Annotated in this window: 146 protein-coding genes, 5 pseudogenes and 1 riboswitch; of the genes and pseudogenes, 58 read left to right on the forward strand and 93 right to left on the reverse strand. The window is 71.5% G+C overall.

Translation table 11 applies throughout. The features are described 5' to 3' along the window. From ABZ842_RS17150 to ABZ842_RS17165, 4 genes are all read left to right on the forward strand, one after another. A partial coding sequence (locus ABZ842_RS17150; RefSeq protein WP_361537503.1) for a polysaccharide deacetylase family protein occupies nucleotides 1-321 on the forward strand: 321 nt, incomplete at its 5' end. 69 nt (nucleotides 322-390) lie between these two features. Further along, entirely contained in the window at nucleotides 391-615 is a 225-nt protein-coding gene (locus ABZ842_RS17155; protein ID WP_361537504.1) for a hypothetical protein, read from the forward strand. Continuing rightward, nucleotides 578-1,153, forward strand: a complete 576-nt coding sequence (locus tag ABZ842_RS17160; RefSeq protein ID WP_361537505.1) for a dihydrofolate reductase family protein — start codon at nucleotides 578-580, stop codon at nucleotides 1,151-1,153. Before ABZ842_RS17155 ends, ABZ842_RS17160 begins: the two co-directional genes overlap by 38 nt. Before the next feature lie 167 nt (nucleotides 1,154-1,320). Continuing rightward, nucleotides 1,321-4,086, forward strand: coding sequence for a hypothetical protein (locus ABZ842_RS17165; RefSeq protein ID WP_361537506.1), 2,766 nt, complete (start codon nucleotides 1,321-1,323; stop codon nucleotides 4,084-4,086). Between the two features lie 151 nt (nucleotides 4,087-4,237). Here the strand turns inward: ABZ842_RS17165 and ABZ842_RS17170 are convergent, their stop codons facing one another. Beyond that, nucleotides 4,238-5,755: an alpha/beta hydrolase gene (locus tag ABZ842_RS17170; RefSeq protein WP_361537507.1), complete on the reverse strand. Its 1,518-nt coding sequence runs from the start codon at nucleotides 5,753-5,755 to the stop codon at nucleotides 4,238-4,240. A gap of 154 nt (nucleotides 5,756-5,909) precedes the next feature. Between ABZ842_RS17170 and ABZ842_RS17175 the strand changes: the two are divergent. Next, nucleotides 5,910-6,516, forward strand: a pseudogene (locus ABZ842_RS17175) (phosphotransferase). Between the two features lie 85 nt (nucleotides 6,517-6,601). Here the strand turns inward: ABZ842_RS17175 and ABZ842_RS17180 are convergent. The 10 genes and pseudogenes from ABZ842_RS17180 to ABZ842_RS17225 form a co-directional block, all read right to left on the reverse strand. Continuing rightward, entirely contained in the window at nucleotides 6,602-7,771 is a 1,170-nt protein-coding gene (locus ABZ842_RS17180; protein ID WP_361537508.1) for a Glu/Leu/Phe/Val dehydrogenase dimerization domain-containing protein, read from the reverse strand. Beyond that, nucleotides 7,768-7,983: an MbtH family NRPS accessory protein gene (locus tag ABZ842_RS17185; protein ID WP_361537641.1), complete on the reverse strand. Its 216-nt coding sequence runs from the start codon at nucleotides 7,981-7,983 to the stop codon at nucleotides 7,768-7,770. Before ABZ842_RS17185 ends, ABZ842_RS17180 begins: the two co-directional genes overlap by 4 nt. Nucleotides 7,984-8,130: 147 nt before the next feature. Further along, nucleotides 8,131-8,760: pseudogene (locus ABZ842_RS17190) on the reverse strand (indole-3-glycerol-phosphate synthase); the annotation flags it as partial. Beyond that, nucleotides 8,757-9,440, reverse strand: coding sequence for an N-(5'-phosphoribosyl)anthranilate isomerase (locus ABZ842_RS17195; protein WP_361537509.1), 684 nt, complete (start codon nucleotides 9,438-9,440; stop codon nucleotides 8,757-8,759). The pseudogene ABZ842_RS17190 and the gene ABZ842_RS17195, both read right to left, overlap by 4 nt. Nucleotides 9,441-9,446: 6 nt before the next feature. Further along, nucleotides 9,447-10,586 carry an acyl-CoA dehydrogenase family protein gene (locus ABZ842_RS17200; protein WP_361537510.1) on the reverse strand — a complete coding sequence of 380 codons (1,140 nt, stop codon included), beginning with the start codon at nucleotides 10,584-10,586 and terminating at the stop codon, nucleotides 9,447-9,449. A 12-nt stretch (nucleotides 10,587-10,598) separates the two neighbouring features. Beyond that, a complete protein-coding gene (locus tag ABZ842_RS17205; protein WP_361537511.1) occupies nucleotides 10,599-10,973 on the reverse strand; it encodes an ectoine synthase in 375 nt (124 codons plus the stop codon). Continuing rightward, a complete protein-coding gene (gene trpA, locus ABZ842_RS17210) occupies nucleotides 10,970-11,797 on the reverse strand; it encodes a tryptophan synthase subunit alpha (protein WP_361537512.1) in 828 nt (275 codons plus the stop codon). The genes ABZ842_RS17205 and trpA overlap by 4 nt, the downstream gene beginning before the upstream one ends. After that, a complete protein-coding gene (locus ABZ842_RS17215) occupies nucleotides 11,794-12,825 on the reverse strand; it encodes an anthranilate phosphoribosyltransferase (protein WP_361537513.1) in 1,032 nt (343 codons plus the stop codon). The genes trpA and ABZ842_RS17215 overlap by 4 nt, the downstream gene beginning before the upstream one ends. Before the next feature lie 2 nt (nucleotides 12,826-12,827). Continuing rightward, entirely contained in the window at nucleotides 12,828-13,091 is a 264-nt protein-coding gene (locus tag ABZ842_RS17220) for a phosphopantetheine-binding protein (RefSeq protein ID WP_361537514.1), read from the reverse strand. Then, a complete protein-coding gene (locus ABZ842_RS17225) occupies nucleotides 13,088-14,635 on the reverse strand; it encodes an AMP-binding protein (RefSeq protein WP_361537515.1) in 1,548 nt (515 codons plus the stop codon). The genes ABZ842_RS17220 and ABZ842_RS17225 overlap by 4 nt, the downstream gene beginning before the upstream one ends. 458 nt (nucleotides 14,636-15,093) lie before the next feature. Here ABZ842_RS17225 and ABZ842_RS17230 point away from each other — a divergent pair, with 458 nt between their 5' ends. From ABZ842_RS17230 to ABZ842_RS17280, 11 genes are all read left to right on the forward strand, one after another. Beyond that, nucleotides 15,094-16,788: a condensation domain-containing protein gene (locus tag ABZ842_RS17230; protein WP_361537516.1), complete on the forward strand. Its 1,695-nt coding sequence runs from the start codon at nucleotides 15,094-15,096 to the stop codon at nucleotides 16,786-16,788. Continuing rightward, complete coding sequence (locus ABZ842_RS17235; protein ID WP_361537517.1) at nucleotides 16,785-20,885, forward strand: amino acid adenylation domain-containing protein; 4,101 nt, start codon at nucleotides 16,785-16,787, stop codon at nucleotides 20,883-20,885. The genes ABZ842_RS17230 and ABZ842_RS17235 overlap by 4 nt, the downstream gene beginning before the upstream one ends. Then, nucleotides 20,882-24,022, forward strand: a complete 3,141-nt coding sequence (locus ABZ842_RS17240) for an amino acid adenylation domain-containing protein (RefSeq protein WP_361537518.1) — start codon at nucleotides 20,882-20,884, stop codon at nucleotides 24,020-24,022. Before ABZ842_RS17235 ends, ABZ842_RS17240 begins: the two co-directional genes overlap by 4 nt. Before the next feature lie 38 nt (nucleotides 24,023-24,060). After that, a complete protein-coding gene (locus ABZ842_RS17245) occupies nucleotides 24,061-24,459 on the forward strand; it encodes a nuclear transport factor 2 family protein (RefSeq protein WP_361537519.1) in 399 nt (132 codons plus the stop codon). A 4-nt stretch (nucleotides 24,460-24,463) separates the two neighbouring features. After that, nucleotides 24,464-25,237 carry a hypothetical protein gene (locus ABZ842_RS17250; protein ID WP_361537520.1) on the forward strand — a complete coding sequence of 258 codons (774 nt, stop codon included), beginning with the start codon at nucleotides 24,464-24,466 and terminating at the stop codon, nucleotides 25,235-25,237. After that, on the forward strand, nucleotides 25,234-27,126 hold the full coding sequence (locus ABZ842_RS17255; protein WP_361537521.1) for a non-ribosomal peptide synthetase: 1,893 nt from the start codon (nucleotides 25,234-25,236) through the stop codon (nucleotides 27,124-27,126). The genes ABZ842_RS17250 and ABZ842_RS17255 overlap by 4 nt, the downstream gene beginning before the upstream one ends. A 131-nt stretch (nucleotides 27,127-27,257) precedes the next feature. Further along, entirely contained in the window at nucleotides 27,258-28,364 is a 1,107-nt protein-coding gene (locus ABZ842_RS17260; protein ID WP_361537522.1) for a cytochrome P450, read from the forward strand. A 47-nt stretch (nucleotides 28,365-28,411) separates the two neighbouring features. Further along, nucleotides 28,412-29,164 carry a thioesterase domain-containing protein gene (locus ABZ842_RS17265; RefSeq protein WP_361537523.1) on the forward strand — a complete coding sequence of 251 codons (753 nt, stop codon included), beginning with the start codon at nucleotides 28,412-28,414 and terminating at the stop codon, nucleotides 29,162-29,164. A gap of 345 nt (nucleotides 29,165-29,509) precedes the next feature. Next, the gene (locus tag ABZ842_RS17270) at nucleotides 29,510-30,421 is read left to right on the forward strand and encodes a competence protein CoiA family protein (RefSeq protein WP_361537524.1); all 912 of its coding nucleotides are present in this window, start codon (nucleotides 29,510-29,512) and stop codon (nucleotides 30,419-30,421) included. 57 nt (nucleotides 30,422-30,478) lie between these two features. Continuing rightward, on the forward strand, nucleotides 30,479-30,901 hold the full coding sequence (locus ABZ842_RS17275) for a hypothetical protein (RefSeq protein WP_361537525.1): 423 nt from the start codon (nucleotides 30,479-30,481) through the stop codon (nucleotides 30,899-30,901). Between the two features lie 244 nt (nucleotides 30,902-31,145). Continuing rightward, entirely contained in the window at nucleotides 31,146-31,607 is a 462-nt protein-coding gene (locus tag ABZ842_RS17280; protein WP_361537526.1) for a hypothetical protein, read from the forward strand. Nucleotides 31,608-31,842: 235 nt separating this feature from the next. Here the strand turns inward: ABZ842_RS17280 and ABZ842_RS17285 are convergent. From ABZ842_RS17285 to ABZ842_RS17295, 3 genes and pseudogenes are all read right to left on the reverse strand, one after another. Continuing rightward, nucleotides 31,843-31,992: pseudogene (locus ABZ842_RS17285) on the reverse strand (protein-L-isoaspartate(D-aspartate) O-methyltransferase); the annotation flags it as partial. 99 nt (nucleotides 31,993-32,091) lie between these two features. Further along, nucleotides 32,092-32,430 carry a hypothetical protein gene (locus ABZ842_RS17290; protein ID WP_361537527.1) on the reverse strand — a complete coding sequence of 113 codons (339 nt, stop codon included), beginning with the start codon at nucleotides 32,428-32,430 and terminating at the stop codon, nucleotides 32,092-32,094. Between the two features lie 440 nt (nucleotides 32,431-32,870). Beyond that, entirely contained in the window at nucleotides 32,871-33,494 is a 624-nt protein-coding gene (locus tag ABZ842_RS17295; RefSeq protein WP_361537528.1) for a methyltransferase domain-containing protein, read from the reverse strand. A gap of 89 nt (nucleotides 33,495-33,583) precedes the next feature. Between ABZ842_RS17295 and ABZ842_RS17300 the strand changes: the two genes are divergently transcribed. Further along, complete coding sequence (locus ABZ842_RS17300) at nucleotides 33,584-34,873, forward strand: hypothetical protein (protein ID WP_361537529.1); 1,290 nt, start codon at nucleotides 33,584-33,586, stop codon at nucleotides 34,871-34,873. Between the two features lie 84 nt (nucleotides 34,874-34,957). Here ABZ842_RS17300 and ABZ842_RS17305 read toward each other — a convergent pair whose 3' ends face one another. After that, nucleotides 34,958-36,037 (reverse strand): hypothetical protein, encoded by a 1,080-nt coding sequence (locus ABZ842_RS17305; protein WP_361537530.1) that lies wholly within the window; start codon nucleotides 36,035-36,037, stop codon nucleotides 34,958-34,960. A gap of 110 nt (nucleotides 36,038-36,147) precedes the next feature. Between ABZ842_RS17305 and ABZ842_RS17310 the strand changes: the two genes are divergently transcribed. Further along, nucleotides 36,148-36,708, forward strand: a complete 561-nt coding sequence (locus ABZ842_RS17310) for a TetR/AcrR family transcriptional regulator (protein ID WP_361537531.1) — start codon at nucleotides 36,148-36,150, stop codon at nucleotides 36,706-36,708. A 22-nt stretch (nucleotides 36,709-36,730) separates the two neighbouring features. Here the strand turns inward: ABZ842_RS17310 and ABZ842_RS17315 are convergent, their stop codons facing one another. The 3 genes from ABZ842_RS17315 to ABZ842_RS17325 form a co-directional block, all read right to left on the reverse strand. Continuing rightward, on the reverse strand, nucleotides 36,731-37,999 hold the full coding sequence (locus ABZ842_RS17315; RefSeq protein ID WP_361537532.1) for a lipase: 1,269 nt from the start codon (nucleotides 37,997-37,999) through the stop codon (nucleotides 36,731-36,733). 298 nt (nucleotides 38,000-38,297) lie between these two features. Beyond that, nucleotides 38,298-39,488, reverse strand: coding sequence for an ATP-binding protein (locus ABZ842_RS17320; protein ID WP_361537642.1), 1,191 nt, complete (start codon nucleotides 39,486-39,488; stop codon nucleotides 38,298-38,300). Then, nucleotides 39,485-40,147 carry a response regulator transcription factor gene (locus ABZ842_RS17325; protein ID WP_361537533.1) on the reverse strand — a complete coding sequence of 221 codons (663 nt, stop codon included), beginning with the start codon at nucleotides 40,145-40,147 and terminating at the stop codon, nucleotides 39,485-39,487. Before ABZ842_RS17325 ends, ABZ842_RS17320 begins: the two co-directional genes overlap by 4 nt. Before the next feature lie 154 nt (nucleotides 40,148-40,301). On the opposite strand from ABZ842_RS17325, the gene ABZ842_RS17330 reads away from it, so the two are divergent. The 5 genes from ABZ842_RS17330 to ABZ842_RS17350 all read left to right on the forward strand — a co-directional run bounded on the left by ABZ842_RS17330 (nucleotide 40,302) and on the right by ABZ842_RS17350 (nucleotide 45,518). Next, complete coding sequence (locus tag ABZ842_RS17330) at nucleotides 40,302-41,588, forward strand: ABC transporter permease (protein WP_361537534.1); 1,287 nt, start codon at nucleotides 40,302-40,304, stop codon at nucleotides 41,586-41,588. A gap of 84 nt (nucleotides 41,589-41,672) precedes the next feature. Next, nucleotides 41,673-43,052, forward strand: coding sequence for an ABC transporter permease (locus tag ABZ842_RS17335; RefSeq protein WP_361537535.1), 1,380 nt, complete (start codon nucleotides 41,673-41,675; stop codon nucleotides 43,050-43,052). A gap of 6 nt (nucleotides 43,053-43,058) precedes the next feature. Further along, complete coding sequence (locus ABZ842_RS17340; RefSeq protein ID WP_361537536.1) at nucleotides 43,059-43,772, forward strand: ABC transporter ATP-binding protein; 714 nt, start codon at nucleotides 43,059-43,061, stop codon at nucleotides 43,770-43,772. Nucleotides 43,773-43,956: 184 nt separating this feature from the next. Beyond that, nucleotides 43,957-44,364, forward strand: coding sequence for a YciI family protein (locus ABZ842_RS17345; protein ID WP_361537537.1), 408 nt, complete (start codon nucleotides 43,957-43,959; stop codon nucleotides 44,362-44,364). Between the two features lie 8 nt (nucleotides 44,365-44,372). After that, the gene (locus tag ABZ842_RS17350) at nucleotides 44,373-45,518 is read left to right on the forward strand and encodes a DUF6596 domain-containing protein (RefSeq protein ID WP_361537643.1); all 1,146 of its coding nucleotides are present in this window, start codon (nucleotides 44,373-44,375) and stop codon (nucleotides 45,516-45,518) included. Nucleotides 45,519-45,557: 39 nt separating this feature from the next. Here the strand turns inward: ABZ842_RS17350 and ABZ842_RS17355 are convergent, their stop codons facing one another. Further along, complete coding sequence (locus tag ABZ842_RS17355) at nucleotides 45,558-46,202, reverse strand: dihydrofolate reductase family protein (RefSeq protein WP_361537538.1); 645 nt, start codon at nucleotides 46,200-46,202, stop codon at nucleotides 45,558-45,560. Nucleotides 46,203-46,251: 49 nt separating this feature from the next. On the opposite strand from ABZ842_RS17355, the gene ABZ842_RS17360 reads away from it, so the two are divergent. Then, a complete protein-coding gene (locus ABZ842_RS17360) occupies nucleotides 46,252-46,713 on the forward strand; it encodes a GNAT family N-acetyltransferase (protein ID WP_361537539.1) in 462 nt (153 codons plus the stop codon). 126 nt (nucleotides 46,714-46,839) lie between these two features. Further along, nucleotides 46,840-47,448 carry a hypothetical protein gene (locus ABZ842_RS17365; protein WP_361537540.1) on the forward strand — a complete coding sequence of 203 codons (609 nt, stop codon included), beginning with the start codon at nucleotides 46,840-46,842 and terminating at the stop codon, nucleotides 47,446-47,448. A 2-nt stretch (nucleotides 47,449-47,450) separates the two neighbouring features. Here ABZ842_RS17365 and ABZ842_RS17370 read toward each other — a convergent pair whose 3' ends face one another. From ABZ842_RS17370 to ABZ842_RS17385, 4 genes are all read right to left on the reverse strand, one after another. Further along, nucleotides 47,451-48,755 carry a glycosyltransferase gene (locus ABZ842_RS17370; RefSeq protein WP_361537541.1) on the reverse strand — a complete coding sequence of 435 codons (1,305 nt, stop codon included), beginning with the start codon at nucleotides 48,753-48,755 and terminating at the stop codon, nucleotides 47,451-47,453. 77 nt (nucleotides 48,756-48,832) lie between these two features. Next, complete coding sequence (locus ABZ842_RS17375) at nucleotides 48,833-48,991, reverse strand: hypothetical protein (protein ID WP_361537542.1); 159 nt, start codon at nucleotides 48,989-48,991, stop codon at nucleotides 48,833-48,835. 204 nt (nucleotides 48,992-49,195) lie between these two features. Beyond that, on the reverse strand, nucleotides 49,196-50,020 hold the full coding sequence (locus ABZ842_RS17380; RefSeq protein ID WP_361537543.1) for a tyrosinase family protein: 825 nt from the start codon (nucleotides 50,018-50,020) through the stop codon (nucleotides 49,196-49,198). A gap of 16 nt (nucleotides 50,021-50,036) precedes the next feature. Continuing rightward, the gene (locus ABZ842_RS17385) at nucleotides 50,037-50,435 is read right to left on the reverse strand and encodes a tyrosinase cofactor (protein WP_361537544.1); all 399 of its coding nucleotides are present in this window, start codon (nucleotides 50,433-50,435) and stop codon (nucleotides 50,037-50,039) included. Nucleotides 50,436-50,921: 486 nt separating this feature from the next. On the opposite strand from ABZ842_RS17385, the gene ABZ842_RS17390 reads away from it, so the two are divergent. Beyond that, entirely contained in the window at nucleotides 50,922-51,791 is an 870-nt protein-coding gene (locus ABZ842_RS17390; protein ID WP_361537545.1) for a hypothetical protein, read from the forward strand. A gap of 25 nt (nucleotides 51,792-51,816) precedes the next feature. Here the strand turns inward: ABZ842_RS17390 and ABZ842_RS17395 are convergent, their stop codons facing one another. From ABZ842_RS17395 to ABZ842_RS17410, 4 genes and pseudogenes are all read right to left on the reverse strand, one after another. After that, on the reverse strand, nucleotides 51,817-52,542 hold the full coding sequence (locus ABZ842_RS17395; RefSeq protein WP_361537546.1) for a hypothetical protein: 726 nt from the start codon (nucleotides 52,540-52,542) through the stop codon (nucleotides 51,817-51,819). 213 nt (nucleotides 52,543-52,755) lie between these two features. Then, nucleotides 52,756-52,938: a hypothetical protein gene (locus tag ABZ842_RS17400; protein WP_361537648.1), complete on the reverse strand. Its 183-nt coding sequence runs from the start codon at nucleotides 52,936-52,938 to the stop codon at nucleotides 52,756-52,758. A gap of 25 nt (nucleotides 52,939-52,963) precedes the next feature. Further along, nucleotides 52,964-53,248 (reverse strand): annotated as a pseudogene (locus tag ABZ842_RS17405) (ABC transporter ATP-binding protein); the annotation flags it as partial. A gap of 354 nt (nucleotides 53,249-53,602) precedes the next feature. Then, on the reverse strand, nucleotides 53,603-53,839 hold the full coding sequence (locus ABZ842_RS17410) for a hypothetical protein (RefSeq protein WP_361537547.1): 237 nt from the start codon (nucleotides 53,837-53,839) through the stop codon (nucleotides 53,603-53,605). Nucleotides 53,840-53,989: 150 nt separating this feature from the next. Between ABZ842_RS17410 and ABZ842_RS17415 the strand changes: the two genes are divergently transcribed. The 7 genes from ABZ842_RS17415 to ABZ842_RS17445 all read left to right on the forward strand — a co-directional run bounded on the left by ABZ842_RS17415 (nucleotide 53,990) and on the right by ABZ842_RS17445 (nucleotide 63,123). Next, nucleotides 53,990-54,286, forward strand: coding sequence for a hypothetical protein (locus ABZ842_RS17415; RefSeq protein ID WP_361537548.1), 297 nt, complete (start codon nucleotides 53,990-53,992; stop codon nucleotides 54,284-54,286). Between the two features lie 356 nt (nucleotides 54,287-54,642). Then, complete coding sequence (locus ABZ842_RS17420) at nucleotides 54,643-55,269, forward strand: peptidoglycan recognition family protein (RefSeq protein WP_361537549.1); 627 nt, start codon at nucleotides 54,643-54,645, stop codon at nucleotides 55,267-55,269. A gap of 125 nt (nucleotides 55,270-55,394) precedes the next feature. Then, nucleotides 55,395-56,648 carry a GAF domain-containing protein gene (locus ABZ842_RS17425; protein ID WP_361537550.1) on the forward strand — a complete coding sequence of 418 codons (1,254 nt, stop codon included), beginning with the start codon at nucleotides 55,395-55,397 and terminating at the stop codon, nucleotides 56,646-56,648. Nucleotides 56,649-56,775: 127 nt separating this feature from the next. Then, nucleotides 56,776-58,248, forward strand: a complete 1,473-nt coding sequence (locus tag ABZ842_RS17430; RefSeq protein WP_361537551.1) for an aldehyde dehydrogenase family protein — start codon at nucleotides 56,776-56,778, stop codon at nucleotides 58,246-58,248. Between the two features lie 77 nt (nucleotides 58,249-58,325). Then, on the forward strand, nucleotides 58,326-59,831 hold the full coding sequence (locus ABZ842_RS17435; protein ID WP_361537644.1) for an amino acid permease: 1,506 nt from the start codon (nucleotides 58,326-58,328) through the stop codon (nucleotides 59,829-59,831). A 56-nt stretch (nucleotides 59,832-59,887) separates the two neighbouring features. Continuing rightward, nucleotides 59,888-61,456, forward strand: a complete 1,569-nt coding sequence (locus tag ABZ842_RS17440) for a GMC family oxidoreductase N-terminal domain-containing protein (RefSeq protein ID WP_361537552.1) — start codon at nucleotides 59,888-59,890, stop codon at nucleotides 61,454-61,456. Between the two features lie 143 nt (nucleotides 61,457-61,599). Then, nucleotides 61,600-63,123, forward strand: a complete 1,524-nt coding sequence (locus tag ABZ842_RS17445) for an aldehyde dehydrogenase family protein (protein ID WP_361537553.1) — start codon at nucleotides 61,600-61,602, stop codon at nucleotides 63,121-63,123. A gap of 81 nt (nucleotides 63,124-63,204) precedes the next feature. Here ABZ842_RS17445 and ABZ842_RS17450 read toward each other — a convergent pair whose 3' ends face one another. The 4 genes and pseudogenes from ABZ842_RS17450 to ABZ842_RS17465 all read right to left on the reverse strand — a co-directional run. Then, nucleotides 63,205-64,593, reverse strand: a complete 1,389-nt coding sequence (locus ABZ842_RS17450; protein WP_361537554.1) for a DUF6056 family protein — start codon at nucleotides 64,591-64,593, stop codon at nucleotides 63,205-63,207. Between the two features lie 40 nt (nucleotides 64,594-64,633). Continuing rightward, the gene (locus ABZ842_RS17455) at nucleotides 64,634-67,216 is read right to left on the reverse strand and encodes an alcohol dehydrogenase catalytic domain-containing protein (protein ID WP_361537555.1); all 2,583 of its coding nucleotides are present in this window, start codon (nucleotides 67,214-67,216) and stop codon (nucleotides 64,634-64,636) included. Between the two features lie 89 nt (nucleotides 67,217-67,305). Beyond that, nucleotides 67,306-68,016: a hypothetical protein gene (locus tag ABZ842_RS17460; RefSeq protein WP_361537556.1), complete on the reverse strand. Its 711-nt coding sequence runs from the start codon at nucleotides 68,014-68,016 to the stop codon at nucleotides 67,306-67,308. Next, nucleotides 67,991-68,587: pseudogene (locus ABZ842_RS17465) on the reverse strand (aldo/keto reductase); the annotation flags it as partial. The pseudogene ABZ842_RS17465 and the gene ABZ842_RS17460, both read right to left, overlap by 26 nt. 176 nt (nucleotides 68,588-68,763) lie before the next feature. Here ABZ842_RS17465 and ABZ842_RS17470 point away from each other — a divergent pair. Continuing rightward, nucleotides 68,764-69,420 carry a MarR family winged helix-turn-helix transcriptional regulator gene (locus ABZ842_RS17470; RefSeq protein ID WP_361537557.1) on the forward strand — a complete coding sequence of 219 codons (657 nt, stop codon included), beginning with the start codon at nucleotides 68,764-68,766 and terminating at the stop codon, nucleotides 69,418-69,420. A 1-nt stretch (nucleotide 69,421) separates the two neighbouring features. On the opposite strand, the gene ABZ842_RS17475 is transcribed toward ABZ842_RS17470, so the two are convergent. Then, entirely contained in the window at nucleotides 69,422-70,030 is a 609-nt protein-coding gene (locus tag ABZ842_RS17475; protein ID WP_361537558.1) for a sigma-70 family RNA polymerase sigma factor, read from the reverse strand. Between the two features lie 217 nt (nucleotides 70,031-70,247). On the opposite strand from ABZ842_RS17475, the gene ABZ842_RS17480 reads away from it, so the two are divergent. The 5 genes from ABZ842_RS17480 (at nucleotide 70,248) to ABZ842_RS17500 (ending at nucleotide 75,237) form a co-directional block, all read left to right on the forward strand. After that, nucleotides 70,248-71,189 (forward strand): MerR family transcriptional regulator, encoded by a 942-nt coding sequence (locus ABZ842_RS17480; RefSeq protein ID WP_361537645.1) that lies wholly within the window; start codon nucleotides 70,248-70,250, stop codon nucleotides 71,187-71,189. Nucleotides 71,190-71,478: 289 nt separating this feature from the next. Next, complete coding sequence (locus ABZ842_RS17485) at nucleotides 71,479-71,718, forward strand: hypothetical protein (protein ID WP_361537559.1); 240 nt, start codon at nucleotides 71,479-71,481, stop codon at nucleotides 71,716-71,718. After that, nucleotides 71,715-72,929: a lycopene cyclase family protein gene (locus tag ABZ842_RS17490; protein ID WP_361537560.1), complete on the forward strand. Its 1,215-nt coding sequence runs from the start codon at nucleotides 71,715-71,717 to the stop codon at nucleotides 72,927-72,929. The genes ABZ842_RS17485 and ABZ842_RS17490 overlap by 4 nt, the downstream gene beginning before the upstream one ends. Beyond that, complete coding sequence (locus ABZ842_RS17495) at nucleotides 72,926-73,672, forward strand: methyltransferase domain-containing protein (protein ID WP_361537561.1); 747 nt, start codon at nucleotides 72,926-72,928, stop codon at nucleotides 73,670-73,672. The genes ABZ842_RS17490 and ABZ842_RS17495 overlap by 4 nt, the downstream gene beginning before the upstream one ends. After that, complete coding sequence (locus ABZ842_RS17500; RefSeq protein ID WP_361537562.1) at nucleotides 73,669-75,237, forward strand: FAD-dependent oxidoreductase; 1,569 nt, start codon at nucleotides 73,669-73,671, stop codon at nucleotides 75,235-75,237. Before ABZ842_RS17495 ends, ABZ842_RS17500 begins: the two co-directional genes overlap by 4 nt. Before the next feature lie 18 nt (nucleotides 75,238-75,255). Here ABZ842_RS17500 and ABZ842_RS17505 read toward each other — a convergent pair whose 3' ends face one another. The 18 genes from ABZ842_RS17505 to ABZ842_RS17590 form a co-directional block, all read right to left on the reverse strand. After that, nucleotides 75,256-76,266, reverse strand: a complete 1,011-nt coding sequence (locus ABZ842_RS17505; RefSeq protein WP_361537563.1) for a DUF5914 domain-containing protein — start codon at nucleotides 76,264-76,266, stop codon at nucleotides 75,256-75,258. Beyond that, nucleotides 76,263-77,258, reverse strand: coding sequence for a phytoene/squalene synthase family protein (locus tag ABZ842_RS17510; protein ID WP_361537564.1), 996 nt, complete (start codon nucleotides 77,256-77,258; stop codon nucleotides 76,263-76,265). Before ABZ842_RS17510 ends, ABZ842_RS17505 begins: the two co-directional genes overlap by 4 nt. Then, nucleotides 77,245-78,825 carry a phytoene desaturase family protein gene (gene crtI, locus ABZ842_RS17515; RefSeq protein ID WP_361537565.1) on the reverse strand — a complete coding sequence of 527 codons (1,581 nt, stop codon included), beginning with the start codon at nucleotides 78,823-78,825 and terminating at the stop codon, nucleotides 77,245-77,247. The genes ABZ842_RS17510 and crtI overlap by 14 nt, the downstream gene beginning before the upstream one ends. Then, nucleotides 78,822-79,964 carry a polyprenyl synthetase family protein gene (locus ABZ842_RS17520; RefSeq protein WP_361537566.1) on the reverse strand — a complete coding sequence of 381 codons (1,143 nt, stop codon included), beginning with the start codon at nucleotides 79,962-79,964 and terminating at the stop codon, nucleotides 78,822-78,824. Before ABZ842_RS17520 ends, crtI begins: the two co-directional genes overlap by 4 nt. Before the next feature lie 242 nt (nucleotides 79,965-80,206). Next, nucleotides 80,207-81,334: a tryptophan dimethylallyltransferase family protein gene (locus ABZ842_RS17525; protein WP_361537567.1), complete on the reverse strand. Its 1,128-nt coding sequence runs from the start codon at nucleotides 81,332-81,334 to the stop codon at nucleotides 80,207-80,209. 100 nt (nucleotides 81,335-81,434) lie between these two features. Next, nucleotides 81,435-82,436, reverse strand: coding sequence for a 2,3-diaminopropionate biosynthesis protein SbnB (gene sbnB, locus ABZ842_RS17530; RefSeq protein WP_361537568.1), 1,002 nt, complete (start codon nucleotides 82,434-82,436; stop codon nucleotides 81,435-81,437). A gap of 34 nt (nucleotides 82,437-82,470) precedes the next feature. Further along, nucleotides 82,471-83,451 (reverse strand): 2,3-diaminopropionate biosynthesis protein SbnA, encoded by a 981-nt coding sequence (gene sbnA / locus ABZ842_RS17535; protein WP_361537569.1) that lies wholly within the window; start codon nucleotides 83,449-83,451, stop codon nucleotides 82,471-82,473. Further along, the gene (locus ABZ842_RS17540) at nucleotides 83,448-84,695 is read right to left on the reverse strand and encodes a cytochrome P450 (RefSeq protein WP_361537570.1); all 1,248 of its coding nucleotides are present in this window, start codon (nucleotides 84,693-84,695) and stop codon (nucleotides 83,448-83,450) included. Before ABZ842_RS17540 ends, sbnA begins: the two co-directional genes overlap by 4 nt. Beyond that, complete coding sequence (locus ABZ842_RS17545) at nucleotides 84,692-85,861, reverse strand: CoA transferase (protein ID WP_361537571.1); 1,170 nt, start codon at nucleotides 85,859-85,861, stop codon at nucleotides 84,692-84,694. The genes ABZ842_RS17540 and ABZ842_RS17545 overlap by 4 nt, the downstream gene beginning before the upstream one ends. Beyond that, on the reverse strand, nucleotides 85,858-87,123 hold the full coding sequence (gene ccrA / locus ABZ842_RS17550; protein WP_361537572.1) for a crotonyl-CoA carboxylase/reductase: 1,266 nt from the start codon (nucleotides 87,121-87,123) through the stop codon (nucleotides 85,858-85,860). The genes ABZ842_RS17545 and ccrA overlap by 4 nt, the downstream gene beginning before the upstream one ends. Then, complete coding sequence (locus ABZ842_RS17555; RefSeq protein ID WP_361537573.1) at nucleotides 87,120-87,884, reverse strand: alpha/beta fold hydrolase; 765 nt, start codon at nucleotides 87,882-87,884, stop codon at nucleotides 87,120-87,122. Before ABZ842_RS17555 ends, ccrA begins: the two co-directional genes overlap by 4 nt. After that, on the reverse strand, nucleotides 87,881-105,730 hold the full coding sequence (locus ABZ842_RS17560; RefSeq protein WP_361537574.1) for an amino acid adenylation domain-containing protein: 17,850 nt from the start codon (nucleotides 105,728-105,730) through the stop codon (nucleotides 87,881-87,883). The genes ABZ842_RS17555 and ABZ842_RS17560 overlap by 4 nt, the downstream gene beginning before the upstream one ends. Continuing rightward, nucleotides 105,730-119,838 carry an amino acid adenylation domain-containing protein gene (locus tag ABZ842_RS17565; RefSeq protein WP_361537575.1) on the reverse strand — a complete coding sequence of 4,703 codons (14,109 nt, stop codon included), beginning with the start codon at nucleotides 119,836-119,838 and terminating at the stop codon, nucleotides 105,730-105,732. Before ABZ842_RS17565 ends, ABZ842_RS17560 begins: the two co-directional genes overlap by 1 nt. 157 nt (nucleotides 119,839-119,995) lie before the next feature. After that, nucleotides 119,996-121,240 carry a cytochrome P450 gene (locus tag ABZ842_RS17570; RefSeq protein WP_361537576.1) on the reverse strand — a complete coding sequence of 415 codons (1,245 nt, stop codon included), beginning with the start codon at nucleotides 121,238-121,240 and terminating at the stop codon, nucleotides 119,996-119,998. Continuing rightward, nucleotides 121,237-122,949, reverse strand: a complete 1,713-nt coding sequence (locus tag ABZ842_RS17575) for a non-ribosomal peptide synthetase (protein ID WP_361537577.1) — start codon at nucleotides 122,947-122,949, stop codon at nucleotides 121,237-121,239. The genes ABZ842_RS17570 and ABZ842_RS17575 overlap by 4 nt, the downstream gene beginning before the upstream one ends. After that, complete coding sequence (locus tag ABZ842_RS17580) at nucleotides 122,946-123,704, reverse strand: thioesterase domain-containing protein (RefSeq protein WP_361537578.1); 759 nt, start codon at nucleotides 123,702-123,704, stop codon at nucleotides 122,946-122,948. Before ABZ842_RS17580 ends, ABZ842_RS17575 begins: the two co-directional genes overlap by 4 nt. 201 nt (nucleotides 123,705-123,905) lie before the next feature. Continuing rightward, the gene (locus ABZ842_RS17585; RefSeq protein ID WP_361537579.1) at nucleotides 123,906-125,858 is read right to left on the reverse strand and encodes a BTAD domain-containing putative transcriptional regulator; all 1,953 of its coding nucleotides are present in this window, start codon (nucleotides 125,856-125,858) and stop codon (nucleotides 123,906-123,908) included. 500 nt (nucleotides 125,859-126,358) lie between these two features. Beyond that, nucleotides 126,359-126,955 carry a helix-turn-helix transcriptional regulator gene (locus ABZ842_RS17590; protein ID WP_361537580.1) on the reverse strand — a complete coding sequence of 199 codons (597 nt, stop codon included), beginning with the start codon at nucleotides 126,953-126,955 and terminating at the stop codon, nucleotides 126,359-126,361. A gap of 111 nt (nucleotides 126,956-127,066) precedes the next feature. On the opposite strand from ABZ842_RS17590, the gene ABZ842_RS17595 reads away from it, so the two are divergent. Beyond that, nucleotides 127,067-128,464: a carotenoid oxygenase family protein gene (locus tag ABZ842_RS17595; protein ID WP_361537581.1), complete on the forward strand. Its 1,398-nt coding sequence runs from the start codon at nucleotides 127,067-127,069 to the stop codon at nucleotides 128,462-128,464. Between the two features lie 198 nt (nucleotides 128,465-128,662). Then, nucleotides 128,663-129,748, forward strand: a complete 1,086-nt coding sequence (locus tag ABZ842_RS17600; RefSeq protein WP_361537582.1) for an RICIN domain-containing protein — start codon at nucleotides 128,663-128,665, stop codon at nucleotides 129,746-129,748. A gap of 103 nt (nucleotides 129,749-129,851) precedes the next feature. Here ABZ842_RS17600 and ABZ842_RS17605 read toward each other — a convergent pair whose 3' ends face one another. Continuing rightward, a complete protein-coding gene (locus tag ABZ842_RS17605) occupies nucleotides 129,852-132,614 on the reverse strand; it encodes a right-handed parallel beta-helix repeat-containing protein (protein ID WP_361537583.1) in 2,763 nt (920 codons plus the stop codon). 52 nt (nucleotides 132,615-132,666) lie between these two features. Beyond that, on the reverse strand, nucleotides 132,667-140,043 hold the full coding sequence (locus ABZ842_RS17610) for a putative T7SS-secreted protein (RefSeq protein ID WP_361537584.1): 7,377 nt from the start codon (nucleotides 140,041-140,043) through the stop codon (nucleotides 132,667-132,669). A gap of 207 nt (nucleotides 140,044-140,250) precedes the next feature. On the opposite strand from ABZ842_RS17610, the gene ABZ842_RS17615 reads away from it, so the two are divergent. Together ABZ842_RS17615 and ABZ842_RS17620 are read left to right on the forward strand one after the other, a co-directional pair. Next, nucleotides 140,251-141,234, forward strand: coding sequence for a hypothetical protein (locus ABZ842_RS17615; protein ID WP_361537585.1), 984 nt, complete (start codon nucleotides 140,251-140,253; stop codon nucleotides 141,232-141,234). 128 nt (nucleotides 141,235-141,362) lie between these two features. Continuing rightward, nucleotides 141,363-141,668, forward strand: coding sequence for a hypothetical protein (locus tag ABZ842_RS17620; RefSeq protein ID WP_361537586.1), 306 nt, complete (start codon nucleotides 141,363-141,365; stop codon nucleotides 141,666-141,668). Nucleotides 141,669-141,731: 63 nt separating this feature from the next. On the opposite strand, the gene ABZ842_RS17625 is transcribed toward ABZ842_RS17620, so the two are convergent. The 7 genes from ABZ842_RS17625 to ABZ842_RS17655 all read right to left on the reverse strand — a co-directional run bounded on the left by ABZ842_RS17625 (nucleotide 141,732) and on the right by ABZ842_RS17655 (nucleotide 153,351). Then, the gene (locus ABZ842_RS17625) at nucleotides 141,732-146,387 is read right to left on the reverse strand and encodes an FtsK/SpoIIIE domain-containing protein (protein ID WP_361537587.1); all 4,656 of its coding nucleotides are present in this window, start codon (nucleotides 146,385-146,387) and stop codon (nucleotides 141,732-141,734) included. Next, nucleotides 146,384-147,844: a hypothetical protein gene (locus tag ABZ842_RS17630; protein ID WP_361537588.1), complete on the reverse strand. Its 1,461-nt coding sequence runs from the start codon at nucleotides 147,842-147,844 to the stop codon at nucleotides 146,384-146,386. The genes ABZ842_RS17625 and ABZ842_RS17630 overlap by 4 nt, the downstream gene beginning before the upstream one ends. A gap of 373 nt (nucleotides 147,845-148,217) precedes the next feature. Next, on the reverse strand, nucleotides 148,218-149,306 hold the full coding sequence (locus ABZ842_RS17635; protein WP_361537646.1) for a hypothetical protein: 1,089 nt from the start codon (nucleotides 149,304-149,306) through the stop codon (nucleotides 148,218-148,220). Between the two features lie 257 nt (nucleotides 149,307-149,563). Continuing rightward, nucleotides 149,564-149,887 (reverse strand): hypothetical protein, encoded by a 324-nt coding sequence (locus ABZ842_RS17640; RefSeq protein WP_361537589.1) that lies wholly within the window; start codon nucleotides 149,885-149,887, stop codon nucleotides 149,564-149,566. Nucleotides 149,888-150,309: 422 nt separating this feature from the next. After that, nucleotides 150,310-151,941 (reverse strand): gamma-glutamyltransferase, encoded by a 1,632-nt coding sequence (locus ABZ842_RS17645; protein WP_361537590.1) that lies wholly within the window; start codon nucleotides 151,939-151,941, stop codon nucleotides 150,310-150,312. 40 nt (nucleotides 151,942-151,981) lie between these two features. After that, nucleotides 151,982-152,728 carry an FCD domain-containing protein gene (locus ABZ842_RS17650; protein WP_361537591.1) on the reverse strand — a complete coding sequence of 249 codons (747 nt, stop codon included), beginning with the start codon at nucleotides 152,726-152,728 and terminating at the stop codon, nucleotides 151,982-151,984. 128 nt (nucleotides 152,729-152,856) lie between these two features. Continuing rightward, complete coding sequence (locus ABZ842_RS17655) at nucleotides 152,857-153,351, reverse strand: RidA family protein (RefSeq protein WP_361537592.1); 495 nt, start codon at nucleotides 153,349-153,351, stop codon at nucleotides 152,857-152,859. Nucleotides 153,352-153,513: 162 nt separating this feature from the next. On the opposite strand from ABZ842_RS17655, the gene ABZ842_RS17660 reads away from it, so the two are divergent. Both ABZ842_RS17660 and ABZ842_RS17665 read left to right on the forward strand, forming a co-directional pair. Then, complete coding sequence (locus ABZ842_RS17660) at nucleotides 153,514-154,227, forward strand: YoaK family protein (protein WP_361537593.1); 714 nt, start codon at nucleotides 153,514-153,516, stop codon at nucleotides 154,225-154,227. Nucleotides 154,228-154,485: 258 nt separating this feature from the next. Beyond that, on the forward strand, nucleotides 154,486-156,126 hold the full coding sequence (locus ABZ842_RS17665) for a hypothetical protein (RefSeq protein ID WP_361537594.1): 1,641 nt from the start codon (nucleotides 154,486-154,488) through the stop codon (nucleotides 156,124-156,126). 85 nt (nucleotides 156,127-156,211) lie between these two features. On the opposite strand, the gene ABZ842_RS17670 is transcribed toward ABZ842_RS17665, so the two are convergent. Then, the gene (locus tag ABZ842_RS17670; RefSeq protein WP_361537595.1) at nucleotides 156,212-157,048 is read right to left on the reverse strand and encodes an alpha/beta hydrolase; all 837 of its coding nucleotides are present in this window, start codon (nucleotides 157,046-157,048) and stop codon (nucleotides 156,212-156,214) included. A 57-nt stretch (nucleotides 157,049-157,105) separates the two neighbouring features. On the opposite strand from ABZ842_RS17670, the gene ABZ842_RS17675 reads away from it, so the two are divergent. The 3 genes from ABZ842_RS17675 (at nucleotide 157,106) to ABZ842_RS17685 (ending at nucleotide 159,821) form a co-directional block, all read left to right on the forward strand. Then, nucleotides 157,106-157,591, forward strand: coding sequence for a MarR family winged helix-turn-helix transcriptional regulator (locus tag ABZ842_RS17675; protein WP_361537596.1), 486 nt, complete (start codon nucleotides 157,106-157,108; stop codon nucleotides 157,589-157,591). A gap of 149 nt (nucleotides 157,592-157,740) precedes the next feature. Further along, nucleotides 157,741-159,432, forward strand: coding sequence for a cytochrome c oxidase subunit I (gene ctaD, locus ABZ842_RS17680; protein WP_361537597.1), 1,692 nt, complete (start codon nucleotides 157,741-157,743; stop codon nucleotides 159,430-159,432). Further along, nucleotides 159,429-159,821 carry a cytochrome c oxidase subunit 4 gene (locus ABZ842_RS17685; protein WP_361537598.1) on the forward strand — a complete coding sequence of 131 codons (393 nt, stop codon included), beginning with the start codon at nucleotides 159,429-159,431 and terminating at the stop codon, nucleotides 159,819-159,821. The genes ctaD and ABZ842_RS17685 overlap by 4 nt, the downstream gene beginning before the upstream one ends. A 70-nt stretch (nucleotides 159,822-159,891) precedes the next feature. On the opposite strand, the gene ABZ842_RS17690 is transcribed toward ABZ842_RS17685, so the two are convergent. The 10 genes from ABZ842_RS17690 to ABZ842_RS17735 form a co-directional block, all read right to left on the reverse strand. Further along, on the reverse strand, nucleotides 159,892-161,523 hold the full coding sequence (locus ABZ842_RS17690; protein WP_361537599.1) for a ubiquinol-cytochrome c reductase cytochrome b subunit: 1,632 nt from the start codon (nucleotides 161,521-161,523) through the stop codon (nucleotides 159,892-159,894). A 141-nt stretch (nucleotides 161,524-161,664) separates the two neighbouring features. Further along, nucleotides 161,665-163,386 carry a dihydroxyacetone kinase subunit DhaK gene (locus tag ABZ842_RS17695; RefSeq protein WP_361537600.1) on the reverse strand — a complete coding sequence of 574 codons (1,722 nt, stop codon included), beginning with the start codon at nucleotides 163,384-163,386 and terminating at the stop codon, nucleotides 161,665-161,667. Between the two features lie 476 nt (nucleotides 163,387-163,862). After that, on the reverse strand, nucleotides 163,863-164,561 hold the full coding sequence (locus tag ABZ842_RS17700) for an HAD family phosphatase (RefSeq protein ID WP_361537601.1): 699 nt from the start codon (nucleotides 164,559-164,561) through the stop codon (nucleotides 163,863-163,865). Nucleotides 164,562-164,960: 399 nt separating this feature from the next. After that, the gene (locus ABZ842_RS17705; protein ID WP_361537602.1) at nucleotides 164,961-165,680 is read right to left on the reverse strand and encodes a 3-keto-5-aminohexanoate cleavage protein; all 720 of its coding nucleotides are present in this window, start codon (nucleotides 165,678-165,680) and stop codon (nucleotides 164,961-164,963) included. Between the two features lie 53 nt (nucleotides 165,681-165,733). Further along, a complete protein-coding gene (locus ABZ842_RS17710; protein ID WP_361537603.1) occupies nucleotides 165,734-166,408 on the reverse strand; it encodes an RraA family protein in 675 nt (224 codons plus the stop codon). 7 nt (nucleotides 166,409-166,415) lie between these two features. Then, entirely contained in the window at nucleotides 166,416-167,216 is an 801-nt protein-coding gene (locus ABZ842_RS17715; protein ID WP_361537604.1) for a carbon-nitrogen hydrolase family protein, read from the reverse strand. 91 nt (nucleotides 167,217-167,307) lie between these two features. Further along, the gene (locus tag ABZ842_RS17720; RefSeq protein ID WP_361537605.1) at nucleotides 167,308-168,423 is read right to left on the reverse strand and encodes an ABC transporter ATP-binding protein; all 1,116 of its coding nucleotides are present in this window, start codon (nucleotides 168,421-168,423) and stop codon (nucleotides 167,308-167,310) included. A 1-nt stretch (nucleotide 168,424) separates the two neighbouring features. Next, on the reverse strand, nucleotides 168,425-169,501 hold the full coding sequence (locus ABZ842_RS17725; RefSeq protein WP_361537606.1) for a spermidine/putrescine ABC transporter substrate-binding protein: 1,077 nt from the start codon (nucleotides 169,499-169,501) through the stop codon (nucleotides 168,425-168,427). A gap of 70 nt (nucleotides 169,502-169,571) precedes the next feature. After that, nucleotides 169,572-170,369: an ABC transporter permease gene (locus ABZ842_RS17730; RefSeq protein ID WP_361537607.1), complete on the reverse strand. Its 798-nt coding sequence runs from the start codon at nucleotides 170,367-170,369 to the stop codon at nucleotides 169,572-169,574. After that, complete coding sequence (locus tag ABZ842_RS17735) at nucleotides 170,366-171,271, reverse strand: ABC transporter permease (protein ID WP_361537608.1); 906 nt, start codon at nucleotides 171,269-171,271, stop codon at nucleotides 170,366-170,368. Before ABZ842_RS17735 ends, ABZ842_RS17730 begins: the two co-directional genes overlap by 4 nt. Before the next feature lie 288 nt (nucleotides 171,272-171,559). Here ABZ842_RS17735 and ABZ842_RS17740 point away from each other — a divergent pair, with 288 nt between their 5' ends. Beyond that, nucleotides 171,560-172,045: an Lrp/AsnC family transcriptional regulator gene (locus ABZ842_RS17740; RefSeq protein WP_361537609.1), complete on the forward strand. Its 486-nt coding sequence runs from the start codon at nucleotides 171,560-171,562 to the stop codon at nucleotides 172,043-172,045. Between the two features lie 30 nt (nucleotides 172,046-172,075). Here the strand turns inward: ABZ842_RS17740 and ABZ842_RS17745 are convergent, their stop codons facing one another. Continuing rightward, nucleotides 172,076-172,561 (reverse strand): Lrp/AsnC family transcriptional regulator, encoded by a 486-nt coding sequence (locus ABZ842_RS17745; RefSeq protein WP_361537610.1) that lies wholly within the window; start codon nucleotides 172,559-172,561, stop codon nucleotides 172,076-172,078. Nucleotides 172,562-172,705: 144 nt separating this feature from the next. On the opposite strand from ABZ842_RS17745, the gene ABZ842_RS17750 reads away from it, so the two are divergent. Next, nucleotides 172,706-173,071 carry a hypothetical protein gene (locus ABZ842_RS17750; protein WP_361537611.1) on the forward strand — a complete coding sequence of 122 codons (366 nt, stop codon included), beginning with the start codon at nucleotides 172,706-172,708 and terminating at the stop codon, nucleotides 173,069-173,071. Nucleotides 173,072-173,098: 27 nt separating this feature from the next. Here the strand turns inward: ABZ842_RS17750 and ABZ842_RS17755 are convergent, their stop codons facing one another. From ABZ842_RS17755 to ABZ842_RS17785, 7 genes are all read right to left on the reverse strand, one after another. Next, on the reverse strand, nucleotides 173,099-174,037 hold the full coding sequence (locus ABZ842_RS17755; protein ID WP_361537612.1) for an enoyl-CoA hydratase/isomerase family protein: 939 nt from the start codon (nucleotides 174,035-174,037) through the stop codon (nucleotides 173,099-173,101). Continuing rightward, on the reverse strand, nucleotides 174,034-175,281 hold the full coding sequence (locus ABZ842_RS17760) for a cytochrome P450 (RefSeq protein WP_361537613.1): 1,248 nt from the start codon (nucleotides 175,279-175,281) through the stop codon (nucleotides 174,034-174,036). The genes ABZ842_RS17755 and ABZ842_RS17760 overlap by 4 nt, the downstream gene beginning before the upstream one ends. A 93-nt stretch (nucleotides 175,282-175,374) precedes the next feature. After that, nucleotides 175,375-176,727 carry a cytochrome P450 gene (locus tag ABZ842_RS17765; protein ID WP_361537614.1) on the reverse strand — a complete coding sequence of 451 codons (1,353 nt, stop codon included), beginning with the start codon at nucleotides 176,725-176,727 and terminating at the stop codon, nucleotides 175,375-175,377. A gap of 9 nt (nucleotides 176,728-176,736) precedes the next feature. Next, nucleotides 176,737-177,297, reverse strand: coding sequence for an ATP/GTP-binding protein (locus tag ABZ842_RS17770; protein ID WP_361537615.1), 561 nt, complete (start codon nucleotides 177,295-177,297; stop codon nucleotides 176,737-176,739). Nucleotides 177,298-177,300: 3 nt separating this feature from the next. Next, the gene (locus tag ABZ842_RS17775; protein ID WP_361537616.1) at nucleotides 177,301-177,684 is read right to left on the reverse strand and encodes a DUF742 domain-containing protein; all 384 of its coding nucleotides are present in this window, start codon (nucleotides 177,682-177,684) and stop codon (nucleotides 177,301-177,303) included. Then, nucleotides 177,677-178,516, reverse strand: a complete 840-nt coding sequence (locus ABZ842_RS17780) for a roadblock/LC7 domain-containing protein (RefSeq protein ID WP_361537617.1) — start codon at nucleotides 178,514-178,516, stop codon at nucleotides 177,677-177,679. The genes ABZ842_RS17775 and ABZ842_RS17780 overlap by 8 nt, the downstream gene beginning before the upstream one ends. Continuing rightward, entirely contained in the window at nucleotides 178,513-179,658 is a 1,146-nt protein-coding gene (locus tag ABZ842_RS17785) for an ATP-binding protein (protein WP_361537618.1), read from the reverse strand. The genes ABZ842_RS17780 and ABZ842_RS17785 overlap by 4 nt, the downstream gene beginning before the upstream one ends. Before the next feature lie 420 nt (nucleotides 179,659-180,078). Between ABZ842_RS17785 and ABZ842_RS17790 the strand changes: the two genes are divergently transcribed. The 3 genes from ABZ842_RS17790 to ABZ842_RS17800 all read left to right on the forward strand — a co-directional run bounded on the left by ABZ842_RS17790 (nucleotide 180,079) and on the right by ABZ842_RS17800 (nucleotide 183,760). Continuing rightward, a complete protein-coding gene (locus tag ABZ842_RS17790; RefSeq protein WP_361537619.1) occupies nucleotides 180,079-181,020 on the forward strand; it encodes a cation diffusion facilitator family transporter in 942 nt (313 codons plus the stop codon). A 121-nt stretch (nucleotides 181,021-181,141) separates the two neighbouring features. Then, on the forward strand, nucleotides 181,142-182,470 hold the full coding sequence (gene lysA, locus ABZ842_RS17795; protein ID WP_361537620.1) for a diaminopimelate decarboxylase: 1,329 nt from the start codon (nucleotides 181,142-181,144) through the stop codon (nucleotides 182,468-182,470). A 366-nt stretch (nucleotides 182,471-182,836) separates the two neighbouring features. Further along, nucleotides 182,837-183,760 (forward strand): LysR family transcriptional regulator, encoded by a 924-nt coding sequence (locus ABZ842_RS17800; RefSeq protein WP_361537621.1) that lies wholly within the window; start codon nucleotides 182,837-182,839, stop codon nucleotides 183,758-183,760. Nucleotides 183,761-183,800: 40 nt separating this feature from the next. Here the strand turns inward: ABZ842_RS17800 and ABZ842_RS17805 are convergent, their stop codons facing one another. From ABZ842_RS17805 to ABZ842_RS17855, 11 genes are all read right to left on the reverse strand, one after another. Beyond that, nucleotides 183,801-184,652, reverse strand: coding sequence for a serine hydrolase (locus ABZ842_RS17805; RefSeq protein WP_361537622.1), 852 nt, complete (start codon nucleotides 184,650-184,652; stop codon nucleotides 183,801-183,803). Beyond that, entirely contained in the window at nucleotides 184,649-186,307 is a 1,659-nt protein-coding gene (locus ABZ842_RS17810) for a D-aminoacylase (RefSeq protein ID WP_361537623.1), read from the reverse strand. Before ABZ842_RS17810 ends, ABZ842_RS17805 begins: the two co-directional genes overlap by 4 nt. Further along, nucleotides 186,307-187,080, reverse strand: a complete 774-nt coding sequence (locus tag ABZ842_RS17815) for an amino acid ABC transporter ATP-binding protein (protein WP_361537624.1) — start codon at nucleotides 187,078-187,080, stop codon at nucleotides 186,307-186,309. Before ABZ842_RS17815 ends, ABZ842_RS17810 begins: the two co-directional genes overlap by 1 nt. Continuing rightward, on the reverse strand, nucleotides 187,077-188,039 hold the full coding sequence (locus ABZ842_RS17820; protein WP_361537625.1) for an amino acid ABC transporter permease: 963 nt from the start codon (nucleotides 188,037-188,039) through the stop codon (nucleotides 187,077-187,079). Before ABZ842_RS17820 ends, ABZ842_RS17815 begins: the two co-directional genes overlap by 4 nt. Nucleotides 188,040-188,083: 44 nt before the next feature. Next, complete coding sequence (locus ABZ842_RS17825) at nucleotides 188,084-188,965, reverse strand: ABC transporter substrate-binding protein (RefSeq protein ID WP_361537626.1); 882 nt, start codon at nucleotides 188,963-188,965, stop codon at nucleotides 188,084-188,086. Between the two features lie 224 nt (nucleotides 188,966-189,189). Continuing rightward, nucleotides 189,190-190,164, reverse strand: coding sequence for an ABC transporter substrate-binding protein (locus ABZ842_RS17830; protein ID WP_361537647.1), 975 nt, complete (start codon nucleotides 190,162-190,164; stop codon nucleotides 189,190-189,192). Nucleotides 190,165-190,272: 108 nt separating this feature from the next. Continuing rightward, on the reverse strand, nucleotides 190,273-191,058 hold the full coding sequence (locus ABZ842_RS17835; RefSeq protein WP_361537627.1) for an ABC transporter ATP-binding protein: 786 nt from the start codon (nucleotides 191,056-191,058) through the stop codon (nucleotides 190,273-190,275). Further along, nucleotides 191,055-192,086 (reverse strand): iron ABC transporter permease, encoded by a 1,032-nt coding sequence (locus ABZ842_RS17840; protein WP_361537628.1) that lies wholly within the window; start codon nucleotides 192,084-192,086, stop codon nucleotides 191,055-191,057. Before ABZ842_RS17840 ends, ABZ842_RS17835 begins: the two co-directional genes overlap by 4 nt. A gap of 204 nt (nucleotides 192,087-192,290) precedes the next feature. Further along, a riboswitch (cobalamin riboswitch) is annotated at nucleotides 192,291-192,371 on the reverse strand. A gap of 179 nt (nucleotides 192,372-192,550) precedes the next feature. Then, complete coding sequence (locus tag ABZ842_RS17845) at nucleotides 192,551-194,152, reverse strand: ABC transporter permease (RefSeq protein WP_361537629.1); 1,602 nt, start codon at nucleotides 194,150-194,152, stop codon at nucleotides 192,551-192,553. Beyond that, complete coding sequence (locus ABZ842_RS17850) at nucleotides 194,149-195,078, reverse strand: ABC transporter ATP-binding protein (protein ID WP_361537630.1); 930 nt, start codon at nucleotides 195,076-195,078, stop codon at nucleotides 194,149-194,151. The genes ABZ842_RS17845 and ABZ842_RS17850 overlap by 4 nt, the downstream gene beginning before the upstream one ends. A gap of 56 nt (nucleotides 195,079-195,134) precedes the next feature. After that, nucleotides 195,135-195,863, reverse strand: coding sequence for a helix-turn-helix domain-containing protein (locus tag ABZ842_RS17855; RefSeq protein ID WP_361537631.1), 729 nt, complete (start codon nucleotides 195,861-195,863; stop codon nucleotides 195,135-195,137). A 273-nt stretch (nucleotides 195,864-196,136) separates the two neighbouring features. On the opposite strand from ABZ842_RS17855, the gene ABZ842_RS17860 reads away from it, so the two are divergent. From ABZ842_RS17860 to ABZ842_RS17875, 4 genes are read left to right on the forward strand one after another with little or no spacing between them, the layout of a single operon-like run. Next, nucleotides 196,137-197,003 carry a methyltransferase domain-containing protein gene (locus ABZ842_RS17860; RefSeq protein WP_361537632.1) on the forward strand — a complete coding sequence of 289 codons (867 nt, stop codon included), beginning with the start codon at nucleotides 196,137-196,139 and terminating at the stop codon, nucleotides 197,001-197,003. Between the two features lie 15 nt (nucleotides 197,004-197,018). Then, nucleotides 197,019-197,927 (forward strand): glucose-1-phosphate thymidylyltransferase RfbA, encoded by a 909-nt coding sequence (rfbA, locus tag ABZ842_RS17865; RefSeq protein ID WP_361537633.1) that lies wholly within the window; start codon nucleotides 197,019-197,021, stop codon nucleotides 197,925-197,927. Next, nucleotides 197,924-198,895, forward strand: coding sequence for a dTDP-glucose 4,6-dehydratase (rfbB, locus tag ABZ842_RS17870; RefSeq protein WP_361537634.1), 972 nt, complete (start codon nucleotides 197,924-197,926; stop codon nucleotides 198,893-198,895). The genes rfbA and rfbB overlap by 4 nt, the downstream gene beginning before the upstream one ends. Beyond that, nucleotides 198,892-199,887: a Gfo/Idh/MocA family oxidoreductase gene (locus tag ABZ842_RS17875; RefSeq protein WP_361537635.1), complete on the forward strand. Its 996-nt coding sequence runs from the start codon at nucleotides 198,892-198,894 to the stop codon at nucleotides 199,885-199,887. Before rfbB ends, ABZ842_RS17875 begins: the two co-directional genes overlap by 4 nt. Before the next feature lie 46 nt (nucleotides 199,888-199,933). On the opposite strand, the gene ABZ842_RS17880 is transcribed toward ABZ842_RS17875, so the two are convergent. From ABZ842_RS17880 to ABZ842_RS17895, 4 genes are read right to left on the reverse strand one after another with little or no spacing between them, the layout of a single operon-like run. Continuing rightward, nucleotides 199,934-201,346 carry an NDP-hexose 2,3-dehydratase family protein gene (locus ABZ842_RS17880; protein ID WP_361537636.1) on the reverse strand — a complete coding sequence of 471 codons (1,413 nt, stop codon included), beginning with the start codon at nucleotides 201,344-201,346 and terminating at the stop codon, nucleotides 199,934-199,936. Beyond that, nucleotides 201,343-202,650, reverse strand: a complete 1,308-nt coding sequence (gene rfbH / locus ABZ842_RS17885; RefSeq protein WP_361537637.1) for a lipopolysaccharide biosynthesis protein RfbH — start codon at nucleotides 202,648-202,650, stop codon at nucleotides 201,343-201,345. Before rfbH ends, ABZ842_RS17880 begins: the two co-directional genes overlap by 4 nt. After that, the gene (locus tag ABZ842_RS17890) at nucleotides 202,647-203,564 is read right to left on the reverse strand and encodes an NAD(P)-dependent oxidoreductase (RefSeq protein WP_361537638.1); all 918 of its coding nucleotides are present in this window, start codon (nucleotides 203,562-203,564) and stop codon (nucleotides 202,647-202,649) included. The genes rfbH and ABZ842_RS17890 overlap by 4 nt, the downstream gene beginning before the upstream one ends. Before the next feature lie 2 nt (nucleotides 203,565-203,566). Next, nucleotides 203,567-204,478: a putative sugar O-methyltransferase gene (locus tag ABZ842_RS17895; protein ID WP_361537639.1), complete on the reverse strand. Its 912-nt coding sequence runs from the start codon at nucleotides 204,476-204,478 to the stop codon at nucleotides 203,567-203,569. Between the two features lie 255 nt (nucleotides 204,479-204,733). Here ABZ842_RS17895 and ABZ842_RS17900 point away from each other — a divergent pair. After that, nucleotides 204,734-208,058, forward strand: a 3,325-nt coding sequence (locus tag ABZ842_RS17900) for a beta-ketoacyl synthase N-terminal-like domain-containing protein (RefSeq protein ID WP_361537640.1), incomplete at its 3' end; no start/stop codon positions are given.

Genomic DNA, 208,058 nt, shown 5'->3' on the forward strand with positions numbered 1-208,058 from the left:
ATCCTGGCCCGCTACGGCGTGCACGCCACCTTCTTCTGCGTGGGCCTGCACGTGCACGCCCTCCCCGACGAGGTGCGCCGGATCGTGGACGCGGGGCACAGCCTCGGCAACCACACCTGGTCACACCCGTTCCTGCCGGATCTGAGCCCCCGCCAGTTCCGACTCCAACTGGAGCGCACCGACGAGGCGTTCGACCGCGCGGTCGGCCGGGTCCCCACCATCTTCCGCCCGCCGTACGGCGCCCGCACCCCGGAAACCCTGGCCGAACTCCACCCCGACGGCCCCGCCCTCGCCCTCTGGGACGTCGACTCCTGGGACTAGGCCCGCCCCGGCCCCGAGAAAATCGCCCGTACAGTACTGGACCACGCCGGCCGGGGCTCCCTCGTCCTGATGCACGACGGCGGCGGCGACCGCCGCCAGAGCATGGCGGCCCTACCGACCGTGATCGAGGGCCTGCTGGAGCGCGACCTGCACTTCGTGTCGGCGGACGCACTGCTCGGCGTGGCAGAGGTGAAGGGCGCGCGCCGCGGCGACCGGCGACCGCAGTGTCGCACCCCGTTCCCGAGGAGGACTTCGGATGCGCAGCGTGACCTACTCAATGAACGTCTCACTTGACGGCTACATCGTCGGACCGGATGGAAGCTTCGACTGGACCGGGCCCGACGCGGAGGTGTTCCGCTTCTGGATCGACGAAATCCGGGAGGTCGGCGTCCATCTGTTGGGACGACGGCTGTACGAGACGATGCTGTACTGGGAGACCGCCGATCAGGATCCGTCGCTCGACGAAGCGCAGCAGGAGTGGATCGAGCTCTGGAACCCGCTTCCGAAGGTGGTGTTCTCCAACACGTTGTCGGCGGTGCAGGGCCGTGCCCGCCTGGCCTCCGGCGGGCTGGCGGAGGAGATCGAGCGGTTGCGGGCCGAGCCGGGGGAGGGCGACATCGCGATCGGCGGAGCAACTCTCGCCGCCGAGGCCGCCGCGTTGGGCCTGATCGACGAGTACCGGACCGTGGTCTACCCGGTGTTGGTCGGCGGTGGCACTCCGTTCTTCCCGCGAGATGAGCGCCGAGTGGATCTCGAACTCGTCGAGACCCGCACCTTCAACTCGAAGTTCGCCTACCTCCGCTACCGCGTGGTGCGGCCCGCCACGCGCTAGAAGTTGCTGGTGCAGCGCGTTCCGTTGCCGTTCGTCTGCTCCGTAGCTCCCGTCGGAATGCCGTGCCGGGACAACCTCGGGCGATCCGTCCCCCTCTCCATCGGGGGGAGGGCGGTCTGGGGAGTCCCAGGGCCCTGAAGCAGGACCGACGACGAGGAGACATCATCGTGGGACAGGTCTCACGCGCGCTGACGGCTGCCCTGGCGGTCGTGGCGCTGGCAGCGGTTGCGCCCGGGGCGGCGCACGCGCAGCCGACCGCCGAGTCCATACCCGGCGCTCCCCCGGGAACCTCGGGGGAGCGTCTGCCGGAGGGATGGCGGGTCCAGGGCGGTCAGTTGGTCTGGAGCTCGCCGGAGCCCGTGGGCACGGGCGGCGCCCTGGTCGAGTTCCGCTCGGGGAAGCGGCCCCTAGGATTCCCGAAACCCTCCCCCGACCACCGCACCTTCCGGCTCCCCCTCGAAGCGGGGAAGGTCGGACCGCTGAGCGAACTCCAGGTGGTCGCCGGTTCGCGACGGCTGGACGCCGCGGGGGCCGACCGGGCCAAGGGCCAGCGGCGCGCGCCCGCCGCACCGGCGCCCGAGGCCCCGCTGCCCGCCAACCCGGTCGACCCCGGTGTCGCCGGGAAGTACCGCACCACCAGCGGTGAATACGCCCTGAAGTCGATACGGCTGCCGGGTTACGCCCAGCCCGTGGAGATGCGCGCCACGGTCGTCGGACCGACGGACGCGCCGGGGAAGCGACCGTTGGCGCTCTTCCTCCACGGCCGCCACGGCACCTGCTACAAGCCCGGCGACAGCCGCGCCGTCATGCAATGGCCGTGCGAGCCGGGGACGAAGGAGATCCCGAGCCACCGCGGCTATCTGCACGACCAAAAGCGCCTGGCGTCCCAGGGCTATGTGACGGTGTCCATCTCCGCGAACGGCATCAACGCACAGGACCACGACGCCGCCGACCTCGGAGCCCAGGCCCGCTCGTCCCTGGTGCGCCAGCACCTCGCCCGCTGGGCCCAGTGGAGCAAGGACCTCGCGAAGGCGCCCGGAGCGGTGCGCGCGACGAAGCCCGCCGACCTCTCGAAGGTGCTCCTGGTCGGCCACTCCCGGGGCGGCGAGGGCGTCAACCGGGCGGCCCTTGACAGCGTCTCCCCGCCACCGCCCGCCGAGGACGGCCTCCGGGGACCGGTGAGCTGGCGGATCCGCGGCACCGTCCTCATCGGCCCCACCATCTTCGGCCAGAACCCCGCGCCCGACGTGCCCTCCATGACCATCCTGCCGGGTTGCGACGGCGATGTGAGCGACCTCCAGGGGCAGATGCAACTCGACGCGGCCCGGGGCATCGGCCGGGGCACGGCGCTGCACAGCGCGGTGTACATGGTCGGCGCCAACCACAACTACTTCAACACGGAGTGGACGCCCGGCCAGACCGAGGCGCCCGCCTCCGACGACGTCTGGGACGATCAGAGCCCGGTCTGCGCGGAAGGCGCCAAGCACCGGCTGAGCGCCCAGCAGCAACAAACGGCGGGCACCACCTACATCGCCGCCGCCGCACGCCTCTTCCTCGCCGGCGACGACCGGGTCCGCCCGCTGCTCGACGGCTCGGGAGTGCGCGCGCCCTCGGCCGACCCCGCTCGGGTCCTCACCCACGCCGTCGGCGGCAACCGCACCCCGGCGATCCTGCCCGACACCCCCCTCTCAGTGACGAACGGGCGCGTGTGCCAACAGGTGACGACCGACAGCACGCGGGCCTGCCGGTCGGAATCCGACCTCGGCTTCTCGCCGCACTTCGCCACCTGGATGGACGCCCACGACGAACCGGGCCGCAACGCGGTCACGGCCCGCTGGAGGGAGCCGGGCACCCCGGTCCGCCTGACGCCGAAGCGCGCCTTCTCCCTGTCCGGCTCCGACGCCCTCGCCCTACGGGTGATCGTGCCGCCGAACAGCTCGGGCACCCGGCTCGACATCGCCCTCACCGACACCTCGGGCAAGCGGGTGAAGCTCGGTCAGGTCACCGTCGACGGCCTGCCCGGCTCCGAGTGGACGACCGCGCACTGGGCGCGTGAGCGGCGCGTCCCGCTGAAGGCCGCCACCGGTGCCGGTGTCGACCTGAAGCGCATCCGGTCCCTGGAGCTGACCCCGCGCAGCGGCTCCGGCGAGCTCTGGCTGATGGACGCCTGGGGCTGGCGCCCGGGTACCCCGGTGGTGCGCCCCGCTGCGCTCCCCCGGGTCGACGTCGGCAGGGTTACGGTCAAGGAGGGGGACTCCGGCACCCGCACCCACCAGGTGTCCGTCCGGGCCACCGGCAAGGGCACCGGCGTGATCAAGCTGGCTGTCCTCGACCCGAAGACCCGGGAGTCCACGGTCCGCACCGTGACGGTGCGAGAAGATCGCCCCGTGGACGTGTCGATCACGGTCAAGGGCAACTCCCGCTACGACATCGACCGCGACCACGCGATCGCGGCCAAGGCCGTGTGGGGCACCTCGGTCGGCGGCGCCCTGGGGGGCTTGCTCGTCCGCAACGACGACCCCGCACCCAAGGTGACCGTGACCCCGGTCGCCGACTCGGTCACCGAGGGCCAGCAGCTCAGGTGGAAGATCCAACTCTCCGAGCCCGCCGACGTCGACATCGAGACGCCGTTCTCCTTCCTGCCGGTGGGCGAGGGTACGGAGTTGTCCACCAAGGACGTCGACAAGGAGTGGCTCGCCAACCTCGGGATGGCCGCCGACCCGGAGCGCCCCCTGTCCGCGGACGGCTCCTTTTTCTGGCCCTCCGTCCCCCCGGGCGGGACCAGCACCGAAGTGTCCGTGCCGACGATCACCGACGCGCTGACCGAGCCGGAGGAGACGCTGCGGACGCAGATGCACGCCTTCGACGAGGAAGGCGATCCGGTGGGGGGCCCGGTCTTCACGGGCCGGGTCACGGACGCGCCCCGGCGCTGACGCCCGGACTGCGCCCCCGCGCCCCGCGCTGACGGGGCGCGCGACGGCACCGGCTCCTGTCACGGAGCCGGTGCCGTCGGCGTACGACCAGGTGTGCGGGCTCCCGGCCCGGCCGCCGTCAACGGCCTTGCGCCGGGAGTCCGTCCGCGCCTCAGGAGGCGCAGACGGTGTTCCGCGCTGGCAGAGTGCCGTCCAGCAGGTAGTCGTTCACGGTCTCGTTGACGCAGTCGTTCGGGTAGTAGAGATAGACCGCGTGGCTGCGGGCGGGAACCGTCACCAGCTTCGATCCGCGCATCGCCCGGTGCATCCGGAGCCCCGACTCGTACGTGGTGCGGGTGTCCCCCGTCGCCTGTATCTGGAGCGCGGGCACCTTGTTGTTGATCTCCGTCGGCTGCTCACGCGGCTTCTCCTTCCAGAAGGCGCAGGGCAGCGGCACGTTCGTCACCGGGCCGAAGACGGGCTGCGACGTCCGGGACCGCTCGACCGCCTTCCAGTAGTACTCGGGATCGCGCGGCATGACGGCGTCGGCGCAGAGCACCCCGAGTTGGGCGGCGTAGTCAGCCGCCCGCCCCGTTCCACGGGCGTCGAACATCATGTCCAGGAACTGCTTGAGGGCCGGGGGCACGGTGATCGGCTTCCCCGCGGCGGCGTCCAACAGGACGCGCAGCGCTCGCGCGACATCGGCGTTCCCGGTGTCGTCGGTGATGAGGCTGAAGAGGACGAGGGGCAGATCGTGCTGGGTGACGCGGTGGGCGCCGACGCGGATCGGCTCGGTCCCGGCACTGCGGATCAGGCCCTCGACTGTGGCGCGCACCGTAGCGGCGGTGGTGCCCAGACCGTACTCCCGGTCGCGCGGGGCGGCCCAGCGGGCGAAGTCGTCGAGTGCCTCCTCGTTGGCGGGCCCCATCTTCTGCACCATGGCGAAGCTGTGGTAGTCGGCGGGGCCGGGAGCGCTGTCGAGGACGAGGCGGTCGATCCTGTGGGGGAACATCTGGGCGTACACCGCACCGAGGACCGTGCCGTAGGACTGGCCGAACCAGGAGGTCTTCCGTTCGCCGAGCGCGCTGCGGACGACATCCACGTCCCGGGCGATGTTGCGGGTCGAGAGGTGGGGCAGCACGTCGGGGTACTTGTCCCAGCACGTCCGGGCGTCTTCGCGGGAGAGCCGTACGGACTCGTCGAATCCGGCCCGGTCCGGGCCCGGCGCGTGCAGCCACATCCCGCGGGTCAGCCCGCAGTCGACGGGGGTGCTCTCGCCCAGCCCCCGGGTGTCCATCCCGATCACGTCGTACGCCGCGGCCACCTCGGGCGTCATCTTCGCCTTGATCTCGGCGGGCAGGGACAGCCCCCGCCCGCCGGGGCCACCGGGATTGCTCTGAAGAATGCCGCGCCGCTTCTCGGGATCCGTCGCCTTGATGCGCGATATCGCAACGGCGAGGGTGCGGCCCTCCGGCTTGCCGTAGTCGAGCGGAACGGTGACACGGGCGCACTCGGTGCCGCTCCTTGCGAGCGAGGGATCTTGACACTCCGTCCACTTCACGGACTGCTTCCGGAAGCGTTCGAGACCGTCCCCGCCACTGGAGGGCGAGGCGACCGCGGTGTGCCCCGCGGTCGTCATCACCGTGGCGAGCGTGAGGGCGAGGGCCGCTGCTGACGTGGTGTTCTTCATGGCCCATACGCTAGAAGTGCCGTGATCCGCTTCCCATGGTGCAGATACCCCTCCTACCCTGGGAGCTGGCTACACCACGGGCTCAGCGAACCGCGCCGGCGCTCCGGCGTACGTACCCAACGGACCTGGGGCGAGCCAAGATTCGAGGGTGGAGATGTCCGACGTCACCCGTGCGATCGCGGCTGCGCTGTCGGTCGCTGCATCGCTCGACCTGCCAACCGACGACGCGATCGTGCTCCACGATTCGAACAGGCTGGCGCTGCGGCTGACGCCGTGCGACATCCTCGCCCGGGTCGCCCCCGTGGAGCACGCGGAAGAGGTCGTTGCCAACCGGGATCTCTCGCCGGAACTCGCCGACGCGGACCGCGTGTTCCTCAGCGGCAGGCTGGCAAGGCTGCGACGGGCGATCGACGACCGCGGCGCCGTGGAGCAGTTCCACGGCGAGCCGCATCCAGGCAATGTGCTCAGCACGAAGAACGGCCCGATGTTCATCGACCTTGAGACGTGCTGCCGTGGCCCCGTCGAGTTCGATCTCGCCCATGTTCCCGAGACGGTCTGTGAGCACTACCCGAACGTTGACCGACGGCTGTTGGACGAGTGCCGAGAGCTCGTTCTCGCGATGGTCGCAGCGTGGCGTTGGGAGCTTGGCGGCCAGTTCCCGAAGGGGAGGCGATTCGGCCAAGGAGGACCTGCGCGCTCTGCGCGCAGGTCCTCCTTGGCCGACGCTCGACACGATGAACAAGCGGCTGGACGGTCTGTAACGGGGCACCCGGCGCTCCCCCGGGGACGGCGGCATCGGGCGGCCGATCGTGTCGCGCGAAACCGTGCGGCCCCGCACCCTGCCGGTCACGGGCCGGCGGCGGTCACCGAAGGCCGGAGAGCACCGGACGAGGCGAGCAGTTGCGCGACCGGATCGGTGCTGCCCGACGCGGCCAGTTCCTGTACGAGCTCGCAGTTCCTGGTGATCCGGTCGGAGATCCAGGCGCGCAGCCATGCGGACAGCCGTGGCAGCGGCAGGTCGGACGGGGCCAGTCCGGCGAGGACACAGCCGGTCGCCGCCGCGCCTCCGACGTTGACCACCACGTCCGGCAGCACGACGTGGCCGGACTCCCGCAGCAGCCGGCGGGCCGGCCCGGTGCAGCTCATGTTTCCGCCCTCGACCACCGTGCCCGCACGGGCCGCGGGCACCGCGTCCTCGTCCACCGCGCCGGCGGACGCCGCCAGCACCAGTACGTCGGCGCCGAGGTGCAGCCAGGCCCGCTCTGATCCGTGCATCCGCACCGTCGCGGGCAGCCGTGTCCGGTCGATCGTGCCGTCGCCGTCGGTGAGCGCGATGAGCTCGGTGACGGGCAGTCCGCGCGGGTCCTCGACCGTTCCCCGGACATCGGCCACCGCCACCACCCGGTGGCCCCGGGCCGCCAGGTGGTGGGCCACCGCGCGCCCGACGGTGCCGAACCCCTGGATCACGATGCGCTGCGGGGCCCGGGTACCGGCGGCGCGCAAGGCGCCGAGTACCGCGACGGCCACTCCGAACCCGGTGATGTCGGCCATGTGGTTCCACAGTTCGGACCAGCCGACGGTGAGCCGGGTCGTGCCGGTCCGGCGGGTGATGTCGTATCCGGCGGCCTCGAAGGCAAGCTGCCGATCGGCGTAGGTGGTGCCCTGGTCACAGCCGAGGTACACCCCGCCGTGCAGCAGCGGCGCCGCCGCGCGGCCGAAGGCCCGCATGAGTCGCGGCCGGTCGCCGGCATCTGCCGGTCCGGGTCTGATGCCGGCCTTGGCGCCACCGATGGGAAGGCCGACCAGCGCCAGCTTCTGGGTCATGGCCCGGGCCAGACCTGCCAGCTCCGGCTCGGTCACCGCCGTGGTCATCCTGGTCCCGCCCATGGCCAGTCCGTCGACCACGCGGTCGACGACGACCCATCCCCGCGCGTCGCACCCCGGCATGTTCAGCGTGGTGGAGAGCAGGGGCGGGATCTCCTTGGCCGGACCACGCTGTGGCAGTGTCCGGTTCATCGCGCTTCCGCTTCCCCGGTGGTCCGCAGCCGCAGGCTCCGGGGACGCATGTCGGTCCACACTTCATCGATGTGCGCGAGGCACTCGTCCTTGGTGCCGTGCACGCCGACCTCGTACCAGCCGGGGGGCGACTCCCGGCCACCGGCCCAGATCGAGTACTGCTCCTCGTCGTTGACGACGACCTTCCACTGCTCGGCCGTTGCGTCGGTCATGTGATGGTCTCCCGTATCGGTGAGTAGGGGCGCCGCCGGGACGGCGGGCGGGTGGAACTGGTACGGACCGGCGGCCATCGGGGCGTGGGAGCCGGTGCGGCAGCGGTCGAAGGCGTCAAGCCACGCCGGCAGGCTGCCCGCACGCAGGAGGCCCGTCCCGATGAGCACACCTGCGAAACCCTCCCGGACCAGCCGGGCGGCGACTTCGGGATGGTCGATGCCGCCGGCGCTGACCGGGCAGCGCGTACCGGAACGCAGTACCGCGGGCAGGAGTGACGTGCTGCGCCCGATGTCCGCCCCGCCGCGCTCGCGTTCGACGATGTCCTTGTTGTTCACTGCGACCACGCAGTCCTCGGCGTGTGGCACGCGGCGGATCTCCGCTTCGTCGGCCACCTCGACGAACGGGGTGAGCCCAAGCGCCAAGCCGTGGTCGACCAGGTTGCCCAAGGTGGAGCGCGGCAGCAGCGCGGCGGTGAGCAGGACGGCGGACGCACCGCTCTCCCGGGCCTGGAGCAACTGGCTGCGGCGGGTGATGAAGTCCTTCTGCAACAGCGGCAGATCAGTTGTCCCGGCGACCTCGCGCAGCAGTTCCTGGGTGCCGCCGAACCACTGACCGGTCACCACGGAGAGGCAGGCGGCACCGGCGTCCCGGTACCCGGCGGCGATCCGGGCGGCCGATCGGCCGCCGAACAGTTCGCGACCGGCGGAGTCCCTCCGTTTGATTTCCATGATCACCGGCCGGTGGGCACCGAGGAGTGCCTCAATGAACGTCGTCACCCGGCCCCCTTCCGGTCGTCCGCCACGCGCCAGCGCCGTCCCAGGGCCGTGACCCGGCCGGCCCTCAGCCGTCCGCCGGGGTCCCTGGCCGCCGTGTCCACATCGATCCCGAGGAACAGGGGGTGCTCCGCCACCGCCAGGTACTCCTCGCGGCTGTCGCCCGACACACCACCGGCGAGGAGAAAGGGCCGCGACAGCCGGTCCACGACCTCCATGACGGCCCTGCGGTCGATCCGGTGCGCGGTGCTGCCGATCCGGCCGTCCCCGGCCACCGCATCCAGCAGGAAGACGTCAGTTCCCGCCCGTTCGTACGACGCGATCAGGGAACGTTCCACGCACCCGTCCGCGCCCAGGTGCAGGACCTTGACGACGGTGAGTTCCGCGGCGTTCTTCAGTGCTCGGAGCATGCCCGGCGGCTGGTAGCCGTGCAGTTGGACCCAGCGCACCCGTGCGCTGGTGGCCGCCGCGCGGAGAGTCTCCGCGTCCTGGAGGAAGGTGACGAGTACGGGACGCAGCCGTGCGGTGCCGTACGCGGCCCGCGCCAACGCCGAGAGCTCCGCCACCGTCAGGTCCGCCCGGCCGCCCGGGATGCCGTGCCACAGGCCGACGAGGTCGGCCCCGGCCGCGCCGAGCAGTTCGACGTCCTCGGTCGAGGTGGCTCCGCAGATCTTGACCAGCATCAGAGGTCACAGCCCCAGCAGGGACGCGACGCGGTTGCGCTGGATCTCCGAGGTGCCGGAGTAGATCGGTCCGGCCGTCGCGTCGCGCAGGTCCTTCTCCAGGCCGTGCTCGGTCAGATAGCCGTTGCCGCCGAAGATCTGCACGGCCGCCTGGGCGGAGGCGAGGTTGCTCTCGCTGGCGATCAGCTTGCTGACGGCGACGTCCCTGGTGACGTCCTCACCGTCCATCATCCGGACCGCGGTGTCGTAGAGCCATTTGCGGGTGGTGTCCAGGCCGATCCGCATGTCCACGATCTTGTTGGCGATCGACTGGTACGAACCGATCGGCCTGCCGAACTGGGTCCGCTTCCGCGCGTGTTCGACGCAGCGGTCGAGCCGGTACCGCATCTGCCCGGCGCTGACGGCGAAGGAGCACAGGACCTCCCACTTCATCACGTGGTCCAGGATCGGATAGCCCGAGCCGACCCGGCCGATCACGGCGGACGAGGGGACGCGGCAGTCGTGGAAGTGCAGCGTGCCGAGCGGCGCGGTCCGCAGTCCCATGGTGCCGACGGGTTCGCCGATGACCAGCCCCGGGGTGCCCCGCTCCACGGCGAAGGCGGTGATGCCGAGCGGCCCTCCGTCCGGGTGGGTACGGGCGTAGATCACGAACACGTCGGCCACCGGGCCGTTGCTGACGAAGGACTTGCTGCCCCGCAGGACGAAGCCGTCGCCCTCGCGCGTCGCCGTCGTCCGCATGGCCAGCGCGTCGGATCCGCTCCCGGCCTCGGTGATCGCGTGGGCCCCGATGGTCGCACCGGAGCAGATCCCCGGCAGCAGGCGCCGCTTGAGCGCCTCCGAGCCGAAGCGCTGGAGGGGGACTCCGGTGCTGACCATGTGGGTGGTGACCGCGAAGTTCAGTCCGCCGTCCCGGCATCCCTCGCCGAGTCCCTCCAGCACGTACATGGTGGTGAGCAGCGACCGGCCGCGCCCACCCCACCGCTCGTCGAAGGGGAGTCCCAGGATCCCGGACTCCCGGACGGTCCTCCACTGCTCCCGCGGAAAGACGCCCTCGGCGTCCCGCTCGGTGTGGCCCGCGCTCAGCGCGTCGTACCGGCGGCCGAGGTCCCGGCGCAGGGCCTTCTGGTCGGCGTTCCATCGGGTCATGTCTCGGTCCTGTCAGTACTGGGAGAAGTCGGACGGGTCGAGGCTGTGCCGTTCGTCGCCGCGCAGCGCGGGCGAGAACACGCACACCAGTCGGAGGTCCTCGTCCCGTCCCGCGACGAGGAAGTGCGCGTCGTGCCGGTCGAGTGCGTAGAACGTGCCGGGCTCGATCCGATGGGAGGTCCCGGCGGAGTCCACCACCTCTCCCGTGCCCCGGATGCAGTAGCAGGCCTCCAGGTGGCGCCGGTACTCCAGTCGGGACGTGGTTCCCGCGCGCACCGTGGTGTCGGTCATCGAATAGCCCATGCCGTCGGCTTGGAGCAGGAACCGGCGGCTGAGGCCGTTCCCCCAGTCCACGGTCTTCACGTCGTCGAGTCGCCGGACGATCACGGGGTGTCTCCTGCCTGGTGGGCCGAACGGGTCGACAAAGGGATAAGGGATCGCACGAAGGCGTGGAGTTCCTCGACCACATCGGCTTGTGCGGCGAGGGCGTGCTCGATGCGGCTGACCCCGGCGCTGCCCACGACCGCGGCGTCGGCGCCGAGGTCGCGCACCGCGGCGATGTCCGCCCGGGTACGAATGCCGAACCCGACCGCGATCGGCACGGTGCCGGTCTGTCGCAACGCGGCCACCGCGTCGGCGAGTTCCCGGCGGCTGGTGGTCGGGACGCCGCCGCTGCGGCCGTAGTGGGCGACCAGATACAGATAGGCGGAGGCGTACCGGGCGGCCTCGGTCTTCACTTCGGCCGTCGACGCGGCGTAGCAGGTGGCCACCACGGGCAGCCCGGCGGCCCGGACCGCTCGGCGGTATCCGGTCCGCAGCCGTGGCGGCAGACCGTGGAGGAGCAGTCCGTCGGCGCCGGAGTCGGCGACCCTGCCCACGAAGTCCGGCAGGCTCAGGGGTCTGACCGTGTGGCTCCAGTCGGCCAGCAGTGCGATCCGCAGATGCGCGAGCTGCGGCCGGATCCGGGCGAGGAAGTCGACCACGTCGTCGAGCCCGACGCCGTCGGCCAGGGCTCGTGCCGCTGATCGGCGGTTGACCGGGCCGTCGGTGACCGAGTCGGGAAAGGGCACCGCCAGTTCCAGGCAGTCCACCCGGCGGTCGTCGAGCATCCGCACGACGTCGGCCAGTACGGGCAGCGGCGGGTCACCCGCGTTGAGGAACATCGCCAGGCCGGTCCGGTCCGGCGGGCGTGCTGCGAAGAATCCGCTCACCGCAGGCCCGCCGCCGCTGCCGTGTGGGTCCGCAGTCGGTGGACGAGGTCGAGCGCGGCGCCGCCGCGCAGGGCGTCGGTGGCCGTCGTGACGGCCTGCGTCCACTCGCTGACGAGACCACTCGCGACGGCCATTGCGGCGGCGTTCAGGCACACGGTACGGGCCGCGAGGTCCTGCCGGTCCCCGGAGAGCACGTCGAGAAAGTGCTCCACCACTGACTCGGCGGGGTCGGCCGGCCGCAGTTCGGCGATCGTGCCGGGCTCCGCGCCGAGCGCGGTGGCTCTCAGGTGGATCTCGCCGAGGCCCTCATTGGTGTGGATGACGTTGTCGACGCCGCTGACCAGTTCGTCGATCCCCAGATCGTTGGTGCACAGCCAGACCCTCCGGTCCGTGACGGTGGCGGCGAACTGTCGCAGGCTCGGCAGCAGCGCGGGGTCCGAGACCCCGACGAGCTGGGCTGAGACCGGCATCGCGGCCAGGAACGGCCCGATCGAGTTGATGAAGCCGCCGAGCGTCCGCAGCTCCATCGGGAGGATTCTCCGGGCCAGCAGCGTCAACTCCCGCGGGTAGACGAAGCCTCCAGCGAAGGCCAGACCGAACTGCTCCAGCGTCGCTGTGGTCTGCTCGTACGAGCCGGTCAGTCCGATGCCGAGCCGTTCGAGCAGGTCGAACGAACCGCAGGTGCCCGAGTAGGCACGGGAGCCCGTCTTGACCACGCGGACGCCCATTGCTGCGGCGGTGAAGGCCGCCGCGGTGGAGATGTTGAACGTATGCGGGCCGCCTCCGGATCCGACGATGTTGACCGTGTCGTCCAGCCGTGTGACGGCTTCCGGGCGGCGTTCTTCGAGCGAGCGGAGGAACCCGCTCAGCCCGTCGTGATCAGGCATGCGGGTGGACAGGGAGGCCAGCAGGGCCACTGCCTCGCCGGAAGGGAGTCCGCCGTCGCGCAGTTCGTCCCAGAAGGACCGCCACATGCTCTGCTCCAGGGGGCGATCGTGGGTCAGCAGCGCGCGGAGCACCTGGTGCACGGTCAGCCCGCCTTCGGGTGCCGCTGATCGGCGCGCTCGATGAAGCTGCTGATCGCGCTGACGGTGCGGAAGCTGTCCGGGGCGAGGTCGATCTCGTCGGCCGGCAGGTCGAACCGGTCCTCAAGCCATGCCAGGGTCTTGAGCAGACCGAGGCTGTCGATGACCCCGCCTGCCACCAGGTCGTAATCGGGGTCCAGTTCGTCGCCCCCGACGTCCGGCAGGAATTCTTCGACGATGAACTGGGTCACCAGGGCGGTGTGTTTCACCTCTGCTGTCCTTCGCTGGGCTGTGACGGGTGGGGGTGTGCCGCGATCAGCGCGCGGTCGATCTTGCCGGTGGAGGTTCTCGGCAGGGGGTCGTCGACGATCCGCAGGGCCGAGGGGATCGCGGTGGGGGAAAGCCGGTGGGCGCAGTGGCCGCGCAGTTCCAGACTGTTGAGCCCACTGGACGGTCTCCGCCGCACCTGGCACCGCAGCAGGTGGCCGGCCACCGCGTCGGGCACCGCCACCACCGCCGCCTCGACCACGTCCGGGTGCTCCTCCAGGACGTGCTCGACCTCGCGGGTGTTCACTCGTACGCCCCGGACCTTGACCTGGTGGTCGCTTCGGCCTTCCAGGACGATCCGCCCGTTCTCGTCGCGGTGTACGAGGTCGCCGCTGCGGAAGTAGCGCAGCCTCTCCTGCCCCTGGTGGCGGATGGTGAACCTGTCCGCGTTCTGCTCCGGGTCGAGATAGCCGTCGGTCTGGAACGGCGTCGTGACATACAGCTCGCCGGAGCCCGGTCCCGTCAGGGTCTGGCCATCGGCTCCGACGATCACGGCGTGCACCCCGGGCAGCGGGCTGCCGATCGGCAGCCGGCCCGACGGTTCGGTACCGTCGATCTCGTACAGGAAGCTGTCATTGGTCTCGGTGCAGCCGTAGACGTTGTAGAGGCGCGCGTCGCCGAACAGCCGGGGCAGTTCGGCGAGGAGCCGAGGGGGCGTGTGGTCGCCGGTGAGGATGACGTGGTCGACCGTGTCGATCCGTCGGCCGCACGCCGTGGCCGCGTCGGCGAGCAGCCCGAAGAACATCGGCACCGCCTGGACGACCTGGACTCCGTACCGCTCCACCACGTCCAGAAGACTGCGCGCCCGGGTGACCTGCGTGGGGTCGACCAGGACCACGCGTCCTCCACGCTTGAGGGTGGTCCAGATGTCCAGCAGGCTCAGATCGAAGTTGAGCGGGGCGTAACTCAGCACCGTCGTCCCACGCTCGATGCGGAACCTCTCGCCGGCCCAGTCGGTGAAGCGGTCCACCGCGCCGGTGCGCAGGGGAACGACCTTCGGCTGCCCGGTGGAGCCGGAGGTGGTGAACATGAAGGACACATCGCGGCCCGGCCCCGCCGGTCGTGGCTCGGTCGATCCGCTCGGGCGCAGGGAGAACAGCGATTCGGGCCAGGACTCCGGCGGGCCCTGCGGCGACAGGACGTACCGGCAGCCGGCCCGCTCGAACAGTCCCTTCACCGTTGCCGGGGGGAGCGTCGGCGACGGCAGGAGGAAACTCCGGCCCTCCATCAGGCAGGCGAGCACCAGAGCTATCGCCGGTGGCGACTTCTTGGCGAGGACGCCGATCGGTTTGTCCCGCTCCGGCGCGAGCCTGGTGATCCGGGCGCGCTCCCGGTTCGCGAGCGCGTGGAGTTCGCGGTAGGTCGTCTCTTCTCCGCACCAGACCAACGCCGGATCATCAGGGTGACTGGTGGCGTGGGAGACAAAGGAACTCACCCAATTCTGTGCCCTCGACATGACTTCCCTGAGTTTGTGCGCCGAGCCCATTCAATGGACACATTTGACGCGTTCATTCCTACTGCCGATCCCGCACAGAGGAGTTCTTTCCGTTCATTCCCCGGCATCACGAGAAATACCGTGGAGACATGCCTGACCGCCTGACGCTCTGACGTATGCAACGTCGACGCATAGGCGTTGACCGGCGGGTACGCCGCACTCTCCGTGATCGACACCGGAGACGAGTTCTCCACATCGGACGCAGAACACAGCGGCGGCGCTCGGCCATTGCGATGCTATCCGCCAAACCCGTCCGGGCGGCGCAAAGATTTCTTGACGCCCCGCCCACCCTGTTTGATCTTGCCGGGCGGAGCGGGCGTCGACTAGCGTCCGCCGTACTCTTCGCCCCAGCAAATCGACGGGGCTCTACCCGCGTATTGAGATTTCCGATCGCCGTGAAAGGTGTACCGCCCATGCCCGGCCCCGATCGGAGCGCGGACGCTCCGACCATGTTGTCCTTCGCTCAGCAACGACTGTGGTTCCTCGACCGGCTTCGGCCGGGCCGGCCGGACCACAACGTGCCGACCGCGATTCGTCTGCGAGGCCGACTGGACCAAGGGGCTCTGGTGCTGGCACTCACGGAGGTCGTGCGGCGGCACGAGGTGCTGCGCGGCAGAATCGTCGTCGTCGACGACAGCCCGTACCAGGCGACGGCGCCGGTCGAGAGCTTCACGCCGACCGTGACCGACCTGACGGACCTGTCCGCCGCACACGCCCACGAGCAGGTGCGGGAGTTGGTGGCCCGCGACGCGCAGGCCCCGTTCGACCTCGGGTCCGCGCCGATGCTCCGCGCCCGGCTGATCCGGGTCGCCGACGAAGACCACGTGCTGTCCCTGGTGATCCATCACATCGCCGTCGACGGCTGGTCCCTGTCGGTGCTGTGGCGGGAGTTCTCCACCGTCTACCGGGCCGCCGTCAGCGGCCGGGAGGCCGACCTCGCGGAGTTGTCGTTGCAGTACCGGGATTTCGCCCGCTGGCAGCGGAGCACCCACACCGGATCGGCCCCGCAGGGTCAACTGGAGCAGTGGCGGAGGCAGTTCGCCGGGCGGATCCCGTCGGCGTTCCCCACCGACCGGCCGCGCCCCGCACTGTGGTCCGGCCGGGGTGACCAGGTGGACATCGACGTGCCCGGCGAACTGTCAGACCGGATACGGGCATTGGGGCAGGCCCACGACGTGACGCCGTTCATCACCCTGCTGGCCGCCTTCCAGGTCCTGCTCGCGCACCACTCGGGAGTGCCCGATGTGCCGGTGGGAACACCGATCTCCGGACGGACCCGGATCGAGGTCGAGCCGCTGGTGGGGTTCTTCGTCAACACGCTGGTGCTGCGTGCCGATCTCTGCGGTGATCCCGGTTTCGGCGAGGTGCTGGACCGGGCCCGCCGATGCGCGGCAGATGCCTACGCCCATCAGGACGTGCCCTTCGAACGGCTGGTGGAGGAGGTGGGGCCCGAACGCGACCTCGGCCGGCATCCGCTGTTCACGGTCATGTTCCAGCTCGACGAGGCGCCCGCGCTCCCCTCCGGCCTGCCCGGACTCACGGTGAGCGCCCACCCGGTCCCCCACAACGGCGTGAAGTTCGACGTCGAGGTGTCCCTGACCGACCACGGCGACCACTTCTCCGGCGTTCTCCGCTATGCCACGGATCTGTTCGACCACCACACGATGGAACGGATCGCCCGGGAGTACCGATCGCTGCTCGACCGGCTCGTCAGCGACCCCGAGCGGCCGATATCGGCGTGGGGCCCGCGACTCGGCCCGGAGGTGGGCGAGGTGGTTCCCCCAGCGCGGCCCGACACGGTCCCGACCGCCACGGCCCTGCCCGCCACTGCCCCGTGCCGCCGGGACGGGTCCCCCACGGAGACCGAACTCCTCGTCCTCGACGTCTGGGCCGGGGTACTCGGCGTCACCCCGGACAGCGTGCACGCAGACTTCTTCGCGTGGGGCGGGCACTCCTTGCTCGTGTCGAAGGTCATGTCCCGGCTCAGCAGGGCACTCGGCCTCGAACTGCCGCTGGCCCTGCTGTTCCACCACCCCACCGTCACCGAGCTGGCGCACGCCATCGAAGCGGAGCTGACCCGGGACCTCGTCAGCACTGGATCCGGGCCCCAGCTGTCCCCCGCCGGAGAGGGCCTCCGACGATGACGGAACAGCAAAACCGCCTCCGGCCCGACACGCAGGCCGGTACCGCGTCGACCGTCGGCCGGGCCCTGCTCGACCAGCGCGTCCGCGCGGCACGAAGGATCCTCGCCGACGACGGCGGGGCGACCACGGTGCCGCCCCGCCCCCGGGGCGCGGAGGTGGTGTCGTTCACCCAGGAACGCATGTGGCTGGCCGAGCGTCTCCTCGACGGCCCCGCGCAGTACAACGTCCACGCGGTCTTCCGGCTGCGCGGCCCCCTGGACGTGGTCGCCCTCACGGACGGCTTCTCGCATCTGGTCCACCGGCACGACGTGCTGCGCACGGCCTTTCCCGAACAGGACGGACGGCCCCGTCCCTCGCTCTGTCCCGTGCGACCGTTCGAGCTGGACACGGTGGACCTCCGGGCCGAGCCCGCCGACCGCGGGACGCAACGGGCCCTCGAACTCGTCCGCACCGAGATCCGGCGCCCGTTCGACCTGACCCGCGCCCCGCTCCTGCGGGCATCACTGATGCAGGTCGGCGAGAACGACCGCTTCCTCACCGTGGTCGTCCACCACATCGCGGTCGACGGCTGGTCGATGTCCCTGCTGTGGGACGAGCTGTCGGCGCTGTACCGCAGCCGGCTGGAGGGCCTGGAGCCCGGACTTCCGCCGCTGACGCTCCAATACGCGGACTTCGCCCACTGGCAGCGGATCGAACTCGCCGGTGACAGGGCACGACGCCAGCTCGACTACTGGCGCGACCAGCTCGCGGACGTGTCCGCCCTGGACCTGCCGACCGACCGCGCACGCGGGCCGGTCCGCTCGGGCCGGGGCGAACGGTTCGCCTTCGAGGTACCGGCAGAGCTGATGGACCGGTTGCGGCTGGTGGCCCAGCGGCACGGCGCGACCCTGTTCATGACCCTGCTGGCCGCCTTCCAGGCCCTGCTCGCCCGCTACAGCGGACAGAGCGACATCGCGGTGGGCACTCCGGTCGCCGGCCGGACCCGGCCGGAACTCGATCCGCTGGTTGGCTCGTTCATCAACACGCTCGTCCTCCGCACCGACCTCGCGGGCGATCCCGGCTTCGCCGAGTTGCTCGGCCGGGTCCGGCGGACCGCGGTGGACGCCTACGCGCACCAGGACGTCCCCTTCGAACAGATCGTGCGGGAGCTGCGGCCGGAGCGTGCCCCGGACCGCAACCCGCTGTTCCAAGTGCTGTTCGCCCACATGTCCGACCCCGACGCCGGACTGCGGCTGCCAGGAGTGGAGGTCGAGCAGATCGACATCGACAACGGCACCGCCAAAGTCGATCTCAGCCTGGTGCTGGCCGAGCGGCCGACCGGCACGACCGGCGCCTTGGCGTTCGACACCGACCTGTTCGACCGCGCGAGCGCGCGGCGGCTGACCGGTCACTACCTACGGCTGCTTGAGAGCGCGGCCGACGATCCAGAACGCCCCGTCTCACGGTTGGACCTGCTCACCGAGGCCGAGCGCGAGCAACTGCTGGTGCAGCTCAACGACACCGCCGAGCCCGTCCCCCCGGACCTGTGTGTGCACGAGCTGATCGAACACCGGGCCCGGCTGGACCCCGAGGCGGTGGCGGTCCGCTGCGGTGACCAGCGGCTCACCTACGCCCAGCTCGACCGGGACGCCAACCGGCTGGCCCGCCACCTCCAGGCCCGGGGGGCAGGGCCGGAACGCCTCGTCGCCTTGTGCCTGCCGCGCTCGGCAGAACTGGTCGTGGCACTGCTGGCCGTACTCAAGTCCGGTGCCGCCTATCTGCCGCTGGACCCGGAACTGCCCTCCCAGCGGCTTGCGTTCATGCTCAACGACGCCGGGGCGACCCTCCTGCTCACCCGGCGGTCGCTCGCCGACCGGCTGCCGCAGACCGGCGCCGTGACCGTGTGGCTGGACACCGAGGCGCAGCTGATCGCGACCCAGCCCGAAGGACCGGTACCGGCGCTCGTGCGGCCCGGTAACCTCGCGTACTCGATCTACACCTCCGGTTCGACCGGCCGCCCCAAAGCCGTGCTCGTTCCGCACGAGGGTGTCGTCAACTACCTGGTGGTCCGCGGGCGGCAGCTGGACCTGGGACCGTCCGACGTCGTCGCCTCGGTGGCCTCGATCTCCTTCGACGTCCTCGTACCCCAGGTGTTCATGCCCCTGGCCCGGGGAGCGAGCGTGGTCATCGCCCCGGCGGAGGTCGCCGTCGACGGGCCACGGCTCGCGGAGATGCTGCACCGCTTCGCCGTCACCACCCTCATGGCCACCCCCGCCACCTGGCTGCTCCTGCTGGACAGCGGCTGGCGCGGCGGCAGGTTCCAGGCGATCTGCGTGGGCGAGCCGCTCCAGCCCCGGCTGGCCCGGCGGCTGCTCGCCGTCGTCTCCACGCTGTGGAACGGATACGGTCCCACCGAGGCATCGGTCGGCTGCGTCACCCACCGTGTCGACGCGGAGCGGGACCTCGATGCCTCGGGTGCCTCCGTAGCGATCGGCCGCCCGCTCGGCAACCTCCGGATCCATCTGCTGGACCGGGCCGGGGCTCCGGTGCCGCTCGGAGTGCCGGGTGAGATCCACATCGGCGGAATCGGAGTCACCCGGGGGTACGCCAACCGGCCGGGCCTGACCGCCGAACGCTTCGTGCCCGACCCCTACCGCAGCGGTCAGCGGCTCTACCGCACCGGAGACCTGGCGCGGTATCTGCCCGACGGCAGCCTCCGCTTCCTCGGCCGGACCGACGAGCAGGTCAAGATCCGGGGGTACCGGATCGAACTCGGCGAGATCGAGGCCGCACTGTGTTCGCGGCCCGGTGTCGCGAGGGCCGTCGTCACGGTGCGCGGCAGCGGCCCCGACGCCGAACTGGCCGGATACGTGGTGTGGCAGGACCGCGCCGGTGATCCGGCGGCCCTGCGGCGCTCGCTGCGCGGGACGCTGCCGGACTTCATGGTCCCCACGACACTGACCGCACTGGACCGGATCCCGCTGACCACCAACGGCAAAGTGGACCGCGAGGCCCTGCCCGCACCCGCCCGCTCCGGTCCCGACGGGTGCGCACTGCCCCCACGGGACCTGCTGGAACTGCGGATGACCGGGATCTGGGAACGCGTGCTGGGCACGCCGCGGGTCGGCGTGCGGGACAACTTCTTCGAGCTGGGCGGTCATTCGCTCCGGGCGGTCGAGCTCATGACGGCGATCCGGCGTGAACTCGGCGTCACCGCACCGCTCAACGCGGTGTTCCGCCACCCCACCGTCGAGGGCCTGTGCGCGGAGCTGCCCACCGCGCCAGAGGCCCTGCGGCAGCCCGTGGTCCCCCTCGCGGAGGGCGACCGCGAGCAGGCTCCGCTGTTCCTCGTGCATCCGCAGAGCGGTGACGTCTGCTGCTATCTGCCCCTGGCCCGGCGCCTCGGAGCGGGACGGCCGGTCTACGGCCTGGAGGCGGTCGGCTACAACACCGACGAGCCGCCCCTCGTCACCGTCGAACAGCAGGCTGAGCGCTACCTGAAGGAGATGCGGGCCGTGGCACCCGAGGGTCCGCTGCTCCTGGCGGGCTGGTCCTTCGGCGGTCTGGTCGCCTTCGAGATGGCCCGTCTGCTGGAGCGGGAGGGGCGCCCACCGGAGTTCCTCGGCATCATCGACGTCGGGGCACCCGGAACCCTGGACGGGTCCGGCGTCCCCAGCGGGAGCGAGGCGGCCCGGTTCGCCATCGCCTCCGGTCTGCCGACCGCGGACGTCGGTGACCTCGGCGGGCAGGACGCCATCCCCCTGCTGCTCCAGGACGCGCACCGGCGGGAGCGACTGCCCTCACGGGTTCGCGCCGAGCAGATGCGGCGCATGCTCCGTGTCTTCACAGCCAACGGGAATGCCGTCCCCGGCTACCGCCCGACTGCACGGCTGAGCACGTCGATCCACTTGTTCCTGAGCACCGAGGCCCGTCCCGGGCTCGGCAACCCGGTGGTGGTTCCCGAGCAGTGGCGGCGCCACACCGAAGGGGAGCTGGTGACGGTCGACGTGCCCGGCAACCACCACGACATGCTGTCGCCGCCGCACGTCGCGTCCTTCGCCGACACGCTGTCGGCGGTCCTGGACGGGCCCGGAACCCAAAGGACGGTCGCGCCGTGAGCGTCGCCGTCGATCTGCCGTTGTCGTCCGCACAGTCCGGGATCTGGTTCGCCCACCAACTGCGGCCCGACAACGCGGCCTACAACACCGGCGAGTACCTGGACATCCCCGGCCCGATCGACGCGGACCTGTTCGAGCGGGCGCTGCGGAGGGTGGCGGACGAGACCGACGCGATGCGCGTACGACTCGTCGCGGGTGCCCACGGGCCCCGACAGTTCGTCGCACCGCTGCCCGGCTGGTCGCTGCACCGCGCCGACCTCAGCTCGGCACCCGATCCCCGGCGGGCGGCGATGGCGTGGATGCGCGCCGATCTGTCCACGCCGGTCGGCCTCACCCGCGATCCGCTGTTCCGTCAGGCGCTGTTCAGGATCGCGCCGGAGCGCTTCCTCTGGTACCAGCGCGCCCACCACGTCGTCGTCGACGGTTTCAGCATGTCGCTCATCGCACGGCGGGTGGCCAGGGTCTACACCGAGCTGGTCGAAGGCGCCCGCGACTGCGGTCCGCCTGCCGGTGGACCGCTGAGCCTCCTCCTGGAGCGCGACGCGGAGTACCGCACCTCGGAGCAACGCGAACGGGACCGGGCGTTCTGGTTGGCGCGGCTGGCCGACCGGCACGGTCCCACCGCCCTCACCAACCGGTCGGCGGCGGCCTCCGGCGGCTTCCTCCGTCGTACGGACGGCCTTTCCGCCCCGACCATGGCGGCGTTGCACCGGACCGCCCGCCACGCGGGAACGAGCTGGCCCACGGCCGTGATCGCGACGGCCGCCGCATACCTCCACCGTCTGACCGGTGAGCGGGACGTCGTACTCAGCCTGCCGGTGACCGGGCGCACGGAGGCTTGCGAGCGAGCCGTCCCCGGGATGGTGGCGAACGTGGTGCCGCTACGGCTGCGGGTCCAGCCGGCACGCGACCTGTCCGCCCTGGTGCGGCAGACCGCCGCGGAGATCGGCGCCCTGCGGCGGCACCAGCGGTACCGGGGTGAGGACCTGCGCAGGGAATTGAGCCCGGACCGGCCCGGGCAGTCGGTGTTCGGCCCGGTCGTCAACATCATGTCCTTCTATTACCGGCTGGAGTTCGCCGGCGTCCGGGCCACCGCCCACAACCTGTCCAACGGGCCGGTGGAGGATCTGTCGATCTCCGTCTACGACCGGTCCGAGGGCACGGCGCCGCGCATTGACGTGGACGCGAACCCGGCGCTGTACTCCGAGGCCGAACTCACCGCCCACCAGCGGCGGTTCCGCCACTTCATGGACACCGTCACCGCCGCTCCGGCCGGTCCGATCGGTGACACGGACATCCTCACCCCCGAGGAGCGGCACCGGACGGTCGTGGCGGTGAACCGCACCACGCGACCGCCCGCGCGGACGACGCTGCCCCAGGCGTTCGCGGCCGTACTCGCCCGTACTCCCGGCGCGACAGCGGTGGAGTTCGGCGGCACCACGCTCACCTATGCCGAGCTGAACACCCGCGCCAACCGGCTGGCCCACCGGCTGATCGCCTTGGGGGTGGGCGCGGAGAGCACGGTGGCCGTCCTCATGGAACGCTCCGCCGACGTCGTGGTGTCGGTGCTCGCCGTCAGCAAGGCCGGGGGCACCTACGTGCCACTGGACACCCGGTCCCCCGTGGCCCGTCTGCGTCTGATCACGGCGGAGACCGGTACGGCCGTACTGCTCACCCATCGGGCCACCCAGGACCACGAACTCGCCCGTACCACACCGGGCGTCGTCGTCGACGCCTCCCCCGGTCCCGCCGGGGAGGCGGTCGGCGACCCGGTCGTCCCGCTGCGTCCGGACCAACTGGCGTGTGTCCTGTACACCTCGGGGTCCACCGGCGCACCGAAGGGCGTGGCCCTCAGCCACCGCAACCTCATCAGCCTGACCTCGCAGCGATGCTGGCGGAGCGGGGGCTCGGGGCCACGGGTCCTGGCGCACTCCCCGCACGCCTTCGACGCGTCGAGCTACGAGTGGTGGGTTCCCCTGCTCAACGGGGGCCGGGTGGTGCTGGCCCCGCCCGGTGAACTGGGCCTCGCGGACTATCACCGGCTCCTCAGCGAGCACCGGATCAGCGCGCTGTGGCTGACGGCCGGGCTGTTCCGGGTGCTGGCCGAGGAGTCCCCGGAGTCACTGGCCCGGGTCGGCCAGGTGTGGACCGGTGGCGACCTGGTGCCGGCCGATGCGGTACGGCGGGTGTTCGACCGGTGTCCGGACACCGTGGTGGTCGCCGGATACGGACCGACCGAGGCCGCCACGTTCACCACCCGGAGCGTGCTGCGCCCCGGACTGGCGGTGCCCGATGCCGTTCCCCTCGGCCGTCCGATGGACGACCGGCGGGTGTACGTGCTGGACGAGCGGCTGTCGCCGGTGCCACCGGGGGTCGCGGGTGTCCTGTACGTCGCCGGCGCCGGGGTGGCGCGCGGATATCTGAACGACCCGCGGTCAACCGCTCGCCAGTTCCTGCCGTGCCCGTTCGGCGGACCGGGCGACCGGATGTACCGGACGGGCGACGTGGTGCGCTGGAACGTCGACGGCGAACTGGAGTTCCTCGGCCGGTCCGACGGGCAGATCAAGATTCACGGCTTCCGCATCGAGTTGGGCGAGGTCGAGGCCGTGCTGGCCGGCCATCCCGGCGTCTCCCAGGCGACGGTGATCGCCGACACGGGTACCCCGGGCGACAGCCGACTGATCGGCTACGTCGTGCCGGCGGCGGGCTCTCGGCCCGATCCGACCGCGCTGCGGGACCACGCCGCCGCGGCGCTCCCCGACTACATGCTGCCCTCGGCGATCGTCCTGCTCGACCGCCTTCCCCTGACTCCCCGCGGCAAGGTCGACCGGGCAGCCCTGCCGAAGCCCGACATCGCACCGGCACCCTCCGGGCGACGACCGGAAACCCAGCCGGAGCAGGACATGTGTGCCCTCTTCGCCGAGGTGCTCCAACTGCCGGCGGTGAACGCCGACGACAGCTTCTTCGCGCTGGGCGGGCACTCCCTGCTGGCCACCCGGCTCATCAACCGGGTGCGGGTGAGGTTCGGCCGCGAACTCACCCTGGGCTCCCTGTTCCAGGCGCGCACCCCGGCACGTCTGGTCGAAGCGCTGGACAGCGCCCCGGACGCCGCGGCGATACCGCGCCTCTCCCTCTGATCCCCCTCTCGCACAGCAAGCACAGAAAGTCCCTCATCATGACCCACACCGTCCGCCACTCCGGTGGCACCCCGGCGACGGAAGCGCCGGGGACCTCCCTGGTCCGCCGCTACTACCGGCTCGTCGACGCCGGGGACGTGCCCGCGCTGGTCGCCCTGTTCACCCCTGACGCGTGCTACCGCCGGCCCGGTTACCGGCCGTTGGTCGGGCATACCGAACTGGAGCGCTTCTATCTCAATCAGCGGGTGATCCGTAAGGGTGTGCACACCCTGTCCACCGTGGTGGCGACGGACGACGAGATAGCGGTACACGGCCGGTTCCGCGGCGTCCTGCGCAACGGTGGTGAGGTCGAACTGCGGTTCGCGGACTTCTTCCGCATGGCGCCACAGGGCCGCATCGCGTCACGGGACACCTTCTTCTTCGTCCCGGCGGTCTGAAGCGGTGGACGCCCCCGACGACGGTGCCCACCACACGATCCGTGTCGACCGCCGCCACAACGGACCGCCGCACAGCGCCAACGGCGGCTACGCCTGCGGACTCGTCGCGACGCGGGCGAGCCGGCACCTGAACGCCGACGGCGACCTCGCCGTTCAGCTGCACGCGCCCCCACCACTGGGAACCGGCCTCCGACTGACCCGCGCGGGCCGACGGTTCCACCTCTGGCACGGCGGGGAACTCGTCGCCACCGCGACGCCCCGGGCGTCCGTCACGGACACCGTCGGCTCCGTGCCGCCGGCCGTCGCGGAGCACGCCATGCGTGACTACGCAGGCCACCGTCACCACCCCTTCCCCACCTGTTTCGTCTGCGGCCCGGACCACCGGGACGGTCTGCGGCTGACACCGGGACCAGTACCCGGCCCGGAGAACCGGGTCGCGTGTGTCTGGACCCCGTCCGCCGCCACCTGCGACGGGACCGGCACCGTCGCCGAAGAGCTGGTGTGGGCGGCGCTGGACTGCCCCGGGGGCTGGGCACTCGGCCCGATGCGGGACCCCCTGCTGCTCGCCCGGATGGCGGCGCGGGTCCGGATCCTTCCCCGCGTCGGCGAGACCGTCGTCGTGGTCGGCCGCGGCGTACCGGGGATCGGGCGGCTCCGCAGCTGTGCCACCGCGCTCTTCCGCCGCGACGGAACGGAACTCGCCCGCGCCACCGCCACCTGGGTGCGTCCCACGGCCCCGGCGGCGACATCTCACGACACGAAAGCGGGAAGCAGTTGAGCAACACGGTCTTCACCACCGGCGCTCCGGGATTCATCGGCAGCGGACGGCCCCGGTTCAGCGCACGCGGCATTCACGAGCTGGTCGCCGAACAGGCGGAACTGACTCCCGACGCCCCCGCGGTCACCTGCGGCGGGCAGACCCTGACCTATCGGCAGCTCATCACCCGCGCGGGCCACCTCGCCGACCGACTGCGGGCGGCCGGTCTGGTTGAAGAGGACGTCATCGGCGTGCTGATGCGGCGGTCACCTGAGCTGATCGTGGCCCTGCTCGCCGTACTCATCGCGGGCGGGGCGTACCTCGGGCTCGAACCGGACGACCCGCCGAGCAGGCACCGGCTGCTGCTCGACGACGCCGGGGTCGGCATGGTGATCGTCGACGAAGCACTGGGGGACCTGGTGCCCGGTACGATCACGGCGATCTCCGCGGGCCGGGAGCCCGCACGGTCGGCCGCCGTTCCATCGCGTCCGGCCCTCCCGGCCGACCCGGACCGGCTCGCGTACATCAGCTACACCTCGGGGTCCACCGGTGAGCCCAAGGGGGTCGGCGTGCCGCATCGGGCGGTCGACCGTCTCGTACGGGGCGCGGACTGGATGGAGATCCGGCCCGAGGACGTCTTCTTCCACATCTCGCCGGTCGCGTTCGACGCGTCCACGCTGGAGATCTGGGCCCCCCTGGTCAGCGGCTGCCGTCTGGTCGTCTTCCCTCCGGACACGATCGCCTTGGAGCAGGTGGCGCAGGTCGTCCGCGCCGAGGGGGTGACCGTGCTCCTGCTGCCCACGGGGCTCTTCCACCGGATGGTGGACTCCCATCCGGAGGTGTTCGCCGCCGTGCGCCACGTCCTGACGGGCGGTGACGCGGCCTCACCGGGCCATGTCGCACGACTGCTGGCCGGCCACCCCCGGCTGGTCTTCACCAACGGCTACGGACCGACCGAGAACACCACGTACACGACCTGCTGGACCAGCGACACCTTCGGGGATCTACCGAGTGTGCCGATCGGCCTTCCGATCAGCGGAACCAGGGTCTCCGTGCTCGACAGCGACCTCAGGCCCGTCCGCACCGGCGAGTGCGGCGAGCTGTACGCGGCCGGCGCCGGCCTGGCACGCGGCTACCTCCACCGCCCCGCTGCGACCGCCGAACGGTTCCTTCCGGACCCATCCGGGACCGAACCGGGGGCCAGGATGTACCGGACCGGCGACCTGGTGCGATGGACGCCGCAGGGCACCCTGGAGTTCGTCGGCCGCGCGGACGACCAGGTCAAGGTTCAGGGCCGGCGCGCCGAGCCACGGGCCGTCGAGGCCGAGCTGGAACGGCTGCCGCAGGTACGGCACGCCGTCGTGCTGCCGCAGGCCGATCCGGCGGGCGGCATCTGTCTGTTGGCGTACGTGGTGCCGGCCGACCCCGACCCGGGAAGCGCCGCGGGTCTCGGCGAGCTACTGCGTCAGGAGCTGAGGTCCGCCCTGCCGGCCCATCTGGTTCCCTGGGCGGTCCTCATCCGCCGCGAGCTTCCGCTGAACCGCAACGGCAAGGTCGACCGCAGGGCGCTCCCCGTCGCCACCCGTGTGCCCCGCAACGTGACCAACGAGTTCGTCGCCCCCCGCACCGAAACGCAGTCGCGGCTGACCGAACTGTGGGGCGATCTCCTCGGGGTCGAACCGATCGGGATCGAGGACGACTTCTTCGAACTCGGTGGGCACTCGCTCCTCGCCACCGAACTGCTGGTCGCCACCGCGGAGGAGTTCGGCGTGGATGTTCCCGCACAGACCCTGTACCTCTCACCGACCGTGGCCGAGTTCGCCGCGGCCCTCACCGACCGGACGGGGACACCGGGTGCGAGCAGCCCGGCAAAGCCGGCAGTGGACGAACGCAGGAAGGCCCGGCCCTGATGACCACGCTCCCACCGCCCGCCCCGGGGTGCCCGGTCTCCGCGTCATGGGCAGCCGGCCCACTCGGCCCCGGCCCACACCCACCGGACGGGGCACCCGAGGCAGGGCTTCGCTCGCGCCGACCCGCTCCGGTGGGCTGGCGACCGGTGGGCTCCACCGGCTACTGGTCGGTCGCCGGGTACGCCGAGGCCGTCCGGGTGCTCCGCGACCACGAGGCGTTCACCTCCGAACGGGGCACTCTGCTCACTCTCCTGGGCCGGGACGACCCGGCGGGCGGCCAGCAGATGGCGGTGACCGACCCCCCGAACCACACCCGGCTGCGCGGCCCCCTGCAACAGGCGCTGTCGATCAGGACGGTGGCCGGTCAGCGGGACGTCATCCGCCGCGTCGTCACCGAGGCGCTGCGGCCACTGGCCGACGGCGGCCCCTTCGACTTCGCCGCCGCCATGGCCGCCCTGCCGATGGCGGTGATCGGCCACTTGATGGCGCTGCCGGAACAGGACTGGCCGCGACTGGTCCGGCTCACCCATGCGTGTGTCGCCGCAGACGATCCCGAGTACCAGATCGATGACGGCCCGCAGGCCACCCTCGTGACGGCCCATCGCGAGCTCTTCGCCTACTTCCAGGACGTCGTCACCCGTCGACGGCGCGCACCGGGCGGCGATCTGATCAGTCTGCTGCTGACCATGGAGCTGGACGGGCGGCGGCTCTCGCCCGGCGAGATCGTCTCCAACTGTTACAGCCTGCTGCTCGGCGCGACCGTCACCACGGCCCAGCCCCCGAGCGCCGCGGTGGCGGCGCTCGCCGGAACCCCGGTCCTCGACGACTGGGCGGCCCACCCCGAACTGCTCAGCAGCGGTGTGGAGGAGTCGTTGCGGTGGTCCTCACCCACCCAGCACTTCATGCGCCATGCCACCCGCGACGTCGAGCTCCGGGACGTCGTGATCCTGGCGGGAGACGCGGTCGTCGTGTGGCTGGGGTCGGCCAACCGCGACGAGAGCGTGTTCGCCGATCCGGACACCTTCGACATCCGGCGCAGCCCCAACAAGCACATCGCGTTCGGCGTCGGCGCACACTACTGCGTCGGGCACACCGTCGCACGGGTGACCCTGCGGATCCTCTTCGCCGAACTGCTCGGGCGGTACACCGGCTTCACACTCGCGGGGCCATCGCGGCGGCTGCGTTCGAACATCATCTCCGGCTTCACGCACCTGCCGATCACCGCGCACGTCCGGTAGCCGCCGTCGGCGACACCGCCGGCACTCCTCCCTGCGGAAGGTCATCAGTGAACGCTCCCGTGCCCCGCGCCCGTAACCCGTGGTTCCTGCGCGAGCCGTCGCCAACGGCGACCGCCCGGTTGTTCTGCCTGCCCTACTCGGGGTGCGGGGCGACCATGTACCGCCGCTGGCCGTCGTCCGTCGACGGCGTCGAGATCTGCCCGGTCCAACTGCCCGGCCGGGAGAACCGGATGCGAGAGCCCGCGTACACGACGTACGAATCCCTCGCGGACGGCCTCAGCGAGGCCCTGCTGCCCTATCTGGACCGGCCCTACGGCCTGTTCGGGCACTGTGGCTCGGCGCTCGCCGCGTACGAGACGGCCGTCCGTATCGTGCGGAACGGCCGTCCAGCACCGACCCGGCTGTTCGTCTCGGCCGAGGTCGCACCCCAGGACGGTCCCTACGGCCGCTTCCTCGACCTGACCGACGATGAACTCGCCGCCGAGATGCGCCTGCTCGTCGCGGAGCTGGGCGGCACCCTGGATCCGAGCCTGGCCGCCCTGTACCTGGGCGTCCTGCGCAACGACGTCGACATGAACAGGCGGTACCACGTGGCGGAGCCGTTCCGGCTGCCCTGCCGGATCACGGCCGTCGGCTGGTCCGCGGACGACGGTGTTCCGCCGTCGCTCATGACCGGCTGGCCGGCCTGCGGGGAGGTTTCCTTCGAGCTGCTGGAGGGAGGCCACTACCGTTTCCTGGAGGCCCCACCGCAGCTCCTGGCCGTTCTGGGGGCCCCGTTCCGACGGCTCCCGCAGCCGTGACCGCGCTCAGCCGACAGCTTGTCCCTGGGCGGGCAGGGGGGCTCGGGACGGGCTGCGGGCGTGCTCGCCCCCGGCCCAGATGCCGACCGGCCGCCTTTCGGGCCACCCGGCTGACCGGCAGGGTGGGCCGAACTGCGCGCACGCCTCTGGGGCGGGCGTGCTCTTGAGCAGGGCGCTGGCCTGGGGAACGATGTGCAAGGCGTCGGTGGATGCGGTGCGCCGCACGGTCTGCAGAGGCGGCTTCGAGCCGCAGCCGGGGGGATTGATGCGCGATGACGTACTCGTGGTCGGCTTCGACCTGGAGACCGGGCGGGAGGTGCACATCGCCGAGGGGGCACCGGAACGGTGGAAGCAGCTCGGGTACGGCGGCACCGGCCAGCTGGTCTGCTTCTACTGCTACCACGGGTTCGAGGCCGCGGCCGGTACCCGAGTGCCGCTGGTGACGCGGGGCCGGCTGGGGGGAAGGTCCGCCGGCACTTCGCGCACCCGCCCGGGCAAGCCCCGGCCGGCGGCCACAGCCCGGAGACGGTCTGGCACATCACGACCAAGCACACGCTGGCGGCCTGGGCTCGAACACGGCCCGGTGTCGCCCGGGTTCGGCTGGAGCAGTGGACGCAGGACCATGACCGGCGGGCCGACGTCGCAGTCTGGTTGGACGACGGCACGAGGATCGCGCTGGAGGCGCAGCGCCGGCTGATGACCGACGACGGATGGCTGGCCCGGCACCGTGACTACGCCCGTCAGGGCATAGTCGGCGTGTGGTTCTGGCGGCCACGGGTCCACTTCCCGCACATCGTGCTGCGCGAGGGCATGCCGGTGTGGTTCTACTCGGTCTCTCGGCGGGAGGCGGCGACGTCGCTGGGCCGCCCGCACCGCCAAGCGGGCAGGTGGTGGAGAGCCGAAGACTCGTCGGTGTACGGGCTGCATCACCCGCCGTGCGCGCTGGATGAGTTGGAGTCGGTGACGATTCCGCTCGACTCGCTGGGTTTGGCGGCGCGCGGCGCGGTGCTGCCGGACGAACTCCGCCGGCGGGTACTCGACTCCCAGCGAAACGCGTCGGCGGAGGCGAAGCAGCGCCGGGACGCCGAGGCCCGGTACGAGCGGGCGAAACGAGCCTCGCGGGAGCAGGCGGCCCAGGCCGCCCTGTCCCCCGCCGTTCCAGCACCCCGAGCGCCGACAGGATCCCTGACGTGCGAAGTGTGCCGCCGCCCCCTCGACCCCCTCCTCGCGAAGGCCCGGCGCCACATCCTGTGCTGACACCGCCGACGCGCCAGACAAGGCGAACCCCGCGGGTACTGGACCGACACCACCCGTGTGCTCGTCACCGCCCGGGCCGTGACCGTCCACGCCGAGGTCACCCCGTACGCCGTACGCTTCGAGAGCTGGGAGCAGTTCTCGCAGTACGAACTGCACCACATCGGCCGGACCGCGCTCTCCGTCTCCCGCGCCGTGCTGCTCCCCATCGGCTTCGAGAACCCCTGGTACGGGTACCACTTCAGCCCGTCCACCAACGACGCCTCCTGCACCCTCACCGCGACCGGCTGGCGTCCCGTAGACGCAGACGAGTACCACCACCTGACCACCGACGGCTCGACCGACGTGGTCGACAGGCGTGCCCGCTTGCACGCGGAAGACAACGCACACACGGTCTTCGACGCGCTCCAGCGCGCCGGAGTCACCGTCGACGGCACCGCGGCGGACCTCCGCGCCGACGGTGTGCTCCTCACCCTCGGATGAGGCGTGGTCCCTTCTCATTCCGCAGCCTGAGCCATGTTGCCTCAGCGCGGCCGATGGCAGTATCGCCTGCGGTATCCCCACACATGTGGGGGTGGCCCCCGAGAGCATCAACCGCGCGTCGCACCCGTCATCTACTCCCCGTGCATACTGGGCTTGTTGAACGTCTGGAGTACGCCCCGTGGAGTCGGACACCGACTCCACGGGGCGTACTGCCGACCAGCGCGCGGCCGTATGATCCTCCGTCATGGGGAGACAAACATGGGGGAAAACCGTCAGCGCGCTCACGCTGGCCACGATCACGGTATCGGTGAGCGCCTGCGGCAGCTCGGACGACGCGGCCGATGCGAAGCCGTCCGCTGAAGCGAAGGTGACCGTCGAGGCCGCCTCGAAGACGTTCCGGGCCGCGGTGGAGAAGTTCGGCACGGACGGCGGCTGCCTTCAGAAAGAGCCGGAAACCTGCTGGGACCAGATGCAGGCCCTCATGGAGCCCGCGCGCGACCTGCGGAAGGCAATGAACGCGGAGAAGTCCGTAGGGCCGGACTTCTGGACCGGGGCATACGCCCTGATCAACGGTATGGAGAAGGGCATCGGGGTCGGCAAGGACCAGGGCGCGGCTGGCGGCGTAACGGCCCTGACGAACCGGGACGACGTCTTCGGCTCCGCGCACGACCTTGTCGACTGGCTCGACGCCCACCCGATCAAGTAGTGCTGCTGCGGCAGTTCACCTGGCGGCGCGGGCCCCTGGTCGACGTCGTGCCGCTGCGACCGTCCAGTTCGCCAGCGACCACGGAAGCTCCGGAGCGACTCCGGCCGAAGTGTCGTCGCTTCCGAGATGCGTCGCCGTCGCCTCGGCACTCTTCGACCCGGCCGGGGGATGAGCGCCCATCAGCGGCGACGGCCAGGAGCACGAGGTGGTCCGCGTTGCCGAACCGGGTGCCTCAGGGGGCCACGGTCAGGCCCCCGGGCACGGTCTGCTGCACCCAGGCGTACGGGATCCGGCGCAGGCCGGCGGTGGCGATGATCCGATCGTACGGGGCGCTACTGGGGTGGCCGAGGAGACCGTCGCCCGTGACCACGGCCGGGTGCCAGCCGGCGGCGGCGTGCCGCGTGCGGGCAACTGTGAGTGGTGCGCTGATAGAGGTGGTGCTGTGGTACTCCGCTTCTTGCCCTGAAGGAAGGTTAGCGGCGTTTCAGAAGGCGCCCTGGAGGTCGTATTTCTTACCTCCGGGCCCCTGGCCGGGGCGGGCCGAGTGCACGAATAGACAGTGAATTCTGCTGCCGTTGTAGAATTTCAGACCGAATCCAGGATGCGCCGCTTCGCTGGTATAGGGGTAAACGCTATCGATCTCGTCACAGTTCGCGTTCGCGAGCACGGCAGCGAGATACCGCTTAGCACGGTCCGGTGTCACCTTGCCGTCTTCGTACAGGTCGGGCAACACCACCTCGGCGGGAGCACCGCCGTGGACCGGGGCTTCAGGTTGCTCGTGCTTCTCCGCCGGAGCCAGCGTCATCGTGACGCTGATCCACATCTGCGAGCCTGAAGAGAAGGTGACATGAAGCCCCCGCGTGTGATCTCCACGGCTCCACCCCTTGAATATCGGGAGCCTTGGGAAGGCTCTCCGACGCGAAGGGCAGAAATCGATCAGTGCGCATGCGGGGCATATCCTCTCATGGCGACCCGTCCAGTCTAGGAGACGGGCCAAGGCGGCACCGGAACCACCGATGTTGATCTTCAGGAGGTTTCGGTCGCTCGCCTGTCGATCCACCGTGAAGGCGTAACGTTCACAGCCGCAGGGTCCAGCTCGGCCCGCCGGGGGTGTTGAGGTGCACGGTCTGCTGGGTGGGTGTGGCGGTGAAGGAGAATGCGATCTGCGGCGGGGAGCCGGCTGCCTTCCAGGTGTCGATGGCGGATTCGATGTCGTCCCAGAGCCGGTGTGGCCCGCCCTGGCGTACGTGGTGTTTCCCGTCGTCACCAGCGGGAGTCAGGGTGGCGAAGGAGCCGTTGGTGACGTCGATGGCGTGATCGAGCCAGGGCCCGCCGTCCGTCTTGGTGGACAGGTATTGGGCTGCGGGTGCGGCGAGTTGGGCCAGAAAGCAGGGGCACCCAGTCCTGGAAGATCTCCGGGCCGTAGCGGGCTGGGCGCTCGTCGCCGGGCTGGTGCAGCAGGTCTGAGACATCGCCGAGGTCGGGGGCTGCGTGCGGGCGGGCGATCATGAACGAGACCGTGCCGGGCAGGAAGGAACCTTCGGCCGCGCCGTCTTCCCCGACCGTGAGTTGGGCAAGACCCGAGCCGTAGAGCCAGCCGGACAGGGTGGTCAGGATCGTCCCGCCAGGCTTGACCTGCCGAAGCCACGCGGGCGGGATGGTCCGCACCGCGCAGGTGGCGATGAGGTGGTCGTACGGAGCGCCCTTGCCGTCCCCGAGAAGGCCGTCGCCCTGGACCAGCCGCGGCGCGTGCCCGGCCGCAGCCAGAGCAGCGCGGGCGCGGGCGGCGGTGGCCGGGTCGTACTCGATCGAGGTGACCTGGTCGCTGCCGAGACGCTGGCACATCAGGGCGGTGGAGTAGCCGGTCCCGGTGCCGATCTCCAGCACGCGGTCAGCGTCGCCGGGACGGCCAGGCCGGCTCGGGCGGCCTCCGCGATCTGGCGCGGTTTGAACTCCGCTGCTGCGTTCCGTTGCGGATGGTTCACGTACAGGCAGTCGAGGGCTCCCAGGACGCCGCCGAGCCCGTGCCGGGCGTGCTCGGTGACGAAGGCCCGCTCCTGGGCATCGAGGTGGTCCGCTGCGCGGTACGGCGAGGGGCGTCGGTGGTAGACCGCGCGTACGTCGCCGAGGTCAAGGCCGTCGAGCAGTGGCGACGTGAGCTGCTGGCGCAGGTGGAGCCGGCGCCGGTGGAGGGTGAGGCGTCGGTGTCTAGTCGGGTGGTGTCGCAGCCTGCGTTGGGGGCGGCGTCGTTGATTCCGGGTGTGGGTGTTGCGACGGCGATGGCGAGTCCGGACGCGGCGGCCCAGGGGCTGGACCGGCTGCGGTCGGCGTCGCGGTCCCGTGGCCAGCGGCGCGGTGCGCGGGACGAGGTGGGTTTGAGTCGGGCGTTCGTGGCGGAGTTGGAGCGCTTGTGTCGTCGGCAGCGCTGGGTGGTGCTGTTCTTCGATACGTGGGAGCAGACGGCGCAGTACCTGTCCGGGTGGCTGTTGAGTCTGTTGGACGAGATGTTCGGGCCGGTGCCGGCGAACGTCATGGTGGTGCTGGCGGGCCGGGACCAGCTCGCGGAACGGCAGTGGGCGCCGTTGAGGGACCAGATCGCCGACGTTCCGTTGGAGGTCTTCACCGAGGCGGAGACGCGTGGGCTGCTGGCGGCGCGGGGCGTGACCGATGCCGGGGTCGTGGAGGCGGTGCTGCGGCTGTCGATGGGGCTGCCCCTGCTGGTGGATCTCCTCGCCCTGGCCCGTCCGCACACCGCCGAGGACGTGGACGCCGACGGGCACCTCGTCGATGTGGCTGTCGACCGCTTCGTGCAATGGATCCCGGACCCGGAGAAACGCGAGGCCGTGCAGGCATGCGCGCTGGGAGTCGAAGGGCTGTGGGGCTGGCTGTGCGGGCAGCCGTTCGTCAGTGGCCGCGGCGACTTCAAGCACTACCACGCGGTCGTCCGCGCGAGCATGATCCGGCAGCAGCGCGCCCGCTCCCCGCAACGCTGGACCGCGGCGCACCTCCGGCTCGCCGATGCCCACGCCACGTGGCGCCACGCATATGAGGAACAGACCGCTGAGACGGAACGCTGGAAGGACACGACCTGGCGCCAGCACCGGAGAGACGAGACCTACCACCGGCTCTGCGCACACCCGGGAACGTATCTGACACAGGCGCTTGAGCAGGTCATCCAACCGCAGGCTGGGACACTGCTGCGCTACGGCAGTGGATCGAGGCCCTCGTGCAGGCCGGCCACGACGGAGAGCAACGCCCGTAGCTGAGGTGCCGCCACGTTCCAGTGTCGGGGACGAACGTGTCGAAGGGTGGGGTGTGCGGTCGTGCCGGCAGCGCACCGGCAGAGTGCGTCAGGGGGTCGAATGGCTGGTGCTGAGCAGGTCGTTAAGTGCTCGAAGGAACCAGCGGCGATCAGTGTGGGTGTCGGCGCTGGCCAGCAGCCGCCATACCGGTCGGTCACTCGCATCGACGATCAGTGCGTCGCACGGCCCGTGGGCATCATCGATGAAGGCCAAGCGGACACGATGCCCGGCCATGGTGATGTCCTCGTGTTGAGCTGGATGAGCCTCGGGCTTGATCGCCGCCGGCAGGTACTCGGCGTTCAGAGCGTGAAGGCGTAGTTCCCGCCCACGGCCGGTACCGCCGCTGTAGAGGTACTCGGCTACCACGGGGCTCGGGCCGTGATGGGTCGCGGTCGAGTCCAAGGCCAGGTCGCCCAAACGCTGTGGGGCCGCGACGCTGTCGAACTGTGCGTGTGCGTCTCCGACTGCGCGCCAGGTGATCGTGGCCGTGTCGACCTGACACAGGTCCCACAGGCCCAGAGGAACGGCGATCACCGGGGCTTCTGGCCGGCGAGCCCAGTGGCTCAACGTAGCGAACGGGGTAGCGGCGATCGTGGTGACCGCTTCGGGGTCGACCGGGCGCAGCGATCGGTACAGGTCGGTGGTCTCCTCGCGGGTGAACGTGCCGTCGAGGACCGACAACTCGATCGTGGTCCGCGCGATCCTCGCTGAGGCGCCGGGGTGGCCCATGTAGTCGGTGCCGTGCCAGAGCACGTGATGTTCGTCCAGTCGTTCGGCGTTGGTGGGGCTCTCCCACAGGGCCGGATGGTCGAGTGCGGGGAATGCCCAGTCGTAGAGGAACTGCTTGACCCGTAGTCGTCGGTCCTGGCCCTGGACCTCGAATCGGAAGGCCGCCGGGTTGTTCGTGCTCCACGGGGTCCTGCCGGCCGTCGACTCGCCCACGCGTCCCGGCGGTGCCTCTCGCCGCAGCGACTGCCGACCAAGGCGAGTGCCTGCCGGGAGCCTGTCTGGTGTGAAGACCACGAAGTTCGCCCACGGTTGGGCCTGGGCCGCGCTCAGTTCCGCAGGTGTGTCGTCCAGGTCCGCAGGGTCATTCAGCACCCTGTGTGTCCACTGCTGTTCCGTCATTGCCCGTCTCCTCTCCGCGGGCCACGTCCACGAGTTGGAACGTGGTCGCGCACACCACCGTACCCTATTAGTACCCCCTGGGGACTAATAGAGTGAGGGAGAATGAGCCCATGACAGAAGAGCAGCTCACACGCGGCCCCGGACGCCCGCCACAGCTATCGATCGAAACGATCGTCAACGCCGCGCTGGAGTCCGGGGCGAACGAACTGACCGTGCGGGGCTTGGCCCGACGCCTCGACGTGACCCACAAGGCCCTGTACCGCTGGGTCGGCGACCGCGACGGACTGCTCGACCTGATCAGTGACCACCTCCTCGAACGAGTCCTCACCCGGACCACCCAGACCCCCACCGACGACTGGCGTACGTGGCTGAGGAGTCTCGGGCGGCTCCTGCGCGCAGAGTTCCTCCCCGTCGCCGACGCCGAAGTGCTCACCCAGTTCCCACGTGAGACCAACACCTACAAGGAGCTGCAACAACAGGCCGAGGCCGTGATGAACGACCACGAACTGACGCAGGAACAGGCACGTGACTCCTTCACCGTCTTCCTCTTCACCGTGTGGGGCTGGATCGCCGCTGAAAAGCTCTGCGCCGAGCAACCCGACCACGAGAAGACCTTCACTGCCATGCTCGACGCACTCACCCGCGGACTACCCTCACCACCAAGCCACTGACACCCCCGGGTAGACGGCCTGCCTACCGCAGGGAGCGGAACCACCGCACCACGGCAGCGGTACCCGCCTGCTGGGAACCCAGATGACGCGAGCCGCCATAGTCAGGGGTGCCGAGGCCGATCAGCGGGGCAGCCACGCCGCGGGCACGCAGGGCAGCGTGGCAGCGGAAGGTGTTCGCGGTGACGGCCTGCTCGTCCCCATCGGCGTAGAAGAGCCGGATCGGAGCCCGCGGCGTCCAGTCGGCGCACACGCCGTCGGCGACCCGCAAGGCCGCCGCGAACCGGCCGGTGGGACGGGTCAGCATCGCCCGGCCCCGGGGGTTGAGGAGCGCGTCGATCGAGTCCGGGGTACCGGCCACGACCTCCTGACCAGTGTGTGTGCCATCCAGCAGACCTTCGATCGTCTGGTCATACGGCGCACGGAACACCTGGGCCGGCGTGTCGTACAGGTGGTGCAAGCGGTTGAAGGCCACCAAGGTCAGCGCCGAGTAGATCACGCTCGCTTTCGGTTCCGTCTGCCCCGCCAGCAGTGCGGGCAGCTCCGCGTCGCGGAACGCGTACGCACCGCTGATGGGTGCCACAGCTCGCAGCCGGAACCATGCCTCGTCGCCTTCCTGTAGCGACCGAGCCAGACCCAGTGCCGCCGAAGCGCCCTGTGAGAAGCCCGTCACCAAAACCTCGCGGCGCAGCTCCCGCCCCTTGGCCGATACGACGGCACGGGACGCCCGCAGCATGTCCAGAGAGGCCGTCGTCTCCGATGGGACGTCCATCCACGGGTGCGGGCCGGGGCCCAAACCCAGCCCGAGGTAGTCGGGGAGCGCCGTGGCGAACCCGGCGGAGGCGTAGGTCAGAGCGGGGGCCTGATCCCAGACGCTGGTAGAGACCGAGGCAACGTCGCCCTTGAACAGTTCCGTGCCATGCGTGAAGGACACGATCTGCAGCCGCCGTTCACCGCTTCGGGGCAGGGCCAGCAGCCCGCTGGCGGTCGTGGGCCGACCGTGAGGGTCGACCGTGCGGTACACGATCCGGAAGGTGTCCAGGCCGTACCGCACGGCGCCGGTGTCCCAGGCACCCGCCCTGTCTCCCGCCAGCTCGGTCGCGACGTCGCGGGCAGTGAGCGTACGCAGGTGCTCGACCGACACCAGCGTGCCCCGCGATGAGTCCGCCTCAACCGACGCGATAGCGGCGGCCAGGGGTTCCTCCGCTCCCTGCGCGACCACGGCCGTCGTACCACTCGCCACCAACGCCACCGACACCGCCGAAACCATCAACAACCTACTCACTCGCGTCATGCCGTGACCGTACGTATCCACCGACACCGCCGGCCATCCGGCCAACCCTCCAATGGGTGTGGGGTTATCCCCCGGGCGCGTTCGGTACCCGCCGTCGCCGTCCAACGACTGCGTCCCCCACCAACTCGACCCGACACACCCACAACAACCCCGACGCAGTCACCACCAAACACAACGCCCACCCAAAAATACCCAACCTAGGGAGAGCGGCACTAAGGCACACAAGCCCAACAAGAGCCAGAAGGAAGGCCCTAACCCCCAAGCCCGCCACTTCGGAGTGCCGGCGGGTCGGCGAGACCTACGCACAGGGGAAGCGCAACGTGACGATGAGGCCCCCCTTGGGACCCGGTCGGGCCGTCAGGGTGGCGTGGTGGGCCTCGGCGACGGATGCGGCGACCGGCAGTCCGAGACCGTGGCCGGTGGTGGCAGTGCGGTCGGTATCGAGGCGGCGGAAGGGCTCGAACAAGTCGGGGATCCGCTCCGCAGGCACGAGGGCACCGGTGTTGGTCACCGTCACCGTGGTCGCGTCGAACCGTACGCGGACGTGGCCATCGGGGCAGTTGTACTGGACCGCGTTGCGGATCACATTCGTCAGCAGGTGGCGCAGGAGGACCGTGTCGCCGCGGACAACCAGCGGGGTGTCGAGGCCGGAGTCGATGCGTACGCCTCGAACTGCAGCCAGTGGAGCAAGCTCGGCCGTCACGAGCCGGGCGGTGGCAACGAGGTCGACGGACTCGGTCTGGTCCAGGCCGCGGTCGCTGCGGGCGAGGAGTAGAAGCGCGTCGATGAGTTGTTCTGCTTCGCGGTTGGTGGCCAGGAGGTCTTCTCGGACGTCGACGAGGTGTACGGGGAGGGGGTCAGCGAGGCCGACCTGGAGGGTGGTGCGCTGGGCGGCGAGGGGTGTCTTCAGTTCGTGAGAAGCGTTGGCGACGAAGCGGCGCTGGCTCTCAAAAGCGCGCTCCAACCGGTCGAGCATCGTGTCGAAAGTGTCCGCGAGGCGGTGGAGTTCGTCATCGGAGCCGGTGAGCGACAGACGCTGGTGCAGGTTCTGTTCGCTGATGCGGCGGGCAGCGTCCGTCATGGCAGCGACGGGGCGCAACGCCCGACCCGCGAGCCACCAACCGAGGAATCCCGCAAACAGCGCCAACACGACGAGCCCGACAGCAGACCACAGGATCATCTGGCGCAGCGCCGTGTCCTGCACGGCCTGCACGGTCTGCTCGATCTTCTCGACCACGGCAACATCGTCAGTGACAGGCGGAGGATGCTGCAGGCGAGTAGGGTGCGCGGGTTCGAAGGGGGTGGTGGGGTCGGTCGGCACGTCGCCGTACGTGACCGAGATCCCTTCAGCTTGCTGCGCCGTCCCGTAGCGGGCGAGGAGCACGACGAAGGCCAGCAGCGCGATGCCGGCGAGGAGGAAGAGTCCGGCGATGGCCGCGGCGAGGCGGGTACGGAAGGGCAGCCGGCTCAGCAACACCCGTGGAGTCATTCGCACAGCCGGTACCCCTCACCCCGGTCCGCGGTGATCACGCAGGAGTCGCCGAGCTTGCCGCGCAGTCTGCTCACAGTGGCACGGACGGCAGTGGTACGTGCGTCGAGATGTTCGTCCCAGATGGTACGAACGAGTTCACCGTGCGGCACAGGCGCACCGCCCGCGACGAGCAACAGGTGTAGGACGGCGAACTCCTTCGGTGTCAGCTCCAGCGCGCGACCGTACACGGACGCTTCGTGTCGTGACACGTCCAAAGTGATGCCACCGAAGTTGAGCGCAGCGGGCAGCGGTTTGGGGGCGCGGCGGCTCAAGGCGCGGACCCGAGCGACGAGTTCGGTGAAGTCGAAGGGTTTGCTCAGGTAGTCGTCCGCGCCGAGCGCGGTGAGGCCGTAGACCTTGTCCGAGAGGTCACCGGCCGCAGTCAGCATCAAGATCCGCGGCGGGTCGCCGAGCTCGACCAGTCGCCTGCACACCTCGTCGCCGCTCATGACCGGCAGATCGCGGTCGAGGATCAGGACGTCGTAGGCAGTCAGCAGACACAACCGCTCAGCCTCACCGCCGGTCGCGGCGACGTCGACGGCCATCGCCCGGCGGCGCAGGCCGGTGGCGATGGTGCGGGCGAGAACGGGGTGGTCCTCGGCTACCAGAACTCTCATGTGCCCATGAAACCAACGCCACGCTTGCAGCCGGATAAAAAGGGGACGACGCACGGTGGGCGGATCCCCCTGGATAGGTCCCCTTGGGCGGATCCCTTATGCCGCTGTAACGCGCTTACCCTGGTGCAAACAGCGGGCTGCTTGTGTCTTCGGCATGAACTTCGTCAAGCGCGCCGGCATGAGCCTCGGTGCGAGGAGGCCCAAGACCGCCGCCCTGCTGGCGCTCTTCGTCGTCATCTGCACGCTGCTCCTCGGTGGCTTCCTGCTCCAGACGGCCGCCGCTCGCCAGGAAGCCGACGCGCAACGGTCCATCGGTGTCGACGTCACGGTCAGACAGCAGGGCTTCACCCCGGCGCTCGCGGACCGGCTGGGCGCCTTCGACCCGGTGAACCGGTACAACACGGAGCTAGCGGTACGTACCGGGACCCGGGGCCTCACACCCCTGACGTCCGACGCACCCAAGCCGGGCGGCACAAGGGTCAGGGAGAAGGAACACGAAGCGGGAGCGGCACCGCTGGCCGCGAACGGCGTCCGTGACTCGGGCATGCTGCTGCCCTTCTCGTACGGCTCGACGAAGATCACGACAGGCCGCGGCATCACCCCCAAAGACGCGGGCCGCAACGTCGCGGTGATCGAGCAGCGACTCGCCAACAAGAACCGGCTCTCGGTCGGTGACACCGTCCTAGTGCAGTCGGCGGACGGCAAGCGCACCGCGGCCCTGACGGTCATCGGCGTCTTCCGGGACCCGATGCGGGATCCGCCCGGGTGGACGCCGCCGCACAAACTGCCCGGCAACGCGCTGTACGTACCGGTGGCCACGGTTCAACACCTCAGTACCGGCAACCCCACCGTCAGGGAGGTGGTGTACCGGATCGGCTCACCGGACCAAGCCGAGGAGCTCCATGCCGAGGCCAAGCGGGTGCTGGGGACGGGCAACTTCGACTTCCGCGTCAACGACAAGGCGTACAAGGACCAGGTACGTCCGATCCAGCAGGTCGGCACCTTCGCCGGGCTGATCGTCTGGGTGATCGCGCTGGCCGCAGCGCTGATCCTCGGCCTCATCGTGACCCAGCAGATCCGCGAGCGGCGCGCCGAACTCGGGGTGCTGCTCGCCCTGGGCGAGAAGAAGTGGAAGCTCATCGCCCAGCACGCCGTGGAGGTGACGGCCGTGGCCCTGCCCGCCGTCGCGCTCGCCGCCCTCGGCGGCCACCTCGCCGGACAGCCCGCGGGTGACGCGCTCCTCGGCGGCCAGGGCGACCAGCCCGCCGCGCGCACAGGTGCGCCGAGGGCCGAGATCGCCCCGCCCACCGTGGAGGTCGACCCGGCCGCCGTCGGGAAGGTCGCCGGCACCGGGCTCGGGATCTCCCTGGTTTCCACCGTCATCCCCGGCATCGGGATCCTGCGCCTGCATCCGCGCTCCATCCTCACCGACGCCGGATGACCAGCCCCCCTGACACCGAAGCCATCACCCACGAGGGCCGAACAGCCGCCCGTCAGCACAGACCGACCGAGAAGGCCGATCCCCATGAACTTCGTCAAACGCGCAGGGCTCAGCCTGTGGGCCCGCAAGGGCCGCACCCTGACCACCCTCGCCACCTTCCTCGCCATTTCCGCGATGGTGCTGGCCGGCGTCCTCATCAGCGATGCGACGGCCCGGGCCGAGCAGGACGCCAAGCGGTCCGTGGGCGCCGAGGTCAACCTCACCATGGACATGGACGTGGTGAGCGGTGGGGGGCACCTCCAGGCGCCGCGCATCGGCGCCACGACCGTCGACGAGCTCGGGGCCCTGCCCCAGGTGCAGAAGTACACCTACTCGGCGTGGGACCGCGCCATCCTCAAGGGCACGTCACAGCTGGTCGAAGGCGGGCCGCCCGACCCCATGGGCCCCGGCGGCACCGTGGGCATGGGCGTCCTCGACACCTCCCTCCTGCCGGGCTTCCGCAGCGGCACGTTCACCCTCCTGTCCGGCAAACACCTCACGGCCGCCGACAAGGACTCCAAGCAACTCCTCGTCGAGGAACGACTGGCCAAGAAGAACAGCCTCACGACCGGCGACCGGATCACCCTGACCGGCAACGACGAGAAGGCCACGGCCGACTTCACCGTGGCCGGCATCTACCGCGACCCACGACCCGGCACCGAAACCGACCCCGAGTACGGGATCAACCCGGCGAACATGCTGTACGGAACGGTCGGCGGCCTCTCCGCACTCAGCACAGCCGGGAAGGGGCCGCTACAGGTCGGCGAGGCCACGTTCCTCCTCCAGGACGCCGACGTGCAGGGCGCGTTCAAGAAGAAGGCGAAGCAGATCGCGGGCTCGGCACTCGACGGCTTCGCACTGGACGCCAACGACAAGGCGATCCAGCAGATGACGGGCCCGCTCAGGAGCATCCGCACCACGGCCACCGTCGCCATGTGGCTCATGAGCCTCGCCGGCGCGGTCGTCCTCGCCCTCCTGGTCAACCTCGCCGTCAAGCAACGCCGCAACGAGTACGGCGTCCTGCTGGCGATGGGCGAGAAGAAGAGCAAGCTCATCGCCCAACAGGCCCTGGAGATCGTCGTCGTGGCTGCCGTGGCCATCGGCCTCAGCTCGCTGTTCGCGCCGGCCTTGACGCAGAGCGCCGGTCAGTCGCTCCTCGGCAAGGAGGCCACCGCAGCCGAGCGGAAGATCAACTCCTGGCAGCCACCGGGCCCCGGCAGCACCGGCCTCGGCGAGGGCGTCGACTGGGACGACAAGCCCGTCGAGAACGCCGACCCCATCGACGAGATCACGGTAGCGCTCTCCCCCGGCGACCTCGCCACCGTCGGCGGTGTGGGCCTCGGCATCGGCCTGCTCGCCACCGCCGTCCCCGCCGGCACCGTGCTGCGCCTCACCCCCCGCACCATCCTCACGAAAGGCACGTGACCCACCATGACCAGCGCCACCACCACGGCCGCCGCACCCGTCCTGCGCCTCACCGACGTGAGCCACACCTACTCGGGGCAGCGCCGCAGGACCACCGTCCTCAAGAACGTCAGCTACGCCTTCGAACGCGACACGTTCTACACCATCCTCGGCCCCTCCGGCAGCGGCAAGACCACCCTCCTCAGCCTCGCCAGCGGCCTCGACGCCCCCACCAAGGGCACCATCAGCTTCGACGGGCAGGACCTCACCGCTCTGGGCCTCGGCCGCTACCGCAACAAGCACGCCGCCACCATCTTCCAGCAGTACAACCTCCTCACCTACATGACAGCCCTCCAAAACGTCACCTGCGCCATGGAGATCACCGGCGCGAAACCCACCACCACAAGCCGCAAGGCGCACGCCCTGCACCTGCTGGAGAAGATCGGCCTCGACAAGGCCACGGCCACCCGCAACGTCCTGCAACTCTCCGGCGGCCAACAACAACGCGTCGCCATCGCCCGCGCCCTCGCCTGCGACGTCGACATCCTCTTCGCCGACGAACCCACCGGAAACCTCGACGAAACCACCGCGCAGGGCATCACCGACACCTTCCGCGAACTCGCACACGAACAAGGCAAATGCGTGGTCGTCGTCACCCATTCACACCGCCTGGCCGCCCAATCCGACCGCGTCCTCAACCTCCGCAAAGGCACACTCACTGAACAGAAAAGCACCCGATGAAAGCCACAACGCACATCGGACGAGCCCGACAGCGGAACACTGGCCCCCCGGCAGCGGCGTTTCGAGCGGGTTCACCCGCCCGGGTCAGAAAGTGCGCACGGCGATGTCGAGAATCCGTGCCTGGCTCCGTCCCCGTAGTGAACGCGACCACAATGGGTCGCACCAGCACCCAGGGAGAACCACGATGGCGAAGTACTTGCTGCTCAAGCACTACCGCGGCGCTCCGGCCTCGGTCAACGACGTGCCCATGGACCAGTGGACGCCCGCGGAGATCTCGGCCCACGTGCAGTACATGCAGGACTTCGCTGCACGGTTGGAGGAGACCGGCGAGTTCGTCGACAGTCAGGCACTCGCTCCCGAGGGAACGTTCGTCCGGTACGACGGTGAGGGGCGCCCGCCCGTCACCGACGGGCCGTTCGCCGAGACGAAAGACCTCATCGCCGGCTGGATGGTGATCGACGTCGACAGCCAGGAACGCGCCGTCGAACTGGCCGCGGAGCTGTCGGCGGCGCCGGGGGCCGGCGGGAGGCCGATTCACGAGTGGCTCGAACTGCGTCCGTTCCTCGGTGTGGCCCCCTTCATCACCGAGTGACCTCACCGATGGACGAGGCCCTGCTCAGAAGCCTCACGCCGAGCGTGCTCGGCGTCCTCGTCCGCCGCGGAGCCGACTTCGCGGCGGCCGAGGACGCCGTGCAGGAGGCGCTGATCGAGGCCGTTCGCACCTGGCCGGTGGAGCCGCCGCGGGACGCGAAGGGCTGGCTGGTGACGGTGGCCTGGCGCAAGTTCCTCGACGAGCAGCGGGCGGCCGTCGCACGCCGCAGGCGTGAGGGCGTTCTCGACGACCAGCCGCCGCCGGGGCGGGCGCCTGCGGTGGACGACACGTTGCAGCTCTACTTCCTGTGCGCCCACCCTTCGCTCACGCCGTCGTCCGCGGTCGCGCTGACGCTGCGGGCCGTGGGGGGACTCACCACCCGGCAGATCGCCCGGGCGTACCTCGTACCCGAGACGACCATGGCGCAGCGCATCAGCCGCGCGAAGCGCACCGTCTCCGGGGTGCGCTTGGACCGGCCCGGTGACGTCGCGACCGTGCTGCGGGTCCTGTACCTCGTCTTCAACGAGGGCTACACGGGCGACGTCGACCTCGCCGCGGAGGCGATCCGGTTGACCCGGCAGCTCGCGGCCGGGATCGACCACCCCGAGGTGGCCGGGTTGCTCGCGCTGATGCTGTTGCACCACGCCCGTCGTGCGGCGCGCACCGCGCCGGACGGTTCCCTGGTGCCGCTCGCGGAGCAGGACCGCAGCCGCTGGGACACCGCTGCGATCACCGAGGGCGTCGAAGTCCTCCAGGCGGCCCTCGCACGGGACCGGTTGGGCGAGTACCAGGCGCAGGCCGCCGTCGCCGCGCTGCACGCCGACGCGCCCAGCGCCGAGGAGACCGACTGGGTGCAGATCGTCGAGTGGTACGACGAGCTCCTGCGCTTGACCGACAGCCCGGTGGTCCGGCTCAACCGGGCCGTGGCCGTCGGCGAGGCCGACGGCCCGCGCGCCGGGCTCGCGGCCCTGGCGGCGGTGGACCCCTCCTTGCCGCGTCGCACCGCGGTGGCCGCCTACCTCCACGAGCGCGACGGCGATCTGACGACGGCGGCCCGGCTGTACGCCGAGGCCGCGCGTCAGGCGCCCAACCTCGCCGAGCGCGATCACCTCACGCGCCGGGCCGCCCGCATCAACAGCCTTCCACCCTGCTGACGGCGCTGACCTGCGCCGCTCGGGCGGGCGCGGCGTAGGTCACTTCCGCCAGAACAGGTGGTGCGCCACGCCGCTGGAACTGGGCACGACCTCCAGGTGGAATCGGTCGAGCAGTTCTTCGGGGGATTCCCACAGCCGCAGTCCGGACCCGAACCTCATCGGCGAGACCGCCACGTGCAGGGTGTCGACGAGGTCGGCGTCGAGGAACTGACGGACGGTGGTGACGCCGCCGCCGAGCCGGACGTCCTTGCCCCGGGCCGCCTCCCGCGCACGCTCGAGGACCGTCTTCGGGTCGCCGGAGACGAAGTGGAACGTGGTGTCGGAGAGCGTGATCGACGGGCGCTCGTGGTGGGTCAGCACGAACACCGGGGTGTGGAAGGGGGGCTCGTCGCCCCACCAGCCGCGCCACTCGTGGTCCTGCCAGGGCCCGCGCTGGGGGCCGAACTTGTTGCGGCCCATGATCTCGGCCCCGATGTTGTTCGTGAAGTCCCGGGTGAAGTAGTCGTCGAGGCCGCGCGTCCCCCCGGACTCGGTGCGCCCCGGCCAACTCGCGGTGGCACCGGCCCATGCGAACATCGTCCCGGGGTCGACGTCGCCGAACGGGCGCTCAAGGCTCTGGTGCTCGCCGGCGCCGACGCCGTCCATCGAGACGTTGAAGTTCTGGACTCTCAGCAGTTGGGGCATGCGCTCCTCCTCGGTCGGGACGATTGGTCGTGACGGTGGGACTTCGCCGATGGATCGAACTCATCGGTGTTCGCGCGATTCATTGTCGGGCCGTCGAGGGAAATTCGGTGGCACGCGCGGCGGCGCCCACTACGTCACCGACTGGCCGAGGCCGGGTGACTTCGGCGTGGTCGCGGAGGGCGAGGCGGGGAATCCGGTGGGCGCCGCGTGGGCACGGGCCTTTCCGGTGGACGACCCGGGGTACGGGTACGTCGGCCCGGGGGTGCCGGAGCTCACGCTCGGTGTCCTTCCGGAGCACCGCGGTCGCGGCGTCGGTGGCGCCTTGTTGGACGCGTTGGTGGAGGCGGCGGTGGAGCAGTCCGTGGCGGGGCTGAGCCTCAGCGTGGAGGACGGCAATCCCGCGGTCCGCCTGTACATGACCCGGGGTTTCCTGGCCGTGGGACGCGAGGGGGCGTCGGACACGATGCTGCTCGACCTCGCCCGCGTGGCGGCGGGCCGGCCCGGCTCGTAGCCGCGAGACCAACGGGGGGCGCCGGCGCCGCCGATCGGGCCAGGCTTGTCGCCCGGTCCGGCATGGCGGCGGGTCGTTCGCGCGGGGCGTCTGGATGCTGGGAGCCGCAACCAGGCAGGAGGGACCGTGGTCGATCACAGCGGGCGAGGGACGCGGAGTTCGGCATCCACCGACGCGGGGCGCGACGTCGCCGGGCAGCCGGGGGTCATCGGCATTGCGCTCGCCGCCGTGCTGGCGGCGACGTTCGCGCAGGGGTCGTGGCAGTGGTTCGCCACGTACATCGGGGTCACGCTGCTCGCGGTGGTCTTCTCGCTGTACCGGCTGCCGCCGTGGGCTCCGGGGCTCCGTTCGGCCTATGTGCGTAACCTCGTGGCGTTCTCGCTGGTCGTCGGGTTGTGCGTGGCGATCGCGCTGGCCCCGATGATGCAGCGCTGGGCGTGGTTGCTTCCGATGTCGGGGACCCGTGACAGCTGTCCGCTGCTGGGTGCGTACGAGAGCGTACGGGCCGAGGCTGACCTCGGGGAGCTGGCCGGCGGCGCCGGTGCCGCCTTGGCCGAGGCGCAGGAGTCCCAGAGTCGGACCGCGGTCGCCGACTGTCTGTCCGCGACGACGACGCTGTGGCTGCCGGTGTACGCGGCGGGGGCGGCCGTGTTGGTGGGGTTGGGTGCGTGGGCCGTCGATCGGGCTCGGGCGAGGGGCGCGGTCGGTGGCGGGGGCGCCGCGGCCGGTCGATGACGTCAGCTGGGTGCGAGGGACACCTCGGGGCCGGCCGCGCGGGTGCCCCAGTCGGTGTTGCCGCAGGTGGCGATCGCGTACCAGCGCACGGCCCGTAGCACCGTGCCGGCCCACAGCAGGGCCAGCGGTGTCAGCAGCCAGGTGACGAGTTGGTACTCGGGGGTCTCGTCGTCGCGGCGCACGGTGAGGTAGCGCAGGGCTTGGGCGTAGCCGAGGGCGAGCGGGACGGCGATCAGCCAGGGCGAGGGGGTCGTGCTGTGGCGCAGGTGGAGCACGGCGAGCCAGCAGATGGCGCCGGTGCACAGCAACTGGAGGAACCAGCGCAGGACTTGGGCGACGAAGGCGGGGTGGGTCAGGGGGAGGTAGCGGGCGCGCCACAGGGAGCGGATGGTGGAGCCGCGCATCCAGCGCAGGTATTGGCGCAGGTGGTGTCCCGGGCGTTCGGGCATCGCGGTGAGCACGATCGCGGTGGGTTGTTGCACGACGCGCCCCTTCAGCAGGGCGAAGAGCGTGAGCAGGGAGTCGTCGGAGAACTGGACCTGGCGTCCCAGGAAGCGTTCCGTGAGGTAGGTGTGGAGGTTGTCGGTCAGTACGGACGCGCGGTACGCGGCGAGGCTGCCCGGGGACACCATCACCGCGCCCAGGGGGGAGAGCGCCGAGCGGTCGACGAGTTGGTTGGCGACGAAGTAGAGGTCGGTGAAGCGGGAGAGCAGGGTGCTGCGGTGGTTGGCGGCGAGGACGAGTCCTGCGCATCCCTGGACCCGGGGGTCGGCGAAGGGCTGGAGGATCTCGTGGAGGGCGTCGTGGGCGAGTTTGGCGTCGGAGTCGACGGTGACCACGATGTCCGGGTTTCCGGCTTCCTTGAGCGCCTGGGCTTGGGCGTGGCGCTTGCCTCGGTTGGCGGTGCGCTGCCAGGTGGTGCGGATGCCCGCGGCCCGGGCGTGGTCGGTCCACCATGCGCGCACTTCGGTGTAGTCGTGGACGGAGCCGTCGTCGACGACGTGGACGGCGTCGGGGCGGCGTGTCTGGGCGGCCAGCGCGGTGAGGGCGGCGCGCAGGTAGGCGCGGTCCTCGTTGAAGACCGGCACGACGACCGCGACGTGCCAGGCGTCGGTGGTGGACGCCTTGGCTCGGTGGGGGCGTTCGCAGGCGAACAGGACGGTCTGTACGACCAGGAGGGCGCCGACGGGTGCCCATAGCCAGGCGTGTTCCAGGCCGGGTCCTTCGGTGAGGCCGGCGGCCTCGATGCCGCGCAGGGTGGCCCAGACGGCGGCGACGAGCAGGGGGAGCGCCGCGGCGGCGATCACGACGCCGGAGCGCCTGGCGACGACCGGCGCGGGCGGAGGCGGAGGTGGGTGCGAAGACAGGTGCGCGGGTGCGGCGGTCACCGCTGTGGCCGCTCGCGGCGGAAGCCGAGGCGGACGAGCAAGGTGCCGGAGACCACCAGCAGTGCCGCGACCACGACGAGCCACTCCCCCGCGACGGTCAGTCCGCCGATCGCCACCGTGCCCATGCCCGTATGCGCGAGCTTGTTGCCGTACATGCCAGACTCCTCGCGATTGGTGCGATTATCCGGCTGGTGATCATGCACGACCGTCGGAAGCAGGTACGGCAACCGGGCCGTACCTGCGATCCGACGTCACGGCCCTTCAGTCGAACGGCGGCACGGGTGCACGCCGTACCCCCGGAGTACGGGGCTGCTGCAGGGGTCCGAGGACGGGGCGCGTCCTCGGACCGGGCTGCGGGGTCAGGCGTAGGTGTAGAACAGGGTGTGGTTCAGCACGCTCTGCGGGGTGGCGTCGGTCCAGGGCGGCATGGGCTCGGTCAGGTCGATCACGTCGGCCGTGGTCCCGGCGGGGAGGTACTCGGCGCTGGTGGGGTGCAGGGCGTGCCAGTCGGCCCAGAGCTTGTCGACGAAGGCGTGGTGCAGCCAGAACACCGGGTCGTTCGGGGAGACGCTCGACTCCATCTGGCCCCAGACCCAGCTGTGGACCCGGTTGTGCATGCTCAGGTAGCCCGCCGCGCCTTCGAGGGTGGCGCGGAAGCCCGCCGAGCCGTCGCGCCAGGGGGCGGAGTCGTAGGTGGGGATGGCGAGGGCGGCGTCGACCTCGGCCCTGGTCGGAAGGGTGGGGACGCGGTAGGCGAGGTTGCGGGCGAGGAAGGGCCGGCTGTCGGCCTGGACGGTGATGTTCCACCGGCCGGTGGAGTACGCGAAGGGGCCGTCCATCACTTGGTCGTCCAGGGCGCGCCCGGTGCCGCCGAGGAAGTCCGGGGCCCACAGGGAGGAGCCGGCGGTGTTGTCGACGGTCCAGTCCCAGTAGGGGATCGACACCGACGGATCGACCGTCTGGAGCGCCTTCTCGAAGTCGATGAGGTACTTGCGGTGCCAGGGCAGGAAGGAGGGGCCGAAGTGGCCCACGTATATCCCCGTGTTCATGTCGAGCGCGAACCGGAGGCGGTGGGCGGCGACGAACTCGTCGTACACGCCCGTGCGCTTGACTTCGAGCACGGCGTCGACGAACGCCTTCTTCTCGGCGGCGGTGAGGGTCGCCTGGTTCTTCCGTACGGTCATGGCGGTTGCTCCCGGCTCAGACGGTGGGGTCGAAGGGGACGACGGCGGCACCCTTGAGCGTGACGACCGCGGTGCGTGCTGCGTCGAGCGGGGTCTCGAACCTGTCGTAGTGGTTGATCGCGCTGCTCCAGCCGCTCTTGCCGTGCTGCATGACGTGGAGTTCGCGGCCGTCGACCAGGACGCGGTAGCCGGTGCCGTGCCCGGCGTGGGCGTGAGCGTGGCCTTCGGCGGGCCCGCCCTGGATGCGTCGGCCCTGGAAGACCTCGTCGAAGGGTGCGGGTCCGCCGGCACCGCCGGGTGCCGTGGCCTTGGCGGACGCGCTGTCGGCGCTCGCGGTGGCGGCGCCGACGAGCGCCGTGCCCGCCGCCGCGCCGGCGACGACTCCGATCACCTGGCGACGCGTGAGTCTGGACATGACGGATGGACCTCCGGGAGGGAAGTGGCTGAAGCGGCCCCCTGGCAGTCGCTGGGCCGCGGCGATCATGACTACCCGGGTCACGCCGGCCACAGAAGTGGGAGATCGTCGGTTGGCTGCCATACGGACACGTCTTCGCAGGCCATCATCGTGTAAATGGCAACGATCTCACTGTGCGTCAGGGCTCGTAGCGCATGGAAGTGAAGATTCCACCGCAGAAGCATCACTTGTGTGAAGTTCTTCCGGGTTGCGCCGGGGCGTCGCCGTGCAGGGACCACGATCCGCACATGGCTGGAACTGAGGGCATCGTCTTGTCCGGTAGTTCCGATCCGTCGGGATCGGTCGGGGAATGCGCGCCGGGCCCTGTGCACGGCACGTAGGGTGTGTCACCGGGCGCTGATCGGCAGGCCGGCCAGGATCCGGTAGAGGGGGCGCATGGTTCACCCTGGTGGAGGCGACGAACACCGGAGCGGTGCGTTCGGTGCAGTGCGCAGTTGGCTGCTCGGTCGGTGGTGGGGCGCCACCGCGCCCGTACGCCTCAGTCGCGTCCTGCTCGTCGTGGGCACGTTGCTCGCTCTCGTCCCCACGGGGGCGCAGTGGATCTCCTCGCTCTCGTCGCAGGACGGAGACAGGGACGGTCCACGCGGTGATCAGCGATTTGTCGAGAAGCTCGACCGGGCTCGCAGCGAGCTCTTCACCGGCAGCCTCGTCTACACCAAGCCTTCTTCGCTCGAACTCACCGCCGGGGAGCCGGCCTTCTTCCGTGCGGAGGTGTTCGGTCAGTGGCGGGCGCCGCAGGACGGCCGGGCGAGTGCGAAGGTGACGGTCGGCGGTCAAGTGGCCGTGAAGCTGCACTGCTCGGGCGCCGCGTCATGCGCGCTCATCTCCTCCAAGCGCCAGCCGGTGACGAACGGCCGTGACGAGAAGGAGGCGACGGCCTGGCTCTGGGAGGTCACGCCGGAGAAGGCCGGACGTGTGAACCTCGCCCTCACCGTGACCTCGTACTACGAAGGCACGGAGACGGTCCTGTACGAGAAGCCGCCGATCGTCGCGCAGGCGAAGGTCGAGGAGGCGCCGAAGGACGGTGGTGCCTTCGGCTGGCTCACGGACGCCTACGGCTGGGTGAGGAGGACGTTCGAGGAGTTGGCTCTTCTCGCGGGTGCCCTCTCGGTGATCCTGGGCCTGTGGATCGCATGGAAGACGCGCAACTCCCCTCCCGTCGTCGCACAGCCGCCGCCGACCACGGACGGTGGACCGTCGCAGGAGGCCGGGTCCGGGCAGGTGCAGTCGAGTGCGAACAGCACCGCGGCCACGGGTCGGACGAGCGGCGGCAGCCCACCGGGCGAAGCCCCGTGAGCACGACCGCCTCACTCGAACGGCATCACTCAGCGGCGGCTTCGGGCTGACCCTCCGGCTCGGGGGCGGTGCCGGGCTCCTGCTGCTTGGTGGAGTCGGGCGTGGTGTAGAAGACGGAGGTGCCCTGCTTGCTGCGGTGCGCGAGGTTCCGTGCGACGAGCCCTTCGAGGGTGGTGCGCACCACGGTCGCCTTGATGTTCCGGTCGGGGTGCACCTTGCTCAGCGCTGCGGTGACCTCGGCCGCGGAGCGGGGTTCGCCCTGCTCGGCCAGGTGACGGCGGATCAGTTCGACCAGGGTCGGCTGAGTGCTCTTCGCCGCGGAGTCCTTCGCGGCTCCGTCCTTCTTGGTGGCGCCCTTGGCCGCAGTGCCCTTGGGCGCCTGGCTCTTAGGCGACGAGCTCTTGGACGACGGGCTCTTCACTGCGGCGCCCTTGGCGGCCGGTCGAGCCGCTGAGGGCTTCTTCGCCGACTTGCGGGCGCCGGATGCAGTGGTGGTGCCGCGCTTGCGGGGCGCGGGCACGGTGGCCTTGTTGCCGTCCGTAGGCCCCGCAGCATTCGCCGGGACACCGAGGGCACCTTGCATGTTGACCAGCACGGTGTGGTCGTGTTGCAGGGTGGTCAACTGCTCCTGCAGCGCGGTGATCTCAGCCGTGATGCGTTCCTGCTCTTTGGTGTTGCGTTCGAGGTCGCTGGCCACCTGGTTGATGTATTGCGCTCTCAACTCGGTGCTCGACGTGGTGTTGTCGGACATCCTTCTCCTTGGGTCACTGGCCTCCGGAGCCCCGAGGGCCCGGCATCGAGTGCGGGGCGGGGTTCCGGTCGGGGTCTTGGCGCAGTGATGATACGGGCGATCGCCCTGCCGCTGCGCATCGGCCGCTGACCACGACGTCAGGCGCAGCCGATGTTCAGCCCGTGGACGATGACGGGTTCACCCTGGTCACCGGGGGTGCTCAGGTGGCTCGGATCACGACGAAGCAGCCACGAGAGCACGGTACTTGGCGTCGGTGGCAAGCAGTGCTTCGTGTCGACCGGCGGCGTGCACCTGGCCCTCGTCCATCATGATGACCTGGTCCGCCTGGAGGGCGATGGGCAGTCGGTGGGTGACGGCGGTGACGACCTCGATGTCCGCCCGAGATGTGGACGCCACGCTCCCCCACTTCGGTGTCGAGGCCGTCGGGCAGGCTGGTGACCCAGTCCGGCAGCCCCACGGACTTGAGGACGGCGACCAGGGGGTCGGGGTCGACGTCGGGGACGCCGCAGGCGGCAGCCGCGCGGATGGTCTCGCCGAGGAGCGGCACTTCCTGCTGTACGTAGGCGACCCGCTCGCGCAGTTCGTTCAGGTCCATCTCGTGGATGTCGGCGCCGTTGAGGAGGATGCGTCCGCCGTCGGGTTCGAGGAATCGTTGGATGAGGCTGAGTACGGTCGTCTTGCCCGTGCCCGAGGGGCCGACCAGCACGGTGAGTCCCTTTGGGCGCGTCGATGGTGGATCCCGCAGGACGGGCCGTTGGGGTAACCGAAAGCCACCCGGTCCAGTCGGACACCGGGCTCCGCGTCCGGGGCGGACGTCCGGTGGGCGACTGCTGCTGCGCTTGCGGGGGCTTCGGGCTCCAATGGCATGGCAATCGCCGATCGCGCTCCAGGGCAGGGGTATCAAGCGTATCGAGGGGGGACACCGAGAATCTGTTGCACTACGCGAGCCCCACCGCGCCCGTGATGGCCATCTGAAAGCGATGAATTCATGCCCAGCAGAACCTTCGCATTTTCCACTTCGTCAAACGCCTTGCCGAGCGACGCTGACGCGCCGCGGGGCTCAGTCCTCGGAGCCGAAGAGCCGACGGCCGCCGTGCTTCTTGTGGACGGCCTGTCTGCTCACTCCGAGGGACTCGGCGATCTGGGCCCAACTCGTGCCCTGCGTCCGCGCCCGCCGCACCAGCACCGCTTCTTGACGCTCCAGCTCGCGCCGCATCTCCGCCACCGCGGCCAAGGCTACGACGGGGTCGTCGTCCCCGGCGCGCCGGGCGAGCTGAGTGAGCTGGTCGCGTCCCATGGCGCCACCGTAATCCGCACCCTCCGACGCGTCAACCGTGGATGACACATGGGGGCGGCGGGAGCGCCCGGGAGTCGAGTGGACGCGCACAGGAGCGAATATCATGATCAGACTGACGTCCAGCGTGCGCTCGGCGCGCAAGGGGGAACCGTGAGTCCGTACCTCGTCCTGCCATTCCTCGTATTGGCGCTGCTCTTCGCGGCATCAGGCCTCGCGGGAGTCGCCCGCGGCTGGGTGCTTCCCAGCAATCGACGCCATGTGCGCAATCCACGGCTCTACGGCTGGGGCCAGCTGGCGGTGGCGTTCGCGCTGTGCTGGCAGGCGTTCTTCGGACTGCTGGTCGACGACTCGGACGTCCGCCTCTGGGCCACGTTGACGGGCGGGCTGGTCCTCATCGCCGCACTCGCTGTGATGCTGATGGGGCAGCTGCGCCGTCCGCGGCCGTAACCGTAGCTCCGGCACCTCGCCGGGAACACCTGCGCGTACGGACCACGTGTCAACTCCGTTGGCCCGAACGCATGTTGGCGTGGATCGGACCTCCCGGGCGTCTTCCGTAGGCGCTCCTACGGCTCTACCGTGGATCCGCTCGGGCCGGACCGGCCGGGACCGGCTCTTGCCTCCCGTCGGACCGGCCCGGGACCAGTGCGCCCTGCCGTCACACCGCCGTCGGTCGCCGGGCGACACCCGGAAACCCGAACGTCCGCACCAAACGACCGCCGTCACGGGATCCTCATGGTGACCCCCGGTCCGCCCCGCCCGGGAGACCGCCACGCCCACTCGCGAACCTCACCAGGAGAGGCCCCATGGACCGTAGAGAACTGCTCCGGGGAGCCGTCGCCGCCACCGCGGCCGGCGTGCTGCTGTCGTCGGCGCGTGCGAACGCCGCGCCGACGGCCGGTGCCGCGTCCGCACCAGAACCCGCACCGGCGCCCGCGCCCTTGGCAGTGGATCACCCCGGTGCCACCTGGCAGCCCGCGTCGCCGTCGAACTACACGGCGTCGAACCGCCCTTCCGCGTACCGCATCGACCGCGTCGTCATCCACGTCGCCCAGGAGACCTTCGCCGACACCGTGCGGATCTTCCAGGACCCGGCGCGGAAGGTGTCGGCGCACTACGTCGTCGGCTCCGCGGACGGGCGGATCGCACAGTGCGTGCGCGAGCGGGACATCGGCTGGCACGCCGGGAACTGGAACCACAACACCCGCAGCATCGGCATCGAGCACGAGGGGTGGGTGGACCGGCCGGAGTACTTCACCCATGTGATGTACGAGCGGTCCGCCGCGCTCACCGCGGCGATCTGCGACCGGCACGGCATCCCGAAGGACCGGGCGCACATCATCGGCCACCACGAGGTGCCGGGGTCCACGCACACCGACCCGGGGCCGCTGTGGGACTGGGTCCGCTACATCCGTCTGGTCAACTTCGCCTGACGCCGCCCGCTCCGCCGACCGGATAGGCGCCCAGGTCAACCACACCTGAAAACGTTTTCGAACACTTCCCACCCGCTTGTCGCGCCTCTCTCCCTGGGTCACGATAGGGGACCTGGGAGGCCGAGTTGACTCACTCATGGGTGGCCCTGGAACCGGGCGTCGATCCGGTGAAACGGATCGCCGAACTGCGCAGGGCACACGACGCGTATGTGACGGCGGGCACGGTGGACGGGCCGGTCCGGCCGGTGGTGGCGGACTCCTGGCGGCGCTCCGCACGCGCCCGGGTGAGACCGGAGGCCACGGTCGACGTGGAGCTGGTGGACGACGCGCTCGTGACCTACCGCGAGAGCCATCCCCTCGCCCGGGTGATGCCCCTGGTACGGGAGTTGACAAGCGGGTACGCCCGGGACGGCGAGCACCTGGTGGCGGTCTGCGACGCGTACGGCCGGCTGCTGTGGGTCGACGGGCCGCAGGCCACCCGTCGCAAGGCCGACCTGATGAACTTCGTGCCCGGCGCCCGCTGGGCCGAGGCGGTCGCCGGGACGAACGCCCCGGGCACCGCCATCACCGTCGACCGCCCCGTCCAGGTCTTCGCCGCCGAGCACTTCTGCCGCCCGGTGCAGGCGTGGACGTGCGCCGCTGCGCCCATTCACGACCCCACGACGGGGCGAGTGCTCGGCGCCGTCGACATCACGGGCGGGGACCGGCTCGCCCATCCGCACAGCCTGGCGTTCGTCGAGGCGCTGGCCCGCGCCGCCGAGAACCAGCTCGCACTGCTCCAACCGCCGCCCGCCGCCGGCCGGGTCCAGCTCTCCGCCCTCGGTCGCGACGAGGCGCTGCTCGTGGTCGAGGGGCGCAAGGTGCGGCTGAGCCGGCGGCACAGCGAGATCCTGGTCCTGCTGGCGTACCGGCCGGAGGGCATCGGCGGCGAGGAGCTGTTGACGGAGCTGTACGAAGACGAAACGGTCACTCCGGTCACGCTGCGCGCCGAGCTGTCCCGGCTGCGCGCCCTGCTCGGGCCGGAGTTGCTGCTGTCGCGGCCCTATCGGCTCGCCCAGCCGATCGACGCGGACTTCGACACCGTGACGCGGCGGCTGGCGGCGGGCACGGTGACCGGTGCGGTGAGCACGTACGCCGGGCCGCTGCTGCCGGCCTCGCTGGCGCCCGCGGTCGTACGGCTGCGGCGGCGACTGGCGGACCAGTTGCGGGCGGCGCTGATCGCCCGGGGCGATCCGGGGCTGTTGGCGGACTGGGCGTACAGCCCGTGGGGCGAGGACGACCTCGCGGTGTGGCGTGCGCTGGCGGCGGCGCTGGCCGGCGCCCAACGCGCCGCCGCGCTGGCGCGGGTGCGTGAGATCGACGCGTGGCAGCGCACCTGACGGCCGCTGTCGCCGCCGCGACCTGCACGGACTTAAGAACGACCTTTCTGAAAAGGCTGGCATACCGAGCGGAGCTCCGGGTACGCGCCAGGGGTCCCACCAGGTCGGATCGAAGGAGCGCCCCCTCATGTCGGAACTGTTCATCGGCGGTCGATGGACCGCCGCACTCGACGAGCGCGTGCGGGAGATCCGGTGTCCCGCCGACGGAACGCTCGTCGGTGCGGTCGCCGAAGCGGGGCCCAAGGACGTCACGGCGGCGATCGCGGCGGCCCGGGACGCCTTCGACCGGGGCCCGTGGCCCACGACGCCCGTGGCCGAACGCGGCCGGCTGCTGCTGCGCGTCGCGGACCTGCTGGAGCGCGACAAGGCCGTCTTCGCCCGGGCGGAGTCACTGGACACCGGCAAGCGGCTGGTGGAGAGCGAGTACGACCTCGACGACATCGCCAACTGCTTCCGCTACTTCGGCGAGTTGACGGCGTCCGGCGCCGGCGCCGGACGGATCGTGGACACGGGCCGCTCGGACACGGACAGCCGGGTCGTGCACGAGCCCGTCGGGGTCTGTGCGCTGATCACCCCGTGGAACTATCCGCTGTTGCAGACCGCGTGGAAGGTCGCCCCGGCGCTCGGCGCGGGCAACACCTTCGTCCTCAAGCCCAGCGAGCTGACCCCGCACACCGCCGTGCTGCTGATGCGCGCGTTGGTCGAGGCGGGGCTCCCGGACGGCGTGGCGAACCTGGTCCTGGGCTCCGGTCCCGAGGTCGGCGCCCCGCTGGCCGAGGATCCGCGGGTGGACCTGGTCTCCTTCACGGGCGGGCTGGCCACGGGCCGGCGGATCATGGCAGCGGCGGCGCCCACGGTGAAGCGCATCGCGCTGGAACTCGGCGGCAAGAACCCCAACGTCGTCTTCGCCGACGCCGACTTCGACACGGCCGTGGACCACGCGCTGACCGCGGTGTTCCTCCACTCGGGCCAGGTCTGTTCCGCGGGCGCCCGGCTGCTGGTGCAGGACGAGGTGCACGACGCCTTCGTGGACGCCGTCGTCGAGGGGGCCCGACGGATCAGGCTCGGCGGGCCCTTCGACGAGGAGGCCCGCACCGGGCCGCTGATCTCCGCCGCCCACCGCGCGAAGGTGGAGGCGTACGTGGCGGCCGGCATCGCGGAGGGCGCGGTGCTGCGCTGCGGTGGCGCCAGGCCCGACGATCCCACCCTGGCCGAAGGCTTCTACTACCTGCCCACCGTCCTCGACGAGTGCACGGCCGGGATGTCCGTGGTCCGTGACGAGTCGTTCGGCCCGGTGCTCACCGTCGAGCGGTTCGGGACCGAGGAGGAGGCCGTCGCCCTCGCCAACGACACGGTGTACGGCCTGGCAGGCGCGGTGTGGACCGGCGACGTGGGCCGGGCCCACCGGGTGGCGTCGCGCCTGCGCGCCGGCACGGTCTGGATCAACGACTTCCACCCCTACGTGCCGCAGGCCGAATGGGGCGGCATGAAGCAGTCCGGCTTCGGGCGCGAGCTCGGTCCCACGGGGCTCGCGGAGTACCAGGAGACCAAGCACGTCTGGCACAACCTCGCGCCCCGCCCGCAGGGGTGGTTCGAGTGAGCGGGACGCGCGAGGAGGTCGGCGGTGCGAGCAGATCGCCGGACCGGAAGTCCCCGGCGCGGGACGACGACGCGGCCCTGGGCGCCCTCGGCTACCGGCCCGAACTCAAGCGCACCCTGGGCAACTTCCACACCTTCGCCGCGGGGATCAGCTACATATCCATCCTCACCGGCACCTTCCAGCTGTTCTACTTCGGCGTGTCCTTCGGCGGCCCGGCGTACTGGTGGTCCTGGCCGATCGTCTTCGTCGGCCAGTTGATGGTGGCGCTGTGCTTCTGCGAGTTGGCCGCGCGCTATCCCGTGGCCGGCTCGGTCTACAACTGGGCCAAAACGCTGGGCGGGCCGCACGTGGGCTGGCTCGGCGGCTGGATGATGCTCGCGGCCACCATGGTCACGCTGTCCGCGGTCGCCCTCGCGTACCAGGTGACGCTGCCGCAGATCGACGCCCGGTTCCAGGTCGTGGGCGACGGGAGCGGCGCGACCGACGCGGCGGCCAACGCGGTGCTGCTGGGCACGGTCCTGATCGTCTTCTCGACCCTCGTGAACGCCTTCGGCGTGCGGCTGATGGCCCGCATGAACTCCGCCGGTGTCTTCATCGAGTTGATCGCCGCGGTGGGCCTGGTGGTGCTGCTGGCCTCGCAGATCACCCGCGGCCCCGCCGACGTGCTCACCGAGACCCAGGGCCTGGGCGACGGGCAGAGCCTCGGCTACCTCGGCGCCTTCTTGACGGCATCGCTCGCCTCCGCGTACGTGATGTACGGCTTCGACACCGCCTCCTCCCTCGGCGAGGAGTCCCACGACCCGAGCCGCAACGCGCCCCGGGCGATTCTGCGGGCGCTGGTGGCGTCGTTCCTCATCGGCGGGCTGATCCTGCTGTTCGCCCTGATGGCGGTCCCGGACCTGGCGTCGAAGGAGCTGTCCGAGAAGGGGTTGCAGTACGTCGTCCTGGAGACCCTGGGCGCCGACATGGGCGAGGTCGTGCTGTGGTGCGTGGTCGTCGCCATCACGGTCTGCGTGCTTGCGGTGCAGGCCGCCGGCACGCGGATGATGTTCGCCATGGCGCGGGACAACAACCTGCCCGCGTCACGCCAGTTGGCGCGGGTCAGCCGACGCTTTCGCACGCCGGTCCTGCCCGCGGTGGTGATCGGCGTGGTCGGCGTCGCGGTGCTGGTCGTCAACGTCAACCAGCCGCAGATCTTCTCCGTGATCACCAGCATCGCGATCATCATGATCTATCTGGCGTATCTGCTGGTGACGGTGCCGATGCTGGTGCAGCGGCTGCGCGGCACCTGGCGTCCGGTCGACGGCGGCTTCTCGCTCGGCCGATGGGGCCTGCCGGTCAACGTGGTCGCCGTGGTGTGGGGCGCGGTGATGTCCCTCAACCTCGCCTGGCCGCGCGCCGAGGTCTACAACGCGACCGGTGAGCAGCACTGGTACCTGCGCTGGGGAGCGTTCCTCTTCATCGGCGTCGTCGCGGTCGGCGGGTTCGCGTACTACTGGTTCGTCCAGCGGCGGCGCACCGGAGTGCTGGCGGAGCACCGCGCGGTCGTTCCGCCGCGGGCGCCGTCGGACTCCGTGTCCTGACGTCCCCGCCCCCTCATCTTCCTCCTCCTTTCGTTCACTTCCGTCCTGGAGACGTCTTGTCCGCACAGAGCAGCCCGGTCCCCGAGTACGACTACGTGGTGGTCGGGGGTGGTACGGCCGGAGCCGTGATCGCCGCCCGGCTCACCGAGGACCCCGACGTGAGCGTGTGCGTCCTGGAAGCGGGCCCGTCCGACGTCGGTGACGACAACATCCTCCAACTGGAGCGGTGGATGGCCCTGTTGGAGTCCGGCTACGACTGGGACTATCCGGTCGAGCCGCAGGAGCGCGGCAACAGCTTCATGCGGCACGCCCGCGCGAAGGTCCTCGGCGGCTGCTCGTCCCACAACTCGTGCATCGCCTTCTGGGCCCCGGCGGAGGACCTCGACGAGTGGGCCGCGATGGGTGCCACGGGCTGGGGCGCCGACGACTGCTTCCCGCTCTACCGGCGGCTGGAGAGCAACGACGCCCCCGGTGACCACCACGGCCGGTCGGGTCCGGTCACCATCCGTACCGTTCCCCCGGTGGACCCCTGCGGCGCTGCTCTGCTGGAGGCGTGCGCCGACGCGGGCATACCCACCACCCCGTTCAACACGGGCAGGACCGTGGTGCGGGGTGCGAACTGGTTCCAGATCAACGCCCGGGAGGACGGCACGCGGTCCTCGGCCTCCGTCTCGTACCTCCATCCGGTGCTGGGCCGGCGGCCCAACCTTGAGGTGCGCACGGGCTTGCAGGCCAAGCGGCTGCTGTTCGCCGAGGACGGCCGCTGCACCGGGGTGGAGTACCTGCAGCCGGACACCATCCACACGGGGTCGGTCACCGCCCGGCGCGAGGTGGTCGTCAGCTGCGGTGCGATCGACTCGCCGAAGCTGCTGATGCTGTCGGGCATCGGACCCGCGGACCACCTGCGGGAGTCGGGCGTCGAGGTCCGCGTGGACTCCCCCGGTGTCGGCGCCCACCTCCAGGACCACCCCGAAGGGGTGATCATGTGGGAGGCCAAGCAGCCGATGGTGACCTCGTCCACCCAGTGGTGGGAGATCGGGATCTTCGCCGACACCGAACCCGGTCTCGACCGGCCGGACCTGATGTTCCACTACGGCTCCGTGCCGTTCGATCTGAACACCTATCGGCGCGGCTATCCGACCAGCGACAACGCCTTCTGTCTGACGCCGAACGTGACGCGATCGCGGTCGATGGGGACGGTGCGGCTGCGATCGCGGGACTTTCGCGACAAACCGAAGGTCGATCCGCGGTACTTCACCCACGAGCACGATGTGCGGGTGATGACGTACGGGCTGCGGCTGGCCCGGGAGATCGTGGCGCGCTCGCCGATGGCCGACTGGGCGGGGCGCGAGTTGGCGCCGGGTCCCGACGTCCGCTCGGACGACGAGCTCTTCTCGTACGTCCGCGAGACGCACAACACCGTCTACCATCCGGCGGGCACGGTGCGGATGGGAGCCGCGCAGGACCGGCACTCGCCGCTCGACGCCCGGCTGCGGGTCAAGGGCGTACCGGGCCTGCGGGTGGCGGACGCGTCGGTCATGCCGTTCCTGCCCGCGGTCAACCCGTGCATCACCACCATGATGATCGGCGAGAAGTGCGCGGACATGATCAAGGCGGATCGGTGACCGGGGGTTCGTAGCCGGGGTACGGGCGGGACCGGCCGGCGTGCGCGTGACGTCGGCCGCAACCCGTTCGCAACCCCCGGTCCCCTAGCCTCCCGGGGAACGCCGTCCAACGGCGGGCGGCACCTCCCCGGGAGGTCAGGCTCATGACCCGATACGCAGCGCCGGGCAGCGACGGCGCGATCGTCTCCTTCCCGTCCCGGTACGACCACTGGATCGGCGGCGCGTACGTCGCCCCCGTCCACGGCAGGTACTTCGACAATCCGAGCCCGGTCAACGGGCAGCCGTTCACCGAGGTCGCCCGCGGCACCGCGGAGGACGTCGAGCGCGCCCTCGACGCGGCCCACGCCGCCGCACCCGCCTGGGGCCGCACGCCGGCGGCCGACCGCTCCCGGGTCCTGCTCAAGATCGCCGACCGGATGGAGGAGCACCTGGAGCAGCTGGCCGTCGCCGAGAGCTGGGACAACGGCAAGCCGGTGCGGGAGTCCCTGGCCGCGGACATCCCCCTCGCCATCGACCACTTCCGCTACTTCGCGGGGGCGCTGCGGGCTCAGGAGGGCTCGCTCAGCGAGATCGACGACGACACCGTGGCGTACCACTTCCACGAGCCGCTCGGGGTGGTCGCCCAGATCATCCCGTGGAACTTCCCGATCCTCATGGCGGCGTGGAAGCTGGCGCCGGCCCTGGCCGCCGGCAACGCGGTCGTCCTCAAGCCGGCCGAGCAGACGCCGGCCTCCATCCACCTGTGGATGGGCCTCGTCGCCGATCTGCTGCCCGACGGGGTCGTCAACATCGTCAACGGCTTCGGAGAGGAGGCGGGCAAGCCGCTGGCGTCCAGTCCGCGGGTGGCGAAGATCGCCTTCACCGGGGAGACGGCGACCGGGCGGCTGATCCTCCAGTACGCGTCGGAGCACCTGAAGCCGGTCACGCTGGAGCTGGGCGGCAAGTCGCCGAACATCTTCTTCGACGACATCTGGGCCGTCGACGACGACCTGCGCGACAAGGCGATCGAGGGCTTCACCATGTTCGCCCTCAACCAGGGAGAGGTGTGCACCTGTCCCTCCCGGGCGCTGATCCAGCGCGGCCACTACGGGGACTTCCTGGACGCGGGCATCGCCAGCACCGAGAAGATCGTGCCCGGGCACCCCCTGGACACGGAGACGATGATCGGGGCCCAGGCGTCCCGGGAGCAGTTGCAGAAGATCGTCTCGTATCTGGACATCGGCCGCCGCGAAGGCGCGAAGGTGCTCACCGGCGGCGAGCGGATCGAGTACGACGGCGAACTGGCCGGCGGCTACTACGTGCAGCCCACCATCTTCGAGGGCAACAACCAGATGCGGATCTTCCAGGAGGAGATCTTCGGCCCGGTCGTCGCCGTCGCGTCCTTCCCGGACTTCGAGGAGGCGATCCGCACGGCGAACGACTCCCTGTACGGCCTCGGCGCGGGCGTGTGGACCCGTGACGTGAACACGGCGTACCGGGCGGGCCGCGAGATCCAGGCGGGGCGGGTGTGGACGAACTGCTACCACGCCTACCCGGCGCACGCGGCGTTCGGCGGCTACAAGCAGTCGGGAATCGGGCGGGAGACGCACCGGATGATGCTGGAGCACTACCAGCAGACGAAGAACGTCCTGGTGTCGTACTCGCCGAAGAAGCTGGGCTTCTTCTAGGAGCCGGACGAGGGTGCCCGACCGGGGACGCTTCCGGTCGGGCGCCCTTCACGTCGCCCTGTCAGACATTCGTGAGACGGTTCACGGGAGGTGGCGCCCGTGAGTCACCTTGTCAAGACCGTAGTAGTCGGCGACGCACTCGGCCGGCCAGCTCCCGTGCTTGCCGAAGGGCTCGCCCATACCGCTGACCGACGTCGGCCGGTAGGGAAGGACCCGGGCTCCACTCGCTGACTGCGCGTGAAGCCAATCGTCCTGCCGGTCCCAAGCCCGCGCCCGTACGCTCATCTCGTCACCCAGGCGGCCGAGCGAGATGGCCAACCCGAGGCAGCAGAGGACGCAGACGGCCGCGCCGATCCTCCTGGCAGCTCCGGCGGGCCGGCCGCGGAGCCGCAACGAGCGCCCGAGGAGGGCGCCGGCGCCGACGAGCAGGACGACATAGAGCAGGAGGTAGTCGTTCCACACGCGCGTGGCCGTCGCCACCCCTGAGCCGAAGTAGGGATACGCGATCACGGTGCAGAGGTAGCCCGAGACCGCGAAGGCGATGACTCCCCCGGCGGCGAGGAGATGTCGGTGGGTCAGTACGACCGGTGTCGTCCTCCTTCCAGGGCCGGTGCACAGCAGGCCGAGCAGGACCCCGGTCGCGACCACGCCCACGTACTGCCATGTCGTGAGGAGGGTGACGGCGATGTGCCCGAAGGCCCGCAGGGAGCCCAGCAGTGATTCGGGCGACAGCAGGGATGTCGTCACCTCGTACCGCTCACGCCGTGACCGGGAGCCGGGCGAGGTGAGCAGCACGAGTGTCCCCGTGCCGATCCCCGCCATTCCCGTCAGGCACCAGAGCCGCAGGTACCCCCGCCGACGTGCTGCGAAGATCCGACCGCTGAGCACTAGGACGCACGAGAGCACGACGAGGCTGACGATCGACGTCTGTTCGGACAACGTGCCCAGGAAGATGCCCGCCACGAGCGCGGCGACCAGCGCCGCCACCCTGCCCCGGTGGGACCGGGCGAGCAGCAGGGGGATGAGCGCGGCGCAGACGAGTACCGGTGCCATGGTGTGGGAGATCGACGAAGCGGGCCAGTAGTACGTCTTGTAGGTGTTCGGGCTTGCGAGCAGGAAGAACGCCGTCACCATGGACGCCACGAACAACGGCACGCCGCGCGCCGCCTTCATGTCCGCCCTGCGCAGTGCGAGCGCGATCACCGCCCAGAGAACTCCCAGCGCGACGAGGGCGCTGACGAGGGCGAACCACTGGTGCCCCGCCACCCCGAACCTCGCGTAGGCCCCGACCAGCAGGGCGTTTCCAATCCTGCCGTTGTCCTTGAGGTAGAACTTCTCGACCATCCCGCTGACTCCGTGGTCGCGGGTGGCGGGCAGAAAGCACCAGTCGTCCGCTCCGGGCCGCACGTACTGCCCGAACCAGGCGGCGGTGACGAGAAGGCCGAGCGGCAGCATGGCGAGCGCCACCACCAACGACTCGTTCCACGGGCGAGACCGGGCACGGGCACGGCTAGGGGACTCCTCGTCCTTCGCCGAAGGCTCCGGAAGGGCGGCGCCTGAAGCACCCACGGTCATACGGGATCCGCCTTTCTCGCCCGTCCCCCAAGACATCGACCGCGAACGAAGGATGCCATGGCATCGACCGCACGCCCGAGAAGATGTGCCGCCGGACGGGGAATCCACCTGTTTGCCGGGATGCGTACGGCCACCTGGCCACGGTGTTCACCCCTGCCGATTCGCTTGGCATCGGCGCTGCGTCGCTCACGTGTGCGCGGTGCGACGGATCGAGGGCGTCCGCCGCACCGCGCACACGGTCGTACCGTTCAGGACGGTGCCAGCTCAGGAAGACCGGGGGATTCTCGCCCCGCACGCGGTAGTCGGGGCGGGGCCGTTCGAGGCGGATCGACTCCAGCACGGTGTACGCGTGGTATTTGGTCTGAGTGGTGGCCCCTGCCAGCCGTTCCCACCAGAGCCGTCCGTCGCTGGTCTCCTTTTCGAGGACATGACGGGTGGTGTAGTTCGCCATGGAATTGATCCAGTTCTCGGTGCCGACGAATATCCTGTTCCAGCCGGTTCCGGTCACGATGTCGGCGAGCGCGTCCGAGCGGCTGAACCGCTCGACGGCCGCGGTCGCCCCTTCGAGCACGTCGGCGAAGTACTCCACGCACAGTTTCACCTGCTCGTAGGTGCCGTAGTGCATGTGGTGCCCGCCGACGAAGTAGTCGAAGTCGTATTCGAGGATCTGCGACTGGGCCTCGTACCAGCCGGAGATGTTCTGCGAGGCGTCGCAGTGCATGAACGTGACGCTACCTGGACTGACGATGTCCACGGCGGTGAGCACCTTCTGCTGGGGTGCGTAGATGAAGATGTTGCCGGGACAGTGGTTCTCTCCCTTGTAGGACAGCTGCAGGCTGACTCCGCCCACTTCGAGGACGAGTTCATCGTCGAATGTCCTCGTCGGCAGGGGACGCTTCGGGTCGGGAAAGCGCTCCAGGAGTTCCTTGGTGATGCGGTGGGCGACGATCTCGACGTCGGGACCGAAAACGGAGGCCGCGCCGATGTGGTCGGCGTGCCAGTGACTGTAGATCACGTGGGTCACCGGTTGGTCGGTGACGTCCTCGATGGCCGCCATCATGTTCTCGCCCAGCGTCGGTGGCGCGTCGATCGCGACCACGCCCTCCTCGGTCACCACGAATGCGGCGTCGTAGCCGGCACTGGTGACCCAGTGGAAGCCGCCGCGCAGTTCTTCAACGTGGTAGCCGTACTTCCGGAAGTGCTCGCTTTGGAAGTAAGGGGGGTAGTACCCCTCGGGGTCCGGCGGGTCGTCCGCCCCCGCGCGAGGGAATCCGTAGTGGTCGATCCCGTAGAAACTCGGGGTTTCTTCAACCCTGATGGGTTTCTGAATGCTCTGGCACAACGACAGGTTTCCTCTCTTCTTCTTGGAAAATCTGTCGAACGGGTGGGCTACTTCGGTGGCATGAATCGAAGGACCGCCTTGGTGACGCGGCCTGAGCCCGCATCCTCGAACGCGGTGTTGATATATCGGCGAAGTCGTAGAAGGACAGCACTCGGTCGATGGGAACCGGCCCGCTCGATAGAGCCGGGCAAGGTCGTTGATCAGCAGCGACGAGACGGCGTCTCCCTGGATGATGCCCTGCAACGACTGGCCGAGCGTGAGCCGGCCGGCGTCGATCACGGCGCCTGCGCCTTCGTGGAACGCCACGAAGCCGAACCGGCCCAGCGGTGCCAAGGCACCGATCCCGGCGTCGAGGTTCTCCGCACGGCCGCTCGTGTCGAGGACGTACTCCAGACCGCGCTCGTCGATGGCGCGGAGCGCGCCGGTCAGATGCTCGACCTGGGCGGGGTTGACGGTGTGCGTCGCTCCGAGGTCGCGGGCGATGTCGAGCCGGCCGTCGTCGACGTCGACGGCGACGGCGACGGCGACGACGGTGGTGGCACCGGCGACGCGAGCCGCCATGACCGCGGCCAAGCCCACGGCGCCCACGCCGAACACCGCGAAGGACGCCCCCGCCGGAACGGCGAGGGCCTTGAGCACGGCCCCCGCGCCCGTCTGCAGCCCGCACCCCAGCGGGGCCATGACGTCGAGGGGCAGATCACGGGGGACCTTGATCGTGTTCCGTTGGTGGGTCAGAGCGTGGGTGGAGAACGAGGACTGGCCGAAGAAGTGACCGTGCGGCTCGGCACCGTGGGCGACGTGCAGACCGTTCGAGCCGTCCAGGCGGGCACCTGCGAAGTTGGCTGCCCAGAGGTTGTCACAGTAGGCCGCGTGAGAGGACATGCACGGCTTGCAGCGGCCACACGAGTGGTAGGAGAGGACGACGTGGTCGCCGGGTTCCACGGTGGTGACAGCGGACCCCACACGTTCGACGACTCCCCCGCCCTCGTGCCCGAGCACCACCGGCAGCGGCGTCGACATGCGCTGCGCCCGCACGTGAGCGTCGGTCGCGCATGTTCCGGTCGCGACCACGCGAACGAGTACCTCGTCGGGTCGGGGGTCTTCGATCTCGATGTCACGGAATTCGAACAGGCCGTCCTGCGCTTCGAGGACGGCGGCACGCGCGGACGTGGTCATGCGTTGCGAGCCTGCCGCGAAGCGCCGCGGGCACCATGGTGACGGTAGCGGGAAATCATCAACGACTCCTCGAATGGGGTGTGGTGGCGTCAGTGTCGGACGCCGGTCAGAGCGGCTTGTTCGACTCGGGCGATGAGGCGGCTGTTGTGGGCGGCGTGCTGGAATCCCGGGGTGTGGTGGGTGCCGTTCGTGATGTCGCGGGCCAGGCTGGCGTAGACCTCGCCGACGTTGATGGCAGCACCCGTCCAGATGTCGGCGGCGGTGGGTCCCGTGCCAGTGGCCACGGGGCGGTCGGGCGCGGTGAAGTCGACGCTCGACGAGAGCGTGAGGTCGCCGACCTGAACGCCTGCGGGGTGGTTGCCAGTCAGCTTCAGCCAGCCGTCCGATCCGCGTACTTCCAGGCTGAAGTGGGCGTCGGGGGCTGGTACGCCCGCCAGGATCTGCACTCCGACCGGCGCCCCCGACGAGGTCTTGACGATGGCGTCGAGGTGATCCGGGACCTCGCGGACGGACATCGCGCCGGTGTCCACCAACTTCACCTGTGGCCAAAGGAGTTCGGTGCGGGCGTCGATTTCGGTGATGTCACCGAGAACGGCTTCGATGACATCCAGGACGTGGCCCGCCGCGATGGTGAGGAAGCTCGCTCCGGTCGCGCCCAGCGGCGACTCCGAATACACGGCCTTGTTGGCTGCGAGGGCCGCCAGGACGAGCTCGCGGTGAGCCGGGACCTTCACCGCGACGGTGACGAGGTCGATCGAAGGGTCACCGATGAGAGGGAACCAGTCCGATGCCGAGTTCACGCAGCGTGGGCAGCACTTCGGCCTCGGGGTCCCGGGTCCACAGCGAGTACTCGGTCTGCACGGCGGCCACTGGATGGACCGCATGGGCGCGGCGGATCGTCGCCGGGGCCGCCTCCGACAGTCCGATGTGGCGGACCTTGCCCGCGTCCACCAACTCGCTCAACGCTCCCACCGTTTCCTCGACGGGAGTGCCGGGGTCGACCCGGTGCTGGTAGTAGAGGTCGATGTGGTCGGTCCCGAGCCGCCGCAGGGAGCCGTCGACAGCCGTGCGGATGTTGGCTGGGGTGCTGTCCGGGCCCGGCCGGCCGGCGTGGGAGACGAGGCCGAATTTGGTGGCGAGAACGACCGCGTCCCGGCGGCCCCTGATCGCGCGGCCCACCAGTTCCTCGTTGACGCGGGGCCCGTACACCTCGGCGGTGTCCAGGTGGGTGACACCGAGGTCCACAGCGCGCCGGATGGTGCGGATCGACTCGGCGTCGTCCCGACCGGCGCCGGTGTAGAACGCCGACATCCCCATGGCACCCAGGCCGATGCGCGAGACATCGAGCCCACCGAGCGACGTGGACTGCATCCGTTGTCCTTTCCTGGATCTGTTCGCCGGCCGCGCTCTTCCGTGCGGGAACCGGTCTGGCGCCGCGGAAGGGCGCGTACGGCGTCGACGGCGCACAGCGCCGCTGTCGGTCACGCGTCCGCCGGACGGCAACGCGGAGAACTTGACGCATCAACAAGTGGGGCTAGGATGTCCTCATGGCGAGCACGGCAGATGACACGGGCGAACGGCGCCGCCGGCGTCCACGGCAAGGGTCGGCGTCCAAGGCGACGGCGCCTGCCGAAGTAGGCTCCGGTTCGAGGAAGCCCACTGGTCCGGTTGCCGAAACGCGATGGCTGAACGGCGACGAGCTGGCGGCGTGGCTGGCCAACTCGGCGATCATGATCAGCCTGCCGGCTGCACTGGATGCGCGAATGCAGCGCGAGGCTCAGCTGACCTTCTTCGAGTACATGGTGCTCTCGGTCCTCTCCGAACAGCCGGCTCGCACGCTGCAGATGAGCACACTGGCCGCGCGAACGGCGGCGTCGCTGTCGAGGCTGTCACATGTCGTCGGACGGCTGGAGAAGCGCGAACTGATCACACGGACCCGGATCCCCGGTTCCGGCAGACGCACCAATGCGACGCTGACCGAGGCCGGTTACGAGGTGGTCGTGGCAGCAGCGCCGGGACACGTCGCCGCAGTCCGCGAGTACTTGATCGATGAGATCGAGCCGCAGGATCTGGCGACACTGCGCCGCATCGGTGCCGCAGTCGACGCCGCCATCAAGCGCGAGCACCCCGACGCGGTCACGGCGATGTCGCCTCCGGCCGAAACATCGACGACCCGCAGCGGACAGAGGCGTACCGCGGACTGAGTCAGCCGCCCGTTCCGTGCGCGTCGTCGAGGTCGACGGCCAGACGCAGTCGGTGCAGGCCGCGACGGGCGTGACTCTTCACCGTCCCCAGGGGCACACCGGTGCGTTGGGCGATCTGAACTTGCGTGAGGTCCTCGTAGAAGGCCATGCAGAGCACCTCGCGCTGAGCGTGCGGCAACCGGGACAGGGCCTCGACCAGCACCACGCGGTCGAGCACTTCGCCGGAGATCTCCTGGACGAACCGGGCGGGCGTGGCTTCGTGGGCCGCCGAGTCGACGAGGGCCAGACGCCTCTTCCTGGCGGCCAGCGCGTCAATGATCTTGCGGCGTGCGATGCCGACCAGCCAGGCGCCGAGTGCGCCCCGCTCCGGGCGGAAGCCGTGCCGCCCGCCCCAGGCGCCGATGAAGACCTGCTGAGTCACGTCTTCGGCCTCGTGAGCGTCGCCGAGGGACCGGGTGGCCATGGTGTGGACCAGTGGTCCCCAGCGCCGGTAGATGCCAGCGAACGCGTCCTCGTCGGCGGCGACAAGGCCTCGGGCGAGGTCTTCCTCGTGCCGCGCCTGCGCCGCGGGCGTGACCAGAGCGGTACCCGCTCGCACGGTCGTGTTCATGGCACGTTCCTCCTGCCGGGTGCCGTCCGCGGACGAAATGCCCGGACGGCAAGTCCGCCGGTCCGCCGTGCGCGTGCTTGCAGTGTGAAATGCACGAACGACGCAGGCAAAGTGCGTCGTTTGTGCGTCGTACGGTGGAGGCGTGAGTGAGCCTGATGAGGAAGACGGTGGGGGTCGCGGCGGCCGGTACTGCGAGGGCGGCCCGCCGGACGGCGGACTGACCACCGGCGAGGTGGCGCGGCGCCTGGGGGTGGCCCCCACCACGGTCCGCACGTGGGACCGCAGGTACGGCCTCGGGCCCGACGCGCACACGGGCGGCCGGCACCGGCGCTGGACCGCCGGGGACGTGGCACGGCTGGAGCGGATGTGCGCGCTGACGGCGACGGGGCTGCCCCCGGCCGAGGCCGCGCGGCTCGCGGTCAACGGGGAATCACCGGTGGCGACCCGGCCGCGACGGACTGCCGGGCCACAGCGGACTTCGCCCCGGGCCGGCAGCCGGGCGGGGAGCGGTCTGCAGCTCGGTGACGTGCGCCAGGAGTGCAGGGGAATCGCCCGGGCCGCCCTGCGCCTCGACGCCGCCGCGCTGGACGAACTGCTGTTCAACGCGATCACCGAGCACGGACTGGTCGACGCTTGGACCGACGTGATCGTGCCGACGCTCCAGGCGGTGGGCCGCAAGTGGGAGACGTCGGGCGAGAAGTACGTCGAGGTCGAGCACTTCCTGTCCTGGCACGTCTCCGGCGCGCTGCGGCGCGCCACGCCCCACACGGTCGCCGCCCGTGCCGGCGCCACGACGGTGCTCGCCTGCGTCCCTGGCGAGAACCACACCCTGCCGTTGGAAGTGCTGGCCGCGGCATTGACGGAACGCGGCGTTCCGGTGCGTATGTTCGGCGGTGCCCTGCCCGTCGAGTCGCTCGTCGCGGCCGTGCGCAGGACCGGGCCGGCCGCGGTCGGGCTGTGGGCGCAGTCCCGTACCACTGCCAGCCGGCCGTTGGCCCAGCACGTCGCAGCCATGGAGTGGGGGGTGCGCGGTGCCCGGCGCAGGCCGGTCGTGCTGACGCTGGGACCCGGCTGGGCGGGGCAGGCGGTGGCGGGCCTGGCACGTCCGTCGGGACTCGCCGAGGCGGTCGCCGCTCTGGAGTCGTCGGCCTCCTCGTGACGTGGCGGACTCCTCGTGACGTGTTGCCGTCCGCCGGCACTTGGTCGTGGCGCCTGGGCAGCGGCCGGGGAACGTGGTCCGCTGGACCGGTGGTCGCGGCCCGCGTCGTTCGTCCACGGGCGAGCGTTGCCTTCGCGCCGCGCTCCGACACGGGTCTGGAGCGAGGCGCCGGCCCCGACGGTCGTGGTGGCGACGGAGCGTGAGAGGCGTCCGGCCGCATCCGCGGACGGCCTGGGACGCGAAGCAGTGACGATCGGGTGAACCCGTTGGTCGGAGCGAGGGGTGAAGCGTGGAACTGAGCAGTACCCGTGTCCTGGTGACCGGTGCCACGGCAGCGCTGAGGGATGCGATCACCGAAGAACCGGCCGACCGTGGCGTCCATGTGGCCCTCATCGGACGCGACCGTGGCCGGCTGGTCCACACCGCGCGGGCGCATCCCGGCGCCCGGGCCGGCGGCTGCGACGTCCACGGCCCCGGGTCGTGCGCTCGGGCCGTGCACAGCCCCGTCGTCGAACGGCGAACCCGGTGACGCCCCGCTCCGCCGAGGACTCCGACGTGGTCGTCATCGGTGGTGGTGCCGCCGGTCTCAGCCTCGCCCACCGACTGACGGAGTACGGAGCCGCCACGGTGACCGTGGTCGAGCCGCCGGACGGTCCGCTCCGGCCCCCGGAACGGACCTGGTGCTACTGGGACTCGGGCATCGACGGCCTGGAGGAGGCGGTCAGCGCGTCCTGGTCCGTGCTGCGTCTGCACGGCGCCGATCGTCGGCCGGTCAATGTCGGACCTGCCCCGTTCACCTACCGCATGGTGCGCTCCACCGACTTCGAGCGACTGGTCCACGACCGCCTGGCCCGCTCGGACGGCGGGCGTCTCCTGCGCGCGACGGTGGAATCGGTGCACGGTGTGCCCGCAGGCGCGGAGGTCCGGTGCACGCTGCCCGGGGGCCGGTCCCTGGCACTGCGCGCCCGGCGGGTGTTCGACTCACGGCCGCTGCCTGTCCTGCCGCCGGCGCGCACACGGTTGTTGCAGCACTTCCGGGGCTGGTTCGTACGTACCGACACCGACCGGTTCGACCCCTCGGTCGCGGATCTGATGGACTTCCGGGTCCCGCAGCCGTCGCACGGACTCGCCTTCGGCTACGTCCTGCCGCTGGCACCGGACCGGGCGCTCGTGGAGTACACCGAGTTCTCCGGCGCAACGCTGACCACCGAGGCGTACGAATCGGCTCTCGGTCACTACTGCCGAGACGTTCTCGGGCTCGGCGCGCTCACCGTGGAACGGGCGGAGCAGGGGGTCATTCCCATGACCGACGCCCACTTTCCGCGCCGGGCCGGTCCCGCCCACTTCCGTGTCGGAACCGCGGGCGGCGCCACTCGTGCGGCCACCGGCTACACCTTCGCGGCGGTGCAGCGACAGAGCAGGGCCATCGCCGCCGCCCTGCGCGACGGACGCACCACCGTCCCCCCGCCCCACGGGCGCAGGGCCTCGGCCATGGACGCGGTCCTGCTGCGCGCCCTGGACACCGGGCGCATCGACGGCCCGCGTTTCTTCACCGACCTGTTCCGCCGGATCCCGGCGGAGCGCCTTTTGCGCTTCCTCGACGGCGCCACCTCCCTGCGTGAGGAGTGGGCCATCGGGCTGCGCACCCCTGTCCTGCCGATGCTTCGTACGGCCGCCGAACTGCCCTTTGTGCCCCGACGCTCCCAGCCCTTCGCAAGCCCCGGAGAAGATCACCGATGAGCCTCTTGCGCGAGCAGGACCTGGCCCGCGCCTTCGACCACGCCGCCTCCGCCTACGACGGCCTCACCTCCCTCAACCCCGGCTACCACGCCGACCTCCTGCGCTCGGCCCGCCGGCTGCGGCTCCCCGACGACGGTGCCGGACTGCACGTTCTCGACCTCGGCTGCGGTACCGGCGCCTCCACCCGGGCCCTGCTCAGGGTCGCGCCCCGGGCCCGGATCACGGCTGTGGACGCGTCGGCGGGCATGCTGTGCCGCGCCCTGGCCAAGCCGTGGCCCGCACGCGTGCGGTTCCTGCACCTGACCGCCGAGGAGGTCACGGCGGCCGACGAGGGCCCTTTCGACGCGGTCTTCGCCGCCTACTTGTTCCGCAACGTCACCGACCCGGACGCGGTCCTGGACGGCGTCCGGACCCTGCTGCGGCCGGGCGGACGTCTCGTCGCCCACGAGTACGCCCTCAGCGGCCGGCGGCTGCACCGGGCCTTGTGGACGGCGGTGTGCCAGGGCGTCGTCATCCCGGCGGGAACGCTCACCGGCGACCGGGCCCTGTACCGCCACCTCTGGCGCAGCGTCATCGCCTTCGACACCGCCCCGGCCTTCGCCGACCGGCTGACGCGAGCCGGCTTGACCGACGTGCGCGTCGCCCCGGTCGCCGGATGGCAGACGGGCATCGTGCACACCTTCCTCGCCCGCAACGGCCCGAGCCCGGCACACCCCACCACGGCAAGGGAGCAAGTCCGGTGACGGCCCGCCGTACCGCTACCGCCCGACGGGGCCGCGACCGCAAGGCCGAGGTTCTGGCTCCGCCACCCGGCAGGGACCGGTTCCAGCGCGGGGACGGGCCGTCCGTCGCGGTGATCGGTGGCGGGATCGCCGGTCTCGCCGCGGCCACCCTACTGGCCGAGCGAGGTGCCCGCGTGACCCTGTACGAGAAGGAGGACGCACTGGGCGGCCGGCTCGCCGGTTGGCCCACCAGGCTGGCGGACGGCTCCTCCGTGACCATGACCCGCGGGTTCCACGCCTTCTTCCGCCAGTACTACAACCTGCGCGGGCTCCTCCGCCGTACCGACCCGGCCCTTTCGCTGCTCACGCCGCTGCCCGACTACCCCCTGCGGCACAGTGGCGGACTGACCGACAGCTTCGCCCGAGTCCCGAGAACGCCGCCCTTCAGCGCGCTCGGCTTCGTCGCCCTCAGTCCGAGCTTCGGCTGGCGGGACCTCGCCGCCATGGACGCCCGGGCGGCCCTGCCGCTGCTCGACGTACGGGTGCCCGAGGTGTACGAACGCTTCGACGAGGTCACCGCAACGGGCTTCCTGGGCAGCGTGAACTTCCCGGAAGCTGCGCACCACCTGGCGTTCGAGGTGTTCTCCCGCAGCTTCTTCGCCGACCCGCGCGAACTGTCCGCCGCCGAACTGGTGTTGATGTTCCACATCTACTTCCTCGGATCGGCTGAGGGGCTGCTCTTCGACGTACCGGGCGAACCCTTCCCCCAGGCGCTCTGGGACCCGCTCGGGGACTACCTCCAGCGCCTCGGGGTGGACATCCGCTCCGGTACCCCCGTCCACGGCGTGCTCCCCCTCGCCGGCGGTGGAGCGCACGTACACACCGACACCGGCGCCGAGCGGCACCAAGCCGTGGTGCTCGCCCTCGACCCCGGGGGCCTGCGCCGGATCGTGGGCGCGTCACCCGGCCTGGGCACGTCCAACTGGTGCGAGGACGTCGCGGCCCTGCGCACCGCGCCGCCGTTCCTCGTCTCCCGGCTCTGGCTCGACCGGCCGGTCCGCGCCGACCGGCCCGGATTCCTCGGCACCAGCGGCTACGGCGGGCTGGACAACATCAGCGTCCTGGAGCGGTACGAGGGCGAGGCCGCCCGCTGGGCCGCAAGGACCGGGGGCTCGGTCGTGGAACTGCACGCCTACGCCGTGGATCCGGCGGCCGAACCGAAGGGGGTGCAGGACATGCTCGTCGACCGGCTGCACCAGGTGTATCCGGAGACCCGCGAGGCGCGCGTCGTCGACGCCCGGCACGAGTGGCGCTCCGACTGTCCGCTCTTCGAGGTCGGCTCCCACCGCCGGCGCCCTGCCGTGCGCACTCCTCATCCGTGGCTGACCCTGGCCGGCGACGGAATCCGCTGCGACCTGCCCGTCGCCCTCATGGAACGGGCTGCCACCACGGGCTTCCTGGCCGCGAACGCCCTGCTCGCCGACCGGGGGGTGCGCGGGCAGGTCCTGTGGACAGTCCCCCGGGCGGGCCGTTCCCCCTTGCTCCGGGCGCTCGGAACCGTCGCAGGGCGCCGCTCATCCCACTGACCAGTGCCCGGTGCCCGGTCAGCCGGGGAACCGTCCGGTACTGCGCAGTGTCCAGCGCCGTTCGGCGTAGGCCAGGTCGTCGCGCCACAGACGGCCGGCCGTACGCCGCATCAGCGGGCGCAGTACGGGGGCGGCGGCCCGCGCCAGGGCGAAGCCCGGCCGGTCCGACGCGGCGACGACCGCCTCGACGACGGCGGTGCGCGGATGCTCGTGGTCGGGCCCGGTCAGCGGCGTGGCGTGTGTCTCGACCACGGACGTGGCGCCCTCGCCGTCGGTGATGCGCATGACGACGGTGCGCGGCCCGGGCGCCGTGAACTCGGCCCGTACCGGAACCACGAGCCGCCCGGCAACCCGGAAGGAGACGTCGACGACGAAGGCGTCGTCCTCGTCCCCGCGCGGCTCCCGCGCCACCGACAGGTCGACGAAGGAGTACGGGTGGAACCAGGAGCCGTGCCACGGATCGAGCCGGTTGGCCACCACGTCCTGCGGTTCGCACCGTCCCATCGCCGTGAACACCGCGTCCACCCCGCGGCCCTTCGCCGGTCGAACGGGTACGACAGGGCGCTCGGTGGGCTCCTCGCCGCCCACCGCGTCCAGTCGCACCCAGACGAGTACGCCGTCGTCGTGCACGGGAAACGGCTGCCAGCCGGCGGACGGAGAACCGTCCAGGGCGAGGCCGTGCCAGTGGCAGACCAGCGTGCCGCACACCACCCGGCCGTCGCGCAGGGGCGCGCCCAGGTGCGGGCAGATGCCCGAACCGGCACGGGGCTCGCCGTCCTCCGAGCGCCACAGCACGACCTCCACACCACCGACCGCCCGGCCGTACGGGCGATCGCCCGCGCGCACGTTCCTGGAGGAACCGACCACGAACCAGTTGCCGGACGGACGCACGGACGCCCGCTTGAGTGCGTCGGCGATGAGCGCCGGCCGCGCCTGGTGCCAAGTCGGTTTCTGCGCAGCCCAGTCCGGGCCGGACCTCCGCCGCCGCAACGGCGGCGACCAGCCCTTGCCGTCCCCTCGTCCACTCACCGCACCGGCCCCTTCCACTCGACTGCCGCGCCACCCGCCGGGGCCGCCCGGTGCGCGGCGCGGGTACGCCACCGGGCGCCGGCCACGCGCAGTGCACCGGCCGCGGCCGTTGCCGCCCGACGTCGACGCGAGACCACCGCTCGGCGGTGCAGCACGGTGTAGTCCTGCTCGGCGATCGCGTCCAGAATCCCGCCGTAGAGGGTGAACGCGGCACGGATGCAGGGACGCACCCGCGGGTCGAGCATCGCGATACCCGGCTCCGCCGTCCGGTACACGTCCCGCGTCATGGCCTCGGCCGCGATGAGGGCGGCGCGGATCCGAGGTTCGTGCCGCCCGGTGCGCCGGCTCCACTCCAGCAGGGGCCGGTCCACCCCGTACGCGGCCAGCAGGTCGCCGGGCAGGTAGACGCGGCCCCGGTCGAGGTCCTCACCCACGTCGCGCAGGAAGTTGGTGAGCTGGAACGCCACGCCGAGCGCCGCGGCGTGCGGTGCCGCCTCCTCCCGGGCCGTGACCGTACCGAGGACCGGCAGCATCTGCAGGCCGATCACCGCCGCCGAACCGTGCACGTACCCCTGCAGGTCGGCGTAGGTGGGGTAGTGGGTGACGGTCAGGTCGGCACGCATCGAGGACAGGAAGTCGGCGAAGAGGGCGTGATCGATGTCGTAGCGGTCGGCGGTGTCCGCGACGGCCCGGACCACCGGTTCGTCGCCCGCTCGGGAGCGCAGCGCGTCGGCCAGGTCGCTCTCCAGGCGTCGCAGCAGCCGGTCGCGCTCCTCGGGCGCGCGGTGGCGGTCGTGGTCGTCCACGATGTCGTCCGCCCAGCGGGCGAAGCCGTACAGGGCGTGCACGGCGGAGCGGCGTTCGAGGGGCAGCAGGCGGGTGGCCAGGAAGTAGGTCCTGCCGTGGCGGGCGTTGAGCCGTCGGCACTGGGTGTAGGCGGCGCGCAGTGCGGGATCGGTGATTCCGGCGGCGTCCAGTTCACGACGGGTCATCGGCACCTGCCGGGGCCGGGACGCGGGATGCGTCGGTCGCGGCCCGGTTCGGCGCCGTTCGTGCGGGGCGGGTACCGGTGCCGCCGGTCACGCCGGTGACGCGCGCGGCGGCGAGTTTGCCGCTGATCAGCACGGTCGGTACGCCGACGCCCGGAGTGGTGCCGCAGCCGCCGAGCACCACGTTGTCCAGTCCCCGTACGAGGTTGCGCGGGCGGAACGGTCCGGTCTGGGCGAAGGTGTGGGAGACGGAGAAGGGGCTGCCGGCTGCGTGGCCCTGCCTCGTCCAGTCGAGCGGCGTCACCAGGAGCTCTTCCTGGATGCTGTCCGCGAACCCGTCCAGGCCCCGGCGCTCAAGTTCGCGCACCAGCCGGTCGCGGTAGCGCGGGCCGAGGTCCCGCCACTCGGCGGCTGTGGGGCCGACCGCCGTGTTTGGACAGGGGGCGAGGACGTAGTGGAGGTGGCGTCCCTGCGGCGCCAGGGCGGGGTCGTGTGCGGTGGGGCGGGTGATGAGCAGAGATGGGTCGCTCATCAGCTGGCCCGTGCGGGTCAGCTCGTCGAAGGTGCGCTGCCACGCGGCGCCGAAGGAGATGGTGTGGTGTGCGAGGTGCGGCCAGGTGCGGTCGGTTCCCGCGTGCAGGACCACGGCGGACGGTGAGTGACGCAGCGGTGTCGGCCGTCGGGGCGCCCGTCCCAGCAGCCCGTAGGCGGCGGACAGTTCGCACGTGAGCACCACCGCGTCGCAGGGGATGCGCTCGCCGGAGGCCAGGTGGACGGCGCGCACTCGGCCCGCGGAGCGCTCCAGCGTGCGCACTTCGGCAGTCCAGCGCAGGTCGGCACCGGCTTCCGCCGCCGCGTCGGCCATGGCACGGGGAAGTGCGTGCATTCCGCCCCGGGGAAACCAGACGCCGGCCACGGTGTCCATGTAGGCGATCACCGCGTAGGCGGCGAGCGCTCGGGCCGGGGCCACCCCGGCGTACAGGGCCTGGAAGGAGAAGACCCGGCGCAGGCGTTCGTCGGAGAGGAAGCGGCCGATGCGGTCGTCCAGCCGTCCGAAGCCGCCCAGCGCCGCCAGCCGGGCCAGATCCGGGTGCAGCAGTTGGAAGGGCGAGTCGAAGTTCGTGTCGATGAAGCGGCGCATCTGGACCCGGTGCAGACGTTCCAGCCACTGCCGCAGGTCGCGGTATCCGGCCGCCTGCACCGGTCCGGCGAAGCGCCGTACCTCGGACTCCATCGCCTCGCCGTCGGTGTGCACGTCGAGCGAGGAACCGTCCGCGAAGCACGCCCGGTAGGCCGGGTCCAGAGCCGTCAGCCCGACGCGGCGGTGGAGGCTGTCCCCGACGGCGGCGAACGCCTCGTCGGCCAGGTGCGGCATGGTCAGCACCGTGGGGCCGGTGTCCAGTTCGTAGCCGCCCAGTCGTACCCGGCCGGCCCGGCCGCCGGGACCGGCGTCCCGTTCGACGACGGTGACCCGGCGGCCCGCACCCAGCAGGTGCAGCGCACAGGCCAGACCGGACAGCCCGGCACCCACCACGACGACGTGGTCGGTCGGCCCCGGCACCCGCTTCACGCGACCTCCTCCGCACGGCGCTGGGCCGCACCCGTCGCACGCGAGACCAGCGCGGCGAACTCGTGCCGCACGGCAGGGCGTGCACCGGCGCGCTCGAAGTGCGCGAGGCTCAGGTCGGTCAGCTCCTCGATCTTCGCCTCCACCAGGTCCCAGGCACCGGTGCGCTGCAGCGCGGACCGTACCTGCCGTACGGCCTTCTCGTGCTGCGGGTCCGCGTCCGAAGCCAGCGCCGCGGCGGCCTGGTGGTCACCGGCCGCGTCGGCGAGCTGGACGGCGACGGCGAGGAGGTAGGTGAGCTTGCGGGAGCGCAGGTCGTCGTCGGCCGGCTTGCCGGTCAGCGCCGGGTCGCCGAAGGCGCCGAGGAGGTCGTCTCGTAGCTGGAAGGCGAGCCCGGCGCACCGGCCGGCCGCTCGCAGCGCGTCCATGACGTGTTCGTCGGCGCCGGCGAGCGAAGCGCCCAGCGCGAGCGGCCGGGCAACGGTGTACAGGGCGCTCTTCAGGGTGGCGATGGTCAGCGCCTCGTCGATCCCGGAGGAGCGGGCGGCCTGGGCGTGCAGGTCGCGGTACTGCCCGGCGACCATCTCGGTGCGCATCGCCCGCCACTCCTCGTGCAGACGCGAGCCGTGCGGCGTGCCGAGCGCCGTCTCCGTCAGCAGGTCGTCCGCCCACGCCAGCGCCAGGTCACCGGCGAGCACGGCGGCCGACGTGCCGAACGACTCGGCTCGGCCGTGCATGCCCATCGCCCAGTGCAGGCGCGCGAAGTGCACGTGCAGGGCCGGCGCGCCCCGTCGCTGCACGGATCCGTCCATCACGTCGTCGTGTACGAGGGCGCATGCCTGGAGCAGTTCGAGGGCGGCCCCCGTGCGCAGGACGGCCGTGGCGTCTCCCGAGCCGCCCGCGGCGCGCCAGCCGCAGTAGGCGAACGAGGTGCGCAGGCGTTTGCCTCCCCGCGCGGCCAGCGTGGCGAGGCGGTCGGCCAGCTCCCGGGCGAAAACAGCGTCGACGGTGAGGGAGTGACACAGTCGCTCGTCGAGTACCCGTTCGAGGACTGTGCCGACGGCATCCGCTGCGTCAATCGCGGTGAGAGGATCGTCGACGAGTTCAGCCGGTGAGGCCACCAGCGGCGGCAGTCCAGGCATGCACAACCCCTTCTCACTTTCGGATGTCCGCACGACACTGTTTCCGCCGGGTGCCCTGTCACGGATGCACTGATTCCTGCCCGTCCGGCACCTCCCGCCGACGGAACTCACCTCAGCAGCGCAACGGGCGGTGTCTCATGGGGGTGCGTCGCCCCGCGCGCGTTCCTTTTAGGGGCACAGAGGAAGGCGCCTGACCTGGGCTTCGGCCCGTCAGGCGCCTTCTCGCTGGACCGGCTCGGGCCTCAGCCCGTAGCGGCGGCGTACAGGGGGAACCTGAGGTACAGCCCGATGTCCGCGGGAAGCTTCGCCGAGGTCGTACGGTAGCTGCACAGTTCCAGCAGGCTCCCGGTGTTCGCCGGCAGGCTCGCCGTCAGCTGCCGCAGGACCTCGGCGTGCGGGCGCGGGGTGATGCCCTCGAACCGCATGAGCCGGGCGATGCGAGCGGCGGCCTCCGCGTCGGTACGGGTGTTGTCCGGCAGCCGCAGATAGACATTGGCCTCGTCGGGACCGGTGACGCCCCCGCGGAACGCCAGACAGGTCATCGGCTCGTTGCCCACGATGCCGCTGTCCCGCCCGTAGATGACGGCGCGCGCCCGGGCCGCCCGGACGGGTTCGTGGCGGTGCGCCAGAGCCGCCACGGTGTCCAGCTCCCCCATCGGCATGGGGTGGTGGCGGAAGTAGACCTTCACCCGGGAAGCGTTGCCGCCGTCCAGGTCGAGGGCGAAGAACTCCAGCTCATGCCCCTGCCGAGCCAGTTCCTTGTCCCTGCTCCCGACTGGTGTCCACGCTGTCGCCAGGCCCAGCCGGTGCATGGCTTCCGCGACGACGTCGTGGACGTGTTCCCGCCCGTGGGCCTGCGGGTTGAGGTAGACCTTGTAGTGGGGCTTCTCCCCCGGTCTCCAGGCCAAGGAGTGCCAGACGGTGGGCCGGTAGCGTTCCGGGACGGGTGTGACGAACAGGTCCTCGATGCTCAGATACCGTGCGACGTCCACCCCGGCGGTGTGGGCCAGCCGTCGCGTGAGCTCGCGGCCGGCTTCCTGGCTGCCGAACGGGGTGCGATCGGAGCTGAGCGACTCGAACAGAATGCGGACCTCGGGCCGACCCGCCTTCCAGCTGATGGAGATTTCGGCAGGAAACCCGTCGGCGGAAACGAACGACGGCGGATCGCAGCGGGTTCCGATGGGCCGCGATCCCCACGGACGGATCACCTCCCGCAGTTCCGCAAGGACGTTCTCCACCGCTCGCTGGCCTATCCCCAGGCTCCGGCAGACGACCGACCATGCTTCTTCCAGGAACTGCCCGAACGTCATGCCTGAGTCCTGGAACCGGCCGGGGACGGCCTTCACCTGAGGCAGGCGCGGACTGGTCATCGCGTATCACACTCCGTCACCGGACTGGTCCGGCTTGTCGATTCGGCAGTGGCTCAACGGGCCGGCTACGGGCGGCTCACCCGCACGGTGCGGGACGGCGTCACCAGCGTTGGGTCTCGGCGAAGAAGTCCGGAACCGCCGTGGACGTACCGTCCGCGCGGGCCCGGCTGAGGACGAACGCGCCGACGGCGAGGTCGAGCACGCCGAGGCCGAACGGAGAGAAGATCACCGGTCGGTCCGTGGGGACGGTGACGGCGCCCGTCAGCACCTCGGCGAGGGTTCCGGTCACGAAGTCCCGTGCGCCCGTGGCCCGTTCGGTCAGATGGGGCGACGTGTTGGCCTTCATGCAGTGCTCGACGTCGTCGAGGACGTTGGCCGCCCGCACCATCACTTCGGGGGCGATGTCGCGCAGGGACAGGTTGAGCACGACCTGACCGGGCTTGAAGCCGGTGTGGATGTAGGGGGTGGCGGCCGTGGTCGTCAGGATGACCGTGTCGGCCTCCAGCGCCGTGCCGAGGTCGCCGGTGAAGGCGGCTTCCTGCCCCAGGGCGTCGTTCAGGTGGGTGACGAGGGATCGTCCGGACCGTTCGTCCAGGTCGTGCACCACGTAGGAGTCGGGGCGACAACCGGCGTCGTGGAGGTACTGGCACACGTTGCGGGCGATGACACCGGCACCGACGACGGCGGTGCGGGTGTGCTCGTGGCCGTCGGGGCGCAGGACGTCCGCGGCTACCGCGGCCGAGGCCGCGGTGCGGGCCGCACTGATCTGCGCGGCCTCCATGCAGGCGATGGGGTATCCGGTCTCGTAGTCGTTGAGGATCAGCACGGCCGCCGCACGGGGCAGGTCCCGTCGGGTGTTGGCCGGGAAGCTCGATATCCACTTGATCCCGGCGAGCTGAACGTCCGCCGCCAAGAACGCCGGCAGCGCGATGATCCGGGCGTCCGGCTTGTCGGGAAAGCGTAGGAAGTAGCTGTCGGGGTTCACGGATTCGCCGGACTCGTGGTGGAGGTACGTCTGTCGGACGAGGTCCATCACACCGGTGCGGTCGGCGTTCAGGATCCGGTTCACCACGGGCCCGGGCACCAGGTCGAAGTCGAACACGTGAACTCTCTCCTTGCTCGCAGTGGGCAGAACGTCAGGAGCCATCGAAGTCGGACGCCGGGCGCAGCGCTCCCGGGCCGAGGTGGGCGTGCACCCACTCGTCGTTGTAGACCGTGTCCAGGTAGCGGTCGCCCATGTCGGGCGAGACGCACACGGCTTGCAGCGACCTCTTCGCGTCGTGCCGGGCGAGCCATGCCAGGGCCCCGCTGACGACGGTTCCGGTGGAGCCGCCGAAGAGCATGCCCCGCGCGGACAGCACGCGGCACATCCGGACGGCGTCGCTCTCGGGCACGTGGACCACGTCGTCGAACAGGGCGACGTCGAGCATGGGCGGCCGTACTCCCGCGCCCAGTCCCGGTATGAGACGCGGGCCCGCTGGGCGATCGAAGCTCACGGATCCTTCCGCGTCGACGGCGACGGTCCGTGCGGTGCTCCCGCTGTCCCGGAAGTAGCGCGCGCATCCCGTCGCGGTGCCCGATGTACCGACCCCGATGAACACCACGTCGACGTTGGGGAAGGTCTTCAGTATCTCGGGCGCGGTCGTCTCGTAGTGTGCCCGCCAGTTCTCCACGTTGGCGTACTGGTTCAGCCAGACGTAGCGTTCGTCCTCGGCGCACAGTCGACGGACGAGGTCCAGACGGGTCTTGAGGAAGCCGCCTTCGGGGTGTGGTTCGTCGACGACGAGGACCGTGGCGCCCAGGGCGCGCATGGTCGCGGCGGTGAGGTCGTTGCACCGGCGGTCGGTCACGCAGGTGAAGGGGAATCCCTTGCTCGCCGCGATGACGCTGAGGGCGACGCCGAGGTTTCCCGAGGAGGACTCGACGAGCACGGAGTCCGCGGTCATCGAGCCGGCGCATTCGGCTGCGGCGACCATGGCGGCAGCCGCCTTCATCTTGATCGAGCCGCCGAAGTTCAGCCCTTCGCACTTCACGTACAGTTCGCGCCCCAGCATCGGGCGCAGGTCGATGTAGAGGTCGGAGCCGAACGTCTCCTGCGGTGACGTGATGATGGTCATGGTCGTGCCCCGCCTTCCCGCCCGGGGCACCGGCGGTCGCGGTCCGGTGCCGGGATCCGCACCGGTAGCTGTGCCGCAGTGGGATTGGTGACCACGAGCGTCGGCGTGTGTGTGGGCGTCATTGCGGGCGCGTACCGCAACAGGCCCGCCAGGGCTTCTTGTGCCATGGTCCGGGCGAGGGCGGCGCCCAGGCAGTAGTGCATTCCGTGCCCGAACGCCAGGTGCGCGTTGTCCTGCCGAGCGGGATCGATGACGGAGGGCTCGGTGAACCGCCGCTGGTCGCGGTTGCCGCTCGCCAGCACCACTTGGACGAGGTCGCCCGGCGCAATCGCCGCACCGGCCAGGTCGACGGGTTCCGTTGCGATGCGGACGGTGCCGACCTCGGCGGGTCCGTGACGGCGCAGGATCTCCTCCACCAGGGCGGGGATCCCCGCCGGGTCGGAGCACTCGACTGCTCCGCTCAGGACGAGTACCGCCATGGTCCTGACCAGGAACGCGGTGGTGCGGTGACCGGCGATGAGGATGCTCAGCGCCATGGAGACCAGTTCGTCCTCCGTGAGCCGGTCGCCGTCCTCCGCGGGCCGGGTCAAGGTGGTGAGGAGGTCGTCCGCGGCGCCCTGTCCGCTGCGGCGCAGGGCGATCGCTTCGCGCATGAAGGCGATCAGCGCACGGGCGCTCGGCTCGATCCTGGTGGGGTCGCCGCTGGCGAGTCCCTCCGCCGACGAACGCCACCGGACCTGGTCGGCGGGCGGCACCCCCAGCAGTTCACCGATGACGAGGATGGGCAGTTGGTGGGCGAACTGCTCCATGACGTCCACCGTGCCGTCGGGGCCTGCTCGGTCGGTGAGCCCGGCCAGCAGGCCCTCCACGATCTGTGCGACGCGCGGTCGCAGTCGCCGCGTCCGACTGGCGGTGAAGGCTCGCGCCACCAGCCGGCGCAGTCGGGTGTGGTTCGGTGGATCGATGGCGGCGAGCGTCGAGGTGATGACCGAGCGGAGGTCCTCCGGCAGGTTGGCGCCGGGAAGCGGGATGGCGTCCTGGCCGCTGAGGTCGTTGCTGAAGCGGGGGTCGGTGAGGACGGTGACGGCCTCGGCGTATCCGGTGACGATCCACAGGTCCACGCCGCCGAAGTGGCTCCCGCGGATCACGGTCGAGCCTTCCGACAAGAGCGCGTACCGGGCGTCGCGGTCGGCGGACGAGAGGATCTCGTCGAGCCGAGGTCCACCAGGTGCGGAGGTGGTCATGGAGCGGCCTTTCCGGTCGTGTGCGCGGTTCGTGTCCGGCTCAGGACCTCGCCGGTGTGCTGGCCGAGGGCTGGTGCGGGGGTGCGCAGGGAGTCGAGTCCGGCGCCGAAGAGCACCGGGAAGCGGACCTGATGCCACTGCTGGTCCGTGTCGCAGCCGGGGGTGGCGGTGACGAGCCGACGGGCGTGGACGTGCACGTCGTCGAGGAGTTCCGCTGCCGTCTCGTGGACCGGTGCCCAGGGGACGTCCAGGTCCGCCAACTCCCCCGCCCACCACGCGAGGTCGCGGCCGGCGACGACGCCGGCGAGGAGGTCGGACACCGTCTCCTTGTGGAGCGTCCGGTCGGCTCGGCGGTCGTAGACGTCGGTGGCCAGTTCGGGGAACTCGCCGGCCATTCGGTCCCGGAAGGCGCGCCAGAACTTGTCCTCCACCAGGGCGAGGGCGAGGCGTCGACCGTCGCGGGTGGTGAACACGTCGTTGTCTCCGGTGAGCACCGGGGTGTCGGCCGGTGTGGGCAGTCGGAGCGAGGGCAGGGCCAGTGGCCCGGCCCACGCCGTGGCCGCCTCGTGCAGGGACACGTCGACGTGCTGACCGGTACCGGTCCGGGCGGCGTCCTGGACCGCCACCGTGATCGACAGTGCGGCGTACATGGCACCTGCGAGGTCCGCGATCCGCACGCCGGGGCGCTCCACGCGGGTGCCCGGCCGGCTCGGTACGGCGAAGAACCCCGACAGGGCCAGGAAGTTCACGTCGTGCCCTGGTCGGCAGGCGTAAGGTCCGCTCTGGCCGAAGCCGGAGAGCGAGCAGAGGACCACGCGCGGGTGGGCGCTGCGCAACTCGGCATAGCCTAGGCCGAGCCGGTCCAGCACACCTGGCCGGTGGCTCTCGATGACCACGTCGTACTCGGGCAGCAAGTTCAGTAGGGCCCGCTTCCCTTCCGGTTCGACGAGGTTCAGCACCACCGAGCGCTTGTTGCGGTGGATCGCCGCGAACGTCTCGGGGGCGATGCGACGCAGCGGGTCTCCCGCGGGCGGCTCGACCTTGACGACGTCCGCGCCGAGGTCGGCGAGGAGTGAACCGGCGAAGCCTCCCGGCAGCAATCGGGACAGGTCGAGGACGCGCAGGTCGCGCATCGGCAGCCACGGGGCTCCCGGGCTGCCCGTCATGCCCCCGCTCCGACGGGCAGGGTGGTCATCCCCGGCTCCGGAGCATTGACGAGTACGGCCATGTTGCCCGGCGGGTGGGCGTTTTCGTACATGAGTTGGTGCAGCTCGGCGATGTCGGCGAAGGGGGCCGTACGGCTGAGGCAGGGGTCCAGTTTGCCCGCGGCCATCAGGTTGGTCACCTCGCGGGTCTCCCGCGCGTTGGCGCAGTGCGAACCCTGCAGGCGCTTTTGGAACATCCAGAGGAACCGCAGGTCCACGTCGCCGTTGTAGCCGCTGGTGCCGGCGCAGGTGACCACCATCCCACCGTTGTCGCAGACGTAGAGCGAGGTGGGCAGGGTGTCCTGGCCGGGGTGTTCGAACACGATGCGGGGCGAGCGGCGCTCCCCGAGGACCTCCCAGATCCTGCGGCCGAAGGCGCGCGCACCGCCCAACCAGTCCTGGTAGGCGGCGTGGTCGTCGTGGTCGGGCAGTCTGCCCCAGTGATCGAACTCGGAGCGGTTGATCACGCCGCGGGCACCGAGGCGCAGGCAGTGCTCCGCCTTGTCGTCGGACGACACCACGGCGATCGGTACGCCGCCGAGCAGGTCGACGAGTTGGATCGCCATGGAACCGAGGCTGCCGGAGCCGCCCCACACCAGGACGGGGTCCCCGGGACGGACGGTGTGCGGGGGCCAGCCGCAGAGTTGGCGGTAGGCGGTCGCGCCGCCCGCGATGTAGCAACCGGCCTGTTCCCAGGTGAGGCGTTCCGGTTTGGGGTGCAGTTGGTACTCGTCGACGACGGCGAACTGGGCGAAGGTGCCGAAGTTGAGTTCGTAGCCCCAGGCCCGCTGGGAGGTGGACACGGCCGGGTCGGTGCCGAGCCGGATGTCGTCGGCCGTCTCGTCCCACTTGAGGCTGCCGAGCACCACGTGTTCGCCCACGCCGAACCGGGTGGCGCCCTCGCCGGTCGCCCACACCACGCCCGCCCCCTCGGAACCGGCGATGTGGAAGGCGTGCGGGTCGCCCTTCTTCTGCCGGGCGGCGATCACGTCCACCGGTGCACCGAGGCCGGCCCAGATGCCGTTGTAGTTGATGCCGGCAGCCATGATCATCACCAGTACCTGCCCGGGGCCCAGCGGCGGCACGTCCACGACCTCGACTTTGATCGCGTTCTGGGGCAGGCCGTAGCGCTCGGGGCGGATGAGCGCTGCGTACATGTGGCGCGGCACCTCGCCCAGCGGAGGTATGGAGCCGAGCTCGTAGAGGTCCTGTGGCATGTTCATCCATTCCCTGCGGTGGTGAGATGGTGCAGTGCCTGGCCGGCCTGTGCATGTTCCAGCAGGTAGAAGTGGCCTCCGGGAAATCCCCGCAGGTGGGGCGGGCGTGGTAGTGCGCCGGCCCACCGGCGGGCTTCGGCCTCGGATGCCTCGGTGTCGTCGTGGCCGTACCAGACGTGGTACGCGGGGCCGGTCGGTCCGGCCCCTGCGGCACGGCCGACCGGTGTGCGGTAGGTGTCGATGAGCTGCATGTCGTGGCCGAGTTTCGTCACTGCCAGGTGCAGCAGTTGGGGGTCGGTGAAGAGTTCCGGCGGGCAGCCGCCGTACCGGCTCATGTCGGCCGCCAGCTCGGCCCGCGTCCGAGTGGTGAACGCGGCCGGTGGGAAGGTCGCGATGCTGCTCGTCGTCGCGGGCGACCGGGAGCCCGACAGGACGACGTCGGTGACGTGCCGCCGACGGTCGTCCGGCAGTGCCTCGATGACCGCGTGGGCCATCAGGGCGCCCATGCTGTGGCCGAGGACGACGGTGGGGCGGTCGAGGAGCTCCGCGATCCTCGGCAGGAGCCGGGTGACCGCCGCGGTGAAGGTGTGCGCCGGGTCGGCAGGGTCGTTCAGGTCCGGGAGGACGACGTGGCAGGTCCGGGGCAGGTTCCGAGCCAACGGCAGCATCGAAGCGGCGGAGCCGCCCGCGTAGTGCAGCAGCACCATGCGGACCGGGGCGTCCTCCGCGCCCCAGGCGACGTGACCTGTGATCGGGCGCGTGGTCATGCGGGGTCCTCGACCCCGAGGGCGGCCCGCAGGACGCGACCGATCTCGCGCAGGGGCGCGCTGTCGAGCATGTGCCGGTGCTCGCAGTCGATCGGATGGATGCTGATGGTGCCGGTGACGTGGGGCCGCCAGCGGTCCGCGGTCAAGCGGCTCTCAGCGGGGCCACGGAGGGCCGGGAAGAACATCATGTTCCCGTCGAAGGTGCGCGCCGAGTGCTTCACGGCCAGTCGGGCGAAGTTCTGGACGACCTGTACCAGGCACTGGGACCGCTCTCCCAACAGGGCCACCATCGGATTGTCGTGTTGGCGCAACAGGGCCTCCGCCTCGTCTGCCGTCAGTTCGTCCGGCGACCGGTCGGCCGGGTCGCCGACGCTCTCCCACACCGCACGCAGGGTCGTCGCGCGGTCGGGCACTTCGGTGACCAGCCCGGTCAGCGGTGCCGAGTCGAGCACCGCCAGCAGTTCCACCTCCTCCCCCGCTTCGCGCAGGCGTACGGCGACCTCGTGGGCGACGAGCCCTCCGAAGGACCAGCCGACGAGCCGGTACGGGCCGGCGCAGACCTTGCGGATCCTGGCCAGGTAGTCGTCGGCGAGTTCGGTGAGGGATTCCGGCAGTGCGCCGTCGTCGTCGCAGCCGGGAGCCTGCAGCGCGTGGATCGGAACGGTGTGCGGCAGGGCGCGGAGCAGCCCCGCGTACCGCCAGCCGAGCCCACTGGCCGGGGGGAAGCAGAAGACCGGTGCCGCCGTGCCCTGGGCGCGCAGGGGCAGCATGACGTCGAAGGCCGCGCTCCGTGCGATCCCGCCGCCCACGAGGTGCTGGGCGGCGAACTCTGCGACCGTCGGGGTGCGGAACAGGTCGCTGATGGTCGGTTGCCCGCCGAGCCGACGCCGGATCCGCCCGATCAACTGGATCGCCAGCAGGGAGTCTCCGCCGAGGGCGAAGAAGTCGTCGTGCACACCGACCTCGGGCACCCCCAGCACTTCGCCGTAGAGAGCGCAGAGCGCTTCTTCCAGACGGGTCGTCGGGGCGACGCGGTGGCGCGGCTCGCTCGTCGGGGCGGTGAGTGCGGCGCGGTCGACCTTGCCGTTGACCGTGACGGGCAGGGCGTCGTGGACGACGACCGACGCCGGCACCAGATACCTGGGGAGTAGCGCCTTTGCGTGGCGCAGGAGTGCGTCGGAGTCGAGTGGGCTGCCGGCGGCCGGTACGACGTGCGCCACCAGACGCGGGTCCCCCGACGGGGCGTGGGAGACCACCACGACGCAGTGGGCCACGCTGCGATGCCCGGACAGGACCGCCTCGGCTTCGCCCGGCTCGACGCGGAACCCGCGGATCTTGACCTGTTCGTCGCCACGGCCGACGAACTCCAGCAGGCCGTCCGCGTTCAGCCGTGCGAGGTCACCGGTGCGGTACGCGCGGCCCCCGGTGCCGCCCGGGTCGGCGACGAACCGGCTCGCGGTGAGCTGAGGCTGCCCCGTGTACCCCCGGCCGACTCCGTCACCCGCGACGTAGACTTCGCCGACCGTCTCCCGGGGCACCGGGCGCAGGAGGTGGTCCAGCAGGTGCACGCGGGTGGACGGCAGAGGCAGACCGAGGGGGACGGTCCCCTCGACGGAGTCGTGGCCGCACATCGGGTGGACCGTGGCGAACACCGTCGTCTCGGTCGGACCGTAGCCGTTCACCAGGGTCAGGTGGGGGTGTCGGCGCAGGACCTCACGGACGGCGGTCGCCGGGACGACGTCGCCCCCGGTCCACACCTCGTCCAGTCCCTCGAAGCAGGACGGCTCCTCTTCGGCGAGGATCCGGAACAGGCCGGCGGTCAACCACACCCAGGTGACCCGCTCATCGCGGATGACCTCGGTGAGGGCGGCGAGGTCGACGTCACCGGGCGGCGCCAGGACCAACGTGCCGCCGTTGAGCAGGGTGCCCCAGACCTCCAGCGTCGACGCGTCGAAGGCGAGGGGACTGTGCACCAGCACCCGGCGCGGGCCGCGCAGCGCCGGGGTGCGGGCGAGCCAGGCCATCTCGCGCCGGGTGATCACCACGCCCTTGGGGCGCCCGGTGGATCCCGACGTATACATGACGTATCCGGCCACCCGCACCGGCACCGGCACCGGACCGTCGCCGTCGTCCGGCGCCGTGGCGGTGGTCGGGTCCAGGACCGGGAGCCCGAAGGCCACGGCCGTCTCCACGTCGGACAGCACCAGGGACGCCCGGGACTCGACGAGGACTGAGCGCATCCGCTCGGGCGGGAACCTGTGGTCGAGCGGTACGTACGCGGCGCCCGCCTTCAGCACCCCGAGGAGGGCCGCGACCATCGCGGGCGTACGGTCGAGCAGCACCGCCACCGTGCTCTCTGCTCGCGCACCCGCGGCCACCAGCGCCCGCGCCAGCCGGTCGGACCACGCATCGAGTTCGGCGTAGGTGACGGTCGTTCCCCTGCCGGTCACGGCGGGGGCCTCGGGCGTCAGCGCCACGTGTTCGGCGAAGACGGCGATCGGGTCCCGGACGTCCTCCGCGACGGTCGCAGCAAGCGGCGCAGCAGTCTCCCGGTGCTCGACCACCCGATCGACGAGCCGGTCGGCGTCGGTCGCCATCGCTTCCAGGACGTCGAGGACCCACGTCATGATCTGCCGGGCCCGGTCCTCGGAGATCAGGTCGACGCGGTGGATCAGCCGCAGGCCGATCCCTCCGGGGTGGGCAGCCGCCACGAGACCGACCGGGTAGTGGATCGAGTCCCTGGCCTGCTCCAGCCCGACGGCCCCCTCGTTCGAACCCAGTTGGACGGCGCCGCCACCCGTCGGGTAGTTCTCGAACGCCACTGCCGTGTCGAACAGGTCATCCACGCCGGCGACTCGGTGGATCGCGGTGAGGCCGAAGTGGTGTGCCTCGCCGAGGGCTGCCTGTTCCGCCTGGAAGCGGCGCAGCAGGTCCGCGACGGTTTCGCCGGGGGACGGGTTCAACCGGACCGGCACGGTGTTGATGAAGCAGCCGATCATCGACTCGATCCCGGGTACGGCCGGTGGCCGCCCCGACACCACGCTGCCGAAGACCACGTCCCGCTGGCCGGTGAGACGCCCGAGGACGAGCCCCCAGGCGACGTGCACCAGGCTGCTGGTCGTGACGCCGAGCGCGCGGGCGGTGGCCCGTATGCGGCTCGCCGCTGCCTCGGCCACTTGTCGTCTCACCTCCTGGCGGGGGCCGCCGGTGCCGTGGGCGGCACCGCGCGCCAGGTGGCAGCCCTCCACGCCGGACAGCGCGGTGCGCCAAGCCTGTTCGGCCGCAGCGCGGTCCTGCCGGGCGAGCCAGGACGCATAGGTCCGCAGGGGGGTGACGGCGGGCAGCCGGGGAGCGGCGTCCGCGCCCCCGTAGGCATCGGCGATCTCGCGCAGCAACAGCGGTAGGGACCAGCCGTCCAGCAGGATGTGGTGGTTGGTCACGACGAGACGGGCCGCTTCCTCGGGCACGCGCACCCACAGGAACCTGATCAGCGGTGGTTCAGCCAGGTCGAAGCCCGCCCGGCGTTCCGCCGCCGCCACGGCGGCCACCCCTGAGGCGTCCGCGACCTCGCGCTCTTCCCAGGGCACGGCTGTTTGTCGGGGAATCACTTGGACCGGCGGCCCGTCAGGTGGCTGGACGAACGCAGCACGCAGCGCCTCGTGGCGGTCGACGACCGTCTGGACCGCCCGGTGGACGGCCCGGGGGTCCAGGTCGCCGGGGACGGTGAGGACGGTCTGCACCACGTACGGGTCGTCCTGCTCGCCGTCGGGGTCGTCGAGGTCGTCGAGGAGTGCGTGGAAGAGCAGTCCTTGCTGCAGCGGGGTGCCGGGCAGCACGTCCGACGGGTCCGGCCACCTCTCCTCGATCCAGTCCACCTGCCGTTGGGTCAGGTCGACGAGGGGGAAGTCTGACGGGGTGCGGGTGGGAGTCGCGCCGTGCGCGTGGCGGACGGTGCCTTCGAGGGCCTCGAACCAGAGGTCGGCGAGGTCTGCGACGTCCTGTTCCGCCAGCACACCGGTCGGCCACGTCCAGTGTGCGACCAGCCGGGGCCCGTCCGGGGCGTCCCTGACCATGGTGTTGAGCACGAGGGCATGGGCCACGGAGCGTGTGGACTGCTCCCCCGCGGGCGCCGTGTCGGGCGCCGTGTCGGCGGAGCCGGGCAGCCGTCCGAGGTAGTTGACGCAGATCTGGGGTGCCCCCGAGCGCGCCAACAGCGGCATGCTCTGGGGGTTGAGGTAACGCAGCAGACCGAACCCGAGCCCGGCGTCCGCCACCGACCTGAGCTGTTCCTTGACCCGTTTCACCGCCGAGCCCACCGCGGGGGCGCCGCTTTGGACGTCCGTCCACCGCGGTGCGCCGGGGTCGAGGGCGACGGGGTGCATCGTGGTGAACCAGCCGACGGTCCGCGTCAGGTCGATGCCGTCCTGTTCGATGCGACCGTGCCCCTCCACGTCGAGCAGGACGGCGCCGGTGGACGGGGTGCTCCGACGGGCCCGCCACTCGTTGAGCGCCAGGGCGAAGGCGGTGTACAGCACGTCGGGCATCCGTGCGTGGAACGCCGCGGGGACCTCGGCGAGCAGCGGAGCCGTCGTCTGCGGCGAAGCCGTCCTCAGCAGCGATCGAGTGGTGGCGACGGTGTCCTCGAAGGGGTCGAGTGCCCGGTGGCCGATGCGGGGATCGGGAGTGCGCAGGACGGTTGTCCAGTGGCGGACTTCGGCGAGCCGGGTGCGGTCCGCGGCGGCGGCGACCAGCCACTCGGCCCAGCGTTTGAAGGAGGTGCCGACCGGGGCCAGTTCGATCGCTCGTCCCTCGACGAGGGCGGTGCACGCCTCGCCGAAGTCCCCTGCGATGATCCGCCACGACACGGCGTCGACGACGAGGTGGTGGGCGGTGAGGACGAGCAGCGCCGGTGCGCCCGGGCTTCCGGGCAGCCACACCGCGGCCAGCATGACGCCTGCGTCGGGGTCGAGCCGGTCCCGGGCGTCGGCCACCGAGCGGGCCGCGAGCGCCGTGCGTTCGTCGGTGGACAGGGTTGCCGCGTCCAAGGTCACCAGGAGGTCCCGCGCGTCGACGGCTCCCGGTGCGGGGACGTCCAGGGCCCACAGCTGCGTGTGGGCGTCGCGGGTCAGGCGCATCCGCAGGGCGTCATGGTGGTCGAGGAGCGTCTGCAGGACGGTGGTGACGTGCCCTTCGTCGAGGCCGGCGGGGACCTCGACGGCGACGGACTGTTCGAAGCCCGTGATGTCCTCGCCCTGTTCCCGCAGCCAGTGCATGACGGGCGTCAGCGGAACCGGGCCCACTCCCGCGTCGGGCACCTGCCGGGGTGCGGGGCGGCCGGACGCCGCCACGGCGGCCAGTTCCGCGATCACTGGGTGTTCGAAGACGTCCCGTGCGGTCAGGGCGAGCCCTTCCCGGCCCGCCCGGCTGACCAGTTGGATGGCGAGGATGCTGTCGCCGCCGAGTTCGAAGAAGTGCCCGTCGGCGGGTACGTCGTGCGCACCGAGCAGGTCGGCGCTCAGCCGGCACAGGACGCGCTCGTGCTCGGTGACCGGTCGACGGCCCGACGCCCCTGCGGCGCCCGTTGCGGTGGCGTCGGGGGCGGGCAGCTTCGCGCGGTCCACCTTGCCGTGGGCGGTGACGGGGAGGGTCGGGAGGGGGACCAGCGCGGACGGCACGAGGTGGTCGGGGACCCGCTCGGCGAGCCAGCTGCGCAGTTGCGGTAGGTCGACTCCGTCCGGCTCGGCGACGACGTACCCCGCGAGCCGTTGTCCGTCACCGGTGGTGAAGGTTGCCGCGGCGGCGGCGTGCACCGCGGGGTGTTCCAGGAGGACGTGTTCGAGTTCGCCGAGCTCGACCCGGTTGCCGCGGATCTTCACCTGCCCGTCGGCCCGGCCGACGAACTCCAACTCGTCGCCCCGGCGCCGACGGACCAGGTCGCCGGTGCGGTACATGCGCCCGCCCGGTGCGCCGTGGGGGTCGGCGAGGAAGCGGCCCGCGGTCACGGCCGGCTCGCCGCGGTAGCCCCGGGCGAGGCCGGGGCCGGCGAGGTAGAGCTCGCCGACCATGCCGGGGAGGACCGGGCGCAGCCCGGGATCCAGCACGTAGGCCTTGGCGTTGGCGATCGGTCGGCCGAGGGGTGGTCGGCCGTTGCCGGCCAGCGGCTCGCTGATGGTCGCGGTCACCGAGGTCTCGGTGGGGCCGTAGACGTTCAGGACCCGGCAGGAGGACGACCATCGGGCCACCAGCGCGCCGGGCACCTGCTCGCCGGCGAGCGCGAGGACGAAGCCCGCCGGCAGGGTGCCGGGGCGGATGCGGGAGGCGACGGTCGTGGTCAGCGTCGCATGGGTGACGCGGTGGGCGGAGACGATGTCGGCCAGGTTCGCCGCCGCGGTGACCCGGTCGGTGCCGGGCAGGATCACGGTCGCGCCCGCCGAGAGCGTGAACAGGAGGTCCGCGGTGGCCGCGTCGAACCCGGGGGAAGCGAATTGCAGGACGCGGGCGTCTGGCTCCACGGGGTACATCTCGATGGAGCCGGCGGCCAGGTGGGGCAGGCCGCGGTGGGTCACCAGCACCCCGCGCGGGGTGCCGGTCGACCCCGAGGTGTGGATCAGGTAGGCGGCGTGGTCGGGTGACCACGGCCCTGCTCGGTCCGCGTCGGTGGGGTCGTGGGCGGGAAGTTCCGGCAGGCCCTCCCGAACGTCCAGTGCGGGTACCGGCACGGGCCCCGGGCCACCCGCGGTCAAGACGAGAACGGGCGCCGCCCGGTCGAACAGCAGGCGCACCCGCTCGGCGGGATAGTCGGGGTCCACCGGCAGGTACGCCGCACCGGACTTCAGCACCGCCAGCAGGGCCACGACGAGGTCGACGGACTGCGGCAGGTGGAGCGCGACGATCTGCTCCGCCCGAACGCCGACGGCGATGAGCCGGTGGGCCAGCCGGTTCGCGCGTTCGTTGAGTTCCCGGTAGCTGACCCGCTGTTCGCCGCAGACGACGGCCTCGTGGTCCCGGCGGTCCGATGCCTGGCGTTCGAACGCGGCCAGTGGGTGTTCGAGCGGTACGGCGCGGGTGGAGTCGTTCCAGGGGAACGGGTCTGCGCCCGCCTCCAGGTCCACGGCCCCGATGCGCACGGTTGGATCGGCGGCGACCCGGTCCAAGAAGCGCACCAGCCGCGCCGCCAGTTCCTCCCCTGACGACGGGTCGAAGAGGTCCGTGGCGAGCTCCAGGGCACCCGTGAGCCCCGCGTGCTCCCCGTCGGGGCCCCGGTGTTCGGCGACGTTCACGGCGAGGTCGTACTTCGCGGCGAGATGTCCGGTGGGGTGGGAGCTCACCCGCACCCCGTCGAGGTGCAGCGGGGCGTCGCCGTACTGGTCGAACGCCAGCAGGACCTGCATCAGCGGGCTGCGGGCCATCGACCGTTCGACGCCGAGGGCATCGACGAGCCGTTCGAAGGGCACGTCCTGGTGGGCGTAGGCGGCCAGGTCGGTACTGCGGACCCGGTCCAACAGGGTGGTGAACTCCGGGTCGCCGCTGGTGTCGGTGCGCAGGACCAGGGTGTTGGCGAAGAACCCGATCAGCTGGTCCAGGGCGCTGTCGTCGCGGCCGACGACGGGGGTGCCGATGGGCACGTCGGTGCCGGCGCCGTGTCGGGTGAGGACCGCCGCCAGGGCCGCGTGTAGGACCATGAAGAGCGTCACGCCGCGGCGTTCGGCGAGCCGGGCGAGCGAGCGGTGGGTGCCTGCGGAGACGGCGTACTCGACGAGCGCGCCCCGGTGGCTGGCGACGCCCGGGCGCGGGCGGTCGGTGAGCAGCGCGAGTTCCTCGGGCGCCCCGGTCAGGGTCTCGGTCCAGTGTCGGAGCTGCCGGGCGACCAGGCTGTCGGGGTCGCTCTCGTCCCCGAGCACGGCGCGCTGCCACAGGGCGTAGTCGGCGTACTGCACCGGCAGGGGCTCCCACCGGGGCGCCTTCGACCGCTTCCGGGCCGCGTAGGCGGTGGACAGGTCCGCGGCGAGCGGTCCGAGGGACGCCCCGTCGCCCGCGATGTGGTGCAGGACGACCGACAGCACGTGGTCGTCGGGTGCGAGGGTGAACAGGCGCGCCCTGAAGGGGGGTTCCTGGGCCAGGTCGAAGGCGTGTGCCGATGCAGTGGCCAGTTCCGCGGCCAGCGCGGCGGGGGTGACGGCACGGAGGTCCGTGCCCGGCCAGATGTCGTCGACGGCCAGGACCCGCTGGTGGGGCACTCCGTCGTGGCTGTCGATGACGGTGCGCAGCACTTCGTGGCGGTCCACGAGGTCCCGCAGGGCGGCCTGGAGCGCCGTCGTGTCCAGGGGTCCTTCCAGGCGCACTGCGAAGGGGATGTTGTACGTCGCCGACGGCCCCTCCAACCGGTCGAGCACCCACAGCCGCTGCTGGGCGAAGGACAGCGGGACGCGCTGCGGCCGGGTGGCCCCGGTGATGCGCGGACGGACGGGTGCCTCCCGGTCGAGCACCGTGTCGAGGGCGCGTACCGTCGGCGCCTCGAAGAGCTGTCGGATGGGGACCTGCGCCCCCAGTTCGTCCCGGATCCGCCCGATCAGCCGGACGGCGAGCAGGGAGTGCCCGCCGAGGGCGAAGAAGTCGTCGTCGACGCCGACCGACGGGTGTTCGAGCACTTCGGCGAAGAGCGCGCACAGGGCCTCTTGACGCGGTGTGCCCGGCGCCGCAACGGCTGTGGGCCGGGGGTCCGGTTCGGGGGGCGAGGGGGCGGTGGTGAGGGTGTACTGGGCGGGCACGAGGTGGTCCGGCAGCCACCGGGCGGCGAACGCGCGCAGTGCGTCGACGTCCAGCGTCGTGCCGTCGGGTGCCAGGGCGTGCACCACGATCGTCGGTTCCCCCGTCGCGGCGTCGTGCCGCGCCACGGCGGCGACCTGCTGGACGCCTTCGTACTCGGTCAGGACGTCCTCGATCCGGGCGAGGTCGATCCCGCGTGCGACGGGCGCCGCGACGAGGTGGCGGTCGAGCGCGTCCCCGGCTGTCAGGTCGACGGCGTTGATCCGCACGGAGCCGTCGGTCGCCACGGTCTGGAGCAACCGCTGGAGCCGTGCCACGATCCGCTCCACCGTGATGCGGTCGAAGAGGTCGGAGCGGTACTCCACCATTCCGGCGACGCCGGCGGGGCGGCCCGCGGCCGGTGTGCGCTCGGCGAGGTTGAAGCCGAGGTCGAAGTTGACCGCGCCCACGTCGAGCGGTTCGCCGCTGATCCGTACGCCCGGGAGGGACAGCTCGGTCCGGGGGGCGTTCTGGAGCACCATCATGACCTGGAAGAGGGGGTGGCGGCCTGGGGAGCGCTCCGGGTTCAGCGCCTCCACGAGCTGTTCGAACGGCAGGTCCTGGTTGTCGTAGGCCGCGAGGGCGGCGTGGCGGGTCCGGTCGACGAGTTCGCCGAACTCGGGGTCGCCGGAGGTGTCCACCCGCAGGACCTGGGTGTTGACGAAGAACCCGACCAGGTCCTCGGTGGCGGTGTCCGTCCGCCCGGCGATCGCGCTGCCGAGCAGGATGTCGCTGCCTGCGCCGACCCTGGTCAGCAGGGCGGCGACGGCGCTCTGGAGCACCATGAACAAGGTGGCGCGGTGGGCCCGTGCCAGGTCGAGCAGCCGGGCGTGCAGCTCTTCACCGAGCTCGAAAGTCAACCGTTCGCCCCGTGGCGTGGCCCCGCGTGTCCTGGGTCGGTCGGTGGGCAACTGCGTCTCGGCGGGGGCCGCGGCGAGGTTGCGGCGCCAGTACGCGAGTTGCTGCGCCATCGCGCTGTCCGGGTCTGCGGGGCTGCCGAGCGCCGCTCGCTGCCAGAGTGCGTAGTCGGCGTACTGCACCGGCAGGGGGGTCCACGCGGGGGCCCGGCCCTCGGCCCGGTTGCGGTACGCCTCGGTGAGGTCGCGGGCGAGCGGCGCGATCGACCAGCCGTCGGCCGCTATGTGGTGCAGGACCAACAGCAGTACGTGCTCGCTGTCTTCCAGCGCGTACAGCGTCGCACGCAGCGGGAGGTCCCTCGTCACGTCGAAGGGTGCTCGGCTGACCTCGGCGATGGCCGCCTCCAGGGCGCCCGGCGTGGTGGTGACGACGGGAAGCCCGGGCCGTGCTTCGGCCACGGGCAGCACGACCTGGGCAGGTTCGCCGCCGTCGTCGGGGAAGACGGTGCGCAGGGCCTCGTGCCGCTCGACGAGGTCACCGAGCGCCGCGTGGAGCGCTTGTCGGTCGATCCGTCCGCTCAGGCGCAGCACCGTCGGCAGGTTGTAGCTCGGCGAGGCGGTCTCGAAGCGGTTGAGGAACCACAGGCGCAGTTGTGCGTACGACAGCGGGATGCGCTCGGGACGCGGCACCGCGGTCAGCGGCGGTCGCGCGGGGGCGGCGGCGTCGAGCCGTTCGCACAGGGCGGCGACGGTGGCCCCTTCGAAGACGCGTCGAATGGGGATCTCGATGCCGGTGACGGACCTGATGCGGCTGACGAGTCGGGTGGCGAGCAGGGAGTGGCCGCCCAGGGCGAAGAAGTTGTCGTCGATGGTCACCGCCGGCACCGCGAGCACCTCCGCGAACAGCTCGCACAGCACCTGTTCCCGGGGGGTGCGGGGCGGGCGGCCGGAGGAGAGGACCGCGAAGTCCGGCTTGGGCAGGGCTGCCCGGTCGAGCTTGCCGTTGGCGTTGAGGGGGAGTTCGTCGAGGACGACGAAGGCGGCGGGGATCATGTAGTCCGGCAGCCAGCGGCGCAGCCCTGTGCGCAGTTGGTCGCTGAAGGTGCGCAGGCGGCGGGTGCGGGCGGGGCTGTTGGCGTGTTCGTGCGCGCTGTCGGCTACCGGCCCGCCCGGGTAGGCGACGACCCTTGCAGCGTCGGCGTGTGCGGGGAGGAAGACCACGTCGAGGCAGTCGTCGCGGCCCTGCGCCGAGAAGGTGGTCACCGTCTGGAACCCCAGGTCGTCACCCAGGTCGTGCAGGTCTTCGGGGTCGACTCCCCCGCCCTGTGCCGCAGCGGCGGCGACCACCCGGGCGAGCCCGCTGCCGCGCCGTACCTCCTGCAGCGCGTCGTACTCGGCGAGCAGTCGGCCGTTGGGCACTGCGGCGAGACGCAGTCCCTCCGGCGCCTCGCGCAGGGCCCCGGCGAGTGCGTCGAGCGTTCCGAGGGCGGCCCACGGCCGCTCGGGCAGGTGGTCGACCCGGGTGAGGGGGGCGCCTGCCTTGGTGAGCACCACCTCGTAGCGGTAGCGGGACAGTTCGTTGTGGAACCGGCCCCGCTTGAGACGGATGTCCACTCCTGCGACGTCGGGGCGGGAGCGGGCGAGGGCGACGAAGAAGTCGGGGGCCAGCAGCAGTTCCTCCTCCCCCGCCACGCGTTGCTCCACGAGGGCCCGGACGGCGGAGGCGTCGGTGGTGTCGCCGGTGCGTCGGGCGACGGCGACCGCGGTTTGCAGGCAGCGCAGCAGGCGCAGGTTGCGGATGTCGCCGAGGACGACGGACCCTCCGGGCACCAGGAGGTCCAGGCACCGGTCGAGGACGTCGACGAGGTAGCCGGCGTGCGGGAAGTACTGGACGACGGAGTTGAGCACGATGGTGTCGAAGAAGTCGCGGGGCAGCCCGCTCGTGTCATCGGCGCTCTGCACCCTCAACTCGACGGAAGGTTCGTCCTCGCCGTGCGTGTGCCAACGTTCGCCGAGTTGCGCGATGACCGACGGGGAGAAGTCGGTCCCCCAGTACGCGGCGCAGTGCGGGGCCAGTCGGGAGAGCAGCAGGCCGTTGCCGACGCCGATCTCCAGGACGTGTCGGGGCCGCAGTCGCAGCACCTGTTCGACGGCCGCCGCACGCCACCGGGTCATCTCCGACAGCGGCAGGTGCCGGCCGTCGTAGCTGCTCTGCCACACCGTGAAGTCCTCCCAGAAGCCGCCGTCGGCCACCTGGTCGGCGTAGAGCGCGTCGTACAGGTCGCGCCAGCTGTCGACCTGTTCGTCCTCCTCATGGGCGTCACGTTCGGCGGACCAGGCGGCACCTGGGACGACGTAGCCGACGAGTTGGCGTTCGCCCTCGTCCGCCTCGTGCACCAGGACGGTGGCCTCGACGACGTCGTCCTGGCGGGACAGCGCCGCCTCCACCTCGCCCAGTTCGATGCGGAACCCGCGCACCTTCACCTGGTCGTCGGCGCGGCCGACGAAGTGCAGGCCGCCGGCCCTGCGCCAGCGCATCAGGTCGCCGGTGCGGTACATGCGGCTGCCCAGCGCGTCGAAGGGGTCGGCCACGTAGCGCTGCGCGGTCAACGCGCGGCGGTCGAGGTAGCCGCGGCCCAGGCCCGTTCCGGCGATGTAGAGCTCGCCGGTGACGCCGACGGGCACCGGGGACAGCCGTGCGTCGAGGACGTACATGCGGACGTTCTGGGTCTGGGCGCCCACCGGCGGCGGGCCGTCGGCGGCGGTTCGGGCGGGGTCGAGGGGTGCGAGGGTGCTCCACACGGTGGTCTCGGTGGGCCCGTACAGGTTGACGACCTCCCGGCCCGCTGCCCGCATCCGCTCGGCGAGCGCGGCGCCGAGTGCCTCGCCGCCCACCAGCAGGCGCATGCCGCGCAGCCCGTCGGGGGCTTGGGCGAGCAGGGTGCGGTACAGCGACGGAGTGGCCTGCAGCACGGTGGCGGCGCTGGCGGTGGCGAGTTCGGCGAGCGCTGCGGGGTTGCGGACCTCGTGGGGCTCCGCGATGACGACCCGGCCGCCGTGCAGCAGGGGCAGGTAGACGTCGACCGCGACGATGTCGAACGCGACGGTGGCGACGGCCAGCGTGCAGTCGCTGGCGTTCATCGGGAACCGGGCGGCGAAGCCGGTCAGGTTGTTGATGATGCTCCGGTAGGAGATCACCACTCCCTTGGGGCGGCCGGTGGAGCCGGAGGTGTAGATGACGTACGCGGCGTGGTCGGGCAGGATCGGTGCGGTGCGGTCGCCGTCCTCGACGTCGGAGGCGTCGTGCCCGGCCAGGGTGCCCTCGGTCGCGGGGTCGTCGAGCACGACGCGGGGGACGTCGACCGCGGGCATGTGGGGTGCGACGTCCTCGGTGGTGATCAGCAGGATCGGGGCGGCGTCGCGGATCAGGAACTCCAGCCGCTCCGCGGGATGGGTGGGATCCATGGGCAGGTAGGCACCGCCTGCCTTCTGCACGGCGAGCAGTGCCACGACCATGTCGACGGAGCGGGGCACGGCGAGCGCGACCACGCGCTCCGGCCCCACCCCGCGGGCGATCAGCTCCCGGGCGAGGCGGTTGCTGCGGGCGTTGAGCTGCTCGTAGCTCAGCTCCCTGCCGCCGCACAGAACGGCGGGTGCGTCGGGCGTGGCGGCGGCCCGCTGCTGGATGCACTCGTGCAGGAAGGACGGCGGCAGGGGGTGCCCGGTGGCGTTGCGGGTCTCCAGCAGGTCGCGTTCCTCCGCCGGATCGAGGAGGACGATCTGCTCGATGGGCGTCGCGGAGTCCCGCACCACGGCCCGTAGCACGTTGCCGTACCAGGCGACGATCCGCTGTGCGGTTTCGTGGTCGAAGAGGTCGGTGGCGTACTCGACGGTGCCGTGCAGTCCGCCGGCCGCGCCGGTGTCCGTACGGCGTTCGACCAGGCTGACGAACAGGTCGAACTTGGCGTTGCTGGCGCGGGCGCGGCGGGGGCTCACGGCGAGGCCGGGCAGGTCGAAGGTGACGCCGTCCACGTTCTGGAGCGCGAACATCACCTGGAACAGGGCGTTCTGCGACAGCGAGCGCGCCGGGTTGACCGTCTCCACCAGGTGCTCGAAGGGCAGGTCCTGGTGGGCGTAGGCGTCGAGGTCGGTGGCGCGGACGCGGGCGAGCAGTTCGCGGAAGGTGGGGTTGCCCGAGGTGTCGCAGCGCAGTACGAGGGTGTTGACGAAGAAGCCGACGAGCCGGTCGAGCGCCGTGTCGGTGCGGCCGGCGACGGGTGTGCCCAAGGGGATGTCACCGCCCGCGCCCAGTCGGCTCAGCAGGGCGGCGAAGGCCGCCTGGAGCACCATGAACAGCGTGGCCCGTCCGGTGCGCGCCAGGTCGGCGAGGTGTGCGTGGAGGTCGGCGTCGAGGGCGAAGTCGACGGTGGCGCCGCGGTAGCTGGCGACCGCGGGCCGCGGTCGGTCGACGGGCAGGTCGATCTCCGCCGGGACGCCGTCGAGGGCGGCGGTCCAGTAGGCGAGTTGGCGACCGAGGAGGCTTTCGGCGTCCTGGCCGTCCCCGAGCATGCGGTGCTGCCACAGCGCGTAGTCGGCGTACTGCACCGGCAGGGGTGCCCAGGTGGGCTCCGCGCCGCTGCGCCGGGCCGCGTAGGCGGTGGCGAGGTCGCCCAGCAACGGGTTCAGGGAGGAGCCGTCACCGGCGATGTGGTGCAGGAGCAGGACGAGGACGTGCTGCTCGGGTCGGCTGCGGGAGGTGAACGCCCAGGCCCGCAGTGGCGGTTCACCGGCGAGGTCGAAGCCGTGTCCGACGGCGGTGCGCACTGCTTCGTCGAACCCGTCGGGGTCCACGGTGGCCGCGGTCAGGTGGGCCTCGACGGTCCCGGGACCCAGGACGACCTGGTGCGGCGTGCCGTCGTGTTCGGGGAAGACGGTGCGCAGGCTCTCGTGACGCAGCATCACGTCGTCCAGGGCGGCGCGCAGTGCGTCGGTGTCCAGGACGCCTTCGAGGTCCAGGACGACGGGGATGTTGTACGTGGGGCCCTGCCCCTCCAGCTGGTTGATGAACCACAGCCGTCGCTGCGCGAACGACAGCGGGACGCGTTCGGGGCGCGGTCCGGGGCGCAACAGCGGTCGGGTGGCCGCTGCCGGGTCGAGGGCGGCGGCCAGCCCGGCGACGGTCGGGGTGGCGAACAGCTGCCGTAGGGCGACCTCGACGCCGAACGTGGCACGGATCCGGTTGACCAGCCGGGTGGCGAGCAGCGAGTGTCCGCCGACGGCGAAGAAGTCGTCGTCGACTCCGGTCTCCGGGCGGTGCAGCACCTCGCTGAACAGGTCGCACAGGATGGCCTCGCGCGGGGTGCGCGGTCGGCGTCCCGTACCGGCGGGGCGGTGGGGCTCCGGAAGTGCGCGGCGGTCGACCTTGCCGCTCGGGCCGATGGGCAGCTCCGCCAGGGTGGTGAAGGAGGCGGGCACCATGTACTCGGGCAGCGTCGCGGCGGCCAGCTCCCGCACGGCGGCGGTGTCGGCGTCGGGTGCGGCGAGCAGATAGGCGGCCAGCTCCTGGCCGTGGGCGACGACCACGGCCCGGCGGACGGCCGGGTGGCGGGTCAGCACCGCCTCGATCTCACCGAGTTCGACCCGGAAGCCCCTGACCTTCACCTGGTCGTCGGTCCTGCCGAGGAACTCCAGGGCTCCGTCGGGCCTGCGGCGCACCAGGTCGCCGGTGCGGTACATCCGCTCCCCCGAGGCCCAGGGGTGGGCGACGAAGCGTTGCGCGGTCAGCCCGGGCCGGTCCAGGTAGCCGCGGGCGAGCTGGGCGCCCGACAGGTAGAGCTCACCCGCCACGCCGGGCAGCGCGGGCCGCAGGTAGGGGTCGAGGACGTGGGTCTGGGTGTTCCAACCGGGGCGGCCGATCGGCACGGCGCCGTCGTCCCGGACGTCCCAGGCGGTCACGTCCACCGCCGCCTCGGTGGGGCCGTAGAAGTTGACCAGGTCGGCGTCGAGCCGTCGTCGGAACGACGCGGCGAGGTCCGCCGGCAGGGCCTCGCCGCTGCACACCACCAGCCGCAGCGCGTCACAGCCGGCCGCCGTCGGCTCCTCCAGGAAGACCTGCAGCATCGCGGGCACGAAGTGGGCCGTCGTGATCCGTTCGCGTTGGATCAGCTCGGCCAAGTACCGCGGGTCCTTGTGGCCTTCGGGCCGTGCCAGGACCAAGGTGGCACCGGTGATCAGCGGCCAGAAGAACTCCCACACGGACACGTCGAAGCTGGACGGGGTCTTCTGCAACACCCGGTCGCCCGCTGTCAGCGGGTAGGTGTGCTGCATCCACAGCAGTCGGTTCACGATCGCCGCGTGGCTGACCACCACGCCCTTGGGGCGGCCGGTGGAGCCGGAGGTGTAGATGACGTACGCGGCGCTCGCGGGCCGGACCGGCGCGCCCGGCGCCCCGGGACCTTCCTTCGGCTCCCCGTGCACCTGGGCCGGGTCGTCGAGGACGACCGCGGGTCGGGCGTCGTGTCTCAGGAAGGCGGTGCGCTCCGCCGGGTAGCCCGGGTCGATCGGCAGGTAGGCGGCTCCCGTCCGGTGCACGGCGCACAAGGCCACCACCAGTTCGACGCTGCGGGGCAGGGCGAGGGCCACTGTGCGGTCGGGGCCGGCGCCCTGCTGGACGAGGAGGTGGGCGAGCCGGTCGGCCCAGGCGTCGAGTTCGGCGTAGGTGAGGGTGGCGTCCTCGCCGACGACGGCGACGGCATCGGGGGTGCGCGCGGCCTGTGCCCTGACCAGGGTGGGCAGGTCGGTTGCGGGAAGGTCCTGGTCGGGGCCGCGGACATGGGCCAGGTCCTGCTGCGTCTCCTCGTCGAAGGGGCTGGCGGTGCGGGCGGTGCGCCGCTGCGGGGTGGTGGCCAGTTCGTCGAGCAGGGTGACGAGGGCTTCGCCGACGCGACGGGCGCGGTGGGCGTCGACGGCGTCGGTGCGGTGCATGACGCGCAGTTCCAGGGCGTCGTCGCGCAGGGAGGCGCCGAGGCTCAGCGGATAGTGCATGGCGTCTTCGGCGTGTTCGACCCGGACGCGGAGGCCGTCGACGGCGGTGTGTGCGTCATCCCGGTCGACGGGGTAGTTCTCGAACACCACCGCGGTGTCGAAGAGTTCCGCGACGCCGGTGAGCCGGTTCAGGTCGGCGAGGCTGAGGTACTGGTGGTCGGCGAGGGCCGACTGGTCGCCCTGGATCCGTGTGGCGAGGTCGCCGAGGGACTCCGACGCGTCGAGCCGCACGCGCACGGGCACGGTGTTGATCAGGAGGCCGACCATGGTCTCGATGCCGGGCAGCACAGGCGGCCGGCCGGAGACCACGGAGCCGAAGACCACGTCGGTGCGGCCGGTGAGCCGGGCCAGCAGCAGGGCCCACGCGGCGTGCACGGCGGTGCTGACCGTGATGCGCAGGTCCCTGGCCGTCCGCCGCAGCGCGTCGGTGGCACCGGGACTCAACCTCACGGTGACGTACGCGTGACGGGACGCCCCGGTGGGCGACTGGCTCCCGCCCGGTGCCCCGACGAGGGTGCCGCCGTCCAGCCCGGCCAGCACGTCGGCCCACACCCGTCGGGACGCCTCGCGGTCGCGTTCGGACAACCACCGCAGGTACTCCCGATAGGGCGTGACGGCGGGCAGGTGGCCGTCGTCGCCGTCCGCGGCGTACACGGAGAACAGCTCGCGCAGCAGCAGCGGGCCGGACCAGCCGTCGAGGAGGATGTGGTGGTTGGTCACCACCAGCCGGTGGGCCCCGGGGCCGAGTCGGACCAGGGCGAACCTGATCAGCGGCGGTCGGGCGAGGTCGAACCCGGCTTCGCGGTCCGCTTGCAGCAGACGGGCCAGTTCGGCTTCCCGCTGCCCGCTCGGCAGGCCGCCGAGGTCCCGTTCCTCCCAGGCCACGTCCACGCGGCGCGGGACGACTTGGATGGGGGTGCCCTCGCGCTGGCTGTGGAAGCCGGCTCGCAGGTTCTGGTGTCGCGTCAAGATCCGCTCCGCCGCCCGGCGCAGGCCGTCGGCGCGGAGCGGTCCGTCGAGCGCCAGGACGAGCTGGACCACGTAGGGGTCCGGCTGCCCGACCCCCAGTTGGGCGTGGAAGAGCAGGCCCTCCTGGAGGGGGGACAGCGGCAGTACGTCGGCGACTGCGGAACGGTCCATCACAGGCTCCACTCCTCTTCGAGCTGGTCCAGTTCGTCCTGGTTGAGCGAGACCAGGGGCACATCGGAAGGGGTATGGACGGCGCGGGCGCCCGAGCGGGCCCGGGTGCACAGCGCGGCCAGCGCCTCCTGCCACAGGGCCGCGAAGTCGGCGACCTCGCGTTCGTCGACGAGGGCGCGCGCCCAGCTCCAGGTGACCGAGAACTCGGGGCCGTGGGGCAGGTCGCGGCAGACCACGGCCAGCTCCAGGAGGTGGGGCACGGGCATGAGCGGATCGGCGGGCGGTACGGGCACGGGTTCGGCGACGGGCATCCAGTCGGTCCCGTCGGAGACCTCGACGCGGCCCAGGTAGTTGAAGCCGATCTCGGCGCGCTGGCCGGTGAGCGGTTCACCGGCGCCCTCGGGTGCCAGGTACCGCAGCAGCCCGTAGCCGGTTCCGCCTTCGGGGCATCCGCGGAGCTGCTCCCGCACGCGTCGGGCGACGCGCTCGACCGCTTCGCCCCCGCGCAGGGCGTCCGGCGACACCGTGCCGGGGTCCAGGCGTACGGGGTGCATGCGGGTGAACCAGCCGACCGTACGGGACAGGTCGACGGCATCGTCCCACGTCAGGTCGCGGCCGTGGGCTTCGACGTCGACGAGCACGCCGTGGCCGGGGATGCGCCGTCGGCGGCGCCACTCGCCGGTGGCGAGGGCCAGTGCGGACAGCAGGACCTCGTCGACGCGCAGCTGCAGTGCTTGGCCGGCCTCGCCGAGGGCCGCCCGGGTCAGCTCGGCGGGTACGCGGGTGTGCAGGTGGTCGAGGTCGGCGAAGGTGTCCCGTTCGGGACGGGGTTCCGCCGCGCCGAACACCGTGGGTTCGGCGGCCAGGGTACGGCGCCACCAAGCCAGTTCCTCGCGCCGGCGCGGATCGGCCGCTGCGCCGGACAGTCGTTTCGCCCAGGCCCGGTAGGGGACCGGGACGGGCGCGAGCTCCACGGCGCGGCCCGCCGCCGCGGACCGGTAGGCCGCGGCGAGGTCCGGCAGCAGGATGCGCCACGAGACGCCGTCGACGGCGAGGTGGTGCACGACGATCAGGAGCCGCCCCGGACGGTGTGCGCCGGCGTCGAACCACACGGCCTGCAGCATGGAGCCCTTCCACGGGTCCAGTCGGGCTGCGGCGGCGGTGCCTTCCTCGGCCGGGGTCGCCGCGTCCGTGGCGGTGGCGTCGATCCGGCGCAACACGGTGGCGGCGTCGACGGCGCCCTGCTCGCGCACCTCCAGGGACCAGTCGGGGCGCAGGGCCGCCCGGAGCATGTCGTGGGTGTCGAGCAGTGCTTGCAGAGCGGCGACCAGGGCGTCGTGGTCGGTCGCTGCGGGTACGCGCACCGTGGCTGACTGGTTGAACGCCTCAACGGGACCGCCGAGTTCGCGTAGCCAGTGCACGATCGGCGTGGCCGGCACGACTCCGGTCGCGCCGTCGGGGACCCCTTGTGCGCGGTGGGCGCCGTCGGTGGCCGGTCGTGCCACCCGGGCGAGGTCGGCGACCGTCTGGTGGGTGAACACGTCACGGACGCTCAGCAGCAGACCTGCGTCCCGCATGCGGCTGACGAGTTGGATGAAGACGATGCTGTCGCCGCCGAGGTCGAAGAAGTTGTCGTCGATCCCGACGGAGTCGAGCCGCAGCAGGTCGGCGACGGCCGTGCACAGCAGGGCCTCGGTGCGGTCTCGGGGCGCGCGGGCGGCCGTCGTCCGCAACGTCGCGGGCGCGGGCAGGGCCGCCCGGTCGACCTTGCCGTTGCGAGTGAGCGGCAGTTCGTGGAGAAGGACGAACGCGCTCGGCAGCATGTGCGCCGGCACCCGCTGCGTGAGGTGGGCGCGGAGTGCGTCGTCCGTCGGCGCCGGCCCGCCGGACGCCGGAACGACGTAGCCGATGAGGGCCGACACGCCCGGCCGGTCCTCGCGCAGGACGACCACGGCGCGCGCCACACCGGGGCAGTCGGTGAGCGCCGCCTCGATCTCGCCGGGCTCCACCCGGTGCCCCCGAACCTTCACCTGGTCGTCGGCGCGGCCCAGGAACTCCAGTGCGCCGTCCGTCCGATGGCGCACGAGGTCGCCCGTGCGGTAGAGCCGCTCCCCCGCCGCGCCGAAGGGGTCGGCGACGAACCGCTCCGCCGTCTGTCCGGACCTGCCGAGGTAGCCGCGGGCCAGCCCGGGGCCGGCGAGGTACAACTCGCCCGGTACGCCGAGGGGGACGGGTCGCAGCCGGTCGTCGAGGACGTGGCAGCGGACGTTGTCCAGAGGGCGTCCGATGGGGAGCGAGGCGGCCGGGTCGTCGGCGCGTACCGTGTGCTGCACCGCCGCGAAGGTCGTCTCCGTCGGACCGTAGCTGTTGGTGAGCAGCACGCCCGGCGCCGCTTGCCGTACGCGCTCGGTGGCCTGCGGTGACATCCGCTCGCCACCGGTCCACACCTCGTGCACGCCGTCGAAGCAGCCGGGGTCCGCGGCGGCCAGCGCCTGGAACACGGCGGCCGTCAGCGCCACCCCGGTGATGCCGTGTGCCGCCACCGCGCCGGCGAACAGGTGCGGCTCGGGATGGCGTCGCCAGGGCGCGACGACGGCGCTGCCGCCGGTGAGGACGGGCACCCACAGTTCGAAGGTGGCGGGGTCGAAGGCGATGGAGGTGTGCATCAGGGTGCGTGCGGGGGCGCCGGTGGACCACCACCGGTCGGCCGCCAGGTTCACCACCGAGGCGTCGCTGATCCCGACCCCCTTGGGGGTGCCCGTCGATCCGGAGGTGTGCATCACGTAGGCGAGTTGAGCTGCGTGCCGGGGTCGGCGCCTTCGCGGTGCGCTTGCCGGCGCGTGGTCGTCGGCGAACACGACCGGGACCCGGGAGCTCTCGACCGCGTCGTGGTCGCGCAGTCGGGCGTGGGTCAGCAGCAGCACCGCGCCGACCCGCTCGGCCAGGGCGCTCACCCGGGCCGGGGCGTCGTCCGGGTCGAAGGGGACGTACGCGCCACCGGCCTTGAGGACGGCAAGGGCGGAGACGACGAGGTCCCGCGAGCGCTCTTGGAGCAGCGCCACCCGCGCCTCGGGGGTGACCCCCTCTTCCACGAGCCGGTCGGCGAGCGCCTCGGCCTGCTCGTCGAGTTCGCGGTAGGTGAGGGTGAGTTCGCCGTCGACGACGGCGACGGCTTCGGGGGTACGGGCGCGTTGTGCGGCGAAGGCGTCGGTGATCGCGAGGTCCGGGTCGTCGCGTCGGGCCCCGGTGCCATGGCGGGTGACCAGTGCGCGGGCGTCCGGGCCGAGCAAGTCGACGTCCACGATCCGGTGATCGGGGTCGGCCACCACCGCCCGCAACAGCCGGTCCACCATCGCTGCGAGCCGCTCGACGGTGGGGCGGTCGAACAGATCCGTGGCGTACTGCACGGCGGCCCGGCACCCCTCGGCGCCGTCGTCGACGAAGGCGAACGACAGGTCCGCCTTGGCGGCGCTGGCGTCGGGAAGGGTACGGGTGACGGTGAGCTCCCCGAGGCCGGGCAGGGGTGCGGGGGCGTTCTGCAGGGTGACCATCACCTGGAACAACGGATGGTGGCTCGATGACCTCGCCGGGTTGACCTCCTCCACGACCTGCTCGAACGGCACGTCCTGGTGCGCGAAGGCGGCGAGGTCCGCCTCCCGGGCGCGTGCGACCAACTCGACGAAGGTCGGGTCGCCCGCGGTGGACAGGCGCAGCACCACGGTGTTGACGAAGAAGCCCACGACGTCGTCCAGCGCCTCGTCGCCGCGGCCGGCGACGGGTGTGCCCACCGGAACGTCGTGTCCGGCGCCCAGCCGGCTCAGCAGGGCGGTGACCGCCGCGTGCAGCACCATGAACGGCGTTGCGCCGCAGCGGCGCGCCAGGGCCCTGATCCCGTTCCACGGCCCGGGGTCGATGGCGAAGGCCACCACGTCCGCGGCATGACTCGGTACGGCCGGACGGGGCCGGTCCGCGGGCAGTGGCAGCTCGCCCGGCAGGTCGGCGAGTGCGGACGCCCAGAAGGCAATGCCCTCGTCCGGTGCGTCGTCCGCGTCGCCGCCACCCCCGAGCGCCTGCTGCCACAGCGCGTAGTCCGCGTATTTGACGGCGAGCGGCTGCCACGGCGGCGCGTGCCCGGCAAGGCGGGCGCGGTAGGCGGTGTCGAGGTCGCGCAGCAGCGGGCCGAAGGACAGACCGTCCACGGCGACGTGGTGGAAGAGCAGCACGAGGCGATGGCGCTCGGGCGCGGTGCGCAGCAGCCACGTCCGCATCGGAGGTTCGCGGGTCAGGTCGAAGGCGTACCGCTGCGCCGCCTCGGTGTGGTGGGTCAGCTCCCGCTCGGTGACGTCACGGACCACGCCCCCGGGTCGGGAGGCGGGCCCGGCGAGGATCTCCTGGCGCGGTTCCCCGTCGTCGCCCGGAAGCACGGTCCGCAGCGGTTCGTGCCGTTGGACGAGGTCGATCAGGGCCGCGTCCAGGGCGGACCGGGACAGGGGGCCGGTCACGTCGAGGACGAGGGGGACGTTGTAGGTCGAGGAGTCGGGGTCCAGCCGGTTGAGGAACCACAGCCGGCGCTGAGCCGGGGACAGGGGGATGCGCGACGGTCGGTGCCCGCGGCGCAGGGGGGTCCGCCGTCGGCGGGCACTGGCGAGCTCTCCGGCGAGCGCGCGTACCGTCGGGTGTTCGAAGACGGTACGTGCGGGCAGGTCCCGGCCGAAGACCGAGCGGATCCGGTTGACCAGCCGCATCAGTGACAGGGAGTGTCCGCCGAGGGCGAAGAAGTCGTCGTCGGGGCCGATCCTCTCGGCGCCGAGCACGTCGGTGAACAGGGCGGCCAGCACCTGCTCGGCGCCTTCGGCGAGTACGGTTCCGCTGCCGTGGGCGGTGGCCTGCGGCAGGGCCCGGCGATCCACCTTGCCGCTGCTGGTGAGCGGCAGCTCTGCGAGGACGACGAAGACGGCCGGTACGAGGTGTGCGGGCAGCAACCGGCTGGTCCAGATGCGCAGTTCTTCGGGTGTCGTGGGGGGATCGTCCTGGCCGGTGCCCGGCTCGCACCCAGTCTGCGTCTGCGTCAGGGTCACGTAGGCCACCAGGCCCTGCTCGCGCGCGACCACGACGGCCCTGGACACCGCGGGATGACGGCTGACGACCGTCTCCACCTCTCCTGGTTCCACGCGGAAGCCACGGATCTTCAGCTGGTCGTCGGCCCGGCCGTGGAAGGTGAGCAGACCGTCGGCCGTCCACCGCACGAGGTCCCCGGTGCGGTACATGCGGCTGCCCGGAGGACCGAGGGGGTCGGCCACGAATCCCTGTGCGGTCGCGCCCGGGGCGCCGAGGTAGCCGCGCGCGAGTTGTGCCCCGCAGACGTACAGCTCCCCCGTGACGCCGACGGGCGTCGGATTGAGCCAGGCGTCCAGCACCCGTACGGAAATGTTCGAGCCGGGCCGTCCGATCGGGACGTCGGGCGCGGGGAGGTCGGCCGCCGCGGCGATCGAGTGGAGCACGCACCCGACGGTCGTCTCGGTGGGACCGTACTCGTTGTGGACGGTCGTGCCCGGCGTGCGCGCCAGCCACTTCTCGACCAGGTCCGTGGACAGCCGCTCACCACCGACCACCAGATCGCAGGGGTCGGCGAGCGCGGGGCCCGTGCCGTCCAGCAGCGCCAGATGCGTCGGGGTGACCTTCAGCAGGCTGTACCCGCCGTCGGGCGCGTGCGAGCCTTCCAACGGTCCGACGTCGATCCGGCCGCCGCTGACGAGCGGTGCGAAGACCGTGGTCACGGGCATGTCGAAAGTGATCGGCGAGTGCAGCAGCGTGCGACCGCCCGCACCGGGGTAGGACGCCACCGCCCACGCCACGTAGTGCGCGAGGGCACGGTGCTCGACCACGACCCCCTTGGGCGTGCCCGTGGATCCGGAGGTGTGGATCACGTACGCCGGCTGGCGGGGGTCGGGCGGTGCGAGCGGCGCCGACGTCGGCTCCGGCAGGTCCCGGTCCAGCAGCAGCGACTCGATCGGCAGTCGGTGCGCCAGTTCGGTGGTGGTCACCGCCAACGCCGACGCGGCGCCGTCGACGACGGCTGCGGTCCGTGCCGCGGGGTGGTCCACGTCGAGCGGCAGGTAGCCGGCGCCGGACTTCAGGATTGCCAGTACCGCCACGATCTGCTTCGCGCCGCGCGGCAGCAGGATCGCCACGTACCGTTCGGGACCTGCGCCCCGGTCCACGAGCGCCCGTGCCAGACGGTCCGTCCGCTCGTCCAGGGCCCGGTAGGTCAGCTCGTCGTCGTCCGCGCTGACGGCGACCGCGTCGGGCGTCCGCTGCGCCTGGGCCCTGAACGCCTCCACGACGGTGTCGTACGCCGGGCGGTTTCGGGGCCCGTCCTGGTGGCGGGCGATGCGGGCACGTGCGGAGGGTTCCAGCAGGTCGATGTCACCGAGCCGTACGGCGGGGTCGGCGACCGCCGCCGTCAGGACCTGGCGCAGCATCGTCACCACGCGCTCCGCGGTGGACCGGTCGTACATCTCGGTCGCGTACTCGACGCCTCCGGTCAGGGCGTCGTCCGTGGCGCGCAGCAGGAAGGACAAGTCGAACTTCGCGCGCCCGATCCCCGCGTCGCGCCGTTCGACGGTCAGTTCATCCAGTGCCGGCCGGGTCGCCGGGGCGTTCTGCAGGGTGAGCATCACCTGGAACAGCGGGTGGTGCGCCACGGACCTCGCCGGGTTGACCTCCTCCACGACCTGCTCGAACGGCACGTCCTGGTGCGCGAAGGCGGCGAGGTCCGCCTCCCGGGCGCGTGCGACCAACTCGACGAAGGTCGGGTCGCCCGCGGTGGACAGGCGCAGCACCACGGTGTTGACGAAGAAGCCGATCACGTCGTCGAGCCCGTCGTCCCCGCGCCCGGCGACGACGGTGCCGACCGGCACGTCGACCCCGGCGCCGAGCCGTGACAGCAGCGCGGCCACGGCGGCGTGCAGCACCATGAAGACGCTCGCCCCGTTGGCCCGAGCGAGGCCGCGCACCCCGTCCCACTGTTCGGCCGACAGGTCGAAGGGGACGACGTCACCGGTGAGGTCGGGTGCGGCGGGCCGCGGCCGATCGGTGTGCAGGGTCACCTCGTCGGGCAGGTCCGCCAGGGTCCGGCGCCAGAAGGCCAGTTGGTCGACGAGGCCGGACTCCCGGCCCGGGGCGTCCGCCAGCCGGCGACGTTGCGCCAGCGCCCAGTCCGCGTACTGGGTCGGCAGCGGTGACCAGCCGGGGGGCCGCCCGGCGAGGCGCGATCGGTACGCCGCGTTCAGGTCCCGCAGGAGGACGTCGAGGGACCAGCCGTCGAGGGCGATGTGGTGCAGGACGAGGACGAGGGTGCTGGTGTCGTCGTGCTCCGTCAAAAGCAGTGCGCGCCGGGGCGGTTCGACCGCCAGGTCGAACGGTGTCTCGACGCACGTCCGCACCGCTGCGGCGTGCTCGTCGACGGTGGCCGCCCGCACCTCCAGCCACGGCGGAGCCTCGTCCTGAATCTGCTGGTGGGGCTCGGATCCGGCGAGCGGATAGATCGTGCGCAGGACGTCGTGCCGCTGGACGACGTCCGTCAGGGCAGCGGTGAGGGCCGGGACGTCGAGGGCGCCCCGGACGTCGAGCACGACGGGCACGTGGTACTCGGCGGAGTCCGGCCGCAGTTGGTGCAGAAACCACAGCCGGCGCTGCCCCGGGGACAGCGGCAGCACGGCCGGGCGTTCATGGCGCTGCGGAGCGCTGTGTGCCGGTGCGGCGGTCCGGAGCCGTCGGGCGAGACCGGAGACGGTCGGTGACTCGAAGAAGGCCGCGAGGGCCACCTCGACGCCGAGCCGGCTGCGGATGCGGGACGCCAGCCGGGTGGCCAGCAGCGAGTGGCCCCCCAGGTCGAAGAAGTTGTCGTCGACCGAGACCCGCTCCACGCCCAGGACGTCCGCGAAGAGTTCGCACAGGGCCTCCTCGTCCTCGGTGCCCGGCGCGCGGCTCGCCACAGCGGCGGGTTCCGGAACGGGCAGCGCCTTGCGGTCGGTCTTGCCGTGGGGGGTGAGGGGGATGACGTCGAGTTCGACCACCACGGACGGCACCAGGTGGTCGGGGAGCTCCGCGGCGAGCGCGTCCCGCACGACGCGTGCGCCGCTGCCGCCCACCACGTAGCCGACGAGGCGCGGATGTCCCTCGGGGCCGGCTACCACGGACGCCACGGCGTCCGTCACCCCCTGTTGGGCGCGCAACGACGCCTCCACCTCGCCCAGTTCGATGCGGCGCCCCCGGATCTTGACCTGGGTGTCGCGACGGCCGAGGAACTCCAGGTGGCCGCCGGGCAGATAGCGCACGCGGTCGCCCGTGCGGTACATGCGCGTGCCGTCGGCCGCCCAGGGGTCGGCCACGAAGGTGCCAGCCGTCTTGGCGGGATCGTCCAGGTAGCCGCGGCCGACGCCGGTGCCGGCCACGTACAGGTCTGCGACCACTCCCACGGGTACGGGCTGGAGTTCGTCGCCGAGCACGTACAGCCGAGTGTTGCGGACGGCCCTGCCGATGGGGGCGGTGGTGCGCTGCGGCGGCCGGTCGATGACGGCGTGGGTGACGTCGTCGGAGCACTCGGTCGGGCCGTAGGCGTTGACGACCGGAATCTTCGGGAAGCGGGCGAGCCAGCGTCGGCACAGGTCACCTGGTAGTTCCTCGCCGGTGACGACCAGCCACCGCAAGTGCGGCAGCGACGGCACCGGGGTTCCGTCCTCCCACGTCTCCAGCGCGGCCCGCAGCAGCGAGGGCACCACTTCCAAAACGGTGACGTCCTCCTGTCGCGCCAGTTGGAACAGTCCGGGCGCGTCCGCCGCCAGCGCCTGGTCGACGGCGAGGGTGCGGCCTCCGACGAGGAGGGCGGTGATCATCTGCCACAGCGAGATGTCGAAGGTGAGGGGTGCGTTGAGGACGACGGTGTCCTCGGCGTCGAGCCGCAGGTCCGCCACCTTGGCCAACAGGTGGTTGTTCATTCCTCGGTGGTGCACCATCGCGCCCTTGGGGCGGCCGGTCGAGCCCGAGGTGAAGATGACGTACGCCAGTTGGTCGGCCGCCGGGGACGCGACGGACTCACGGTGCTGTGCGCCGGGCACGGCCCCGGCCGGCGCGGCGAGTTCCACCACGGCGACCGGGTCGGGCGCGTCACTGGCGACGGCCGCCGCCAGGTCCCCGTACCCCGGGTCGGCCAGCAGCCAGCGGGCACCCGCCTCGCCCACCAGGGCGGCCGACCGGCCGACGGGGGCGCCCGTCTCCAGCGGCAGGTAGGCGGCGCCGGCCGCGAGAACGCCCAGGAACGCGGTCACCGCCCAGCGGCCCCGGTCGGCCAGTACGCCGACCACGGACTCTTCGTGCGCGCCGAGGGCACGCAGCCGCCCGGACAGGTGGTCGACGTGCGCGAGCAGGTCTCGGTAGGTGAGGTCGCCGTCGTGGTCGGTGACGGCCACGGCGTCCGGTCGTTCGCCCGCCACGGACCGGACACGGGCCACCACGTCGTCCCAGGGCTGTGCTACGGCGGTCCGGTTCCAATCGTGCAGGATCTGCCGGTACTCGTCCTCGGTGAGGATGCGGACGTCCCCGATGCGGGTACCGGGGTCGGCGGCCACCGCCTCCAGCAGCCGGACGTAACGCTGGAGCAGGGCCTTCGCGGTGTCCGCCGCGAACACATCGCTGCGGTACTCCAGGCTGAGGGCGATCCCGTCGGCGGCGCCGTCGTCGGTGACGGTTTCCCGGGCGTTGAACGACAGGTCGAACTTGGCGGCGCCGGTGTGCACGGCCGTCAGGTCCAGCTCCAGACCGGCCGCGGACGGCGGCACACGTCGGGAGCTGTCCATGGCGAGCATGACCTGGAACAGGGGGTGGCGGGACGTCGAGCGGGCGGGCGCCAGCGCTTCCACCAACTGCTCGAACGGCAGGTCCTGATGGGCGTAGGCAGCGGTGTTGGCCTCGCGGACCCGGTGGAGGAGGACGCTGAACGCGGGGTTGCCGGAGGTGTCGGTGCGCAGCACCACCGTGTTGACGAACAGACCGACCAGGTCCTGGAGCGATTCGTGGCCGCGGCCCGCGACGGGTGCGCCGATGACGATGTCCTCACCGGCCCCCAGTCGGGTCAGCAGGGCGGCCAGGGCGGCCTGGAGCACCATGAAGGTGCTGCCGTCGGCGGACCGGGCGAGCCGGGCGAGCCGGGCGTGGAGTGCCGGATCGAGGTCCGTCGCGGTGACGGCAGCGGGTGCGGTGCCGGCGCCGACCGGGTGCGGGTGGTCGAAGGGCAGGTCGAGGTGGTCCGGGAGACCGGCCAGCTCCTCGGTCCAGAAGCCGGTCTGTCGGGCGACGAGGCTGTTCGGGTCGGCCTCGTCCCCGAGCAGCTGACGCTGCCAGGCCGTGTGATCGGCGTACTGCACGGGCAGCGGGGCGAGGGGGGAAGCGTCTCCGGCGCGCCGCCGTTCGTAGGCGGCGACGAGGTCGCGCATCAGCGGATGCAACGACTCGGCGTCCGCTGCTATGTGATGCAGCAGGAGCAGCAGCACGTGCCGCCTCGGGGCGACGGCGAACAGCACGGTGCGTAGGGGCGGTTCGGTGGACAGGTCGATGCAGTGGGCAGCGGCTGCGGCCACCTCGTCGCCCAGCCGCTCCTCGTCGACGGCGACGACGGTGAGCTCGGGGCGCGCGGCGGGCCCGGGAGTCAGGATCCGCTGCACGGGTACGCCGGCACGGTCCTCGTACAGGGTGCGCAGGGTCTCGTGGCGATCGGCGACGTCGCCGAGTGCCGCGGTGAGTGCACCCGGGTCGAGTTCCCCGTCCAGGGTGAGGACGAGCGGGATGTTGTACGCCGGGTTCGGCCCCTCCAGCCGGTGCAGGAACCAGAGCCTGCGCTGGGCGGGCGACAGCTCCGGCTCGGCGTCGCGGGGCAGGGGTACGGGGCCCTTGCGGACGAGGGCGTCCACGGCGCCGTCGGGTCCGTTCTCCCCGAGGCGCTCGGCCAGTTCACGGACGGTGGGGGCGAGGAAGACGGTGTCCATGCCGCAGCGGAAGCCGAGTTCGGCGCGGATCCGTAGGACCAGGCGGCCGGCCAACAGGGAGTGCCCGCCCAGTTCGAAGAAGCTCCGGTCGATCCCGACCGCGTCGACGTCGACGTCCAGGACCTCCGCGAAGAGGGTGCACAGCTTTTCCTCGCGGACCGTGCGGGGACCGGTGAGGGGCCGCTGGCCGGCGGCCGGCGCGTCGGGTGCCGGCAGTGCCGCCCGATCCACCTTGCCCTGCACGGTGACCGGCAGTGCGTCGAGGACGACGACCGCATGGGGGCGCATGGGCGCTGGCAGCACCCTCGTGAGGTGTGCGCGGACCGCGTCGACGTCGAGGGCACCGGGGTCATCGGGCACGAGGTAGGCCACCAGTCGTGGCTCCGGCGTGCCGTCGGTGCGCAGTTGGGCAACGGCCTGTCGGACACCCTCGAAGGACGACAGCGCGGACTCGACCTCCCCCAGCTCCACCCGGAAGCCGCGGATCTTGACCTGTTGGTCCAGGCGTCCGATGAATTCCAACTGGCCGTCGTGGCGCCATCGGACGCGGTCGCCCGTGCGGTACATGCGTGCACCGGACGACGAGAACGGACTCGCCACGAACCGTTCGGCGGTGAGCCCGGCCCGGTCGAGGTAGCCGCGGGCCAGCCCCGGTCCCGTCACGTACAGCTCTCCGGGAACTCCGGGCTGCACCGGTCGCAGGGCGTGGTCCAGGACGAGGACGCCGGCGGACGCGAAGGGCGTGCCGATCGGCACGGTCCCGTCGATGCCGGCGGTCAGCGGCGCGCTGGCGGTGCAGCAGGCGGTCGTCTCGGTGGGGCCGTAGCCGTTGAACAGGGCGCGGCCCGGTGCCCATCGGGCGACGAGTTCGGGCGAGCTGGCCTCACCGGCGAGGATGACGGTGGTGTCCTCGGGCACCGCGCCGTCGGGCAGGGCGGCGAGCAGCGCAGGCGGCAGGATGGCGTGGGTGATCCCGTGTTCGGTGACGAAGCCTGCGAACTCCGCCGTGGAGAGGTGGTGGGTGTCGGGTGCCAGGACGAGTGTCCCGCCGCTGAGCAGGGCCAGGACCAACTCCACGAAGGCGACGTCGAAGCTGATCGAGGCGAACTGGAGTACGCGCGTCCCCGGCTCGGCGGCGCAGAGCCGGTGTGCGGCCCGCGCCAGGGCCTCGACGCCCTCGTGGGTGACGGTGACGCCCTTGGGGCGTCCGGTGGAGCCGGAGGTGTAGAGCACGTAGGCCGCATTGCGCACGTCGAGCGGGGTCGGCAGCGCGCGCCCGCGGGTCGTGCGGTCGGGCGCCACGGCGAGCCGGCGGCGCACGTCGGGCGCGTCCAGGAGCACGGTGGGCACCCCTGCCTCGTCGGCCAGGTGCGCCGTCGCGGCCAGTGAACCCGCCGTGATCAGGCAGTTCGGCCGGGCGTCGGAGAGCAGGTGGGCGATCCGGTCCGCGGGGTACGTCGGATCGACGGGGAGGTAGGCGCCGCCGGCCCGCATCACGGCGAGCACGGCTGCCACGAGGTCGACGCTGCGGGGCAGGGCGACGGCGACGACGGCCTCGGGCCGCACGCCACGGGCCACCAGCAGGGCGGCCAGGGCGTCGACCCGGGCGTCGAGTTCCGCGTAACTGACGGATGACGTGCCGGCCAGCTCCACCGCCGGTCGGTCGCCGTGGCGCGCCACGGCGTCCGCGAAGAGGTCGGGGAAGGTGCGCGCGGGTGCGGGCGGCTGCGTCGGGCTGCCCCACTCCTTGAGGGCCCGTCGGTGCTCCGGAGCCACCGTGGACAAGTCGGCGACGGTGGCTCCGGGCCGGTCGAGCCCTGCGGCGACTTCCCCGACGAGGTGGACGAACGCCTGGTGGTGACCGGTGAGCTCGTCTTCGGTGTACAGGCGCAGGTCGGCGTCGAGGTCGACGTCGAGCCCGCCGTCGGAGCGCCGGTACGCGCTGAAGTTGACGTCGTTGATGTGACGTGCCGACATGTTCCGGGAGGTCACCAGGTGCGCTGCGCCGAGGCGCGCGCCGTAGTGGAACGGGATGACGTTCACCGCGGGGCCGAGGACGGACCGGGTCATGCCTCGTTCCGCCAGCTCGCGGCGGAGCCGATCGCCGGGATAGCGCTGGTGGGCCAGTGCCGCCGTGATCTCGTCGTCCATGTGGCCCAACAGGTCCCTGACGGGGGTCCCGGGACGGATCGACAGCCGGAGCGGCAGCACGTTGACCACGGGGCCCGCCGCTTCCTTCGCCGGCTTCGTCGTCCGGGCGGTGACGGGCAGGCCGAGCACGATGTCGTCGGCCCCGGACTGCCGGTGGACCAGCACCGCGGCAGCGGCGAACAGGATGCGCGACGTTCGGGCTCCGTGGTGCCGGCGCGCCCGGTCGAGCGCGCTGAGGGCGTGTTGCGGCAGGGCGGCGCGCCGCCGTACGGGCACGGGCCAGCCCACCGGGGGCTCGCCGGCCAGCCGTCCGGGCTCGGGCAGGTCGGCGAAGCGGTCCCACCAGTACGCCCGGTCCTGCAGGAACTCGGGCGAGCGGGCGTAGTGCTCGCAGTCGTCGACGAGGGAGCGAACCGATGTGATCCGGCAGGGGGGCACGGCCGTACCGGCGACGAGCGCGTTGTAGACCTCGGCGAAGCGCTCGTTGAGCAGGGCGAAGCTGACGCCGTCGATGACGATGTGGTGGTAGCCCTGGTACCAGAGGTGGGTGTCGTCGGCCACCTGGAAGACCGCGTAGGAGAACAGTCGGTCGACGGCCAGGTCGATCGGCCGGGCGAGGTCTTCGCGGATACGGGCTTCGGCGGCGGCCCGGGGGTCCGGAAGGGACCTCAGGTCGACCCAAGTGGGCTGCCAGGGGGTTGCGTCGCCGATGACCTGGCGGGGTCCGTCGGCGGTCTCGCTGAACGTGGCCCGTAGGGAGTCCACGTCCGTCACGACCTGGCGCAGGGCCTCCTCGAAGGGGGCGCGGTCGAGCGCGCCCTTGATCTCCGCACATTCGGCCACCCGGTAGACCGGGGTGTGGGGGTCCGCCCGGCAGGCCACCCAGATGGCGTGCTGGGTCGGTGTCAGGGGCATCGGTGTCGCGGCGTCGGTGTGGGGGAGATTCACAACAATCCCTCGGTTCCCTGGGGCGCGGGCAGGCCGTGGCCCTGCGTGTCGGTGACGGCGGGCGCGGGCGCCGGGGCCGGTCTCGTGGATCTCGCCGGGCTCGCCCGATCCACGGGACGGACGCCTATGGCTCGTCGCGGGGTACGGCCCGCACCGGCATCGACGTCACCCCGGCTACGAAGTTGGAGGCGAGATGGCGTACGTCACCGGCCGGCTCGATCCGTTCGATCGTCGTGAAGATCCGCTCGAAGAGCATGCGCAGCGAGATCCGGGCCAGCGCGCCGCCGACGCAGTAGTGGGGGCCGAAGCCGAAGGCGACATGTCGATTGGGCCTGCGTTCGATGTCGAAGACGTAAGGGTCGGTGAAGACGTCCTCGTCGCGGTTGGCCGAGCCCAGCCAGGCGGCCACCGCTTGGCCCGCGCGGATGCGCTGTCCGCCGAGGTCGACGTCGCGGGTGGCGTAGCGCATGAAGTGGCTGGCCGGCGACGACCAGCGCAGCCCCTCCTCGATGCATCCGGCGAGCAGGGAGGGATCCGCGGCGGCTTCGGCGTAGGCGGTCGGGTGGTCCATCAGTGCCTGGACGAGGCCGGTGATGGTGTGCGGCGTGGTGACGTTGGCGCCGAGGATGAGGCTGTAGCAGTTGTAGACGATCGTCTCGTGGTCCAGAGGGCTGCCGTCCAGGCGGGTCGTCATCAGCTGCCCGATGAGGTCGTCCGTGGGGGTCGTGCCGCGGGCGGAGAGTTGGTGCGAGAAGTACTCGAAGAGTTCGTGGTGTGCCGAGACCAACGTGAGGGGGGCGGATCCCTCCTGGAAGTCCGCGTCCTCCGGTGCGACCGCCATCGTGGTGAGCTTCGCCAGTCGGGGCCAGTCTGCTTCGGGCAGGCCCATGAACGTCCCGATGAAGTCCATCGGGAAGTCCATCGCGGCAGCGGCGAGATCGGTTGGCTCGCCGGTCAGCAGGGGGGCGAGCAGTCGGTCGATCGGTTTGAGCAGCGCATCGCGCCGGGCTTCGACCGCCTTCATGGACAGCACCCGGTTGAGCGACTCCCGCAGAACGCCGTGGCGCGGCGGGTCGGTCGCCGCCATCATCCTGCCGCCCGCGGGGTCTCCCGTGTCCAGGGCGGTCAGCAGCGTTCCGCGCTCCGACGTGAAGTCCTCGTGGTCGCGCAGGACGCGACAGACGTCGGCGTACCGCACCACGGACCAGAACCGTCGGCCGTCGGCCAGTTCCTGCCGGTGTACGGGTGCCTGCTGCCGCAGCGCGCGCCACACCGCGTGAGGGCGTCCTTCGCTGTAGAGCCGTGCGTCCCACAGGTCGATCCGATCGAGGTCCACCGGCGGGTGGGGTTCGCCGGGTGAGAGCCTCATCGGGACCGCTCCTCGATCAGCGCCGCCAGCCCCGCCACCGTGGGGCCGAGGTAGAAGTCGCGCGGAGTGATCGTCACTCCGTACTCGGCGGCGATGTCCGCGGTCATCCGCATGCCGAGCAGGGAGTAGCCGCCCAGGGCGATGAAGTCGTCCTCGACCCCGATCCGGTCGACTCCCAGGAGGTCGGACCACAGTCCGGTGAGCTGAGCTTCCAGCGGGGTGCGCGGCGCGAGGTAGTCGGTGAAGAGTTCGGGACGTTCCCGGGAGCCGAGCGCGACGAGGGCGGCACGGTCGACCTTGCCGTTGTCCGTCAGGGGCAGTTCGTCGACGACCCGGTAGGACGCGGGTCGCGCGTAGTCGGGAAGTGCCTCGGCCACGTCCTTGCGCAGCTTGAGCACGGACACCGTCCGGCCCCGGTGCGGTACGACGAAGGCGGTGAGCCGAGGCGTCCCGCTGCTGTCGGGCCGGGGCACCACGGCAGCCGCACGCACGGCCGGTCGGCCCGCCAGGACGGCCTCCACCTCGCCGGGCTCCACCCGAAATCCGTTGATCTTGACCTGTCGGTCGATGCGCCCCAAGAACTCGATCACGCCGTCCCCACCGACCCGCACCCGGTCACCGGTGCGGTACATCCGGCCACCGGGCGTCGGGCTCCACGGATCGCACACGAACCGTTGCGCGGTCGGTCCGGGAGCGCCCGCGTATCCGCGGGCCAGCCCGGTCCCCGTCACGTACAGCTCGCCCTGCGCGGACGGTGTGAGCCCTTCGTCCAGGATCCGCACGTCACTGCCCGTGATCGGTCGTCCGATGGGCACCGGGCCGGACGCACCGGGGCTGATCTGATGGCAACAGCTGAAGGTCGTGTTCTCCGTCGGTCCGTAGCCGTTGACGAGCCGTAGGCCGGGCACCCGTGCCAGGGCGTCCGCGGCGTGCCGCGGGGGCACCACGTCTCCGCCGACGAACAACCGCCGTACCTGCACGAGCCGGTCAATGTGCAGGTCGACAATCTGTTGGAAGAGGCCGGAAGTCAGCCAGAGGGTGGTGATCCGCTGGTCGTGGATGAAGCCGGCGAGTTCGGCCAGGGACGGGTCGCCCGCCGGGTGCACCACCAGTTCGGCCCCGCCCAGCAACGCCGGCCAGATCTCGAAGGTGGACGCGTCGAACGCCACGGGCGCGAACTGCAGATAGCGGTCATGGGGGTCGAGGGGAGCACAGGTGCGGTCGCGTGCCAGGCGCAGCACCCCCTCGTGAGGGACCGCGACGCCGCGCGGCGTGCCGGTGGAGCCCGAGGTGAACGCGACGTAGGCGAGGTTTCCGCCCGCCATGCGCATCGCTCGGGAGGTGTCCGTCGCCGGGCCCGGCGGATCGCACTCGGTGAGCACCTCGGCGCACTCGTCCAGGATCAGCCGCACGCCGGCGGAGCGCAGCGCGGTGGCGCGCCATGCCGCCGGCTGTCGGGGGTCGACCGGCACGTAGGCGGCGCCGGCCCGCAGGATGCCGACCAGGGTCACGACGAGGTCGGTGGAGCGTCGTGCGAGGACGCCAACCGTCGACTCCGCACCGATCCCGAGGTCCCACAGCCGCTTCGCGACCTCGTCGGCCCGCACGTCCAACTGCGCGTAGGTCACTGCGTGATCACCGCCGCGTACGGCGACCTTGTGCGGGGTGGCCGCGATCCGCCCGGCCAGAGCCTCGTGGATCGTGTTCATCTGGCCGCGTCCCGCTGAACGTCGTGGGACAGCTCGGCCATCAGCGCGAGGGGTGCCTGGAGGAAGGTGTGGTGCGAGCCGCGTAGGGTGAGGAAGCGGACGTCCTCGGAGTAGTGGCGCCAGCCGTCCATCAGCTCGGGCCGCACCTCCTGATCCTGGTCCCAGCCGATCACGGTGACGCCACAGGGCAGCTCCACGGGTTCGGGTATCCGGTACTGCTTGTGCGCGGCTATGTCGGCCTTCATGACCGACAGGCCCAGATCGAGCATCTCCGGCATCGGCTCTCCGCCCATCGACCGTGTCAGTTCGGCGAGTTCGGTGGTCAGCGCCTCGTCGTCCATGGCGAGGAAACGTCCGTAGGGCGGCTCGTGCGGTGCCAGCTGCGATGACACGAAGAGCCGCTGCGGCACGGGCAGGCCGACCTCGGCGAGTCGACGGGCCACCGCGAAGCCGGCGAGGGCCGAGCTGCAGTGCCCGAAGAACGCGAACGGCCGGTCCAGATGGGGTTCCAGTACGGGGACCAGTTGTTCGGCGAGGGCGTCAAAGGTGTCGTAGTGGGCCTCGGCGAGCCGGTTCTCCCGACCCGGCGGTTGGATCGGGCACACCTCCGCGGGGCCTGCCCAGTGCGGCCAACGCGCATACATGGAGGCTCCGACGCCGGAGTACGGGAAACAGAAGATTCGATGCGTCGCCGTCTCCTGAGGGCGACGGAGCAACCATGCTCCACGGAATCGGTCGGCTGTGATTGGTGACATGGCCCCCGTCAGACTTCGTCCAGCCGCCGGCCCGGGGTCGGCAACCCCGTACCGCAGCATCCCAGATCTTCCTCGATCTTCCTCGGCATGCATCGTGGCAAGTGCCGCTGCCGTTCCGGTTTCGTTTCCCTTTCGCGGGACCGCGGTAGTCGAAAGACCCGTCCGCAAGGCGGTGAGCAGGACGAACTGGGCCGTCCGAGCTCAGCACATGCGCACGGCGGAACTCGCGTCGCGCCGAGCGGAGGCATTCGCACCGGTCACCGCGCCCGCACCACCGTGGACTTTGACGATGCGGTCCTGGAGACTCCACAACTCCTCGGCCGCCTCCCGTTCGGTCACCGACGCGTCGCACTCAGCGGCTTCCCTGGCGTACGCAGCCGCGAGGCCGTACATCCGAAACAGCGCGGAGTCCCCGTGGACGACGCTCAGGAGCCCACCGTCCACGAGGCGTTCCAGCGCATCGACGATGTCGGAGGGGGGTAGCGCGGTGACAGCACTCGCGGAGTGCGCCGAGAAGACGCTGACACCGGACATTCCGATCACTCGGTACAGTCGCTGGTCATCGTCGTTGAGGCGACCATAGGCGGGGGCGAAGCAGCGGCGGACGCTGAGTGCGTCCCAGGTCAGCTCGGTCATGAGGCCAGGTCGCAGAGCCATCCGCGCAGCGAGATCGGCGAAGCGCCAGTGGGGCCTGGCCGCGAGCCTCGCCGCAGCGACCCGGAGCGCGAGCGGCAGGTAGTGGCACAAGCGGGCGACTTCCCGTGCCGCGGTCGGCTCACAGCCCACCCTCGCAGCGCCCACCACGCGCTCGAAGAGCGTCAGGGCTTGACGCTGGTTCATCTCGGCCAGCTCCACGCGGGCCGTGACGGGCAAGGCGGTGAGCCGTGACCTGCTGGTGATCAGAACTGCGCTTTCCGCGTTTCCGGGCAGGAGATGGTGCAACTGGGCTTCGTCGGCCGCGTCGTCCAGCACGATGAGAACTCGCCGGTCCTTCAAGCTGTCCCGGAAGCGGGTGGCCATCGCTCCGACGTCCTGCTGCAACCACGAGGCGGGGCAGGCCGTCGTGCTGAGCATCCGAGCGAGCGCCACCCGGGGGTCCGCGGGCCTCTCGGTGCTGCCCCCCAGGTCGACGTAGAACTGCCCGTCCGGAAACAGGGAGCGAAGTCGGTGCGCCACGTGGACGGCGACCGCCGTCTTCCCCACTCCTCCGTGCCCGGTGACCACGGCGAAGGTCGTGGTGGAGGGGTCGGGCACCGTCATGGCGTCCAGCACGGCTGCCACGGCCCGGCGTGGTACGAAGTCCGCCGTGGCAGCCGGAAGTTGAAAGGGGAAACTCCACTCCCGGCGGGCGGGCGGCGCGACCTGCGCAGCAGCGGCCGGCGGCGCAGCGGGGCGGTGATCTCCCGGGTCGTGCGCCAGGATGGAGCGATGCAGGTTCCTCAGGTCCGACGTGGGGTCCGCCCCGAGCTCGTCGGCCAGCCTTGACCGCAGGTCGGCATAGACGGCGAGGGCCTCCGCAGACCGGTTCGACCGGTGCAGGGCCGTCATGAGGTGTCCGTGCAACGTCTCACGCAGCGGATGTCTTTCGACCAACGGCTTCAGCGTGCTGACCACCCAGGAGCACGCTCCCATCGCCAAACGCACCTCGGCCTGCTGCTCCAGGGCCGTCAGCCGCAGCTCCGTCAGCCTCTCGGCCTCGGCGGAAACGCAGTCCCCCGCCGTGACGTCGGTGAACGCCTCCCCTTCCCACAGGGCCAATGCACGGTCGAGCCTGTCGGCGGCCTTGTCGAGGAAGCCCTTCTCCCGTTCCCGTACGCCAGCTGCCAGAAGCATCTCGAATTGGTTGGCGTCCACCTCGGACGGCGCCAGCCGGTAGGCACCCGACTCGGTCAGCATCACTTCCCCCTCTCTCCCCGGACCGGCAAGAGAGCGGAACAGCGATCTCAGGCGCGAAACTCTGACGTGCACCGCGTTAATGCGTTTTACCGGTGCGTCAGCAGGCCACACCGATTCAACAAGATGGTCGACCGAGACCACATTTCCGACATGGGCCAGCAATTCGGCCAGGAATGCCCTGTCCTTTCGCCCTGGCAGCGTCGCCAATTCGCCTTGCTCGTTCGCAACCCTCAACGACCCCAGAACGTAGAATCTCATTCCATAATCGTCACACGGCGCGGCCCGCCCGCGAACTCATTACTAGCGCAATCATGCCAACCGCTGCTCCGCGCCAAACGCAGTCAGCACGACGAGCGAGCGATGGACGCCTCCCGGAACACCAATTATCACGCGGAAATTACATCCGACGCATCAGACCTGATCGAAGCACGCAGAGAGTGGCGACGCGCCAAAGCACCCCGTTCAATACTCCTGTCCCCTGCTGCTTCGCTCGCCCCTTCATTCCTCCAAGACATGCCCACCTGCTCCCAGCCGGCAAACCCGCGACTCCCGGCAGTCGGAAGTCATTCCAACATGCCTCGATGTCACCGCAGTCGGGCGAATCAGACGCATCGATGCTCCACCTCAGCAGACAGCGCTTGCCATGACGGTGCGCCATCGGACTGCCCTACCGGTTGCCGAACTCAGCAGCCGCCCGCTCAAGACGCTCGACGGGATGCCCGCCACGGTAAGCGGTTCCCTCTCGGATGGATTCGCGGTCATTCCTGTGGGCGTGGGTCCACCGCGCTCGCGCCGTGCTCGGCGACTTCGGTCCAGAAGGCGACGGCCAGCTCCTCGAACCGCAGGCCGAAGGCGAGGGAGGCGGCCTGCGGCGTCTCGAAGCGCAGGCCGTCGCCGGCGGTGACGGGGTCGGCGGGCTCCGGGGTGCAGGCGGACGCGAGCACCTTCTCGTACTCCGCTAGCTGGCGGCGGTGGGCCGCCAGTTGGTCCACGGCGAGGCGGTGCACCTGAGCCGCGCCGGAGGAACCGTCCTGCTGGAAGTAGAGGCGCAGCAGGCCCTCGTCGCGGACGTCGGTGGTGTGTTCGGCGGGGCCGGTGAGCCACTGGGCGAGCGTGTCCCGGCCGGCCTGGGTCAGCGACAGCGTGCGCCGCCTGCGACCGGCCCCCTCCCGGTCCTCGGTGACCAGCCCGTGGCGCACGAGGCGGGCGGCCTCCGCGTAGATCTGGGACCGGGGGAAGGCCCAGAAGTGTCCGATGCTCTGCTGGATCGCGCGGTCGAGTGCGTACGGAGTGGTGGAGCCCGACTGTTCGAGGAGGCCGAGCACGACGAAGGCGCTGGCGGAGAACGTTGGCATGGCATCTCCCGGTCTGGACGGTCTGAACCTCGGCGTTGCACGCCCGATTTCGACGTCGGAGTATCGAAGACCGTACAGGCTGCACGTTCCAACCGGTGATCGGAGCCATCGATGGCCACGGCAATCCGCAATCCCTATCTGTCGGGCAACTTCGCCCCCGTATCGGAGGAGGTGAGCGTCGACGACCTGCCGGTGACCGGCGCCCTGCCGCCCGAGCTGAACGGCCGCTACCTGCGGATCGGTCCCAATCCCCGGGGGAGCGACGAAACCGGCCCGGGCCACCACTGGTTCGTCGGGCAGGGCATGGTGCACGGCGTGCGGCTGCGCGACGGGCGGGCAGAGTGGTACCGCAACCGGTTCGTCGACGGCGGCGATCCCGCGAACTCGCCCAACACGAACGTCCTCGCCCACGGGGGACGGCTCCTCGCGCTCGTCGAGGGCGGCGGGACGCCGGTGGCGATCTCCCCCGACCTGGCCAGGATGTCGACCTGGGACTCCGAAGGAGCTTTGAGCCGCGGCTTCACCGCCCATCCGAAGATCGATCCGGCCACCGGCGAGATGCACTCCATCAGCTATCGGATCAGCCCCGGCGCGGAAAACCTGCGTTACGCCGTCATGGACGCCACCGGGAAGGTGACGCACACCGCTGATCTGCCCGTTCCCGGGGTGCCCATGGTCCACGACATGGCGATGACGGCCACCCGGATCGTGGTGCTCGACCTTCCGGTGACCCTGTCGACGCAGGCCGTCGACCGGCTGGCGGCGGGAGCGCCGCAGAGCGGCGACGCCCTTCCGATGCGCTGGGACGAGGGGCATCCGTCGCGGGTGGGGGTGCTGCCGCGGGGCGGCACGGCGGAGCAGATCAGGTGGTTCGACGCGCCGCGCGCCTACGTGTTCCACGTCCTCAACGCGTACGACGCACCGGACGGCTCGATCGTCATGGACGTGGTCCGCTACGACACGGTGTTCCGCGACGCGTTCCGCGGTCCCGCCGACGGGCTGCCCGCCCTTGCCCGGTGGACGATCGCTCCGCACCGGGGCACCGTCTCCGAGCAGGTCATGTCCGACTACGGCGTCGAATGGCCCCGGATCAACCAGGATCGGGCGGGACGCCCCCACCGCTACGGCTGGCTCGGGGGTGTCGGGCCGCAGAGCCTGCGGCTGTCCGACGACGTCAGCCGGGACCGCGGCGGCGCCTTCGAACCCGGTCCGCTGGTCAAGTTCGACACCGTGACCGGCGAGGTCACGGCCCACCACTTCGGAGCCGGCCGGGTGACACAGGAGCCGGTGTTCGTGGCACGGCCGGGGGCCGAGAGGGAGGAGGACGGCTGGATCCTGTCGGTGGTCTACGACGGCAACACCGACCGCAGCGAGCTGGTGGTGCTCGACGCCGCCGACGTCGGGGCCGCCCCGCTCGCACGCGTGCACCTGCCGCGCCGCGTCCCCTTCGGATTCCACGGCAACTGGGTCCGTGACGACGAACTCGGCGCTCAGCCGGGCGAGGGCTGAGCGGTCGTGGGCTGAGCGGTTGTGGGCTCTGCATCGACGCTGGCGAACCTCGCCGGAAATTCGATGCAGTGCGGGGCGAACCTCCCTCCGGGAAAACCCATCTGAGATGGCGTCAAGCGCTGTGCTGCGAGAGGGCACCGGTCCGCATCCGGGCAGCTCACCGTGCACCGCTCCGGTTCCCGTCCCCAGGGAGTTGATGTGCCGCCCGAGCCCACCCACCGTCCTTCCGAGGCCGCCGATCCTGCCGATCCTGCTGAGTCCGCTGAGGACTCAGGGCTACGCGACGGCGGCTTCTCGGGCACCTTCGCCAAGGGCCCCGGCGCGTACCGGCGGGGGCTGCTCCCGGGGAAGCGGGTGTGGATCGCCATCGCGTCGGCAGCGGCCGTGACCGGGCTGGTGATGGTGACCGTTCCTCTGGTCGGCTCGTTGGAGTTCGGTTCCGACGGCGAAAAGGCCCGCGCCGCCGAGGCAGCGGCGGCCGACGGTCGCACCGGGGGCCGGCTCGGCACCGGGACGGAGACCGGGTCGACGGCGGGTTCCACCAGCCAGAAGGAACCGGCCGAGAAGCAGGCCGGTGGCTCCGCCGCCCCGCCCTCCGGGACGGGACCGGGCGCCGCTCAGCGACGGTACGACGCATCAGGCGAGTTCAATCCCTGGGCGGCAGCCTCGGGCGGCACCACCTCCGGCGGCGCTGGGCTCGGCTCGGGCTCGACACCGCCGCGGGGCGCCGGCACCGGCGGCGGCAGCGGGAACCCCGGCGGCCGGTCGGCCACTGCTCCTGCCCCCGCGGGCGGAGGCCCGAAGGGTCCCGCCAAGCCGCCCGCGGGGTCGCCGAGTTCGGCCAGGAACGTACCGGTCGAGGTCCCGCGCCCGCCGAAGCTGGACGACGGGAAGATCAAGGGGCCGGTGCTCGGCTTCGCCGCCAAGCTCTGCATCGACGTCGTCGGCGGCAAGGTCACCAGCGGCGCATCGCTGATGCTCGCCACCTGTTCGGGCGAGCGGCGCCAGCGTTTCGAGTTCCGCCCGGACGGCCAGGTGTGGACCCTGTACGAGCGCAAGACGTGCATGGACCTGCGGTCGGGGGCCACCGCGGACGGCACCGCCATCAAGATCGTCAACTGCAACGGCAGTCAGACCCAGGTGTTCCGCATCCAGAAGGACGGATCGCTGGTGAACCCCCGGTCGAACAAGTGCGTGGAGGCGGTGGAGGTGGACTCCCGAAAGTTCCGGCTCCAGCTGCACACCTGTGACGGCGCGAAGAACCAGAAGTGGCAGATCGGCTGAACTCTCCACCGCGGTCGGGCCGGGTGGCGAGTGAGGTCCCCTCGCCACCCGGCCCGTGCCCACAGCTCAGCTCGGGCCGGCAGCTCAGCCCCCGGCCCGCAGCTCAGCTCGTGCCCGCGGTGAGCGTCAAAGTCGCCTGCGGCACGTCCCCGGCGTGCAGGGTGACCAGGTCTCCTTCCGAGGGGGACGCCATCTCGGCGACCCGGTAGGCCTGGCGCTCGGTCATCGTCTGGAAGGTCTGGCGCGCGGTGCGGCCGTTGCCGAACCTGTTGTCGCGCGGGATCCGGGCGAAGAAGCCCCCGAGGTCTTGCAGGGCCTCATCGGTCAGTTCGTACTGGTGGGACGAGGCGTGCTGGGCCACGATCCGCACGAGTTCGGCGTCGTTGTAGTCCTCGAACAGCAAGGTGCGGTTGAACCGGGAGGCAAGTCCCGGGTTGGAGTCGACGAAGTGCTCCATCTCCCCCGGGTAGCCGGCCACGATCACCACCACCTCGTCCCGGTGGTCCTCCATCAGCTTCACCAAGGTGGCCACCGCCTCCTGGGCGAAGTCGTTGCCCCCGCCGCCGTGGACCGGTGCGAGGGAGTACGCCTCGTCGATGAAGAGCACGCCGCCCATCGCCTCCTGGAAGACGCGCTGGGTCTTGGGGCCGGTGTGCCCGACGTACTCGCCCACCAGCGAGGAGCGGTCCGCCTCGACCAGGTGGCCGCGCTCCAACAGGCCGACCGCCGCGAGGATGCGTCCGTAGAGCCGGGCCACCGTGGTCTTGCCCGTACCCGGATTCCCGGCGAAGACGAGGTGGCGGCTGAGCGGCGGGGCGGCAAGACCGGCGGCCTCCCGCCGCTGCACCATCCGCATCAGCTTCACCAGTGACGCGACGTCCTGCTTCACCCGGGACAGGCCGATCAGCTCGTGCAGTTCGGCCAGCAGGTCGTCCAGGTTCTCTGCCTTCTCTGCGCTATCTGCCTTCTCTGCGTGCTCGGTGTGCCCTGCGGGCTCCGCGTGTGTGCCCGGGCCCGTCGTTGACCCGTCCCCGGTGGCGGGTTCCGGCGTCCCGGCTCCGGGCCAACGGGGCGACTCCACCCGCAGCGAGACGCAGTCCTCCACGACCGGCGCGGCCCCGCTCTCGGTGCTCAGGTCCTCAGCGGCGTCCTGTACCCGCAGCCGCCGCAGCACCGGAGCCGACGAGGCGGCGACGTGCACGGCGGGGAACCCCGGCTCGACGAACTCGCACTCCTCGAAGGTTCCCACCCCACCGGCGTCCACGATCAGCCCGTTCTTCGCCGGGCGCACCACCCGCACCCCGGTCACCACGGGATCGGCTCCGTCCGCGACCACCACGCCGGATCCGGCGACGTCCCGGATCTCCGTCCCGGAGATCCGGGGTGCGGCCCCGGAGCCGACCACCAGCCCTGCCGTGCCCGCCCGCAGCACCCTGCCGCCGGTGATCTGCGGGGCCCCGCCGCCGATGACGAGTGCGGCGCGCTCGCTGTCGGCCGTCTCGCAGTCGGTCAGCCGGACGGTGCCCCGGGTGGCGGCGGTGACCCCGTTGCGTACGCGGTGGACGGTCACGGCGCGCAGTTCGGCGGCGGACTCGTCGGCGAGGTCGACGCCGGACATGCCGCAGTCCGTGATCCAACTGTCGTCCAGTTCCACCCGCGCCCCGGCGACCAGGTGGACTCCGTGCTCGGGGGTCCTGCCGATGCGCAGCCCGCTGAGCCGGACCTCGGCGCCGTCACCCACGTGGACGGGGCTGAAGGCGCATGCGCCGAGCGCGCTGTCCTCGATCCGGACGACGGCGCTGCCGGTGGCGACCAGGCCGTTGGAGGCCGATTCGCGGACCACCACGTCCCGGGCGGTGAGGGCGGCGGTGTCGTGGACGGCGACGGCCACGGCGGCGGTGCGCGTGATCCGGGTGTCGGTGACGTGGACCCGGGCACCGCCGACGGCGCTGATGCCCGAGCCGCCGGTGTCACGCAGCACGCAGTGGGCCAGGGACACCTCGCCGGGGCCCTCGGCGTGCACGGCGTCCGCGCCGCTGCCGACGACGTCGCATCCGTGCAGGCGTACTCCGCCGTCGGCTTCCCCGGGGGTCGCGGGGACGTTCCCGAAGTCCGCGGCAGCCGAACTGCTCAGGACGTTCACGGCGGTCCCGGCGCACTCCCGCACGCGGCAGTCGGCGAGCAGCGCGGACCCTTCGTCCTCCACCAGCACTCCGCTCCGTCCGGCACCGCTGACGAGGCAGTCCCGTAGTGTGACCTGTGCGTTCTCCCTGACCCTGACGGCGGACCCGGTCGTGTCCCGCACCTCGGTGCGCAGCAGGACGACGCTCGTTCCTCCGCCGGCGACCAGCCCCGTGCCGTCGGTGCCGCGCAGCCGGCAGTCGGTGAGGGTGACGGGTCCGCTGGTGCGCAGCAGTACGCCGGCGAGCGCGGCACCGTCCATGACGGCGCCGGTCATGGCGAGCCCGGCATCGCCGTGGGCCTCCAGGCGGCCGGTGCCGATGCCGCCGCCGTGCCACTCGGTGTGTCCGCCGCCCAACACCACGGCGGGCAGTTCGGCGGAGGGGCCCTCCACCGTCAGGCCGGCGACGACGACCCGGGCTCCCCGGTGGACTTCCAGTGCGGGTTCCTCGCCCCGGGGGGCGGCCAGGACCACGCTGCCGGTCCGCGCCCGGTCCCCGTCGTCGTGGGCGCGCAGGGTGATGCCGCGGGAGATCCGCAGTGTCTCCCGGTACGTTCCGGGGTCGATCAGGATCTCGTCCCCCTCGGCAGCCGCGTCCAGCGCGGCGGCGAGCGTGGGGTGTTGGCCGGGGCCGCCGCCCACGCGGTGGACGGCGGGAGCGGCGGGGGCACGGGGCGGTGTCACGGGTTCTCCATCGGACCTGGGGTGGGGGGCGGGGCGGGAGGAGGCAATCGGGTCACCCACGTGCTCTGTCCGCGATCTGCTGGCGCAGTGTTGCTATCGATCTGCCCAGGGCGTTCGCTTCCGCGTTGTGGGCCGCTATCTGCTGTTGCAGGCCGACGATCGCCTGCGGGTCCCCTCCACGGTTGAGCCATTGGTTCACCTCCCGGGAGAGCCGATTCCCCTCCGCCAAGTGCGCGTCCCTCTGCTGCGTCAACTGCCTGAGCATGTCTGCTGGCTGGAGTTGCGCTGCTCCCTGGTGGCCCTGTGTTCCGCCCGGGGCGGGCTGCGAGGAGCCCGCCCCGGGCGGGACGTGTCCTTGTCCGGGGTACGGCGACGGCGCGGCAGAGGGAGCGGACGGCGGGTTCCCTGCGTGCGCGCGAAGGTTGTGCAGTGCCTCCGGAATGCCTGGACGTGCGGCGAGGGCGTCCTGGTACTCCTGCTGAACGCGTTGTGCCAGCGGGAGTCCGCCGCCCCCTGCCCCGTACGCGTGCAAGGCAGCTTCGGCCTGCCTCGCGTTCGTGAGTGCGCGTCCGCCCTCGCCCTGCGACCGGAGCAGCGAGGAGGTCGAGTCGTCGAGGAAGTCCGCGGCCTCGTCGCCTCCTTGTGCCGATTCCCGGGACGATCGGACGGCGTTCTTGTACCACTGCTTGGGGTCAGCCCTGCTCCATCCGGCCTGGCGCTCGGTGAACTCCCTCGTCCGGAAGGAGGTCCATGCCGGGAAGGACATGCCTTCACCGGGGTTCGGGACCAACCGGGCGACCCATCGGAAGCCTTGGGATTCGGGGAAGGCCACCCGGCCGATCTCCAGCGGTCGTCCGGGAAGGGCCTCCCCCACCGTGCGGAAGCCGTCCGGGCCGTAGATGGTGATGGGCCGGTTCAACCCTTCCGCGTAGTGCCGCAGGATGAGTTCGCTGCCCGGGTCCAGGAGTAGCTGGGGCCCGGACGGGGGGTGCACCTGCCCGGAGACCGTCCTGACGAAGTAGTCCCGCACGGTGATGCCCCGCGACAGCACGTCGGCGACGGACGCGGTCAGGCTCTCCGCGGTGGCGCCGCGTGCCCGCGGGTCGAAGTGGTCGGCGATGCGTCGGAACATGTTCTCGACTTCTTCGTTGCCCCGTCCCAGTGCCCGCTTGAGTTCCACCGGGAGCGAGCCCTCCCGGTGGCCCAGTCCGTGCTGGGGAAGGAGCCGGTCGCGGAAGTGTCGAAGATGGGCGAGGAGACGCGGGCCGTCGTCGGAGAGGACGAGCCGCTCGGCGTGTTCCCGGTAGTGCCGTGGGTCGAGGCCGGCCGTGAGGGCACCGTCCTGGCCGCCGCCCGGCACTCTGGTCGAGACGCCGTGGCTCAGGTTCCTGGCGGCCCCGAGCCGGGCGTCGGGGCCGGGCGGGTCGGGGAAGGTCCGGGTGATCCACTCGTTGATGTACTGCTCGACTTGGACCCCGCTCCGCGCGGTCCGCTGATTTGTCTGGGCGTCGTTGATTCCGAGGAACCGGGACATGCGCGCGTCGGCCGACGCGTGGTCCTGCGGCAGTGCGCCCCTGCGGTCGAGTTCGCGCTGGAGTCGATCGAGGTCGGTCGGGATCGCGGCGTCCTCGAAGTCGACGACGAACGCGGCGCCCCGGTTCGGCAGGGTCAGGTTGCCCGCGTGGACCTCGCGTGCGGCCAGGCGCGCCTGGTACAGCTCCCGGATCGTGTCCAGCACCCGGCGCTCGGAGGCCAGCAGGGTGACGGTTCCCGTGCCGGCGGCCGTCTGGGCCAGTCGCGCCACCTGTCGGTTTCCCCAGTGTGGAAGGGCCCCCAGCACGTTCCCGGCCCACTGGGTTCCGCTCAGTCCCCTCTCGTACGCACTCCGCGCGAGTGCGGCCAGTGTGGGCTGCTCGCTTTGGAGAGCCGTGGCCAGCTCACGGGTCAGCGCGTCGATCTGGGGGGCGACCCGTGCCGGTTCGGCCACGGTCAACTGGTCGGCCAGGGAGCGCAGTCGTTCGGATGCGGAGCCGCTGCCGGGCGTGGTCAGCTTCTTGAGCAGGTCCGGTGCGTCGAGTTTCGGCAGGGCCCGGGTGAGTCCGTCCGCCAGGGCCGTCAGCCTCGTCCGGGCGACGTCGGGCGACACGACGCCCTGGCGCAGCCCCTCGGCCAGTTGCCACAGGGTGTTGGGGGCTTGGGCGGTCCTCAGGTCGCCGGCGGCGGCGCGAAGGGCGGCGATCTGCTGCCTGGCGTCCGAGGTCGACAGATACCGGGCGACGTTCTCGGGCTCGTGCGCGATCCCGGGCTGCGGGCCCCGCGAAGGTCCCGTTTCCGGATCCACGACTCGGGTCAACCGGGACGCGCTCACCAACCTGTCGGCCAGGTCGTCCAGCGCGTTCGCCGTCGCCGAACTCAAGGGCGCGGCCGGATGCGGCAGGCCCCTGCCGAGTTGGTCGATCTGCTCGCTCACGTGCCGCGCCACGGCTACGGAGTTGGCCTCCCAAAGACGCTGGGAGAGCTCGCTCAGGATGCCCGGTGTGTTGTGGCTGTGGAAGGTTCGGGACAGCTCGTGGAGGAGCCGCCGCGTCCTGATCGCGTCCTCGCCGTTCAGTGCGGTGACCGTCACGGGGGCGGTGCGCGTCTGCTGGTCGCTCGCGCGTACCGCGGACGGCTGCGGCCCGAGGAGGCGGTCGAGCGCTGCGGGCACTTCCGCGCTGCGGATTCCTTGCAGCGTCGGCAGCGGCAGGCTCCGGTCGAGCTCCCAGGCGTAGTGCAGGTTCAGTCGTCGTCCCAGAGCGGTGTACTCGGCGCCGGCGTCACCGAACCGCGGGGTCCGCAGTACGTCCCTCTGCTCTCCTTGCGTGTTGCGGGCGCCCCGGTACACGGGGACGTCGGTGAGCGCCGCGGCGCCGTCGACGAAGAGGTTGGGCTCGGGCACGTAGGGAATCAACGGGTGGGTGAGGGCCGCCTCCGCTCGTGCCGCCATGTCCCGCCTGACGCGCCGGACGAGGTCGTCCGAGTGGCGGTGTGCGAGCGGGTTGGTGGAGAGCTCGGCGACGTCGGTCGGTTCGACCGTCCGGTATCCGCCGCCCATCATCAGGGGGTAGCTGCCGCTCTCGTCGACGATCCGTTCGAAGTGGGAGAAGACGTGCTGGCCGCCGGGGACGAGATGCGGATAGGCGTCGAAGTCCATGATGGACACGTAGGGGTGGTGTCCGCGTTCGATCATCGTTCGGACGGCGTGCTGCGTGGCGGAGCTCTCCAAGGTCTGGTTGCGGGCGGTCCCGAAGCGGAAGTCCGAGGCCGGGGCGGATCGCGTGTTGATCTCCACGACGGCCAACGGGTACGGGAACCGGTCGTCGGCGAGCACCGCCCTGATCACGTGTTCCCAGTCGGCGCGCCCGGCCCCTTCGCTGTTGACTCCCAGGACCACGGCGACGCGGTGCTGGAAGGAGTTCCCGTCGAGTCGATGGGCGATGCCCTCCAGGAACGCCTGGAAGCGTGGCGGGAAGTCGAGGCTGTCGGCTCGTGCGATCGCGTTGACGACGAAGGCCGGCGGCCGGTGCGGTCCGTCGCCGAGGCTTCGTACGTAGCCGGTGTACTCCTCGACGGTCATCGGTCCGCTCGGGGCATGGTTCGCCATGTCGTGGAAGCGACCGTTGGCCCAGGTCGCGCCCGACCCCTTGGGGTGGCGCCAGCCGGGGGGTGCTGCCCACGGCACGGCGTCGTTCGGATGGACTCGGTTGGCGAGGGATTGGCCAGCCGTGAGGTGCGGGGTGTGCTGGTGGGGCAGGGCGCGGATGGCGCCCTGGCTGCCCGGGCTCTCGATGTCGTCCAGGACGGTGCTCAGGTCGTCGGCGGCTTCCTCGGTGCGCCGCTCCCGCCACTCGATGGTGTGGTTCCTGTTCTCCCGGGCCGCGTTGGGTCTGCTGCTGGAGCCCGTCCAACTCGCCGGCGCGGGCTCTTCGCGCAGTCGTTGCAGTGCGGTGAACTCGTTGTCGTACCTGCTCCAGGCCCCGCCCAGCGCGGCGAACTGTTCGGGCGACAGGGCCCGGCTGCCGATGTCCCGCGCCCGTGCCAGCAACTGCTCGCGCGGCGGCGCGCCCGCGCCGTCGCCGTCGCCGTCGCCGTCGTGGGGAACGCGTGCCTTGCCGGAACCGCTCGGCGGTCCGGTGTGCTGCGCGGGGTTCATCCGCAGCCCGTCGAACTGAGCGGTGAGGCCGGTGAGGCCGGAGGTGCCCTGTCGCGTCAGGGTGGGGACGGGCGGCGGGGCTGCGGTTCCCGTCCCGGTGGCCGGTGCGTGGACATTGAAGGGAGCGTGGACGCCAAAGGGCGTACTCGGGCCCGCTGCGTTCGGGCCGAGGAGTTCTGCCATCAAGTCCGAGTCGATCTCCTCCTCGGACGCGTCCTGCTCCATGAGCCTCTGCAGTCGGGCCAGCTCCTCGTCGCCCCCGTTGCTGCCGCCCGGGAGTCCGCCGCGGTCGGAAACGGTGCGGGTGTTGAGGGAGCGGACCTCGCCGATCAGGCCGTCCGGGTCCATGCCGGCCTCGCGCAGCCCCTTGCGGGCCTCGGTGACCTGGGCGAGGGCCGTTTGCAGCCGGGCCGACGCCTCGGTCTGGGCCCGGGTGGGGCCGGTGGAGGACCCGGCGCCGGGGGTGGAGGGGGCCGTCTCCCGTACGCTCCGCCGGGCTGCGTTCAGCTCGGCGAGTGCGGTTTCATACGCCACGTAGCGGTCGGTTCGCAGGCCGGCCAGGGCGCGGTCCGAGGTGCCGCCGGTGACGACGTCGCCGATGGCCACCCTCAGTTGGTTGCGGACCGTCGCCGCGGCATGGCCCTCGATCCTCGTCGGTACGGGGGTCGGTGCCCCGAGGACGGCGTCCGGGACGGTTCGCCCGGCGGCCGGTGGCGGGACGGGCGCCCCGGTGTCCGCGGGGGTCGCGGGCCCGCGCACGGCGACGGGGACGGGGACGGGGACGGGTGCCTGCGGTACGAGCTGGCCTGCCGGGACGGCGGGCGGGGTGACGGACCGTCCGGTCCCCGGACCGGCGACCAGGTCCAGGGCCAGCCGGGCGTCCGCGCCGGCGGTCGCGACCCCCGCCGCGTCCAGGGCCGTACGGGACGAGACTCCCCCGCCGCCGGGGGTGGCGGCGCTCAGTCCAGCAGGGGTGCCGGTCGGCTTGCCGTCGCCTCGGATGAGCGCGAGGGCGAGTTCGCGGCTGCTCGCGGCCGGGCTCGCGGCCGGCGGCGTCATCGCGTCGGCGGCCCCGCTCACCGCCGTACCGGAGCCGACGGCGGCGGGGGGCGGCACCGCGGTCGGCACCGCCGACACGGCGGTGGTGCGCACGGGCGCGACCACGGTGGCACGCAGCGGAACGGAGCTCGGCGCCGAAGTCGCCGCGGGGGGCGTCGCGACGGCCGGGCTCGCCTGCGGCGTACCGACGTGGAGGACCGGCGCCGGCCCGGGCGCGGCGCCGACCGTCCCGCCGGGCAGTCCGACCGGGCCCTGCGCGGCGCCGCGCGAAGTGAAGGCGAGGGAAGTGAGGGTTTCCGCGTTGAGCGTGACGTCGGTGTTTTCGCCGATCCGGAAGGAGATGCCGTCCGCGCTCACTCCGCGGACCGCGACGTCACCCTGCTGGAGGGCGATCAGCTCGGGGAGCTTGAGCTGGGTCAGGTCCTCGGCGTGGGCGACGGCGCCGCGGGCCTGGGCGGTGGACTCCTCGAAGACGCTGCCGGTCCCCGTGAAGGCGCCCGGTGGCTCCGCGGCGCGCGAGGCACCGGGCGCTTCGGTGACCAGGGACAGCCCGGCCGGGTGGCGTGCACCGTCGACGATGCCGAGGGCGGTGTCGGCGGGGAGCACCAGATTGCTGTCCAGCCGGAACTGGCCGATCGAGGCGTCCAGGCGGGTGAGCGGATTCAGTGCGGAGTCCCCCGCGACGGACGTCGGCAGCACCAGTCCCCCGGGGCCGGCGGTCAGGTGCCCCGGCAGATCGGGGGCGACCAGTCCGGAAGTGCCGAGGGGGACGGTGCCGGTCAGCGCGCCCGGGGTGGGCGGGGTGAACGCACCGGTGAAGGCGGGGGTCGCCGCGCCCGGCCGGGACAGCAGTAGATCGCCGAGCTTGGCGAAGCCCAGGTCGGTGAAGTTGAGGACGGGCGTCCCGGTCAGCGAGAGGTGGTAGAGATCGGTGGAGAAGGCGCCGGAAGGGGGGTTGGCGCCGAAGAGTCCGGTACGGCCGGCACCGGCGAGACCGGGGCCGACGCCGGCTCCCGGCTTGCCGACCTTGGCCAGGTACTCCAGGTCGCCCGCCTTGGCCATCATCTGCCGCAGCGAGTGCTGGGGGATGCCCAGCACCCGGTCCGCGAAGGCGAGGGCGGCGGCGCCGCGGTAGCCGACCACGCCGATCTCGGCCATGTTGAGCGGAAGGAACATCGCCGTGGTGAACCGGCCGAGCCGCTGCGCGGTGACCTTTCCGTAGGCGGCGAACTTCGCGGAGCCGCCGGTGAGCTGTCCGGTGATCTTGGTCCAGTCCTTCCCCGGCGCTCTACCGAGGAACTTCGCGCCGCTCCAGAGCACGAAGGGCAGAGCGCGGAGCCCTGCTCCGGTCTTGATCACGAGCATCACGGGCACCACCAGCAGCTTGCTGGTGCCGGTGAGGCGGGCGAGTCGTGCGGCGTCGTCGAGGAAGGAAGTGCCGCCCGCCTTCAGTCCCTTGCCGATCGCCTTGAGGGTGCCGCCGATGCCCTTGGTCGAGGGGAAGAGGACCCCGAGGAAGGCGAGGCCCAGTTGGAGCCCGTTCGCCTTGCCCTGGCTGAAGTCCACCGCCACCTTGACCAGGTGCACGGCGTTCATCGCCCAGGCGACGATGCCGAGCAGCCCTCCGGTGAAGATGGCCAGGACGGAGAAGATGATCGTGAAGATCTCGAAGACTTCCCAGAAGATCTCGCAGTCGCTGACGGGCATCTTCATCCGCTGCCCTGCGGCGGTCAGCTCGCGGCTCAACAGGCTGACGGCAGCAGCCAGTTCACCGCGTATCGCTTCTGCGCGTTGGACGTACGCCTGACGCTGCGGGTCGTCCTCGGTGAGCCCTTGTACCCCTTGGAACTCCGTGAGGGTGCGGGCCTGGGCGTCGGAGAGGGAGGCGGCGTAGGTCCGCAGCGCGGCCTCGGCCATCAGGAAGGACTCCTGGACCGCCCCGGCGAACCGGTGGAGGTGTTCGTCGACCTTCTCGCGGAGCGCGTCGGCGGTCTTGCCGACGAACCGCTGTCCGTCGCCGGAGGTGTTCTGGAGTTCCCGCAGTCCACCGTGGACCGTGCCCGCCGTCTCGGCGAGGCGCTTCATGGTTTCGGCGACCTCCAGGACGGCGGTGGGGTCACCGGGGGCCGGGTCCGCGCTGAGCCCGAGCGGGCTCCAGTCACCGGGACGCGCTGCCAACTACGTCTCCTCCAGAAGGGTTTCGCCGCGCCGCACGTCCGCAGCGGCGCGCGGTCCCTTTAATGCATAGCACTGGATCCGGCTCCATTTCCCCGTGGCAAGACTCACACCTGACGAGCTGAAGAATTCGGGCTCCGGGAGTGAACCGATCGCCCCGAAAGGCGCTCTGCAAGAGCGACAGATCTCTGCGACCGCGAGGAGCGGACCGTGCCCGACATCGCCATGGACTACACGTTGCTCAACAGCGTGGCGACCAAGGCGCGCTCGTTGAAGGACCAGGTCAACGAGGCCCGGACCAACACTCCTGTGGAATCGGCGCAGATGGGTTCCACCGAGGCGTACGGCGCGGTGCGGTCCTTCTACTGGCAGTGGCACAGCGCTTTCCGCCGCTCCGAGGAGAAGTTGGAGGGTCTGGCGAAGCTGTACGAGGGAGTCGCCAAGGGCTGGGCGAGTTGGGACTTCAAACTGGCCGTCGAGGCGAACAAGCAGGCAGCCGCGATCACCGCGGAGTTGTGGAGCATCCAAAAGGCGCGGTACGACCAGTGGCAGCAGTTGGTCGCCGAGGGCAAGGTCGATCCGAACGACCCCGACGCGCCGCAGGATCCGGGCGAGCGTCCGACGACCTTCACCGCACAGGACGGCAACGGCAACTCCACCACGACGACCTACACCTACGGTCCGGACGGGAAGCCCCAGTCGATCACCACCAAGGTCACCAACTCCTCCGGGCTGACGAGCACCGAGACGGTGAACTACCGGCCGGACGGCACCTACGACTCCAGGGCCACCGACGCCCACGGCAACGTCACCGTCTCCGAGGGCGACGTCACCACGACGCAGAACGGCAACGTGAAGACGACGACGAACAACTTCACCAGCACGACCACCGGCACGGACGACTCGAAGACCGTCACCACGGGGAAGACCACGTCGGTCTACGACGCGGGCACGGGGCAGCGCACCTCCCACAGCACCTACACCACCACCGGGCCCGACGAGAACGACGTCGTGCGGACGGTGAAGGGGACCATCGAGTCGTCCGTCGACCCGCGGGGCAACGAGACCACCACGACCACCGAGGTCAAGGAGGACGGGAGCGGTACCCGGACGATCGAGACCCCGGACGGTCGTACGGAGAAGTGGGTCAGCGACAGCGCCGACGAGGACACCGGCTGGCGCCTCGCGCCCTGACTCCCCTCCCCACTCCCCCGGCGCGCCCGCGCCGTCCCGTATCCCGGCATCTTTCCCGTGCCCCATCGGCTTTTTCCACCCGGTCGCCCCGCCCGGGGCGCACTGTTCGACCACGACGAGGAGCCCTCGTGCCCGCAGGCAACGTCAACATCAACTACAGCGAGATCGTCCGGGTGTCCGGAGTGATGAAGCAGGCCGTCGAGAACATCGTGCCCATGCTGCAGAGCACGAAGACCTCGGTCGAGGGTCTGATGGACAACGGACTCTTCATGGAGCAGAGCAGCCCGGCGATCAAGGCGTCCTACGAGAAGTTGACGGTCTCGCTGACGCAGGCGATGAGCGGGATCACGGTCTTCTCCACGCAGTTCGAGGAGATCAGGAAGCAGGTGGAGGCGCTGGACGCCGCGGTCGCCAAGAACGTCGGCGGCTCCTGATCCGAGGCAGAAAGAGGGGCGGTGCCCCGGACCGTGGATCACGGTCCGGGGCACCGCCCTTGGTCATCCTTCCGACCGCAGTTCGGTGCGCGGCACCAGGACCGACACCAGGGTGCCCGTCGCCGGGTCGACGGTGAGTCCGCGCCCCGGGACCGGCCTGGACCGCAGCAGGTCGTACGGCACCCGCAGACCGAGCAGGTCGCCCTCGCTCGGGGACTGCGGCGCCAGCAGCATGCCCTTGCGCAGCCGGCGGGCCTGCCCCAGCCAGCCGATGCCGGCGGACGTCAGGGTCTCCGGGGTGCCCGCGGCGACCAGTCCGATGGCCCGGTCCCGGCCGGTGGCCACGGTCTCCCGCAGGACCTGGTCCGCGGCGGGGAGTTGGGCGAGGAGGTCGGCGTCGTCGACCATCACCACGGCGGGCCCGCCGCCCGCCTCCAGTGCGGCCCGCACCTCGTCTTCGAGGGGGTCGGGGTGGTCCAGGACGGTCACCTGGGGGTGGCGGGCCAGGGCTCGCAGCGGGGACTCGCGCGGGGTGAGGACGACCACCCGGGTGCCGCTCGCCAGCAGGGAGACGGCGAGTGAGGCCAGCGCGGTCGACCGCCCCGTGCCGGGCGGTCCGCTGATGAGGAAGGACGGTGCGTCGGCGGCGAAGTCCACGCCCAGCGGGTCGAGTTCGTCTCCGCCGATGCCAAGTAGGCCCCACAGGGGGCGGCGCCTGGCGTCGTCCAGCCGGTCGTAGGCGTCGGTGAAGGAGACCTCCCTGGGGAGGGTGAGCACCTTGGCGGGGCGCAGTGCGTCGGGCAGGGCGCGGTCGCGCCGTGCGGCCCGGTCGCCTATCTCCGCCAGGGCCGTCGTCTGGTCGCGTCCGCCCACCGGGGCGCCGCCGGAAGGCGCGCTCAACAGGGCGACCTGGACTTCCGTGCCGCTGCCGCCGCGCCAGCCGCGTCCCGGCGGCACCGCGGCGGGGACCTGTTTGGCGGGGATGCCGGCGAGGGTGTACTCGCTGCGGTCGGTCATCCGCAGCAGGATCCGCTCGTCGTTGAGGGCGGCGACCTTCCCGGCGAGCAGGGCGCGTTCCGACGTGGCGGCGACGTGGACGCCCAGCGGGGCGCCCTCGCGGATCAGCGCGGTCAGCTCCTGCACCGGCCGGCCGCCGTCCTGCTCGCCGAGGAGGGCGACCAGCGAGTCCCAGCCGTCGACGAGGACGAGGACGTGCGGGGGACGCTCCGCCACCGGGATGAGGGAGCGCAGCTCGGCGAGGGTGGCGACGCCGCGGGCGGTGAGGAGTTCTTGGCGCCGTGCGGTCTCGGCGATCAGCCGGCTGAGCAGCCGGCCCAGCCGTTCCAGATCGGTGCGGGGGACGACGGCGCCGCAGTGCGGCAGCGAAGTGAGGGCGGTGAGGGCACCGCCGGCGGCGTCGATCCCGTACAGGTGGACGTCAGCGGTGGAGTGTCGCCGGGCCAGGGCGCCGGCGATGGTGCGCAGCACCTGGGAGCGCCCGGAGCGCGGGGTGCCCAGTACGTAGAGGTGTCCGAAGGAGTCGAGGTCGAGTTCCAGCGGCTGTTGGCACTGACCGTCGGGGAGGTCGGCGAGCGCCCACGGCACGGGGGCGAGCGATCCTGCGGGCCGGTCCGGTCGTTCGGGCAGGTCGTCCAGGGTGAGCCGGTGCGGCAGCGGGGGCAGCCAGGGGCTGGGCCGGGGCTCGATGCCGAGGGTGTTCGTGGCCTCGCACACGGCGTCCACGAGGGCGGTCAGATCGGTGGGGGCGTGCGGATCGTCGGTCACGTCGGCCTCGTCTTCGACCGCGTGCCCCGGCCCTGGTTCGGGGGCGGTGCGGCCGAGCCGGGACCAGTCGACGTCGGCGGTCCAGATCTCGCCCACAGCGACGGTGCGCGGCTGCGGTTCGTCGGGCTGCGACCCGCTGCCGGGTCGCAGGGTGCCCGCGTAGGCGGTCTGGAAGGGGAGCACGGAGCGGTGCCCGATCCGGGCGAGCGCCCGGCCGGGGGTGTCGGCGGAGATGGTGACGGCGTCGTTGGCCTCCAGGACGTCCAGGCTGTCTCCGGCGTCGGTGACGCGCAGCGCGATCCGCAGGTTGGTGTTGGCGCGGATGTCGGCGGTGACGACTCCGGCGGGGCGCTGGGTGGCGAGGACGAGGTGGATGCCGAGCGAGCGTCCGCGCTGGGCGATCGAGACGAGGCCGGGGATGAACTCTTCGACGTCGCGGGCGAGGGTGGCGAATTCGTCGATGATGAGCAGCAGCCGGGGCAGCGGTGCCAGGGAGGGGTTGCGGCGGCGCAGGGCCCGGTACTCGGAGTGGTCCTTGGCCGACGCGGCGGCCAGCACGTGCTCGCGGCGGGTGAGTTCGGCGCCGAGGGAGGTCAGTGCGCGTTCCACCAGATGGCTGTCGAGGTCGGTGACCATGCCGAGGGTGTGGGGCAGCCGTACGCAGTCCTTGAAGGCGCTGCCGCCCTTGTAGTCGACGAGGACGAACGTCATCTCGTCGGGGCGGTTGACCGCCGCGAGTGAGGCGACCAGGGCTTGGAGGAGTTCCGACTTGCCGGCTCCGGTCGTGCCGGCGACCAGGGCGTGCGGGCCGTCCTTGACCAGGTCGAAGGTGACGGGTCCGGAGTAGCCGGTGCCGAGTCGGATGCCGGTGGAGGCGGGGCGCTGTTCCCAGCGGCGTACCAGATCCGCTCCGGTGGGCGGTTCGAGGTCGAGCAGTTGGAGCAGCCCCACGGTGGGGGGCAGGCCGTCGGTGCCGTCGGGGGTGACGTCCCGGACCGGGGCGAGGGCGCGGGCGATCCGTTCGCACCACTGGGTGTCGACGAGGTCGGGCCGGGCGGTGGTGACGTCGGCCTTCCCGGTGCGGCGCAGGGTGAGTTCCCGCGCGCCCACGGAGCAGACGGACACGCACTCCTCGGGGAGCATCCGTTCCTCGCGGTCCACGCAGATCAGGAAGACCCGGACGGCGGGCCCCTCCTTGAGGACCTGGATCATTCCGGGTGCGTCGCGCAGCCGCCGGGCGCCGTCGAGGACGACCAGGACGTCGGGTTCGCTGAGGAGGGCGCCGCTCATGGCGGAGCCCCGGGCGCGGATCCGGGCCCGTACGGTGGAGACGAGTTCGGTGACCCGGTTGGCGACGGTCTCGGGGTCGTTGCCGAGGGTGACCGCGGGTCCGCCGCCGGGGGGTGCGCCGGCGCCGCCCTTGCCGGGGCGGGCGTGGGGCAGCCAGCGGACCCACTCCCAGCCGGGGGCGCCGGCCGCGTCGGTGAGGACGGTGATCCGGACGTCGCGCGGGGAGTGCAGGATCGCGGCTTGGGCGACGGTCCAGCGGGCGAGGGCTGCGGCCGAATCGTGTTCGCCGGTGATGCCGAGGACGCCGTCGGCGGCGAGGTCCACGGCCATCGGGGCGTCGGGGACGTCCCAGTTGACGGACCGGTGGTTCTCCTCGCGGGCGGCGTCGTCGACGGTGAGGAGGGAGGGCTGTCGTACGGTGCCGACGCGGAGGTGGAGGTGGTCGGGGTGGCTGCGCTGGCGTTCCCAGAGCCGGGCGCCGGGGCCGACGGCCCACAGTCCGGCGGTGGCCGGGTCGGGTGCGGCCTCGCCGCGCAGGGTGCGTTCGCGGTGCACCTTGGCCCGTACGTCCTCTTCGAGGGAGGAGCGCCGGGCCCGGTAGCCGGCGGCGCCCTCGACGTAGTCGAGCCAGCCGCTGCGCTTGGTGTTGAGATGGCCCGCGAGGGCCAGGACCGGGCTGAAGAGCGCGAAGATCAGGAAGAAGTAGGACTTCAGGAACACCACCATGCAGATGCCGAGCACCAGGGGCGCCAGGATCATCAGCAGGGGCATCGGCCGGTGTTTGGGCGGGACGGGCGGTGCCGGCAGGGCGAAGCGCTCCGGCAGCAGCGGCGGGACGATCCTCGGTGGACGGTTGAAGTCAAGGTGGGCGCCGTCGGCGGAGGTGGCGACGGCGGCGTCCGCCTCGGTGGGCCGCGCGACCCTCAGGAGGAACTCGCCGAGGACCAGTTCGCCGCCCAGGGGCCAGCGGCACCAGCCCGGCGGGAGGGGGTCGGCGGTGTCGGCCGCGGGGTCGGGCAGCGGTTCCGGCGGCTCGGGCGGCAGGGGTACGGCGTCGGCGCGCGGTCGGTCCGGCGGGGGCTCGGGCAGCGAGAGCACGGCGTGCTCTTCACCGGCTCCGGCGTGCAGGAGCACGGAGCCGTCGGGGCAGACGGTGATCCGCGCCCCGGTCGGGGGGACGTCGCGCCCTTCGAGGGGGACGGAGCTGCCGGGGAGCGGGCCGATGCCGTGGGTGCCCGGGGCGAGGCGCCAGGAGCGTCCTGCTCCGCGTCCGCCGACGAGTTGCAGTTCGACGTGCGGGGCGCGCGGCAGGCGTTCGCCGTCCGGGGTGCGGGAGGGCGGCGGAAGCTCGCCGCGGTCCGCGCCGTAGTCGGCCGGTACGGCGGGGGCGGGGGCTCCGAGCCCGAGCCGGGCGCCGTCGCGGATGCCGGTGGCGGCGAGCGGGAGGTCCGCGGGGAGGGCACGGTCACCGAGGTGGAGCACCGGAGCGCCGACAGGGCCGTCCGGGGTGGCCGTGCCGTCCGTGCCGCCGAGTCCGGCGGCCAGGGTGGCGACGCTGGTGGCGCCGGGGGCGTCCAGCAGGATCTCTCGGTCCCGGTCGGGGTGTCCCGACGCCGGGTCATGGAGGCTGACGAAGAGTCTCACGGGTGTTCGGGTGTCCGTTCCAACGGGGTGCGGGAGGCGGCGGATACACCGGGGCGCCGGGTTGCGCCTGCGGGCGTCTGGGCGGGCTCGGCCGGGAGGTCGATCCGGACCGGGGGCTGCGGCCCGGGTTCGCTCGCCGGGGCGGCCGAGGGGGCCGGCCCGGTGTCGGGTTCGCTGAAGTCGTCGGCGCCGGCGGCTGGGAGGTACGCGGATGAGGCCGGGGACTCCGCCGCGCGCCCGCCGGCCTCTTGCCGGGCTGCCGCTGCGTCGACGCCCGCCGCCGTCGCACCAGGGCCTTCCCCGACGACGGCAGGGGGTTCCGGCTCGGGTCGAGCCGGGGGACCCGGGGCGGGAGCGTCGGGGCCGGGTCCGTCGCCGTCGTCCAACTCTTCGGCGAGCGAGGGGGGTTCGGGACGCGCGTCCCACCACCCGGCGTTCCGACGCCGGTACCGTCTGATGCCGGCTGCCACCGCCTGGCCGAGCGCGGCTGCCTCCGCGTCGACGCCGAGTCCCGGGCCGATGAGCCGCCCGCCTGTTTCGGCGTGCAGGCTCCAGCAGGCCCCTGGGAAGCGGCCTCCGACGAGGGCGCGGACCCGGCCTCGGGCGGCCAGGGCGGCCAGTCGCGCCCGCTGACTCCCGGTCGGCGTCCAACAGACGAGGACCGGCGGCGCGGCCTCCTCCGCTTCCCCCGAGGGAGCGGCGGTCTCCCATGCGTCGAGGACCGCGTCGAGATCGCGGCCGGGCCAGCGGGGGTGGACCCCTCGGGCGATCTCGACCCGCGGACCGTGTGCTGCGAGGTCGAGTTGGGCCGCCAACGCCTGGAGGACGCTACGCACCAGCCGTGTGTCGCCCTCCAGACTGATCACCGACGGGCCGCACGCCCAGTCGGCGACGACGGTCGCCCCGGAGAGCCTGTCGGTGCCGAGGACCAGCGGGAGGGTCGGGCGGGACGGTGCTCCGGGCGGCACGGTGGAGATCTCGCCCGCGGTCACCGAACGGGTGCGAAGCCCGTTCCCCGGGGAGTCCTCGCGCCAGGGCGAGTCGACGGGCCGGGGGTCACGCCCGGCGATGACGGCGGTGCACTCCCGGCGGTCGGCGGCGACCAGCACCGCCGGCGCCTCGCACCCCTGACCCGCCGACTGCCGTGCGCCGTTCAGGACACGGTCGACCAGGACGGGCGCGGCGGGATCGGCGAGGAACGCGGTCAGGGTACGGATGCGGCGCCGGTGTGCGTTGCGTACGCGGACGGGTTCGGCGAAGGCGCGGCAGGTCATCCGCGCTTCCCAGGCCAGGCGACGGCACGCGGGACGGAAGCCGCCCTGGCGCCGGATCGCCCGGATCAGCAGCCAGATCAGCCCGACCAGGACGACGGCCATGCCCGCGAGGACGAACGAGGACCGCTGGTCGGGCAGGGGAAGCGCGAGAGCGGGTGCCCCGGTGGGAGCCGCGGGGTTCACGGGCGGCTCCGGACTGTGTCGGCGCCCTTGGCGGGGCGATCGGGACGTCCAGACGAGTGGGTGGACACGGCAACCTCGGTGAGCGGCGGACGGGAGGACGGAGCGTGGTGCTCCTGGGGGTGCGGGCGTCCGTCGTCGCCGCGGCCATGGACTTGCGCCAGGCGATGACGACGCCCATGGCGTAGAGCGGAAATCCAGCGCTCGGGTTGCCTGATGTCCCGTCATTGCCTGCTGAGTGCACGCCACATCGTGGGCGGGACGGTGTTCCCGGTCACCGCGTTCCGGCCGTGCCGCCGCCGTCGGGGCGGGCGCAGCGCACTCGGATTCCGTACGCTCGGGCAGACGGGCCGTCCGAACGTACGGAATCCCTCGGTCACGGTCGCGGTGCCGCCCGGGCGACGGACACCGCGGGCGGTACGCGGTCGCGGGCCGGCTCCCGGTGGAAGGCCCAGGACAGGTCCGGCTCGGTCACCGGTTTGAGCACTCGGCGGACCAGCGGGGTGCACATCAGAGTGACGGCGATCGCGACGACCACGGACAGCACGACCTTGCCCAGAGGTTCGTGCAGCCAGCCGACCGTTTCGAAGACACCTGCGTACTCGGCCCCCTTGATGAGGAAGCCGTGCAACAGGTAGCCGCAGATCGTGCCGGCCCCCAGCGCCGTGAACCACATGTGCCGCGTCGGAACCAGGGCCAGGAACGCGGCCGTCAGCAGCAGTGCGCCGCCGAACAGGGCGGCCGTCATCAGCGGGCCGACCCACCAGGACGCGCCGAGTTCCTGTGCGCTGCTGTTGCGGAACACCCAACCGGTCTCCACGCGGGTGGCGGCCCAGTACGCGAAGCCACCGGCGACGACGAACGCAGGTACGGCCAACTGCCGCACGCGGCGGTGTCGTACGAGGGCCAGGTGTTCGGGCTTCAGGCACAGTCCGAGGACGAAGTACGGCAGGAACTGGAGGACCCGTTGGAGGTTGAGGTCCTCCCCGATGGCCGGTGACGCGGAGGCCAGCGCGGCGACGCCCAGGGCGAGCGGCAGGGGCTGTCGCAGCCACTGCCACAGCGGGGTCGTGACGCGCCAGATGAACAGCGCGCCCAGGAACCAGGTCAAGAACCACGGGTCGAGGAGGCTGATCGGATGGTCCGGAGCGCCTCCCGCGTACCGTTTGAACAGCGAGTACGCCGTCTCGAAGACGATGTAGGGCACCACGATGCCGGAGACGAGGCGCCGGAGTTGACGCGGCCGTCCTGCGAAGCTCCGCGACAGGTAGCCGGAGAGGATGATGAACGCGGGCATGTGGAACGCGTAGACGAGCACGTACAGCGCTTTGGTGGCCCGGGTGGTCTCCACGACCTCCCAGGCGTGCGCGACCGCCACCAGGAGGATCAACAGGTATTTGGCATTGTCCAGGAAGGCATCCCTTTCCTCGGCCGGAGCGGCCTGACGTCTCGTCACCGTGTGCAGATCGGGCGGTCCAAGGACGGCGTTCTGCTCCTGCGGCAAGACAAATCCTTCGCGTGTGGGTGCAGGGCACGCGAGACCCGGTCGACTGAGGCGCGGCACTCGACGTGCAGGACGTCGACAGAGCAACACGCCGGACCTACCGCACGAAGAGTGCGATCCGGGGCCTCGTCCGGCCACCGTAGCAGGTACGTTTCCGCCACCCCGGCGCGTGCCGACCGCACCGCCGGAGCGCCGCGGTGACGGCCCGCGCCGTGACGTCAAGGGGTGAACTTCACCGACTGGAAGGTGGTGTCGATGACCCACTGGCCGGGATCGAGTTCCTCCGCCGTCGCCAGGCGGCAGTTCTTCTCGACGTACAGGATCGCCCTGCGGTCGGTGTTGTTGACCACCTGTCCCCGGGCGTTGCGACCGACCGGGTAGCAGTTGTCGTCCATGGGGTCGGTCAGGGTCCGCGCCGCGTTCCCGGGCTGGGTGTGATAGGTGAACTGTCCCGTCGCCGCGTGGGCGTTCGGTGTCACGGCGGCGCCGAGCGCCGTGATCGTTCCCAGGGCGACGAGTGTCCTGACGGTTCTGCTGGCCATGTGATGCCCCCTCCTGGTGCGCGGCAGGCACCTCACGGCCTCCCGATCCGTCCAGGATGCCCGTGAAGTCCCCTTCATTACCAGGGGCCTGCTCACCGTGCGTGGTAGGCGGACGTCATTCCGTGGCGGGCTCTCTGGCTGCGGCGCGGCCTTCGTGGATAAAATTCGTACGGGATACGAAGGGTGCGAGAGGTGCGACGAGAGGGACGAGCGGTGAGCGATCCGATCGTCGTGGGTGTCGACGGCTCGGACGCTGCCCTGGCGGCGCTCGACTGGGCGGCGGCACGCGGCACGCATCGGGCACGTCGCGCACGCGGCGCTGCACCGCGCGGCCTGCCCGGTGATGGTCGTCCACGGTCGCGGATGAGACCCCTGCCGCTCCGTCCGGACCAACCGCACGCCCGGACCGAGCGACGGGCGCGTCAGGCCACGCTCACGGAACCGTCGCTGCGCGGGTCCGTCCCGGCGTCGAAGCCGGTTCCCGAGGGGCTGCGGCGAACCAGTTGGCCGTGGCCGACCTGCTCGTCCTGGTCAGCGCAGACGTCCACCCGGTAGCCGCCCCTGGTCAGTGCCGTGACGACGTCCTGAGGTACGGCGCCTTCGACGGAGGCCACCTGTGCCGGCTCGTCGACGCCGAGGCCGCCGATGACCCAGCGGGGTCGGCCGAGGGCTTCGGCCGGGCCGTCGCCGGCGGCGATCCGCAGCGCCAGTTGGGTGTGGATCTGCGGCTGCGCCTTGCCGCCCATGGTGCCGTGGGCGCCGGTGACCGCGCCGTCGCGGCGGGTCAGGACCGGCATCAGGGTGTGGGCGGGGCGCTTGCCGCCCGCCAGTCGGTTCGGGGCGTCGGGTGCGAGGTCGAAGAAGGAGCCCCGGTTGTGCAGCACGATCCCGGTCGTCGGGTCGAGGATGCCGGAGCCGAAGCTGTGGAAGAGGCTCTGGATCAGCGAGACCGCGTACCCCTCGTCGTCCGCGGCGACCACGGCGACCGTGTCGCCGCTGGGCCGGACGGCTTCGTTGCGGCGTACGGCGCCGAGTTCGGCAGCGGTGGGGCGCGGGGCGCTGCGCACCTCGGCGGCGAGCCGGTCCAGGTGCGCCCCGCCCAGCAGTTCGGCGACGGGCACGTCCACGTGCCGCGGGTCGGCCAGGTGCCGGTCCCGGTCACGGGTGACCGCGTCGAAGATACGGGCCGTCAGATCGGCGTCCGCGCCGAGCAGTTGGGCGTCCATGGGGAGGCGGGCCACGATCCCGAGGGCTTGCAGCAGGTGCAGGCCCTGCGAGTTGGGCGGCGCGGTCAGGTACTCCTCGCCGTGGAAGACCGCGGACAGGGGCTCGCCGGTCTCGGTGGCGTGGCGGGCGAAGTCGTCGGGGGTGAGCGGGGAGCCGATGGCGCGCAGCGTGGCGACGAGTCGTGCGCCGAGTTCGCCTTCGTACAGGGCGGCCGGTCCCTCGCTCGCGAGCCGGGCGAGGGTGTCGGCGAGCGCGGGTTGGCGCAGTGGGCTGCCTTCGGCGAGGGGCGTGCCGTCGGGGAAGAACACCGCGCGCATCCCCGGGTCGGCCGTCAGCAGCGGTGCTTCTGAGCGCAGTGCGGTCGCGACTCCGGGTGCGGTCGGCACCCCTTGGCGGGCGTAGTCGATCGCGTCGGCGAACAGCCGCTCCCACGGCAGCCGTCCGGCGATGCGGTGGAGGGTGGCCCAGCCGGCGACGACGCCGGGGACGGTCACGGTGAGCGGTCCGGTGACGGGCATCCGCGGGCCGGTCACGGCCGTGGGGTCGGCAGCCGCGGCTGCCGCGCCGCTGCCGTTGACGGAGACGACGCGTCCGTCGGGCAGCGCGACCAGGGCGACGAGGTCGCCGCCGACGGCGCACTGGTGCGGGTAGACGACGGTGAGGGCGACGGCGGCGGCGACGGCGGCGTCCACGGCGTTGCCGCCCGCCCGGCGTACGGCGGCCCCCGCTTCGGTCGCCAGGGCGTGCGGGGCGGCCAGTCCGTACGGTGCGGGGCCGGCCCCGCCGGGGGACGCAGGGTGGACGGGGGAAGGAGGTGCGACGGGCATGTGGATGGCTTCCTGAGGGGGCGGCGGGCGATGGGTCCGGTCAGGTCCCCGGGTGCGCGGGCGCGGGGCCGCCGTGCTCCAGCGTGTCGATGATCATTCCCTGCACCTCGACGAGGTGGTCGGCCATGGCCTGGGCCGCGGCCTCGCTGTCGTGGCTGATGATCGCGGCGAGGATGCGGCGGTGGGCGCGCAGGGAGGTCGCGAGGCGTTCGGTGGACTGGTACTGGGGGTCGCGGGAGGGGCCGACCCATTCGTTGGTGGCTTCGAGGAGCCGGGTGAGCATGGGGTTGTGCGCGGCCTTCGCGACGGCGACGTGGAAGGCGCCGTCCAGTTCGATCAGCGCGGTGAGGTTGTCGCGTTCGCGCTCGGCCTCCGCGCGGGACAGCAGGTCGGCGAGGTGTTGGAGGTCCCCGTGGGTGGCCCGGACCGCGGCGCGCGCGGCGACGGGCGGCTCGACGGCGGAGCGCAGGTCCATGACTTCGTGGACGAGCCGGGCCGCGTCGTCCATGTCGCCGAGTTGGCGGGCGTGCAGATCGGGTCGTTCGGCGCCGGTGACGATGGTGCCCCGGCCCGGTTTGCGGTCGACGAGCCCGCGCAGCTCCAGCTCCCGCAGCGCTTCGCGTACCGAGGCCCGGGAGATCCGGAGCTTCTCGGCGAGTTCGCGCTCGGACGGGATGCGGGTGCCCGGGGCCAGCCGGCCGTCCTCGATGAGTCCCTGGAGGCGTCCGGCGAGCCGGTCGGGGCCGAGCGCGGCCTCGGGGGCGATGAGGGTCCAGTCGAGGGGCACCGGGGGGCCTTTCCGGTCGGGGCCGTACGGCGCGGGGTGGGCGCCGCCGGGTGCGGGCGGGGTGTTGCCCGGGCACACGGCCGCGCGTCCGCCGGGCGGCGGTTGCGCGGGCCGCGGCACGGACGCGGTCAGTCGTCGATCTCGACGGTGAGCCAGTTCTCGAAGCAGCTGCGGCGGGCCAGGCTCATCACGCCGATGGTGGCCCGGCCGCCGAGGCCCGCCTCGGGTCCGAAGACCTCGCGGAAGAGGTCCGTCGCGCCCGATGACACCTTGTGCACGTCCTCGAACTCCGGCGTGCTGACGACGAAACACAGTGAGCGTACAAGGGAGCTGACGCGGTTCAGCGAGCCGAGGGCGTAGCGGATGCCGCCCAGGCAGTTGAGCGCGGTGAGGCGGGCGGCCTCGTAGCCCTCTTCGACGGTGACGTCGGCGCCGAGCCGTCCGGGGTGGCGGACGTTGCCGTCCGCGTCGTCGGCGGTGTGGCCGCCGAGGAAGAGCAGGTTGCCGCTGATGTGGTGGGGCTTCATGGACCCGTACTCGGCGCCGTAGTAGGGCCGGGCGGAGAAGTCGGGGATGACGAGTCCCAGTTCGCGAACGCGGGTCTCGGGATCGTTTTGAGCCATGGAGATCGTGCCTTCGGGATCGTGTTGGCCCTGCCGGTGGGCCAAGATAGTCAGATGGTCCGACCAAGTGGGTTTATTGTTTGGTCACGTTTTCCCCCATGTCAACCCCCGTCGTCGTCGGCACGTCGTCGACGACGGCCCCAGACCCCGAGGAACGGCACCATGCAAAATCAGCCAGCGGACCGGCTCGGAGACCCTCGCGACCGTGCGGTGCGGCGCCTCGCCGACGTCCTTCCGCTCCTGCTGACCGTCGCGGCCGGAGCCACCGACGCGGTGGCCTACCTCGGCCTCGGCGGGGTCTTCACCGCCAACATGACGGGCAACCTCGTCCTGCTCGGCATCGCGGGGTCCCACGGCGTGGATCTGCACGTGGCGCGCGCCGCCGCGGCGACCGCGGCCTTCACCGCCGGGCTGGTGGTGGCCTTCTTGATGACCCGCGACCTGCCGAAGGACGCGGTGTGGCCGCCCCGCATCACGGCCGCGCTGGCGGTGAGCCTCGTGTGCCAGCTGGCCTTCCTCGCCGGGTGGGCAGCCGTGGACGGCCGGCCGGGCGAAGTGGCGGACGTCGGCCTGGTCAGCCTGTCGGCGCTGGCGATGGGGGTGCAGACGGCGTGCGCCCGGCGCGTGGCGCTCGGCGGGATCACCACCACGTTCGTCACCGGGACCCTGACCTCGGTCGCGGAAGCCGCTTCGCACGGCTCGGCGGCGCACCTTCCGCGTCGGCTCGGCGTCCTGCTGGCCCTGGTTCTCGGCGCCCTGGCGGGCGCGCTGGCCCTGCGGCACTCCCCCACGGCCGCAGCCCTGATCGCTCCGGCGCTCGTCGCGGTGACACTCACACTGGGCGCCCGCCTCCACTCCGTGCGACGAAATCCGTAGTTGAATGCGAGATCAACTAATGTTTTCCGTTGTCTGACCCCCATTTTACTGCGAGGTCGTTGACAAGCAGCGGTATCGGGCCACACCTTTGGCCGCACGAGGCCCGCCCTGCCGGAGGGCCCCGGGGCCGACCAAGCCGCCCCCGCGCCGCGCTCGCCGCGGGGCGGGCGAACCGGGTTCACCGCTTCGCCCGCCCGCCGGCACCCGGCGCCCCGCACCCGCTCTCCCCCAAAGGCGGCCGTCTCCCAAGGACTCCCCGTGACCTCACCACGCCCGGACGTCTCCGCCCCGCCCGCCCCCTTGGACGTGTCCTTCACCGACGACCCCCGGGTCGTCAAGGAGGCCGCCAACGAGGACTACTCGACCCACATCGTCCCGCTGACCTGGCGCAGCGGGCGGCTGTCCCTGGCCATGACCTGGTACGCCCTGGTCAGCGGGATGTTCTACCTCGTCACCGCGGCGACCCTGGCGGTGACCGTGGGCACCGTCAACACCCTGATCGGCATCCTGCTCGCGGTCGCCGTGTTCGGCACGGTGAACTACGTCTTCTCCCGCTACGCCGCCCGCACCGGGCTGACGGTGGCCCTGCTGTCGCAGCGGATCTTCGGCTCGATCGGCTCGGTGCTGGCGCCGCTCGTGCTGGCCGCAACCGCGATCTACTACGCGGTGTTCGAGGGCTCCGTCATCGCGCACGCGCTGCACGCCTACACCGGCGCCTTCACGATCGAGGTCTGGTACGCCATCTCGATCCTGAGCAACGTCCCCATGGTCATCGGCGGGGTGCGCCGCTGGCTCGACAAGTTCAACGGCGCCCTGCTGCCGCTGTACTGGACCGGCCTGATCATCGTGGTGATCCTCGCCGCCCGCGAGTACAAGCCCTCGGGCTGGCTCACCCACACCCCGGACGTCATGCCCGACCTCGGCGCCCCGGGCTGGTTGTACGCGTTCTTCGTGTACATGGGCGTGTTCGTGTTCATGATGTACACGATCGACTTCGGCCGCTTCGGCAAGCGCGAGGACGCGAAGTTCCACGGCGTCGTCACGTTCGGCCCGGTCTTCTACTTCTTCTGCTACTTCGTCAACGGCCTCATCGGCATCTTCCTGGTGCTCGCGGCCGGAGCCGTCGGCATGCCGACCGAGACCGCGATCGGCGACACCGTCGTCGCGCTGATGGGGGTGTGGGGCCTCGGCGTCGTCTGGCTGACGCAGTCCCGCATCAACACCGCGAACTACTACGTGGCGTCGACGAACCTGGAGGCCGCCGTCGCCCGGCTGTTCCACGTCCGGGTGCCGCGCGTGGTGGCCCTCGCGCTGGCCAGCGTCGTGACCTACCTGATCATGCTCACCGACGTGCTCAGCTACGTCCTCACCGCGCTGGCCTGGCAGGGCGCCTTCGTCGTGGGCTGGGTCGGCATCGTGCTCACGCACCTCGCGCTGCACCGCAACGGGGACCGGGACGGCCTGCCGGAGTTCCGGCCGGGCCGGGTGAGGTCCATCGCCCCGGGCGCCGCGGTCTGGCTGGTGTCCTCCCTCACCGGCATCCTGGTGCTGGAGTTCACCGGCACGTTCGGCACGACGTGGTCCTCGCCGCTGACGTTCGTCCTGAGCATCGGGCTGTACCTGCTCGCGCTGCGGCTGACGCGCTCCCCGGTGCTCGACCGCGGCTCGGACCCGAGGGATGAGGTGGCCGACATCTGGGAGGCCCGGATCCGCTGCCACCGGTGCGACCACTCGTACATCGCGGCCGAGATGGACCGGGACCCGTCCGCGGCGGGCTCCCCCGCGATCTGCGCGGACTGCGCCGGCCGCAGCGGTGAGTTCCGCAGGGCGGTACGGGCCGAGGCCGCAGCCGCGAGGGTCCCCGGCGTCCGGCCGCCGGAGCCGGCCGCCCGCAGGTGAGTCGGCGAAGCGGTCGGTGCTCCCCCTTCGGTCGGGGGTGGGCACCGGCCGCTTCGCGTACGGCAGGGGCCCGCCCTTCGCGAGGTCACGGGGCGTCGGGCAGCTCCTTGAGGAACTCGGCGAGGACCTCGTTGAAGACCTCGGGCCGCTCCATGTTCGGGTAGTGGGCCGTCCGTTCGACCACCGCCGTCCGGCCGTTCGCGACCTCACGGGCGAGCCGGCCGGCCATCCGCAGGTGGTCGTAGGAGTCCATGCCGCCGTTGAGCGCGAGCGTGGGAACCGCGATCCCGGGCAGCCGTTCCCAGGTCCGGGTCACCGCCACCATGGGCACCGACTCCCCGCCGCTGTGCTTGGCCAGGGTGCGCCACGCCATCTGCCGCAGGGCGTGGACGACCTCGGGCGCGACGTCGGCGAGCGTGCGGTGGGGGCCGGCGGCGAAGTCGAGGAAGCGCTCGATGCCGCCCGCGGCATCGCCCTCGGCGAGCGCCCGTTGGAAGTCCGCCAGCACGCCCATCGTCCAGGGGTCCTTGAAGTCGGGCTCGCTGGTGCCCACCCCGCTGACCACCAGGGCCCGCACCACGTCGGGGTGTTCGAGGGCGGTGTCGGTGGCGATCCCGCCGCCCATCGACAGCCCGACCACGACCGCGGGTGCGCAGCCGAGGTGGCGCAGCAGGGCGGCGACGTCGTCGGTGTGGCGGAAGGGCCGGGTGGCGTTGGCGGAGCCGCCGTGCCCCCGGGCGTCCGGTGCGATCACCCGGTGGGAGCGGGCGAAGAAGTCGATCTGCGCCTCCCACATGGTGTGGTCCAGGAAGCCGCCGTGCAGCAGCACGAGGGCGTCGCCCGTGCCGCAGTCGCGGTAGGAGAGCACGCCGTCCTCGGTGCGGAACTCCTGCATGCCGGTGTTCGCGGGTACGTCAGTCATGACAACCAAGGTGTCATGACGGTCGAAGAATGACAACCGAGGTGTCATGATGGTCGGGTGCCCAAGACCTCAGAGCCCTTGCCGCCCGACGACCTCGCCGACCACCTCGTGGAAGTGCTGGGCCTGGTCGGACTCCTCTACCGACGGGTGCTGCGCAAGGTGGAGCAGACCGCCCCGTCCCAGGGCCTGTCGGTCGGGGTGCGGGCCGTCCTCGACCTGCTGCGGGAGCAGGGCCCCCTGACCGTTCCTCAGATGAGCCGTACGCAGGAGCTGAGCAGGCAGTTCGTCCAGCGGATGGTGCACGACGCGGCGGCCGGGCAGTGGGTGGAGACCGTGGCGAACCCGGCCCATCGGCGCTCCCCCCTGATCCGGCTCACCGACGAGGGGCTGGCGGCGATCACGGCCGTCACCGACCGGGAGAAGCAGGTGCTGCGCCGCACCGGCGGCGACCTCACCGACGCCGAGATCGCGGCGTGCGTCAAGGTGCTGGGCCAGATGCTCACGCTCTTCAACGAGGGGGACGAGCAGGCGGAGTCCGACTGATCCGTAAGCCCCCCCCCCCGGCGGCATGCTTCGACGCGGTCAGCCGGGTGACGGCGGCGCACTGCGGCACGTCGTCCGGCGCACGGAGGGACCCGCGGTGTCTCATGGGCCCGGACGTCGTCGTACGCGTGCCGAGCCCGGGAGGACGGATGACCGAGGTGGACCGCCGGCCACCGGGCGGGGTCGCGACCGAAGGGACGCACCGGCGCGCGGCCCGCGGCGTTCGGTTCCTCGACCTGCTGTCGACGACGGACCACAAGACCATCGGCCGGATGTACCTGACGACCTCGTTCGCGTTCTTCTTGTTCGCCGGCGCCCTGGCGCTGGTGATGCGGGCGGAGTTGGCGAGGCCCGGGCTCCAGATCGTCTCGGCCGAGCAGTACAACCAACTGTTCACCGTGCACGGCACCGTGATGATGCTGCTGTTCGCGACGCCGACCTTCACCGGCTTCGCCAATGTGATCATGCCCTTGCAGATCGGCGCCCCCGACGTGGCGTTCCCCCGGCTGAACGCCTTCACCTACTGGGTGTACCTCTTCGGCGGGCTGCTGGTGGTCGCCGGGTTCCTCACCACCGGCGGGGCCGCGTCGTTCGGTTGGTTCGCCTACGCGCCGCTGAACAGCGCCGACCACACGCCCGGCGTCGGCGCCGACCTGTGGGTGATGGGGCTCGCCGTGTCCGGGCTGAGCACGATCCTCGGCTCGGTCAACTTCATCACCACGGTCATCTGCCTCCGGGCCCCGGGCATGACCCTGTTCCGCATGCCGATCTTCACCTGGAACGTGCTCTTCACCTCGGTGCTGGCCCTGCTCGCCTTCCCCGTGCTGACCGCCGCCCTGCTGGTGCTGGAGGCCGACCGCAAGTTCGGGGCCCAGGTCTTCGACGCGGCGAGCGGCGGCGCCCTGCTGTGGCAGCACCTGTTCTGGTTCTTCGGCCATCCGGAGGTCTACATCGTGGCGCTGCCGTTCTTCGGGATCGTCTCGGAGATCCTGCCGGTCTTCTGCCGCAAGCCGATCTTCGGCTACGTGGGGCTGGTGGGCGCCACGATCGCCATCACGGGTCTGTCCGCCGTGGTCTGGGCGCACCACATGTTCGCCACGGGCGCGGTGCTGCTGCCCTTCTTCTCCCTGATGTCGTTCCTGATCGCCGTGCCGACGGGGGTGAAGTTCTTCAACTGGATCGGCACGATGTGGCAGGGGTCCCTCTCCTTCGAAACGCCGATGCTGTGGGCCATCGGCTTCCTGGTGACCTTCCTCCTCGGCGGGCTGACCGGGGTCCTGGTGGCCTCGCCCCCGCTGGACTTCCATCTGACGGACAGCTTCTTCGTCGTGGCGCACCTGCACTACGTGCTGTTCGGGACCATCGCCTTCGCGACCTTCGGCGGCTTCTACTTCTGGTGGCCCAAGCTCACCGGTCGGATGCTGGACGAGCGGTTGGGCGCGGTCCACTTCTGGACGCTGTTCGTCGGGTTCCAGCTCACCTTCCTGGTCCAGCACTGGCTCGGGGAGCAGGGCATGCCCCGCCGCTACGCCGACTACCTGGCGGGCGACGGCTTCACCGCCCTGAACACCCTCTCCACCATCGGGTCCTTCGTCCTCGGGCTGTCGACGCTGGTCTTCCTCTACAACGTCTGGCGGACGGCCGCCCGCGGCGTGCGCGTCACCCTGGATGACCCGTGGGGGTGGGGGCGTTCCCTGGAGTGGGCGACGGGCTCTCCCCCGCCGCGCCACAACTTCCACGCACTGCCCCGCATCCGCTCGGACTCGCCCGCCTTCGACCTGCACCATCCCGAAGCGTCCGGCGCGGGGGCACGGTCGGGCGCCGAGGAGGGCGTGCAGTGAGGGGCGAGGCGTGGTTGTTCACCGCGACGGCCGGCTTCTTCCTCGGCGTCGCGGTGGTCTACGGGGTCTTCGCCCACGAGCCGGCCGGCCTGTCGGCGCTGCTGGTGTCCTTCGCGATGACCGCCCTGATCTCGGCCTTCCTGTGGCGGCAGCGGCTGCGGACGCAGCCCCGCCCGGAGGACCGCAAAGACGCCCAGGTCCAGGACACGGCGGGGCGCCGGTTCTCCTTCCCCCGGCCGCACAGCTACGCGCCGGTGACCGCGGCTGCCGGGTTCGCCCTCCTCGGACTCGGGGTGGTCAAGGGGTTGTGGATCTTCCTGATCGGGGTCGGCGTCCTGGTGCCCGGGGTCTACGGCTTCGTCTTCGGCGGCCACGACGAAGCGGACTGAACGGTGCCGCCGTCGGGCCGCTGCCGTGTGACTCGTCGCTCCGGCCGTCGGATCGCTCCCGATTCTCGGGTCACTCCCGTCCGTCATGGCGCGTCGGGCCGACCAGGACCCGTTCCCTCTCCTCCTGCGGGGCGATCCGGCCGGCAGCGTCGCCGTAGTACCAGGTGCTGAGCCCACGCCGCAGCCTTCGGGTCCAGCGCTGCCAGGGGCGTTCGGCCGGCAGGGAGTCGGGCGCCGGCAGCGGCGCGGGGAGTTCCCTGACCAGTGCCGCGTACCGCTGCTCGGGCGGGACGGAACGGTGTTCCGGGTGGTATCCGCCGTCGGCGGACTGCCGTACGCCGCCGGTGCCGTCGCCGCTTACCAGCCGCCGCCCCTCGCGTTCCTGTAGCCCCAAACACAGCCGTCTGGCCAGCCAGAACGCCAGCAGCGGCAGGACCACCAGGCCCACCCGCAGCGTCCAGGTCAGCGCGTGGACCGGGACGTCGAAGACGAAGGCGATCACGTCCTGCGCACCGGCGAGCAGCAGCACCGCGTACGCCGCGACGCCCCCCGTGCACAGCCCGGTCCGTACGGGTCGGTCGCGCGGCCGGTCGCACAGGTGCCGCTCGCCCGTGCCGGGGGTGATCCACCGTTCGAAGAAGGGATAGGCGTACAGCACCAGGAACAGCAGTCCCGGCAGCACCACTCCGGGCAGCAGCGGGTTCCAGGACAGGGTGTGGCCCCACAGACGGGTCTCCACCCCGGGCATCAGTCGCAGGGCTCCTTCGAGGAAACCGACGTACCAGTCCGGTTGGGAGCCGGTGGACACCTGGTCGGCGCGGTAGGGGCCGTACGCCCAGACGGGGTTGATCTGCGCGATCGCCCCGAGCACCGCGAGGATCGCGAAGACGAGGAAGAACAGCGCGCCCGACTTCGCCAGGTAGCGCGGAAGGACGGGTTCGCCGACGGAGTTCCGTGCGGTCCTGCCCCGGCCGGCCCACTGGGTGTGCTTGAGGTACACGATCAGCGCCAGGTGCACGGCGATCAGTGCGACCAGCAGCGCGGGGACGAGCAGGATGTGGACGGCGTAGAGCCGGGGCACGATGTCGTCGCCGGGGAACTGCCCGCCGAAGACGAGGAAGGAGAGGTACGTGCCGACGATCGGCACGGACAGCATGATGCCCTGCGCGGTGCGCAGGCCCGTGCCGGACAGCAGGTCGTCGGGGAGGGAGTAGCCCGCGAACCCCTCGACCATGGCGAGCAGGAACATCGTCACCCCGACGACCCAGTTCAGCTCGCGGGGGCGGCGGAAGGCGCCGGTCACGAACACCCTCAGCAGATGGGCCGCGATGGACGCCAGGAAGAGCAGCGCGGCCCAGTGGTGGATCTGGCGGGCCAGCAGCCCGCCGCGGACGTCGAAGCTGAGCTCCAGCGTGGTGGCGTACGCCTGTGACATCACCACGCCTTGCAGCGGCCGGTAGGAGCCCTCGTACACCGAGGGTTCCATGGACGGGTCGAAGAAGAAGGTGAGGAAGACCCCGGTCAGCACCAGCACGACGAAGCTGTACAGGGCCAGCTCCCCCAGCAGGAAGGACCAGTGGTTGGGGAACGCCTTGCGCAGGGCGGCGCGGGCCGCTTCGTACAGCGGCAGGCGTCCGTCGGCCCAGTCGACCAGCCGTTCGCCGGGCGGGCGGGGGCGCGTGGGGCGTGCCGGCTGCTCCATCCCGAGACCTTCCCTACGTCCCCCGGACCGACGCTCCTGACTGGTTGTCACATCAGGTGTCCATGGGATCACGGAATGCGCCGGACGCGGGTGGTGACACCCGGGGTGACGGGTCCGTTTGGCGATCCGTCGACACCGGCTTCAGCACCGGATGATGTCGGGGAGGGCGGGCAGGTCCCCGGCGAGTCGGGGTTCGTGGACGTGCGCGAGGGCGGTGAGGACGAGGGCGATCGCGACGGCGCCGGGGTCGGGCAGCCCCTCGGAGTGGGAACCGGTGTAGCTCGCCCGGCCGCGGCGGGCGGTGAGCGCCGCGGTGCGCCGGGCGCCGTCGATCGCGGCATGTGCGGCGGCGGTCAGGGCGCGTCCGGGTTCGGCCGGTGGGGTGACGGCGAGGGCGTCGGCGGCGGGGGCGAGGGCGTCGACGAGGGTGCAGTCGCCGGGGCGGGCGCCGCCGATGGCGGTGATGCGGGTCAGGGCGCGGCGCAGGGCGGCGGCGAGGGCGGGGATGTCTGCCGGGACGTGGTCGGCGCTGGGGGCCAGGGCGGTGAAGAGCATGCCGAAGAGGGGGCCGCTGGAGCCGCCGACGTGGTCGCGGAAGGTGTCGGCCAGTGCGGTGGTCCCGGCGAGGCCGGCACGGTCGGCCAGGGCAACGGCCGCCGTGACGCCGCCGCAGAAGTTGTCGCCGAAGTCGCCGTCTCCAGTGGCCTGGTCGAGTCGGGTGAGGTCGACGTGGGCGTGGGTGGCGATCTTGTGGAGTTCGTCGAGGAAGGCGCGACCGCCGTTGCGCGCCGGCTGGGGCGTCCCGGTGCGGGCCGTGGTGGACGGGGTGTGGGTGGGCGGCGCGAGGGTCGTGGTCGTGGACGCGGCGGAGCCCGGCAGGCGCAGCGGGGTGTCGGTGGGCAGGTCCCACAGGCCGGCCCAGCCGGGGGCGAGGCCGGTGAGGGTGATGCTGAAGCCGGCCATGTCGAGGGCGGTGACGTAGGTGCCGGCGGCCAGCGCGTGGACGTGGATGCCGCGCGAAGTGAGGTCCTGGTGTACGAGGGCGCTGATGATGCGCAGTTCCAGGTCGCTGGTGCCGCCGAGGCTGGAGATGACGGCGATGACGCCGTAGGGGCCGGTGGGGACGCTGGCGAGGAGTTCGTCGAGCATGCGGGTGACGACCAGGTCCACGGAGGGGCGTCCGGCGAGGGTGTGCGCGGCGCGCTCGCCGTGGATGCCGATGCCGTAGTCGAGCTCTCTGGGTTGCAGGTGGAAGGCGGGTGCGCGGTCGGCGGGCGAGGTGTGGGCGCGGGCGCAGACGGCGAGGCTGCGGGAGGCCGCGGCGACCTGGGCGCCGAGTTCGGCGAGTTGGTCGAGGTCGGTGCCCTGGTCGGCCAGTGCGCCGAGGAGCTTTTCCACCACGACGGTGGCTCCGGTGCCGCGCCGCCCCGCTGCGGCTCGGTCGGTGGCGAGGTCGTCGTCGACGACAACCTCGGCGACGGGGATGCCGGCGGCTCGTATCTGGTCGGCGGCGAGGGCGAAGTTGATCCGGTCGCCGGTGTAGTTCTTCACGATGTGCAGGACGCCGTCGCGCTGGCCCAGCAGGGCGGCGGCCAGGGTGGCCGCGGCTATCTGTGCGCTGCCCGGCGAGGTGAAGACCGCGCCGGGGACGACGGCGTCCAGCCCGCCCCGGCCCAGCAGACCGGTGTGCAGGGGTTCGTGGCCGGCGCCGCCGCCGGCCACCAGGGCGACGCGGCGCTGTGGGGCCGGTCGGGTGGCCAGCAGGTACAGCGGCTCGACGCACAGGCCGATCCCCGGATAGGTGAGGGCCAGCCCTTGGCACGCCGTCAGGACGACCTCTTCTTCGGGTAGGAAGTGACTCATCGTGCCTCCAACCGGGTGACGGCACCGGCGCGAAAGCGCCGCTGCCCGCCCGCGCGACCACGGGTGCGCGGGGCCGCCCGCGCGGGCGGCCGGCGCAACGCTCGCCGAAGGCGGGCGAGGCGGTGCCGGGGCCCGCGCTCCTCCTCCACGAGGCGATCGTAAGTCGACTGGCGGGTCCCGTCCCGGGATGGGACCGGGGCGGGGATCGACGGCGGTCGACGGCCGGTCGACGAGCGAGGCGTACGGGTCGAACGGGCCCGAACGGGTGCCCCGAGGTGGTGGAAGCGGTTGAGTGCACAAAGGCATGGGATCGGCGTTCCTGCCGATTCCAGATGAGCGCGAAGAAGTTTTCTAGGAAATTCGGGGCGAGCCGTGCGGGAAATTCGACCGCAAGCGACATTCGCCGAAGAAGGGCGGCGCGTTTCCGCCCGGTCCCCCGTTTGTTTCTTTTCCCGTGACGGTCAGTTCACGTCGGGTCAGTTCACACCGGACGGGCCGTACTGCTCCCAGCCGCTGACCCAGGCGATGAGTTCCGTGTCCGCGAGGGACGGGACCCAGCCGTCCGCGAGTCGCAGGTGTTCCGGCGAGGGGTTCTCGCCGACGCCGATGACCGGAATGCCGGCGCTGACCGCCGATTGGATTCCGCAGAGCGAGTCCTCAAGGGCGAGGCAGGAGGCGGGGGCGACGGCGCACCGGGACGCCGCCTCCGCGTACACGTCGGGGTCGGGCTTCGGTCGGACGTCGCCCCCGGGCACGACCACATGGCGGAAGTGCCCCAGCAGCCCGGCGGACTCCAGGCAGGTCTCGACCACGTCCTGGGGGCAGTTGCTGGCGACCGCGAGCGGCACCCGGCTGGCCGCGGACGCGACGAGGGCGGGCGCCCCGGGGCAGGTGACGGGGCTGGCCGAGGCGAAGACCCGGAAGGCTTGCAGCAGCTCGTCGGTCATGGTGGCGGCGAGCCGGGGCCGGCCCACCAAGGTGGCCATCAGTCGGCCGCACTCCGTGTAGTGGACGCCCTGTGCCAGTTCGGCGAACTTCTCGTCCAGGGCCACTCCATGACCCTGGAGCACATGCCGTCGAGCGTCCATCCAGTGTTTCTCGCTGTCCAGCAGCGTTCCGTCACAGTCGAAGACCACCGCGCGCGGAGACCACCGCGGGCTTCTGTTTTTCAGCATGCCAACACCCCTTCATGCGTTCTGGAGTGAGATCGAGCTCCGGATTCCATCGGCCCGCCGGAAGGCTCGCGGCTTGTTCGCACACGATGGGCGGGCCGTACCAGAGTCGAGAAAGCGACTATTGGCAAGCTATTTCCCGCTACAGCTACAAGTCAACGAAGATTCAGAAAGTGACACAAACGGAAAATTGAGCGGCACGGAAGCCCGTGCCACTCAAGTCCTATCATCGCCCAGGATCGAAAAGGGATACCGCATACCGGATCATCCCGATACCCCGCCCCGGAAAGCAGCCATGTGATCGATGCATTCTCGTTCCCTCCGGAATATGTTCCAAGGCGGGGAGGGCTGTGCTGCGCCCCGGCGCGGGGGCGCGCGTCGTGCGCGAGCCGACGGCCTGGCTCAGTCGGCCGTCAGCTCGTGCACCGCCCATACCAGCGCCGCGTTGTCGGGGGCTGCGCTGCCGTCGGGCAGGGTGGTGCCGTCCTCGAAGCCGATCCGGGCCTGGTGCCCGTCCTCGGCCGCGGCACGGACCAGCGGCCACACCGTCGGGCCGTCGCCGTGGTAGAGGATCGGGCACCGGACGCCGGCGGCGCGGACGCGCTCCGCCATGGCGCGCGCTGCTGCCACCGCCTCGACGGGGTCCTCCTCCACGGGTTCGATCAGGATGCGGACGTTGTCGTGCAGGGTCGGCGAGGCGAGCAGGGCGGGGACGTCGTCCATCGTCCACACGGCGCTCTCCAGCACCATGCCCCGCGCCCGTACGAGTTCGGCGGTCTGGGCCGCGCCCTGCTCGCTGAAGGCGACCGAGGCGAAGTCGGGCAGCACGTCCCACGCCTCGACCAGGGCGTAGCGCTCCTCGGGTCCTGAGCAGGTCCACAGGCCGGTGGTGGTGCCGACCACGGCGTCGGGGGCGACGGCCCGGATGGCGTTCAGCACCTCGGCGAGGGCGTCGGGGCGGATGGTCTGTCCGCCGTCGGGGGTGCGGACGTGGAAGTGGACGACGTCCGCTCCCGCGGCGAGGACCGCGACGGTGTCGGCGGCGATCTCCTCGGCGGTGACCGGGACGGTGGGGTGCTCGGCCTGGGAGCGCCCGCCGTTGACGGCGGCTTTCAGGAACACGGTGGTCCTTTCGGGGGTGCGGGGGTGGTAAAGAATCGGGCGGGTGCGCCGGCTCAGTCGAACGCGCCCAGCCCTCGGAGCATGCCGGTGGCGCCGGTGAGCGACCCCAGCGGCGCACCGCGCCGCACTTCGGCCACGAGCGAGGGTTCCTGCGCGTCGTCGTCGATCGCGTCCTCCAGTACGGCGGCGAGCCGACCGGCCGGGGCGATGATCACGCCGTTGGCGTCGCCGAGCACCAGGTCGCCCGGGTGCACGGGGACGCCGCCGCAGGTGACGGGGGCGCACAGCGAGCCGTCGGCGAGGCCGTGCAGCTTGGTCGTCAGCGCGGTGCGCCCGAAGGCGTACACCGGCAGTCCGACCTCCCGCAGGGCGTCGACGTCGGTGGCGAGGCCGTCGACCACGGCGCCGGCCGCACCGCGCCCGACGAGGGCGTTGGCCAGCACCTCGCCCAGGGGAGCGTGGCGGCGGTCGCCGCCGGTGTCGACGACCAGCACGTCACCGGGGCCGACGAGGCCGGCGGCGTGGTGCAGCATGGTGGAGTCGGTGGCGGTGGTGCGCACCGTCACGGCGCGGCCGACCAACTTGCCGCGGCCGGCGACGCGTTGCAGCCCGGGGTGGCAGAACCCCTCCTCCAAGTAGTGGCCGAGGGTGGGGAAGTCGACGGTCCGCAGCCGTTCGGCGAGTGCGGTGTCCAGCGGGGCGGGCAGTTCGCGGATGTCCAGGGGCACGGCGGGGTCACCTCGGTCCGATGATGATGCGGCGGTTGCGGAGCACGGGCAGGACCGTGCGGGCCCGGTCGATCCGGTCCTTGTCGGCGTCGACGACGAGCAGCGAGCGCTCCTCCTCGCCGAGGGCGGCGCGCACCACGCCCAGCGGATCCACGGCCATGGACGTGCCGATGCAGTCGGGGGTGGTGAGCGAGGACGCGACGACCCAGCAGGTGTTCTCGATGGCCCGGGTGCGCAGCAGGGTGCGCCAGTGGTCCTCCTTCAGCGGTCCCTTCACCCAGGCCGCCGACACCGCCAGCAGGTCGGCGCCCATCTCGACCAGGGAGCGGGTGAACTCGGGGAAGCGGACGTCGTAGCAGTTCACCAGGCCGACGTTGAAGTCGCCGATGCGGACGACGACGGGGCCCGTGTCGCCGCGCTGGATGTGCCGCGACTCCCGGTAGTCGAAGGCGTCGTACAGGTGCATCTTGCGGTAGAGGCCGAGGACTTCGCCGCCGGCGTCGACGGCGGCCATGGTGTTGTACGGCAGTGCCGTGCCGCTGTCCTCGTACCCGGCGGCGACGAGTGCGACGCCGTGGGTGCGGGCGGTGCGGGAGATCCCTTCGAGGAAGGGCCCCCAGTGGGTGACGGCGAACTCCCCGAGCGGGACGGCGCTCTCGTCCAGGGCGTCGGAGGGGATCATCGACTCCTCGGGGAAGACGACGAGTTCGGCGCCCGCGGCGGCGGCCTCGGCGGTCATCTCCTCGATGACGGCGAGGTTGGCCGCCGGGTCTGCGGTGGGGGCGAACTGTGCTGCGGCGACCTTCACGGCCGTGTCTCCTTGTGCGGGTGGGGCGGGGTGCGGCGGGTGCGGGGTGCACTGCCGTTGGCGGCCCGGAACGGGTCCGGGGCGGCGGCGGTCACTCGGCGAGGAGCCGGGACCCGGCGGGGTCCCAGCCGGCCCGGACTCCGGCGCCGACGGCGAGTCCGTCGCGGCCTCGGCCGCGTGACTCGGCGATCAGGTCCGTGCCGTCGGCGAGGGTGAGGTGGTAGCGGGTGGCGTTGCCGAGATAGACGATCTGCTGGAGCGTGCCGTCGAGGAGGTCCGCCTGCGGCGACGGTTCGTCGGCGCCGGCCAGGTGGACGTTCTCCGGCCGCACCGCGAGGTGCGCCTCGGTGCCCGGGGCGAGGTCGTGGCCGGCCGGGACGGGGAGGTGGCCGAGGCCGGGGACGGCGAGGCCGGTGGCGTCCAGGGTGCCGGTGAGGAAGTTGGAGGTGCCGATGAAGTCCGCCACGAAGCGGGTCGCCGGTCGTTCGTAGATCGCTTCGGGGCTGTCGACCTGGAGCACCCGGCCGCCGTCCATCACCGCGATGCGGTCGGACATGGTGAGTGCTTCCTCCTGGTCGTGGGTGACGGTCACGAAGGTCACCCCGACCTCCCGCTGGATCTTCTTCAGCTCCAGTTGCATCTCGGCCCGCAGCTTCTGGTCGAGTGCGCCGAGGGGTTCGTCGAGCAGCAGCAGGGAAGGGCGTCCGATCAGGGCGCGGGCGATGGCGACGCGCTGTCGCTGGCCGCCGGAGAGCTGGGCGATGGAGCGGTCCCCGTACCCGGTGAGCCGTACGAGGGCCAGGGCCTCGCGCACCGCGTCGCCGATCTCGGACTTGGGGCGGGACTTGCGCACCTTCAGTTCGAAGGCGACGTTGTCGGCGACGGACAGGTGCGGGAAGAGGGCGTAGCTCTGGAAGAGCATGTTCAGGTCGCGCTTGTGCGGCGGAATGGTGTTGGCGGGGACGCCGCCGAGCTCGACCGTGCCCTCGCTGGGCGTCTCGAAGCCGGTGATCATCCGCATCAGGGTGGTCTTGCCGCAGCCGGACGGTCCGAGGATGGAGAAGAACTCGTTGCGTCGGATGTCCAGGGTGACGTCGTCGACGGCCCGGGTGGCGCCGAACGCCTTGCCCACGCCGGTGAGGCGGACGGCCGGAGCGTCGGTCGCGGGGGTCGCCGCCACGGGGGCGGTCTTCGTGCCAGCGGTCATGTCAGGACGCCTTCACCTTGGTCCAGCCCTGCTGGAAGTGCTTCATCGCGGTGCCCGGGTCGAGCAGGAAGTCCGCCTTCTCGATGGCCGCGTCGGAGGCGTACACGGCCGGGTTCTCCAGCGCCTTCTTGTCCTTGACGAAGTCCCGGGCCTTGGCGTTGGTGCTGGCGCTGCCGCCGTCGTCGGTCGCCATGGCGGCGATCTCGGGGCGCAGCAGGAAGTTGATGAACTGGTACGCGGCGTCCGTGTTCTTGGCGCCCTTGGGGATGGCGAGGCCGTCGGTCCAGATGGAGCCGCCCTCTTCGGGCAGTACGTAGTGCACGTTCGGGTTGGCGGCGACGACCTTCGCCATCGCCGTGCCGCTCCACGCCTGGGCCGCGCACGCCTGCCCGGTGGACAGCAGCTGCGGGTAGTTGGTGGAGTTGTAGCCCGCGAGCACCTTCTTCTGCTTGGTCAGGGCCGCGGTGGCGGCCTCGATCTCGCCCTTGTCGGTGCTGGTGGCGCGGGCGCCGGTGACCTGGAGTCCGGCGATGTAGGCGGCCAGCATGTTGTCGAGCATGTAGATCTTGCCCTTGTACTGGTCGTCGAAGAGCGTTTGCCAACTGGTCGCCGACGAGATGCACTTGTCGTTGTACGCGAAGCCGGTGGTGCCCCAGATCCAGGGCACGGAGTACTTGTTCCCGGGGTCGTACGACGGGTTGCGGAACTTGTCCGCGAGGTTGTCCAGGCCCTTGATGCGTGCGTGGTCCAGGGGTTCGATCAGCTTCTGCCCGATGAGCTGCTGCACGCTGTACTGGCTGGGTTCGACGAGGTCGTATCCGGCGGACCCGGAGCTGAGCTTCGCCGTCATGGTCTCGTTGCTGTCGAAGGTGTCGAGGGTGACGTCGATTCCGGTGTCCTGCTCGAACTTCTTCACCACGGAGTCGGGGATCTCGCCGGCCCAGGCGTAGACGTTCAGCTTCTTGCCGCCGCCCGATGCGGAGCCGGCGTCGGAGCCGCCGCAGCCGGTGGCGACGAGGGCGGTGACGGTGGCGACGGAGACGGCGATGGCTCCTCTGGAGAGGCTTCTTGCGCGCATGGGGTGGTGCCTTTCGTACGGGGCGGAAGAGCCGGCGCGGGCCGGTGGCGGGCCGCGGGGGCGGGGTGGGTCAGGGGCGGTCGGCGCCGAGCAGGACGCGGCGCATCTGCCGCAGCCCCACGCCGAGGATGATCAGCAGGGTGAAGAGGACGAGCAGCGTGCCCAGTGCGTTGATCTCGGGCGTGAGGCCGCCCTTGAGCATCGAGTAGACGCGCAGCGGGAGGGTGGTGCTGCCGATGCCGTTGGTGAAGGTCGACATCACGATGTTGCCGAAGGAGATGGTGAAGCTGAGCAGCCAGGCGGCCAGCAGGGGTTGGCGCAGCAGCGGCAGGGTGACCCGTCGGAACGCCTGCCAGGCGTTGCAGCCGAGGTCGGTGGCGGCCTCCGCCAGTGCGGGGTCGAGGGCCCGGTAGGCGCCGAGCACGATCAGCGCCGCGTACGGCAGGGTCACCACCAGGTGGCCCAGGACGAGGGTGGTCATGCCGAGTTCCGCGCTCATGGCGCCGAAGACGGACAGCAGGGCCACGCCCAGCACGATCTCGGGGATGATCAGCGGCAGGAACAGCCCGCCGGAGAAGAGCGCCTTGCCGCGGGCGCGCAGCCGGGCCATGCCCATCGCGGCGAGCAGTCCGCACAGGGTGGCGAGGGTCGCCGAGATCAGCGCGGTCTCGGCGCTGATCCGCAGGGCGGCCAGCAGTTCGGTGTTCTCCGCCAGCCGCCCGTACCAGCGGGTGCTGAAGCCGGCCCACTTGTAGGTGACTTCGGAGTCGTTGAAGGAGAGCACCACCACGACGGCGATGGGGACGTAGAGGAAGGCGATGACGCCCCGGGCGAGCCAGGCGGTCACGGTGTCGAGTGCGTGCTTCATGCCGACTTCCTCCTCAGCCGTCGGGCGGCCAGTCCGAACGCCGCCATGGAGGCCACCATCAGGAGCAGCAGCACCACGGAGGCGGCGGCGCCCATCGGCTGGTTACGGAACTCGGTGTAGAGGGTGACGATGAGGTTGCCGACCAGTTGGTCGCGTCCGCCGCCGAGCAGGACGGGGATGACGAACACTCCGAGGGTCGGGATGAAGGTGAGCAGCGCCGCCGCGAGCATGCCGGGCCGGGCGATCGGCAGCAGCACCCGGGTGTGCACCCGCCACCAGCCGCAGCCGAGGTCGCGCGCTGCCTCGCCGAGCGAGCCGTCGACGCCGCGCAGTGCGGCGTAGATCGGGAAGATCGCGGTGGGCAGGAAGGCGTACACGAGGCCGACGAAGGACGCGCCTTGGCTGGGGATCCACTGGGTGGGGCCGTCGGTGAACCCGATCGCGTCGGTCAGTGCGTTCACCGGTCCGCCGGGGCTCAGCAGGTTGATCCAGGCGAAGGTGCGGACCAGGAAGTCGGTCCAGAACGGCACGATGATCAGCAGGAGCAGCAGCATCTGCCGCTGCGGGGAGCGGCCGGCGAGGTAGTAGGAGACGACGTAGCCCAGGACCAGGCAGACCGCGGTGTTCAGGGCCGCCATGCCCAGGCTGTAGCCGAAGACCTTGAGATAGACCGGGTCCATCAGGTCCTGGTAGTTCGACAGCGTCCAGCCGCCCTGGATGCCGCCGTACGCATCGGCCGAGGCGAAGCTGTTGCGCACCACCAGCACCAGCGGCACCAGTACGAGGCCGAGGACCGTGACTCCGGCGGGCGCCAGCAGCAGCGTCGTCACCACGGCCCGACGGGTGCGCGGCCGGGGCGCGGGCCGGGGTGGCGCGACGGCGGTGGGCTGGGTGACCGTCACCGGGACGGCCGCCGGGGCGCTCGGTCGGGCGGAGGTGTGGTGTGCATGCGCTGAACTCCTTGTCCGGGGGCGGGTCGTGTGGGGCTGGTTGTCGGATGGGGAAAGCGTGGGGGAACGAGGGGTGAGCCGAGAAGATCCATCCACAACGAATCCCGTGGAATGCGGCCCCGATTTCCACGCGTATCGCAGCGTGGACACGATGTGACAGATGACCTTGACAGTCCCGGGGGTGGGGAACGAAGGTGCTGGCAGTGCCTTCAGGCACCCGCACCCGCCCCGGAGGACTTGGTGATCGACGACCTGGACCGGCAGATCATCGACCAGCTCCGGGTGGACGGCCGTCGCTCGTTCGCCGAGATCGGCCGTACGGTCGGCCTCTCCGAGGCTTCGGTGCGCGCCCGCTACCAGCGGCTCCAGCGCAAGGGCGTGCTCCAGGTCGTCGGCATGACCGACGCGGTGCGCATGGGCGAGATGGAGGTCCACCTCGCGGTGCGGGTCCACCACATCCCGGTGTCCCTGGTGGCGCGGGAGCTGTCCCGGATGCCGGAGGTGCGGTACGTGGCCTCGTGCGTGGGGCCCTACGACCTGATCGTGGACGTGCGCTGCCGCGATCTGGAGCACCTGGCCGAGCTGCTGACCGAACGGGTCCGCAGGGTCAACGGCGTCGCCCACGCGGAGGCGCTGACCGTGCTGGAGGTCATCAAGGACTCGTATCTGTGGGCGGGGTTCCGGGAGGTCCCGGTGCGCCCGGAGAAGCGGATCATCCCGGGGTGAGGGCCGGCGCCGCGTCGGCTGGGGCCCGCCCTACGACTCCGCCGACTCCTCCTCGGCGACGCCTTGGCCGACCGCGCTCGCCAGCCCGCTCCACGAGTAGTCCTTGAACAGCTCAAGCAGGAGCAGGACCTGCACCCGGGAGACGCCCGGCAGCATCCGGATGTCGTCCAACAGCTGGACGAGTTGGGCCTGGTCGCGGCAGGTGCCCTCCAAGAAGATGTCCTGGCTGCCGGCGCACAGCGCCACGTGGTTGATCATCGGCATGCCGGACAGCGTCTTCGCCACGGCCCGCGGGGTCAGGTCCCGTACCCGGATCATCAGCCGCACGGACTGGTGCCCCAGTTGCAACGGGTCGCAGAGCGCCACGATCCGCAGCACTCCGCTCTCCTGGAGCCGGGCCACCCGCTGCCGTACGGTCCCCTCGGAGACCCCCAGCTCACGGGCGAGGGCGGTGTACGGCGTCCGCCCGTCGCGGGTGAGCGCGCGCATGATCCTGCGGTCGGTGTCGTCCAGCACGCCCCCACCATGTCACCCGAAAGGCCGCATGACGCCTGAATGTGCTGCCCGTCACAAACCAGGATGTACCGCTCGTTCCCTTTCGGTGGGGGCGGGTGGCATCGGGCGGACGTCACCTCGACGGTGCCAAAGGGTGCCGCGCCGATGGGGGTGGGCTTCGAGGCCGGTACCCGACTGGAGCCCGGGCCGCCGAGCGGGCCGCGCGCTTCCACGAAGCCGGGCAGCTCGCTCGCCTGGACGACCGTGTTGGCGTTCGTCTCCATCGTGATCACGGCGGAGCCGGAGGAGTGGCGCTCCCACCAGATCGTCCGGGACGCCATCGCCCGCGGCGACGGTGACGCTGCGACGGCCGAGATGGCGGACCACCTCGCCCAGGTCATCGAGGCCCTGCGCACCCCGGACAACGTCGTCCCGTCGAAGCTGGACGCGCGCCGGCGCGGCACGGGCCGCCACCGTCCCAGCAAGGGCCTGACCTCGATGCGCTTGGAGGACGAGGACCTACGGGGCTGATCGGGCGGCGGCCGTGCTGCGCCGGTGCTACGCGTGGCCCAGCCGTGCGGCCATGAGGTGGGCGTCGAGCAGGGCGACGTCGGCGGTGCGGTCGGCGCGCGCGTAACCGGCGAACATCCGCTTGGTGAGCGTGAGGGCTTCGGCCGACCGCCGGGCCAGCGGCCTGGTCCAGCCGTCGACGAGGCCGTCCAACTCGTCCAGCGGCGCCACCTTGTGCACCAGGCCCAGCCGTTGGGCGCCGGCGGCGTCCAGGACGTCGCAGGTGAGCATGAGTTCGCGGATCCTGGCGGCGCCGGCCTCCGAGATGAGCCGGCCCAGGACGCCGCCCCACGCCGGCGGCATGCCGAGCCCGACTTCGGGCAGCCGCAGGGTGCAGGTGTCCGCCGCGGCCCGCAGATCGCAGAACGCGGCGAGGGCCAGGCCCTGGCCGACCACCTTGCCGTGGAGCCGGGCGACGGTGACCACGTGGGAGGACTCCAGCGCCTGGAACAGCCGGTGCCCCTTGTCCAGGATGCGTCGCAGGGAAGTCCCGGTGGGATCCGCGGCGAGCGCGTCCCGGTACTCGCTGCGGTTGCCGCCCAGACAGAAGTCCTCCCCCAGCGACGACAGCACCACGACCCGGACGCCGGGCCGCTCGTGGAGGCTGTCGAACAGGGTGATGAGCGCATCGATGACGGCGACGTCGAGCGTGCTGACGTCACCGCCTGGGTTGAGGGCGACGCGGAGGACCGGACCGTCCTCCCGGACCTCCAGGGGGGCCGGCGCCGCGGTAGCCGCCGCGGCGCCGATGGCCGCTTCGGGCGTCCTCGTCGTACGGCGCGGCCGGGTCGCGGCGGTGGCGCGCTTCGCCGGCGCGGCGCGCTTGGTCGCAGTGGCGGGTTTGGTAGCAGCAGCGCGCTTGGTCGAAGCTGCGGACTTGGTCGAGGTGGCGGACTTGGTTGAAGTGGTGCGTTTCATGGTCGTCATGCCGGCGCGACATCCAGGTTCAGCATCCGCCGGAAGGCCACCCGCGGCGCCCACGACGGGCGGCGCACCAGGGCGAGGGGAGGCAGGCGCTCGATCAGTTGCAGGAGGAGGGTCTGGGCTTCGAGCCGAGCCAGCGGCGCCCCGAGGCAGTAGTGCATGCCGCCGCCGAAGGAGAGGTGGCCGGGCTTGCGCAGGGGGTCGAACCGGTCGGGGTCGTGGTGCCTTCGGGGGTCGCGGTTGGCCGCGCCCACCATCATGTGGACCATTTCGTCCTTGCCGATCTCCATGCCGCCGAGCATCAGGTCCTCGCTCGCGATCCGGCTGACGATCGGGGCGGGCGCGTCGAAGCGCAGGGTCTCCTCGACGAAGCCCGCCGCCAGTTCGGGGTCGCCGGCCAGTCTGCCCCGCCACTCGGGGTGTTCGAGGAGCTGCAGCGTCATCGTGGCGAGCAGCGCGGCGGTGGTGAGCAGCGCGGCGAGGAAGACGGACAGCGTCAGGTAGTAGACCGCTTCGTCGGACTTGTCGCGGTCGGTCTCCATGGTGTCCCAGGTGGCCAGCCAGCGGGACACGGGGTCGATCCCGGGACGGGCCCTGCGCTCGCGCACCAGGTTCTGGAAGTAGGCGCGCAGCTCGCGGGTGGATTCGTCGGACAGCGCGAGCTGACGGGGGGTCGGGAACAGCTCCTGGGTGAAGACCTGGTCGTGGGTGAGTTCCCACAGCCGGGGCAGGTCGGCGGACGGCAGTGCGAGCCAGGCGCCGATGACCTCGATCGGCAGCCGCTCGCACACCAGGTCCACGAGGTCGGCTTCGCCGTCGCGGACCTGCTCGACGACCGGGTCGAGGAGCCGGTCGGTCGCGCTGGCCACCGTCCGTTCGAGCTCCCGGACGGTGGTGCGGTCGAACGAGCCGAAGGCGCGGCGCATCTTCGTGTGGTCGGGCGGATTGAGCACGATGAGCGTGAAACCCATCTCCGTCGACGAAGGGGCGTCCCAGCGCGTCCCGCCGCCCCGGCGGCGACGCCAGTGACGGTCGGGTTCGAGCCACTCCCGGCCGCGCAGCATCTGGTCACACAGGTCGAAACCGGTGACCAGGTGCCCACCCCAAGGAGCCGGGAAGACGGGGCCCAGCGACTGGAGGTCCGCATAGTACGGGAAGGGGTTGCTCTGTCCCTTGGGAGTCCTGAGGCGTGCGAAGTGCGATATGACGGAACGACGGCTGGCCTGGGAAGGGGCGGCGACCTTCACGGTGACGGATCCTTTCTTCAAAGTCAGCCGCCATACGTACCCTTCACATTGTTAAAGCATCCGTCATCAGAGGACTACAGGACGTTACTTACGTCACTCTCCCCTCGTCCACGCGAGGAATCGGCTGAACAGACCCGCCTTGGGCTGGGGACGCGCCGAAGTCTCCGAAGATGAGGACGTCTGGGGCATCGACGCGGCGACGTGCTGCGTGGTAGAGGAGCGTTCGGCCGACTTGGGCGTGACGACCCTCGGGGTGAAGCGGACCGGCAGGGTCAGCAGGGTCCGGCTCCAGGGGATCGGCGCCCAGTTCAGGTCCTTGAAGGGGACGCGCACCTCGATGTCGGGGAGCCCGTTGAGGAGCGCTTCGACGGCCGCCACCGTGATCATGAAGGCGGGGTCCTTGGCGGGGCAGGCGTGCGGGCCCGCGCCGAACGCCAGATGGGCCTTGGCGCTGAGCTGTTCGCGGTGTGCGGTCAGCCGCGGATCGGTGTTGGCCGCCGCGAAGGAGATCGTGATCGGGTCGTTGGCCCGGATCGTCCTGTTGCCGAGTTCCACGTCGTGCGTCGGGTAGTGCGTCGCGTAGTTGGAGATGGGCGCGTAGTTCCAGAGCGTGTGGGAGACCGCGTCCTCGACGGGCAGGCCGGTCTGCCAGTCCTCGGACAGGTACAGCGCGCCGCTGGTGCCGATGCTCGCCGCCAGCGGGGCGGTGCCGCCGGAGAGGAGGACCACGAGTTGGTGCAGCACCTCCTCGTCGTTCAGCCCCGCGGAGTGCTCCATCAGACGGGTGGTCAGGTCGTCGCCGGGCTTGCGCCGCTTGAGCTCGATGAGGTCCATGATCGCGCCGCCGAGCACCTGGTCGGCGTTGGGGGTGCCGTCGTAGATGCCGGAGACCCCGGCGATGACCCGGTCGCCGATCTCCGGCGGGCAGCCGAAGAGTCCGCTGTAGACGAGGAGGGGCAGGGGGCGCGCGTAGTCGGCCATCAACTCGGCCTGCCCGTGCGGCGCGGAGCCGAACTGCCCGATCAGGTACGCGGCGGACTGCTGGGTCTGTCGCACGAGGTGGAGTTCGTTGACGGTGGCGAGGCTGTCGGTGATGGCCTGCCGCAGCCGGGCGTGCGCCGCGCCGTCGGTGAACAGGGCGTTGGGGCGGTACCCCATCATCGGCAGCGCCGGGCTGTCCTCGGCGATGCGTCCTTCGCTCAACGCGTTCCAGCGGCGGGAGTCGCGGACGAAGGAGGCGGGGTTCTGCAGGATGTACAGGGCCGCGTCGTAGCTCGTGACCAGTTCGACCTGGACGTCCGGGGCGATGTCGACGGGGGCGCTGGGGCCGTTCGCGCGCAGGGCGGCGTAGGTGCCCTCGGGGTCGGAGCCGAAGGCGGGCCCGAAGAGTGCGGGGTTGCCGTGCGCGGGGCAGCCGGCGGGCAGCCCCGATTCGGAGTGCTGCATGCGGTTCTCCTAGCCGATGAGCGAGAGAAGGTGGTTGACCAGGGTGATCAGTGCCTGCGCGGACGACCGTTGGTCACGTACGTCGCAGGTCACGACGGGCGTGTCCGCGCTCAGGTTGAGCGCCTCGCGCACCTCGTCGAGCGGATAGGCCGGGGACGTCTGGAAGTGGTTGACGCCGATCGCGTACGTCAGCCCGAAGCTCTCCACGAGGTCCAGGACCGGGAAGGACTCGGAGAGCCGCTCGGGGTCGACGAGGACGAGGGCGCCCAGGGCTCCGCGGGACAGCTCCTCCCACATCTCCTTGAAGCGCTCCTGACCGGGGGTGCCGAAGAGGTAGAGCACCACCTGGTCGCTGAGGGTGAGCCTGCCGAAGTCCATGGCCACGGTGGTGGTCGTCTTGTCCGGCGTGCCCGACAGGTCGTCGTAGCCCTCGCTGGCCTCGGTGATCTCCTCTTCGGTCTGAAGGGGTTCGATCTCCGAGATGCTGCCGATGCAGGTGGTCTTGCCGACCCCGAAGTGTCCCACCACGAGGATCTTCACCGCGGTGGAGACGCCTGGATCCAGGTACACGAATCACGCTCCGAATCGGGATTTCAGGCCATCGAGCACGGCACTGAGCAGTTCTCTGTCGGCGCGCTCGGCGCGCGGGACGGGCTCCCGCACGAAGATCAGGTCGCCCTCCTCCAACTGCGCGAGCAGGATGCGCACGATGCCCAGCGGCAGGTGCGTGTGGCCGGCGACCTCGGCCACGGACAGATAGCCGTCGGCGATCAACTCCATGACGACGCGCGCTTCCGGGGACAGGGTCCGTGCCGTGGCCGCGCTCTCGTCCTGGGCGCAGACGAGGGTGGTGCGTTCGTACTCGTGATCCGGGGGCAGGGACCGCCCGTTGGTGATCACGAAGAGCGGAACCAACGAGGACGTCAGTTCCAACTCGCGTTCGTGGTCGTCATGCATCGTCGCCCCCCACTCGTGCGTGACCGGGGTTGAGCCGCGGCACCACGCCGTGCAGACGGGTGCTGAAGTCCTCGATGTCGGCGTCCCGGTCGGCCGCCGCGGCCAGGAAGGCGCCGCGTCCGGCGGCGATCAGGAAGATCCAGCCGTGCTCGAACTCGATGACCGTCTGCCGCCACTCGGACTCCGCCGCGGCGCCGGTGAACGGCGAGGTGACGCGGCTGTAGGCGTGGATGCCGGTCATCGCGGCGGCGATGGTGTCCGCCAGGTCCCGGCTCAGCCCGGAGGTCGCCCCGCGCGGCAGGCCGTCCCCGCCGAGCAGCACGGCGTGCCGGGCGCCGTGCACGTCCCGGACGACCTCGTCGAGCACGTCCAGGACGAAACCGGTGCCGGGGCTGGTCGTCGTGCGGTCGCGGGTGCCGTCGCCGTCGTCCGCCTTGCCGGCGTCGACCCGCGGCGGCGAGGTCAGGTTGTCCCCTAGCCGCGCGACGAGGCGGTGCATGCGGAAGGAGATCTGCTGCATGTCGACCTCGGGTGCCGCCGCGGCGGCCAGGTAGGCGCCCTGGCCCGCGCCGATCAGGAAGATCCAGCCGTGCTCGAACTCGATGATCGTCTGGGCCCACTGCCGCTCGTCGGCGTCCCCGGCGAAGTGGGCGATGGCGCGGCTGAGGGACTGCATGCCCGCCATGGCGGCGGAGATGGTGCGCACGTCCTTCGCCGGCAGGCCCTCCGTGGCCCCCCGCGGAAGACCGTCGGCCGAGAGCAGGACGGCGTGCCGTGCCTTGGGCACGTTGCGCACGATGTCCTCAAGCATCCACGACAGATCTGCGCTCATGTGTCTTCGGCCCCTTCGAACGGCGCGGAGTCGAGGTTGCGCCCGGAGATGGCGCCGCGCTGGAAGGCACCGAGGCTGCGGCCGGTGGCGCGGGCGGCCTCGTCCGGGGTCCTGGACGCGGGCCGGGCCGCATTGCGCTGGGAGACGTTCACCAGCGGGGTCTGCCGGCTGCCGCGCTTGGGCAGGCCGTGCACGGTGCGCCCGCTGTTCTGCGACCGCCCCTCGGCCTGTCGGATGTCCCGTACGGGAGCCTCCTCCACGGGCGGCGCTTCCTCCATGGTCCACAGCTCCTCGGGCAGCAGCACCACGGCCCGCACGCCGCCGTAGCGTGAGACCCCGGTGACGTCGACCTTGAATCCGTACTGGCGGGCCAGCAGGCCGATGACGGGGAAGCCGAACTTCGGCTGGTTGCCCAGCTGCGACAGCCGGGGGCTGACGTCACCGGACAGCAGGGCGGTCGCCTTCTGCCGCTCCTCGTCGTTCATGCTGACGCCGGCGTCGTCGATGACGATGCACAGGTTGTTCTGGACGTGCTGGAACGTGACCTCGATCGGCGCGTCGCTCTGCGAGAAGCTGGCGGCGTTGTCGAGGAGTTCGGCGACGGCGAGCGCCACCGGCGAGACCGCGGACGCCTTCAGGGCGAAACCGGTCTGCTGCATGATCTCGACGCGGCGGAAGTTGCGGATCTGCCCCTGCGCGCTGCGCACCACGTCGTAGACGCTCGCGGGACGGCTGCGGCGGCCGATCGGCGCACCGCACATCACGGCGATGCCCTGCGCCTTGCGCGCCATCTGGGCGTTCGCGTGGTTGACCTCCAGGAGGTCACCGAGCACGGAGTGTCCACCGTACTTGCGCTGGATCTCCTCCAGAAGGGCCATCTGCTCGGCGGCCAGGGACTGCAGGAAGCGTGCCGCACCCTTGAGGACCGCCTTGGTGGAGTCCTCCGACGACTCCTCAGCCGCCTTTACGGTGCTGTCCTGTTCGTCCATGACCCGTCGCAGCTCGGACTGGGTCACCGCCAGTTGGCCCTCCGAGGTCCGCAGCTGCTGCCCCAGCGCGGCCTCGATCTCTCGTCTCTTCGCTCCCAGAGCTCTGTTGCGGCCGACGAGCAACACGACCGCAACGACGGCTATCGCCGCCACGACAACCAGGCACCATATGAGTGCGTCCTGATTCACGGCATACCTTTCCCGGCGCATGACCTAAAGACATCCACGGATACACCTCAAGAGGGTCCGCAACCAGGCCCGCTCCCCCGCGTCAACTACGCATTTCCGTGCCTGAGTTGTGAGATTCATGATCGCGGATTCGGGAATGCTATCACCGCGACTTCCCCCCTGGGACCTGCGCTTTTGCCCTCCCATGGGCGTCAATAGGGCCTCTGTACGGATATCTCTGCTGACGGGTGGTCAAAGGGAGCAAGCCATCCGGCGGCGGTGGCGGGCGCCCCGAGGCCCGGACGCATGGGGGTGCGGATTCCGCCACGGTGCACCACCCTGCGTGAGGGCGCGGACACGGACATCGACTGGCGCACCGCGCCTCGGCGAGAGACGGTGTCGAATGTGGCACCCCAGCAGACAGCCCCCGACCGCCGGGCACGGGACGTCCACACCCGGGTGACGGTGCTGGTCGCGCTGGGCGCCAACGTGCTGATCGCCGCCGCCAAGACCGCGGCGGGCCTGCTGACGGCCTCCCCCGCGCTGCTCTCCGAAGCCGCGCACTCGATCGCCGACAGCCTCAACGAGGTCTTCCTGCTGGTGGCCGTTCGCCGCAGCCGGCGCCCCGCGGACGACCGGCACCCCTTCGGCTACGGCAAGGAGCGGTACTTCTGGGCCCTGCTGGCGGCCGTGGGGATCTTCGTCCTGGGCGGCTCCTTCTCCGTCTACCAAGGGCTGCACGCCCTCCAGACCGGCGGACAGGAGTCGCACGAGGGCTACGTCGTCGGGCTCGCGGTCCTCGCGGTGGCCCTGCTGGCGGAGGGCGGCTCGCTGCTGCGCGCCCTCCACCAGGCGCGCCACCAGCGCGGGCGGGTGCGGGATCCCGCGCTGCGGACCGTGATCGCCGAGGACTCCACGGCCGTGCTCGGCGTCGTGCTCGCCATGACCGGGATGGTCCTGCACCTGATCACGGGAGAGGTGGCCTGGGAGGCCGCGGCGTCCTTGAGCATCGGCCTGCTGCTGATCTACGTGGCCTACCGACTCGCCCGCGAGGCCCGCGACCGGCTGATCGGCGAGGCAGTGGACCCCGAACTCAGCGATCGGATCGGCGCCTTCCTCGCTTCGCAGGAGGAGATCGACAACGTCGCCGCCCTGCTCACGATGCGACTCGGCATGGACTCGGTGCTGGTGGCCGCCCGCATCGACCTCGCGCCCGGGATCGACAGCGAGGAGGTCGAACTGGCCTGCGTACGGATCAAGCAGCGGATCGGCGAGCAGTGGCCGCAGGCGGACCACGTCTTCCTCGACATCACCGAGGCACCGGCGCCGGGAAGCGCCCGCGGGTGAGGAGGCGGTCCGCGCCCGCGCGAGCCTTCGAAAAAGTGATGCTCACCCCCGGAAGTATCCGCTTTCGTCTCCCCCGGCCCCGGCCTGAGGATGGCTGCGAGTCCGACCACGGGGAGGAACCATGTCGTCCGCCATCTCCCGGGACCTGCTGCCCGACACCGCGCAGGACGGCCCTTCGGGGCTGTCCGTCGGCGGTGTACCGCTCGTCGAGCTGGGGCGCAGGTTCGGGACACCGCTGTTCGTGTACGACGAGGAGCACCTGCGGCAGCGCTGCCGGGAGGCGGTCGCCGCCTTCGGCGCCGGGAACGTCGCCTACGCGTCCAAGGCGTTCTTGTGCACCGCCATGGCGCGGCTGGCCCATGAAGAGGGATTGCTGCTCGACGTCGCGTCGGGCGGCGAGCTGCGGGTGGCGCTGCACGCGGGCGTTCCGGGCAAGCGGATCGTGCTGCACGGCAACAACAAGGACGAGCACGAGTTGCGCACGGCGATCGACGCCGGAGTGCGGCACGTCGTGGTCGACAGCTTCGACGAACTGGACCGGATCGAGCAGCTGCACGCGACGGCGGGGCTCGCCCCCGTGCCGGTGGTCCTGCGGGTGGCGCCGGGCGTCGCCGCCGGCGCCCACCAGGCGATCCGCACCGGCGGCGCGGACTCCAAGTTCGGCTTCGGGCTCGCCGACGGGGCCGCTGCGGCGGCCGTGCGCCGGGCGACCGACTCCCCCGCGACCGTCCTGGAGGGCGTCCACGCCCATGTGGGGTCCCAGGTGCTGGACGCCGCCGAGTTGGCGGACGGCGCCCGGGCCATCGCGCGGTTCGCCGTCGACGCGGGCGTGCGCGGACTGACCGTGGGCGGCGGCCTCGGCGTGGCCTACGAGGCGGGACAGCGCGTGCCGTCGTTCGCAGAGTGGGCCGCCCGGGTGCGCACTGCCGCGCAGGAGGCCGGCTGGCGGGGCGAGGTGACCGTGGAGCCGGGTCGCTCCATCACCGCGCGCGCCGGTCTGACGCTGTACCGGGTGGGCACGATCAAGCGGATCGAGGGCGTACGGACGTACGTGAGCGTCGACGGCGGGATGAGCGACAACCTCCGCCCCGCCCTGTATGCCAGCCGGTACGAGGCGTTCCTCCCGCGCGCGCCGCGCGCCGACCGCCCGCTGCGCGCCCGGGTGGTCGGCAAGCACTGCGAGAGCGGCGACGTGATCATCGACGACGCGGCGCTCCCCGCCGACCTGCGGGTGTCCGACGTGTTGGCGACGCCGGTGACCGGCGCGTACGGCTACGCCATGGCGTCCAACTACAACAAGCTGCCGCGGCCGGCCGTGGTCTTCGTCCGCGACGGCGACGCCCGGCTGGTCGTGCGGCGGGAGACCGAAGAGGACCTGCTGCGCCTGGACGTGGCACCGGGTCCGGCCGACCGCTCGGCCGAACTGGTCACGGCCCGCGGTGCGATCTGAGGGCCGCGAGGTCGTGTCCGCGGGGTCCCGCGCCTTCCTGCGGCTCTTGACGTAGCCGCCGTTTCCCTGTGGGAGCATTGGTCTCTGCGGCCCGGTGGTGGGCTGTTCGCGCAGTTCCCCGCGCCCCTGGTTCGCTGCCCCAGCCTTTGTCTGCGGGCTGAGGCGGAGGCACTTAGGGGCGCGGGGAACTGCGCGACAAGCCCACCACCGGGCCGCAGACGCCATACCGCAGCACGCCGCACGGCGAAACCGCGCCAGCCAAGGCGCGGCACCGCCGCGCGGGGCCTCGCGGGACTCTACGGACACCCGCAGGGCGGTTCCGACCCGACTCGACACGATCCGCCCGACACGCCCTAATCTGGCGCGATGCTGAACAGTGCGCGTCTGCTCGTCCTGCTGGAGATCGCCCGCAGGGGCACCATCGTGGCGGCGGCCGGGGAACTGCACCTGAGTCCCTCGGCGGTCTCCCACCAGCTCGCCCGGCTGGAGCAGGAGGTCGGGGTGGCGCTCGTGGAGCGCGGCCCGCAGAGCCTGCGGCTCACCTCCGCCGGGCGACGGCTCGCCGAGCACGCGCAGGCCATCGCCGATCTGATGGCGGTGGCGCGGGACGACCTGCGCGAGCACTCGCTCGGCGAGGCGGGGGTGCTACGGCTCGGGTTCTTCGCGTCGGCGGGTCTGGAGCTGTTGCCCCGGGCCCTGTCGGCGTTCGCCGCGGACCGGCCCCACGTGGAGTTGGAACTGATCCTGGGGCAGCCGCACGAGCTGGTGCCCGATCTGGAGGCCGGCGCGCTGGACGCGGTGGTCGTCTTCGAGCATCCGTTGGACCCGTGGTGCCGGCAGGCGGCGGTCGACGTGGAGATGTTCTTCGACGAGCCGCAGTTGGTCGTGGTGCCGCTGCGCCATCGGCTCGGTCGACGTTCCGTGGTCCGGCTGGCCGCGCTGGAGGGCGAGAGCTGGATCGGGACCCGCGGCGGCCACACCGGTGAGCCGGTGCTGGAGCGCGCCTGTGCCGCCGAGGGCTTCCTGCCGCGCGTCCGCTGCCGCAGCGACCACTACCAGGTCACCATCAACCTCGCCCGGGCGGGCATGGGCATCGCCCTGGTGCCGGCACTGGGGCTCGGGGACACCGCGGGCGTGCACGTCTGTCGCCTGGACCACCCCCAGTTGCACCGCCGGGTCGGCGTCGCCACCCGGCGTACGAACGAGAACCCGCTGTTGCGCGCCTTCCTGACGGACTTGAGGTCGGCGGCGGAGGAGGTCCGGGCGCTGCTCGGGGCGCAGTGGGCGTGAGCGCGGTGACCGGTCCGGCAGCCCGGACCGGTCACCGCGGTCAGGCCCCCGGCGGCGGCGCCTGGCCGGCGTAGTCGGCGAGGGTGCGTCCCACGTCGCGCATCGCGTGCACCGCGGCCCGTTCCGTGCTGTCGCCGAGCGCGGTGTCCCAGTGCGCGACGACGGCGTACGCGACCCGGCGGGCGCCGATGAGGATCCCCGCGTCCGCGCGGACCCCGGTGTCGGTGCCGGTCTTGTTGGCCACGAGCAGGCCGCCGGGCAGCGGTTCGGGGAAGCAGGTCGCGTACGGGTCGTGCGCGACGAGCGCGGGGACCAGGCCGTGGTCGGTGTTGGACCGCATCCAGTGCAGCAGCCGCCGCGAGGCGCCCGGGGAGGTCATGGTGGACCGGGCGGCGCGGGCGACGAGTTCCGCGAGGGCCCGTGCGGTGCCGGTGGCGAAGACGGGCGGGTCGCCCGGGCCGCGGACGTCGCGCACCCGGTCGTGGAGGGTGAGCGCGTCGACGCCAAGGTCCGCGGCGAGCCGGGCGGTGGCGTCGAGCCCCACCAGTCCCAGGAGGGCGTTCGTCGCGGTGTTGTCGCTGACGGCCGCCGTCAGCCAGCACAGGTCCTGCACGGTCCAGCCGCGTCGGTCGAGCCGACCCAGCAGCCCGGTGCCGTGCACCACGTCGGACGGCGCGACGGCGACCGGCTGCCCGGGGCTCAGCTCCCCGCTCTCCAGGCGGCGGGCGACCTCGGCGAGCAGCAGCAGCTTGGACGTGGAGGCCACGGGCAGCACGGCCGTGTCGTCGACGCCCACGCTCCCGCCGTCGTCCACGTCGATCGCGGCGACGGCGAGGACCAGCGGCAGCGCGGTGGCGCGGCGGGCCGCCGCCGCCACTCGGGCCAGGGTCACGGCACCCTCACCACCCTTCCGGCGCGCTCTTCGGTGGGCCGGCCGTCGCGCACCGCGACCCGGCCGGCCACCACCACCGCGTCCACGCCCTCGGGCGCGCCCAGCGGGCGGTCGAAGGTCGCGGTGTCCCGTACGGCGTCGGGATCGAGGACGACGAGGTCGGCGTGGGCGCCGTCGTGGACGGTGCCGCGCCCGGTGAGGCCGAAGCGCCGCGCGGGCATTCCGGTCATCTTGTGCACGGCGCCCTCCAGGGTGAACAGGTCCTCGTCGCGACCGTAGTGCCCGAGGACCCGGGCGAAGCTGCCGGCCCACCGCGGGTGGGGGCGGCCGGGCTTCGGCACCCCGTCCGAGCCGATCATGGCCAACGGGCTGGCGAGCACCCGGCGTACGTCGTCCTCGCGCATGGAGTGGCTGATGATGGTCACCGCGCCGCGTTCCGCGAGCAGCAGGTCGCAGACGTACTCCACCGGGTCGACGCCGTCCGCCCGCGCCAGGTCGGCGATGCGGTGGCCCTCGGCCCGGGGGTGGTGGGGGGCTGCGGCGACGGAGACGAGGTCCCAGCCGCCGTTGCCGACGGTGTTCTCCCAGCCGTCGACGCCGTCGGCGATGGAGGCGCGGATCCGGTCGCGCACCTCGGGGCTCGGCAGCCTCTCCAGCAGGGCGCCGATGCCGCCCTCGTTCGCCCACGGGGGCAGGAGGGCGTGCAGGACGGTGCTGCCCGCGGTGTACGGATAGACGTCGCACAGGACGTCTATCCCCTCGGCCCGTGCGCGCTCCAGCCGGGGCAGGGTGCGCAGGGTGGCGCCCCAGGCGTGGCGGCCGGCGGTCTTGTGGTGCGAGACCTGGAGCGGTGCGCCGGAGCGGCGGGCGATCTCCACGGCCTCCTCCAGCGCGGCTTCCACCTGGGACATCTCGTCGCGCAGATGGGTCACGTACGGCTTGCCGTGCCGGGCCGCGACCTCGGCGAGCGCCACGAGTTCCGCGGTCGCCGCGTAGCCGCCGGGCGGATAGATCAGCCCGGTGGACAGCCCGGCGGCGCCCTGGGTCAGGGCCCGGTCGAGGAGTGCGCACATGGTGCGCAGTTCGTCGGGCGTGGCGGGGCGGTCGTCGAAGCCCATCACTCCGGCGCGCAGGGTGCCGTGTCCGACCAGCGACGCGATGTGGGTGCGGCGCAGGGCGGGGTCCTGGCCCGCGGCAAAGCCGTCGAAGTCCTCGGCGGGCGGTACGTCGCCGAGGCCGAAGGTGACCCGTACGTGTTCGGCGAGCCCCGGCAGCCGCTCGGGGAGCGCGGGGAAGAGGCTGCTGCCGCAGTTGCCGCTGATCTCGGTGGTCACGCCCTGGAGCAGGGGTGCGAGGCGCAGTTCCTCGATCGCGGCCCCGTCCGGGCCGCTGTCGTGGCGGGCTGCCAGTGCGTCGGAGTGGGTGTGGACGTCGACGAAGCCGGGGGTGACGACCCGGTCGGTGGCGTCGACGGTCTCGGCCGCCGCGTGCCGTCCGCCGGGCGGCAGGACGGTGATCCGCCCGTCGGTGACGGCGACGTCGGCCGCGCGGCGCGGGGCGCCCGTCCCGTCGACGAGGGTGCCGCCGCGCAGCAGGAGGTCGTAGGGGCGGCGGGGCGACGGTGCCGCCCCAGGCGTGCGTACGGGGCCGGCCATCACAGCACCGTCGACAGGAAGGCCCGCGTGCGGTCGTGCCGCGGGTCGTTGAACACCTGGTCCGGATGGCCCTCTTCGACGGCGGCGCCCTGGTCGAGGAAGAGGACGCGGTCGGCGATCTCGCGGGCGAAGCCCATTTCGTGGGTGACCACGATCATCGTCATCCCGCTGCGGGCCAGGTCGCGCATGACGCCCAGCACTTCGCCGACGAGTTCGGGGTCGAGGGCCGACGTGGGTTCGTCGAAGAGCATCAGGGTGGGCTCCATGGCCAGCGCCCGGGCGATCGCGACCCGTTGCTGCTGGCCGCCGGAGAGCTGGCTCGGGTAGTGCTCCGAGCGGTCGGCGAGCCCGACGCGGTCGAGCAGTTCCCGGGCCCGGCGCTCCGCGTCGGCCCGCGGGTGGCCCTTGACGACGAGGGGGCCCTCCATCACGTTCTGCACCGCGGTGCGGTGCGGGAAGAGGTGGAAGCGCTGGAAGACCATTCCGATCCGCTCGCGCTGTCTGCGCACGTCGCGCGGTCGCCGTTCGCGCAGCACGGCACGGGACGAGCCGTGCTGCTCGTAGCCGACGAGTTCGCCGTCGACCCAGATGCGGCCGGCGTCGATCTTCTCCAGGTGGTTGAAGCACCGCAGCAGGGTGGACTTGCCGGAGCCGGAGGGGCCGATGACGCAGAGCACTTCGCCGGTGGTGACGTCGAGGTCGATGCCCTTGAGCACCTCGGTGTCGCCGAACCGCTTCCGCACCCCGCGGGCGCTGAGGACGATGTCGTTCACGCTGTGGCTCCCTTGCCGGTGCGACCGGTGCCGGTGCGGCCGGGTACGAGGTTGGTCAGCACCCGGCGGCGCATCGGGGCGGCGCCGGGGTCGTAGTGCCGCTCGATGAAGTGCTGGGCGACGCTGGCGAGCGTGGTGAGGACGAGGTACCAGATCGACGCCACCATCAGCAGGGCGACGACCTCGAAGTTCGCCAGGTACAGGTGCTGGGAGACGGTCATCAGGTCGGAGCCGGCGATCACCGAGACCAGCGAGGTGGTCTTGAGCATGGAGATGAACTGGTTGCCGAAGGGCGGGATGATCACGCGCATCGCCTGCGGGAGCACCACCCGGGTGAGGATCCGGCGGTTCGACATGCCGATGGACTGGCCCGCCTCGCGCTGGCCCGGGTCCACGCTCTGGATGCCGGCGCGGACGATCTCCGCCATGTAGGCGCCCTCGTTGATGGAGAGGCCGAGGAGGGCGGCGACGAAGCCGGTGATGACCGCGTTGGTCTGCCACTCGACGAGCTTCGGGCCGTCGAAGGGGATGCCGATGCCGATCACCGGGAAGAGCAGCGCCAGGTTGAACCAGAAGATGAGCTGGACCAGGAGGGGCGTACCGCGGAAGAACCAGGTGTAGGCGCTGGCGATCAGCCGCAGCACCGGGCTCTCGGAGAGTTGCATCACCGCGATGAGGACGCCGATGGCGATGCCGACGGCCATGGAGATCAGGGTGAGCTGGACCGTCACCCACAGGCCCTTGAGGATCCGCTCGTCGAACTGGTAGTCGACGACGACGTCCCAGTGGAGGTTGGGGTTGACGATGATCGTGTACGCCAGCCAGGTGGCGAAGAAGAGGGCGGCGAGGACGGCCAGCCAGCGCCCGGGGCGGGGGCGTCCGGTGACCTTGAGGGCCAGGTCGTCGTCCGTGGACTTCCCGGCGGGCCGCGGCGTCGGATCGGGTGCTACACCCTGCACAGGAACGTTTTTGCTGAGGTGGGACATGATCGCGTTCCCTCTCCTCAGGCGCCGTCGTTGATGGTGGCCTTGGGGACGGCGCTGCCGCCGACTCCGTAGGAGTCGAGGATCTTCCGGTAGCCCCCGTCGTCGATCAGCTTCTGGAGCGCCACCTGGACGGCGTCCCGCAGACCGCTCCGGTCCTTCGCCACGGCGATGCCCCACGGCGCGGCGCCGTACTGGGTCGGCAGCGCCTCATAGGTCCCCTTCTCCTTCGCGAACAGCGCGGCCACGGGGTAGTCCACGATGGTCGCCACGGCGCGTCCGCTGTCGAGTTGGAGCAGCCCGGTGGGGGCGTCCTCGCTCTGCGAGATGCGCATCTTCTCGGCGCACTTCGCGTTCTGCTTCTGGCCGATGTCGAGGTTGGAGCTGCCCTTGGCGAGGACGACCGACTTCCCGCAGAGGTCTTCCAGGGTCTTGATGCCCTCCGGGTTGCCCTTCTTGGTCATGATCACGCCGCCGGTGCGGAAGTAGTCGACGAAGTCCACGGCCTGCCGGCGCTCGGGGCTGTCCGTCATCGACGACATGACCAGGTCGAACCGTCCGGACTTCAGCCCCGGGATCAGTCCGTCGAAGGCGGCGTTGGTCAGTTCGAGCTTGAGTCCGAGGCCGTCGGCGACGGCCCGGGCGAGGTCTGGGTCGACGCCGGTCAGCTCGGTCGTGCCCGGCTTGTACATCTCCATGGGCGGGTAGCCGACCGCGGTGGCCACCCGCAGCACGCCCTTCTTCTTGACGTCCGGCGGCAGCAGGTCGGTGGCGCTCTTGCCCACGGCGGCGGGCCCTCCTGCGCTGGAGGTGCTCCCCTGGTCGGAGCGTCCGCAGGAGACGGTCACGAGAGCGGCGAGGGCGAGGGCCGCGAGGGAGCCGGCGCGTCTCCGGATTGCCATGGGTACTCCTCGTGTTGCCGGGCACGTCGCCGTGCGTGTTTCCACGCCCGGTGACGTGCACGGTGGGGTGACGGGTGACGTCTTGACGACGTGCGCAGATGCTGGCAGTCGGGTGGCTCGAAACGGAAGATGATGAAGCCATTCACGGCTGAGCATCGAAATCGGTACGGCTCGTGGCCGCGCCGCAACGTCACCCGTCACCCAGGCCCCGTCACCCCATCCGGCTACGGCGTAGCCCGGCGCAGTTCCTTCGCCAGCCGGCTGATCGCAGAGGGGTTGCGCGGGCTCTCCACGAGGTCGACGTAGTCCAGGACGACGAAGCGCTCGTTCTTGATCGCGGACACCTGGGCAAGCGGGGCGTACGACAGCAGGTACCGCTTCTTCTCCTCGGCGCTGACGTTCCCGTAGTTGTTGATGACGATCACCTCGGGGTCGCGCTCCACGACGGTCTCCCAGCCGACCGCGGTCCAGCTGTCCTTGAGGTCCTTCATCACGTGGTCGCCGCCGGCGCGGGTGATGATGTCGTGCGGGCCCGCGTAGGCGCCGGAGGTGAAGGGCTTGTCCCGGCCGTCGTCGTAGAGGAAGACCCGGGGTCGGTCGGCGCCGCGGAGCGCCGTGGCCTCGGCGTCCGCGACCTCCTTGCGGAACGTCGCCACCAGTTCCTTCGCGCGCTCCTCCACGTCGAAGACCTTCCCCAGGTTCAGCAGGTCGGTGTAGAGCGCCTCCAGCGGCGGCATCACGCCCCGGGCCTTGGTGCGTCCGCTGCGGCACGACTCGCTCAGTACGTACGAGTCGACGCCGAGCTCCTTCAGCTTGGCCGGGGTGAAGCCCTCGCCCTCGTCGAAGCCGTAGTTCCAGCCGGCGAACACCAGGTCGGCCCGTGCGTCCAGCACCAGTTCCTTGTTGATCCGCTTCTTGGACAGCCAGGTGGTGCGTTCGTAGCCGTCCTTCCACGGGACCTGGTGCACCGAGCCCTTGTTGTCCGGCATCACGAAGCCGGCCATCCGCTCCTCCAGGCCGAGCGCGAACATGATCTCGGTGATGCCGACGTCGTTGGTGACGACCCGCTCGGGGGCCTTGGTGAAGGTCCGGCGCTCGCCGCAGTTCTCCACGGTGACGGGGTAGTGGCCGCGCGCTCCGGCGTCCCGGTCCCTCTCGCTCTTCTCGACGGTCGCTCCGCAGCCGCTGAGGACCGCCATGGCCGTCAGCATCAGCGTCGGGGTGCGCAGGGCACGGGGGAGGAACAGCACGGTGGGGTCTCCTTGGGTGCGGGGGGCGCGAGAGCGCGAGGGGGAGGAGGCAGGAGGTCAGGGGGCGGGGTCTTCGCTCGGCAGCCGGTCGAAGAGGAGTTGCACCGCACCCGACGCGGGGTGGCGGACCCGGTGGGCCCGGACGCCGAACACCTTCGCGAGCAGATCGGCGGTCAGGACTTCCTGCGGCGGCCCGTCGGCGACGATCCGGCCGCGGTCGATCACGTACAGGACGTCGCAGTACGCCGCCGCGAGGTTGAGGTCGTGCAGTGCGGTGAGGACCGTGAGTCCGCTCTCCCGCACCAGCGGCAGGACCTCCAACTGCTGGGCGATGTCCAGGTGGTTGGTCGGCTCGTCGAGGACGAGGACGCGGGGCCTCTGGGCCAGTGCCCGGGCGATCAGCACCCGCTGCTTCTCTCCCCCCGACAGGGTCAGGAATCCGCGGTCCGCCAGGTGGGCGGCGCCCACCGCGGCCAGCGCGGCGCGACAGGCCGCCCGGTCGTCGGCGGTGGTCCTGGCCGCGGCGCGCTGGTGCGGCAGTCGGCCCATGGCCACCACTTCCCCGGCCGTGAAGTCGAACTCCCCGACGGTCTCCTGAGGCAGTGCGGCCACCCGCCGCGCTCCCTCGCGCGGGCTGAGGGAGTGCAGGTCGTCGCCGTCCAGCCGGACGGTGCCGGTGGAGGGTCGCAGGGCCCGGTAGGCGCAGCGCAGCAGGGTTGACTTGCCGCTGCCGTTGGGGCCGACGAGGCCCACCAGTCGGCCGCTGTCGGCGTGCAGGCTGACGTCGCGGACCAGGCGCGCTCCGTTCACGGTGACGGTCAGGTCGTCGATGTCCACGTTCATGCCCGGCCTCCGAACGCGTAGCCGCGGCGGCGCATCAGCACGACGAAGCACGGGACGCCGATCACCGCCGTCAGCACGCCCACCGGGAGTTCGGTGGGGGCGAGCAGCACCCGGGACAGGACGTCCACCCAGACCAGCATGACGGCGCCCACCAGCGGGGCGAGGAGCAGCACCCTGCGGTGGTCGGCGCCGACGAGCATCCGTACGGCGTGCGGGACCATCAGCCCGACGAAGCCGATGGCGCCGCTGACGGCGACGACCGCGCCGGTCACGGCCGCGCACACGACGAAGAGCTCCCGGCGCAGCCGGTCGGGGTCGACGCCGAGCGCGGCGCAGGTCTCGTCGCCCATGGCGAGGGCGTTCAACCGGCGTGCGGAGAGCCCGAGGTGGACGAGTCCGGCGAGGACGGCGCCGGCGGCGATGGGCACCGCGTCCCAGTTGGCGCCGCCGAGGCTGCCGAGCAGCCACATCACGGCCGAGCGTGCGGCCTCGCCGTGTTCGGCGGCGAAGACCATGAAGGTGGTGATCGCCGAGAAGCCGTAGTACAGGGCGGTGCCGGTCAGGACGAGCCGGACGGGGGTGAGTCCCCCGGCGCTGCCGGCGATCGCGTACACCAGGGCCATCGCCAGCAGGGCCGAGACGAAGGCCGCGGTGGACAGGGCCCAGACCCCGAGGGCGCCGAAGGCGCCGAAGATGAGGACGGCGTTCGCGCCGACGGAGGCGCCGGATGATATGCCGAGGACGAAGGGGTCGGCGAGGGCGTTGCGCACCATGGCCTGGACGGCGACGCCCGTCGCGGCGAGGCCGGCGCCGACCACGGCGGCCAACACGGCGCGCGGGAAGCGCAGTTCCCAGACGATGGTGTACTCGGGGATCTGCTCGGGCGTGATGGTGCCACCGGTCAGCCCGGCCCACAGGTGCGACACGGCGCGGCCCCAGCCGATGCCGGACGCACCGATGGCGACGGCGCAGACCAGGGAGAGCGGCAGGGCGAGGGCGACTGCCAAGAGCAGGGGAAGCAGCGGCACGCGTCGTTGGGTCGGCGGTGTCGCCCCGGGCGGCGGGGGCCCGTCGCGTTCGGTCGGCGGGGGTGCCGGATTCCGTTCGGTGCGTACGGCCACGAGCGGGGCCTCTTTCGGCTCGGGCCGTGCACCCGGAGGAGCGGCACGGGGCAGCCGGGCCGGGCATCCTCTCGCAGTCCACGGCGAGTTGACAGGATCGTGTGCCGCCGTGGGTGATCGGGCTCACGCCGTCCCTGGCCGGGACGGCGTCTACCGTTGCGGGTCAGCGCCGGATTTCGACCGGACTTCCCCCACAGGGCGCAGGGCAGCGTAACCCGTCGGCGCGCCGGGTGACTTCCGTGGCCGTGATCGAGGCCGCCGGAGTAGATCCGGGGTCGGGGCGGCCGGTGAGGGTCCTTCGGGCGACAACGGCGACTCCCCCGTGGTCGGCCACGGGGGAGTCAGTCGAGAGGTGTCGGGGCGGGCCCTGCCTACGCTCCCACGTCCCGTTGCCGGGCGCGGACCAGGCCCGCGGCCGTCAGCAAGGCGCCGATCAACAGCAGCCACACCAGGGGGCCCGCCGTCACGTCGCCGCCGGGCACCCGTGGCACGTGCGTGAACGGCGAGAGGTCGAGCAGGCTCTGGTCGAACTCCAGCGCCTGGCCGAACTGGCCCAGCATGAAGCAGACCGCCAGCGCACCCCAGCCAGCCACGGCGGCCACCCGGGGCAGCAGGCCGAACAGGGCCAGCGTGAGACCGGTCAGGATCCACACGGCCGGCAGCTGGACCAGCGCGGCGCCCAGCAGCGACGCCGTGCGCCCGCCCACGTCGGAGACGTTCGCGCCGTGCACCACGCCGGCCGACAGGCCCGCGACGGCCAGCACCACGGCCGGCCCGACCAGGGCGAACACCAGGTGGGATGCGACCCAGGGCAGCCGGCCGGCGCCCGACGCCAGCAGGTACTCACCGCGGGAGGACTCCTCTTCGCGGCGCAGCCGGAGCACCGCCTGCACCCCGTACCCGGCGGCGATCAGGCCCACCAGGCTCATCATCGACGCGATGAAGGAGTCGACCATCCCCTGCTGTCCGCCGATCCGGGCGAAGACGTCCTGGAGTTGTTCGTTGTCCTTCAGGATGTCGCCCACTCCTTCGGCCAGCCCGCCGAAGACCACGCCGAGCAGGACGAACGCGGCCGTCCAGCCGGCGAGCAGGGTGCGGTGCAGCCGCCAGGCCAGCCCGAACGGGCCGCGCAGTCCTGGAGCGGCTTCGGGAGGTCCGAGGCGAGCCGCCAGCAGTCCGGCGCCCACGTCGCGCCGGGCGGACACCGCCATCGCGACGGCCAGCACCCCGGCGGTGAACACCGCGAACAGCAGCAGCACCCACCAGCGGTTCGCCCCGAAGGCGCCCATCTCCGTCCGCCAGCCCAGCGGGGACAGCCAGTTGAGCCAGTTCAGTCCGCTGTCCTCACCGCTGGAGTCCGCGGCGATGCGGATCAGCAGGAACGCCCCCATGGCGCCGATGCCGATGCCGCGGGCCGTCCCGGCGTTCTCCGTGACCTGTGCCGCCAGCGCGCCGACCGCGGCGAAGGCACAGCCCACGGCCGCGAATCCGAGGCCGAGGGCGAGCGAACCCGCGCCGGGGAGGTCCTGGCCGACCACCGCGCCGACGAGGAATCCCACGACGAGGTTGGCCACGGCGGTCACCGACACCGCGGCGGCCAGCGGTGCGTGCCGGCCGCACACGCCCGCGCTGAGCAGTTCGCGCCGCCCCGCCTGCTCCTCCGTCCGGGTGTGCCGGATCACCGTGAGCACGCTCACCAGGGCGACGAAGATCGGCACCAGGCCGAGCCGCTGGGCGACGATCCCGCCCAACCCGGAGTCCGTCAGGGGCCCGTACAGGGCCAGGAACGTCGGGTTCGTACTGCTGGTCTCCACGTACTCCGTGCGGTCGGCCGCCGTCGGGTACTGGTCCTGCAAGGTCGTGGCGAGACTCGCCGAGATCAACACGAGCCAGAGCATCCAGGCCAGCATCAGCCACCGGTCCCGACGCAGGACCAGCCGCACCAACCTGCCCGTACCGACGAACGCGGTCACCTCGCCGCCCCCACGCCCACGCCATCGTTGCCGCCGCTGTCCCGGGCGGTGGCGTAGTGCCGCAGGAAGAGGTCCTCCAGCGTCGGCGGCTGGCTCACCAGGCTCCGCAGCTCCAGCGAGACCAGGTAGTCCAGGACTCCGCCCAGCATGTCGGTGTCCACCTCGCAGCGCACCCGGTCACCGTCGAGCTGCAGCCCGTGCACCCCCGCCAGGCCCCCCAGCCCTTCGGGCGGCTGTCGCACCACGGCGTCGATGGAGGTACGCGTCAGGTGCCGCATCTCCGCCAGCGTGCCGGTCTCCACCCGGCGCCCGGCGCGGATGATGCTCACCCGTTCGCACAGCACCTCGACCTCCGAGAGGATGTGGCTGGAGAGCAGCACCGTGCGGCCCGCGTCGCGGGCCTCGATGACGCACTGCCGGAACACCTCCTCCATCAGGGGGTCCAGGCCGGACGTCGGCTCGTCGAGGAGCAGCAGGTCCGCGTCGGAAGCGAGGGCCGCCACCAGGGCGACCTTCTGCCGGTTGCCCTTGGAGTAGGTGCGCGCCTTCTTCTTCGGGTCCAGTTGGAACCGGTCCATCAGCTCCGTCTTGCGCGCCTTGTTCAGACCGCCGCGCATCCGGCCTAACAGGTCGATGACCTCGCCGCCGGAGAGACCCGGCCACAGGTTCACGTCGCCGGGGACGTAGGCGATCCGCCGGTGCAGCTGCGTCGCGTCCGCCCACGGGTCTCCGCCCAGCAGCCGTACGTCGCCGGCATCGGTGCGCATCAGTCCCAGCAGGATCCTGATCGTGGTCGACTTGCCCGCGCCGTTGGGCCCGAGGAAGCCGTGGACCTCGCCGGTGGCCACGCTCAAGTCGAGGCCGTCCAGCGCGCGGGTCGGGCCGAACTGCTTCACCAGCCCGGTCACCGCAATGGCATCAGACATGGCAGCGTCCTTCAATCATGGAGGGTGTCTTCCTGTACTTGTCGCTTACTCGTCGCTCATCGGGGGGACGGGAGGTCGCCCGCGTCGGCGGACGGCTGCTCGGCTCCCGTGCCGTGGTCGTCGGCGGGTGCCGCGCCCTCGGCGCCGACGAGCAGTTGGGTGTAGATGTCGTGCATCGCCAGTTCGAGCGTCTTGTCGACGTCGGCGGAGAAGATGTCCACTCCCATGGCGCGGGAGAGGTGCTCGTGGAAGGCCGCGACGCCCAGGGACTGGGCGACCATCAGCGCCGCGCGGGTCCGGCGGTCGGCCCGGGGCGGCTGCGCCCGCTGGACGTCGGTCAGCTCCAGCCACCGTTCCAGGGTCTTCACCATCTCGTCGAACATCGGCACCGCGACGGACGCGCCGTCGCGCAGGGCGTTCACCAGATAGCGCTGGAAGGGGTCCAGCGCGTGCCGGTCGGCCACGCTGACGGGTCCGCCCTCCGCCTGGTCCTCCCGCTCCGACGTCTGGTCGTTGAAGCGTTGGAAGGCCCGCAGGACGTACGCGTCACAGGCGTCCCGCAGATCCTCCTTGGACCCGAAGTGGTGCCGGACGAGTCCGGGTGACACGCCCGCGGTGCGCGCGATCTCACGGATCGTCGCCTTCGCGAACCCCGCCTCGGTGAAGTGCTTCAGGGCCGCGTCCCTGATGCGGGCGCGGGCCGTGAGGTCTTCGGGCTCCGGCTCCGGTCTGCCGATCCCGCGCTGGGTACCGCGCTCGGCGGTGTCGTCCCGCGCTCCATCCATGCGTTGCTCCCACTCACACGTATCGCTCGCTGTACATCCAAGTTGCCTGCTGCACAGCGGTACAGGTGACTGTACTCATGTATAGCCACTGCGCAAGCGGACGGCGCGTCAAGACGCCGACAAGATGCCGAAGCGCGCTCCGCGGGCGCCGGAGGACCGGCTGCGACCTCGGACTTTAGCCATCCGTTGCCGCGGCTTCGGGCAGCCCTGAGTGGGTCTGACTAGACAGATGTGCCCTGCCGCGCGCAGTCCAGCGCCCATTGGAGGAACGCGATGACGTCCCCGTCAGCTCCACTGCCGACCAGCGACCAGGTGACCGACTACTACAGCGCGCTGGGGCCGCTGTTGCGGATGGCGTGGGGCGACAACCTCCACTTCGGCTATTGGGAGGGCGCGTCGGATCGGAGTTCACCGCAGGAGGCGACGGATCGGTTCACGGACGTGTTGACGGAGCGGTTGGGCGTCGGAGCCGGGAGCCGCGTGTTGGACGCGGGGTGTGGGATCGGCAGTCCGGCGGTGCGGGTGGCGTCGTCGACGGGGGCCGAGGTGTGGGGCGTGACGATCAGTCAGCAGCAGGTGGGCCAGGCGGTGGAGTTGGCGGAGCGGGTCGGATTGTCGGGGCGGGTGCGGTTCGCGTTGCGGGACGCGATGGAGACTGGGTACGAGACGGAGTCGTTCGACGCGGTGTTGGCGTTCGAGTCGATCGTGCACATGGATCGTCCGCGGGCGTTGCGGGAGTGGAAGCGGGTCCTCAAGCCCGGCGGACGCATCGTCCTCACCGACACCTTCCCAATGGACGGGGCCGTCCGACGGCCCGGTGACACCGTCGGCGACGTCGCTTCGATGGCGACCCTGGAGGACTATCCGCGCCTGCTGTCGGACGCGGGCCTCGAACTGGTGGAACTGACGGACGTCACCGAGCACACCAAGTTCACCTTCACCCGGGTGCTGGACGGGATCCTGCGGTGCCGCAAGGACTTCGAGCGGGAGCACGGCATGACGGTCGAGGAGGTGCTGAACGCGATGAAGCCCGCCCATCCGCAGGCGTCCCAGGCCGCCGGGTTCGGTGCTCCCCCGCAGGTCGGCTGCCTCGTCGCGGTCGCCCGGAAGCCGGCGTCGGCCGCTGCCGGCGCGCGCTAGGCAGCGGACGCCGTCATGAAGGGCATCATTCTCGCGGGCGGCAGCGGCACCCGACTGCAGCCGCTGACCCTGGTCAGCTCCAAGCAGCTGGCACCCGTCTACGACAAGCCGATGATCTACTACCCGCTGTCCATCCTGATGTTCACCGGGATCCGGGACGTCCTGATCATCACCCGCCCGGGGGAACTGGCCGCGTTCCGTCGACTGCTGGGCGACGGCGAAGCGCTCGGGATGTCGATCTCGTACGCGGTGCAGGACGAGCCCCGCGGCATCGCGGACGCCTTCCTCGTGGGCGCCGACCACATCGGCGGCGAGCCCTGCGCCCTGGTGCTGGGCGACAACCTCTTCCACGGCGCGGACCTGCCGTCGCTGCTGCGGCGCAGCGTGCAGCGGCTGGACGGCTGCGTGCTCTTCGGCCACCAGGTGGCCGACCCCGAGCGCTACGGCGTGGCCGAGATCGACCAGGAAGGGCGCCTGGTGTCGATCGAGGAGAAGCCGGAGAAGCCCAAGTCGAACCTGGCGGTGCCGGGGCTGTACTTCTTCGACGACCGGGTGGTGGACGTCGCCCGCGACGTCCGCCCGTCGGACCGGGGCGAGCTGGAGGTCACCGACGTCCTGCGGACCTATCTGGAGCAGGGCCGGGCCCGGCTGGTGTGGTTGGGGCGCGGGGTGACGTGGCTGGACACCGGCACCCACGAGACGCTGCTGGAGGCGGGCGAGTTCGTCCGCCACGTACAGCGCCACCAGGGCATGCGGATCGCCTGCCTGGAGGAGATCGCCCTGATCATGGGCTTCATCGGCGTCGAGGAGTGCTACGAGCTGGGGGCGGCGCTCGGCCACTCGCCCTACGGCCGGTACGTGATGGACCGCGCCCGCGCGTACCTGCCGGAACGGGCGCTGGCGAAGATGCTGGAGGAAGCGTGAACCTTCTGGTGACCGGGGCCGCCGGCTTCATCGGCTCGACGTACGTGCGGATGCTGCTGTCGAGCGAGCTGCCGGGGATCGGGGTGTCGCGCGTGACGGTGCTGGACAAGCTCACGTACGCCGGTTCGCGGCAGAACCTGGACCTGACGGATCCGCGGCTGCGGTTCGTCGAGGGCGACATCTGCGACGCGGGCCTGGTGGACGCCCTGATGGCGCGGACCGCGCAGGTGGTGCACTTCGCGGCCGAGTCGCACGTGGACCGGTCGATCACCGACCCGGGGGCGTTCGTGCGCACCAACGCCCTGGGCACCCAGACCCTGTTGGACGCGGCGCTGCGGCACGGCGTGGAGCGGTTCGTCCACGTGTCGACGGACGAGGTCTACGGGTCCGTGGAGAGCGGCTCGTCCTCGGAGGTCGACCCGCTGGATCCGAACTCCCCGTACGCGGCGTCGAAGGCGTCGTCGGACCTGATCGCGCTGGCGTACTTCCGCACCCACGGGCTGGACGTGCGGGTGACGCGGTGCAGCAACAACTACGGCCCGCGGCAGTTCCCGGAGAAGGTCGTGCCGCTGTTCGTCACCCGGCTGCTGGACGGCGGCCGGGTGCCGCTGTACGGCGACGGGCTGAACGTGCGCGACTGGCTGCACGTGAGCGACCACTGCCGGGCCGTGGAGCTGGTGCGGACCGGGGGGCGGGCCGGCGAGGTGTACAACGTGGACGGCGGCGTCGAGCTGACCAACCGCGAGCTGACGAAGCGGCTGCTCGCGGCGTGCGGAAGGGAGTGGGACAGCGTGGACTTCGTGCCGGACCGCAAGGGGCACGACCGGCGGTACGCGATCGACGGCGGCAAGCTCCGCAGCGAGCTCGGCTACCGGCCGGTCGTCGACTTCGACGACGGCTTGGCGTCGACGGTGGACTGGTACCGGGCCAACCGTGCCTGGTGGGAGCCGCGGCGGGTGGCCGCGTGAGCGCCGCGCAGCAGGGGGCGCCGCTGCGTTTCGGGGTGCTGGGCTGCGCCGACATCGCCTGGCGCCGGATGCTGCCCGTGCTGAGCGCCGCGCCCGACGTCGAGGTGGTGGCGGTCGCCAGCCGGGAGCTAGCGAAGGCGCAGCGGTTCACGGCCCGCTTCGGTGGCCGCGCCGTCGAGGGGTACGAGGCGCTGCTGGCGGCTCGGGACGTGGACGCGGTGTACGTGCCGCTGCCGGCGATGTTGCACGCCGAGTGGGTGGCGCGGGCGCTGCGGGCGGGCAAGCACGTGCTGGTCGAGAAGCCGCTGACCGGCACTGCGGCCGAGACGGTGCGGCTGCTGGAGTCGGCGTCGGCCCGGGGGCTGGTGCTGGTGGAGAACGTGGCGTTTCCGCACCACGCGCTGCACGCGGACGTGACGGACCGGCTGGCGCGCGGGGCGATCGGGCGGCTGCGGGGCTTCGGTGCGGCGTTCACGATCCCACCGCTGCCGCCGTCCAACGTCCGTCATCTGCCGAAGGTGGGGGGCGGGGCGCTGTTGGACATCGGGATCTATCCGGTGCGGGCGGCGCTGGAGTTCTGCGGCCCGGACCTCGAAGTGGTGGGCGCGGTGCTGCGGGAGCACGGGCGGACGGGTGCGGTCGTCTCGGGCCGGGTGCTGTTGGCGACCTCGCAGGGGGTGACGGCGGACCTGTTCTTCGGGATGGAGCACTCGTACCGGAACGCGTACGAGTTCGCCGGGAGCGCGGGGCGGCTGTCGGTCGACCGGGTGTTCACCCCGCCGCCGTCGTACCGGCCGGTGGTGCGGATCGAGCGGCAGGACCACTGCGAGGAGTTCGTGGTGTCGGCGGGCGACCAGTTCGCGGCCGTCGTCGCCCGGTTCGCGGCGGCGGTGCGCTCGGGCGGCGACGCGGGAGGGCTGGCGGAGGCGAGCGTGCGGCAGGCGCGGCTGGTGACCGCGATCGAGGAGGAGGCGGTGCGGGTCACGGTGTGACGGGCACCGCCCGCGCGTACGGTTTCGGCCCGTGGCCGCGAAGCGGTCACGGGCTTCCTGCAGTCATGGCGTTGAGGCAGGTGAGCAGGGTCCGGGCCTGGACGCTGACGTGGTGTCCGTAGCGGGCGAGGTCGGACAGCTGTGCGTGGGTGAGCCACTGGAAGCCCGGCGGCGCTTGGCGCGGGGCCCGGCTCTCGTCGGCTTCGACCACCAGGTAGCGGCTGACGGAGTCGAGGAACCGGCCGCCTTCCTCCGAGTGCCGGACGTCGTAGCGCACCTTCGCCGGGTCGGGGTCGAGCACCAGGTCGAGGAAGGGCGGGCGTCGTTCGGGCGGCAGGTGGGCATGGTTGCCGGGGGTGCACTGCACGGTGGGGCCGACCTCGGCGGTGTCGAGGAGGCCGCCTTCGGGGCGGGCGGCGGCCAGTACGTGGGGCACTCCGTCGAAGGAGCGGGTGAGGAAGGCGACGACGCCTTCGCCGCGGGGTGCGAACAGGGGTTGCGTCCACTGGGCCACTTCGCGGTTGCCCGCCTGGACGGCCACGGCGACCACGGCGAAGAACCGTCCGTCGGCGCGGTGCACGGCGCGGTCGTCATGGGTCCAGTCGGGGACGGTGGCCAGCGGGGTGCGGTCGGCGCGGACGGTGTGCCGTGCGCGTTCCCTGGCGAGCCAGGACAGGACGGCGGTGTCGGGGTGCAGGGCGTGGCTGCGGCGCGGTCCGGGCAGTCCGGCGAGCACGGACCGGGCGTCCATGTTGACCACGTTGTCCTGGTGCAGGAGGGCGGCGAGTTGGCCGAGGGTGAGCCAGCGGAAGTCGTCGTGCGGCGGCACGTCGCCCGTCACTTCGACGACCATGTTGCGGTTGCGCTTGTGCAGGAACCAGGAGCCGTGTTCGGACTGGAGGACGTCGGACAGGATCCGGCCCCTGCCCGGTTCGACGAAGTACTCCAGGTGGCGCACGGCCGCGCCGCGGTGGACCTTGGAGTAGTTGGAGCGGGTGGCCTGTACCGTCGGCGAGAGCTGGAGCAGGTTGGGGTTGCCAGGCTCCATCTTGGCCTGCATCAGGAAGTGCAGCACCCCGTCGATCTCCTTGGCGAGGATGCCGAGGATGCCGACTTCGGGTTGGACCAGGACCGGCTGGTGCCACTGGGTCCAGGGGTCGTCGTCCGTCTGGCGGCGCACGTGCAGCCCTTCGACGGTGAAGAACCGGCCGCTGCGGTGCACCAGGTTCCCGGTGTCCTCGTGGAAGGACCAGGCGTCGAGTTCGGCGAAGGGGACGCGCTCGACGGCGAACCGGATGGCGGCGCGCCGTTCGTCCAGCCAGCCGTGTACGTCGTCGACGGCGCCGTAGCGGGCCCGGCGCGGCCCGGCGGCTGCGGAGCGGGCGATTCGGGTGGCCAGGTCGGCGTCCTCGCGGGGCCGGAGCGGGGGCCCGGCGGCGGCCTGCGCGGTGGCGGTCACCGGTGGGCTCCGACGAACTCGGTGACGGTGGCCACCACGTAGTCGATCATCTCGTCGGTGAGGCCGGGGTAGACGCCGATCCAGAAGGTCTGTTCGGTGATGACGTCGCTGTTGGCGAGGGAGCCGACGACCCGGTGCGGGCGGTCGAGGTAGGCGGGGTGGCGGGTGAGGTTCCCGGCGAACAGCCGGCGGGTGCCGATCTTCCGGGACTCCAGGAAGTTCACCAGCTCCGCCCGGCCGTAGGGCGCTTCGGGGGCGACGGTGATGGCGAACCCGAACCAACTGGGGTCGCTGCGCGGGGTGGGCTCGGGGAGGATCAGCCCGGGCAGGCCGTCCAGCCCTTCGCGCAGCCGACGCCAGTTGCGCCGCCGCACGGCGCAGAACTCGTCGAGCTTGGCGAGTTGGCTGAGGCCGAGGGCGGCTTGGAGGTCGGTGCCCTTCAGGTTGTATCCGACGTGGGAGAAGATGTACTTGTGGTCGTACCCGGCGGGCAGGGTGCCCATCTGGTAGCCGAAGCGCTTGCGGCAGGTGTCGTTCTCGCCCGGTTCGCACCAGCAGTCGCGCCCCCAGTCCCGTAGGGACTCCACGATCCGGGCGAGCACCAGGTTCGAGGTGAGGACGCAGCCGCCCTCGCCCATGGTCAGGTGGTGCGCCGGGTAGAAGCTGACGGTGGCGAGGTCGCCGAAGGTGCCGGTGAGCTGTCCGTCGTAGGTGGAGCCGACGGCGTCGCAGTTGTCCTCGACGAGCATCAGGCCGTGTTCTTCGCAGAGTTGCGCGACCTCCGCCGCCTGGTAGGGGTTGCCGAGGGTGTGCGCCATGACGACGGCCCTGGTACGCGGTCCGACGGCGGCTGCGACGCGCTCGACGGTGGTGTTGTACGTGCGCAGGTCCACGTCGACGAAGACGGGGACGAGGCCGTTTTGCAGGATCGGGTTGACGGTGGTGGGGAAGCCAGCGGCGACGGTGATGACCTCGTCGCCGGGGTTCAGCCGCTGCTCGCCGAGCAGGGGGGAGGTGAGCGCGGAGACGGCCAGCAGGTTCGCCGACGAGCCGGAGTTGGTGAGGTGGGCCTTGCGGAGCTTGAGGGTGCGGGCGAAGGTCCGCTCGAACTCGCGCGACGAGCGGCCCGCGGCGATCCGCATGTCGAGGGCGGCTTCGACGAGCGCGGCGCGGTCGTCCTCGTCGAGGACCGCGCCGGAGGGCCAGATCTCGGTGACGCCGGGCACGAAGCCGCTCCGTGCCGCCTGGGTGTCCTGGTGGTGCTTGCGGACCTCGTCGAGGATCCGCGCGACCCGTTCCGTCATGAACTTCCTTCCCTGAGGAAGTCGGCGAGCGACTCCGGTAGCGAGCGGTGCGGCGTCCAGTCGAGGAGCCGGCGGGCGCGGCTGACGTCGAGGCGGAGCCAGGGCGCGTCCGAGCGGGTGCCCTGCGCGGCCCGTTCCTCCACGATGCGCAGGGGTCGGCCGCCGAGCTCGATCAGCAGGTCGACGAGGTCGCGCACGGGCACGGCCCGGCCGCTGCCGACGTTGACGACCCGGCCGGTGGCGGATCCGTCCGCGCGGGCGGCGGCCACCGCGGCGTCGGCGACGTCCCGGACGTCGACCAGGTCGCGGTGGGCGCGCAGCGGGGCGAGGCGGAGTTCGGTGCGGCCGGCGGCGAGGTGGGCGGCGACGATGCCGGGCAGGCTGTTCGGGGGCGCGCCGGGGCCGCAGGCCACGGAGATCCGTAGCACGACGGCGTCGAGGTCCCGTTCGTCCGCGGCCCGCAGCACGGCCCGGGTGCCGGCGAGCTTGGTGCGGCCGTAGGGGGTGTTCGGGGCCGGCGGGTGGTCCTCGTCGGTGACGGCGCCCGGTTCGGCCGGCCCGTACTCGTAGGCGCTGCCGAGTTGTACCAGCCGTGGCCGTTGTCCGGGCAGGTCGGCGAGGGCCCGTACGAGCCTTTCCACCAGGTGGGTGTTGGCGTCGGCCATCTGCTGCTCGCTGCCGCCCCAGACGGCGCCGGCCGCGTTCACCACGGTGTCCGCCCCCGTGCACAGCCGGGCCAGTTCCGCGGTGTCGGCGGCGAGCAGGTCCAGGGGGTGGTGGCGCACGCCGCCCGGGGCCGGCCCTGCGCTGCGGGAGACGGCTGCGACGTCGGCGCCCGTGGCGGCGAAGGCCGCGCACACGTGTCGGCCCAGGAATCCGGTGCCGCCGAGCACGACGACGGCGGTGGCCGCCATCGCTACTGGCCGCCGCCGTTCTTGTAGAGGGCCTGCCAGAAGTAGCTCCAGGGGATGCCGCGCGCTTCGGCGACGCACTCCCAGTCGGGGCCGGGGGTGTACGCGGCGACGTAGTCGGGCACGACCTCGGCCACGGCCGCGCTGTCGAAGATGTCGATGACCTTCCGCAGCGGGCCGGTCTGCAGCGCCATCTGTACGGCTTCGCTGCCCTTGAAGTGGCCGTCGAGGCTCTTGTCGAGGAACTTGCCGACGGGGTTCTTCACGTAGAAGGCGCGGCACTTCCCGGCGATGAGGTCGAGGTATTCGCGGACGGTGGCCGGCGTCATCTCGGTGAAGGAGTGGATGTTGACGCACAGGTCGTACGGGGGCGCCTGCTCCACCACGTCGATGTCCTCGACCTCCACGAACCGCACCTTGGCGAACTGCTCGTCGTCCAGCACTTCGCGCAGGTAGGCGCGGCTGAGCTGCATCGTGTTCGGGAGGTCGACGATGCAGTACTCGGCGAGGTCGTGGTTGGACAGCAGGGCGTGGCAGGTGCGGCCGTACCCGGCGCCGATCTCCATGACGCGGGCGCCGTCGAGGGTGAGCTGCCGTTCGATGAAGCCGATTTCCAGCACGGCCTGGAGGTAGTCCAGGCAGATGGACTCGCCGTTCAGCCGCACCGCGAGCGGGTTGCCGAACTCGCGGTTCCGGATCCGTCGCAGCCGGGCCCAGTCCTCCTCGTCGAGCCGTTCGGCGAAGTCGTACACCAGCGTCTTGAGGTAGCGGACGCCGTTCGCCTCCGGGTTCCACAGCGCGATGTTGTAGTTGCGGCTGTCGGACTTGAAGTCGGTGAGGTCCCCGGCCACGTCCTCGGTGACCCAGTGTTCGGTGATCCGTTCCCACTGCGGGCTCGCCTGAAGGTTGCGCACCATGTCGTCTGTCTCCTCCGAAACGTTCGCGTGGGATCCGGTCGCGCCCGTCACCCTCGCCGAACCCGCTAAAGGTGACCTAAGAGGAGGGCGACGCCGCCCGCCGGCCCCGCCCGGTCGCCGTCCGCCATCAGGGCCGGGTTAGCCGCTCTTTAGCCGCCGCCCGGAAAGTGAGCCGTCTGGACCGTCAGCTGGCGATCATGGAGTCGGACGTGAACTTTCGGGAATCGGGCCACGAGCGAGCGGGACGGGCCGGCCATGGCGAGTGAGGAAGCGAAGCTCCTCGACTACCTCAAGCGCGTCACCGCCGACCTCCGCTCCACGCAGCGCCGGCTGCAGGACGTCGAAGCCGCCGCCCGGGAGCCGGTCGCCGTCATCGGGATGGCGTGCCGCTTCCCCGGCGGCGTGACCTCGCCGGAGGAGCTGTGGGAGCTGGTCGCGAACGGCCGGGACGGCGTGCGCGGCTTCCCCACCGACCGGAACTGGGACCTGGCGGCGCTGTACGACCCCGACCCGGACCACCCGGGCACCAGCTACACCGACCAGGGGGGCTTCCTGGACGACGTCGCCGGGTTCGACGCGGCGTTCTTCGGGATCAGTCCGCGCGAGGCGCTCGGCATGGCGCCGCAGCAGCGGCTCGCGCTGGAGGCGTCGTGGGAGGCCGTCGAGCACGCGGGCATCGACCCGCGGACGCTGCGCGGCAGCCGGACGGCCACCTTCATCGGCTGTGACCACCTGGACTACTACGCCGACCCGTCCCAGGTGCCCGACGGCTCCGCCGGGTACTTCACCGTCGGCAACACGGCCAGCGTGGTGTCCGGCCGGATCGCCTATCTGCTGGGGCTGGAGGGCGCCGCCGTCACGGTCGACACGGCCTGCTCGTCCGCCCTGGTCGCGCTGCACCTGGCCTGCCAGTCGCTGCGCCGCGCGGAGTCGTCCATGGCGCTGGCGGGCGGCGTCGCCGTCATCTCGTCGTCCGGGCCGTTCGTCGGCTTCGCCGACCTCGGGGCGCTCGCCCCGGACGGCAGGTCCAGGGCGTTCTCCGCCGACGCCAACGGGATGACGATGTCGGAGGGCGTCGGCGTGCTGCTGTTGGAGCGGCTGTCGGACGCTCGGCGCAACGGGCACCGGGTGCTCGGTGTCATCCGTGGCTCGGCGATCAACCAGGACGGCACCAGCAACGGGCTGACCGCGCCCAACGGGCCGGCGCAGCAGCGGGTCATCGCCGAGGCACTGGCGGACGCGCGGCTGACGACGGCCGACGTCGACGCGGTCGAGGCGCACGGCACCGGCACCCCGCTCGGTGACCCGATCGAGGCGCAGGCGCTGCTGGCGACGTACGGGCAGGGCCGCCCGGAGGGGAGGCCGCTGCTGCTCGGCTCGGTGAAGTCGAACATCGGGCACGCGCAGATGGCGGCGGGGGCCGCCGGGGTCATCAAGATGGTGCTGGCGATGCAGCACGGCGTGCTACCGAAGTCGCTGCACATCACCGAGCCCTCCCGCGAGGTGGACTGGGGTTCCGGCGCCATCGACCTGCTGACGGAGCACACGCCGTGGCCGCGCGGGGAGCGCCCGCGCCGTGCCGGGGTGTCGTCGTTCGGGATCTCCGGCACCAATGCCCACGTCGTCCTCGAAGAGGCACCGGAGCAGGACGGGGACGACGGGGGCGGGAGCGAGGGCGAGGGCGGGACGGATGCCGCCGCCGTGCCGTGGGCGCTGTCCGGGCGCACCGCGGACGCCCTGCGCGACCAGGCGCGGCGCCTGGCCGCGCACCTCGCGACCGGGGCGGGCTCGGAGTTCGGTGCGGCTGAGGTGGGGTGGTCGTTGGCGGGAACGCGGTCGGTGTTCGAGCACCGGGCGGTGGTGGTGGGTGCGGACCGCGGTGCGTTGTTGGCGGGACTTGAGGAGTTGGCGGCGGGGCGTGGCCATCCGAGTGTGGTGACGGGGCAGGGGCCGGCGGCGCATGCGGGTCGGACGGTGTTTTTGTTGAGTGGGCAGGGTTCGCAGCGGGTGGGGATGGGTGCGGGGTTGTATGCGCGGTTCCCGGTGTTTGCTGCTGTGTTCGATGAGGTGTGTGCCGCGTTGGATGCCCACCTTGAGCATCCGCTTCGGGAGGTGGTTTTTGAGGGGGAGCCGGCGGGTTTGCTGGACCACACCACATACACCCAGGCGGGTCTGTTCGCCCTGCAGGTCGCTTTGGCACGACTGTTGGAGTCGGTGGGGGTACGGCCCGATGTTGTGGTGGGTCATTCGATCGGGGAGGTTGCTGCCGCGCATGTGGCGGGGGTGTTCGATCTGGGGGATGCGTGCCGTCTGGTTGCGGCCCGCGCCACGTTGATGGGTTCCCTGCCTGAGGGCGGGGCGATGACCGCGATCGAAGCGAGCGCCGATGAACTCGCCAACGATCTAGCCGCGTTTGAAGGCTTGAGTATTGCTGCTCTGAACACGCCGACGAGCACGGTGATCTCAGGGCCCACGGCCCAGGTGGCTGCGGTCGCTGGGGTGTGGTCGGGCAAGGGGCGGAAGACGAAGGCGCTCACGGTGAGCCATGCCTTCCACTCCGTCCTGATGGAACCCATGCTGGAAGACTTCGAGCAGCAGATCTCCTCCCTCACCTTCCACCAGCCGACACTTCCACTGATCAGCAACCTCACAGGGGAGCCGGCTGGTCCGGAGATCGCCACACCGGCGTACTGGGCCCGACACATCCGCCAACCCGTCCACTTCGCCCCCGCTATCACCCACCTCGCACCCGACACCGGCGTCTTCCTCGAACTCGGCCCCGACCCCGTCCTGGCCACCGCAACCCAGCACACGCTCCAACACCTGCGGGTGGCCGATACCCGTGACGACGGCGTGGAGCCATTGGCCGCGGCGGTGTTGACCCGCAAGCGGTCCGACGTCATCGGGCTCGTGCAGGCGCTGGCCCGGATCCACACCTTCGGTGTCGACGTCGACTGGGCGGCCTTCATCGGGGACGGCGAGCGCCGCCCGCGCGCCGTTCCGCTGCCCACGTACGCCTTCCAGCACCAGCGGTTCTGGTTGGCGCCGCCCGCGGGGCCCGGCGTCGGCGGCGCGGGCGAGGGCGCCGACGAGGCCGCCCTGTGGCAGGCCGTCGAGGACGGCGACGTCGAGGCCCTGACCGCCACCCTCCGCTTGAGCGACGGCGGTTCGGAGGTCGACGTTCTACGGCCGGCGCTGCCGATCCTGTCCGCGTGGCGCCGCCAACGCCGCGAACAGGCCCTCCAGGACTCCTGGCGCTACGAGATCTCCTGGCCCGCGCTCGCCCCCGGCACCGCCACTGCTGTCGCGCCCGCGCTGAGCGGGACCTGGTTGGTCGTCGTACCCGCTGGTCACGCGGACAACCCGGCCGTGCGAGCAGCAGTCCAGGCCCTTCAGGAGCACGGCGCTGCCGCCCGCGTCGAGACCGTCGATCTCACAGACGTCGATCGTGCCGCGCTCGCCCGTCTCACCAGTCTGCGCGCAGCGGCGGCTGGCGGCGATGCGCCGGCTGGTGTGCTGAGCCTGCTGGCGCTTGAGGAGTCGGCCCACCCGGACCATCAGGCCGTGCCGGCGGGGCTGA

Source organism: Streptomyces sp. NPDC047315 (genome assembly GCF_040643215.1).
In the GTDB taxonomy this organism is placed as follows: domain Bacteria; phylum Actinomycetota; class Actinomycetes; order Streptomycetales; family Streptomycetaceae; genus Streptomyces.

Excerpts from the sequence above, each read along its gene's own strand:
- ABZ842_RS17660 (WP_361537593.1), top strand. The coding sequence starts at position 153,514 with ATGCAAAATCAGCCAGCGGACCGGCTCGGAGACCCTCGCGACCGTGCG.
- lysA (WP_361537620.1), top strand. The coding sequence starts at position 181,142 with ATGTCGTCCGCCATCTCCCGGGACCTGCTGCCCGACACCGCGCAGGAC.
- ctaD (WP_361537597.1), top strand. The coding sequence starts at position 157,741 with ATGACCGAGGTGGACCGCCGGCCACCGGGCGGGGTCGCGACCGAAGGG.
- ABZ842_RS17590 (WP_361537580.1), bottom strand. The coding sequence starts at position 126,955 with ATGCCAACGTTCTCCGCCAGCGCCTTCGTCGTGCTCGGCCTCCTCGAA.
- ABZ842_RS17890 (WP_361537638.1), bottom strand. The coding sequence starts at position 203,564 with ATGGCGGCCACCGCCGTCGTCGTGCTCGGCGGCACCGGATTCCTGGGC.
- ABZ842_RS17475 (WP_361537558.1), bottom strand. The coding sequence starts at position 70,030 with ATGAACACGACCGTGCGAGCGGGTACCGCTCTGGTCACGCCCGCGGCG.
- rfbH (WP_361537637.1), bottom strand. The coding sequence starts at position 202,650 with ATGACGGAACGGGTCGCGCGGATCCTCGACGAGGTCCGCAAGCACCAC.
- ABZ842_RS17290 (WP_361537527.1), bottom strand. The coding sequence starts at position 32,430 with ATGTGGATCAGCGTCACGATGACGCTGGCTCCGGCGGAGAAGCACGAG.
- ABZ842_RS17310 (WP_361537531.1), top strand. The coding sequence starts at position 36,148 with ATGACAGAAGAGCAGCTCACACGCGGCCCCGGACGCCCGCCACAGCTA.
- ABZ842_RS17180 (WP_361537508.1), bottom strand. The coding sequence starts at position 7,771 with ATGAACCGGACACTGCCACAGCGTGGTCCGGCCAAGGAGATCCCGCCC.
- ABZ842_RS17495 (WP_361537561.1), top strand. The coding sequence starts at position 72,926 with ATGAGCCTCTTGCGCGAGCAGGACCTGGCCCGCGCCTTCGACCACGCC.
- sbnA (WP_361537569.1), bottom strand. The coding sequence starts at position 83,451 with ATGACCATCATCACGTCACCGCAGGAGACGTTCGGCTCCGACCTCTAC.
- ABZ842_RS17160 (WP_361537505.1), top strand. The coding sequence starts at position 578 with ATGCGCAGCGTGACCTACTCAATGAACGTCTCACTTGACGGCTACATC.
- ABZ842_RS17410 (WP_361537547.1), bottom strand. The coding sequence starts at position 53,839 with ATGGGACGCGACCAGCTCACTCAGCTCGCCCGGCGCGCCGGGGACGAC.
- ABZ842_RS17340 (WP_361537536.1), top strand. The coding sequence starts at position 43,059 with ATGACCAGCGCCACCACCACGGCCGCCGCACCCGTCCTGCGCCTCACC.
- ABZ842_RS17575 (WP_361537577.1), bottom strand. The coding sequence starts at position 122,949 with ATGAACACGATCCACGAGGCTCTGGCCGGGCGGATCGCGGCCACCCCG.
- ABZ842_RS17570 (WP_361537576.1), bottom strand. The coding sequence starts at position 121,240 with ATGAGGCTCTCACCCGGCGAACCCCACCCGCCGGTGGACCTCGATCGG.
- ABZ842_RS17510 (WP_361537564.1), bottom strand. The coding sequence starts at position 77,258 with ATGACCCGTCGTGAACTGGACGCCGCCGGAATCACCGATCCCGCACTG.
- ABZ842_RS17315 (WP_361537532.1), bottom strand. The coding sequence starts at position 37,999 with ATGACGCGAGTGAGTAGGTTGTTGATGGTTTCGGCGGTGTCGGTGGCG.
- ABZ842_RS17230 (WP_361537516.1), top strand. The coding sequence starts at position 15,094 with ATGTTGTCCTTCGCTCAGCAACGACTGTGGTTCCTCGACCGGCTTCGG.
- ABZ842_RS17645 (WP_361537590.1), bottom strand. The coding sequence starts at position 151,941 with ATGCCCGTCGCACCTCCTTCCCCCGTCCACCCTGCGTCCCCCGGCGGG.
- ABZ842_RS17350 (WP_361537643.1), top strand. The coding sequence starts at position 44,373 with ATGGACGAGGCCCTGCTCAGAAGCCTCACGCCGAGCGTGCTCGGCGTC.
- ABZ842_RS17200 (WP_361537510.1), bottom strand. The coding sequence starts at position 10,586 with ATGACCCGATGGAACGCCGACCAGAAGGCCCTGCGCCGGGACCTCGGC.
- ABZ842_RS17375 (WP_361537542.1), bottom strand. The coding sequence starts at position 48,991 with ATGTACGGCAACAAGCTCGCGCATACGGGCATGGGCACGGTGGCGATC.
- ABZ842_RS17720 (WP_361537605.1), bottom strand. The coding sequence starts at position 168,423 with ATGACCGCTGGCACGAAGACCGCCCCCGTGGCGGCGACCCCCGCGACC.
- ABZ842_RS17185 (WP_361537641.1), bottom strand. The coding sequence starts at position 7,983 with ATGACCGACGCAACGGCCGAGCAGTGGAAGGTCGTCGTCAACGACGAG.
- rfbA (WP_361537633.1), top strand. The coding sequence starts at position 197,019 with ATGAAGGGCATCATTCTCGCGGGCGGCAGCGGCACCCGACTGCAGCCG.
- ABZ842_RS17595 (WP_361537581.1), top strand. The coding sequence starts at position 127,067 with ATGGCCACGGCAATCCGCAATCCCTATCTGTCGGGCAACTTCGCCCCC.
- ABZ842_RS17655 (WP_361537592.1), bottom strand. The coding sequence starts at position 153,351 with ATGGCTCAAAACGATCCCGAGACCCGCGTTCGCGAACTGGGACTCGTC.
- ABZ842_RS17670 (WP_361537595.1), bottom strand. The coding sequence starts at position 157,048 with ATGACTGACGTACCCGCGAACACCGGCATGCAGGAGTTCCGCACCGAG.
- ABZ842_RS17470 (WP_361537557.1), top strand. The coding sequence starts at position 68,764 with ATGGCGAGCACGGCAGATGACACGGGCGAACGGCGCCGCCGGCGTCCA.
- ABZ842_RS17155 (WP_361537504.1), top strand. The coding sequence starts at position 391 with ATGCACGACGGCGGCGGCGACCGCCGCCAGAGCATGGCGGCCCTACCG.
- ABZ842_RS17235 (WP_361537517.1), top strand. The coding sequence starts at position 16,785 with ATGACGGAACAGCAAAACCGCCTCCGGCCCGACACGCAGGCCGGTACC.
- ABZ842_RS17355 (WP_361537538.1), bottom strand. The coding sequence starts at position 46,202 with ATGCCCCAACTGCTGAGAGTCCAGAACTTCAACGTCTCGATGGACGGC.
- ABZ842_RS17895 (WP_361537639.1), bottom strand. The coding sequence starts at position 204,478 with ATGGTGCGCAACCTTCAGGCGAGCCCGCAGTGGGAACGGATCACCGAA.
- ABZ842_RS17380 (WP_361537543.1), bottom strand. The coding sequence starts at position 50,020 with ATGACCGTACGGAAGAACCAGGCGACCCTCACCGCCGCCGAGAAGAAG.
- ABZ842_RS17170 (WP_361537507.1), bottom strand. The coding sequence starts at position 5,755 with ATGAAGAACACCACGTCAGCAGCGGCCCTCGCCCTCACGCTCGCCACG.
- ABZ842_RS17690 (WP_361537599.1), bottom strand. The coding sequence starts at position 161,523 with ATGGAGCAGCCGGCACGCCCCACGCGCCCCCGCCCGCCCGGCGAACGG.
- ABZ842_RS17445 (WP_361537553.1), top strand. The coding sequence starts at position 61,600 with ATGACCCGATACGCAGCGCCGGGCAGCGACGGCGCGATCGTCTCCTTC.
- ABZ842_RS17825 (WP_361537626.1), bottom strand. The coding sequence starts at position 188,965 with ATGGCAATCCGGAGACGCGCCGGCTCCCTCGCGGCCCTCGCCCTCGCC.
- ABZ842_RS17640 (WP_361537589.1), bottom strand. The coding sequence starts at position 149,887 with ATGGCCAGCAGAACCGTCAGGACACTCGTCGCCCTGGGAACGATCACG.
- ABZ842_RS17850 (WP_361537630.1), bottom strand. The coding sequence starts at position 195,078 with ATGTCTGATGCCATTGCGGTGACCGGGCTGGTGAAGCAGTTCGGCCCG.
- ABZ842_RS17455 (WP_361537555.1), bottom strand. The coding sequence starts at position 67,216 with ATGACCACGTCCGCGCGTGCCGCCGTCCTCGAAGCGCAGGACGGCCTG.
- ABZ842_RS17800 (WP_361537621.1), top strand. The coding sequence starts at position 182,837 with ATGCTGAACAGTGCGCGTCTGCTCGTCCTGCTGGAGATCGCCCGCAGG.
- ABZ842_RS17695 (WP_361537600.1), bottom strand. The coding sequence starts at position 163,386 with ATGAGTCACTTCCTACCCGAAGAAGAGGTCGTCCTGACGGCGTGCCAA.
- ABZ842_RS17540 (WP_361537570.1), bottom strand. The coding sequence starts at position 84,695 with ATGACCACCTCCGCACCTGGTGGACCTCGGCTCGACGAGATCCTCTCG.
- ABZ842_RS17860 (WP_361537632.1), top strand. The coding sequence starts at position 196,137 with ATGACGTCCCCGTCAGCTCCACTGCCGACCAGCGACCAGGTGACCGAC.
- ABZ842_RS17780 (WP_361537617.1), bottom strand. The coding sequence starts at position 178,516 with ATGAGCGCAGATCTGTCGTGGATGCTTGAGGACATCGTGCGCAACGTG.
- ABZ842_RS17725 (WP_361537606.1), bottom strand. The coding sequence starts at position 169,501 with ATGCGCGCAAGAAGCCTCTCCAGAGGAGCCATCGCCGTCTCCGTCGCC.
- ABZ842_RS17560 (WP_361537574.1), bottom strand. The coding sequence starts at position 105,730 with ATGGACCGTTCCGCAGTCGCCGACGTACTGCCGCTGTCCCCCCTCCAG.
- ABZ842_RS17580 (WP_361537578.1), bottom strand. The coding sequence starts at position 123,704 with ATGTCACCAATCACAGCCGACCGATTCCGTGGAGCATGGTTGCTCCGT.
- ABZ842_RS17835 (WP_361537627.1), bottom strand. The coding sequence starts at position 191,058 with ATGAACGTGGACATCGACGACCTGACCGTCACCGTGAACGGAGCGCGC.
- ABZ842_RS17855 (WP_361537631.1), bottom strand. The coding sequence starts at position 195,863 with ATGGATGGAGCGCGGGACGACACCGCCGAGCGCGGTACCCAGCGCGGG.
- ABZ842_RS17775 (WP_361537616.1), bottom strand. The coding sequence starts at position 177,684 with ATGCATGACGACCACGAACGCGAGTTGGAACTGACGTCCTCGTTGGTT.
- ABZ842_RS17225 (WP_361537515.1), bottom strand. The coding sequence starts at position 14,635 with ATGGGCTCGGCGCACAAACTCAGGGAAGTCATGTCGAGGGCACAGAAT.
- ABZ842_RS17830 (WP_361537647.1), bottom strand. The coding sequence starts at position 190,164 with ATGGCGGTCCTCAGCGGCTGCGGAGCGACCGTCGAGAAGAGCGAGAGG.
- ABZ842_RS17245 (WP_361537519.1), top strand. The coding sequence starts at position 24,061 with ATGACCCACACCGTCCGCCACTCCGGTGGCACCCCGGCGACGGAAGCG.
- ABZ842_RS17280 (WP_361537526.1), top strand. The coding sequence starts at position 31,146 with ATGGGGAGACAAACATGGGGGAAAACCGTCAGCGCGCTCACGCTGGCC.
- ABZ842_RS17300 (WP_361537529.1), top strand. The coding sequence starts at position 33,584 with ATGGTTCACGTACAGGCAGTCGAGGGCTCCCAGGACGCCGCCGAGCCC.
- ABZ842_RS17395 (WP_361537546.1), bottom strand. The coding sequence starts at position 52,542 with ATGTCCGACAACACCACGTCGAGCACCGAGTTGAGAGCGCAATACATC.
- ABZ842_RS17385 (WP_361537544.1), bottom strand. The coding sequence starts at position 50,435 with ATGTCCAGACTCACGCGTCGCCAGGTGATCGGAGTCGTCGCCGGCGCG.
- ABZ842_RS17195 (WP_361537509.1), bottom strand. The coding sequence starts at position 9,440 with ATGCTGGTCAAGATCTGCGGAGCCACCTCGACCGAGGACGTCGAACTG.
- ABZ842_RS17585 (WP_361537579.1), bottom strand. The coding sequence starts at position 125,858 with ATGAGATTCTACGTTCTGGGGTCGTTGAGGGTTGCGAACGAGCAAGGC.
- ABZ842_RS17420 (WP_361537549.1), top strand. The coding sequence starts at position 54,643 with ATGGACCGTAGAGAACTGCTCCGGGGAGCCGTCGCCGCCACCGCGGCC.
- ABZ842_RS17755 (WP_361537612.1), bottom strand. The coding sequence starts at position 174,037 with ATGACGACCATGAAACGCACCACTTCAACCAAGTCCGCCACCTCGACC.
- ABZ842_RS17430 (WP_361537551.1), top strand. The coding sequence starts at position 56,776 with ATGTCGGAACTGTTCATCGGCGGTCGATGGACCGCCGCACTCGACGAG.
- ABZ842_RS17555 (WP_361537573.1), bottom strand. The coding sequence starts at position 87,884 with ATGACCACGCGCCCGATCACAGGTCACGTCGCCTGGGGCGCGGAGGAC.
- ABZ842_RS17810 (WP_361537623.1), bottom strand. The coding sequence starts at position 186,307 with ATGGCCGGCCCCGTACGCACGCCTGGGGCGGCACCGTCGCCCCGCCGC.
- ABZ842_RS17305 (WP_361537530.1), bottom strand. The coding sequence starts at position 36,037 with ATGACGGAACAGCAGTGGACACACAGGGTGCTGAATGACCCTGCGGAC.
- ABZ842_RS17700 (WP_361537601.1), bottom strand. The coding sequence starts at position 164,561 with ATGCTGAAAAACAGAAGCCCGCGGTGGTCTCCGCGCGCGGTGGTCTTC.
- ABZ842_RS17545 (WP_361537571.1), bottom strand. The coding sequence starts at position 85,861 with ATGACGGGCAGCCCGGGAGCCCCGTGGCTGCCGATGCGCGACCTGCGC.
- ABZ842_RS17320 (WP_361537642.1), bottom strand. The coding sequence starts at position 39,488 with ATGACTCCACGGGTGTTGCTGAGCCGGCTGCCCTTCCGTACCCGCCTC.
- ABZ842_RS17330 (WP_361537534.1), top strand. The coding sequence starts at position 40,302 with ATGAACTTCGTCAAGCGCGCCGGCATGAGCCTCGGTGCGAGGAGGCCC.
- ABZ842_RS17335 (WP_361537535.1), top strand. The coding sequence starts at position 41,673 with ATGAACTTCGTCAAACGCGCAGGGCTCAGCCTGTGGGCCCGCAAGGGC.
- ABZ842_RS17730 (WP_361537607.1), bottom strand. The coding sequence starts at position 170,369 with ATGAAGCACGCACTCGACACCGTGACCGCCTGGCTCGCCCGGGGCGTC.
- ABZ842_RS17325 (WP_361537533.1), bottom strand. The coding sequence starts at position 40,147 with ATGAGAGTTCTGGTAGCCGAGGACCACCCCGTTCTCGCCCGCACCATC.
- ABZ842_RS17765 (WP_361537614.1), bottom strand. The coding sequence starts at position 176,727 with ATGCAGCACTCCGAATCGGGGCTGCCCGCCGGCTGCCCCGCGCACGGC.
- ABZ842_RS17525 (WP_361537567.1), bottom strand. The coding sequence starts at position 81,334 with ATGACCAGTCCGCGCCTGCCTCAGGTGAAGGCCGTCCCCGGCCGGTTC.
- ABZ842_RS17520 (WP_361537566.1), bottom strand. The coding sequence starts at position 79,964 with ATGCCTGGACTGCCGCCGCTGGTGGCCTCACCGGCTGAACTCGTCGAC.
- ccrA (WP_361537572.1), bottom strand. The coding sequence starts at position 87,123 with ATGAACATGCCACAGGACCTCTACGAGCTCGGCTCCATACCTCCGCTG.
- ABZ842_RS17565 (WP_361537575.1), bottom strand. The coding sequence starts at position 119,838 with ATGCCCCTGACACCGACCCAGCACGCCATCTGGGTGGCCTGCCGGGCG.
- ABZ842_RS17750 (WP_361537611.1), top strand. The coding sequence starts at position 172,706 with ATGGGGGTGGGCTTCGAGGCCGGTACCCGACTGGAGCCCGGGCCGCCG.
- ABZ842_RS17345 (WP_361537537.1), top strand. The coding sequence starts at position 43,957 with ATGGCGAAGTACTTGCTGCTCAAGCACTACCGCGGCGCTCCGGCCTCG.
- ABZ842_RS17360 (WP_361537539.1), top strand. The coding sequence starts at position 46,252 with ATGGATCGAACTCATCGGTGTTCGCGCGATTCATTGTCGGGCCGTCGA.